Genomic DNA, 211,441 nt, shown 5'->3' with positions numbered 1-211,441 from the left:
CGGTGCTTACGACCAGCTGACCACCGAAGGCCGTAAAGTGCGCGTAGTTTCCATGCCGTCCACCGATGCGTTCGACAAACAGGATGCGGCTTACCGTGAATCTGTCCTGCCGAAAGCAGTGGCTGCGCGTGTGGCTATCGAAGCGGGTATCGCCGATTACTGGTTCAAGTACACCGGCCTGAACGGTGCAATCGTCGGTATGACCCGCTTTGGTGAATCAGCCCCGGCAGAGAAACTGTTCGAAGAGTTTGGTTTCACCGTTGCCAATGTGGTCGCAACCGCGAAATCGATTCTGTAATCACCCGGGCGGCCATCAGGCTGCCCGATTATGTTTGCAGCGGTCTGATTGCCAGAAGATTGGCCACGCTGGAACGGATGACCTGTACCCACCTTTAGCTTGCCTTGATAAACGACAATCTATACTATAAAAATATAGACTACAGTATATAGGGATGACACTGTGTGGAAGGTCGAACTCAGTGACCTGTTTTATGACTGGTTACTACAGCAGGATGAAGCATTACGCGAAGACATGATCGCCGCACTAACCATGCTGGAACTGGAAGGGCCACATCTCGGGCGTCCTTATGTGGATACCTTACATGGTAGCAAACTGTCAAACCTCAAGGAGTTGAGGGTACAGAGCGATGGGAGACCGGTTAGAGGTTTTTTTGTATTCGACCCTGAGAGAAAGGCGATTGTTCTGTGTGCAGGAAACAAGAAGGGACGGGATGAAAAACGCTTCTACAAAGAAATGATAAAGACTGCTGAAAGTGAATATGTGCGTCACCTGGAAAAACTAAAGTGAGGAAATGCATGAAAACTCTGAATGATTTGAAAGCGGGTCTTTCAGCAGAAAGCCTCGCAAGAATTGATAAAAAAGTCAGTGAGATGCGCCTGGAAAGTCAGTTGTATAAGCTACGAGAGGCGTTAGACCGTACTCAGCGCGAACAGGCAGCAGCAATGGGGATTGCTCAGCCTTCGGTAGTGGCGATTGAAAGTCGGGGGGAAGATCTTAAGATCGCCACGCTGAAAAGATATGTCGAGGCACTGGGCGGTCAGCTTACCATTGGTGTCAACATGCCCGGCGGTGAGCATGTGGATTTTACCCTTTAAGTACCAGTATTAGTTCAGGAGCCGCCCTCCGTCCCTGTTTAATATTTTGGGCGGTCTCCCGAGCGAAAAGTTTAAAGATACTGCATCAGCAAACCTTCCAGACTATTCTGGTCCACCGCAAACAGGCGAATCCCTTCGGCGAGTTTTTCTACTGCCATCGCATCCTGATTGTGCGCCCAGTAAAATTCAGCTTCGGTGATGGCATCCGGTTTTGGTTGGCCGATTCCGTCCCAGGCCAGCGGGGCCGGGATGTTTGCCTCGCTCTGTTGCAGCTGTGCCAGCAGTTGCGGTGAAACGGTCAGGCGGTCGCAACCGTTCAGCGCCAGTACCTGTTGCGGCGTACGGAAGCTGGCCCCCATCACCACCGTCTGATAGTCGTGCATTTTGTAGAATTGATAGATTTTCCGCACCGACGCCACACCAGGATCATTATCGATGGTAAACAACGTGTCTGGATGGTTCTTTTGGTGCCAGTCATAAATACGGCCCACAAAAGGCGAAATCAGGAACACACCGGCATCAGCGCAGGCTCTGGCCTGGGCGAAGGAGAACAGCAGCGTCAGATTGCACTTGATCCCCTCTTTTTCCAGCACTTCAGCCGCACGGATCCCTTGCCAGGTCGCAGCCAGTTTGATCAGGACGCGGTCTTTAGTGATGCCCCTCTCTTCATAAAGGGCAATCAGTTCCCGTGCCTTGTGAATGCTGGCATCGCAGGCAAACGAAAGCCGGGCATCAACCTCGGTTGAGATCCGTCCCGGAATGCTTTGCAAAATCAATGCGCCGATGCTGACCGCCAGATAATCGGCCACTGCGGAGGGGAGTACGGCTTTGCCAGGCTGACGTGATTTCACTGCACTCACCGCCTCTTTGATCAGCTGTTGATATTGCGGCAACTGGGCGGCTTTATAAATTAATGAGGGATTGGTGGTCGCGTCTTCGGGTTGATACGCAATGATGCTGTCAATGTCGCCACTGTCAGCAACAATAATGGTGTGCTGCTTTAATTTCTCAAGCTGGTTCATAATCTTAACCCTGATAATGATGGATGTGCATAACAGGAAGCGCCAGGCTCCCTGTTATGACGTGATGAAAAGATTATTTTGCTTGAGCGACGCGCGAGGTCAGGCCAGGCATATTGAAGCATTCCGCTTCGTTCTGGATCATGTCTTTAATTTTGTTCACGACATAACGTTCTGGCTCCACGCCAAATGCGCGCAGATTGGCAAACAGGGTTTTCATCTCTTTCACCACCGGGGGCTTTTCATAATTATAATGGCCGCTGAGTTCAAGGATTTCTTTCAGTAACTCCGGCTCGTTGAAGATCTGCTCTTCAGACTTATTCTTATGCTCGTCGGTCATCCATTTTTCCCATTTGTGGCTCAGTACACACTCGCGGGTCAGCACACTTTTCAGGTTAGACGCTGACTGGATAAGTCCTTTCGCGGCTAAATCTTTTTCGACTTCGGCCAGTTTGAGGTAGGCGCGGGTTTCAATGGTGCCATAAGCCGGGGCGACGTTCATGGCGGTGATCCCCAGCCCCGGATGTTTCAGCAAAATATCATCCGGCAGGTAGTCGCCATTATGTTCTTTCAACCCCACACCGTAGCGGGTACTGATTGCCGACAGTTCAGCGGATTGGGTGTCATTGAAGTGTCCGACATTTTTGGTCAGACGCGTCAGGGTGCCGGTTTGTCCAACGATAAACAGCGGTTGCGGTAACCCTTCGGCAGAGAGCCGTTTATTCAGTTCGATAATGAAACCTTCATAGGCGCTGATGTCAGTCAGGCCACCGTTGGTTTCTTCTGTTCCCACTTCATAGAAAAACTCTTTCAGGTTGTTGGCTTTACGGTAATCTTCGCAGAAGCGGATCAGTTCAACGGTACGGCTCAGCACCAGTTCGATATCGATAACTTTACCCACCACATACGGGTCTTTGGTCGGGTCGATATGCAACAGGTCAAACCCGGCATCCATATCGACCTGATAGGAACGACGTGCCAGCTTCATCGCTTCCGCTTCCGGAATATGATCCTTACGTTCTTTGTCACGCTGCCACGGGCCGCCGTGGTCCCGGCACAGGAAGTAGTCGCCATCAAACCCCACCTTCTCTGCCATGGCTTTGAGATCGGCGGCAAAGCGGAACTGGTCCCAGTTATTGACGTAACCGGCACCGAATTCATCGGCATCGACCTGATTACGGCTGGCAATAAACATCAATGGCAGGTCTTTTTCTTTGCCCAGTTCAAAACATGCCTGAATAAGGGCAGGTGACATCGGGCCTATACCCAGCATCGTTGATTTACCACCGTTGACGATATAATCGACGTACTGCTTCATGGTATTTTTCATGACAACTCCTTAGGCTTTATTCATATCAGAAGTGATAGTTTTCTTGACGGTTTCGTTTTTAACCGCGTCGCTAATGTTGGGACGTAAAATATGCAGACAGATAGCAGTGACAATGACGCCAATGGCCATATCGATGACGTACCAGATTGCGCCTTTATTTACGCCAGCAATGGCAATTAATCCGCCATGCGGCACCATGGATTCAACGCCGTGAATCATCGCCAGACCGGCACCGACGGCGCTGCCGATAATAATGGAGGGGAGTACGGTTTTAAGGTTTTTAACTGCAAAGGGAATGGCGCCTTCGGTAATCCCGATTAACCCCATAAAGGCGGCAGAGGTGCCCATACGTTTCTCATCTTCGGCCCATTTATTGCGGGAAATAAAGGTTGAAAGCGCAATACCCAGCGGCGGAATAGCACAGGCGATACGATAGGCACCGTTCGGGCCATAAATCCCCTCTGCCATTAATGCCAGGGTAAATGCCGTGGCGGTTTTATTTACCGGCCCACCCATATCAAAGGCAGCCATTGCCCCGAGGATCAGACCCAATACCAGGCCGCTGCCCCCCTGCATATTTGACAGCATCGACACCAGCCACTTCATTGCCATCCCGATGGGGCCAATCAGCACGTACAAATAAAGCATGCCGACCAGGCAGGAGGTGACGATAGGAATGATCAGGATCGGCATCACCGGCATCAGTACTTTGCCGACTTTCCAGGTCTTGACCCATTTAGCGACGTAACCACTCAGGATACCGAGCAGCATCGCGCCAAGAAAACCGGTCACCACATGGGCTTCTCCCAGCGGTGTGGCAGCCATAAACCCGGTGACTAAACCCGGTGTCAGACCGGGTTTACCGGCAAGGGAGTAGGCAATATAGGCAGCAAGTACCGGGATCATCATGCCGAGCCCCGCACTGCCGATCGCCCCTAAATTCAATAAAAACGGATTGGTGACGACAATCCCTTTACCGGGCGTGGGTTCCCCCCCCACCAGAGAGAGCGCCAGGCAGATCCCGCCCACCACCACCACTGGCATCATGTATGACACACCGGTACTGAAGGCTTTGACTAAATCATCCTTAATGGTTTTCATCTTATCCGACATGTTTATTCCTCCCGAACGCCCTGTTTTCCACAATCGGTGCGCTGACTTAGCGCGTGTTTATCCGCAGGCAGAATGGCCCGGTTGCAGAAATACGGCGTTCACAGAAATCTATGAGATGTTGTATTACACGATTATTCCGTCGTTAAAATAAACGGGGTCTATTTTATTCAGACGTTATTGTGTCAATTGTTCGGCTTTATCAATGATCGCAGCCGGATTACGAATCACCTCTGCCGGATTCAATGAAATAATACGCCCGGCGTCCTCTTTTTCTTCAAAGCGTTCGACACCTTCAATGCCAATCGCCACCGCCAGAATGACCACATCCGCGTCAGCAATTTCATCTTCACTTAATTCGTTTTCAATTCCCATGCCGCCTTGCGTCTCGACTTTGACGTCATAACCTCTTTTTTTGCACTCCTGCTCAAGCGCTTCCTGCGCCATATAAGTATGTGCAATACCGGTAATACATGCTGCGACTCCGACGATTTTCATCATTAACTCCTGGCTATGCTTCTTTGGCTGTTTATTAAAATATTGATCTGACCTTGAATTTATACGTCTAATGTTCTGGTCATCAGGTTGTAGAGTAGGGTGACGTTATCGGCATTCTTTATTGCATCGCGGAACTCCTCTTTCATTAATGTTCTGGCAAGAATGGAGAAATATTTCATATGTTGTTGGGGATCGGCAGATTTGTTGACCGTCAGCATAAAGACGGTAGCCACTTCCTGGTCTCCCCAAAGAATGGGTTTCGCAAGTGTTGCCATGCTGATGGTGGAGTAGCCAATATGATCGGATTTGGTATGGGGGATGGCGAAACCATAGCCAACGGCAGTGGAGAAGGAATCTTCCCGTGCCCAGATATCGTCACATAACTGTTCCCGGTTATCGGTGCGATGGTGCAGCCAGAGGTTATCGGTCATCTTTTTAATGACTTCGTTTTTATCGCTGGCCTCAAGACCGCACAGGATAAATTCGGGTGCCAGCAGCGGTCGGGTGCTGACCGCTTTGACATCCGGCGTTTGCAAGGCGGCTTTGACTGCCGCTGAACGTTTAAGCTGCACCGTCTGCTGGGCTAACTGCTGGCATTTGGTGAAATTCAATTCGCGTAGTGCATGCTTGACGCCAGGAATGGCGGTGTTGCTCATACTGAGTTCGTCAAAGCCCATACCGGTGAATAACGGCAGGAAGTCCGGGCTGGCCCCCAGTTCGCCACAGATGCCGATCCACTTGCCTGCGCGATGTACTTCCTGCGCCGCGAATTGCATAGCCCGTATAAATGAGGGCGCATAGTTGTCATAAACCTCTGCAACCTGGCGATTGCCACGGTCGGCGGCAAAAAAGTATTGCGTCAGGTCATTGCTGCCCACACTAAAAAAGTCAGCATATTCAGCGATTTCCGGGATGGCGAAGATGACGGAAGGCACCTCCAGCATCACACCCAGCTCAATACCCGCGTTATACGCCAGCCCTGCGTGATTCATCTCCTGCATAACACCTGCCAGTACCTCACGACACCAGATGACCTCCTCGACGTTCGAGATCATTGGAATCATGATTTTGGCGTTGCCGTGTGCCGAGGCGGTCAGAATCGCTTGCAACTGCATGGCGAATAAATCCTGATAGCGCCGATAGGTACGGACTGCGCGAAAGCCCAGAAACGGGTTTTCCTCGTCGCCGATACTGAGGTAGTCCACCGGTTTATCGCCGCCGATATCGAAGGTGCGAAAGATTACCGGCTTGTTTTCTGCGCGAATGGCGACCTGGGTATAGAGTTCTGCCAGTTCGGCATAATCAGGCGGTGTTTCCCGGTCCATAAATGACATTTCGGTACGAAACAGGCCGATGCCTTCGGCACCGTTGTCAAACGCCGCGTTAGCTTCTGCCAGACTGGCGATATTGGCGGCAATCTCCACACGGTGCCCGTCGGCGCTAGTGGCGGTTTGGTTGACCGTCGCCAGCATCTGTTGCTGCATCTTCTGCTGAACGGACATTTCATGATGGTAATAGCGCAGCACGCGCGCATCAGGCGCAGTAATTAAGATGCCGGGATTACCGTCAATAATAATTTCCTGCTGTGCGTCAAGACGTAGTGCGTGAAAATCAATATCCGTTAAGGTTGGAATACCCAACGAACGCGCCAGGATTGCGGTGTGTGATGTTTTTCCCGTGGAGGATAACACCAGACCGGCCAGCCAACGTTTGTCGATGCTGAGGAATTTACTCGGTGTCAGGTTGTCGGCTAAAATTATTGACGGTTGTTGTAAGTCGAGGTTGTTTTTCGGCAATACATCATCACCATACAGGGTGGCTAATAATTGGCTGGTAATATCAAAGACGTCGAGGGTTCTTTCTTTGATATATTTACTGGCTGATCGGTTGAGTACGTCACAAAAATCCATAGCAGATAAAATAATGGCCTGCCAACCATTTTTACCCCTGTCGATATAATTTATGATGGCATTTTGAAAGCTGATATCTGTCATTATTGATAAATGAGCCTGGACAATATCGTGCTCAACGCCAGATGTGCTTTCCAGCGCAGAGATTTTTTCATTTTTCAGGATTTCGATACCTTCAATGACGGCATTTTTTTCCTGTTGCAGCGGATATTTCTGCGTTGGGCTGCGCGTCAGCATCTCAGCAAAAGAAAGGCTGCGAACCACCACCGGTTTGGCGATCGCCACGCCGCCACTGATGCGTGAACCCTGAATAAAATTGAGCTGTGTTTCTCGCAGTGAGCGTGGCAAATAGCCCGCTGGTGCGGCGCTTTCCTCGGTCGGTGACACCTCAAATTCAGGCAGTTTTTTCAGTAAGGCAGATAATTGATTTGCCGCAGCCAGGGCATCCTCTCCGCTAATGGTAATGGCGCAGATGTCATTGAATAAGGTATCGGTGCCGACCAATGACAAGGCACTTTTCGCATTTCCTTCAAGACCAGTACGGCTATTTTCCCAGCACACGTTGGATTGAAAAGAATTACAAAGACGCTCGATGTGCCCCGCCGGTCTGGCATGAATTCCCTCGCTGAGATCACATTGATAGCTTATTAATTCTGACATAACCACTCCCAATAAATCTTTAAGGTAGACGCTGATAATTTTTTCTGGTCAGGCGCGCAATTCCGTACTTGATGATTTATATCCTTCCGTTTTCATCGAGGGCTTTGAATAGAAAAAAAGTGTCATTTACTTAAAAAAAGCACTCTGATTACTCATTTGTGAGCATGATCATAAATTAATTAATTGCGTAGGCGGTGTGACAAAATTGCTACTGAATGATCATTTTTACCCTTTATTTTTACCCTCCAGAGGTCGCTTAATGTTGGTACTGTGCGTAGCGGCGCGATTTATCGCACTTTTTAAATACGCGCGATAAATCGCGCCGCTACGAAATTATGCAGGATTAATCAGAAAGAAATTATTGCGTGACAGTTCTGACAATAAAAGGAAGGATGATGTACAACGTTGATCTTCATATGCATACCGTAGCCAGCACCCACGCTTACAGCACGGTGCATGATTATATTGCTGCCGCCACGCGTAAAAATCTTAAATTAATCGCCATCACGGACCACGGACCGGAAATGGTCGATGCTCCTCATGCTTTTCACTTCAGCAACATGCGTATTCTGCCGCGGGTGGTCGATGGGGTGGGGATTTTGCGCGGTATTGAAGCGAACATCAAAGCGGGCGGTGAGACGGATTGCAGCGAGAAAATGCGCGCAGCGCTGGACCTGGTCATTGCCGGGTTTCACAAACAGGTGTTCGCTCCGGCGGATATTGTGACCCATACCGATGCGCTGATCGCGGTGATGACCAGCGGTAAGGTGCATATCATCAGCCACCCGGGTAATCCCGAATACCCCATTGATATCCCAGCGGTGGTCGAAGCGGCGAAAGCCTGTAATGTGGCCCTCGAGGTTAATAACGCCTCGTTTGTCCATTCCCGACGTGGCAGTGAAGGTAATTGTCGCAAGATTGTTGCTGCTGTGCGCGACAGCGGGGGGCTGATCTCCCTCGGCACTGACTCTCACTCCGCCTTTACGCTGGGCGACTTCAGTGCCTGCCTGCCGCTGCTGCAACAGGCAGATTTTCCAGCCGACAGGATTCTGAATGCTTCGCCGTGGCGCGTCCTTGCGTTTCTTGAGCGGCACGGCGGGGAAAGAATCGAGGAAATTTATGCGGCGTTGAATGCGGCAGGCTAGAGGTCGATGACGTTGCCTCTGGGCAGGCTCAGTGACTTGCGAATCGCGGAAATCACTTCCGTCGGCCGCAGCAGCAGGGAGTTAATGCAGATGTTCAGCACCCGACAGCCTTCGAAGCGCAATGGCTGATCGATAGTGATATCAGAGGCGATGATCACCAGGTCAGCATCGAGGATATTTTTTCCGCTAATCTGATTTTTCAACCCCAATACGCCCTGAGTCTCAATTTTGATTGAGAAATTATAGGTTTTCGCCAGCTTTTCCAGTTGTTCGGCTGCCATATAAGTATGGGCCACACCGGTGGCACAGGCGGTAACCGCCACGATATACAGGTTACGTTCGCTGGAGAAGGGGTGTACTTCGTCTTTTGCTGCTCGGCTCATCATATACTTACTCCCTTATTCTTACGCCGGTACTCAAGCGGCGTACAGTCATTGATGTCCCGGAACACCTTGCAGAAATAGTTGGTATCGGTGAAACCACACTTCTCTGAGACTTCATTAATTTTCAGGTTGGTGCTGGTCAGCAAGGTTTTCGAACGCGATATCCGGGCTAACTTGAGGTATTCATTGAATTTTACGTCTGACTCTCGGGAAAAAAGGCGCGACAGATAACCGGGGGAGATGTTGAATGTCGCTGCGACGCTCTCCCGATTAATATCCGCCTGGTAATGGCTATCAATATGACTTTTGATCTCATCCAGCAGGGAGAGCGGCCCCTGGGCATTGCTCATGCCATCGGTGATTTGGTGCAGCAGGTCATTCAGCAACGCATAGACAATATGGGCGAAGGTTTCACCCCTGTTGTTGTGCACCCACGCCAGCGATTCCGCCAGTTCAAGCAGACGGTCGCGCACCGAGCTGCTGGAGTTCTCAAGATTAAATTTCTCCACTTCTTTGAACTGCGTACCATCCCAGTTGCTGATGCTGAAACCCACATCCTGCTTCCAGAACACAATCGACATGCAGATCACCGGGGTGCCCCATAACGGAGAGTTCCAGCTATTGGCGGGGATATAGGTGACCGTGCCGACCGGCCGTTGATATTTGACGATCTTATCTTCCCCTTTCGGCAGCAGCATGCTGAGGCTGCCTTTCACCGTCAGCTCGATACGCGGCACATGCAGATGGTAGGCCATCGCCGGTGGCCGGGCGTTGCCATTTGCCACCAGCACGCTGTCGCTGGTGGAACATTGCATACTGAACTCGCTCAAAATCGACTGGATAAATGCGCTCATAGCCTGCCTTATGCCTGCGGTTTAACGACGGTTTTCAGCACCTTAACCGCCAGTGCCGTAGTGACGGTCCCGGCGGCGACGGCCACGATATAGCCCAAATGATTACCGACCACCGGCAGGACGATCAGACCGCCCCAGGGGGCAGCATTGGTGGCACCAAACCACAATGAAATCACGGCAGCCACTGCGCTGCCGAGCATAATCGCCGGGATCACCCGCAGCGGATCGGCGGCCGCAAATGGGATCGCCCCTTCGGTGATACCCATGAAACCCATAATCACCGCAGGCTTACCCGCCTCGCGTTCAACGTCGTTAAAAATCCCCTTAAACAGGAAGGTGGCCAGCGCCAGTCCGAGGGGTGGCGTACAGTCGGCGGCAGCGACCGCAGCCATCAATTGTGGGTTGGTGGAGATGAGCGCGACAGCAAAGAAAAACGCGGTTTTATTCATTGGGCCGCCCATATCCACGGCGATCATGCAACCCAACACGCTGCCGAGAATGATAAACGACGCCCCTTGCATATTGCCGAGCCAGACACTGAGCCATTTCATTAGCCCGGCGACCGGATCGCCGATAATGTAATAAACCGCCATCCCGGTGAGAAAAGTACCGACCAGCGGGATGATAAAAATCGGCAGCACCATGCGCAGGAAATGCGGGATTTTCAGGCGGTCGATGATCGTCAGCAGTCCCCAGACAATCAGCCCGGCCAGCACGCCAGCCAACATACCACCTAAAAATCCGGCCCCCATTTGATACGCCATCAGCCCACCAATGGCACCGGGGGCGATACCGGGTTTATCCACCATCGAATAGGCAATAAAACCGGCGAGAATTGGAATAAACAGGGTCAGACCCGCCAGACCGATCTGCGACATCGCTTTAAGAAAGCCGTGATCGGGGATCGCCGCCTGGCCGTTGAACATCACCGCCAGCGCCAGCAGGACACCACCTGCCACCACAAACGGAATCATGTACGACACCCCGGTCATAAAATGTCTTTTGGTATTTTTTAATAGTTTTAACATACCCGCCTCATCATCGCGTTTGGCAACTAGCCCGCTAAGGTACTGATTATCAGGTGGTAGAGCACATCAGGTGTGGCTGCGCTTTTGGCTTTGGCGACAAATTCGTCGTTCATCAGCATCCGCGCCAGCGTGGAAAAATATTTCATGTGCTCGTTTTCCGCTGCGGCCTGGCTGATGGTCAACATAAACACCGTATCCACCGACACCCCGCCCCAGACAACGGGCTGGTGCAGTGTCGCGACGCTGATGGTGGAATCGAGAATGGCATCGCTGCGGGCGTGCGGAATAGCAAAGCCAGAACCGACCACGGTGGGGAAGGGAACCTCCCGTGACCAGATATCCTGGCACAGCTTATCCCGGCAGTCGGTGCGTTGGTGTAGCCACAGGTTATCGACCATTTTTTTGATCACTTCGTTTTTGTCGCACGCATCCAACCCCCACAAGATCATGTCCGGCGTCAACAGAGGCTTATCTGTGCGGGTGGAGGGCCTCTTCAGGCGCATTTGTTGTTGCACGTCTTTTTCATGACGGTAATAACGCAGGATCTTGTCATCCGCGCGGGTGATCAGCAGCCCCAGATCGCCATCGAGCACCATCTCTTGCCGAGGTGAAAATGGCTGAGTGGCAAAATTAATATCAGCAAGGGTAGGGATGCCCTGAGAACGGGCGAGAATAGCCGTATGCGATGTTTTGCCGGTGGAGGACAAGATAAGACCGGCGAGATGTTGTTTGTTGAGCGCCAGGAACTGGCCGGGCGTCAGGCTATCGGCAATCACCAGGGCCGGCTCATCTAATGACAGCGCAGGTGGCAACCCAGACTGAGCACCGTATATCTCGACCAGCAGTTGCGTGGCGATGTCCAGCATATCCAGCGTGCGTTCCTGAATATAATGGCTGGATGAGCGTTCGAGGATGGCGCTGAAGCCCATCGCCGCGGTGATAATGGCAGACCAGGCATTCATCTGCGCATCAAGATAGCTGATGATGCTGTCGCGAAAGGCACTGTCGGTAATAAATAACAAATGGGCTTCGAGCAGGTCCTGCTCAATACCCCGGGCGACTGCCAGCGCCGCTTCTTTATTGATCCGCAGCATTCGCAGCCCCTCCGTCAGACGCGCTATCTCCGTCTCACGGTTAGCGGTAGTGTCAGGGCCACGGGTCAGTAACTCACCAAAGGTTACCCCCTTGAGCACTCGCGGTTTGGCGATGGCGATACCGCCGCTGATGCGAACGCCGGTCAGATATTGCGGTTGCAGTTCGTGCAGACAGCGCGGGAGGGAACCGTTAGTGACGGCCAGCGCCGGCTCAACAAGGGTGGTAAACGCCGGAAGGTTATTCAGCAAAGCTTGCAGGGCGACAGAGGCGGAGAGCGCGTCAGCACCGTGCAACGTAATCAGACAGCTATCGTCCAGCAGCGTATCTGTGGCGATCAGGGAGAGGGCACTTTTGGCGTTTGCTTCCAGCGCGGTTCGGCTGTTTTGCCACACCACCTCGCACTGAAAGGTGTTGCACAGACGCGCGATATGCCCGGCAGGTCTGGCGTGGATCCCCTCGCTTATCTCGCATTGATAAGTTATTTCCACCACCATTCAGACTCCAGGCATAAGGTCAATACGCGGGTTGACCGGTTTGAGTTATCGCTCCGGTGGCGGGTATCTTTAACCGTTTAAGTAAACGCTAATATAGTAAAAACGTTACCTTTTCTGGAAAATAGTGACCTGATGATGAATTTGTGACACTTGTCATATTAAAAGGCGACCGCATCCAGGCGGGCGCATTGTTTTTATTATCAATATTGATTGGGAGCGATCAGCGAGGGATTGCGGCACAGGTCACAATTTTAAAGTTTTTGCCTTTTTTAGCATCAACGAATTTTTCCCCGGTATCTGACGGCGTCAACAAAGGCGGCGAAGGCGGAGGAGGTATTACGCCGATTCGGATAATAAAGGTGAAAACCTTCAAACATCGGGCTCCAGTCAGACAGCACTTCCACCAGACGTCCGGCTTCAATGTGCGGCTGAGCCATCGAATCTGGTACATAGGCCAGCCCGATACCATCCAGCGCGCCATTCATCACATGCAGGATGCTGTTCGATATTAACGGGCCGTTGACCCGAATATTCAATTTCCGCCCTTCCTTTTCAAACTCCCAGGCATAAACACTGCCCGCGGGAGAGTGGCGGATATTGATGCAGCGATGCCGGGCAAGATCCTGTGGGGTCAATGGCGCCGGATTGGCCTGAAAATATTCCGGTGTGCCGACCACCGCCAGCCGCCAGTCAGGTCCCATACGCACCGCAATCATATCTTTGCTAATCGACTCACCCAACCGGATACCGGCGTCAAAACGTTCGGAGACGATATTGGTAAAACCATAGTCAATGCAGATCTCAATACTGATATCCGGATATTGCGCCAGAAAAGCGGGCAACATCGGACGTAATAAATCTTCAGCTGCATTATCAGAACAGGTAATACGAATATTACCTGCGGGTGTGTCGCGTAATTCAGCAATCCGTTCTATTTCACTGTTTATCTGCTCAAACAGCGGGGCGACGGAGAGTAATAATTTCTCACCGGCTTCTGTGGGAGCAACATTGCGCGTGGTACGCGCCAGCAAGCGAACGCCAATTCTTTCCTCAAGATTGCGCATGGTATGGCTCAAAGCCGAAGGGCTGACACCAAGAAGGGCCGCAGCACGGGTGAAGCTTCTCTCTCTGGCTACGGTGATAAACGCCTGGATATCATTCATTAAATCTGCGCCTTATTTGTGATTATTTTTCACAACCAGGTGCAAATTATCCCATTTGTTCGAGGTAATCCACGTCATTTACCCTTGAGGTTGTTGTTCAGCACAGAATATTAAACAGAAGTGTTGAATAAGAATATTTCTCATTGGCAAACCGATAAACCTTGATTGGTGAATTTTTTTCATAACGGCATTTCGATATTCACTATTAAACATTGCGCTACGCTTAATAATAATCACGACTTAGGTATGTCCACGATTCCTTTCCGTGCGGAATTCAATGTCGTTGTAGAAATCATTATATTACGACTTTCCATTCTGGCTATTTTCCCGCTCTGACTTTTCTCACTTTTTAATACCGGAGACCTATGGAACTGCACATTAATAACAAAATCTGGCAGGTCGATGCAGAGGGTGATACGCCGCTGCTGTGGGTAATCCGCGACGATCTGGGGATGACCGGGACCAAGTATGGCTGCGGTCTGGCGCAATGCGGCGCCTGTTCGGTAATGATTGACGGTCAGATTACCCGCGCGTGTGTCACGCCGATTGATAAGTTGGCTGGCAAGCAGATCACCACCATTGAAGCGATTGAAGCCGATGAAATGGGTAAACGCGTGGTCGAGGCCTGGGTTAAGTATCAGGTGCCGCAGTGTGGCTATTGTCAGTCAGGGCAGGTGATGGCGGCGACAGCGTTACTCAAACAACATGCTCATCCCTCAGACGCACAGATTGCCGCCGCAATGGTGAACCTGTGTCGCTGTGGCACCTATAACGCCATCAGTGCGGCCATTCATGATGTGGCTGGTAAGGGAGAAACAGCATGAGCGACCACGACGAAGTGATGGCATCGCTGAGCGAGGATCGGCCCGCGAACCTCTCCCGGCGGCGTTTTCTGGTGGCAACTGGCACTGTGGCGGGTGCGTTGGTGCTGGGTATTGGCTTACCTGTTGCGCAAAGTCGTGCACAAACCACTGGCGCTGTACCCGCTCCGGGCACGCTGGTTCCGGCTTTTCTCGAGATTCGACCGGATGGCTCGGTAAAGTTCCTCTCGCCCTTTATCGAAGGCGGGCAGGGCATTTTTACTGCAATGGCGCAGATTGTCGGTGAAGAACTGGATGCCGATCCCGCCAGCTTCGTGGTGGAAAATGCACCGGCAGGTTCCCAGTATAAAGTGATGGATAGCGGGTTGCGCATTACCGGCGGTAGCCAGTCGGTGCGCACCAGCTACACCACCATGCGCCGTCTCGGCGCGCTGGCGCGGCAGATGTTGCTTCAGGCGGCGGCCACTACGCTGTCTGTCCCCATTGAGCGTCTGCGTACCGAACCCGGCAAAGTGATCCATGACGATTCAGGCCGTTCGCTCTCTTATGGTGAGCTGGCTGCGCGGGCGCGTGATTTGCCGGTTCCGTCACCGGATTCGGTGCGCCTGAAGGACCCCGCGCAGTTTCGCTGGATTGGCAAACCGGTGCCGCGTCTGGATATGCATGAAAAATCGACCGGTCAGGCGATTTATACCATCGATTGTCGCGTAGATGACATGCTGCATGCGGCGGTGCAGCATGCGCCACGCCTGGGGCTGAGCGTTGGCCCGTTGCGCAATGCCGAGCAGGTGAAGGCGATGAAAGGGGTACATTCGGTGCATGTGCTGCCGGGTGCGGTGGCGGTCGTGGCCGAGCGTTGGTGGCAGGCGAAGCGTGCTGTTGAAACCTTGCAGGTCGAGTGGCAGGAACCTCAGACGCCGGACGGTCGTTACATGCCTGCTGACTTCTCCTCAGCTGACTTTGCCGATGCGCTGGCGAAAGAACCGGGTAACGGTGAAGACGCGGAAGTCACAGGTAACATCACCGAGGGAATGTCAGCGGCGAAAACCACGCTGAGCGCGACCTATCACAGCCAGTATCTTAATCACGCCCAACTGGAGCCGCCCTCCGCGCTGGCGCGCTTTAATCCCGACGGCACCCTGGAGTTGTGGCTACCTAATCAGGCTCCGGAAATGTTCCAGGCCGATGCGGCGAAACGGACCGGTCTGCCCGCAGAAAAAATCATTATCCATTCGCCACTGCTGGGGGGCTTTTTTGGCCGCCATTTTGTCTATGACACCGCTATGGTCTATCCCCAGGCCATTCAACTGGCACAGGCGGTCGGTCGCCCGGTTAAGGTGATCTGGAGCCGCGAAGAGGAGTTTTTACGCGATACCCATCGACCGATGGCAGCGGTGCGTTTTCGTGCCGGTCTGGATGATAAAGGCTATCCGCTGGCGCTGGAGGCGATCAGCATTTGTGAAGGCCCGACAGAAGGACTGGCCGGGAAACACGGTGCCAAACTGGACCCAACGGCAGTAGAAGGTCTGGCGGGGAAATCCTACTCAATCCCCCATGTACGCATCGCCCAGATCTACAAAAAAGGCCCGGTAAGGCTGGGCTACTGGCGTTCAGTAGGCAATTCGATGAACGATTTTCTCTACGAGTGTTTCCTTGATGAGATTGCTGATCAAGGCAAGATTGATCCCTTCGCTTTGCGTCTGCATTTGTTACAGGGTAACGAACGGCTGACCAAACTGCTCAATACCGTGGCGGAGATGTCCGGGGGATGGCAGGCCGGGCCTTACACCGCCGCAGATGGCAGCCGCCGCGCCCGCGGTGTCGCGATGGCTTCGCCGTTCGGCACTGAAGCGGCAGCGATTGCCGAAGTGTCGATTGAAAACGGCCAGGTCAAGGTTCATCAGGTGTGGGAAGCCGTCGACCCTGGCAGCATCGTCAATCCGGCGATCGTCGAGGCGCAGGTCAATGGCGCGATAGCGCTTGGACTTTCTCAGGTACTGCTTGAGGAGAGCGTGTATGAGAAGGGGCAACCGGTGGCGCGTAACTACGATATGTACCCGATTCTGCCGCCCTCACGCATGGCAAAGGTAGAAGTACGCATCGTGGAGAGCGGGGCGAAGATGGGGGGTATCGGTGAACCGCCATTGCCTGCGATTCCTCCGGCGGTCGCCAATGCGGTTTCCCGGTTGACCGGGCAACGTATCCGTTCAATGCCGCTTTCACACTATGATTTCACCTGAGCCTGAGGGATGGATGACATGACGATAAAAAGGCTTAGCCTGATCCTGATTGGTGTGTTGTGCGTGGTCGCAGGCGCGCTGCTGTGGTTGCTGCGCACGCCTTCTTCCACCTTTGATGGCGCAAATGCGGATCAACCTCCGGTTTCTGCCGAGCTGATCCGTCGGGGCGAGTACGTTGCCCGGCTTAGCGATTGTGTGGCCTGCCACAGTACACCGGACAGCGCGCCGTTCAGCGGTGGGCTGGCGATGGCGACACCGGTGGGTAAAATCTATACCACCAACATCACTCCGGACCCGGAAACGGGAATCGGTAACTATTCACTGGCTGATTTTGATCGCGCCGTGCGACATGGTGTGGCGCGTGATGGTCACCGCCTCTACCCGGCGATGCCTTTTCCTTCCTATCAGAAGCTCACGGATGAGGATGTTGCGGCGCTTTACGCCTTTATGATGCATGACGTCAAACCGGTATCCCGCCAGAATCGCGCCAGTGAGATCCCCTGGCCGCTGAATATGCGCTGGCCGCTGGCGGTGTGGAGCGCGGCTTTCTCGCGTGGTGGACCGCAACAGCCGGTGGCAAATCAGGATGCGGTGTGGAATCGCGGTGCTTATCTGGTGGAAGGTCCGGGACATTGCGGCAGTTGCCATACGCCGCGTGGACTGGCGTTTAATGAGAAAGCCCTCGATGCCAGCAGCCCGGATTATCTGGCGGGAGCGCTGCTGGATGGCTGGTATGCGCCCAGTCTGCGTAACGATGCCAACACCGGCATCAGCCGTTGGAGCGAAGCGGATGTCGTTGAATTCCTGAAGAATGGCCGCAACCAGCATGCCGTGGTGTTTGGTTCAATGGCTGATGCATTTAACAACTCAACGCAGTTTATGCGTGACGATGACCTGCGCGCCATTGCCCACTATCTGAAGTCTCTGCCGCCGGGCAGTAACAACAGTGGCAAGGGTTGGCAGTATCAGCATGACGATGCGCCAGCCACCCCCGGTAGCCAGACCTATATGGCGCGATGCAGCAGCTGTCATGGCCCGGATGGACGAGGGCAGGCACCGTGGATCCCGCCGCTGGCCGGGGCAACGTCGATGCAGGTCGATACCGCTTCCTCAATCAACGTGCTGCTCAACGGTTCGGCACGCGTGGTGGCGGATGGCGTGCCTGATGCCTATCGTATGCCGCCGTATCGGAAACAACTTACCGATCAGGAAGCGGCGGATGTGCTGAATTTTATTCGTTCTTCATGGGGCAATCAGGGTGAAAAAACCGATGCGCAGGCGGTCGGCGAATTACGCGCCAAAACCGACCCGGCCAGCAGCAACGTCATCATCCTGCAAATGCGTTAGCCACAGCCGTCAGGAGAAATGATGCAGAATCTTGATGTGCAGGTCATCAGTACCGCCCGGCAGTGGGCGGAAGCGCATGAGCTATGGCTGTGTACCGTACTGAGCACCTACGGCTCCTCACCGCGACCACCGGGGGCGATGATGGTGATCCGCAAAGACGGGCAATATTGTGGTTCGCTTTCCGGTGGCTGTGTGGAAGAGAGTTTTATCGCGCGGATTCGTGACGATGCCTTTTCGGCGTCGAGCCAGCTGGTACGTTATGGTGATGACGGGCTGGCACCTGACCGGGCGCTACCGTGCGGTGGGGTGCTGGATATTCTGGTGGAAAGGCTGCTCCCTGGTCGTGAGGCTATCGGTTATCTGGGGCAGATGCACGATGCCCTGGTCAGTGCGACGGCGCTGACCAAAAGGATCACCCTGCCTGCGCCATGTATTTCACTCGAACCGGCTGCGTATCGCAGTCGGACCGCGACCCACATCGAGGGGGATGAGGTGACGTTGACCCTCTCTGCACCGCCCAGGCTGGTGATCGGCGGCTTGTCGAGCGTCGCGGTATATTGCGCCAATTTCGCGCTGGCGCTGGGGTTTGAAACCCTCGTCTGCGAACACCGTGAGGATGTTCTGAGCAATCTGGCTGCGGATCTGGATGCTGGCGTGACGCTGATAAAGCTGTTCCCGGCGGTTTATCTTGAGCGCGAGGGGTGCCATCCGGCCACCGCGATCCTGTCGTTAACCCATGATCCGCGTATCGATGATCTGACCATGATGGAAGCCGTCAACCTGCCGGCTTTCTATATCGGCGCAATGGGTTCGCACCAGAACAGCCAACGCCGCAAAGAAAGGCTGGTGCGGTATGGCGATGTTGCACCGCATCAGTTAAGCCGCCTCCATGCCCCGGTTGGGCTGGCGATTGGCAGCAAAACCCCGGCGGAAATTGCGTTGTCGATTATGGCCGATATCGTGCGCCATAAAAATGGTCTGGCGAGTGATCAGGCATCCTTCTTTCCGGTGCGCAGCGCCTGCGGAGGGATGCCGTAGCCCCGCATAAAAACATCACGCATGTGGCGGCGATCGCGAAATCCTGAATCTCGCGCCACCACGTCCAGCGACAGTCGGGTTTGTTCTATCAACAGCCGCGCGGCTTCAAGGCGTAAACGCTCGATGACGCGCGCCGGTGATTTCCCTGTCTCAGCCAAAAACAGGCGGTTCAGTTGCCTCGAACTCAGATGTACCGCATCCGCGAGTTGCTCGACGGAGAGTGATTTGGTGAGGTTGCTGCGGATATATTCAATCGCGGTTTGCAGACGATCGCTGCGGGGTGACAGGGCCAGCAGTTCCGAATGCTGGCGCTGACCGCCCGAACGTCGTTGGTTCATCACCATACGCTGAGCAATGCTGCGGGCAACCTCGCTACCATGATCTTTTTCCACCATCGCCAGCACCATATCGAGGCCAGCCGTCATCCCGGCAGAGGTCCAGATCTGGTGATCAATGATATAAATCAGGTCGTCTTCGGTTCTGATGGTGGGATGCAATGTTTTCAGGCTCTGCGCATAAGCCCAATGGGTGGTCGCCCGGCGTTCAGAAAGTAATCCAGCCTGCGCCAGTACGAAAGCACCGGTGCAAATGCCTGCGACGCGGCGCGCCCGCAAGGCGTGATTTTTCAGGAAATGAACCACCCGCTCGCTAGCCGGAAGTGTGACCGGCGTGAGCACCCCGCCAATTAGCCAGGTATCAGCAGAAGCCTCATCGCTTAAGGCAATGGTCGTCACACTGATGCCAAAGGAAGAGGAAACCTGACCGCCGTGCTCGGAGTAAACCGCACATTGATAAAAAGGCTCGCCAAGCACTAAGTTGGCAAACTCGAAAATGGTCAGTGTCGATAACGCCAGTGACTGAAACTGGTCGGCAATCAGCAATCCAACCCGATGCATTTTGGGATCCTTGTATTGGCAACCACATCGATGGGCAAACCATCCTGAAAGAATCAGGCCCTGCAATCAATCTCTTTTGGGCAAAAAAATGTCCGAAATCGTACCCTTCTACGTCATTTTCTCCCTCCGACTATGGCGTAACCTCAATGCATCCAACACATCATGCAAGGTGAATGAGATGAGTGATGCAACGAAAGGCACTGCGGTGGTGACAGGCGCGTCGACCGGGATGGGGGCCATTTATGCCGCCAGACTGGCAAAGATGGGATATGACCTGATCATTGTCGCCCGAAACCACAATCGTCTGAACCAGATGGCCAGCCATATCACAGCGGATAGCCAGCGTAACGTGGAAGTGGTGGCCGCAGACTTGAACGACGCCGGGCAACTGGCGGCGCTGGAGATGAAGTTACGCCATGATGCCAGCATTACGTTATTAGTGAATAACGCCGGTATCGGCACGCACACGCCATTGGTGGACAGCGATGTCGACCAAATGACGACGATGATTAATCTCAACGTCACCGCGTTGACCCGGCTGACTTACGCCGTTGTGCCAGGATTTATCAGCCGGGGGCGGGGGGCTATCATCAATATTGCTTCGATTGTCGGCATCGCGCCTGAGATCCTGAACGGGGTGTATGGTGGGAGCAAGGCCTATGTGCTGGCATTCAGCCAGTCTCTTCATCATGAGTTAGCTGATAAAGGGATTCAGGTTCAGGTGGTGCTGCCCAGCGCGACAGCGACCCCCTTCTGGGATAACGGCGGTTTGCCGTTAAGTCAGCTCGACCCGGAGATTGTGATGAAAGCCGAAGACATGGTCGATGCCGCCCTGACCGGATTCCTGCATGGTGAGCTGATCACCATCCCGTCACTGCATGACGAAAGCCGTTTGCAGCAATGGGAACAGGCACGTCAGACCGTGATTCAGGACTTTTCACACAATATCCCGGCCGCGCGTTACCTGGGATCACAGGAGAAATAAGATGAGTCGTTTACATACGGATTCACTTGAGGAAGCGAGTGGCAAAGCCGCAGAATTGTTCAAAGGTATTAAGCAGGCGATGGGTAAAGTCCCGAATGCTTATCTGACCATTGGCAGCAATGCCCCTGATATTCTGGCGCAAACCTTACAGCTTAACGCGGCGCTGTCCAGGAGTAGTCTCAGCGCGCGTGAGCGAGAGGCGATTAACCTCGCGGTCAGTGAGGAAAGTGGCTGTGATTATTGCCTTGCTGCACATACGCCGCAAGCGATCAAAGCCGGTTACAGCGAGGCGCAGACGCTTGAATTGCGTCAGGGATTTCTGGTCGATGATGCCAGAATCGATGCGCTGGTGAAGTTTGTACAACTGTTGGTATCAACGCGCGGCACGTTATCCGCCCATCATGTCAGTGCATTTCGTGACGCCGGTTTTAATGACCAGCAAGTGGTTGAAACCATCGGTGTGGTGACCGCGATTCTGTTCACCAACATGATTAATCGGGTCAATGATACCGAAGTTGATTTTCCGCCGATTTCATCACTGTAGGGTTATGACCAGACAGGCTTTTCAGCACGGAAGCCTGCCTGGTTGATGGTTATTTCTGAAACGCGGTGAAGATAATTTTAACCCCTAACAACACCAGAATCGCCGAAGAAATGGTGTCAATGGCGCGCTTAAGGCGCAGGTAAATATCCCGTGGTCTTTTCGAGGACAATAAAATAGCCACCAGTGAATACCATCCGGCATCAATCACAAATGCCATCAGCGGAATAATGTAATAGAAATAGCCGGGGATCTCTTTGGGCAACAACGCGGTAAAAATGGAGGCAAAGACCAGGGCGGTTTTCGGATTACTCAACTGGGTCAATAATCCGTCACGCCAGGTGCCCAGCAAGGAGTGCGCTTCGGATAAGGATTCAGACGTCACGCTAAAGGGTTTTGATGCATTCTTCGCGATTTTATAGCCCATCCAGATAAGATAGAGGCCACCAGCAATTTTCAATCCGGTAAATAATTCGGGCAATGCAATCAGAATTCTTTCCAGACCAAACATCGCCATGATGGAAAAGATCGCCGCCCCGGTTCCCATGCCGAGTGCAGTTAACAGGCCATGTAATCGCGAGCGTGCGACGGCATTACGGGCAACGTAGATAAAACTTGGACCAGGGCTGATCACGCCCATAATTAAAACCGCAGCAATCGCCATCAAACTCGACAACAACATAGTTTCTCCAATCATCACCCTGAAATTATAGGATGCAGAATACACGCCAGGCAGGACTGGGGCTATCCTGTTGTTGGGATCGCAACCAACGACCATGATGACAAGAGAGAAAATGATGTCAGGTGAAAATAATCTCCAGGTTTTGCTGCGCACGGCGACGCCCCGACGCAATGAGGGGCAATATGTATTTTGTACGTTGCAGCAACCGGCGGCTGAGTTGCTGGCACAGGCGGTGGTTGTGGTGCAGGAGCGTGAAGGGACTACGCTGGTGCTGCCGCAGGCGGTGGCGCAGGCACGGGACATCGATTATGACTACCTCGCCGGATGGATCACTCTCGAAGTCCATTCTTCACTCGCCGCCGTGGGCCTGACTGCGGCATTTTCTACGGTTCTGGCAGAGGAGGGCATCAGCTGTAACGTGGTGGCTGGTTACTACCATGATCATATTTTTGTCGCCTGGGACGATACCGAGCGCGCCATCGCCGTGATTCGTTCCCTTGCCGCACGCTGAGGTCAATATGCTGGTCGCGCAAGTTTCAGATATTCATGCTTCCCCCGACAATGACAATCTGCAACGGTTTGATAAGGCGCTTGCCTGGCTCGATCAGCTTAAGCCGGACGTGCTGGTGCTGAGCGGTGATGTAATTGATAACCAGTGGCTTGACGGGTATTCGCAGATTGCAGAGCGGCTGAGCAGCAAAAAATGGTGTTCGCGGATACTTCCTGGTAATTCCGATGATCGCCGCCAGATGCGTGCTGTCTGGGGGGCTGCTGCCGCAGATGAGTTTCTGCACTTCAATTATGATGCTGGAGTTCTTCGTCTGATCGGCCTGGACTCCACGTTGGTGAACACGACCGCAGGTAGTGTAGTCAACCATATTGCCTGGCTGGAGCAACAACTCCGGGATATCCATACGTCACCAGCGCTGCTATTTCTGCATCATCATGTTTTTGCTTCGGGGATCCCCTCGCTGGACAAGACGATGTGTGCAGGGACTGCGGAACTGGCCGCGCTGCTCAGGCATATGCCCGGCAAGGTTCTGGCAATTGCCACCGGGCATGTCCACCGACCGATCGCCGGGTCATTAGCCGGTGTTCCGGCGTATATCTGCGGCTCGCTGTGCCCGGCAAATCCCGTCTGGTTTGGTACAGATACGATCCCCCCGGTTAACGATCCGCCGGCGCTGATGATTCATCGCTATGTGGATAATGTGTTGACCAGTCACCATGTTTCCCTCTGACGTACAGGAACATTCCGTTGCGGCGCGATTTATCGCGCGGGGGTTAAGTCATGAATTACGAAGATGTTCTCCAGTTCTGGTTCAGTCGTACCAGCAAAGATAAATGGTTCAAAAACGATCAGGCGTTTGACGACGAAATACGCCGGTTATTTGGCCGTTGCTGGGAGTCCGCCTGCCGAGGCGAACTGTTTACCTGGCGTGAAAATCTCTATGGCCGGCTTGCTGAAATCATTGTTCTCGACCAATTTTCCCGCAACCTGAATCGTCAGAGTAGCGCCGCCTGGCAGCAGGATGGCATGGCCTTGATCCTTGCTCAGGAGGCATTAAAGCTTGAAGGATGGGAATATCTCACGCTCGACGAAAAGGGGTTTATGTTAATGCCTTGGATGCACTCGGAGTCGGTGGACATTCATGAAAAAGCGGTAGAACTGTTTGCACAACTTAAAGGTGGCTCGTATGCACAAAGTGAGCGGGAACATCGCGAAATTATCCTGAGGTTTGGCCGCTATCCACATCGTAATGCGCTATTGGGCAGGGCGTCATCGGCTGATGAACGGGACTTCCTGGAGAAACAGCGCTTATCTTTCTTCTGAATCCGGTCATATCCAGGAACCATATATCTGAATAGGCGCGTGGTGCGTTTAAGTCAGGCTGAACAGCCAGGAGAACCGTTTTGATTTTTAAAAAAGGTAACAATCGTGCTCTTCGTTTGCCGTGCGATTTCGATGTTGAAGGCGTTAGTGAGCTGGAGATTATTAGTGCAGGTGACAGCATTTTTTACGTCCGGTTCAGCCGACCTGGAGTTCGTTCAGTCAATTTGAAAAGGCTGACGCAGATTTTATGACAGAGCGCGAGGACATTGTCAGCGACGAAGGACGCTTTGAACTGTGAATAAGACCTACATGCTGGACGCGAACATCTGCTCATTTATCATGCGTGAGCAACCGGAGGTGGTGATCACTCGTCTTGAGCAAAGCGTGTTGTGCGGGTAACTAATCTCATGCTGGAGGACTGGAGTCACCAGTGATTTGGTCTGGAAGAGAAGACATGATCACCTCCTGGACCGCTGTCATGCTGTTTCCCGCCCGCGAAAAGGACCCGCTATGGTAAGCTTCCCAAAAGGTACGTAAGTGTGCAAGGTGGCTCATAATGTTACCTGTCCATCGTGATTGCGCGATAAATCGCGCCGCTACATCATAAGCGCCGTTCAGGCGCTTTTTTCAGTGACCTGCGTCAACGGCTGTTCGTAAGGTGATATCACCGCCGCGCCTGATTTGTGCCACCAACAGCAGCAGCCCCGGTAAGGAAAGAGTTGCTCCGGCCAGACTGACCCAGATGATCCCCTACGCCGCCATAACACCGAAAACCAACATGAACACGCTGACGGTGCTGCCTGAAACCTGAGTCACATTTAACTTATATCTCATGGTTAGCTTCATCCATTGCTTAAAAATTTTTTAATGCCGTGGGAATAAACCTGCCGCTCATTCGTCTTATGGGCTCAATGTGAGCAGGGTGAGCTAAAAAATGATTCCAACTCCACTTTCCACTGGTCAGAAGACGCTACGCTTGTTGCTAATCGGCCTGGTTCCACTGGTTATACTCGTGTTGTTTTTATGGGCGGGAGGCTGGCTGACGCCAGAGCGACTGACTTCCGACAAACTGGTTTCGGTGTTGCAGCAAGCGGGGGGTGAGCATCCGGGGTATCGCCGTAACCATGCCAAAGGGATCTGCGTGATTGGCACCTTTGCCTCCAACGGCAACGCCAGCGCGTTATCACGCGCTGCCCTTTTCGCGCCGGGTGATACCCCGGTAACCGGGCGTTTCGCCATCGCAGGGGGGAATCCATCCGCGCCGGATTACGCGGTGCCGGTGCGCAGCATGGCGCTGGCGTTTCAGCAAAAAGATGGTGAGCAATGGCGCACCGGGATGAATGCCATGCCGCTGTTTCCGGTGGCGACGCCGGAAGGATTCTATGCGCTGCAAACCGCGACGCTGCCCGACCCGGCGACCGGCAAGCCGGATCCACAAAAGTTAGGAGCCTTCGTCGAAAAATATCCTGAATTCAAAGCATTTCTCGCCTGGGCGAAACAATACGTTCCGTCGTCCAGTTGGGCCAGCGATCGTTTCAATAGTCTGAATGCGTTCCGGTTCATTGATAAAACGGGCGCTGCGCATCTGGTGCGCTGGAGTATGGTGCCTCATGCCGCTTATCAGGCGATTAGCGCGGCGGATAAAAATAACAAAGATTTTCTTCAGCAGGACCTGCAACAACGCCTGAACCAGGGGCCACTGGAATGGGACCTGGTGATCACCGTGGCGCAACCGGGTGATGATGGCAGCAATGCAACAAAAGTCTGGCCTGCCGATCGCCAAACCATCAATGCCGGAACCCTGGTGTTAACCCGCGCGGTGCCGCAGCAGCAGGGGCCGTGCAACGACATCAATTACGATCCGCTGATCCTGCCTGATGGGATTGCTGCCTCCGATGATCCGTTGCTCAATGCGCGCTCAGCAGCCTATGCCAAATCCTATAACCTGCGTACACATGAACAGGCGCAACAAACGGGGACGCACTTATGAAACATGTCGGTTATTTTCACCCTGCGCTGCGCGTGATCCATTGGTTAATGGCGGCGGCGATTGTGGCGATGCTGTTTATTGGCGTGGCGATGGTTGCCACCGTGTCGTCACTGCATAGCCTGCTGGTGACAATCCATAAACCATTAGGCCTGATGATTCTGGTGTTGGTGGTGGTGCGACTGTGGTTACGCTTCACTACCGTCACTCCGGCACTGCCCTCAACCATACCCGCCTGGCAACGTGGCATGGCGCACCTTTCGCACTGGGCGCTGTATGCCATGATGCTGATTCAGCCGTTGATCGGCTGGGGGATGCTGTCTGCGGCGGGAGTGCCGATCGCTTTAGGGGGGAAATGGCTACTGCCGCCGATTTTGCCGGTGAATAATGATTGGTATGCCATACTGCGTCCTTTGCACACTCTGGTGGCGCTGATGTTGTTTATCACCGTGCTGCTGCACCTGGCCGCCGCGTTGTTTCATGCCCTGGTGTTGCGCGATGGGGTTTTTGCCAGCATGTCTGGCTCCCGCAGACGCTAAAGGAGAGTCATGCCACAGCTGACTGATGATGAAATTCGCCAGGTGATGCCGCATCTTGAACGTTTTGCACTGTGGTTGACCCGCAATCCGCACAGCGCGGAAGACCTGGTACAAAGCTGCCTGACAAAAGCGTTAACTCGCCAACGTCAAAGCGAGGGGGATCAAAGTCTGCGTGCCTGGCTGTTTGCCATCCTGTACCGTCAGTTTGTTGATGGGGAACGGCGGCGCAAACGCTATATGAAGCTGCTGACTTTTTTCACTGGCGAGGAGATGTTCGCGCAATCCAGCGAGTCGATGGCGATTGCCGACGATACGTTGGCGGTATTTGCTGCATTACCGGAGGATTATCGCGTCATTTTGTTGCTGGTCAGCGTTGAGGGGCTGAGCTATAAAGAGGCGGCCGAAACGCTGGATATTCCCCTGGGCACCGTGATGTCACGGCTCTCAAGGGGACGTAAGTTGCTGCATGAGCAACTGGAAGGTAAGGCGACGCCGCTGCCGCTAAGGAGACTGAAATGACTTTGCCCCCTGATGAACACGAACTCCATGCCTGGATGGATGGGGAAGCGGATGAAGCAACGGCAGAGCGCGTTGAACGTTATCTGAAGGACAATCCGCAGGCTGCCGCGCAAGTTGCGGGCTGGCAGGCTGACGCACAGCAATTACGTCAGGCCATCAGTCGACACTCGCTAACGCTTGACCGTCCCCATCCGCAATATCTGCGGCGTCGGGTGCGGCAGCAGCGGTTACGGCAACTGGCGACGGCTTGCATGCTGGTGCTGGCGACAAGCGCAGGCGGTTTTGCGGGTTGGCAACTGAAGGAATCGCAGGTCATCGCCAGCCCGCAGCCGATGGAAGATGCGGTGCAGGCCTATAAAATTTTTGATAACCAGACGCAAACCCCGATGGACATGGTGGCAAGCCAGCACGCTGAACTCAGTAGCTGGGTGGCACGTTATTTTATTAATGGTAATCCGCCACCCAACCTCGAGCAGTTTGGTTTCAGGCTGGTCGGCGCGCGGCTGATGGCGACAGCGCAAGGGCCAGCCGCGCTGATTATGTATCAGGATCCACAGGGAACTCGGGTGGGGTGGTATATCCGCCCACTGGACCCGGTCAAATTACCTCATGGTGAACGCCGGGCTGATGATGTGATGGCGCAGTACTGGAGTGACCAGCATTACAACTACGCGCTGGTGACGCCGGTCAATTCATCCGGGGTGAGCGGGTTACGCAAGGCGGTGGCGTTGGCAACGAGTTAATCATCGCAATGCGCGACTCTGACCACCGTGTTAATTTCGGCAGCTCTGGCGGGTGATGGCTGCTTTTCAGCGCTGGCGTAAATATGTGACAGGGAGGGATGTCAGATACTCTCATCAAAGATAAGCGCATTAAGCACATGGTCCTGCCAGCTACCGTTGATTTTGAGGTAGGACTTTGCAAAACCCTCCTGGCTAAATCCAAGTTTAGTCAGGGTGTTGCTGCTACGCAGATTGCCGGGAAGATGGTTCGCCATCACCCGATGCAAACCATACTCTCTCTGCACATAAGCAAGGGCTATCTCCAGCGCTTCGTGCATTAATCCTTTGCCCTGATAAGCGTGGTCAAGCGAAAACCCCAGATAGCAGGCCTGGAAAACGCCATACACGAAGTTGGTAAAATTGATGCTGCCGATGATTTTGTCTTCATCCTTGGGTGTGAAAACCAGCAGCAAATTCTTTCTGGCGGCAAAATCAGTGGCTGAATCGGCAATCCGCTGACGGGTGTGTTCAAGTGTGAAATATTCTTCAGTGCGTAGGGGTTCAAAACGGGAAAAATGATCCCGGTTGTTTAGCAAAAAGGCGAGATAAGCCTCGGCGAAATTTTCTGTCAGCAGATAAATATCGGTACGTGCGGTGGAAAGTAAACGCATTTTCTTCCTTGAAGCGAGATAGCAATGAGGGGAATTATAGGTTATTTCGGTCCAGCGCTCCAAAGGTTAAATACCGTGAGGGGCCGAATTTCCCATTACAATCTTTGCTTTTTAATCCATGTCAGGGCATCTGCCGCAGGTAAAGGGCGAGAAAAGTGGAACCCCTGAAACAGGTGGCAACCCATATTTTTCAGATATTCGAAGTATTCTTCATTCTCAATTCCCTCGGCCAGAACATTTAACCCCATCTCACGGGAGAGTTCGATGGTTTTTTGTACCACCAACGAGGCTGATTCATTTTTGAACACCTGCATAATAAGCGACTTATCGATCTTGATATCATCGACGGCGAAATCACTGATTGATTTTAACGATGAGTATCCGACACCAAAGTCATCAATCGCCCATTTAATACCCAACCCACTAAAATGTTGCATGACTTCAGCAATTCTGTCCTGGTCGTAAATGAAGGTGGTTTCGGTAATTTCAAACTTGATTCTTTCCGGCCGGATTTTTGCCTGAGATAACGTCAGCAACGTATCCTGAGTAAAGTCTCGGTGCATTAATTGTAACGGGCTGATATTAATAGAGAAGGCGATGTCACCAAGGTGATGAAGACGCTCCCATTCCGCAATCTGGCGCAAGGTCTGCTCCATTACCCATCGCCCGATCTCGATAATTAAACCACTCTTCTCTGCAATTGGAATGAAGACTTCAGGGGAGATAAATCCTTTCGCCGGATGTTTCCAGCGCAGCAAAGCTTCGAATCCAATCAGTGCTTTATGACTATCAAGTTGTGGTTGGTAATACAGTTGTAATTGATTCCTTTCAATAGCAAGGGAAAGCTCACGTTTAATCAAGTCGGTTTCAGAATAATTGCCGCGTGCGGTAAATACGGTTAATAAAAGCGCCACAACTGGCACAGAACAGTTCGCGATATAAAAGCCGGAGACATGTGCCATATCAGTCTGGAAACGGCCATCCTGCCAGATGGTGCCGGTCGAAACAAAAAAGAGATAGGCCAGCAGACAGATGAGAGGGAAAACCTGTTTCAAATACCAGGATTGCTGTCGTAATACCAATGCACCACCAATGGTCAAAGCCGCAAGATAATTGTATTCAGAATGTTTGGCGAAATCATGATTATTATCAAAGAAACAAAGTAGAATGATGCTAATCAACAAACTATGCGTAATGATATAAATGTGACGATTGATATTGTTCCAGAAGGCAGCCGCTGAAATATATATGCCCAATATTGTGGTCATACAATAAAAAAGTGAAATGAGGTGTTCTCCGATGGAGAAGTTCAAACTGGCCATGTATAAACCGGCCAAAATGCTGGAGGTGCCAGAGATGAGAATGGTCAGGCGTAGCTTTCTCTCAGCGCTATTGCCTTTGAGAATGAATGGTAAATTCTTTACTTTTGCGTATCTGGTGGCGAAATAAGCATTCATTCTGTTGTCTCTTTTTTAATGTTATAGCTGGTGGACAATCATACTATAGCGAGATTGCAGTTGTTGGGTGTCATAATTTTTTTTAATTATTTTATCGTTGGCGTCGGGATTAAAGATATATCTTGTGTGCTGCGAGTTTAATTTGGCGGGGTACAGAACGGTTTTTGTGCAAGAAAGGCGAGGAAAGAATAATTTATCCGGGCCTTTTATCAGAAGATAAAAGGCCCGCGAGACGGTAATCAGTTCAGGTTAATCAGCGCCAAATCACGCGGGCCGCTGTAGAGATCATGGCCCAATGTGGCTTTATCGTCATCCACCAGGAAGCGGGTCACCGACTGTTGCAGGTTAACCACCTGCTCTTGCAGGGAACTGGCGGCGGTCGCCACTTCCGACACCAGCGAAGCGTTCTGCTGGGTTACGCCGTCCATCTGCTGAATGGCGATATTGATCTGCGAGATGCCACGGGTCTGCTCTCCGGAAGCCAGCATCACTTCATCCATAATTTCGACCACTTTCTTCACATCAACCATCACTTCATTCATGGTGACGCCTGCCTGTTTCACCAGCCCGGAACCCTGTTCGATGCTGCTGAGCGAATCATTAATCATGGTGCCAATCTCTTTGGCTGCGGTGGCGCTACGCTGTGCCAGCACGCGAACTTCTGAAGCCACGACCGCGAACCCGCGTCCGGCTTCACCGGCTCGTGCTGCTTCAACTGCGGCGTTCAGCGCCAGCAGGTTGGTCTGGAAAGCGATGCCATCAATAACACCGACGATGTCACCAATTTTTGCCGAGCTTTTCTCAATTGAGCTCATGGTGGAAACCACTTCAGACACCACATTGGCCCCGCGTGAAGCGGAATTTGAGGCTTTCTGTGACAGCGCGTTCGCTTTACGGGTGTTGTCTTCGTTATTTTGCACCGTCGCCATAATCTGTTCCATGCTGGAGGCGGTCTCATCCAGTGAAGCGGCTTGCTGCTCGGTACGGCTGGAAAGGTCGATATTGCCGGAAGCAATCTCTTCCACACCGGTGCCAATTGCATCTGTACCACTGCGCACCATCAGCACCATATTTTCCAACCCGTCGCGCATGCGCTGCACGGCGGCAAACAACTGGGCTATCTCGTTTTTCCCGCTGATATCAATGCGATCACGCAGATCACCTTCCGCAATACGGTCAAATACATTAATCACATGATTCAACGGCTTAACGATCAGATTGGTCATTACCGACCAGGCAAGACCAGCCAACACCACAGCACAGGCGATGGCGAAGTACAGCACCCACTCCATACGTTTTACCCGGTCGCTGGAGTCGTCATAGGCGACATCAATGCTTTTCAGTTTAAAGGCAACCAGCGCTTTGGAGGCGGTATCAAATGCGCCATACAGCGCCGTCGATTTTCCGGCTCGCTGACGATATTCGTCCAGCTTACCGGCTTCCAGCGCGGCAAAGGCGGGATCAATGAATTCTTTCATTAACGCGTCACGGGTGGACGCCATTTTGGCCGCAATGGGCTGCTCTTCTGCGGATTGCGGGTATTTCAGATAGTCCTGCCATTTTGCGCTGGCGCTGTCAATTTTACCGCGGGCGCGTTCCAGCGCGACTTTGGCTTTTTCTGTGTCGCCGCTACCCATCAGTGATTCATATAAACGCAAATCCAGCCGGCCGCGTAATAAAAGTTCTGAACTTTCATTCAGCGCCACTAATCCCGGCAAAACTTCGGTATCTACCGTGGCAAAGGATTTATTTCCCGACTGCACGGCAAATAATCCCAGAACGCCTACGAAGAGTAATAATGCAGTCAATGAAAAAATCATTATGCTGAGTGCAGTACGGATCTTTATTCTACGAAACATAGAGTATTCCCTGCTAACGATTAAATGATAAAAAGGAGTGTGCTGTCGAAAATAATTCCTTTATTAAAAAAACAGGAAGTAACCTGAGTGACTTCCTGACCAGAGTGGCGATTAATGACTTTCCGTTGCGACAGGCGTGTGCGTTAAAAACGTTTTCAGTTTTTCATGATAAAACTTTGCCTGCATCATGGTGCCGTGGCCGCTGGTTTCTGCGCTCGCCGGAATGAGCAGCAGTTCAGCCTGTTTTATTTGATTTAATTCACCTTGCAGAATGCCGGTTTCAACCGGATTGCGTTCATCATCCGCAGAATTAATAATCAGCATCGGCGCCTTGATGCGATGCAAAGCGGGCAACGCATTGTAATTTGCTGACGAACCCCAGATATAAATAAGGTCGTTAGCATCGGCAGTGACCGGTGCCGCGAGACGTTCATCAACCAGCTTATCCGCCAGCGCGCGCGTTGGCGCTTTGTGTTGGTAAGCCAGCGTGCCGCCGGTTGTGGCGATACTGAACATAATATTGGCGGTTTTAAGTACCGGTGGCTGCTGGCGGTAGTTGCCTTCGGCCCAGGCCGGATCGCCTTTGATGGATTCAATCAACATTCGGCGCAGCATCCAGTTGCGTCCCGATAATTCATTGGGCTGTGAGGCCATCGGCACTAACGCATCCATCATTGACGGGTATTTTTCACCCCATAGCCAGGTCTGCATCCCCCCCATCGAATATCCCATCACCAGTCGCAGATGAGAAATCCCCAGCCCCTCTTTAATTAAACGATATTGGGCAGTAACCATATCGTCATAATCATAGTGGGGAAATGCCATACGCAAACCATCCGAAGGCTTGGATGATTTTCCGGAGCCAATACTTTCCGGGATGATAATAAAATATTTGCTGCTATCCAGTGCCTGTCCCGGACCGAATAACTCACCGGCAAAACCCTGGGCCAGTAAGGCTTTGATGGGTTGATTAGTTCCGTGCAGTAATAATACCGCAGGTTTACTGCGGTCGCCGAGCGTGTAGTAATGAATGCGGAGATCTTTTAGTTTTTCGCCGTTATTAAAGTTAAATTCTTTGGCGACCCAGTCAGCTTCTTTTGGTGTGGGTAATGCATTCGCTGCCTGGGCTAAAGGTGATAAAGCTAACAGAATGGCGCCCGCCATTCCTGATATCGTGCGACTAATCATAAAAGCAACTCTTAAGTTATATGTAGTCCCCTGGAGGCCTGATATTAGTTTCAATTAAGAAAAATCCCAATGGACATCAACAACATCAGAGAAAAAACATACAATGCTCTTAATTTTTGAGTTTTAACAAGACGATTTTTAGTCGGTTTTTCTTAGGATAATACATCCGTGTATTATTTTTGCGGTCCGGTTCAGAGGATTAGTTCAGCCTGATACAAGTAAAGACCCTGTTTTCTCCTCTACACCTGTTGCATTGCTTAAGCGTGGTGCTTGCGGCTATTTCTTCTTACCAAAAGAGGGCGTCTCGCTGGAGAAACGTGCTTCGCGGGCATCGCGCTCATAACCTTGCGGTTCGCACAACATACCGTAGAGATCAGGACGGCGGCCGTGGATCCAGCGCCGTCCGGTCGACATTGTCAGCAAACGGGTGTCCAGTTCTGCGACCACCAGCGTATCCTCAGCAGACCAGGTTTCATTGATGATTCTGCCGTAGGGATCCAGCACCATCGCGTTGCCGGTGCGGATCTCGCCGTTATCCAGACCCACGCCATTACTGAACAGAATAAACAGCCCATTATCGTGCGCTCTGGACGGTAGCCAACGCATTAACCAACCCCGGCCGCTGTCACCCCGCAAGGCAGCTTCCAGCGCTTCGGGTTGCTCGCGGCGATTTTCCCACAGACTAACGGGAATCGGTTTCATGCCAAACGGGCTGCGGGAGTGTGTTCCGCCAGTTTGATGGGGGGCGATCAGAATATCTGCGCCCATCAGCGCGGTTATACGGGCGTTTTCAACCAGATTGTTATCCCAGCAAATCAGCACCCCGGCTTTAACGCCCCAGGGGGTGTCGAATACGGTGAAGCGATCGCCACGCGCAATGGCGGGATGTTCAAATGCGTACATTTTTCGATGCACATGGACGCTACCATCCGGCATACAAACCGCGTAGGCATTGTAATTGAGTCCATCTTTCCCCCGTTCGATGAAACCCGCGCCAATCGCCATCTCATGCTGTTTTGCCAATGCCCGGAGGGGGGCCAGTGAGGGGCTATCCTCGATGGATTCAGCCAGATCGTTTACCTGGTCAGCAGTGAGATCGGGAACATGCCAGTAGCCGGTAATACACATTTCGGGAAAGGCCAGAATCTGGATGCCCTGACTGGCGGCTTGCTGAATAAAGCCTTTCATCACACCAAGGTTGTACGCTTTGTCGCTGGCACGATGACAAAACTGCACGGTGGCAACCCGGATTAACTCGTCCATCGTTTTTCTCCTCATTCAAAAGTGTTGAGATTTCATCAGAGGGAAAGCACCGGGTATAATCACCAATTATCCACTTATGATAACGAACTGGAATGGATATCAAACTGCTGCGCGCATTCGTCACCTTAGCCGAGCAGGGGCGCTACCATCAGGCGGCAGAAGCCCTGTGCATCACGCAACCGGCCCTGACGAAACAGATTCAGACCCTGGAGCATTTGATCGGGATGACGCTATTTCAACGCGGGCGTCACGGGGCAAAACTCACGGTCAGCGGGCAGCAACTGTTGCCTGGCGCCCGCGACCTGTTACAACGTCACGAAATTTTCCGTTCTGACGTCGCAGGTTTGCAAAACGGTCACGCGGGAGAGTTGAAACTGGGGTTTGGTATCTCTTCTTTTCAACTCGCCCCGTTGAGCGTGGCGGCTTTTCGCGCCCGTTATCCATCCGTCAAAATTTTGCTGAATGACCTGCCTTCTGTCATGCAGTTTCAATTGCTTACGGATGGCCAGTTGCAGTGTGGATTTGTCCGGTTGCCCGCACCGGAGCATCTGCAAGCGGCGGTGCTGGAGGAAGAGGCATTGGTGCTTGCCGCACCAGAGCGTTTCGCCGCGATGGGTGACTTTCGCCAGGTGATCGAAAGCAATCAGTTATTGCAACTCAGTCCAAACCGGGGAGAAGGGCTGGTGGCGCAGGGAGCCGCTTTTTTGCGTGCGCAGCAACTGGCTGCACAAACCCTTGCTGCGGCAGATGATATTCAGACGCTGCTGGCGCTGGTCGCTGCCGGAGAGGGCGTGGCATTGCTGCCTGCCAGCGTCAGGCATATCCAGCCATCTGGGGTGGTATTGTTGACGTTGAGTGGTGAACAGACCCGCTGGAAAACCGGGATTGCCTGGAATCCTCGAATCCGGGATCCACTGCGTGATAACTTTCTGAGTGTGGTGTTGACGCCAGACAAGTGATGTATGGCTAGCAAAGGAAATATATTGGCGGATGGGCGAATTGCATTTAATGCTGCAAAACTCTTATTTTTGTTTTGGAAGTGTTAAAAGCCCAGGGCCACCGAATCAGGTATGCTACGATAGCCGCTTTTATTTTCACCAGACTATCCAGCTAACATTTGGTTAATTAAAAAATGCAGGAAGAAATTAAACAATACATCTCTGTCATTCTTAAAGAATGGCAGCCTTTACGTGCAGAACTTCCACAAAATGTAATAGTCATTCTGCGAAATATTGCAGAAGAACAATCAGACAATTTAGCGCATCGATTTTATGAAAGTTTGTTTAAAGATCCAGCAATTGCCAGGCATTTGTCCTATGAGTTGGTAGAAGAACAACTTAGTCGCTCTCTGTCTAAATGGGTAAAAGCGATCCTGACTCAGGACGAAAGCCAGTTTGAAACGCTGGCGCAACAACAATATCACGTTGGGGGCGTGCATGCGCGCATTGGTATTCCGGTGGAATTTGTCCAGCGCGGTGCCCGGCAACTTAAATATGGTATTTACGACTACATCACCCAGCACAATATTGAAACCGAGCTGGGTTTACAGGTGATGCACTATGCCGCGATGGCCATTGATATCGCTATCGAGATGATGAGTCACGCCTATGCGATGTCGCATTATCGGGCAACGCGAAATGAAGAGGCGTATCGCATGCATGTATTGATGAATAACGCCTGGCAGGAACAAGGTAAACAGCAGTCAGCACTTTCCAGTTGGGAAAACTCAGTGATCTATGGACTGGTCAGTGGCGTACACCAGTCAGAAGCGTTGATAAAAATCTCCGACTCTAACTTTGGCTTATGGTTCCGCCATAAATGCGTTCGTCAATTTGGTGAAACAGAACAAATTCAGCAGATACGCCTGCTGATGACAACCATTGATCAAAAGATGGCTAGCCTGGATATCACCACGGATATACCCGTAGAAAAATTGCAAGATCTGTTACGTATCATTCATGCCTGTTGTCAGAAAATTAGCACCTATATGGAGATGCTGTTTAACGACGTGTCGCATATGCAGGACGGTAAAGACGCTCTGACGAATTTGCTTAACAAACGTTATTTGCCGATTGTTCTGAAACATGAAGTCAGCCTGGCGATGGAAAACCATTTGCCATTAAGCGTGGCAATCATCGATGTGGATTTTTTCAAAAAGGTCAACGATGAATGGGGACATACGGTTGGCGATCGCGCATTAACGCATGTTGCCAATTTACTCAGCGATAATATTCGCGCCAGCGATTATGTTTTCCGCTATGGCGGAGAAGAGTTCCTGATTGTGCTGGTGGAAGCGGGGCAGTCCGAGGCGTATATGCTACTGGAACGTATTCGCCGCATCGTCAGTAGCACACCTTTTGAAGCGGTTTCCGGTAAAAACCTCCCCATCACAGTCAGTATTGGTTATACCGTTCATGATGGACACCCTGACTATAATCAGTTACTCAATCGGGCAGATGTTGCGTTGTATGAAGCTAAACGCAACGGCAGGAATCGTATCGAGCAACATAAGTAAGGGAGACTCAGGCTGCTTAAGATACCTTTGCAGACTCTGGTCAACAGTCTGACAAAAAAAGGGTTGGTTTTCGTGTTGCACTGGTGAAGCGGGTGTTTACCGTTCAGGTCATTGTCGCCCTGCTGTTGTCGGTTATGGTTTCCGACGCGCTGCATCTTACTTATCCTGGCTGGGCGTGTTGTTTTTCGACATCGGGGTTACGCTGTCCCAGCCTGGCACAAGAACGAAAGCGTGATGGCTGCATGTTCTGCCATTTCATAAAGGCCCGGCTGAACGTCTGCTGCGACCCAAAACCGTGGCGTAGGGCAATAGTTGTAATGCTATCCTGGCTTTCAGCCAGTTCTTGTGCCGCCCGTTCCAGACGTTTCTGCCGAACATAGCCTAAGATCGTCATTTGGTTGACTTGTTTAAACATATGCTGGATATGCCATCTGGAATAACCCGAACGCGTGGCAACATCATTAATGCTGTGCACTCTGTGCAGGTTCATATCAATCCAGCGTGTCAGGTCTTCAATGATTTGCTTTTTATAAGGCACAATCTTACTTTCCCGGTTTTGTTGCAGTGAGTGGTGTTCACTACGAAATCATAACGTTTCTTTGGTTAAAAGTAATCGATTACTTTTTTTCCTTGTTTCTTTGATTATGTCGGGATGGCTAATCGGTTATATTCGTACGTTGATAATCTAAACAGCAGGTTGTGCAACAGAATAAGAAGGGCATTCAGGGTGACCGGGAAAATTGAGTATCAGATTGAAAAGTACAGTTTTACCGAAATTGCTGAGCCAACCCGACTGACCGCGCAGTGGGGGGAAGTGCTGGAGGAGTGCCGTCAGTTACCAGCTGGTGCAGAAGAACGTCTGCGCATCGCATTGCTGAATGTCGACTATGTCACCAGCTTTGAACTTCCCTTCAGACTGCTGCTGACGCGCGCACCTCAACTGATTGCCGGGTTGCGGGATGAATTTCAGCTTCAACAGAAAAACGTGCTCTTTAACGGCAAGCGTTTTGGTTGCGTTTACAGCCTGAACACCGATTTGAATAGCATACCAGACGAGTTCCAGTATCGCCTCTCAACCCGCATCCGCCGCGTCGATGCAACTGGCGGGAGTGCCGCCCCTTATCAGCAAATCGCCAAAGAGGTCAAAGCTCCGCGTGAGCGGCTTAAACTGGCGCTTGAATCGGCATTGCAGGTTACGGCGCTGGATGGGCTGTTTTGGTTTGGAATTCAGCGCATTGCCGCAGATGTGCAACGCTTAAGAAAAACGGGGATGAGAATCGCCACTGCCGAAATCGAGGTATTCGATAATCTCACCGGCACCACCCGACGCGTTCCGTTCTACCGGCTTGAAAGTTAATCGCGTGTCCCGAACCGCAGCGGTTCGGGACGTGCACAACCTTAAGACGTTTCCAGCAGCGAACGCTTCATGGTCCCGGTGAGGTTATCCAGCAGGTTCTTCAGCAGTTGTACCGCCAGCATCACGCTCTGCAAATTGTAATAAAGCGCCACATCATTCTGGATAAGATACTCTGTAAATTCGCGATTTTTCAGCAATGACAGCGCCCGGTTAACCTGCTCACGCAGGTGGTTACAGTTATTCAGATAAACGTCCAACGACGAATACATGCCATCCATCAGTTGATGAAGAAGGGCATTAACTTGCTCAAATTCTGTCACCAGTTCGTGGTGGCGCTGGCCGTGCTTTACAAAACCATTGATACCCATTGGGATCTTCCCTCTGTCACGCCATCACCCGTCAGAAACTCTGCCAGTTTGTATCATTCCCTTTATTCAGGGAGGCGGGCAGTGGGGCTAACGCCTTTAACACCGGTTGTGGCCTGACGGTATCTGCAAGCTTCGCTATCGGCAGCGCTGCGCCGGACAGGACGAACTGGCTGACCAGCCCGGACAGCGTCTGCGCCTGCTCCTGAAGTGAGGCGGAGGCGGCGGAGGCTTCCTCTACCAACGCAGCATTCTGCTGGGTGACGTCATCCATCTGACTGATAGCCTGATGCACCTGCGTAATACCGGTATTCTGCTCTTCGGCCGCCGCGGCGATTTCACTGACCAGATCGTTAACCTGCCTGAACGCGGTCTTCAAACCGGCCATGTTTTCTTCCACGGTTTCTGCCTGAACGGCACCGGATTCCACCAGATTATAGGAGCTGTCGATAAGCTGCTTGATTTCCCTGGCCGCCTGGGTGGAACGCTGTGAAAGACTGCGCACTTCACCTGCGACAACCGCAAAGCCTTTGCCGTGTTCTCCAGCCCGTGCGGCTTCTACCGCGGCGTTAAGCGCCAGAATGTTGGTCTGAAAGGCAATGCCCTCAATCAGCGTCACGATTTCCGTAATTTTTTTCGAACTGCTTCTGATCTCCGCCATAGTATCCAGCATGCTGGCCAGCGATGCTTCACTGGCGTCCGAAAGCGCTGTCGCATTGCTGGCAAGACGGCTGGCCTGGCGGGTATTATCCGCCGTCTGTCGCACGGTTTCACTCAGTTCGGCCATGCTGGCTGCCGTCTGTTCCAATGAGGCAGCCTGCTGTTCTGTTCTCGATGACAGATCTTCATTCCCCGCGGCAATTTGGGCCGAAGCGGAGCTGACAGAATGGGACGCCGTACTGACCGAGGAGAGTGCAGTTCCCACACGCGTCAGAAGTTGGTTGAATGAACGGGCCATAATACCGACTTCATCTTTTTTGCTGTCGTCTGCGGTGACGCTCAGGTCCAGGTTTTCACCCGCATGGTTCATAATATCGCCAATGCGTCGCAGGCTGTGACGAATACGCAGAATTGTCATGGCAGCCAGGGTGCCGAGAATAATCAGAGCCGCGGCTACCCCCAGAGTCATGCCCCACAGCGTACGCTGATAAGTGTCATGATTGATGGTTCGTAAGTTATTTCCCAGCGAGATATTCAGTGCCAGCTGCTTGCGATAATTTTCCTTAAGCGAATAGATAGCTCCGGCTATGCCATTTTGGTTGTCGTTATTAAGCAGGTTCAACGTAACATCATCCTGATGCGCTCGTGATGCGGTAAGAAATTCAGGCAGGCGCGATTCAATCACCTTCAACATGGTTAATGCGTTTTCCGCCATTTGTCTGTCTTGATCGCTGGAGGTATCGTTTTTTAAGTAATAATCAGCGAGGGTTTTGATACCCGACAGGCGCTGCGAAATTTCTTGTTCAACGGCTGGCATTTTGCTGTTATCGGTCTGACTCTGGTGTCGGTATAGCGCAACTGAAAGCCGGTTGCTGCGATCTATTAACTCGCCCAGATCTTTAATCGAAGGAATCGCATTGACCTGCACATATTCAAAACGATCCTGAAAACCGGCCAATAGTCGGAGAGAAGTTATGCCGATAATAACAAGTGAAGCAGAGAGTAGAACGAAAGCCAGCGTGAGCCTTTGTGTGATATTCATCATTTTCTACCTGGTAAAATGTTAATAAAAATAATCTGTCACTTCCGAACCATCGGCAGGGACGATAGAACTTTTATTTCAAATAAAATGACTTAATTTATTTACACCTTTCACTTTTTTTGACTGACAAGAATTTCCCTGACAGTGTTTTTTTCTATATCAACTGCGGTGGTCTGATGCGCGAGCGGCCATCCATTGACGGTATTGCGCCGGTGACATCTCCATAATTTGATTAAAGGCTTTACGGAAAGCGGTTTCTTCCGAGTAACCACAATCTCTGGCAATCTGACGAATGCTGACACGGGTGCTAATGAGCATGGTACAGGCCGTTTCAATGCGGACCCGGGTAATAAATTCTTTCGGTGTTTCCTGCGACAGTGCTTTAAATTTGCGCTGGAGGGTTCGCTCCGTGGTGTTCAGCGCAGAGGCGAGCTGTGCCGCATTGATGGAGGGATTTTGCATGCGAATAATCTCCTCGGCGCGCACTAAAAATGGTGTCCCGGAGTGAATGGAACCTGGCGATGCGCTGAGATGCTGACGCAAAAAATGGTTATCGGTAAGTGACATCTCTGAAGTGAGATTTGCCACCTCTGTACCTGCCGCTTTTTCGATAATATTTAGGGCCAGTGAAATCCATGAAAAACACCCGCCGGTGGTAAGCACTCCGCGATCCTCCTCCAGCATTTTACCTCGTGCCGGGATGGCGTCAGGATAACGTTCCTGCAACATATGACTGACCCACCATGTGGTGGCGTATGACCTCCCTTTGAGCAAACCTGCCTCCCCGAGAACAACCCCACCGGTACCTGAAGCGGCCACCAGCGCGCCATTGTCATACATTTTTCTGAACCAGGTGGCGGCCAGGTTAATGTCCGCTAAGTTCAATGGTTGCAGATCCGGCCCCAGCAGCATGCCGGGCGCAATTACGACATCGGGTTGGCCCGCCCCCTGAAAGGAGCTGTCAATATGAATAAGCCGGCCTTCGGTATCCCAGACCGGTGCACCATCGGCGCTGACAATCAGCGTCTCAAAGGTTTTTTCGGGAAACTTGATGGCATGAGCTGGGGAGGCGGCTATCGCTTTATTGGTTATCCAGAACAAGTCTGCCAGGCCTGCGATGGCCGAAAGCACGCTGCCTTCCAGGGCCAGTATGGCAATACGCATTTATCTCTTCCTGTTGTTAAATTGTCGTAAATTGCGTGAAAAATGTGACTTTTTTACCTGCTGATTTTCGTAATGCTTATCGGCCTCGCTGTGGTTCTGTGTATTTGCCTGAGTAAAGCTTTGACTGGACCTGATTATTTCATGAAATCAACAGATACGGCTGCGTTTAACAACCTTTTCTGCTGGCAGGAAGTGAGGGAAAGCTACGCAGCTCTGACGTCTGGATAAGGTATGAACAGGAAAAACACCATGCCTTAAGCAAGGTTATTTGCACGAGTGAGGGGGATTAACGGTTGCTGAAGGACAACAGCATTCAGGCATCAGGTGCCTGAATAGAAAGCGCTGCGCCCGGCAGCGATATAAAAAGGATCAGATTGATGCGGCTGGTTTTAAAAATAAATTTAATTCGTCAATAATGTATCCAGGTTCTTCCTCAAGCGGCATATTATGTAAATCTAAAATCCCTTCGTTTTTTCGTGGGTCATCAGCCAGCAAGGTGGCAAATAAAGGCGTAAGGTTATTTTGTTCTTCCCCGTGTTCTGCCACCAGTTCAAACGTTTTATTTATTGCGGCGTCGCTGGTCAGGGCGCTAACCAAAACACGGGCGATTTGTGCGCGGGATATTACGCCATCTTCTGGCGTACCGGCATGGCGGCGGTCGCCCTGGAGCATGACGATGTGATGTTGATCATTATGGTTATAATCAAACCAGCCCGGTCTGACGATGGTATAAGGATGGCCACTTGCCCGGACCAACCGCTCGGCACGCCTTTTCCAGTCATGGACCTCTGTCTGCTGATTCCAGCTACCCAGCCGTTCGGTGACACCAATGGTAGTCATTAACACGATACGTGCCTGCGTGCCGCGAAACCTTTGCAGGACATTACGCACTCCGCCATAATCAATTGCCCTGGCGCCGATACGTCCCTGCCCATCAGAACCCAGCGTAAAGATAACGGCATCAATATTCTCCGCCACGTCAGTTAATGTTTCGGGCTGAGACACATCGCCGTAGAATATGTCAGTGCCATGTGGGAGAAGTTTTACTTTGCGCTGATTCCTGATCAGTGCTCTGGGTTGGTGACCCATTTCTATTGCCGTCTTCATAACATGAAGACCAATACTTCCGGTCGCCCCGGCAACAAGTATTTTCATGATAAACCTTCTGTGGCTTCAGATATATTTTCACTACAGATAGAATATCAACCATCATTGTTATCAGTAACGGGGTTAAAATGATTGTGTCTATGAACACCCCTCATAAATATGGTTTGTCGGGGCGGAGATGAATAAGGAAATAACCGATGCTTAAAGAAAACTTCAATGAATTGCAGATTTTCCTCGTGGTGGCAAGAGAGCGAAGTTTTACCAAGGCAGCCGCAAAATTGGGTGTTTCGCAGTCAGCTCTGAGCCATGCGATGAAAGCGCTGGAGGAGCGCCTGAACATCCGTCTGTTGACCCGTACCACGCGCAGCGTTGCGCCAACCGAGGTTGGCGAAAGAATAATTGCCTGCCTTGAGCCTCGTCTCGCCGATCTTGAGCAGGAACTGGCGTCGCTTATTCAACTGGGGGGCACTGCCTCAGGTAATATCCGCTTATCAGCCGGGGAGCACGCCGCACGCAGCCTGGTGTGGCCCAGGTTGAAATCCTTCCTCCGGGAATACCCGGAAATCAATGTCGAGCTGGTGGTGGATAACGGTTTTGTCGATATCGTGGAAGGGCGTTTTGATGCCGGCATCCGCCTTGGCGAAAGCGTTGATAAGGACATGATCGCCGTCAGGATTGGGCCGGATATGCGGATGGCGGTGGTTGGATCACCGACCTATTTTGCCGCTAACCCAGCCCCCCACACGCCACATGAACTGCAAAATCATCGCTGTATCAATATGCGTTTGCCGACTGCGGGTGGGCTGTATCATTGGGAATTCGAGCGGGAAGGCAAACCGTTGCGTGTCAGAGTGGAAGGGCAACTGACGTTTAATCTGTTAGCGGAAAGAATCGATGCGGTATTGTCGGGATTCGGTATCGCCTGTGTGCCAGAGAATATGGTGCAGGACTTTATCAAATCAGGCGAACTGGTTCAGGTGTTGCAGGAGTGGTGTCCCTCTTTCGCCGGATACTATCTTTACTATCCCAGCCGCAAACAGCACCCGCCAGCCTTCGCGCTACTGATTGATGCACTTCGTTACTCGGAATAACTGGCCTGCGCTGAAAAGCAGGCCAGCTTCAGCCTTAGCGACCTACCCGGGACTGTAATGAGGCCGGATAACGTTCACCGACGATTTTCACTGTTTCGAGCGCCTGCGTGATTTTACTCAACTCATCCGACGCAAGGATAAGGTCTGCGGCCGCCAGATTCTCCTCCAGTCGGTGCAGTTTGGTCGTGCCGGGAATCGGTACAATCCACGGTTTTTGTGCCAGCAACCAGGCCAGGGCGATCTGAGCAGAACTGACGCCTTTTGCGGCGGCAAGCTCCGCCAACAATGCAACCAGCTTTTCATTGGCTGCGAGAGCTTCGGCTGCAAAACGTGGCACTTTGCTGCGGAAGTCATCCGCACCGAAAGTTGCCCCAGCCTTGATGGCACCGGTCAGGAAACCTTTACCTAACGGGCTGAATGGCACAAAACCAATGCCCAGCTCCTCCAGTAAAGGCAAGATTTCCTGTTCAGGCTCGCGCCACCACATCGAGTATTCGCTCTGCAAAGCGGCAACCGGTTGTACCGCATGCGCGCGACGAATGGTCTGCACACCGGCTTCGGACAAGCCGAAGTGTTTGACCTTACCTTCGGCAATCAGATCTTTCACCGTGCCCGCGACATCTTCAATCGGTACATCTGGATCGACGCGATGTTGATATAGCAGATCAATCACGTCGGTGTTGAGGCGGCGTAATGATCCCTCAACGGCGGTACGAATGTGTTCAGGGCGGCTGTTTAAAATCTGCTGCTTGTTGTCATCACCGAAGGTAAAGCCAAATTTGGTGGCGATGACCACACGGTCGCGCAGCGGTTTTAAGGCTTCGCCCACCACCTCTTCGTTCAGATACGGGCCATACACTTCGGCGGTATCGAAAAACGTGACGCCACGTTCTACCGCAGCACGAATAAGTTCGACCGCCTGACGGGTATCCGTAGCCGGGCCGTAGCCGTGGCTCAGTCCCATGCAACCCAGTCCAAGCGCCGATACTTCGAGTCCGGATTTACCGAGATAACGTTTTTGCATCAATCTGTTCCTCTTCAAGGCAATCATCTTTGCAAAAAATCGTAGCGGTGCGATTGTCCATCATCGGAAATGCGCGATAAATCGCGCCGCTACGGATGAATTTAAACGTCGAGTTTGCGGCCAGTCAGCCATTCCACCATCGCGGGGTCGCGATGTGAGAAAAATGCGCTGGTTGCGGTATCGAGCGCGGTAATTTGCTGCATGTCTTCCGCGCTGAGTTCGAAATCGAGGATATTAATATTTTCTGCCATGCGGTCTTTTCGCACTGATTTTGCCAGCGAAACGATGCCGCGCTGGAAGATCCAACGCAGGACCACCTGACCCACGCTTTTGCCATACTGGTTACCGATCGCCGTTAATACGGGATGCTGGAACAAACCGTTTCTCCCTTCGGCAAAAGGTGCCCAGGCTTCAGGCTGAATCCCACGGCTTTGCATCCACGGCGCTGCCTGTAGCTGCTGGGTAAAGGGGTTGACTTCAACCTGGTTGACAGCCGGCACCACCTTATTAAAGGCGATAAGATCAGCCAGTCGATCCGGGTGGAAGTTGCTCACACCAATCGCCCGGATTTTCCCTGCCTGTTGCAGTTCTTCCATAGCGCGCCAGGCACCGTGGACGTCACCGTAAGGCTGGTGAATCAGATACAGGTCAACATAATCCAGTTGCAGTCGATTCAGTGAGCGCTCGAACTGTGCCTTAGCACCGGCGTAATGGGTGTCCTGCAACCACAGTTTGGTGGTGACAAAGAGTTCATTGCGGGCGATGCCGCTTTGCTTCAGCGCATTCCCGACCTGGGTTTCATTCTGGTAGGAAGCCGCCGTATCAATCAGGCGATAACCGGTTTCGATAGCGTCAATCACCGCTCTTTCGCACTCGGCGGCATCCGTCATCTGGAATACACCAAAGCCCAACAGGGGCATGTCGATACCGTTGTTCAGTTTTACTGTTTGCATCAGGTTGTCCTTCAGATGTGCTTGTGTGCCAAGCATAACGCAGCGAGATTTATTCGATTAGAGGGTGCAATCAGCTAGGGTTAATTAGCAGAGCTCATTAATACATGAGCCCTGCCTTTGGTGGTTCACGCTTTCGCCAGCGCTTGTTGCAGTGCGTTCCCCGCTCGGATCGCTGCGTCGGTTTCGCCGTGCTCACGCAGAAGCTGAACCAACTGGCGTAGTTGTCCTGCCGTCAGACCGATGCGCTGGCTGGCGCGCATATGGGATAACAATTGCGCCTCAACGCCGGGCGTGGCAGCTAATGCGCCCACCGTTGCCAGTTCGCGGCTTTGCCAGTCGAGGTTGTCACGGGCAAAAATGTCCCCGAACAGATGAGTTTGCAGGTACTGATTAATCACCGGCGCGAAATCAAATAACGGTCCCTGGACAGGTGCACCGGAAATTTTGGTCTGATTGGCGGTACCAACGCGGCGCAGTTCATCCCCGACAGGAATGGCGCTGGCTGGCTCATTACCTGCCATATCGTGGACCCCGCGTTGTTGTCGCGTCTCAACCACCTTCATCAGGGCATTTAACGCATTTAAACTGCGCGGAAAACCGGTGTAGGCATACAGCTGAACCAGGACTTCTTTGATTTCGTTGACCGTCAGCCCGGCGTCCAGCCCCTGATTTAGCGCGGTATCGAGTTTTTCCATCTGGCTGGTTGCCATATACGCAGCAATCAATGGGATGGCCTGCTGGCGTGCCGACAACGTGGGTGATTTTTCATCCGTGCCGGTTGTCGCTGGTGCAGCATGGACCGTGAGACTGCAACCCAGCATCAGCAGGAGCGCCGCAATCAAGACCTTAATGGGCGTGGTATTGTTCATCCGTCACTTTCTCCATCCAGTTAACGTTGGTTCCATTTACCCTCCCGGTTATCGCCAGATGTGTCATGGCACTGCCCGGGGCTGCGCCATGCCAGTGTTTGACGCCAGGCGGGCAGAAGACGACATCGCCAGGGCGAATGATCTGTATCGGCTGGCCCTCCTGCTGCGTCAGACCCACACCGGCAGTGACAATCAACCGTTGACCTGCCGGATGCGTATGCCAGGCGGAACGTGCGCCTGGTTCAAAGGTGACATACGCCCCCGAAACCTCGATGCCGTGATCAGGTTGAAATAACGGATCAACCCGGACGCGTCCGGTAAAGTTCTCCGCTGGCCCATACAGGGCGTTTTGACTTCCGGCAGGGGCGATGATTTGCGCCTCAGCCGCGAATGCAAGAGTGAAGAAGGGCAGTAACAGCCCGAGGTAACGTTTTTTTCCGGTCATGCTGTGCGTCCTTTTCATTGATGAAGGGGAGAGTCAGCCATGATATTAACGAGGGTAAAATGTCGTCAGACTGACGCTTCCCTGACAATTTTGTCAGTTGGGCATCTGGCAAGTGGCTGGGGATCCGTTTGCATGGCAAAGGTCAACCCAAAGGTATTCATGCCTTCTTCACTGCGTGCAAAGACCTCCCCCCGATGCATAATCGCCACGGCGCGAACGATCGACAGCCCCAGTCCGTGATGGGTATCGCTGCGGGTGCGGGAGGCGTCGGCCCGATAAAAACGTTCAAAAAGGCGAGGGTAGATATCGGTTGATAAAGAGGTGACAGCCATTAATGCGCTGAGAATAAGAACGAATGCCAGGCTGGCTTTATTAACCGTCGCTGCCTGCGTTCGTGCCTGTAAATTAAGCATGGTGACCCGTCTGGATATAAGAAGATGCGAGCATGTTAACGGGTTTGTGCGGTGAGATAATGTCAGGTAACGGGATAGGGATTATGAGTTTTTTTCATTAATCTCAGTGAGACGAGCTGGCGGGTTGTAGTAGTGGTGGGATTCCTGCGCATATGTTTAAAATAATGGTTTATTTAAACATATCATCGAAAAGCCCTCCCACTCTCCACCAATCCTGCACAGAACTCATAGTGGAGAGTTTATTCATCATCTTCCATCAACCCGATCATCGCCCCTTTGTGGGCTTCAACCATGCGTATATAACGCATGACGGTTTCCGTTCGGGTCCAGGTGCCTTCCTGCATAATCTGCGCTACCGAAAATCCTTTTCTTGCCATGTCCTGAGCAGCACCCACGCGGGCGCTGTGGCCGCTCCATCCGGCATACCGACCTTTATTGGTTCTGCTGCGAGCCACTACACCGACTGCATTCCGTGCGCGAAGAAAGATTTCCTCGAGGCAGGGGGTACTCATCGGTGCCAATCTCGGTTTCGTCACGCAATTGGCGCGGTGAACCGGACAAAAAATCATAGCATCCGGTTCACCGCTCAGTCCGGCAGCGATAAGCCATTCCGTCAGGCGCTGGCTTGACTGCCTACTCAACGCCTTCACGATGCCACCGGACTGAACGATGGTTTTAGTCCAGGCCACGTCGAGAATAATGCGGCCATCAGCCGCGCGTGAAATATCGCGTACCCGCAGGCGGGATAATTCGCTGAGACGAAGCAGCGTGCTGTAGGCAATATGCATAAAGGCAAGGTCACGCAACTGTTGTAGCCGAGGGGAGCCCTGCCAGGCTGCATCGAGTTTTTTCAGGTCCTGTCGGCAGAAGGGCACGGCCTGCCCGGTGCGCTCACCCGCGATCACGGCCGCGCGATTGATTTTCTTAACCACACGAAACACATCGGGAGAAACGTTCGGCGGCACCAGCCCCGCGTTACGGTGTAACATTGAGATCAGCGCTGCATGGGTGGCAATGGTGGAAGACGCGCGACCAGCGGATTGCAGATGCAGCAAATAATCCCGCAAGTCTTCCGGTGTCATGGGCAAAAAAGAGCGGCGGTTTTCTTCAGCCCAGCGCCAACAGATCCGCATGACGCTGAGCAGTTGCCGCCAGGTGTTAGAGGAAAAAGCCTCACGATCGCGAACGAAAGCAGCCAGCCTGGCTGAAATATCGTCGTTGGTGCTGAAGGGTTGTAGCAACGGATTTGCGACGGTGATTTCGGTCATTTTTGTTCAGTTTCCATCCGTTACCGGTAAGATCGTGCTACGTGAAATCTGGCAAAAGCGCAGGGGAGTTATACGTCAGATTTCACGTACGAGCGCCTGATTTTTATACGGGTTTTCTGCTGCCGAGTCCCCACAACCGTATGCCAGCTGCCGGACGGAAGAGGAAACTGATAATACAGGCTTTCCTGACCTAATATAAGTGTAATTATATTAGGTTAGAGGATCGAGAGAGATTATCGGTGTCTCAGTGAGAATCTGGCAAATCAATCAGTGCAAAAACCATTCGGTCAGTAGAGGGGTCTACTGACCGACGCTTCGGAGACTTAACCGCGAAAACGGATCTTACGTGTCACGATGAAACCTTTCCCCGAGGATCATCAATGTGCTGTTTCGCCACGTCATAACGGATGCCTTCGCGATGCAGAATACGCACGTTTTTAACCACCGTTGCCAGCGCCTGTAAAAACGTTGCTGAATGTTCATGTCGCTCATAGGCTTCAATATCGGCCCAGCCCTCGGACAGATGGAAGGCATCCGGGTTTACCAGGTCTTGCGAAAATGCATAGAAAACGCAACCGGGCAGTTGTTGTGCCGCCTGCATTTCAGGCTTCACCGCATCGATAAACGTTTGGCGATCATCCGGGTGCACGCGATAGTAAGCGCTGACAATGATTTCGGTAGCTTGCGTTTTGTCATGATCGCCCGCAGACGAGATACATGCATCGGGGGTATTTACACTCATTTTACTCTCCAGAAATTCGCTGATGATTGATGTCATTACCTTAACAACGCATTCAGGCAGGCTGATCGCCGTTAAACGCGCGCCAGGCGGCGAGCGTATCCAGTGATTCACGCAGTAACTTTATTTTTCCCTGTTCTGCCACCAGGCGTCCGGCATAGGTTTGTTTATACAAACGATCAGTGCCGGTTATTGCCGCTTCGACGCTGTATTCACCGAATGCCTGCGTCGGGGTATCGATAAAAAACTGGATATTGCGGAAGCGAAAATCAGGCACCTTTTTCAACAATCCGGCGATAAACGCCGCAATTTCCTGTGGCCCCTGAACCCGATGTGGTAGCCCCAGCGTCTGGAGGTAAGGTAATTCCAGCACGCCATCTGCGGCAAAAAGCGCGGCGGCAGCATGGGGATCCTGAATATTGTCGAGGTAGTTCTGAAGTAATTGCACGGCGGTTTTCATGATGAAAGCTCCTGTCATTGTCGGTGCCAGACCGTATCGTTGGCGTGCAGCAACAATAAACAAACTCAGGAACTCGCAAAATAGCAAAGAATGAAATCCATCATTTCAAAATTGCAATGATGGATAACCGATCAGGACGGCTTAACGATGCTCAGACGGGCCAGCGCCATGCGGGTTCGCTGAGGTGCCGGGCAAAAAAGTCAGACAGTACCCTGACCTTTAACGGGCGACTGCGCGCGGTGGGTGTCACAAAGTACAGTCCTCCCTGTGTCATCGACCACTGATCAAGCAGATGAACCAGACGACCCTCTCTCAGATATTCGGCCGCGATAAACTCCGGCAATTCAGCAATACCCAAACCGGCCAACAGGGGAGGAAGCAGAGCATCTGAATTTGTCACCCGCAACGGGCCATTCGGCACAATATCTTCCTGGGTGCCAGATGTATGGGTAAAGCGCCAGACCTGGCTGCGCGCCCGCCAGGCATAGCTGAAACAGGCTCGGCCAGACAGTTCGCGGGGATGTTGTGGCGCACCGTGCTCAGCAAGATAGGCCGGAGAGGCCACCAGATACTGCGTTACCGCACAAAATTTGCGTGCCACCAGGGAGGAATCCGGCAGCGCCGCAATGCGCAATGCGGCGTCAAAGCCTTCGGCAATCAGATCGACTGACGCATCGGACAGATGAAGGTCCACGCTGAGTTCGGGAAATTGACGAATCAGTTCAGGCAGCAGCGGTGCAACCCAACGTAATCCGAATGACATCGGCACTGCCAGTCGCACCTGACCGCGAGGTTGCACTGACAGTTCATGGGCCTCACTTTCGACTTCTTCAGCCTGGCGATACATTTCCGACGCCCTGGCGGCCATGCTTTGTCCAAATTCGGTCAGGGCCAACTGCCGCGAGGTGCGGTTGAATAGTCTGCCCCCCAGACGTTCTTCAAGTCGCGCCACGGCGCGCGACACCGTGGGCACAGACACCCCCATCACACGGGCGGCGGCGGCGAAGGAACCTTCCTCGGCCACCTTTGCAAACATCGCGAGTCCTTCAAAATCAGGAAATCTGGTCATTTCAATTCTGCAATGATGAGTTTCAAATCATTCTATTTTGAAAATCATCTCAGGTCGATAAGCTTCTTCCATCGCGGCAACCCATGCTGCCGCTCACGACAACTATCTGATAACAGGGAAATTCAAATGAAAACTCATCGCATCGCTTCCACGTTGTTCGCTTCCACATTATTACTGGGGGCTGTCAGTCTGTCTGCCTCAGCCGCGCCGACAGTGAGCATTTCCGGCGTTGACCATGCGGGCATCAACGTGCCGGATCTGGCTACGGCGATTACGTTTTTCCAGACCACCTTTGGTGCGAAGCTGGAATCCGACATCACTCCCGGTGCGATTCCGGATGCGTGGAAAATGGCGTTTAACTGGCGTAAATCCAGCGAGCTGAAGCGCTTTGTCATGATGCGCCTGCCAGATGGCACAGGGGTGGAGCTCTTCCAGTACAGCGGTAAGCAAATCGATCACCACCGCCCACATCAGGATGATGACGCAGCAACCCATATCGCGTTACGCACCCAAGATGTCCAGTCCAGTTATGACGCGATCAAAAAAGCGGGCCTGACAACCCTGAACGAACCGGTTACCAATGCCGACGGCACCCAATGGTTCTATTTTTTGACGCCGTGGGGATCGCAAATTGAGCTGGTGGGCAAAGTGAAAAAGGCCGTCTGACCGGGGAAAACATGAAAACGTCAATCACCAAAGGTCTGTTGCTGGCTGCACTGCTGGCAACCACAACGGCCTCATTCGCGGAGAACAGCACCATGAACATGAACACCACTCAGGCTGCACCTGCGGGCCTGCAACAGCTTATCGATCGCCATTTCGCGATATGGAACAATCCCGATGCCGTTGAGCGATCCAAAGGATTCGCCGACGTCTACACAGCGGATTTTTTTGTCGCCGATTACGATGGTTTGTCTGCGGGCGTGGAACGCGTCAATGCCGCCATTAATAAGGTGCAGTCGCAACATCCCGGCTTTATCTTTACTCCAGCACCGGTGGAGTGGAACCACGGCATAGCCCGGGTTACCTGGGGCTATGGCCCCAAAGACAACCCGTATCGGGTACGCGGCGAAGATGTCTTTACCGTCAGTCACGGCAGGCTGGCGAGTGCGCGGGTGTTTCTCAGTAAATAATCCGCATTGTTAAAACGGTAATTGGCGTAGCGGCGCGATTTATCGCGCATCATCCAGCGATGGTGACGTAAAACCCGCGCGATAAATCGCGCCGCTACGGGTGGGGTGTAGGTTTGTGGTCAATCGGATATCTTATTTAACATAAGATACATTTCGCGATCCGAGATATAGAGGCAAAGCTGACCTGACCATATATCCCGCTGATATCAACGCGTTACTTGCTGCTTGCAGGTCAGTCAACTGCGATGATTCTGCACAAGTTGTATGGGTTCTTCGTATTTGCCAGCCATTTTTTCGCGATGAGGTATCGCTTCCACCACATTTCCCTTCTCGGTGATCTGCGAGGCGAGAGCATCAAAAGAGACTGAACTCACAATGGGATCTTTCATGTGATTGATGTAGATGTAGGTTTTGTCGCCATCGCCTTTAACATACATTACTGATTCTTTTTTTATCAGGTACTTACACCCGCCAACCGCATTTATATAAAGCATAAATTCAACTTCGAAGGGAAACGAGCAGTGAGATTATTCCTAATGCCGTCAAATGGATATGATCCTGCATAATCTTTTCGTTTTCTTTAAAGGTACCCACAAGCAATTTATCACCCAGCATGGCTTCAGCCATCCGGCGTTAGCGGAATTTTTCCATCTCACCCACTATCAGGATCACGAATTTACGCCACAGTTACAGCAATCGATTTTGCGGGAACTCCGTCTGCGTCATGCCGAACGGGAACAACAATTCGACTCATCCCCCTTTTCGGTCTTTCAACAGGCGGTAGCCACCTTAGCCAGCCGCATTGAACTGAATGCGGCTGAAAGCGCCATTCTGGCATTCACATTACAACTCCATCAGGAACGCTTGCTGGATGAAACTGCGGACTGGCTTGGGCTGGTGACCTCGGTCAATGTGTACCGAATCCTGGCGACTTTGCTCGATTTCCCGGAAAGCGAGATGCGTGCTGCGCTTGGTGCCGACAGTTTATTAATGCAAACCGGCCTGATCAGCCTGGAAACCAGCGGCTCGCACTCGCTGCGTAATAAGCTCGAACCCTTTTCACCCACGCTGTGTGAACGCCCATCTGCCGGCGGTTAACGTGTTACTCCGGCAACGCTAATAGTTGACGCGGCAACATTGTCAGCCGTTCAGCACCCTCCGGAGTGACGCGCACCGTTTCACTGAACGCCAGGCTCTGGGCCGAGATATACATATGGAACACCATGTCTGCTTCCAGTACCCATGTCGCACTGGCATGGAAACAGGTGGAAAAGTCACTGGGCCGCGGCGTACGCGTATACAGTCCCAGTGCATATCCGGTGACGTTGGGATAATCCGTGCGCAATCCGCGGCTGAGTATCGTATCCCGCACGATGGCATCGATTTCGCCTGCACTGACACCAGGTTTCATCGCACGGAGTTGTTGATCCTGGATCGCGATCAATTGCTCGGCGAGCTCAGCGCGGTGTGACGAGATATCACCGACGATAAACGGACGCATCAGGCGGGCGCTGTAGTGCCTGACCTTGGGGATGAGTTCAACGTGCAGGACATCCTGGCGCTGCAAGCGTTGTTCATGGCCACTGGCATGCAGAAATCCGTTGTCACCACTGGCAATGACGATAGGACCGGTTTCACCGGTATCGGCTCCGAGACGCAGAAACTGCCCGGCCGCCAGCGCTGCAACATCACGTACCCGCCAGCCACCCTGTACTTCATTACCAATGCGGTTGAGCGTGGCATCGGCAATCGCCGCCGCCTGGCGCAAGGCCGTCAACTCAGCGGGGAATTTGACACTGCGCAGCCGATCGCTGATGGCGGAGAGATCGCACCACTGCACATCAGGCAGGTGACGAGCTAGCTGCTGCCAACTGTGTACCGTCATGCCATAGGAGTAAAAGTCAGCGCCAATGCGTGCTCGTTGATAACCGCGCTGCACGAGGCTGTGCGCCACAGCAAACCAGGGGTCTTCATCGTCACGATATGTCTCCACCACCAGTTGCGGCGACTGCGTACGGCAAGGTACTTCATCTAACTGACGTAACACCATCCAGGGTTCCCCATTAAGGGGAACCAGGCAAGCGCGATATAAGGTTTCAGAGACGGTATAACCGGTCAGCCATGCCAGCAACTCGCCGTGGTCGACCACCATAATATCAACCTCTGCCTGCTGCATGGCGGCACGCAGACGACTCAGCGCTTCAGCAATCATTATGCACCCTCAACCGGCTGGCAGATCGCCAGAATGGCGAGGAGATAAATGCGTACCATATCGAGGAATTCGCTGATTTCTACTCGCTCATCCGGCATGGTGTTGTATTTTCCGCCAGGACCGCAGACGATACCTTCCATACCCGCATGCTGATAAAAATGCGCAGCATCAGTACCATAGAAGGCAGGTGGCGTGATCACACCGGTGGGTTGTTCGGTACAGCGCACGGTTTTCCATGCTTGATTCACCGCTTTGACTATCGGCGATTCCGGGGAGACTTCAAAGGGCAACATCGTGGGTTTATCGCGGATACCGTCATCGAACAACACGGCCTGAAGGCCGGGATAGCGTTGACACAGCGTATCCAATAATGCCTGTAAATCGGCCAGAACGCCTTCCACGGTTTGCCCTGGGGCGAAGCGTGCAGAACCTTTTAAGCGCACAAAATCAGACACCTGCGGCGGGCGCCACTCTTCCAGTTCACGCCCCAGCGCACCGTGTACCACGCCGATGTGCCCCCGGTTAATTTTACGATGCTCAGCGGTTTTCGCGCCGCTAAAGGTCATGTTGTTGATCTGCGGGATCAACTCGACCGCCGCGCTGATGGCGTCTACCGCTTCTTCGCGTTTTGACAGATGACGCGTATCACCGGTCAGTTCAATGGTGAACATCAGCGAACCGGCGTGCATGGTCAGCGCCTGCAAATCGGTTGGTTCCGCATTAATGAAATAGTCAGCGCGAACCCCCTGCTCAATCGCTGCCAGCGTGCCGATACCGCCCTGCAATTCGCCAACCACATAAGTGAGGATCACATCGCCTTTCAACTTTACACCGGCATCAATCAGCGTTTTTAGTGCGCAGAAATAGGCTGCGTCCCCTGCTTTCATGTTGGACACGCCGATACCGTAAATAAACTGGTCGTCAATTTTTCCTTCCCAGGGATCGACGGTCCAGCCTTCGGTGACCGGGTTAGTATCAAGATGCCCGTTAAACAGCAGACTGTTACCTCCGCCGCTGCCCGCCAGGCGACCGATGGCATTCAGCCTGTCGCCTGGGACGTTTTGCAATTCGGTGGTCAGGCCCAACTCTTTCATCTGCCCGGCCATATATTTTGCTAACTCGCGCTCGCCGTCGGTGGCGCTGTAACTTTTGTGTTGCACCATTTTTGCCAGAAAAGAGAGACAAAACTCGCGATCAATGTGGTGAATTAACTGTTCAGGATTCATGCGCTTCTCGTTAAGCAACGGACTGGGATAGGTCGGGAACGTGCACTGCATCAAGCAATGCACGGGTATAATTGTGTTGTGCCAGCGCGGCCATATTCTCGCCGGGTAGCACCTCCACCACGTCACCGCGATACATCACCGCCACGCGATGGGCGATTTGACGGATCAGGTTGAGGTCGTGGGTGATAAACAGATAAGCGGTGCCGTAGCGGCGACGTAACTCCAGCAACAGCTCGATAATGGTGGCCTGCACAGAGACATCCAGCGCGGCGGTTATCTCATCACAAATCACCATGTCAGGGGGATTCGCAAACGCACGCGCGATGGCAACGCGCTGTTTCTGGCCGCCCGACAATGCGTGAGGATAGCGGCTGGCAAATTCAGCCGGCAGGCGCACCTCCTCAAGCAAACGCGCCACCGCCTGCGCCTCGGTTTCTCCGGGTGGCAAACCGTACAGGCGTAACGGGCGGGCAATAATCTCGCCGATGGTCATCCGTGGATTGAGGGAGGCGTCAGGATGCTGGAAGATCATCTGCACACGGCGGCGATACTCTTTATCCATCTGCGCCCGACCCTGTACGCTGTAGCCGCAAAAGTCGATCGCACCCTCAAACGGCACCAGCCCGGTTATGGCTTTACCCAACGATGATTTCCCGGAGCCTGACTCCCCCACCACACCGAGGATTTCGCCCTGGTGCACGGTCAGTGAGACGGCATTGGCCGCGCGGGTGGTATTGGCTTCACGTTTCAGCAGGCGATCAATCAAGCCCTGCTGACCATAATCAATGGTTATCTTCTCAAGACTGAGGAGGGGTTGCGTTCCTGCGCCATCCTGCACCAGCCGCTGCTGCGGATTAGGCACCGCAGCGATCAGTTTGCGGGTGTAGCTATTGCACGGCGCGTTAAACAAGCTACGCGTCTCAGCCTGTTCCACGATGCGCCCCTTTTCCAGCACGCAGACCCGGTCGGCGACTTTCGACACCAGGGCCAGATCGTGGGAGATGTAGAGCGATGCCACGCCAGTCTCTTCGCGCAGACGTTCATACAGGTCAAGAATTTGCGCGGAGCTGATCACATCCAGTGCCGTCGTTGGCTCATCAAAAATCATGCAATCCGGCTGACAGGCAAACGCGGTTGCGATCAGGATCCGTTGCTTTTCACCACCGGAGACCTGGTGCGGATAGCGGCGCATCATGCGTGCCGGATGTTTCAGCTCCACATCATGCAGCAGCGCTTCACCCAACTCCTGCGCCTCACGCGCTGATAAGCCACGATGACGACGCAGCACTTCAGTCACCTGTTCGCCCAGCGTCAGCGTCGGGTTAAGCGAGGCGCTGGGATCCTGAAAAATCATACCGAGCTTTTTGCCGCGCAATGCCATCAGTTCAGGTGCGGGCATAGCGAGCAGGCTGCTGCCATGCAGACGGATATCACCTTGTTTTTCCCGTGCATTGCTGGCCAGCCAGCGCATAATTGCCCAGCCAAGCGTGGTTTTACCGGAACCAGACTCGCCCACCAGTCCCAATACTTCGCCCGGCATCACTTGCAGGTTGATATCGCGCAATACCGGCAGTGTCTGACCATTCTGTAACGCGTAATCGAGGCTGTAATTTTCTACCGACAGCACCGGTGCAAGGTTGTCACGCATCAGTGGCTCCTTGGGTTAAGTACGTCACGCAAACCATCGCCGAGTAAATTAAACCCGATAGCGACCAGCGCGATGGCCAGTCCGGGGATCATCATCATCCACGGTGCATTGAAGAAATAAGCCCGTGCTTCTGAAACCATCAGTCCCCACTCCGGTTCAGGGGGTTGTGCACCCAGACCGAGGAAACTCAGCGTGGCAAACAGCATGATGGCGAAGGCTACGCGGATGGTGGCCTCCACAATGATCGGCGCGAGAATATTCGGCAGCATCTCCCGCAGGATGATGTAGTGCCCTGCTTCCCCGCGCGCGATTGCGGCGTTGATGTAATCCTGTTGACGTGCTGCCAGCGCCACGCTGCGCGCGATCCGTACCATGCCAGGCACGAACGCGATGGTGATCGCCAGCACCGCATTCATGCTGCTTTGTCCCAGTGTGCTGACAATTAACAGCGCGAACAGCAGGCTGGGGATCGCCATCACCGCATCCATGGTGCGCATCATAAATTCATCGATCTTGCCGCCCAGATAGGCACTGGCAGTACCGAGCACCGAACCGATGATCATCGCTAAAGCGGTTGCCAGCAGCGATAACAAGATGGTGGAGCGTGCACCGACCATGACCCGGCTGAAGATGTCGCGCCCCATCTGATCGGTGCCAAACCAGTGTTCGGCACTGGGGGGCTTATAACGTGTCAGAATGGAGATCGCCTCAGGATCAAAAGGCGCTACATGGGCTCCCCCTACCACCATCAACAACGCCAGCAATAAAATCAGTAATCCGGCGGCACCCTGTGGCGAACGCACTAAACGTTTCAAAATCTCAGGCATAGGAAATCCGTTTATCCAGAATCACGTAGGCTAAATCGGCCAGAAAGTTCACCACCGAATAGGTTGCGGCGAGGATCATTACACCCGCCTGAATGGTCGGCAGATCGCGCGCCTGCACCGCAACAATCAGCTCGCGGCCAATACCTGGAATGGCAAAGATCTCCTCCACCACCACAATGCCGCCCAGCAGATAACCAACGTCTAATGCCACGATGGTGATAGTCGGGAGCAGACCATTGCGCAGCGCATGCCGCCACAGAATGCGGCGACGCGTTAACCCCTTCAGCCAGGCGGCGCGGATGTAATCCGTGTGCAATACATCCACCATTTCCGAGCGCACCATGCGTGAAACATGCGCCACCAGAATCAGCGCAACGGTGATCGACGGCAGAATCAGGTGCTGAACACCGCTGACGAAGTTCTCACTCAGCGGTACATAACCAGTGGCGGGCAAAATCTGCCAGACATCGGCAAACAGCAGCAGCACCAGGGTGGCGGTGACAAATTCAGGAAAAGAGATGCCAATGTAGGAGATCACGCTGACCAGTACATCGGCGGTTTTGCCACGCCGCACCGCTGCCCAGATCCCGAGGGGAATGGCGATCACCAACATCAACAACAGTGCACACATCGCCAGCAACAGCGAACGTGATAACGCTGTCAGCAACGTCGGGCCAACCGCCAGGCCATTACGCATCGACACACCAAAATTGCCCTGGAACGCCTGCGTCAACCAGTGCCAGTATTGCAGCCATGCGGGGGCATCCAGCCCCAGACGTTCACGCACAGCGGCTAACGCTTCCGGCGTCGCGTTTTGTCCCAATAAGGTGACAGCCGCATCCGCTGGCAGCAGTTGGGTGATACCAAATACCAACAGTGACACCACAAGTAAGGTGTAAATCATCAGCAGAAGGCGTTTAAGCAAATAACTCGCTGTCACGGTCGCTCCTTACACTGCGCGCTTGGGGGCTTTGTCGGTCAACCACGTATGGTCGAGACGGAACACCGCTCCGCGCGGATGCAGATGATAACCACCAACATAATCGCGGCTGGCTGCCAGCAGGTCGAAGAAGGTCGGGATCAGCGATGGCACCCCGTCATGCATCAGTTGTTGCGCTTTGCCATACAGCGAGGTGCGTTGGGCTTCGTCGTTGGTTTCTCGGGCGGCACTGACCGCAGCATCAAACTCCGCGTTGTTCCAGCGAGTTTCATTCCACGATGCAGTTGAGGTGTAGAGCAGCGAGAACACTGCATCCGGGGTGGGCTGCATGTTGTAAAAGCCGACGTAAAAGTTGCCTTTCTTCCACACCTGGTCGAGATAGGTGCTGTGCGCCATGGTCTGAACCTCGATGCGGAACCCTCCCTGTTTTGCCATTTCGCGCAGCGCGATACCCAACTGGGTACGGGTGGCCGGTTTGTCCGAGGCGATCAGGGTTAAATCGAGGCCGTTCGGATAACCTGCTTCCGCCAGCAGGGCCTTGGCTTTGCTGTAATCCACGGCCTTTTTCGCCAGGTTGGCGAAGTAAGGATAGGCGGCGTTGATCGGTGTATCGTTACCTGGCGAACCCAGACCATCCGCCACGAAATCCACGGATGCCTGGCGATCGACGCACAGCGCCAGCGCCTGACGTACGCGTTCATCATTGAACGGTTTCTGATCGCAACCCATGTTGACATTGAGGAACTGACCGGAGGCCACCCGTAGCGGCAGCACACCGGATGATTTAGCAAGACGAGCAAATTCACTCGACTGCGCACTCAGCATCAGATCGGTGTCACCGGAGATTAACGCTGAGCTTTCGGCAATACCGTCGGGATAGACCACCACCTCCACGCCATCCAGATACGGACGTGCCGGGTCGTAATAATGTGGGTTACGCGCCACCACAATTTTGCGTTCAGGATCGTAGGACACCAACTGGAAGGGACCGGCACCCAGCGACGCTTTGCTGAGTTTGTCAAACTGCCCTTGGGCTATGCTGGCTGGAATAATTTTCGCATCGGGATAGGCGAGCATCACCGGCAAGTCGGCATAGGGTGCATCCGTTTCAATCAGCACCGTGTTGCTGTCTTTAGCGCTGACCGCTTTAATCGGCCCGATGTTATGCAGGGCTGGCGAGGCATTTTTCGGGTCGAGCAACGCTTGCAGACTGGCGACCACGTCGGCGGAGGTCAAGGCTGAACCATCGCTGAATTTCAGATTCGGACGCAAGGTAAAGGTCCATTGTTTCAGGTCGACGCTGGCTTGCCAGGATTGCGCCAAATCCGCTTCGGCTTTCATCTCCTGGGTCAAACGCGTCAGACCGCTATACAGCAGCTCCGCCACAAGATATTCCGGGTTAACGCGTACCTGGTGGGGATTCAGCACGCTGACTGCCTGATCAACGCTGATGCGCAATACACCACCCTTACGCGGGGTACCGCCCGGTGTGGCGCTGGCGACCTGCGCGGCATGGGCTGAGAACGACCAGGGTATCATCGCCGCGCCGGTCAGAGCGGTTGAGCTGGCGATAAACTGTCTGCGGTTTAACCCTTTCATTGCACACATCTTCTCTTCCTCGTTAGTTTGTTAACTACCCTGGGGTTGCTGAAAATCATCGGCGAGATACGCCAGAATCGACTGCGAAAGCGCCATGACATCTGCCATCGTTGTGTACTCATCGGCGGCATGAATGCGGTTGTCGGGACGGGCCAGGCCGCCCAGTAAAATCTCCTGAATACCGGCTTGCTGTACCCACCCCATATCGGAGCTGGTCGAGGATCCCCAGGGTTTAAATTCTTCAGCGTTAAAGCCAAACCCCTGACTCAGTGCTGCCTGCCAGCGTGGCCAATGGGGTCCAACGGGATCGCTCACCGGAGCCAGGTGCCCAATCATTTGCAGGGTGACATCAAGGGCGGCGCTGCCCTGCATGGCGTTATGCACGCAGAGGGTCAACTCCTGCCAGACTGCGTCAAAGGTTTCTTCGGGGGCGTAGCGGCGGTTAATCAGCAGCTCAAAACGTTCGGGAAGGGTGGAACCTTTGCTACCGCCGTGGGCGGCCGCCAGTGTCAGGCGTGAGGTGAGAGGTTTGCCGTGATAATGCGGTGGTGCAGGCATCGCAGAGGTGCGTTGTTCAACTTCGGCTTTCAGCTGATACAAGGCATTCATCAGTGGCAGCGCGCTCTCAATGGCATTAATACCGTTAACCGGATCGCCCGAGTGTGCCGAGCGTCCGGTAATAATCACTTTGAGATCGATACTACCGAAACAACCTGACCAGATACGTGGCACCGCCCCGCCGTTAAAGCTAAGTAAATGGCCTGCGAAGTGCTGCTGCTCAGCAAGATAGCGAATGCCGGGATAGAGCCCACCCTCTTCATCGGTACAGAGTAAAAACACCGGGTTGAAACGCAAAGGCAGATCGCAGGCCTGAGCGGCACGAATCGCCGCCATCGCCGCCACAATCGTCCCTTTCATATCCGCCGCGCCGCGGCCAAACAGCTTGCCTTCCGCCTCCGTAAGCGCCAGCGGTGAGAAGCGCCAGCCATCACCAGCAGGCACGGTATCGGTATGAAAGTAGAGATTACAGTTTTCAGCTGCACCCGCGTCGAGCGATGCCAACAGATTGACCCTTTCGCCATGCGCACTGCCATCAGGCGCTTGCCACAAATGTTGCGGCACAGACACGCGCTGGAAGCTGAATTTCATGGGCGCTAACAACTGCGTCATCAGATCGGCAAACTGCGCGTAACCGTTGCCGGGTGGAAAGCAGGTATCCACCGCCAACATCTGTCGCATGTCATCGGTGATCTGATCCCCATCTTGAGTTATCTTCTCTAACGCGTTGTTAAAGCGGGAATTATCTGTCATAGGTATATCGTCTTTTGCATTTCTATATAGTTTATAGATAATGCAATTCAACGATTCAGGTCAATCGGTAATCATAAACATGCAAAAAAACTATGACGCAGGCGATGCGCAACCTTTCGCCCGGTTAAACGAGGGAGAAGGCGCGCCGCTTTATGAAGTGGTGAAGCGCCATATCAGTGAATCCATCCTGCAAGGTGAGCTACCGGCGGGGACCATCTTGCCCAGTGAAAACAGCCTGGCAGCAAATTTTGGCGTGTCGGTTGGTACGGTGCGTAAAGCGCTGGCAGCGTTGACCACGGAAGGGATGCTGATGCGTCGCCGCAAAACCGGCACGGTGGTGACCGGCTGGGCGCCCCTGCATAACCTCAGCCACTTTTTCCAGTACTTTCGTCTGCATGACAAAGCGGGTGGCCTGCTGCGCTCCGAGACGCAGTTGCTTGATTATCAGCGCAGTGGCGCCAGTGAAACCGAAGCGGAAAAGCTCCAGATTGGGGTGGGTGATGAAGTCATCCGGTTAAAACGCTTGCGCCGGGTAAAAGGCATCGCCGCCATGCACGAAACCCTGGTGTTACCTGCCGCGCGCCTGCCTGATTTTCCTTCCGCCGAACAATTACCTCCCCTGCTTTATCGCTTTTTGTTTGAGCGCTACGACCTGCGCGTTGCTGCCGTAAGGGAACAGATTACCGCCACGCTGGCAGACCAACAGGACGCCGCGTGGTTAGAAGTGGCGTTGCCGCATGCAGTGATGGTGATTGATGAAGTCTCTTTCGACCAAAGCGCGATCCCGGTGATCCTGGCGCATCATCGTTTCAGTACCGAGCATTTTATGTATGTGAATGAGGTGCGGTAAGCAGCGGTTAAAAATCGCCTGCGACACAAGTTGTCATATCGGGGAGGACAATTGGCGTTTTAAAGGAGAGAACCATGCTAAACGCCAAAATGATTGAACAGCAACCGACCCCGGAAAACCAACACACTCTCGAGCTGTGGATCTATCGTCTGTTATTCCGCCTGGGTACCCATAAGCAATTTATCACCCAGCATGGCTTCAGCCATCCGGCGTTAGCGGAATTTTTCCATCTCACCCACTATCAGGATCACGAATTTACGCCGCAGTTACAGCAATCGATTTTGCGGGAACTCCGTCTGCGTCATGCTGAACGGGAACAACAATTCGACTCATCCCCCTTTTCGGTCTTTCAACAGGCGGTAGCCACCTTAGCCAGCCGCATTGAACTGAATGCGGCTGAAAGCGCCATTCTGGCATTCACATTACAACTCCATCAGGAACGCTTGTTAGATGAAACTGCGGACTGGCTTGGGCTGGTGACCTCGGTCAATGTGTACCGAATCCTGGCGACTTTGCTCGATTTCCCGGAAAGCGAGATGCGTGCTGCGCTTGGTGCCGACAGTTTATTGATGCAAACCGGCTTGATCAGCCTGGAAACCAGCGGCTCGCACTCGCTGCGTAATAAGCTCGAACCCTTTTCACCCACGCTGTGTGAACGCTTGTATGCCGGTGAGACCGAGCCTGCCAGATTATTGCAGGGCATCATTACACGCTGTGAGCCTGCACAGCTCAGCTTCAATGATTACGCCCATCTGCCTGCGGTTAACGTGGTGCGCCAGTGGCTGGATGTTGCGCTGCAATCAGGTCGGGTGGGGGTCAATATTCTGATCCACGGTCAACCCGGCACCGGGAAAAGCCAGCTTTGTCGCCTGCTGGCAGATGAACTGGACAGTACGATTTATGAAGTGGCCAGCGAAAATGCGGCCCTGCGCCCGATTCAGGGTAGCCGCCGCTTGCACGCCTGTCGGGGAGCGCAACGTTTCTTTCGTGGCGAGAAAGCCCTTGTCTTGCTCGATGAGGCGGAAGATGTGTTTATGGAAAGCGCGGGAACCTTCAGTGGGCTGTCACAACCGGTACCAAAGGCGTGGATTAATCGTTTGCTGGAAGAGAACGCCGTCCCGACGTTATGGGTGTCCAACGATATCAGCGTCATGGACCCGGCGTTTATTCGCCGCTTTGATATCGTGGTTGAGTTGACCTCTCCCCCCCTGCAACAACGGGAAACCCTGCTTCAGGAAACCTGCGGCACCCTACTCACCCCTGGCGAAATTTCTCAGTTGGCCAGCACGCCGTGGCTGACACCTGCGGTAGTGGAGCGCGCCGGAACAGTCATGACCACCCTTAGCGCCACATTGCCGGACGAAAAGGCCAATGAATCTTTAATCTATTTAATCAATAACACCCTAAAGGCTCAGGGGCATGCGCCGATAAGACCAACAAGTAAAGCCAGCAAACCTGCCGTTTATGATATCGCGTTTATTAACAGTGATATCTCACTTGGCGCGGTAACGACCAACCTTTCGCCGCATGATTCGGCGCGCTTTTGTCTGTATGGCCCGCCGGGAACCGGTAAAACAGCCTGGGCGCAGTGGTTAGCCACTCAGTTGGCATTACCGTTGATGGCGAAAACACCGTCGGATTTTTTTGGTCGCTATGTTGGTGAGAGCGAACAGAATATTGCGGCGATTTTTGAACAGGCCAGACGCGATAAGGCTGTGCTGCTGATTGATGAGATCGACAGTTTTCTCGCGACCATGGATGGCTGTCAGCATAGTTGGGAGGTGAGTTGCGTGAACGAAATGCTCAGTCAGATCGCGCACTTTGACGGGATTTTAATCACTACCACCAACCGTTTTGAGGTGCTGGACGCCGCAGCCTTGCGCCGTTTTGATCTCAAGGTCCGGTTTAATTATCTCTGCGATTACCAGTCCGTGGCCCTGTTGAATCTTTACTGTGACAAGTTACAGCTGGGGGAAGCGTCTTCTGCGGCGGTCACTGCTTTAACCAAATTATACGAATTGACCCCGGGAGACTTTTGCGCGGTGGCGCGTCAACACAGCATCACCCCCTTTAGCTCCGCGAGTGATTTTGTTACCGCGCTGAAAACGGAATGCTGGCTCAAAAAACGCGATAAGCCGGCTATTGGTTTTTTGCATTAAACCGCGCCGGATAAATAACACAGGGAATCAAACGTGGCTAAAAGACCCGAGACAATAGAAACCACATTGCTGGCCATCGAGTTATTGCGACGCATTCCGCGCGGCCGAAAAATTACCGCCCGCGAACTGCATGAACAGTTAAGTCATGCAGGCATTGAGCGCGATCTGCGCACCATCCAGCGCCATCTGGAGATGCTGTGTAACCATTTTGATATTGAATGCGACTTACGCAATCGCCCCTATGGTTATCGCTGGTTAGAGAATTCTCGCGGCGTGTCGCTGCCGGTGTTAAACCCGCAGGAATCGCTGCTGTTGGCGATGGCGGAAGCGCACCTCAAACCCATTCTGCCGACCCGGTTGATCAAATCCATGACCGGTTTTTTTACCCAGGCGCAACGCAATCTGCATGCCAGTGGACAAAGTCGTCTCGAAGCGGAGTGGCCAGATAAGGTCCGCGTCGTGGCAACCAGTCAGCCACTGTTGCCACCCCCCATCGCGGAGGGGGTGTTTGAAGCCGTGAGCGAGGCGCTGTATCTCAATCGCTGGCTAAAACTGACCTACCGTAACGCAGCAGGTCGCGAGAGTGAAAACAAGGTCATGCCGCTGGGTCTGGCGCAGCAAGGGCCGCGTTTGTATCTGGTGTGCCGTTTTGACGGTTACGACAATGAACGCAGCCTGGCACTAAACCGCATTCTGGCGGCCAGCGTCAGCACCTTCAGCTTTGAGCGGCCGGCCGGGTTCAACCTGAAAAAATATGATGATGATGGCCGTTTTGGTTTTGGTGAGGGCCATCAGATCTACCTGACTTTTGAAATTGACCGGGCGGCCGGGCTGCATCTGCTTGAGTCCCCGCTGTCGATCGACCAGACCCATCGCGAAATCCCGCCCGACCGGCTGGAGATTTCCGCCACCGTGGTTGATAGCGCCATGTTGCAATGGTTTCTGGCGGCATTTGGTGATGCGGTAAGTCATGTACAACGCCAACCCGTGACAGAAGGCGATGCCATACGATGAACAGCATGACCTGGGGCTTGTGTGCGCCTGCCACTGTCCCCTCCATCCGCAGAACCCGCACGCTGCAACTGAACGAGATAGCCGCACGTTTCAATCAGCTTGCCGTACCGGGCCTCGGCGGGGTGTGGTTTGCCCGGCAAATCGTTATGGCCTTACAGGGTGTGTGGATTGCGCGCCAGTTAAATAACGGCACCAGCAATATTGAAGCGGCGAACGCGATTGAGGCGCTAAGCTGCTGGAAGGGATATGTTGAGGGAAAGCAGAGAGATGCGCGTCTGCGCGGTTTTAACAAGATTCGCAAACTGCATGCCAAAGACCTGACGTTTAACGCTGCCCGGAAACGGACATTTTATGTCACCATTCCAATGCGGATGGGGACGGTTGAGGCGTTACCCGCGCTGGGTTTTGTCACTCCACAACGCAGCTTTAACGCGTTCGACTGCACCGCCACAGGCGAACAACTGCTCAGGCTGGATAAAGGGCAACAGGCGTTGTTCACCCGCTGGATCGCCGCGCCAGACTCGATAGCCACCAGGGCGGTGCAGCCCTCGTACGAAGCGCTGTCATCGGATGCCTGTCAGCTGATTCGAAGCCAACTGCAACACGCGGGGAGCGAAACGGATAGCCAGCGGCGCAGTGCTGCTCTGGCCTGGATGGATCGGCTGCGCCAGTCACGCCCCGCGCGCATCCGTTGGGAAAAGCGTCCGGCAGAGATTACCGTTGAACACTGGCATGATTTGCAAGCCGGCGCGTATTTTTTTGCCACCCGCGCTGCCGCGCTGGAACTGCTGGAGCGTCTCGAAGTCGAGATGGCGCAACACCACTCCGGTGTGTGTCACGATTTACGCTCCCCTCTTTCGCCGCCTCTGCTGGATGCGATACAGCATTTGCGCCAGCGCGCGCAGGCATTTTTGCTGTTGCAGCATCCTGACGCGGCAGCCAGGCAGTTCTGCCATGAATGTGACCAGCCACCCGCAGCTGTGTTGCGCGCACTGGTGGAGCGCGATGGCCATATCCTGAAACTCAACGCTGAACAGATTGAACCCGGTAACGCCTTTCGGGGAAATAGCGCTGCTGACACGAACCAGGACGAGGACGCGGTGGAACCGCCATCTGCGCAGGACTTCTGGCCCGAACATCTCTCCAGGCGGATGCACAATCTTTTTTTACTCAATCTGGACCTGCATGGTGAGCTGTCGGCCTGGCTCGATAAGGGGAAAGTCGCATGACCGGTTATGCAAAACTGCCCCCGTCACTGGTCGACTACTTTGATGCGCCTCGCGGCTACACTGGGCATTTCGGCTGGTTGTGCGGCTATTCAGCCAGCGAGGATTTTCTGGAGTCGGCGCTGGATCGCTTCACCGGTCTGAATAAGGCAGCGCGTGCGCATCATGGACATAGCAAGCTGGCGCTGTTTCTGGATGCGGGCAATCGGTTTATTTCGCCGCTGACGGTGCCCGGCGTGATGCATTGTCAGATGTCTGCCGCACCGCCACTTAATCTTCTCCATGCCAAAGTCGCGCTCCTCGGGTTCAAACCCCATGATGAACAACATGGCTGGCGCTTGCGGCTGTTGGTCAGCACCGGCAACTGGACCCGGCAATCCCTGGAGGAGAGTCTCGATCTGGTCTGGTGCCTCGACCTTTCCGCGGAAGCCTTGCATCAGCCGGGAGAGGCATGGCGGCAAAGCTGTGCCGATTTCCGGGCTGCACAGATGCTCTTTGATGAGATTGCCGGTTGGTGTGATACCTCACTGCTTTCTCTTACCATCAATGATCAACCTACCCTCAGCAGCCTTGCACGGCGGGAAGTGGAGTCCTGGCTCAGCCAATGCCGCAAATACGCCAGGGGCACCCCACGGTTGGTGGATAACCGCAGGACATCGCTGTTTAGCCAACTCAAGCGCTGGCTTTCCGATGCGGAACGACAGGGAAAGCGTAATTATCTGGCGATGGGGTCTGGCTTCTATGAAGGCGGTAACGGCTCGGCGCCGCTGGTGCCAGAAAAAATTGTGCAACTGTTACAGGAAACGGCGGCATTAACCCATAGCGCGCAGATTGATCTGTACGTTAATCCGCACGCCTGCCAGGCCGTCGCCCAGCGTGTCGAAGCCTTGCAAGCACAGGGCATGACCATCAGGCCGCCCGCCCAACTCCGCCAGGTTGAGCGCACGCTGCATGCCAAATTCATTTTCAGTGCCAATCATCGCAGCGTGAGCGATATGCTGACACGCGGTTGGTTATATCTGGGATCCGGCAACCTCACCGGACCGGGGTTTATGCAACGCATGAAACCCGCCGTGGGTAATCTGGAGGCGGGGGTGTTCTTTTGCCCTGACCGCCTGGCGAAGACCTCCGCCGGGAAACAGCCAGCAGAGAACACCCTGAGCTGGTTGCTGCCCATTCAATCCGACAGCGACTGTGACGATCTGTCAATTCCCTTGCAGGCTGGTGAGGAGATGACTGAACGCCCTCCTCACTATGCACCGCCCATCAGTGGGTTGCTATGGCAACCTGGCGCGGGGAATCAGGGGCTGCTTTCCCCACCCTCTGCTTCGCCGATAACGATCACCGTGCTGGATATGGCGGGCGTGCCCTGCCCTGAAGTGACGCAGGGGTTTGTCTGGCAGGGTGAAATGCCACGCAGCGTGAGCATCCGTTGGCAGTCAGAGGGGGTTAGCTTCGGGGCGGATATCCCGGTTATGGATGAACTGGGTCGTATTGCCGCCACGCCGCTGCGCCAACTGAACCTCGATGAGGTGCTTTGGCAGTTATCCCATTTCCCCCAACCACCTGACCTTGATGTTGTTGACCCGGAAGGTGAGCAAGCTGGCCTGCTCCCCGACATGCTGCAAAGTCACCCCGAGGACATGTCACTGACTTCACAACCGATCCGCCAGGTGATGTCCCTGATCGAAGGGATTGCCGAGTGTCAGACCCGTCTGAGTGAAGATCAATGGCTTTACTGGTGCCGTAGCCTTGAGCAAACGTTGCTCCAGGCCAGCGGCAACGCCGATTTGGCCCGTTTCACCGATTTGGGCATTAACCCGTTGAGTGCGTTAAAAGCCGCGCCTTTCCGCCCGGCGTTTGCCGAAGATGACGACAGCCTGCCGGGTCAGGATTATTTGCAGATGTTGCGACGTATCGAAACGGCCTGGGGTGTCAGTGATCTGCACGCCTTTGCGGAGACAGCCAATGAATAACAGTTTCGCCGGTTGGCCGGTGGTGGCGCAATCACTGCGCGCGGTGGTGAAGAACGACGTCGCGTTAAATGCCGGGCAGAAAGCGACGTTGTTGGCGATAGCCGCAAGAATTGAGCAGCACGGCGTGATTCTGGCCGATGAAGTGGGTATGGGCAAAACTCGCATTGCCACCACGCTGGCCCAATGCGTTATGGCTGCGGGAGGCCGGGTGGCGATACTGATCCCCGGTGGGTTGGCGGCCAACTGGCGTGCTGAGTTGCAGGTCTCGGGCATTACGCCGGGTGCGCCTTTGTTAAGCCTGCGGCAATACAAAGCGGCCTGGCACGCGGAGGCGGCCTCACGCCCCTGGTTTGAAGAACCCTGCCTGATGATCTCTCATGCGATGGCCAACTGGCGTCTGGGCAGGAACAGCCTTGAATGGCGCTGGGGATGGCTTCCGGCGGTGGTTCACCGCTGGCGGGACAAAACCGATTGTCCCCAGTTATCCACCCCTGAACTCAGCCAGGCGGCGCGACTGATTTGCCAGGCGATCCGCCGCCTGCCCGCAGCACATCCCGCCCGCAAGCGAATCAATCAGCTGGTCAAAGAGGTGGGTAATCAGCGCCGATATTCCGAGCAAAACTATGCGGTCGGTTCGCCACAACGTCGCCAGCTTGCGACCAGTGTCGGATTGGGGCTGGGGACCTTTGAGTTAATCATTGTCGATGAAGCTCACAAAAGTCGGGGATCAGACAGCAGCCTCAACCGTTTGTTGGAAGAGGTGATTCAACCGGCTCACGACGCCCGCCGTCTGGCGATCAGTGCCACGCCGATTGAGCTGGACAGCCATCAATGGCAGCAGATGCTGAGCCGCATTGAGGTTAACGCGACACCCCTGCTGCCAGTGATTGGTGAGTATCAATCCGCGGTGGCAGAGATTCGCCATGACTATGCCGACAGTCGGGTACAGCAACGCTATCGTCAGGCCGCTGCCGCTTTCGAGCAGGTGCTTGCCCCTTATCTGCTGCGGCGTGACAAGCGTGAAGACGAGCTGGTGCAAAAATTCCATCAACATGCCGGACAGGCTTACCGGCGTGAACAGGAAATCGTGGTGGATACCTTCACCCTGCCGATGAACTGGAAACAGGCCGTCTGTGCCGCAGAAGCGCTCTCCTTTGTCAGTCGATTACATGAAAACAGCAGCGCCAAACGGGTACGGCTGACCTTCGGCAACGGTCATGGCATCTCCTCTCTGCTTAATCATCCTCAGGAAGACGAAGATGAGAAGGAACCCGCCGTTGTGCTGGACGACAAACGCCAGCAACGCGCGGCGTGGTGGCAGCAGCGGCTGAGTGCCGCCATGCAGGCGGATGCAGGCGGTTCATTGTTTAACCACCCTGCGATTCTGGCGACCGTAAAAGCCGTCGAAGCGGTCTGGGACAGTGGGGAAAAGGTGCTGGTGTTTGGTCGTTTTACCCAGCCGATGTCTGCCTTAACGAAGTTACTGAATGCGCGTGCCATGTTACGCACGCTGGCGGCGGGTAAAGAATACTGGCCACAGGAAAAAGTGCATGCCGATGAATGGCTTGCCATCCAACATGCCTGGCGTCAGTTGTATCACGGCGAAGCAAACAAGCGTGAAATCGACGACCAACTGGGTAAACAGTACAAAAAACTCGAACAGCAGCGACGTTCGTTGCGCAGTCATCTCCTTTCCCTGTTGAAACAAGGCATTGCTGCTGGCAACGACCTGAGCCTGCAAGCGGTATTCACGGTATTTGAGCAATCGGTGGCGCTTGAGCGGCAAACCAACGATTTGACCAACGTTGCCAATGCGCTCTACGCACTAACCGGTTCCGCAGAGGAGCGGCGTTCACCTTCACATCTTGCTGAAGCCTTTGGCGAGTTGGTGAACGCGGCACGCAACCGTGACCATATCGAGCCGGTTGACGAGGATGAAGATGAGAGCCAACTGGCGGAACAACGCTGGCAACGGGTGCTGGAGATTCTTCAGGAGGAGTTCAGCCGACGCGAAAGTGGCTTTGCCCGACTGATGGACGGCAAAACCTCAACGGCGACCCGTAATCTCCTCAACCTGGCCTTTAACCGCCAGCACAGTCGACCTGGTGTGCTGGTGGCTCAGTCGCGGGTCGCCAGGGAGGGACTGAACCTCCATTTGGCCTGCCGCACGGTGATTATGCTGCATCTGGAGTGGAATCCCGGTGTGGCAGAACAACAAATTGGCCGGGTCGATCGTTTAAATAGCCTGTGGCACAAACTGTTGGACGAGGCACTGGCCGCAGGTAAACGCGGGGCTGCGTTGCCGACGATTAATTTCTCCCCGGTTATTTTCAAAGGCACCTACGACGAACACCACTGGCAGGTTTTACGCCAGCGTTGGGACAATTTACGCGCCCAACTGCATGGCAATCCTTTTCCCGTCAGTGCACTACAGGGGGATGCCACTGGCCGGGAGGTTATGCAGTCAATGCTCGATGCCGCACCAAATTTTTCCCCGCTGCGCAAAGTTAACGTTTACAAGGGATAGATATGCACGAAACCACCATCGCTCTGCTTTGTGATGAAGCCAGTCGCTTGTTGCAACTGAATATTGATCTGTTGCACAAGATGACCGATGAACCTCAAATGCTGCCAGAGACAAAACAGGGTGACCTGGAACAGTTATTTGATCGCCAGCAAGCGGCGAAGAAGAGAGAAGAACTGGCCGGGGAACAACAAAAAATCGCCCAAAGAGAGATGGTGTTGGCGATTGTCGGCACCATGAAAGCCGGTAAATCCACCACCATTAACGCGATTGTTGGCAAAGAAATTCTGCCTAACCGTAATACGCCAATGACGTCCGTACCGACCCTGATCCGTCATGTGCCAGGTAAGATTACCCCGGATTTAACCGTGCGTAACACTGAGGTGCTGCGGTCGCTGCTGGCTGAGTTAAAGGAAAAAACCGCTGGTGATAAAGCGAGAAAAGGCCTATTCGGCCTGATGAAAGATGACGAGAAGAGCAGGCTGCTCAATGTTATCCGCGATCAGCACTGGCTACAGGACAATTATCAAGGGGAAGAGGCCATCTTTTCCTTCCTGAACCATCTGAATGATCTGGTGCGTTTGTCCGGTGAGCTGAACGTGACTTTTCCTTTTGACGCGTTTAATGAATTCCACGAATTACCGCTGATTGAGGTGGAATTTAGCCATTTAACAGGTATGGATGACAGCCAGGGCACCCTCACCCTGCTGGATACCCCAGGCCCTAATGAGGCGGGTCAACCGCATATCCAGGCGATGATGCGCGAGCAGTTGCAAAAGGCTTCAGCGGTGCTGGCGGTGCTGGATTACACACAATTAAATTCGCTGGCCGACCAGGAAGTACGCAACGAGTTGAATGCGTTCACCGCCACCGCGGCGGGACGTCTTTTTGTGTTGGTGAATAAGTTTGATCAGCAAGACCGCCACAGCGATGATGAAGCAACGGTGAAACGCCGGGTGCCGTTGATGTTTGATGATCATGTGGTGAGCGCTGAACGGGTTTATCCGGGGTCGGCGCGTCATGCTTACCTGGCAAACCGTGCCAGAAGTACACTCAACCGTGGCGGCTCACTCTCGGCCAGTGAAGAGTGGGTGGCCGATTTTGCCCAACTGGCTTACGGACGTCGCTGGAAGGAAAAACTCGCTGACCGGGCGCAAACGTTGAGCCTTGCTGAAGACATCTGGCAGGAATCTTTGTTGGAACAATTGATTACCGAAGTGGTTCAGGCAGCACATAACAAAGCTGCCGCGCTGGCCGTCGATTCTGCGGTGGCCAGGCTGGTGCAAAATGCGCAAGAGGTCAGCGCTTATCTCGCGGTTCGTCATCAGGGACTCAACGCTGACGTGGAAGCGTTGCAGCAGCAAATTGATGCGTTGCTCACCGACAGCGCGGCAATCACTTCGCACCAGCAAGTTATCGCTGAGGAGGTGACGGCCTCCCAACATCGTATTGAACAACAAACGGTTGAGTTGCTCGATGACGTGCAGCAGCAACTGGCGGATGAGATTGCCTGTTACTTTCGTGAAGGTAAGTTACGGGACGAACGCGATCCCCGACAGCAACGTACTGCCTCGCCAACCGAATCGTTTATGCACTTTTTTGCGCAGGGTCATGCCGATGGCAGAGACTTTGATCCCCGCCAGCCGATGGTTAAATTCAGTAGCCGCAAACAAGCTGAAGATTTTATTACCAACGTCGAAAACGCGATGAAGACGTTACTCACCCCGATTGAAGAAGAGGTAAAAACCCGGCTGAACGCCATTGTTTCCGGCATTGAGCAGAGTTTCCAGGGTAACGCCATGTCTGCCGTGGCAGGCATCGCGCAGCAAATCAATACGCGCCTTGGCGAGGAGGGTTTCTCGATGACGATCGCGTTCCCCGAGGTTGCCCATTTACAAGCCAATCTGGCGGTGCAAACGCGCATCGCTCATCTGCTGGAAGCCAAAAAATTCCGTGAATCCCGTCGTCGTCGTGCTGATGGGGTATGGGGTACCGTGTGTGGCTGGTTTGATTCCAGTGACTGGGGCTGGGAGGAATTCAGCGTTGATGTGGTGCAAGCCGAGGTGGATGTCAGAAAAATAAGGGAAGAGATCACCACGCATACCGATCAGTATTTTGCGGAGTTGGAAAGCCACATCGAGGCGCAAATCATCAATCCGATCATCAACGAAATCAACCAGTTCTTTGAGCAATTCAGAAGCAAGGTGGAGCAACTACGCAATACGCTGATCCAAAGCACTGAGGATCAACGTGCTGATCAGCAACAACGGCTGCAACTGACCCGCTGCTTGCAGGAGCTGCAACAACTGACGCCGGAGTTAATGCGTGACGCGAAAGCGTTAAAAGACGAACTGGGGATGGTTTTCTGATGTCGCTATTTAAACAATGTTTTCCCGAGATGCAGGCATGCCAGGTACTGGAGAGTATTCCGGAAAAGTTTATCGTGGATTTCGCCAACGGTCTTGATGTGGTTGATGATCATCTGCGCCATCAGCAAAACCGTCCCTTTTTCCAGCGGCTTAAAGAGGGGATAAGTGGTCAGTCTGCGGCACGCCAGCAGGCGATCAATGCCGCTGTGCATGACGGATTGCAGGCTTCGCTCACCTGGTTGACCGAATTGACGCTTTCTCAGGCTAAAACCAATTTCGCCGTGTCGCAGGTGAACGATCGGGTTAATGCCCTGATGCAGGACACGGCCAACATCGCCCATTATTCTGCGGATACGCGCGAGTTACTGCTCGAACTGTCCGACAAAGTCCATCTGTGGATGGCAAACAACGATGAACAGCTGAAGCGTATCGACAGCGTTCAGCGCGGTCAGTTGCATCTTGATCGCGTCCTTTCTCAGTGGAGCGCAGGCCGTTATGCCGCCATTCCCATCGCCAGTCGTTGCTACGTGGCGCTGGAGGAGTTGCGTTGGGGAGCATTCGGCGAGGTGATTCGCGACGGTGAGGTGCAACAAAGTCAGCAATTGATCGAAACGCTAAAAAATCGTGTGCTGACGCAGATGGCGCAGGATTATGGCCGTAATGGCCACGCACGCCATGACATCCGTAACTGGTTGAGCTGGCAGCAGGATACGCTGCAAACCCCTGACTGGCCGGAAACCCTCAGTTGGCTGGCTGACTGGAGTACCGATGTGCGTCAGCCGATGTGCCGGGCAGTGACGCAACCCGGAGCCGCATTGCCGCTGCGCATCCCACGCATTTGTTCAGCAGAACGTATTGCCGCTACCCTGGTCGATGAAGTCTTTAGCAAGGAGCACGCATGAATCAGACACTTAAGGTAGGACTTGCCCTCTCTGGCGGTGGTGCCATTGGTGCGTATCAGGTCGGCGTAGTCAACGCCCTTGCTGAATCCGGTACCCAGGTGGATGTGATTGCCGGTGCCAGTATTGGTGCGCTGAATGGCGCGATTCTCGCCTCGTCGCCTTCGCTGGATGCCGGTGCCGCGCGCCTGCGGGAGATATGGCAACACTTAGGCGGCAACAACGTTCTGCAACTGAATAAATCGATCTATCTGCGCTTTATCACCCAGTTTGGTCTGTCGATGGGGCTGACTCCGGTGTTAGGCAAAATGGGTTGGTTGGTCAGCAATTTGATGGCACAACTGGGCGTCTCCAGGCTGAGCACTCTCCAGCAGGATGAATCCTTATTGTCGGATCAGCCGCTGATGGACTTGATGAACCGGTTTCTGGCACCCGACGAGTTAGCGAGCGGCATTCCGTTGCATGTTTCTCTGTATCCAACGGACGGGGGTATTGCCGATATCCTGCGCTGTTTACTGGCTGAGGTTGGGGTAAGTGAAACTAATGCCTCAGAATTTCAACTCGTGCAGGCGCTGCCAACAGCGCTGCAAAAGGAGGCGCTGTTGGCTTCGGCTGCTCTGCCGTTGTTGTTCAAACCACGCGAGATTAACGGCAAGCGTTACAGTGATGGCGGGATGGGCGGGTGGAGCACCGTACAGGGCAACACCCCGGTCACGCCGCTGGTTGCAGCCGGTTGTAACTGCATAATCGTTACCCATCTGAGTGACAGTTCATTATGGGATCGCCACTCATTTCCTGACACCACGATCCTCGAAATCAGGCCGCGAACCACGTTACGCCGTAATCAAGGGGCGCTGGGTGGCGCGAAAGACCTGCTGGGCTTTAGCGCAGAGAATATCCAGTCGTGGAGAGAGCAGGGTTATCTGAACACGATCGCTGCACTGGAGCGCATTAAGGCTCCCATGCAGGCGCGCCAGCAGTTAAAGGCATCACATACGCGTTGGGATGAAAGCACCTCACACGATAGCGAAAGCCAGGTTCGGTTACAGGATGCACTGGCGCGGATAAAACCATCGGGACGGTGATGACGGCTGGTTTGTCATTTTTTTGTCATCTTCTTGTCAGCACGTTGTTGGTCCCAGGCGGATAGATTGGCGCATGAACACCTTTGTTGAATTTGAGGATAAATCATGAAATTACGTCATCTCTCCGCCATCGCATCGCTGGTCATGGCGGCTTGTAGCGCCACTGCTCACGCGGATAGCACCACGGCACCACAGGAAGTGAAGAACATCGTTCTGGTCCACGGCCTGTTTGCCGATGGTTCCAGTTGGGGCAAAGTGATCCCCCTATTGCAGGCGAAAGGTTTGCACGTTACGGCGGTGCAAAATCCGACAACCTCGCTGGATAATGATGTTGCCGCCGTCAAACGCGCGCTGGCACAGCAGAACGGCCCGGTTATTCTGGTGGCGCATTCTTACGGCGGCATGGTGATCAGCCAGGCGGGTGATGAGCCGGAAGTCAAAGGCCTGGTTTATATTGCCGCCCGCGCCCCTGAAGCCGGTGAAGATTACCCGGCGCTGACCAAAAAATACCCGGCGGCACCGGCCTCGGCGGGCCTGAAGTGGAATAATGGCGGTTATGGTATGTTAACCGAATCAGCTTTCATTCATGATTTTGCCGGGGACCTGCCGACAAAAGAAGCCCTGTCATACTACGCAGTACAGCAGCCGATCGGTAAAGCCATCACCCAGGCAAAAACCACGATGGCGGCCTGGCATGACAAACCAACCTGGTATGCGGTATCAACCGAAGACCGCACCATCAACCCGGATTTAGAACGCTTTATGGCGAAGCGTATGCACGCACAAACTATCGAACTCAAGTCCAGCCATGTATCGTTGATTTCACAGCCTGTCGCGGTGGCCAACCTGATTATGAAAGCCGCTCACGTCCCAGGCTACTAAGTTATAATGACGCGAATGGGGTGCGCCTCGTACCCTCTTCTCTCCTTGTTACGGGATTGCCATCGTTTGAAAATCCTCATTATCGAAGACGAAGCAAAAACGGCAGCTTACCTGGTGAATGGCCTCAATGAAGCGGGTTACACCGCTGACTGGGCGGCGAACGGTATTGATGGTCTTCACCTGGCGCGGGAAGAAGTTTATGACCTGATTCTGCTGGATGTCATGCTGCCGGAGATGTCCGGCTGGACGGTAATGGAGCGTCTGCGCGCCCACAATCAAACGCCGGTGCTGTTTCTCAGCGCACGCGGTACGCTGGAAGATCGTCTGCGTGGGTTAGGACTGGGGGCCGACGAATATCTGGTTAAGCCATTCTCTTTTGCTGAACTGCTGGCGAGGATTCGCATCATTTTACGGCGAGGTCAACCGATAGCGGAAGCGGAAGAAGTCCTGTCGCTGGGGGATTTGATGTTGGATGTGGCGAAATTTCGCTGTGAGCGTGCAGGTAAGCGTATCACGCTGACCAATAAAGAGTTCAAGCTGCTGCTGTGTTTATTGCAACACCCCGGTCAGGTGCTCTCGCGCACATTCCTCGCTTCCCGCGTCTGGGATATGAACTTTGACAGCGATACCAATGTGGTGGATGTCGCCATCCGCAGATTACGACAAAAAGTTGACGATCCTTTCCCGGTACGGTTGATCCATACCGTGCATGGTGTTGGCTACCGTTGCGAGGTCGAGGCATGAAGCGCGCCTCGCTCACGTTTCGCCTGTCGCTGTTGTTGGCCGCTTTTTCTTTCGTGGCATCGGCGGTGATGGGCAGTGCGCTTTACTATGCACTCCGACATCAGCTCTCCCTGCGCGATGACGCGGCGCTGGTGTCCCGCATTGACCAAATCAGCACCTTGTTGAAAAATCTCGACGCGCGCCAGTTGATCCGCGAAAAACCGCATCTGTTTGCCAATATGCTGGGCAACACCGAGTCGCTACTGGTAATCCGCTATGTTGACGGTGCAACGTTGTTGGAAGTGAATCCAATGCAGCGCGCAATTCCTGTCGCTACCCCTGTTGCCGCCGGTCAAAAACTCTCACTGGAGGCGGTGCATCATGCAGACAGTGCAGATGGGACACCGATGATTTACATGGCCGCCATCAGCCCCTCGACGAATAATTTGCCACCACTGGAGATTCTGACAGCACGGGTGTTAAGCGACAGAACCCATATTCTTGCCGAGTATCGTAATAATATTTTATTTTTCGCATCGTTGATGGCGGTGATATCCGTGGTGCTCGCGGTTATTTTTGCCCGTCGTGGGGTTTCGCCGCTGCGCAGGTTAGCAGATCGTACGGCGCAGATTGGCACCAGGACCCTCTCCTTCCGGCTGAATAAGAACGATGTCCCGACTGAACTGGATACGTTAATTGACCAGACGAATGCCATGCTGGAACGTATGGAACGGGGATTTCAGCAATTGAAGCAGGTGAGTGCCGATATGGCACATGACTTGCGAACGCCCATTACTACTCTGCTGGGGCAGACGGAAGTCGGGCTGAGTGCTACTCGGGATAACGCTTATTATCAGCGACTGCTGGGGTCGAACTTTGAGGAGTTACAGCGCATGTCACGGATGATCGACAACATGCTGTTTCTGGCGCAGGCGGAACAACCTGACCAGGTCATCCAGTGTAGCGATATCGATATCAGTGCAGAGATGGCGCGGATTTGCGCCTATTTCGAAGATCTGGCCGCCGACCGGGATGTGACCCTCCGGACGCACGGCAGCGGTAAGGTATTTGCCGATGCCATGCTGTTGCGTAGAGCGCTGGCAAACCTGCTGTCAAACGCCGTGCGTTTCGCTCGCGCAGGAAGCAAAATTGATCTGATTGCTGAAGCTCTGTCTGATGGGATGAGTATCCAGGTGATTAACCACGGTGAGACGATCGCCCCCTTACACCAGGAGCGGATCTTTGATCGTTTTTATCGGGCTGACCCTTCCCGTAACAACTCGGCGCATTCCAGCGGGCTGGGACTGTCAATCGTCAACTCAATCATGCAGTTGCACCAGGGACGCTGCTGGGTTGAAAGCCGGGATGGTATCACCTGTTTTGGTCTGATGTTCCCCGACGCAAAACGCCTGAACAACGTATAAAACATTCACGGATTCATTACCCCAAACTGCCGCTGTAACGCAATTTTGCCCCTGGCGGTGAAGGTCACCTCCCGATATCCGGGCGTGATGGCTATCCATGCTTTTTGCCGGAACAGCGTCAGCAGTGCCGCACCGGCATCCCCTCCCAGATGAAAGCGTCTTTCGCTCCAGTCGAGGCAGGCACAGCAAGCTTTACGCCGGGATAAAGGATTCAGCACCGCGCCCAGATGCAAAAAATGGGTTTTGCCCGCAGGTGTCAGTGCTGCACCTCCGGGTTCCAACCAGCCTTCCTGCTGCATAAAGTCGTAAATCTTCACAGCGATTTCACCTGCGAGGTGGTCATAGCAGGTTCTGGCATGGCGGAGATGCCGCGGTGTTCGTGATACCGCTGACGTGCCGGGGTTTATCGTCACACCCATCAGCGTTTCCAATAGCCCGGCAATTTCGCGTCCGGCAAGGCGATAATAGCGATGTCGCCCTTGTGTCAGGCAGAGGATTAGCCCGTTACTGAGCAGCCGCGAGAGATGACCACTGGTGGTGGATGGCGCAATGCCCGCCACCGCACTGAGTTCGGTCGCGGTCCAGGCGCGCCCATCCATTAATGCGCAGAGCATACTGACCCTCGACGGGTCAGCTATGGCGGCGGCAACGGCTGACATGGATTGTTCCAGCGAACTCTCCGGCAAGTCATCGGATGCGATATTCAACAGGTTCATGCAGGAGGTGTTTCCCATTCTCGCGTCGCTTCGGCGGCCCGTTCATGATTGTCAGTGACAAGAATAAGCCGGTTACTGTGATCGCTGTACTGTACCAATATATTCACACCGCTACGGGCAATTGCATCGGCAATTGCCCCCAATTCTCCGGGACGTTCCTGGCGTAATTTTCTGATCAATGGACGACAAATGTTCCTGACGTCAAAGCCTGCGTCAGCCAGTACCTGAAGCGCTTTTTCACCGTCTTCAACCAAAAAATGAGCATGCCTTTCTTCGGCGGTTGCAAACATCCCCCCCCCCCTTCCAGGCCAACACCATTTTTACCCAACAGTTTACCAAAAGCAGCCAGTGAGCCGGGGGTATGCTTAAGAACAACGTGAATATCATACATGGTGTAGCGACTCCTGATCTGACGAGTAATCCCGTAATACGTGGACAACGCGAATTCTGTAAAACGCAAAAATCGAACTTTTACCCTCTTCCTGGGCAGACTGATGCATCAGATTGTCTTTCCAGCGGGCCACCGACGTCTCATCCTCCCACCATGACAGGGAAAGTATCTTTTCGGGATTATTCAGACTCTGAAACCTTTCCAGGGCGATAAACCCTGGCGCATCTGCCAGCAAGGGTTTCAACCCGGAGGCGAGTTGCAAATAGCGCGCCTGGGCAGCGGGTAAGGCTTCTGCTTCAAAAAGAACCGCAATCATTTCAACACTCCATCATTAAGATGGCGTCAGTTTATGCCCGACAGAAAGCGATGCTTCGGTCGGCACCGAAATATGGAAAGTGGTCATAGCAAACAGCTACACAGGAAATACCAATGTTTTGCGGTTTCTCGATGATATTAGTTACAACAGACAAAAGAGAATACAAAAAAATACTGGTTTGTGACACTGGCGAAAGGTGCCCTCAGTCTCGCAATCTGGAAAAGTTTCCTGCTGACCGAAGGCGTTTTTTAACGGAAATAACTAGGTTGTTGTAACTAAGAGCGCAGCGTTAATATCCTGCTACCGAAAGACCAATATGGGCAAATGAACATTGTCAGTGGCGGGTGTTGCGGATAACCTTAATAACCATAAAATTTAAATGGGTATCAGGAAGGTTGTCATGAACCGTTTTATGATGGCAAACAGCCAGCAATGCATCGGATGCCGAGCCTGCGAAGTCGCCTGTGTCATGGCTCATAATGATGAGCAACATGCGTTAACCCCCGAGCAGTTCACTCCTCGTATTACGGTGATTAAACATCAACAACAGCGTAACGCTGTCACCTGTCATCATTGTGAAGATGCACCCTGTGCCCGTAGCTGTCCAAATGGCGCAATCAGCCGCGTCAATGATTCCGTGCAGGTTAATCAGCAGCTGTGTATCGGCTGTAAATCCTGTGTCATCGCCTGCCCTTTTGGCACCCTTCAGGTGTTAATCACTTCCACTGGCAAAGCCACCGCGCACAAATGCGATCTCTGCCTTGAACGCCGGGATGGGCCGGCCTGTGCGCAAAATTGTCCTACGCATGCTTTGCAACAGGTGAATAACGTTACCCTGACCAAACTGGTGCAATCACGCCGCCTGCGTGCCGCCAGTCAGGAGGCGCAACCCTGGCACCAGGTCGCCGTGCTGCCACCTGTATCTGACCATGCCAAAGTACGGCAAATGAAAGCATCGTCGCCACGGGGAGAAGCAGACAAACTCCCGTTGGTAATGCGCCAACAAAGCTTTGATGAAATCTACCTGCCATTTCATGCAGAGCAGGCACAACGTGAGGCACAGCGCTGCCTCGCTTGTGGCGAGCATAGCATTTGCGAGTGGAAATGCCCCCTGCATAACCACATTCCGCAATGGATAGCACAAGTGAAAGCAGGCAATATCGCCGCCGCCGTGGCACTTTCACATCAAACCAACTGTTTGCCCGAAATCACCGGTCGCGTGTGCCCGCAGGACCGCCTGTGTGAAGGTGCCTGTACGCTTCGCGACGAATATGGCTCAGTTACCATTGGCAATATTGAGCGATTTATCTCTGATCAGGCACTGGCGCAGGGGTGGCGGCCCGATTTAAGCACGGTGCAACAGGTGAATAAACGCGTCGCCATTATTGGCGCGGGTCCAGCCGGGCTGGCCTGCGCGGATGTGTTGGTGCGCAACGGCGTAAGCGCGACAGTTTATGACCGCCACCCGGAGATCGGCGGTTTACTGACCTTTGGTATTCCTTCTTTTAAACTGGATAAAGCGTTACTGGCGCGTCGGCGTGAGATCTTCAGCGCTATGGGCATCCGCTTTGAGTTGAACTGTGAGATTGGCAAAGATATAGCGCTGGAGACATTGCTCAGTGACTATGACGCCGTATTTATTGGCGTCGGAACCTATAACTCGATGAAGGCAAACCTGCCTAACGAAGACGCCCCCGGTGTCTGCGATGCACTCCCCTTCCTGATCGCCAATACCAGACAATTGATGGGGCTGCCACCCGCTGCCGGACAACCATTTATCAACACCGCCGGTCTGAACGTCGTGGTGTTGGGAGGGGGAGATACCGCGATGGACTGCGTGCGCACGGCGCTACGCCACGGGGCGAATAAAGTGACCTGTGCGTATCGTCGCGATGAGGCCAATATGCCTGGCTCCAGGAAGGAGGTGAAAAACGCACATGATGAGGGGGCAGCGTTTGAATTCAACGTACAGCCGGTGCAACTGGAACTGGACGACAGTGGCAAGGTTTGCGGTATCCGTCTGCTGCGCACACAACCGGGTGAGCAAGATGCGACGGGCCGCCGTCGGCCAGTGCCGATTGAGGGAAGCGAGTTTGTCATGCCTGCCGATATCGTGATTATGGCGTTTGGTTTTAATCCTCACGCCCTGCCCTGGCTGGTGAGTCAGAATGTTCAACTGGATGCCCGTGGCCGCATTGCCGCCAACGTTAACAGCACCTACCGTTACCAGACCAGCAATCCGCAAATTTTCGCTGGCGGTGATGCGGTGCGCGGTGCAGACCTGGTGGTGACGGCGATGGCCGAAGGTCGTCATGCGGCACAAGGTATGATGGACTGGCTGGAAATATAAGATGGGGTGTGCAACCGACCAAAATATGAATTAATTGTTTCTGAATATCGATAATAACGGTTAAATTCGCCACATCTGGTGGCGAATTGAAATCCCGACAGACAGTTAATATTTATAAAATATGTGATCGACTTCAAACAAATTTTAAAATGCCGTAAATACCTGAAAAAAATAATAACTTTATTATGCAAATGCACATTGCCTTGCGTCAGGGTAAACCTTATCGTTTTCTGGTGGAGAAATAAATAACAACGTTAAATCAGGATTGATATGTGCAAAGCGACCTGCATTCTTCCAGTGTAAATAATTAATTTATTCCAGGCATCCCTGACTTGAACAATTCATTATTTACATTTTTAAAATTCTATCAAGTTTAAGGTGGTGCCAGATGGCTCAAGTCAATGAAGTCGGCGATGTTGTTCATGCCAGGAAAACCAATGTCAGGTGGCATGTTGTTATTATTCTTTTTATCATAACCGCCGTGAGTGTTGGCGATCGCTCCACGCTGGCAATTGCCGGTAAAGATATGACCACCTCTCTGGGAATTAACCCTGGCCAGATGGGATGGGTATTCTCAGCATTCGCCTGGGCATACTGTATGGCACAGATTCCCGGCGGCTGGTTACTGGACCGTTTCGGTTCAAAAAAAATCTATCTCTGCGGCCTGTGTTTGTGGTCAGTGTTTACTTTATTGCAGGGTTTTGTGGAAGTTTTCCACGGTTCCACTGCCATCATCTGTTTCACCGTTCTCCTGTTTCTGGTTGGCCTGTGTGAGGCGCCGGTCATGCCGGGAAACAGTCGTTTTGTCGCCGCCTGGTTTCCCTCTAAAGAAAGGGCTACCGCCGCCGCAGTTTTTAATTCGGCGCAATATTTCGCGACGGCGATTTTTGCACCCATAATGGGTTGGCTGACACTGAATTATGGCTGGCAATCTATTTTTATCTTTATGGGCCTGTTGGGTATCATCATTACTTTCTCTGCGGCCAGAGTCATCCATAATCCGTTGAACCATCCCCGCGTGAATGACGAAGAGATTGAGTATATCCGTGAAGGCGGCGCCCTGGTGGATATGGATCAGGGCAAGTCAAAGACAGCTTCCGCATTCAATATCAGCGCCTTCAAGCAATTGGTCACTAATCGCATGTTATTAGGGATTTATCTTGGTCAATATTGCATCAACGTTTTGACGTTCTTTTTCATTACCTGGTTTCCACTTTATCTGGCAATGGATAAGGGTCTGGATATCAAAACGGTTGGATTTATTGCGGCCATCCCGGCAATTTGCGGATTTCTGGGTGGATTGATGGGCGGTGTGATCTCGGACCGTATTTTACGCATCACAAAATCACTGTCTATCGCACGTAAAACGCCCATTGTCCTCGGCATGCTGCTCTCCATGGTGATGGTGTTCTGTAACTATGTCGACTCGATTTACCTGGTTGTCTTATTCATGTCACTGGCTTTTCTTGGCAAAGGCATTGGCGCACTGGGATGGGCAGTGATGTCAGATACCGCCCCGAAAGAGATGGCAGGTGTCGCCGGTGGGTTGTTTAATTTGTGTGGTAATTTCGCAGGCATCATTTCTCCGGTTGTCATTGGCTATATCGTAAAAGCCACAGGACATTTTGAATGGGCACTGGTATTCGTTGCGATCCATGCGCTCATCGCCATTTTCAGCTTTGTGGTCATCGTTGGTCCGGTTAAACGTATTGAACTGAAAAAAGCGCTTTAAGCCCTACCGTGCCACGGATGGCGCCGGGTCTGATTCCAGTCAACCTTCTCCTGACAACCCGCATATTTATTTCCTCAGAAAAAAGCCCATTTCCAAAACAGAGATGGGCGAATTCACTTCCTTTTTTTTGTTTTTTTACTAGTATTTCCCTGATGCTGCTTTTTCAGCTTAAAAGTATGCCGTTTCGGTACAGATGTGAAAGGTTGACTTCAGGTAGGGTTGGATTTATGTAGGGTTGGATTTATGTAGGGTTATTTTTATGTAGTTCTATGTCAACGGAGAGACAAAATCGATGAAATCATTATCAATACCCCATAATTTAATTCAGATGTTTGAAAATGACACCGTGGTAGGTTGGGCGATCAAAGACCGTACCTCAAAATTTGTCTATGTAAATAAAGCATTCAAGATCTGGCAAACTATCGCCACCTCTTATGATTACGAAGGCCGTAAGATCCACGACGTTCCGGTACCAGTCGCTGAATTTGCCGATATATTTGAGCAGCAGGAAAGGTTTGTAGAAAGCACAGGAACTATTTTAAGAGCCATCACGACGCATATTCAGGGTCGTGAAAAGATAATGCAGCCGGTTTATAATATTCAGGAACCACTTTATGACGAAAGCGGCACATGCATAGGGACAATAATAAGCGTAAGACACGTTAATATCCTTACACCCACATCATTATTAAATGGCAAGCTGAATCAACACGCCACTTTTCAAACTCCATCTGATATTTTTACAGAAAAGGAATGGGAAGTAATGTATTTATTACTTTGTAATCTCAGCCTTAAGGAGATAAGTAATGTTCTTGGCATTTCTGTAGATGCCGTGAACGGGAGGCTGAGAAGCTCCTTCAGAAAAACCGGTGTAAACTCATCGGCGGCATTAGTTGATTTTTGCAGAACCAGTAGATTTGATAACTATATTCCTCAGTTTTTCCTCAAAAAAGGCCACATCGTCATAACTGGTTGAGAAAAAATGGAATTTTACTTCAAAAATTCATTGCTGGGATGGGCGGTAAAAGATCACTCATCCCGATACGTTTATGCCAATGACCGAGCCTGCAATTACTTCAACATCCCTTCTGATAAAATAAACGGGTGTACAGACCGGGATCTGATTAAAGATATTGATAGCGTTTACCACAGCATCATACTCGATGATCAAAAAATCGCCCGCACCGGCAGGATGAGTGTTGTGGTGAAAATCGTGAGTTATGGCGGAAAGGATGAACGCAAAGCATTCAGGGTTGAAAAACGCCCCTGGCAGTTCAAAGATGGCTCAGTAGGCATCATCTGTACTTACATTGAGTTGGCTAACGTTTATTTTTCAACGTTCATCACGCATTCCAGTCGAAGATCACTGGTATTCACTAAACCTTCTGATTTTTTCACCGACCGGGAATGGGAAGTGATTTTACTATTATTTTGCAGTGTCAAACAGAACATCATGTCAGACATGCTCGGTATTAGCGCATTCACGTTAAGGAACAGGATAATACGTTGTTGTCAGAAGGCGGGAGCACTGAATACCTCGAGTCTGCTGCAATATTGCTATTGTAAGGGGTGGGATAATTATGTCCCACCTTACTTTTTAAACAAGAGATACCTGGTCATTGAACAATAATGGGACAAGCACTGGCGGACCTTAAGCCCGCCAGCATGTCACCGTTAAAACGGCGCCACCTGCGCCAGACTCACGGGGTGCCGCTGCCGCCACCAGCCAAAGCTCAGTAAAGAAATTCCACCAATGATGACCAGAGCACCCAGCAAGGTGAAGCCTGACATATAACTTCCCGTACGCGCATACAGAATCGCGACCATGAAACCCGCCAGCGTCCCGCCACCACCGGCACCAATGCCATTGACGATGCCCGATGCAGCCCCCACCGCATGAGGACGCACACTTGACTGGATGATCGACCAGATATTCGGCGTAAAACTACTGGCGTAATAGCCCATTGCCAGGGTGATCAACGTCATTTTCACCACGGCGCTCTCCACCCACGGCAACAGCAGCAACATCGCGCCAGGGATCAGCAGACCCAATGCGGCGATTAAAATCCGCTTACCGGTTTTGTCACTCAGCCATGACATAGGGATAGCCAGCAATACGGCCAGCAGGTAGGGCAGCGCGCTGGCAAATGCCTGGCTCCATCCGGTGAAGCCGAGGGATGTCACCACCATTGGAATCCAGAGCGTAATCCCCCAGAACAACATTCCCTGCGTAAGATAAGTGATGATCAGCAACACAAACGACATGCCGCCAAAATCCTCACGGGTCAGACGCACTTTGCGCGGGGCCACCTGCGCCTGCTGCAACGGCGCATCACGCGTATTCAACAGCACGCGGGCATAGAGCGGCACCATCACAAGTAATCCAATGCCGCCACAGAGGAAAAAGAGATTACGCCAGCCCATCATATTGTGTAGCGGTGTCAGGATGATAAATCCCAGTCCGAGCGCTAAAAACTGGCCGTAATAATGGATAAGGCTGTTGGCGCGGGTCAGTTCTGCCGGGGAGAACCACAGCCGCACAAAGCGGGATTGCTGCGGCCAGTAAATCCCTTCCGCCACCCCCAGCACGAAGCGACAGGCGACCAGAAAGGCCACGCTGCTGACCAGGCCGGTGGTGAGGGTAGCCAAAGACCAAAGTGCCATCATACCGATCGCAATGGTTTTAGGGTCAAATCGGGTGGTGAAGATACCGCCGGAGATATTCGCAACGATATAACCGATGAGAAAAGCCGTCAGTACCAGGCTTGAGGTGGTGGCAAACCCAGCTCCGCTAAAACCGAGATCCTGAGCCACGTCCTTCAGCGTAACGGAGAGATTAGTGCGGTCGATGTAAGAGATAAACATACCCAACATCAGCGTACCGCCAATACGTAACCATGGAGATTGCATAGAGATGACCTCAGTAAAAGTCAGCAGCGCGCCACAAGGGAACGCCTGCTTTCAGGGTGAGTTGAGGCATCAGCAACTGGCTACCTGTCAGGGTATGCTGATGGACATCGGTAAAGGTAATCGAACGATTTTCAAGCCGAAAAAGCGCCACATCGGCATAACTGCCCGGCGCCAGGGTGCCTATCTGATGTTGCATTCCCAGTAAGGCCGCAGGCCGGGCGGTACAGCAGGCAACCACCTGGTGCAGCGACAAACCCAGCGCAAGAAACTTCGACATCACCCAAGGCAAGCCATACACCGGTGCACGGTGTAACGTCATTGATGACAGATCGCTACTGATGATATCCGGCAGAAAATCATCCTCCACGGCACGCTGAGCCACCCGCTGGGAAAAGTTATTGCGGCCATGAGCACAATCAAAGATCACCCCGCGCTGGCGTGCCTGGCGCGCCGCAGGCTTAACGCGCCCCTGTTCATCAAGCAGTGTGTCCCCTTTGCCGTGGTAGCAATGGGCGAACACATCCCCAGCACGGAATATCTCCAGCAGTTGTTCGGTGGTTTGCACCGGGTCAGTCATGTGCACGGCGACACGACAATTTAGCGTCTCAGCCATCTCAACGGCACGTATCATCGGACGGGAACCCAGTTCACCGACAATGCCGCGTTCTTCTTTCAATTTCAGACCGAGCAGAACATCAGGATACTGGCGGAAAAGTTGCTGTAATCGGGGGAGGTCGAAATACGCCGGATCGTGATTCTCTTCTTGCCAGAGCTGGCCTGCCGGGTACGCTGCGACATAAGCTTTAATACGCACCAGGCTACGGGGGATCTGGTCGCGCAGAAAGCTTTCGACATTGGCGCTCCCGGCAGAACCGGCATCAACCACGGTAGTGACACCAAACGGCAGGGTGGCAAGATCGGGAGGTACGCTACTGTGGGTGCCGCCATAAAATACATGGGCGTGATAATCAATTAACCCGGGAAACGCATAGCAACCGGCAGCGTCGATAATCTCAGTCGTGCCGCTGACAGGCGTATCCTCCGGGGCAATGACATCATTCAGGATATGGATATCCTGACGGCATTCCGTTCCTCTGGCGGGATCAATAACAATGGCATTCTTAATTAACAGATGTTTTTCAGGCATAGGGGCAGACCTTATTTGTGGTTATTCACCTTTTATTCCCTCTAAGCCTGGTGTTAAACACTGAATTAAGCATCGTTCATCTGCCCGGATTTAACGCCATCAGGAGCTGATTCTCTGTGAAAATAACCAATTTGATTTTAACTGCTTCACACTATTTTTTATTTTGTGAGCAACCCCGTGTTGACACAAAAAATAACATATTTACATAAATTGACGCACGGAAATAGCAAAATCGCTGCGTTAACATAGCAGCAGACCTCTCAGTCTGCTGCCACTCATCAAGGATTTACGGGTAACTCACTGGTGTGATTGCGCTCGGGTCGAGATGTTTACTCAATGTCTTGATTGCCGACTTCATCGGGCACAACGTACCGACGTCAGTGATACGGCAGTCGGCCTGACGCCACTCTTCACGCAGCAACGGATGAGCCTGGTCGACTGACTGTAAATGACGCAGGTCGTCCAGACTTTGTCCCTGAAAGAAGACATGGATAAACCGCTCACCACTTTGCGTGTCACGCCAGCGCTCAAAGACCAGACTGCTTCCCGGCGGAATATTGCCACGCGTATAGCCCGGCAGCGTCCAGCTGAAGCCCATCAGCGTGCGCACCATCGCGATATTGGTATCATGCGCAACCAGCAGTAACCAACGCGTATCCGGCATCGACGCCGGGGTATGATCCACCCCCTGCAACATGGCGTTCAGCAATATGGAACCCCGTTTCTGCGCGGTATAAAGCACGTCATTACTGAGATCATAATTGGCGGTCAGCAAGGGCAAGATCTCGGTTATCTGTGCAGCCGTTGTGATTTTTCCCCAGGCGAGCTGACTGAGCGGCAAATTTTCATTCCAGCCAAGCCGCAAGGTTTCCACCATATTAGCCAGCACGCTCAGACCCTCAACATAGGTTTTGCCACTTTTGCTTTGTTTAATTTGCCAGGGTTTATCAAAAAAAGAGCAGTCCGTTCCGGGAGCGCATACCGCGGTCTTCAGTGCGCTCACCGCAGGCTGCAATGCCTGTTGTCGTGCCGCCAGATCCCCCGCTTTGGCCTGTACCGCTGCCAACTGTGTTGCCGGTTCGGTGTTCGTCGCCGGAAACGCTTCGGTCTGGAACAACGGATCGTTCTCCTCCTTCACGCGGTGAATGGCAACACCACAACCGGGAAATGCCCCATCAACCAACGCCAGGGCTGTCGCCTGGGTACGTTGTAACGGACTGGCTCTGACATAGATATCCTGTGGCTGCGGGCAACCGGCGGTCAGTAAACCGAGCTGGCGATAGTGTTCACCTTCCCAGCGTCCTTTGTTTACCACCGCCGCATAACCATGTCCGGTCAGTTCACCGTCACGGGTGACCCAGGTTGTCCAGTGACGATGCGTGGCGGCCTCGATGTCCTTGCGGTTATCCGGCGTGGGTGGCCGGATGCCGTGGCGGCTGAGTTCCACCACTTTCTCCAGTTGATAATGTGCTGCTGCGTGGGTTTGCGTTGCGCATAACCACAGTGCTCCGGCGATGAACAGGCGTGCAGCGGCCTGATGTCTGCGTGGCATCATAATCTCTTCCTTTATTGAGGTAATTAAGATGAAAACAGGGTGCGGTGTTCGCTGGCGTTGCGTCTCGCCACCATCACAGCAGTGACAAAACACAACAACGCGGAAACAAGACCGGCTGCCACCCAAAACAGGGACAACGTGTGAAAATCGTAAAGTTTTTTGCCGTTTTCCATCACCGAGGTTTTATCGATGATAAAGCCGGTCAGGAACTCACCAAAACCCGCGCCAGCGTAGCTGACAATACCAATGGTGCCCAGCGCAGCGCCTGCTGCTTTGCGCGAGGAGATATCCACAGCGAGCAAACCGCCCAGAAAACAGGTCAGCGCGCCAATGGTGGCACCGAAGATCACCATCGACAGAATATCGGTGTAGTAGCTGTGTGGGGACCACAGCATCAAGGCAAATCCGGCGGTGTTAATCAGACTAATAAAACCCGCCATAATGCTGCGATTGCGGGCAAAGAAACGGTCTGATAACACGCCAGCGAGAATGGTGCCAACGATGCCGGCAATGGCATTTACACCAATAATGGCGGAGGCTTCGACGGTGGTGTACCCCTTGCCTTGTTGCAGGAAAAAGATGCCCCAGGAATTCACACCGTAGCGATCGATATACATAAATGCCGAAGCCAGCGCCAGCGTCCAGAGCGCCGGGTTGCGCAGCGCCATCAGTTGATTACGCAGCACCGAACTTCTGGCTTCTTCTTCTTCAAGCGGTTCATCGCTGATGGTATTGATTGAGGGAAAGCCACTGCTCTGCGGCGAGTCACGCATAAACAACAGCATGATCACCACGCCGGCGGCACCCAGCGCCGCGGTGGAGAGATACCCCATATGCCAGCCGTAACCGGCAATAACCGCAGCAATCACCATGTAGGTCATGGCTTCGCCGATATTGTGCGCCGTTGACCAGATGGAATAGAAGGTGCCGCGCTCCTTCGTCCCGTACCAACGTGCCAGCGACACGGCACATGGCCCGACCCCCATTGACTGTGCCCAGCCATTGATGCCCCAGAAAATCGCCAGCATCATGGCATTGGTGGTCATGCCCATCATCAAGTTCATGCCCGCACTGAGCAATAATCCCAGGCTCATAAAGCGCACCACGTTGGCATGATCCGCGAGAAACCCGTTCACAAACTTACCGATGGCATAACTAAAGAAGAGTGCAGAACCAATCATGCCCAATTCTGACGGTGAAATCCCTAAATCCACCAGCGCACTTTTGGCAACGGTAAAGGAAAGACGGCACACATAAAAGGTGACGTAAGCCAGTGTCATCGCCAGAAAGGTCTGCCAGCGCACCACACGAAAACGGTTTTCATTAAAAGTTATGCCGTCTTTCGCCGGGCTGGCCCGGAAAAAGCTGAGTAATCCAGACATCATCGTATCTCCGTTGGGCGGAGGCGGTGCTGATTGATGTGTTTCATCCCTGAGAGCGTGTTCCCTGTTGTGTAGAGTACATAATCAGATGCCCTACCCGTGCAGGTTAAAGTAAGGGTTGTTTAACCCATTGTTTTAATTGTGGGTAAATCTTTTCACTTGCCAAAAGAACAACATTTCCGCGCGCGATCCCCTCCGCCGCAAGATAATCGTTGGTGATACCTCCCGCCTCCCGCATCAACACGATCCCTGGTAATCCATCCCAGGGGTTCATATGCGGCTCGTAATAACCAATCAGACGACCCGCCGCAGCCCAGGCGCTCATTAACGCGCCAGAGCCATTGCGCACGAACATGCCGCCATGTTGCAGAAGTTGGTCAAGAAACGGCAGGAAATCTTCGGTAGAAACGCGATGCGACGTGCCAACACCCATCACCCCACCCGCGACGGTGGTCGCCGGATGCGGCGAGATTTGCTGATCGTTCAGCCACGCGCCCTGCCCTTTGCAGGCATGGAACAGCTCGTGGTGATTGGGGTCATACACCACGCCGATCACCGGTTCGCCGTCAATAACGATGGCCAGCGAGAAACACCAGGTATGCAGGCCGTTGAGAAAACAGCTGGTGCCATCGATAGGGTCCACTACCCACAGCACCGATTTCCCCTCATCGGCCGTGCCGCTCTCTTCGCCGAGGAAACCATCGTTCGGAAATGCCTCCGCTATCCGCGATTTTACGAAGGACTCCACCTCACAATCGGCGCGGCTGACCACATCCTGCAAGTCGCTCCCTTTGTGCAGGGTTTGCAGACTGTCACGCTGTTGATAGAACTCATACGCCAGTTTTCCACCTGACTCAGCAAGACTACAGGCGAAGCGATAGCGCGCCAAAAGCGAATCATTTTCACTGGTTAACATAACCTCTCCCTAAAATGCACACGCGTGCATTATGCGATAAAAAATTAGCCCCGAAGGGCAGAGAGAGTGTGGCGGCAGTCGGCAGATTATACTGTGACCGATGCCGCATAAAATTAATTTTCCATTAAGCGCTGTTACGGATAATTAATTTCACTGGTACGGCACGCTGCCGTGAAGGGAGATCAAACTGTGCAATCCGCGTGATAAGAAGATCGACCGCATGGTGTGCCAGTGCGTCGGTATCCTGTTGAATTGTCGTAAGATGATAGGGATCCCATTCAGCCTGGGGTATATCATCGAACCCGATGACAGCGGGGAGTACCGTCCCATCATTAAGGGAACGAAGACCGTCAATTGCGCCCAGCGCCAGCATATCTGTGGCACAAATCAGCACATGGCAGCGACTCAGGGTGATGGCAGCGGCACGCCCTGCCGCATAACCACCACCCGCGATAAATTGTGGGGTGATGTTAAAATGAGGGGCAGCTAACACCAGCGCCTGATAACGCTCGCGCGTACTGAAATTCGACACATCTTCTCCAATAAACCCCACCTCCTGCCAGCCTCGTTGCCGACAGTAATCCACCATCAGCTGCATTCCCTGCGCATTATCGCTGGCAACACGATCGCAACCTTGCAGATTGGCATCACGGTTAATCAGGGTGACCGGGATTTTGCGCGCCAGATACTCCTCCGCCAGGGAGAGTGGCGGCGCACCTGAAGTAATAATCACCCCCGCCACATGGTAACTCAGCAGTTGTTTCAGCGAAGGCGCAAGCTGTTCGGGATCGTCGGCGTTCATCAGCAACGGCATAAACCCCTGCAACGCCAACTGATGCACCAGCGGCGAAAGCAGCTTACTGCGGAAAGGGTTGTCAAAACCGGAGGTAATAATACCGATGAAATTGCTGCTCCCGGTATTCATCGTGCGAGCGATAATGTTGACCTGATAGCCCAATTGTTCAGCGGCCTGTAATACTTTGGCGCGCGTTTTTTCCGCAACGGATGCCCCGGGAGTAAAGGTACGTGACACCGCAGAACGTGAAACACCCGCCAGACGGGCCACATCTTCGGCCTTCACCCAGTTTTTGTTTTTCTCACTCATGCTGAGTCTTCACTGTGATCATCCATTTTTGTGGAGAAACATTCACATTATCAAATCTGTGAGGCGTTGCAATCTCATGCATCTATCGCCATGCGGGAATTTCATATTGAAATATGCGAATTAATTTAATAACTATCAATAAATTATATTTTCCAGTGCATGGGAAAGATCTCGTGTTTTTCCCTGTTGCCAGCCGTTAAGGTTGTGAATCGGCAGTGGACGTTGTTTACTGAGGCAATCAAGGGAGGGACCAGCCTATGTTAACCTGCTTTTCCATCGCCAATTATCGATCCATCCGCGATCTGACCTTGCCGCTGGAACGCTTGAATGTGATTACCGGCGAGAATGGCAGCGGTAAATCAAACCTCTACAAGGCGCTGCGCCTGCTTGCCGAGACAGCCAAAGAGGGGGTGATCAATGCGCTGGCAGAAGAAGGCGGGCTGACCTCAACCTACTGGGCAGGTCCGGAAACGCTGTCGCGCAGTATGAAACGTGGTGATGTGCCAATCGAAGGTGGGCCACGCCATCATGTGGTGCGCCTTAAGCTGGGCTTTGCCAGTGACCATTATGGTTATGCGATTAGCCTGGGCTTGCCGACCCCGAGTTCATCAGCCTTTGCTCATGACCCGGAGATCAAGCGAGAGGTTATTTTTAATGGTCTGTACTACCGCCCGGCTTCCTCATTAGTCGAGCGAAAAGGTAATCTGCTTAAAGTCCGCGCAGACAGACAATGGCAGGTCGCCACACAGAAAGTACCGGTCTACGGCAGCATGTTCGACCAACTGGCCGATCCCACCACTGCGCCTGAGGTTTTCCAGGTGCGTGAAATGATACGCAACTGGCGTTTCTACGATCATTTCCGTACCGATAAAGACGCCCCTGCACGCCAGGTGCAACTGTTAACGCGCACCCCGGTTCTGCACCATGACGGCAGAGACCTGGCATCAGCAATTCAAACCATTATTGAAACCGGCGATCGCCAGGCGCTAGCCCGTGCAATTAACGATGCTTTTCCTGGCAGTCGGCTGGAGGTCATACAGCCAGGCGAGGGACGAGGTGCGATCGCTTTCTACCAACATGGTCTGCTACGTCCTCTTTCGGCCGCCGAACTCTCCGACGGTACGCTGCGGTTTATTCTTTGGGTTGCCGCCTTGCTGACGCCACGCCCACCCGAATTGATGGTGCTGAACGAACCTGAAACCAGCCTGCATCCGGATCTGCTGCCTGCACTGGCGCGCTTAATTTTTCAGGCCTCGCAACATACGCAAATTTGGGTAATCTCTCACGCCAGCCGTCTGGTTAATGCGCTGATGCAAGACTCAGAATGTCACCTGATTGAGCTGGAAAAGGAGCTGGGGCAAACGCAGATTAAAGGACAGGATATTCTCGACGTACCCGCCTGGCATTGGCCTGATGAGTGATGTCACACCGTCACGTCAGGTAAACGTCATTGCCCAGGTGATCACCCCAGCCACTACCGTGGTGAAGGTCAGCGCGACGAGGAAAAGAATATCGACCATTTTTTCCAGCCGGTGATTGCGCCGCTGGTTGCGGGTGCGTAGCGCCCAGTAAGACATGATGGTGGTCGCCAGATAAAGAATGGCATTGATGGCGAGCAGATCATCGCCAAGCGTATCTTCACGTCTCAGGGTGGTCACAACCTGAAAAATACCGATAACCGTAATACAAACGCCGACCATCGCCGCCGACGCCATAAAGATATGCACACAAATATCTTCATCCAGCCTGTTACTGATTTTGGGTTTGATCATCAGCATCACCTTAAAAAGAGCAACGTTCGATTTCTCAAATAGTGGTGATTCACTCTAACCTTATAAGGTTAACTCAGACTGAGGAGAGAGAATATGGCTAGCGGCTGGTCTGGTGATGGCGCCGTTCAGGATCAGATTGACGCCACTGTTGATGATGCCGTTGCCCGGGCACGGAGTCATCTGGGCCAGGGTGAAAGCGCCCACTATTGCGACGAATGTGGTGAGCCGATTCCCGAGGCTCGACGGCTGGCATTACCTGGGGTTCGCTACTGTATCAAATGCCAGAGCGAGCGAGACAAACATGAGGCCAGCCACAGCGGGTACAACCGTCGCGGCAGTAAAGACAGCCAACTGAGATAGCCTCTCAGGGCAGCGTTATTCCGGTTCTATCCAGGTTGAAGTAAAGTCGAACCAGCCCAGATTATTAAAATGCATCCCCTGTGCCTGCTCTGGCCCCTGCAAACGCATCCAGTGGTGAAACAATGGCTGCAACCACCCTTCCCTGATAATGATCTCCGTCAGTTGCCTGGCAGGGAGTACACCCGCACGCCACTGCTGCTGCCAGTGGGAAAATAAATGCTCATCGCCACCAGAAATGGAGGTTTTTAATAATGGCATACCGGTCAGCCAGGCACCGACATTCCAGGCCTCCGGCAAGGTAAAATTCACCGTACCTAACCATAAATCCGCATCACCGGCGCCTGCCGCCCAGGCTTCATAGGGCATTTCAATCGCCTCAACGTCAACACCACTGGCTGCCAGAATCTGCTGACATGCCCGAATTAACACGGGAAATTCCCAGTGTTGATGGTGGTACGCCAGACGCAGGCGTTGAAGGTCGGGAGTGCGCATTCCTCCTTTTGCAATCTGATGCGACCAGTCGGAAAGCAAGCTCTCTGCGGGTAGCCACAGCGCCCGGACCGTTTCCGGCATCTGTTGCCTGATGGCTTGCGGTGCCAATTGCGCCCGAATCCAGCGTCGGTGTGCAGGGTTATGCCACAGGGGCGAACGGCTGTCGCACAGCAAAAAGTAGCCGCCGCGCTCCAGTACCGGCTCTTCCGCTGACGCGGTAAAGTGCGCACCCAGCGCGGCGACGTACTCGATATCGCTCATCCCGGAACTCAGCAACGCCGAAGGTCGGTCGGAAGGGACGGGTTCCAGGCAGGTAATGATATCAATTTCGTCCAACAGGCTGCGAAAGCCAAAGTAGCGATCAAACGCGGTCAGGCGCAGGTGCCATTCGTTATTTTCCGCGACCTGATAAGGCCCGGAACCGACAGGGTGCGAGGCAAAATCAGGCCGCTGGTGATGGTCGGCGGGCAGAATCAATGCGGCGGCATCCGCCAACAATTGTGGCAACAACTCATCCGGGTGGCTCAGTTCAATCATGACGCTCAGCTCACCCTGCGCCAGCACGCTTTTAAGATGAGAAAAAAGTGGGGATTGCGTGCTGCGGGTCAGAGAAGCCACCACATCGTGGCTGGTTAATGACGTGCCATCGTGAAACAGCACTCCGGGACGCAGGTAGAATCGCCAGTGCAGCGCATCAAGCCTGCGCCAACGGTGCGCGATATCCTGCTCAACCTGCCCGGAGTGCTCATCAATACGTGTCAGCCCGCTAAATATCTGCCGGATCAGGTGAATTTCCGTACGCCGCAACGCCGTTCCGGGATAGAGATTTTGCAAAGGTCGATAATAAGGCACACGCAGCGACTGGCGTTCATCCTGCACGCTGTGGCCCAGGCGACCGCGCAGCAGGGAGGCCAGATGGTGTTTCTCATCACCCAATAATGTCAGGACACCACGCATATCGTTCAGATCCAGCAGGCGTTCAGCCTTTGCCAGCATCAGTTGCTGTTGTGAATAGCGTAGCTCCAGTTTTGCCAGATGCCCGCGACCGGGGCGGGCATGCCAGGCCAGCCACCCGGCAGATTGCATCTGGATAATCAGGGTGCGCATATGTCGTTTGCTGCAAAACAGCGCATCAGCGAGGGTTTGCAGCGTGGTAAGTGCCTCGCGCTGCGGAAACAGGGTTAACAACTTTTGATAATGCTGCTCAAGACGTTGGCTACTCATAAAAGATGAACTCTATAGCGCAAAAGACATCAATTTTTCATTTCCTCTTTTTAACGCACTATTTTCCCGCAGGCAATCAAACCGACGGGAACCCCCATGAGCAGAATGATCAACAAAGACACCCGCATATGTATGTCACTGGCGGCGCGACCAACCAACTTCGGTACCCGCTTCCACAATTACCTCTACGAGGCGCTGGAACTGGATTATTTATATAAAGCGTTCACCACTCAGGACCTGGCGGCGGCCATCTCGGGTATCAGAGCGTTGGGGATTCGGGGATGTGGGGTATCGATGCCGTTTAAGCAGGCGTGCATTCCGCTGATTGACGAGCTGGCCCCCTCCGCCGCCGTGATTCACTCCGTGAATACCATCGTCAATAACGACGGCTATCTGACCGGCTACAACACCGACTATATCGCCATCGAAAAATTGCTACAGAAATACGACGTTGCGCCGCAACTGACCTTTGCCCTGCAAGGCAGCGGCGGCATGGCCAGCGCCGTCGCCTGTGCGTTAAAAAATCACGGATTTCACCACGGCTACATCATCGCCAGAGATGACGAGAGCGGCAAAGCCCTGGCGGCAGCGCACGGCTATCAGCACCGCCATACGATGGAAGGAGTGACGGCTGACGTGTTGATCAATGCCACGCCACTGGGAATGGCGGGTGGTCCGGAGGCGGAGACGCTGGCGTTCTCATCCACGGCGATTACGGCCGCTCAGGTGGTGTTTGATGTTGTGGCGCTGCCGGAACACACACCGCTGATCCGTTCTGCCCGTGAGCAGAACAAAAAGGTGATCAGCGGTGCGGAGGTTTTTGCCATTCAGGCGGTTGAGCAATTCAGCCTGTATACCGGTGTCCGTCCTTCCGATGAACACTTCCGTCAGGCCGCCGCCTGGGCAAGGCAGGTTTAACGCTGATACAGATGGACGATCTCCGCCGATAACTCCCGCGCCAGCAACGATGTCATTAAATGGTCCTGCGCATGGACCATAATCAAGGTCATGGGCTGGCGACCTTCTCCCGCATCCTGCTCAATCAGGCGGGTTTGCATTTTATGTGCCTGGCGGGTGAAGGTATCGGACTGCTGCAACAGCTGTTGTGCCAGGGCAATATCTCCCGCCCTGGCAGCCTGCAACGCCTCAAAGCACAGGCTGCGTGCCTGACCGGCGTTAACGATAATCTCCATCACCGCCTCTTCTAAATCGATCATCATTGCTCTCCGTCAAAGCCGTTATTTGCCGCCGTGGCAGCAAACCATTCACCGCTTTTTTTCACGCTGCGCGTCTGGCTGGCGAGATCGAGCTGTACAAAACCGTAGCGGTTTTTGTAGCCGTTACACCAGGACCAGTTATCAATAAAGGTCCACATGTGGTAACCAAGGCAGTGGCTGCCCTCGGCAATGCCTTTGTGCAGCCACTTCAGGTGATCGGAGATAAAATCGATACGGTATTGGTCGTTAATCTGCCCGTCTTGCGCAAAACGCTGCTCGTTTTCCACCCCCATGCCATTCTCGGAAATAAAACAGCGTGGGTTGCCGTAATTCACTCGCAGATTGGTGAGAATGTCATAGATGCCCGGCGGGTAGATTTCCCAGCCACGATACGGATTCATGGTGCGTCCCGGCATTTCATAATGGTCAAAGAACCACTCCGGCATAAAGGGGGCCGCCGGGTTGACCGCATTTTCGCGGCATTTAACCCGCCGAGGTTGATAGTAATTGATACCCAACAGGTCGATTTTTCCTGCCGCGATCAGGGCGCTGTCCCCCGGCAGGCACGCCGGTAATTGATCGTACTGCTTCAGCAACGCCACCAGATCTGGCGGATACTCCCCCAGCAGCACCGGATCGAGAAAGCTGCGATTAAACAGCAGATCCGCATGATGCGCGGCGGTAAGGTCGGCAGGGTGTTGAGAACGGGGGTACGACGGTGTCAGGTTAAGAATCACGCCGATCTCGCCGCGATAGTCCCCGGCGCGATACGCACTCACCGCCGCAGCGTGGGCCAGTACGGTGTGATACGCCACCGTAGCGGCCCGGCGAAAATCGACCACATTGGGATAGTGGAAATCATAAAGATAGCCACCTTCCACCGGCACGATCGGCTCGTTAAAGGTGAACCAGTGCAGCACCCGATCGCCGAACAGGTCAAAACAGACCTGCGCATAGCGACCAAACGCTGTCACCACGTCACGGCTCTCCCAACCGCCTTTCTCCTGCATCGCCAGCGGCATATCGAAATGAAACAACGTCAGGAACGGCGTGATGCCCTGCGCCAGTAACTCATCAATCACGCAGTTGTAAAACGCCACCGCTTCCGCATTTACCTCACCCGTGCCATCCGGTATCAGCCGCGACCAACTGATGGAGGTACGAAAACTGTTGTGATTAAGTTGCTTAAGTAAGGCAATATCCTGCTGCCAGTGCTGGTAAAAGGTCGAAGTGTGCTGTGGCCCGACCTGCTGATGAAAACGCCACGGTTGTTGTGCAAACCAGTGGTCCCAGGTAGTGGCGCTTTTTCCGCCGCTATCGCTGGCACCTTCTGTTTGCAGGGCCGAACTGGCACTGCCCCACCAAAAATTCTCAGGAAACTGATACTTCATTACGTTTCTCTCCGGATTGAGTTGTCGCCGCCTGTTCCTGGGCTTTTTGTTCTTCAGATTTCATCAGGGAACGCTCATACGCACGCAGAAAAGGCAGGTACATCAGGGCTGACATCACCATGCAAATCAGGCACATCACCACCGGACTGATCGCCCAGTTGGCAGCCCAGGATGCACCAATTGGTGCCGGTGTGGTCCAGGGCGTGAGCGACACCACCTGGGCCAGCCAGCCCATCCTGGTGGCGGTCCAGGCGAGGATGGCATTAACCATCGGTACGCAGACAAAGGGGATAAACATCATCGGATTCATAATGATCGGCGCGCCGAACATTATCGGTTCATTGATGTTGAAGAAGCTCGGCACGATACCCATTTTGCCAATGGTGCGCAGATGGGTGGTGCGGCTGCGCAACAGCAGGAAAGCCAGCGGTAAGGTGGAACCCACACCCCCGATCAACAGGTAATGATCCCAGAATCCCTGAAGGTAGATGTGCGGCAACGCGGTGCCCGCCGCCAGCGCCGCCTGGTTAGCGGAGAGGTTAGCCATCCAGAATGGGTTCATAATCCCGGTGACGATCAAGGCTCCGTGAATACCGGCAAACCAGAACAACTGACAAAGCAGCACCGACAACAAGATCGCTGGCAGCGAGTCAGACGCCGACACCAGCGGCTCAAGCAGATGCATAATCGCTTCGGGAATAATCATCCCGGTCTGCGCCTGGATAAACAGATTGAGCGGGTGCAGCGTGCCAATGATCACCACCACCGGGATCAGGATTTCAAAAGAACGAGCCACACCGGTTGGGACTTCTTTGGGTAAGCGGATGGTGATGTTGTTGTGCTTCAGCCAGGCGTAAACCCGCGTCGAATAAATCGCGGTGATCAACGCGGTAAATATCCCCTGCCCGGATAAATAGGCTGTGGAGATAGTACCGTTGGAGTAAGGTGCGGCCACCAGCAGAAACGCCATAAAGGCCAGCAACCCCGACATGACCGGATCGAGCGAGAACTGCCGCCCGAGGCTTGCGCCAATCCCCACCGAGATAAAAAAGGTCATGACCCCCATGCTGAGGTAAAACGGCAACATCAGTTGCTCACGGTAAGTCGCGGAAAAATCCAGCCAGGCACGGGCAAAGCCGTTGGTGGTGGTGGCCGAGAATGGCGGGAAGATAAATACCAGCATGAAAGAACCGATAATCATAAACGGCAGCGCGGCAGTAAAGCCGTCGCGGATCGCTATGATGTATTTCTGTTGCCCGAGACGTCCGGCCAGCGGCGTGATCGCTTTTTCGATAACGCCAATCATCGACTGATATAACGAACTCATACCATCACCTTTATTCGTGAGCCGCCTCAATAAGCGAAAGCGCGAAATCCAGCACTTTGTCGCCGCGCTGCATACCGTAGTCCATCATCTCGATTGGCTGGACAGGGATCCCGGCGCTTGCCGCTTTGTCGGCCAGCGTTTTCAGCATGTATTTCACCTGAGGTCCCAGCAGCACCACCTGATAACGCGCAAACTGTTCGTCAAATTCGGTCACGCCATACGCATCAATTTCAACGGCCAGACCGCGTTCCTGCGCCACTTCTTTCATTTTGCGTACCAGCATGCTGGTGGACATCCCCGCCGAACAACACAACATAATCCTGATCATCGTCATCCATCCTTAAAGCTATGCCTCAATGTGGTTACGATTGGATATCATACGGAAACCGGTTTCCATGAAAGGTTGAACGAAGTGTGACCCGCATCAATTTCTGATGAATCGGCGCTTTTTTTATTAGATTCGCATCACAAAACATCATTATTTCAACCCATAACGGCGCGATTTATCGCGCGTCATTTTGGCATAGTTAAAAAACCGCGCGATAAATCGTGCCGCTACGGGATGGTGATTTTGCGCAAAAATGGAAAACCGGTTTCCAAGAATAAGGGAAGTCGTTATACTTCTGCTGGCTAAAGTTTGCTCAGGGTTTCCGGGGAGAAAGATGTCTACGATCAACGATGTATCGCGCTTAGCTGGGGTGTCAAAAGCCACAGTTTCTCGGGTGTTGAGTGGTTCGCGCGGAGTGAAGGAAGCCAGCCGTCAGGCAGTGCTCAAAGCGGTTGACGAACTCAAGTATCGACCTAACGTTATTGCTCAGTCACTCTTCAGTCAGTCTACCGGTTGTATTGGCGTCATCTGCGCCCAGGAAAACATCAACCAAACTACCGGCTACCTGTATGCGCTGGAAAAACAACTCAGCCAGCACCAGAAACATCTCCTGTTACGCTTCGCCAACAACAAAGCCGATGTGTTACATGCGCTCGATGAACTGAGCTGTGGCCTGTGCGATGACGTGCTGATCATTGGCGCGCGCTTCCCGCTCGATATCCAGGATGACAATGTGATTCTGGTCGATTGTGCCGAAACTGACTGGCCCAACAGCATCCAGTTTGACCACGGTTTTGCCGCTGAGACCGCCTGTAACTATCTGATCAGCCAGGGTAAGCGCCAGATTGCTTTGATCTATCCCGAGGCCGGTAACGCAGGCGAGCAGGTACTGAGTGGTTATAAGCTCGCACTGGAAAATAACCTCCTGCCCTATAATCGTAATCTGGTGTTTATGGATACGCCCTCTTCATCGGTCGCGCTTCAGGTGCTGCTCAACAATGCCAGTACCCTGAATTTTACTGCGTTGTTGACGGCCAACGACCAGGAAGCACAACAGGTTATTACCCAGCTACAGGCCTTTAATAAATCGGTGCCGGGCGACATTATGGTGTTCAGCCTGGCCGGTTCAGTCCATTTACCGGGCATTCCCACCATTCCGGCCATTGAGTATTCACTGGATGCGATGGCAGCCAGAATTGTTGGTTGGCTGACGAGAAAGACGCAAGATATGTTGGGTTCCTGTACGTTACGCGGAAACTTAATCATTCCGCGCTGACACCACCGGAGTGAGGAGACGGATAATGACGCAGCAGTATGAATACAGGCTCACCCGCATACCGGCACCGCCGACGTTTACGGATGCGCGCTCCGTAATCATCCCGGATGCCGTGATGCAGCAACGTCTCGCTGCACTCCTTCAGCGCATGAACGCACAACAACTGGATTACCTGGTCATTTACGCGGATAAAGAACATGGCGGAAACTTTGAGTATCTCGCCGGTTTTATCCCACGTTTTGAGGAAGCCCTGCTGGTGGTCAGTGCGGGCGGCTCTCTCAGCTACATCATGGGCAATGAGAACCTCAAGCTGGTGCCGTTTGCCCGCAACCCCGGCACCTGCCTGCACGCCCCGATTTTCTCCCTGCCAAATCAACCGATGGATGGCGACCAACCGCTACACAAGCTGCTGGCAAGCTGTGGTATCGGCACCATGAGCCGCACCGGGATCGTCGGCTGGAAATTGTTCGCCGATCTCGCGCTGTTTGATGTCCCGGCATTTGTCGCCGATGCAGTATTTCAGGCTTCCGGTGGCAAACAACGTATCAGCAACGCGACCGGGTTGTTTATCTCCCCGCACGACGGGGTGCGTATCCGTAACCGCGCGGCTGAAGTCGCCTTCTATGAATACGGTGCCAATCTGGCATCGGGCAGCCTGCTCAACGCGCTGGATGCGGTGGAAATCGGCCTGAGTGAAAAAGCCATTGGACAACGGCTGGCCGCCGCAGGACAACCGAACAATGTCATCAGTATCGCCGCCACCGGTGACCGTTTCAGCCATGCCACTCTTTATCCCCGCGACAAATTGATCGCGCTGGGCGACCGCTTTTCCCTGACGGTCGGTTACAAAGGCGGGCTGAGCAGCAGAGCCGCGTATGTGGTGACCTGCGCTGACGATCTCCCTGCGCAAGTGGCGGATTACCTCACACGCGTGGCGGTGCCCTACTACCACACGGTGGTCAGTTGGCTGGAGCGTCTCAAATGCGGCATCACCGGCGGTGAACTGTATCAGACGGTAGAGAATGTGTTGCCGAAGGAGCGCTGGCACTGGCATCTGAATCCTGGGCATCTGGTGGCCGATGAAGAGTGGCTGTGCTCACCCGTCAGTGCAGGGTCCAGCGCGGTGTTAAGCAGTGGCATGTTATTGCAGATCGATATCATCCCTTCAGTGCCGGGTTACGCAGGATGCAGCATCGAAGATACGGTGGCGCTGGCAGATGCACAGCTGCAACAAGAGATTGCGGCGAGCTACCCGCAAGTCTGGCAGCGGATGCAGGCACGGCGGCGCTATGTCGAACAGGTGCTGCATATCCGGCTGCATCAGGATGTGTTGTTGCTGTCGAATACGGTAGGTTATTTGCGCCCCTGGCTGCTGGATAAGACTCAGGCGCTGGTGAAGGCGGCAACCTGAATCCGAACGATTTTCCTATTACCCACACCGTCTGTGGTAGGCGTTTTTAGCCGCAGACGTGCGCTGCCCCCGTCTGAATTATCATATTTTCATATAGATGAAGATGATTTCTCGGTGATCTCCTGTCCGATGCGCTGAGAAATAATTGCGCAGCTTCACAATTTTTATTATTAGTAATTGCCAATGTTGCAGAGCGTGCTGAATACTCCCGCCGCAACATCCACATACGTTTTATTGCGGCGTGCTACTGCTTCGGCAGGCAAGACCAAAATAAAAATGCCAGCTCCAGTCTTTTCTGGAGTGCATTTTTGTTTTGGTCTTTTTTTTTGCCTTAACGAAAAGGGAAAATGATGAGTCATAACGAGTTAGCTGATGAAATCCTGCGTCTGGTCAACGGAGGCGATAACATCCGTACCCTGACACACTGTGCCACCCGACTGCGGATGGAGTTCAACGATCGTGCTGCGGTCAACAGCGAGCAGATTGAAAAATTACCCGGCGTGATCAGCGTGGTGGAACGCGGTGGACAGTTCCAGATTGTGGTGGGTAACGATGTACAACGGGTATTCCGCGTACTGGAAAAAGCCACCAGCGGCAACAAACCCACGACCACGCCCCAGGCCAAACAAGAGCGTGGCGGTATCGTTTCTCAAATCATCAGCGTGATCTCCACCACCTTCACCCCGGTGATCCCGGCGATTACCGGGGCCGGGATGATTAAAGCGCTGCTGGCGATCTGCAAACTCACCGGCGTGATGAACGAGAGCAGCCCAACGTGGCAGTTGCTGAATATCATCTCCGACGCAGCGTTTTTCTTCCTGCCGGTGCTGCTTGCCTATGGCGCGGCATTGAAATTCGAATGTAACGCGATTCTGGCGATGACCATTGCCGGCGCGCTGCTGCATCCGGATCTGGGTAAAATGCTCGCCAGCGGCAAGCCGGTGGATTTCCTCGGTTTGCCGTTCCAGCTGGCGGATTATGCCGGTTCGGTACTGCCCATCATCCTTACCGTCTGGTTGATGTCGTACATCGAACGTTTTGCTGAACGTGTCTCACCGTCAATCATCAAGTTTTTCGTCAAACCGATGATTATCCTGCTGGTCACCGCACCGCTGGCGCTGGTGGTGGTCGGCCCGCTGGGCATCTGGCTGAATGATGTCGTTGCCTCCGGCGCGGTGATTATTGACCGTCATGCCAGTTGGCTGATCCCGATGCTGATGGGTGGCTTGCAACCGTTCCTGGTGATTACCGGCACCGCCTGGGCGATGACGCCAATCGCCACCGGTCAACTGAGCAAGAACGGTTTTGAAATGATTAACGGCCCCGGCATGCTGGCTTCTAACATCGCGCAAGGCGCAGCGACCCTTTGCGTAGCGCTGAAAACCCGCAACAAAAACCTGCGTCAGCTCGCGTCTTCCGCTGGCTTCACCGCGTTGCTGGGCATTACCGAACCTTCGCTGTATGGCGTGACCCTTAAGTTAAAACGACCGCTGATCGCGGCGATGATTGGTGGCGGCTGTGCCGGTATCTATGCCGGGTTAAGTGGCCTGGTCCGTTATGCGTTCGTCTCCCCCGGACTGGCCGCGCTGCCTGCCTTTATTGGGGCTAACCCGATGAACATCGTTCATGCCTTGATCACCTGTGTGATTGCGATCGTGGTCACCTTCGCCCTCACCTGGATACTGGGTTTTGACGATATCCCTGATGGCGACACTCAGCCCCTCAAAGCCGCACCGGCACCGGTAAACCTGAAGCCCGGCACCATCATCAGCCCGTTGCGCGGCGAGATGGTGCCATTAGCTGAAGTCAAAGATGATGTGTTCTCCCACGGCCTGCTGGGCCAGGGCGTGGCGATCCGTCCCGAGGAAGGTGTGTTGCGCGCTCCGGTGAGCGGCAAAGTGATGACCTTCCTGCCCTCCTGCCATGCCGTAGGCCTGATGAGCCACGATGGTATGGAAGTGTTGGTGCATATCGGTCTGGATACCGTGGCGCTGGGCGGTCAGCATTTCAGTTCGTCCCTACAGGTGGGCGATGAAGTTCAGGCGGGGGATGAGCTGGTGCGTTTCGATCTGGCAGCGATTGCAGCCGCCGGTTATGACCTGATCACGCCGGTGGTGATCATTAACAGCGATGAATATGCCGTCACCACAGCCCCTGCCGCACCGGTCGATTTCGGCCAGCCGATTATGGAACTCAGTCTCAGGGAGCAGGCCGCATGATTTATCAGACACAAGCCGCGTTTCCTGACGGTTTTCTGTGGGGTGCCTCTACCTCGGCTTATCAGGTGGAAGGCAGTTGGGACAGTGACGGCAAAGGCCCGTCGGTGGTGGATATGCTGACCCATCCGGCGGGCAAAGCGGATTTCACCGTCGCCAGCGACCATTATCAACGTATGGAAAGCGATGTGGCGTTGTTCGCCCAGCTTGGCCTGAAAGCCTACCGCTTCTCCATTGCCTGGTCGCGGGTGATCCCCGACGGCGATGGTAACGTTAATCAGGAGGGCCTGAATTTTTATCGTCGCCTGGTGGATACACTGTGCGCGCACGGCATTGAACCGATCGTCACGCTGTACCATTTCGACCTGCCCTGGGCGCTCGAGCAGAAAGGCGGCTGGCTGAATCGTCACACCATCGACGCCTTTGTGCGCTATGCCGATGTGCTGTTCCTTGCGTTAGGCAACAAGGTGCGTTTCTGGCTGACGATTAATGAGCAGAACACCATGATTCTGCATCCCGGCGCCATTGGCACACCGCCGGGGCGCGAGTTACCGGATAAAAAATCACTCTATCAGCAAAGCCATCATATGTTGGTGGCGCAGGCACAGGTGATGCAGCGCTGTCATCAACGACTGCCCGAGGCGAAAATCGGCCCGGCGATCAACACCACCTCAATGTACGCCGCCACCTGTCGCCCGGAGGACGCCATCGCCGCGCACAACTGGGAAACGCTGCGTTGCTGGAGCTTTCTCGATGTCGCGGTACATGGCCGCTATAACGCCCTCGCTCTGCGTTATTTGCAGGATCGTGGCCTTGCGCCACAGATGCTGCCGCAGGATACCGCGCAACTGGCGGCGGCACGCCCGGATTTTGTCGCCATCAATTACTACTCCACCGCCACCATCGCCGCCAGCCGCGGTGATGCCTCCGATGTTGCGCCGCGCGCCGGCGATCAGCAGATTATGTTAGGTGAACCCGGCGTGTACCGGCCAGAGGAGAATCCTTATACCGCCAAAACCCCGTATGGCTGGGTGATTGATCCGGTTGGATTACGTTTAACGCTGCGCAAGGTCTGCGAACGCTATGGCCTGCCGGTGATGATCACCGAAAACGGCATCGGTGCGCCTGACACCCTGGCTGCCGACGGCACAGTCGATGATGGCTACCGCATCGATTTTCTGCGTCAGCATATTGAGCAAATTCAACTGGCGCTGGCCGACGGCGTTGAGGTCATCGGTTATTTCCCGTGGTCAGCGATTGATGTGGTTAGTACCCATCAGGGCTATGCGAAACGCTATGGTTTCATTTATGTTAATCGCCACGAGCAGACGCTGAACGATCTACGGCGCATACCCAAACGCAGTTTTTACTGGTACCAGCAGGTGATCGCCAGTAACGGACACCAATTACAGGACACCCGTTAGCAGATGAAGGTCATTAAAGTCCTGAACAACAGCCTGGTGCTGATCGAGGATGGCGAAGGTAAAGAAGCCATCGTGATGGGTAAAGGCATTGGTTTTAACAGCCATGTTGGTGACCTGATCCCGCGCGAGAAGGTCGAAAAGTTGTTTATGGTGCAGGAAAATCTGCCCGGCGCGGAGTATCTGAACGCCTTCGCCGCCATGCCGGAAGAGATTTTCCAGATGACCGCGCTGGTGATGCAGATGGCGCAGCAGGAACTGAGCCATCCGCTGCGTCCGCAAATCTTTTTTACCCTGACCGACCACCTGATGTTCGCAGTGGAGCGCAGCCGCAAAGGGATCATGCTGCAAAACCGCGTATTGTTTGAGGTACAACGTTTCTGGCCAGCCGAATTTAACCTCGCACAGCAGGTGGTCGCGCGACTCAACAGTCAGTTCCAGCTTGAATTGCCCCCCGAAGAGGCGGGCAACATCGCTTTTCATCTGGTAAATGGTCAGTCGGAGCACAGCGACACCAGCCAGACATTGCTGGCGATGCGCATGCTGAAAGATATCTTCAATATCATTCAGTACCACGCCTGGATCACTATCGACACCTCTTCGCTGAATTACTCACGCTTTTTGATCCATATGCAGTTCTTTATCCAGCGGATGTTCGCCGGGCAGCTCAACCACAGCCAGGGCAATGCATTGCTGCCACAAATCATCCGCCAGCACCCGCGTATGCACCGCTGTGCGCTGGTGATTAATGATTATGTGAAGAAAATGCTGGAGGTTGAGATGACCGATGATGAGCTGCTGTGGCTGATCGTCCATCTGGTGAGGATTGCAGAGGCACCGGCGGATTAATTGAGGAAGGTTGGAGCATTACACAGAAAAGTATTTTGATTCCCCTATGATTCATTAACCGATTTAATGGCTTATATAAAACCCATAAATTCGTTAAGAATTGTTGAGCACCTCCTGGCCAGGCAGGTGCTCAGTCTTAAGCTATATCAACTCACCTGCATCGACTTCAGCATATGGTCCGCCAGGCGTAAGCTCAGCGCTGCGCCAGTCAGTGTCGGGTTCATGCAGGATGCCGAAGGCATCACGCTGGTGCCCGCAATCCACATATTGGGGTGATCGTGGGTACGGCAGTTGCTGTCCACCACCGAATTCTTCGGATCATCGCCCATAATGGTGGTGCCCATGATGTGCTGCCTGTCCTGATACTTGGTATCAATCGACAAAATTTCCGCGTTGAGCAGCTCGGCAAACTTGTGGAAATCCTTAATACCCTCATCCTTACCGGCATGCCAATAATCGGTCACGCTGTAATAAATTTCCGGCAGCGGAATCCCAATCGCATCCTTTTTGGTTTTGCTCGGCGTCACGCGGTTTTCCGGCAGCGGCAGGGTCTCAAAATCGATGGCGAAGTTAAGTGAACGTGCCGACTGACGTCGAATCTCCGCGTCAAGTTTTGAACCCAACACCCCTTTTGCGATCAGCGACGCGGCATAATCGGCGGTCGGCACCGTATTACGCACCTTGATCTTGTAGCTGGGGAAATCCTTGCGGAACGCGCCATCACGATTGTTCAGATAGACCAGCAGTTCGGTTGGGCCCTGACCCGGCCACACATCTTCCGACATCATCACATTCATGCTGATGCCGGTGTGTCCCATCAAATTGCGCCCGACCTGGTCAGAAGAGTTAGCAATGCCGTTGGGGTACTTCTCTGACGTCGACATCAACAGCAGTTTTGGCGATTCAATACCGTAAGCCGCCAACACAAAGTAGTTCGCCGTCAGATGATGTTCGGAGCCATCCGGCTTCTTATACCAGACGCCGGTGATCTTACCGTCATCCGCCGCTTCAATGCGGTACACCACCGCGTTATCCAGCAGCTTTGCGCCGAGACGCTCGGCTTCATCGATATGCATCGAGCCATCGTACTTGGCAGCAATCGGGCACACCGGATTGCAGTTGTTGTTACCGGCGCACATCGGGCGTTTGCCCCACGGTTTGGTCGCACGACCGTTCGGCTCCAGCACCGGGTTGTAGCCCCCTTTACCGAGCAGGTCGCTGAGGCGGTCAAACAGGTAACTGGTCGGCAGACCTGGCATTGGGAACGGGGTGGAGCGTGGCGGCCAGGCTTTTCCGCCCTGTCCACTCTCATCCTGACCATCCACGCCGGAAACGCCCAGCTCATGCTCCGCTTTGCCATACCACGGCTCCAGCTCATCGTAACCAAACGGCCAGTCACGGCCCCGGCCATACAGGCTGTTGAGCTTGAAATCATTCGGGATCATGCGCCAAAGCGCAGAACCGAAGTGCCAGGTAGTGCCGCCGACCACGCGCAGGTATTTCGTCGGATACTTCACCGGCCCCACCTGTTGCAAATAATCACCGTAGGTCGAGGGGATATGCGGCGGGTTCGGATAGGGTGAACCCACGCCCTGTAATTTAATGTTAGTCAGTGACATTTTGAACGGTGAGTTACGGAAGCGCTCGACGATCTCCTGACGTGACACCCGCGGTCCTGCCTCAAGGATGATCACCGATTTACCGGCCTTCGCCATTTGGGTCGCGATCAGGCCACCCATCACTCCTGACCCGATGATGATCACATCAGCATCGACTTTTTGTGCACTCATGCGTGTTCTCCTGTTGTTGCCACCTGACCTTTTTGTGTCACTGCCCAATAGAACGGCCCGCCGCCGTAGGTCGGCACCACGAGGATATCTTTGGTGGGCAGGTACATCATGGCATCGGCATAGGCGATCAACTCCAGATCGCTGCCGCTACCCACTACGCCGGTGTACCAGGCAGAAATGAGGGTTTTGGCGGTTTGCCAGTCGCTGTTGTCCGCGGTGAAGGCCGCCAGGAATTCATCAACATGAGAAAAATTACGCTGTTGCAACAATGTCTTCAGGCTACTGAGCTTCTGACTGAACTGCGCATCATGACGCGTCAGTGCGTCGTAATAGCGTTGCCCCAGCAACGGACCGCACGGACGGCTGACGAGAAATTGCGACACCTGAAGAAACCCCGAATCAGCCAACTGATCTGCCGCCAGCGCTCGCGCCGGAAACAGTGAATTGCACATCGCGCCGAGAGACAGGATGCCCATCCCTTGCAGCAGTCGGCGACGGGAGATGGCGGTAGAGTTGTTATGCGCCATGTTTTTTCCCCCTGCGCGAAAGTGAAACTAACAGCACCAGCAGAAGAATCACCACGATGACTGCACCGCCCCAGACTGCGGGCTGGGCCAGACGCGCAATCAATGGTCGTTCACCACCTTCACGCACGGTTTTCACCTGATCGGCCGTCACGTTCAGCTCGGCGTTGCCAAAGTTTTTCAACACGTAGTTGCTGACATCCGCGATTTGCTGATCGGTCAGACGATCGGTAAACAGCGCATCCGGGCCGAAACCTGGCATATCAATATCTTTGCCGTCGACCTGACGATGAACCCCATAAACGATAGTGGCGATTAAATTGTCAGCCTGAGCGGCACCGGTGGTGGTGTTATGGAACAGCGAGGGATAGATAGTGTTGCCGGAACCATCCGCCTGATGGCAATTGGCGCAGGTGCTGCTGTAGACTTTCCAGCCCGCATCCGGATCTTTCACGGCGCGTTGCAGTGCTTCACTGGTTGCCGGTTGGCCGATATTATCGCGCGCCTGACTGACCGGCTGACTCACCGCCGGAACCTGACGCAGATAAGCCACCATCGCCTGGATATCCTCATCAGACAGATATTGCAGGCTGTGTTCAACCGCTTCGGCCATCGGGCCTGCGGCCTGAGCTTTGCCCGCCACATGACCGGTTTTCAGGTACTGCGCGATCTCTGCATCGCTCCAGTTACCAATACCGGCTTGTTTATCCGGCGTGATATTCGGCGCATACCAGCTACCGAGACTGCCGCCACTTAAGGCCTGATCGTTATTTTGTCCCATCAACGCATTACGTGGCGTATGGCAGGTATCGCAGTGCGCCAGCGCATTCACCAGGTAATCACCGCGATTAATTTCAGCGGATTTATCGGCAGCAGGCGTAAAAGGTTTGGCATCCTCGAATAACATATTCCAGAAGAACATACTTGAACGGATATTAAACGGGAATGGCAAATTTGTTGGTGCCGGTACATTATCGTCAGCTTTCACGCCGTGCATAAAATACGCGTACAAGGCGTGAATATCGCTATCGGTAATTTTCGCATACGAGGTGTAGGGCATCGCCGGATAAAGATGCTGCCCCTGTTTATTAATCCCCTCTCTGACGGCTCTGGCAAAATCCTGTTCGGTATAATCGCCAATTCCCGCTGTTTTCGATGGGGTGATATTGCTGGAAACGATATTTCCGAGTGGCGAAGAGATAATATACCCCCCCGACATTGCTGCACCGTGATCAGGTGCGGTATGGCAGGCCCCACAGTCTGCTGCAATAGCCAGATACTTGCCTTTCGCAATAAGCGATGCAGAGTCTGTCGCATTTTCAGCATGGGCTGAAAATGTCGCAGACATCAGAATGCTCAACGCGAAAGGCAGACAACTCTGTCTCACCTTTCTTGCCTTCATGGTAATTGCTTCCGGTAAATAATTATTAGTGTTATTAAAATAAGAAATGCACATCTGTAGCAATGCCACAGATGCGCAAGGTTAACAGATTGTAAATCTATACAAAATACAAACGGTGCTATAACAGTTCGTAATCATTGAAAACAATATTTTCACCACTGGCCGCCGTGATATCAACTTTGCCAGGTTCGGTCAAAAACGCATCGCCGGGATGAACCCACACTTCTTTTACCCGGTTTACATGGGTAGGGTCGGCTAACAACACCCGCCCTTCTGTGAAGAACACCCGCACTCCCGGCCCATGCTGGGTATATTCGCCGGTGCTTTCACCCGGTTTAAGGGTCACTTTCCAGCCTTTTACGGTTTTCTTATCCAGCACCTGCTGGAAGGCCTCGTTTGACGGGCGGGTGGCGCCGCCAAAATGTTGCGGTCCCGGAATATTGATTTCAAACGCCACCTGATGATTAACGTTATTGCCGGTGTTGGTGACTTTATCGGTATCAGATTTCCCCTGATGTTCCCCGAACTTCACATTGCCGGTTTTCATTTCGGTGTTGTTGGCTGGTTTGTCCGGATATTCGATTTTCACCGGGCTGCCTTCAATATGAGTATTAACGTAATCCAGATGTTGTTCGTGATACAGCGTGGAATGTCCGGGCTGGATTAGCACCCGCATCACTGTGACATACTTATTTTCCAGAATAACGTGATGCAGCGGTTCCAGATCCGTTGCCACCACTTTTTCCGCCGCACTGGCTTGCACACTACCAGCCACAATCGCAGAGGATAATAAGGCGTTCAGCAACGCATGACGAATTTTAGGCATGACAACTCCTTTATTTAACGCATAAATATCATTCAAATTCAGGCTGAATGAATAATGTAACATGATGATGGTGATTGATATTTACTCAACAATGGTGACCCAATTTGCACCTTTCCCGGTTGGCACGCGTTCAATTAATGAAAGCTTGCCGGTATTTTGGTCAATTGAATACAACGCCACCTGGGTTGATTTTTGCCCTGACTCGATCAAATAACGACCCGAATTATCAATAGCAAAACCGCGTGGTTGGGTTTCGGTTTTGGTGCTGTTAATTAACGTCAGTCGCCCATCAACCGGAGAAACACGAAAAGCCGTGATATTGCTGCTGGTGCGTTCGGTGGAATAGAGAAAACGACCGTTCGGGGTGATATGAATGTCCGCCTGCCACAAACGCGGCTTGGCTGACTTCGGTAAATCATCATCACCGGTCAGTGGACGCGCCTCACCACGTTGCATATTGCGGGCAATGGCCGGATCGAGTGATGGCGTCGCTTCATGTTCGGTCATGGTACCGTCCTGATTTAGCGTCAGACGCGAGATATTGCCGGCCATCTCAGTCAGCAAATACATGTTTTGCGCGCCCTGCTCATCGCGTTGCGGCGCGAAGACAAAATGGCGAGGACCGGTAGCCGCTTCACGCTGAATATTCACAAACGACGGGGTATTGGGCGTCACCTTGCCGCTGTGGCTGTCGAAGCGGTATTGCAACAATTGATCAGCACCGAGTAACGGAACAAACAGGAACTGGTTGCTGGGATCGGTTTGAATCGAATGCGCACGCTTACCGGTATGCACCACCTGTACCGGTGCGCTTTCCACTTTGCCGTCGCTGGCGATGCGATTGACGCTGAACAGATCACCACCATAGGAAGAGGAGAGCAGAAAACGGCCGCTCTTATCCAGCGCCAGATACGCCATCGCTTCCGGCAATGGTGTATCCGCAAAGTGACTCAGGGTGCCATCCGCCTGAATATGCCAGGCCGAGACGTGATAAGGCTGGCTGCGTACCGACACGTAAAGCGTTTTTTTATCGCTGGAAACGGCCATTGGCATGCTTTTCAAACCGGTGGGATATTCCCCAAGCGGCTTAAGTTGACGCTGTGCTTTATCCAGCGTATAGGCGGTCACTGTCCCGCTGTCGCCATTCGAAACATACACATACGCCTTTTCCTGTGCCATCACAGTGGAAGCAAATAACATCATTCCTGCGGCCATGATTCTCTTTTTCATTTTTTATCGTCACTTATTGTAGGGTTCAGAGATTGAGTTACCAACGGGTGTTGAAATGCTCGCACAGTTCCAGCACCGCCTGTTCCGGTAAGGCCGTTGGCTTCGTTGTGCAGTTCAGCCATAAACGCGCGGTTTCCTCCAACTCCTCCAATGCGAAGCTGGCCGTTGAGACCGATGTGCCCCATATCACCGGCCCCAGACGTTCCAGCATCACGCCGCGCACCTCGTTAGCCAAACCGGCAACCTGCTCAGCCACCTCGGCGTGGCCTGGACGGCGATAGTCGATCAGCGGGATACGGCCAACTTTCATCACCTGGTACGGCGTCAACGGCGGCAGAATGCTGTCGCGCTGCCAGACCCCCGCCAGCGTCAGTTGCACCAAATGGGTTGAATGGGTATGTACTACGCCGTGCGCATCGGGATTGCGGTCATAAATCTGGCGATGCAGCAGCAACGTTTTCGAGGGCTTATCACCGGAAACCCACTCGCCGTCGCGGTTAACTTTGGCGATACGCGCCGGCTCCAGATGGCCTAAACAGGCATCCGTCGGCGTGATCAACCAGCCATCTTCCAGGCGAGCGCTGATATTGCCTGCGGTGCCGGTGGTGTAGCCGCGGGTAAACAGATCTTCCCCTACCCGGCATATCTCTTCGCGTAACGACTGTTCATTTTGCATAGTTTTTTCTCCTCACTCGCTCGCCGTGGCAACGACAGGCGATTCACTTTGGGTGTTGATGGGAAGGGGTTCCAGTTTGCCAAGCACAAACATAAAGGTCAGCGCGCCCAGTACGCAGATACCGCCGGCCACCAGTAACGGCACAACAAACGAGCCGTGGCTCAGGGTAAGCATCACGCCGGTAAACGAGGCGGTGACAATCCCGGCGAGATTACCGGCGAAGTTCTGAATACCGCCGAGGGTAGCGACATAGTTGCTGGCGGGTGCCACGTCTGCTGGCAACGTCCAGATGTTGGCGGCGGTAAAGGCCAGGCCCGCATAGGTAATGGAGAACAGCGTCAGGATCACGGTGATGCTGTCGGTAAATGCAGCGAATGCGATCACACTGGAAAGCAACATCCCGGTGATCAGGCAGGTTTTGCGCGCCGCCGTCAGACTAAACCCCTTACGGTACAGCGCATCAGATACCACCCCGCCCAGTAAGCTGCCGGGGATCCCCATCAGCGCCGGAATGGCCCCCAAGGTACCCAGCTCTTTCAGCGAGAAGCCATGCGCCATAGTCAGATAGGTCGGGAACCAGGTGACAAAGAAATAGGTGGCGAAGTTCATGCAGAAGAAGCCAATCATCATGCCCCACACATTGCGATGGCGGAACAGCGACCACATCTCGATCTTGCCGTTGTTCTGCGTCGCAGGCACGGCGCGATCTTCCAGCAAATTCTGCCGTTCAGTTTCATCCAGCCCTTTCATCTCTTCCGGCTCGCGATAAAACAGCAACCAGATAGCCACCCAAACCAAACCTAACGCCCCGGTCACCACGAAAGAGGTTTCCCAGTCCCAGGTACTGATTAACCACGCCACCAGTGGCAGCGCGATCGCGCTGCCGGCGCGCGGGCCAGCATCAAAGATGCCACTGGCGGTGGCGCGTTGCTTTTTGGCAAACCAGCTGTACACCACTTTGACACAACCCGGGTTTCCCCCCGCTTCACCGATGCCTAATGCCAGGCGAGCGGCAAAAATCGAGGCAAAGCCTTTGCCAAACGCGGTGAATACGGTAAACAGCGACCACCAACCCACGGCCAGCGCCAGTCCGGCACGCGCCCCCAGGCGGTCAATCAGGCGACCGGCCGGGATCTGCATCAGGGCGTAAGTCCAGAAGAAAGCGCCGAGGATCAGCCCCATGCTGGTGTCGTCGATGCCCAGGTCGGCTTTGATATGCGGAGCAGCGATCGCCAGGTTAATACGATCGATGTAATTGATAGCGATGGCGAAAAAGCAGAACACGATCATCAGCCAGCGAATTCGTGGATATCTGCGCATGGTGAATTCCTTTATGATTTATTTATGGGTTACAGGAGGTTTAGCCGCATCACGCGTGCAGCCGCCGCCGGTGTCGTTAAAAATCGGGGACAGACATCATGAAACTGTTAAAAAAACGTGAGCAGGCATCCCCGACCTGATAACATGATGTAAAAAGTAAGCGATTACAAAATACAGTCAAGCCAAAAGTAAGCGCTTTCAAAATTGATGGTGAGTTGTCTGCGAATTTTGTGGACAAGCTCACTCTTTCAGCAGGAGTGACTTGATGAGTGAAAAACAAAATGGATCCGGCCGCGTATCACTGGAAGATGTTGCCCGCCTTTCTGGCGTGTCAACGGCCACTGTTTCTCGCGTGTTGAACGGCAGCACTACCGTTAAAGCGGCGCGCCGCGCCGCGGTGGAAAAAGCCTGTGAAGAGCTCGGCTATGTGATTAACCGCGCAGCGCGCACCCTCGCCTCGCGACGCAGCATGACCATTGGTGCCGTGGTGCCAACATTAGCGACGGAAACCTTCTCCCGCGCGCTGGCGGCGTTTCAGCAGTTAATCCATGATGCGGGTTATACGTTGTTGCTGGCGAACTCCAATTTCGACCCGGACACCGAGTTGAAAGAGGTGAACAAGCTGATTGAATACGGCATCGACGGTCTGATGCTGGTGGGCAACACCCACCATCCACGCCTGTGGGAGCGCATCAGTCAGCAAGAAATTGCCTGTATCCAGACCTTCTCCCATGACAGCGAGAAGCCCTGCGTCGGCTATGACAGCGAAGGTGCAGCAGAAACCATTGCCAGACATTTGCTGGAACTGGGGCATCAGCGATTTGCGGTGATTGTCGGTACGCCGCCGTCAAACGATCGTGTTTCGGATCGCCTGAAGGGGACACGACGGGCGCTACAACAGCAGGGGCTGACATTGGCGGATAGCCATCTTGTCGATAACGCTTTCACCATGAACGACGCACGCAAAGCGGTGTTCCGCCTGCTGGACGGGCCGGAGCCGCCCACTGCCATCATTTGTGGTAACGATTTGCTGGCATTCGGTGCCATGCGCGCCGCCAGCGAGCGTTATCTGCGCATTCCCGGCGACATCTCCATCGTCGGTTTCAATGACTATGAGTATGCCGAGCACCTGGAACATCCACTGACCACCATGCGCGTAGATCTGGCTTCAATTGGTGAACATGCCGCGCATTATCTGTTGAATACGCTCAATAACCTGCCTGCCCCGCAACACACGCTGATTAAGACTGAATTGATTGTTCGGGGCAGCAGCGGTTCTGTGCCCCGTCAGGAACGCTAATCGCGGCGTTGCATACCAAACTGGTTGAAGATGTCTGTCACCGCAGACGTTTTCAGCCAGGCCAGAAAGGCACTGGCCCGTTCTGGCTGTTGCGCACACGTCAGCACCGCCGCCGACAGCGAGATCGGTTGCTGTGCTTCCGGCGGCAGCGGACCCACCACGTCAATCCCTTCCACCATCAGCAGTTCGCTGATTTGTTGCACCGCGAGATCTGCGTTGCCGTTAACCAGTTGCTCAGCGGTAAACCCGGCCGGGATCACCGTACCGCGCGCACGTAGCGGCTCATCGATATTGAGTTGCTTTAACAACCGCGAGAACCAGACGCCGCTGGCCCCCGCTTCCGACCAGGCCACAGAACGCGCCGCCAGCAGGCTGGCAATCAGTCGGTCAAGGTTGCTGATATCCGGCGCTACGGCACCGGCCAGCACCGCCACACCAATCGGAGAGTCAACCACTTCAATGCGGCTGCTGCCATCGGCAATCCCTTTGTCAATCAGGCGATCGACGGTGTCCACCGTGGCGATCACCACATCCGCTTCCGCCCCCTGGTTCAGCTGTTGCTCGATAACGGTACTGGGATGCCAGCATATTGCCAGCGGCGTATCCGGGTGTGCCGACTGCCAAACATCAATCAGCGTGTTGAACGGTGCGCTCAGGGCGAGCGCGCTATAAATAGGTAACGTCATTATTATCCCTCGCGGGCAAACAGCGGAGCACGGCGCAACAACGCGGCATCCAGTTGGTCGGGTTTGGTGACACCAATCAGCGCCATATCGCGATCAATCTCATCACGCAGGATATGCATGGCATGCTCGATGCCTGCCTGGGCGCCAATCACCGAACCGTACAGAAACGGACGGCCAAGAAACACAAAGTCGGCACCCAATGCCATCGCTTTCATCACATCGGTACCACGACGAATGCCGCTATCGATTATCACCTTCATATTCCCTTTCGCCGCGGCGATTTCAGGCAAGGTATGCAACGGCGGCACGGTGTGATCAAGCTGGCGTCCACCGTGGTTGGAGAGGATGACCGCATCCGCGCCTAAATCACGGGCGATAAAGGCGTCCTCCGGTGACATCAGCCCTTTGATCACCAGGTTGCCTTTCCACTTCTTACGGATGGCCTCAACGTGTTTCCAGCTCAACTTGTCACGCGCGTTGGTGTTACGCACTTTGTTCGACATCATCGGCGGTCCGCGTTCCGCATCGGTGTTTTCAAAATGCGGGGCACCGTGGCGCAGGAAGGTTTGTGCTACGGTGCCGAGCAGCCAGCGCGGACTCAGGGCGCTTTGCCACATCACTTTCGGCGTGATTTTGATTGGCATGCTGAAGCCGCTGCGGGTGTTGTGTTCGCGATTGCCAAGCATCGGCGTATCACCGGTGACCACCAGCGTTTTATACCCGGCGCGTTCAACACGCTCGACCAGACGGTCAATACGCGGTTGATCGCCCGCCAGGTAGGCCTGAAACCAGGCATCGGGATTAGCAGCAATCACCTCCTCCAGTGGAATCAGTGACGATGCGCTGAGTATCATCGGCACGTTCATCGCTCTGGCCGCTTTTGCCAGCATCAGGTCGGCACGGTAGCTGACAAAAGACGCGCCACCCAGCGGGGCGACACCGAAAGGATGGGACCAGTTATGCCCCAGCAGGCTGACGTGCTGATCACGCCCGGACACGTCGCGAAACATGCGCGGCACAAACACATACTGCTGATAAGCCTCATAGGCTGCGGCGATGCCTCTGCCGGTCTCCACTCCGCCTTTTACGTACTGAAAAATCATATTTGGTAAGCGCTTGCGTGCATGACGTTCGAAGTCGTCCAGCGCCAGCAGATCGCGAAAATGGCGCGGTACGGTATTAGCGGGACGAACCTGCACTTCTGGCGTCACGGCGATGTTAATAGCGGTGGTGTCTCCACGAGTTGTCATAGTGCGTTCTCAATTTTATGGAAAGTAAGCGATTTCAAATCAGGGGTTATTACGAGGCTATCCTGTTTATATCCTGACAGACGCGCAGTTTTTTTGTGTGATCGCCGTCACCATATGAACAGAAATGTAAGCCCTTACATTTTCAACCCGGATTAAGTATGGTGTGCTGTAGTCCACTTTGATCGTCGCTGCTGACGGAGATAACCATGAACCAACGCATTGTTTTATTGCACGCTACCCCGGTGGCGATGACCCCGATTCAGGAAGCTTTTAACGACTTATGGCCCGAGGCTGAGGTAGTCAATCTGCTGGATGACGGGCTGACCATTGACCGCGCCAAAGAGGAGCAACTGTCGCGTCGATTGACGGATCGCTTTGTGGCTTTTGGTCGTTACGGCTACAGCATGGATGCCCGGGGTATTCTGGTCACCTGCTCCGCATTCGGTCCGGCGATTGATGAACTGGCAGCCGCCGTGCCGGTGCCGGTGTTAAAACCCAACGAAGCGATGTTCGAAGCCGCATTGCAGCAGGGCCAAACCATCGGCATGTTAGCGACCTTCGGCCCGTCACTGGTGACCATGTGCGCCGAATTCGATCAGTATGCGGCGCAAATCGGATCTGGTGCCCGGCTGGAAACCGTCCTGGTGCCGGACGCCATCGATCGGTTACGTAAAGGGGATGTCGACACCCACAACCGGCTGGTCGCCGAATATGCGCCACAACTCAGTCATTGTGATGTGATCATGCTGGCGCACTTTTCCACCTCTCGCGCCGCAGATGCGGTGCGTGCGCGTGTCGATATCCCGGTGCTGACGGCCCCGCATGCGGCGGTGCAGAAAATGAAGGCAGCCACAGGAGCATCATCATGTTGATTGGCGTTATCGCAGATGATTTTACCGGAGCCAGTGATATCGCGGTGACACTGTCACAAGGCTTACCCGGCGAAGGTGGCTTGCGTACCACGCAATATCTCGGCGTGCCACAACAACCTGCGCATGCGGAAGTCGAAGCCGGTGTGATTGCCCTGAAATCCCGCTCGCTGCCTGCGTCAGAAGCGGTCGCGCAGTCGTTGGCGGCCTGCGAATGGCTGCTGGCGCAGGGGTGTAGCCAGATTGTGTTTAAATATTGCTCGACCTTTGATTCCACCGATGAGGGGAATATCGGGCCAGTGCTCGATGCGCTAACAGCACGTTTGCAGGCAAAGCGCGTGATTGTCTGCCCGGCGTTCCCGGCGATGGGTCGCACCCTGTATCAGGGTAATCTGTTTGTTCACGATCGACCGCTAAATGAATCCGGTATGGAGCACCATCCCTTAACGCCAATGAAGGATGCCGATATTCGCCGCCTGTTGGCACGCCAGTCCCATACCCCTGTCAGCCATATTCGCTGGCAACAGGTGGTGGAAGGCAGCGAGGGGCTGCGTGAGCGACTGGAAACCCAGGATAATGACTCCGCACAGTTGGTGGTGGTGGATGCCCTGAGCGATCATGACCTGACAATTATTGGTATCGCTGCGGCGGGGCTTAAATTGATCAGCGGCGGCTCCGGCATTGCCCGGGCATTGCCACATAACTTTATCAAGGCCGGGCAGGCACTGGGCCATCGGAGTAACAACCCGGCCGTCAGCGGCGCGACCGCCATTCTGGTCGGCAGTTGTTCCGGTGCCACACGCGGGCAGATCGAGGAGCATCAAAAACACCACGCGGTGCTGGCGCTGGATATCACCGATGTGATGAATGAACGCGTCAGTGCCGATGATGTGGTGAAATTTATCCTGGCACACCAGCAGGAATGTCCGCTGGTGTACTCTTCCGGCGATCCCGACAGCGTGCAGCAGGCACAGCAACAGTTTGGTCAGCATAATATCTCCCGCCAGCTCGATAAACTGTTTGGCGATGCGGCGCGCAAACTGGTGTACGAAGCGGGTATTAAACGTCTGGTGGTCGGCGGCGGAGAAACCTCCGGCGCGGTGGTGAGCGCGCTAAATCTGGGATCGTTGCAGGTTGGCGAGGAGATTGACCCCGGCGTTCCGGCGCTGTTCGCACAACCGGAAGCACCGCTGGCGCTGGCCCTGAAATCAGGAAATTTTGGCCGGAGAGATTTCTTCGCTCATGCGTTAAAGGTACTGGCAGGGTAATTCCATCTCCCTGGCCGCTAACAGCGCGACTTATCGCGCTGTTCTTATGATTTGTCCCCGAATCCCCCACATCTATTGCTCCCAAGAAACAGCCCCCTCACTTACCATTCAATGTCTATTGAAATAATAATCTTTAGCTTATATAGTTTTAACTATAAGCCACAGCTTATAGGGAATTGGTATGTGGACTATACTTTTTAGCCAACGTTTTGATGACTGGCTTCATGATCAGGAAAATGGATTACAGGAAAAGATCCTCGCAGACTTGGTCAATCTGCAAACATATGGACCTTCACTCTCACGTCCATATGCAGACACAGTAAATGGCTCCATGCATAAGAATATGAAGGAACTGAGGGTTCAATATTCAGGACGTCCCGTACGTGCATTCTTTGCGTTTGACCCGGTAAGAAGAGCCATTTTGCTGTGTGCAGGTGATAAAAGTAATGACAAAAAATTTTATGAACGAATGGTCCGTATCGCGGATGATGAATTTTCGGTCCATCTGGCAAGAATGGAGGATAACCAATGAGAACGTTAGATGAAGTGTTGGCCGCCCGCTCTCCGGATAGCCAGGCGCGAATCAAAGAAATGGCTGATGAGTTGATCCTGGAGACGGGACTCCAGATGATACGTGACGAGTTACAGCTCTCTCAAAAAAGTGTTGCTGAAGCGATGGGAATAAGCCAGCCAGCGGTAACGCAGTTGGAACAACGTGGCAATGATCTCAAAATCGCCACCTTAAAACGCTATATCGAAGCCATGGGCGGAAAACTCAGCCTGGATGTGGAATTACCCACCGGCAAACGGGTTGCCTTCCATATTTAACAACCCTATCAAGCAGGGCAAGCGCCCTGCTGGCGGGATTATCCGTTTCGCTCTGCGGTTTCCGCCTCAAACGGTTCCTCATTCACCATCGTCGCCTGAATCGCGTCTTCCTCCAGCGTCGGGTTCAGCGCGGCACCAATCGGAGAAGTCGCCAGACTATCCGGCATCACCACATGCGGCAAAGGGACTTCGGTGGTGGGCAATGGCAGGGCTTTGACCGGGCGATTCATCAGGGCGATCAGCAATGCGCACAAGGTAAACGCCAGGTACAGCACATGGCTGCCGAAGGGTTGCATCAGCGCCCCCACCACCAGCGGACCAATGCTGGCCCCGATGCCGAACGCCATCAAAAGACAGGCGCTCAGGGAGACGCGCCTTTCCGGCATCACCTGATCATTCGCCAGTGCCACCTGAAGCGGATAAAGTCCAAACTGCATCATGCTGACGAAAAACGCGATCACCAACAACATCTGGAACGAGAGAGTCCAGGGCAAACCCAATGTCAGCGCGCCCAGGCCATACAACAACGCGACAAAAAACAGCAGCCGCTGGCGGTCAAAGCGATCCGATAACCAACTGAGCGGGAACTGAGTCACCAGCCCGGCGAAAATGCTGACACTCATAAACAAACCGGTTTGTTCGGTGCTGAAACCCTGACGGCTGGCATAGACCGGCGCTAAGCCATAAAACGCACCGAGCGCCATCCCGCTCACCAGCGTGGTGGCCAGTAAACGCGGGATGGTGCGGAGAAAATAACCCAACTCCATCGGGGCTGGAGACATCGCACGCGCATTGGTTCGCGTGGTCAGGGCAATCGGCACCAGACAGAGCGCAAAGCACAGCGCGACAATCAACAAGGTGCTGATGCCAAAGCCATCCTGCATCGCGAGGATCACCTGGCCGCCACTCAGACCCAGATAGGTCGCTACCATGTACAAACCAAAAATCGTGCCGCGCTGGGAGGATTCCGCCTGATCGTTCAGCCAACTCTCCAGCACCATATATTGGCACATCATGCACAAACCGATGATCAGGCGTAAAAATACCCATATCGGGATCATGTCCGTCAACCCGTGACCCAGCACGGAGGCGGTCACGATTCCGGCGCAGGCGACATAGCTGCGGATGTGCCCGACGCGGGCAATCAGGTTGTGTCCGACTTTGCCGCCAATCACCAGCCCGACATAGTTAGCCGCGGTGATAGCGCCAATCAGCGTGCCGTTCACTTGCTCATGCGCCAGGCGCAATGACACATAGGTCGTGAGCAAACCAGAACCGAGCAACATCAGCAATGTCGTGACATATAACGGAAGAAAAGCGTTGAGCACTTTTCTCATAAGATGCTCAGTGAGGATGGTAAAGCAGAACCCGGCATAGAGACCTCATCAGTAAACAGCTTAAGTAACAACGGGTAAAGATAGACGATACCCGCCAGCTATGCTTACGAATTTTGCTGAACGCCAGAACGCACCGCATCTGTAGCGGCGCGATTTATCGCGCTGAAAAAGATGCGCAATAAAGTGCGCCGCTATGATCAGTTAGCGTAGCTATTCCACGCGGCTTCCATCCCTGCCCCTTGCACCGTTTTAAAACCATAACGATTAAGCGTGGCTTCCAGCGCCGCCAGGGTTTGCAACACGCAGTCTTTGCGCGCGTTGTAGCCCATAGTGCCGATACGCCACATCTTGCCTTTTAACGGGCCAAAAGAGGTGCCGATTTCGATACCAAAATCGTTAAGCATGCATTCACGGATTTGCTGATCATGCAGCCCGTCAGGAATGTTAATGCCCAGCACGTTATTCATCTTATGCCGTGGGTCGCCGAACACCTCCAGCCCCATCGCTTCAACCCCGGCACGCAATGCAGCGCCATGCAGTTGGTGTCTGGCGATACCGGCTTCCACACCTTCCTGCACAATCAATCGTGCGCACTCACGGGCACCATACAGCGCCGAGGTCGCCTCAGTGTGGTGGTTCAGGCGTTCGCTGCCCCAGTAATCCATGATCATCGCCAAATCAAAATAGTTGGACGAGATAATGGGTTCGTCACCGTCCTGATGACGGTTATCGCGGATCCCCTCTTCCACATGACGTCGACGGGTGATCGAGTCTGCCATCTGTTCACTCAGGGTAATGGGCGAGGTACCGGCTGAACCGCCCAGACACTTTTGCATTCCGGCTGAAACCGCATCCAAACCCCATGCATCGGTTTCGAGCGGATTGCCACCGAGAGTCGCGGTGGCATCGGTATAAAACAGCACACCATATCGCCGACAAATTGCGCCTAACTCTTCCAGCGGCTGACGCATGGTGGTGGAGGTATCACCGTGTACGGTTAACAGCATGGTCGGCCGCACCCGTTTGATCGCCTCTTCGATTTGATCGGGGGTAAACACCGTGCCCCACGGGGTTTCGATGGTGTGAACTTCCGCCTGGCAACGACGGGCGATTTCACACAATAAATGACCAAAACGACCAAACACCGGCACCAGCACTTTATCCCCAGGCCGGATGGCTGAAACCAGAATCGCTTCAATCCCGGCACGCGATGTGCCATCCACCAGCAACGTCCAGTCGTTGCTGGTGCGGAATACCGAGCGGTACAGCATCATCACTTCGTTCATATACGCCGTCATTGCTGGATCGTATTGTCCGATAAGGGGTGCTGACATGGCGCGCAACACGCGTGGGTCGGCATTGATCGGGCCAGGCCCCATTAACAGGCGTTGCGGGGGATTGAGCTGGCTAAAAACAGGCTTGTTCAAAACATCTTCCTTAGTGACGTAAAATTTTGCTGACAAACTGCCGCGTGCGTTCGTGAGTGGGCGCGTCGAACACCTGCTGTGGCGAGCCGGTTTCCACCACCTGACCATCGGCCATAAACACCACCTTTGATGACACCTCACGAACAAAACTCATCTCATGGGAAACGATAAACATCGTGATCCCTTCTGAGGCCAGTTCGCGAATGGTATCCAGCACTTCGTTCACCATCTCGGGGTCGAGCGCCGCCGTCACCTCATCCAGCAACAGGATGGTGGGCTTCAGCGCCAGCGCGCGGGCAATGGCAACGCGCTGTTGTTGACCGCCGGAGAGTTGGTCCGGATACGCATTGATACGATGTGACAACCCGACCCGTTCCAGTAAACGGCGCGCGTCCTGCTCCACCTGCTGCTTTGGCCAGCCTTTAATTTTGGTGGGCGTAATCATCACGTTTTCCAGTACCGTCATATTCTGGAACAGGTTGTACTGCTGAAATACGATGGCGATAGATTCACGCAGCTGGCGCAACTCGCCTTTATTGGCGTAATCCACCGCGTTATTTTCCAGCAGAACCTGTCCCTCTTTCGGCAGCAGTAAACCCATCAGCACTCGCAACAGGGTACTTTTGCCGGAGCCGGACGGCCCGATCAGGCTGACGATATCGCCTTTCTCCACCGATAAAGTGACGTTCTCCAGTACCGGTTGGTCGTTATAGGCGGCTTTTAAATTAATGATGTCGAGCTGTGGCAATTTTTCTCTCCAGACGCTTACCGAGACGCGATAACGGATAAGACACAATGAAATACAGCATAAGGACGACGGCATAGACCAGCGTGGCCGAGTAGCCTTTATCCGACAGGATTTTGCTGGCGGAGGTCAGTTCCATCACGCCAATCTGCGAAGCCAGCGTCGTGTCTTTGATATACATAACGAAGAAGCTAAAGGTTGGCGGAATCACCACCGTCAGGGACTGCGGAATGATCACGTAGCGCAGCGTCTGCAAATAGGAAAAGTTCAGCGTCACCGCCGCTTCCCACTGGTTATGGTGTACCGATTCCAGCCCACTGCGGATGATCTCGCCAAGATAGGCGGCAGCGATAATACACACGCTGATCAGCGCCACGGTAAAGGTGGAGAAGCGCAGGCCGGAATACTGGCTGATAAAAAACACCAGAAATAACGTCACCAGGAACGGGATGCGCCGGAAAATAAAGAAATACACATGGACCACGCCACGCAGCGGTGACAGGATCGCCGCTTTGGTATTGATGGTCACCGCCAGTACAAAGCCCGCCAGAAAACCAATCAGGCAGCCAAACGCCGACAGTGCCAGCGTGATGCCTAACCCCTGCAATAACAACAACAGATTGTAGTACGAGAACAACCCGGTAATTTCCGACCAGTCGAAGTAGCTCATCAAAATACCCCTGTTCTGGCACGGAAAAGAAACCGCCCCATAATCGCCAGGGCAAAGGTGGCGACAATGGTGATCACGATATAAATCACGGCAGCGACGGAGAAAGATTCCACTGACAAATAGGTTTGTGAGCTGAGGTTATAGGTACGGCCAGTAAGTTCTTCGACACCAAACATCGAGGCCATTGACGTCCCCAGCGTCATCACAATGAACTGGTTGGAGAGCGGTCGGAACATCACCTTGATGACATGCGGCAGGATGACGTAACGGATAATCTGCACACGGGAGAAGCCGAGCACTTCTGCCGCTTCAATTTCCATGCGACGGACCGAATCAAAGCCCGCTCGCTGGATTTCACATAAATAAGCCCCGGCATTGAAGGTGGCACCGATCAGCACTGCGGTGAACGGCGACAGCAAAATACCCACTTCCGGCAGAGCAAAAAACAGAAAGTAGATCTGCACCAGTTGCGGCGTGTTGGTGGCAAAAACCACATAGGCGTTAATAAACTTACCGGCCAGTTTAGGGCCATAGCGCAGGATGCTGGTACAGATCATCGCAATCACCATACCGAAGGCGAACGCCAGCACCGCCAGTTGCAGGCTGATCCAGGCGCCGCCTAACAGGTAAGGCAGTTGATCAAGAATGGGGAAAAAATTCAGGTTCATCAGAACAACGCTCAATCGCTAAAGAGCGCCCCAAACTGCGGGCGCCCGATTAAATCAGAACGAAACTCAGTATTTCGTCGGCGAGGCAGTTGGGTCATGCAACATGGCGTGACCAAACCATTTCTTCCAGCTGCTGCCGATAAAGCCTGATTTATGCAGCGCGGCGATCTCGGTATTTAACTTCTCACGCAGCGCGGTGTTGCCTTTGCTGACGGCGATACAGTCGTAATCCACTTCGATCGGGTCATCCACCACATGCCACTTGGTAGGATATTTTTTGGTGTAATCCAGCATGAAATCGAGCACGTCGATCAGCGCATCAGCGCGGCCCTGCGCAATGGCGCGCACCGCATCCGGGTAGTTATCGAGGATCAACAGCTGAGCTTTGGGAATGTTGTCCTGAATATATTTGATTGGCGTGGTGCCGCGCACCTGCACCAGTTTTACTGACGGGTCATTCAGGTCCTGCCATTTTTTGTACGGTTTTTTATCAGTGGTGAGGATGCCCAGCACTTCGGTGTTAACCGGATCGGTGAAATCCACCACCTTCATGCGATCGTCGTTACGGGTCATTCCGCCCATCACCGCATCAATTTTGTCCGACATGATAAACGGCACGCGGTCATTCGAACCCACCGCCACCAGCTCCAGTTTCACGCCCATAGAATCGGCAATTTTCTTCGCCACTGTCGCATCAAAACCAGAGATCTGATTTTTATCGTCATACACCCCGAGCGGTGGAAGATTCGGGTTCACACCGACGATCAGCGTTTTCGATTTCATGATCTCATCCAGCGATCTGGCGTTGGCCGTTGCGGCACCCAACAGCGAACTGGCGATACAGCCTGCGATAACCAGCTTTCCTAACATACTAATTTTACTCATTATTTAACTCCCGGTGTCGTCTGATTGCTTACCCTGGTGTTGGCAAATGACCAACGATATAAACTTCGTATGCTTTACATATACGATTGGTATACGATACCATGCCTTCCATCTTGTCAAGTCTCAATGAGCAGTTGTCGACCAAAAAGGGAGACGTTATGCAGCACACTTCAGGGAAAAACGTCCGTTTCGTTTTTGACAATCAGGGATATATGGCATTACCGGGCCAAAGCATTGCCGCCGCACTTTTTTCCAGCGGCGTCAAAACGTTACGCTTCAGTCCCCATCAACATCAGCCCCGCGGCATGTTTTGCCTGATGGGTTCGTGTCAGGAGTGCCTGGTCATGGTGGAGGGTAAGCGGGTATTAGCTTGCAAAACTGAGGCCAGCGCCGATCTGGTTGTTCACTCTGTTTCGGATAGCGATCCTTATGAATCATTATGATCTGATCGTCCTGGGTGCCGGTCCGGCAGGGGTTTCAGCGGCACTGATGGCTTCAGCGAAAGGACTGCGGGTTGCGTTGTTCGACGAAAACGCGGCGGCCGGTGGACAGGTGTATCGCGCGCCGATCATGCCCGATGCAAAAATGGATGGCGCTGAATTCAGGGCCGGAGAAACCTTGCGCGATGCCTTATCGCGGAGCAAGGTGCGCCTCTTTTTGGGGCATGTCGTGTGGGCGGTGACCGGCGACTATCGTGTCGATGCCCTTGGGCCGGACGGTTCAATCGCCTGCACCACCACAGTGCTGCTGGTGGCAACCGGCACCACCGAGCGCGTGGTCCCGTTTGAAGGCTGGACTTTACCGGGTGTGATCGGGCTGGCTGCCGCCACTATTTTGCTGAAATCGCAGCGTACCCTGCCGGGGAAAACCACCCTGGTGGCGGGATGTGGCCCCCTGTTGGTGGCGGTGGCGGGAAATACCCTGAAAGCAGGCGGTGACGTGAAGGCGATTGTTGACATTGCTTCACGCGGCGAATGGCTTGGCACCGCTTCGGCGCTGCTCAGTCGTCCGGCGATTTTCAAGCAAAGCCTGACGTATGGTCTGCCGATTCTGCGCGCCAGAACCCCGCTGTATTCACGTCATACGCTGGTGAAGGTCAGTGCGCAGGGCGACCAATTGCTGGCTGAAATCGCACCCTGTGACGCAGCGGCACGACCTGTCGCCGGTAAAACGAAAAAAATTCTGGTGGATTGTGTTGCCGTCGGCCACGGTCTGACCCCCTCCTCCGACATCACGCGTCTGCTCCATGCCAGACATCAATACTCCCGCGAGGCCGGCGGCTGGATTGCCGAAACCGATGAAAACGGCCAGACCAGCCGTGAACGGTTGTTTGTTGCCGGTGACGGTGCCGGTATTCGTGGTGCCGCTGCGGCAATGGAACAAGGCAAACGCGTCGGACTGGCTTGTGTCGCCATCATTCAGGGCAAAACCGTGCCAGAACCGGAAGCTGAAAACCTCAGCAAAGCCTGGCAGCACGCCGCCCGCTTCGGGCAGAAGATGGCCGCGATGATGGCGCTGCGTGAAGGCCATGTTGACAGTATCCCGCCGCACACCGTTGTGTGTCGTTGCGAAGACGTCACGCGCGCCGAGATCGAACAAGCCTGCGAAGCCGGCGCGCATGATGTTAACCAACTGAAGGCCTGGACGCGCTGCGGTATGGGTCCCTGCCAGGGACGCACCTGCGGCGATATCGCCGCCGAACTGCTGGCAACCAAACTGGGGGTGTCGCGCGAAACGGTGGGGATTTTCTCACCCCGCACTCCGCTGCGCCCGCTCACCATCAGCGATATGACCGGCGACTACGACTATGCGGATATCCCGATTCCTAAGGCGGCCCCACTGTGACTTCAACACGCTTTGATGTGTGCATCGTTGGCGGCGGCGTGATGGGCTGCTCCACCGCGCTGTTTCTGGCGAAAGCCGGGATGCGTGTGGTGGTGGTGGAACGCAATGCCCTCTGTCGCAGTGCCTCCGGCGTCAATGCCGGGACACTCACGCTGCATATGACCCGCGCCGCGCTGGTGCCCTACGCCATGAAAGCGTGGGAGATGTGGATGCGGCCGGAAACCTGGCTCGGCCAGGGGGTGCTGGCAACCCATGCACCCGGTTTGTCTCTCGCTTTTACCGATGCCGAAGTAATGATGCTGGAAGAGCGCGCGGCAGCCCGGCGTGAGTATGGTGCCGATATTTCGGTGATTTCACCGCAGGCGGCGATGAAGGTTGATCCGGGCATCAACGGCTCCATCAAAGCGGCGGCATTCTGTGAGATCGATGGCTTTGCCAGCGCCTACCTGACAGGCCGTGCCTTCTATGCCGCGCTGCGTGAAGCCGGTGTAACCATCATCGAACAATTTTCCGTCGGCCATATCGAGCGGCAAAACGCCGGTTATCGCGTCTCAACCGAGGACCGTAGCCAATCCATCGTGGCCAGCCGTCTGGTGCTGGCGGGCGGTGTCTGGCTGGAGCCGATGCTGGCGATGATCGGCATCCATATCCCAGTTAAGACATTGATTAACCAGTTGATCGTCACCGAAAGAATGCCAACCGTGATGCGTTCCGTACTCAGCATCGCCAATGGTTTGTTATCCATGAAGCAGTTTGCCAACGGCACCGTGGTGATCGGCGGCGGCTGGCAGGGCATCGGGTCGCGTGAGCTGGGCGGTCGGGAAACCATCCCCGAAAACCTGATCGGCAACCTGCGGCTGGGTCAGCATGCCGTTCCGGCACTGGCGTCTGCCCGTGTTGCACGCATCTGGCTGGGTCTGGAGTCGGAAACCGCCGACGCGATGCCGATGATTGGGCCACTGGCACAACACCCGGATCTCTTCGTGATTGGCTGCGTCCACTCCGGTTATACCAGCGGGCCGTATATGGGCAAGCTGCTGGCGCAGCAGATCCTGGGCCAGCAACCCGAAATGCCGCTTTTTGATCCATCACGACTGCTGCCCACTGATGACCAGGCAGTCGCATCCTTATCCAGAGGCCAATAATAAAATGAAAGAGTTACACCATTACCAGGGTGTGTATGCGGCGACTGTTTGTCCGATGGACGAAAGTGGCAGATACATCGACGAAGCGAGCCTGATTGCGCATTTGCGCCAGGTTTCGCAGGTGCCAGGGATTCGCGGGTTGCTCATCAACGGCCATGCCGGTGAGAACTTCGCGCTCTCGCGTGAGGAAAAACGTCGCGTGGTAACCCTGGCGCGCCAGGTGTGCCCGCCGGAAACGCTGCTGGTAGCCGGTCTTAACGCCGAGGACAGTTTTGATGCACAGGCGCAGGCTGACGATGCGAAAGCCGCCGGTGCTGATGCCATTCTGCTGTTCCCACCCTACTCCTGGACGCTCTCCACCGACGAGAAAACGGTGCTGAATCACCACCGTATCGCCAATGCCAACGCCGCGTTACCGATGATGTTGTATCAGTCCGGCGTGAACAGCGGTGGTATGGCGTATCCCCCGGCGTTGCTTCAGCAACTGGTCTGCCTGCCCAACGTGGTCGCGGTGAAGGAAGGGAGCTGGGAAACCGCCACCTATGAGGCGAACCTGCGATTGGTCCGTGAAGTTGCACCGCATGTGGCGGTGATGGCCTCCGGTGACGAGCATCTGCTGACCTGCTTTGCCCTTGGCACCGATGGCAGCCTGGTGAGTCTGGCGGCGGTGGTGCCCGAATTGGTGGTGGCGCTGTACGACGCGATGCAGCAGCAAAACCTCGCTGAAGCGCAGCGCCTGCATCAATTTATTTATCCACTGGCGAAGGAGATCTACGGCACCTGGCCGGGCACCCATGCCAATGCGCGCTTAAAAGCCTGTCTGCATCTTGCCGGGCATCTTCCTCACGCCATGCCGCGCCCGCCAGTGCCTGCCGTCGATGACGCGCAGCGCCAGCGGTTAGCGACAGCGCTGACCTTTGCACAATCCTTTACGGCTACCCCCTAAGTACAAGCGGAGACTAACATGACCAGTACCCTGATTCGCGGTGGGCGGATTATCACGGCGGTGGACGATTATCACGCCGACATTCTGATCGAGAATGAAAAAATCGTCAGTATCGGACTGAATCTGCAACCTGGCGCTAACTGCCAGGTGATTGAAGCCAGTGGCATGCTGCTGTTCCCCGGTGGGGTTGATTGCCATACCCATATGGAAAACACCTTTGGCCCGTCGGTGACCGCCGATAACTTTAAATCGGGCACCCGTTCGGCAGCCTATGGTGGCACCACCACCATTATCGATTTTGCCTTGCAGAATCACGGCACCAGCCCGTTGCAGGCCATCGAGCGCGCGCAATCCAAAGCGGATAACGTCGCCAGCATCGATTATGGCTTTCACGTCATCATTACCGAGGTGGATAAGCAGGTACTGGAGGATATGCGCTACGCCATCCGTCATGAAGGCGTTTCCAGCTTCAAGATGTTTATGGCGTATCCCGGCACGGTGATGTCCGATGATGCGGCCATTTTCCAGGCGATGCGCATGGTCGGCCAGCATGGCGGCATGGTGGCACTGCACGCAGAAAACGGCACCATCGTCGAATTGCTGATTCAGGAAGCGCTGGCACAGGGCCACACCTCGCCACGCCATCATGCCCTGACACGCCCCGCACTGCTGGAAGGGGAAGCGACCCATCGCGGTATTAAGCTGGCGGAACTGGCGGAGGCGCCGGTCTACTTTGTCCATCTTTCGGCAAAAGAAGCGTTGAAACATGTGGTGGAAGCGCGCGACCTCGGCATCCCGGTATTCGCCGAAACCTGCCCGCATTATCTGTTCTTTGATGAGTCGTCTTACGCTGACAGCGACGAATCCGACAGCTTTGATGGCGCACGCTTCGTGATGAGCCCGCCGCTGCGTTCGAAAGAAGCGCAAAACGCGCTGTGGACGGCGCTGAAAACCGATGACCTGCAACTGATTTCTACCGACCATTGCCCGTACTGCATGAAGGAAGGCCATTTAGGAAAAATTAATCAGAAACCGCTGGGTGCCAACGATTTCTCCAAAATTCCTAACGGCGTGCCCGGCGTCGAAACCCGTATGACGGTGGTGTATGACGGCGGCGTGCGCAGTGGCCGTATTTCGCTTAACCGCTTTGTCGAGCTGATGTCCACCGCCCCGGCCAAGCTGTTCGGTCTGTTCCCGCAAAAGGGCACCATCGCGGTGGGTAGCGATGCCGATATCGTCATCTTTGATCCCAACGAAAAACACACCATCAGCGCTGCAACACAACACAGCGATGTGGATTTCACGCTGTTTGAAGGGCATCAGGTGCAGGGCAAAGTGAAGAAAGTGCTGCTGCGCGGCGAGCTGCTGGTGAGTGATGACCAATGGGTAGGCAAAACCGGCCAGGGACGCTTTATCCCGCGTGGTGAAGTGGGTAAATGGTAGGAGAGCGCAATGCCTTACTATGATTATCTCTGTTCAGACTGCGGCGCATTTGAGTTGCGCCGTTCTGTGGCGGCGCGCGATGAACCCGCGCCCTGCCCGATCTGCCAGAAAAACGCCGAACGGAAGGTCAGTTTTCAACCGGTGTTGCTGCGCAGCAAACCGGGCGCGGAGGTGCGCAACCCGTTGCATGTTGAGGGATGCCCCTGCTGTCCCGGCGTCATTAAGTGAGTGGCTGAAGGGTATGCGGTTGACGCATACCCTTGCGGCGATTAATTGCCTTCGGTGATCCGTTTCAACACAAAGGCTGACAGGTTTCTGATATGCGTTCTCACCGCCTGGCTGGCCGCCGCGGCATCGCCACTTTTCCACGCATTGAGAATCGCCAGATGTTCTTCACGATCTTCTTCGATGCGGTTGAACGGCGTGATCAACTCGAACATTCGACTCTGGGTGCGCGCCTGTTCAATCATCCGCGCCAGCACCGCATTACCCGAGTGCTGCGCGAACAGCGTGTGCACGGTATCGTCAACATCCCAGTAGGCTTGTTCAGGCTGACCTGCTGCGAGAGACTGCACCTGGTCGGCAAGCTGATTAATCACATCAGGTTCTATCTTGTTGATGGACAACGCAATGGCTTCGGTTTCCAGCAGCTCACGCACTTTCATGATCTGAAAATATTCCTGGGCGCTGATAAAGCGCACGGAATACGAACGGGCGCTCGACCTGACCAGCAATCCCTCACCTTCGAGCCGCAACAACGCTTCACGCAATGGCGTACGGGAAATATTGAGTTCTTCAACCAGTCGTCCTTCAACCACCGCCCCACCACTACGCAGGGTTTTCTCCAGGATCATACGACGCAGTGTCTGATAGGCCAGTTCACCTAACTTCTCTGCGGAGGCTTGTTTTACTGAGGTCACTTGCTACTCACCATTAAGACATTTACTGGAAAGTATACAATACGTGTACGATTGAAAAAAGGAGTAAAGTCTGAGAATTAGCACGGCCTGCCCGGCGATTTATCTTGCCTGGTGTTACAAACGGGGTGCCGGTTTTTGCGTTTGCCAGATATGCTGACAATATTCGCCGATGGCGCGGTCTGAAGAAAAGATACCGGAACGGGCACAGTTGAGTATTGACATTTGCGTCCATTGGCGCTGATCCTGCCATGCCTCACTGACACGCTCCTGACAGGCTGCATAGTCGGCATAATCAGCCAGTACCAAAAATGGGTCATAATTAAGCAAATTATCGAGCAGAGGGGCGAACAACGCTTTGTCCCCGCGTGAGAATCGCCCTGCGGCGATCTGATCGATCGCATCACGCAGCTCATCATTGACCTGGACATAATCCCCAGGACGATACCCGGTGCGTTTCAGCGCCTCCACCTGTTGTGCGGTCATACCAAAAACGAAAAAATTATCCCCACCCACCTGCTGCCGAATTTCCACATTAGCACCATCCAGCGTGCCGATAGTCAACGCGCCATTCATCATGAACTTCATGTTGCCGGTTCCTGAGGCTTCTTTGCCTGCGGTTGAAATCTGCTCGGACAGATCTGCTGCCGGATAGATTAAATGGCCGTTCTTAACATTAAAGTCCGGATAAAACACCACCTTCATCCGTCCTCCTATCACCGGGTCACGATTGACGACTTCGGCAATACCGGTAATCAGGCGAATCATCAATTTTGCCATCCAATAACCTGGTGCCGCTTTCCCGCCGAAGATAAAACAGCGCGGAGCTGCTTGCTGGTCAGGATGGCGAACTAAACGACGATACAGACAGATCATATACAGCGCATTAAGGTGTTGGCGCTTGTATTCATGAATACGTTTCACCTGAATATCGAACATCATCTCAGGCGCAATCCTGACGCCGACTAATTGGCTGATACGTCCAGCCAGCGCCGCCTTGTTGTTGAGGCGAATGGCGCGCCAGTCCTGCTGAAAGGCGACGTCATCAGCATAGTCACTCAGCGCTTCAAGCCGAGTCAGGTCACTGCGCCAGCCAGCACCCAGGGTTTCATCAAGCAAACTCGCCAGACCGGGATTACTCAGCATCAGAAAACGCCGTGGCGTCACCCCATTGGTGACATTAAGAAATCGCTTCGGATACATGTCGGCAAAATCACGTAGCACCGTTTGCCGGAGCAGTTCAGAATGCAGCGCAGCCACGCCGTTAACAGCATGGCTGCCCACCGAGGCCAGATGGGCCATCCGCACTTTTTTCTCGCCCTGTTCATCGATCAATGACATCCGTGCGACACGCGCCTCATCACCAGGAAAAGCGTTACGCACCTCTTCCAGAAAGCGTCGGTTGATTTCATAGATGATTTCCAGCAGCCGGGGCAGCAGATTTTGCATTAACGGCAAGCCCCAGGTCTCCAGCGCCTCGGGCAGTAAGGTGTGATTGGTATAGGCGAAGGTATTCAGGGTGATTGACCAGGCGTCATCCCATGCCATCTGGCGTTCATCCACCAGCAGGCGCATCAGTTCAGCCACGGCGATTGAGGGATGCGTATCGTTCAACTGCACAGCTAAACGCTCAGCAAAATGAGCAACGGGTGTATGGCTGATATCTATCAGCCGCAGCATGTCCTGCAACGAGCAGGAAACAAAAAAGTATTGCTGGGCAAGGCGTAGCCGTTTACCCACATCCGGTTCGTCATTGGGATAAAGTACTTTTGACAGGGTTTCCGAAACGACTTTCTCCTCCACCGCCTGATAATAATCACCGGCGTTGAAGTCCTCAAAATCAAAAGATTCGACCGCTTCACTCTTCCATAGCCGCAACAGATTGCAGGTATTGACGCGATATCCCTGGATCGGCACATCGTATGCCACGCCTTTTACCTGACGGGCCGGTATCCATTGCACACGCAACCGATCCTGGGCATCGGTTTGCATTTGCGTGTACCCGCCAAAGCAAACGTAAAAGCTAACGTCCGGCCGAACAATTTCCCACGGCGTGCCCATTTTCAGCCATTTGTCAGTACGCTCAACCTGCCAGCCATCGACGATATCCTGATCGAAAATGCCAAACTCGTAGCGAATACCGTAGCCGATGGCCGGAATCTCCAGCGTCGCCAGCGAATCAAGATAACACGCCGCCAGCCGACCCAAACCGCCGTTACCCAACCCCGGCTCTTCCTCCAGCGCCAGCAACGCATCAAGATCTTGTCCGAGCGCACGCATCGCTGCTCGTGCCTCATCTTCAAGGCCGAGACTCAACAGGTTACAGCCAAGCTGTGGCCCGATGAGAAACTCTGCCGACAAATAACAGGCAACCTTCACATGATGTTCCGCATAGGTTTTGGTCGACGCTGCCCAGCTTTCCAGCATGCGATCTTTGACGGTGAAAGCCAGCGCCATATACCAGTCCTGCGGCGTGGCGATATCCGGATAGCGCGCCTGGCGGCAAATCAGGTTTCGGACAACATCGTTTTGAAAATCAGGGTCTGTGGCGGGAGTTGGGGTGGCGTCTTGCATGTTTTTGCCTCGCGTTGGCATACACATCAGCCCCCCTGATGCCTTGTTGGTGAACGGCATCCAGCTGGGTAGCGATGCTAGTAATCACCTTAGTCAACAAGCTGAAGGTAGGCAACCGAAGCGTAACAGGCCGCCCCCCGACGTGTCTGCGGCAAATGTATCAGGTAACGAATCCAGCGAAAAAGTAATGTTTTAGCGCTGAATTGCGATATCGTTAACGTTTTCGCAGCGTTGTTAACGGATGCGGCGACCTCGCTGGATTTGTAGAGGAACTTATGAACTTCAGGCATGAACTGCTGAACATGTTGCACAGCGCTCCCGAATCGCGTATTTCGCTGGCAGAGCAGCTTGAAGTCACACGTCCCTACATCACCAAACTCACCAATGCCTTGCTGGCAGAAGGGGTCATTGAGCAGACGGAACAATTGAGTTCGGGCGGTGGACGGCCCAGAACACTGCTGGCAGTGCGCAAACGTCAATACTTCAGCCTCAATATTATGGTGCGGGAGCTGACGGTGGAAGCGACAATCAATGATTACCACACCGGGGAACTGAGTCTGGCCGCAGCAGGTATCACGTTTGACGCGCCGGTCACGCTGGCGCGGTTTATCAGCCACGTTCAGGATCTGGCGACACGCTTATGCCAAACCGCTGGGATTGATGCTGCGCGTCTGAAGCATATCGGGATTGCCCTCCAGGGCGGCATTGAGCAGGATACCGGTGTGGTCAAATGGTGCCCGGCGTTTGTTGAACGTGATATCCCACTTAAAGCGCAACTGATGCTGGCGACGGCGTTGAGTGTCGCGGTGGTAAATATTGCCTGGTGCTCCAGCTATATGCTGGCAAAAACCGAGAGGCTTACCGGATCGTGGATTGCGTTGATGCCCGGATTTAGTAGCCTCGGCTTTGGCTACTATATCGACGGTAAACCGGTGTTTGGCGCTAACGGTTTCTATCCTGAGATTGTGCATCTTCCTTATCCGGGTGGGCTGGAAAAAGCCTTTGCCCTCGACGGCGATCCGGATGACCAGCAGATTGCTGCCAGCATCGACGCGCTGCTTTTTGCCATTCACTGCACGGCCCCGGTACACAACATTAAGCAGGTTATTCTGACCGGTGAGTTCTTTGATGACGTGCCTGCCGACTTTATCCCGCATATTGTCGCGCGCCTGACCAGCCACCCCAGCCCGCATATCAACACCCTGCAACTTCGCTACATCAAAACGCAGCGCTTTTACAGCATGAAAGGCCTGGTCCGGTTGAGTTCAGATGCCATAACCCCGCTGATTGATTGATTTTTTTGTGATCTGAACGACATTTTGGCAGCGATTTTTTTACTTTGTTTCCTTGGTTAACTAAGTTGGTTCAATCTTTACTGGCCAACCAACAGGAAAACGATGAAACCTCATAATAAGTACCCCACCCTGTCTTTACTCCCCCTGACAGCGGCGTTAATCGCCCCGCTCAGCGCCCTTGCGGCAGAAACGGTTCAGGATATTGCCGCAAAAACGGTGCCATTCCAGGCGAAGCCACGGGTATTTGTATTATCCGATATCGGTAACGAACCCGATGATCAGATGTCACTCACGCGTTTTCTGCTGTACAGCAATGAAATGAATATTGAAGGTTTGGTCGCCACTACTTCGACCTGGCAACGCAGTAAAGTCAGCCCGGAGATGATGGAACTGGTGGTGGGACATTATGCCGAGGTGCAACCTAACCTCCTGAAACATAAACCGGATTACCCGAGTGCGGCTACGCTGAAAGCCTTGATCGCCGCCGGACAAGCCGCTTACGGCATGGCCGATGTCGGTGCCGGGAAGTCGACTGCGGGTTCGGCATTGCTGGTCAAAGCCATTGAACGCTCGACGGACAGTAAACGCCCGCTGTATATCAATCTGTGGGGCGGCGCTAACACGCTGGCACAGGCATTGACCGACCTGTCAGCCAGCCATCCGGCAGATAAGGTAACGGCGCTGACGAAAAACCTGATCGTCTATTCCATCTCGGATCAGGATGATGCCGGGCACTGGATTCGCGTCCATTACCCGCAGATCACTTACATCGTTGATCCTTCCAGTCAAAAAGGTGAGGATTATGCGCGCGCGACCTGGACCGGAATTAGCGGCGACCGTTATTACCGCAATGCCCCAGGCGCAGATTTCACCACCGTGTCGCAATCCTGGCTGGACAAGAACATCCGCAGCAAAGGACCGATGGGCAAAGGTTATCTGCAATACGCCTTTATCATGGAAGGGGATACCCCCGCATTTCTCGGATTGATTCGCAACGGGCTTGCCAGCGACATGAACCCTGGCTGGGGCGGCTGGGGTGGGCGTTACATCGTGCGTACGCCGCAAAACGAACCGCATCCGATCTGGACCAGTGGCGGTGACTTTTTCCCCGGCAACCCGAATGGCGCGGATACGGTGACCGGGGCCGATGGTCAACAATACACCTCCAATCAGGCCACCATCTGGCGCTGGCGTGCAGCCTTCCAGCACGATTTTGCGGCACGCATGGACTGGACCATCAAGGACTTCCAGCACAGTAACCATAATCCGCAGGTGGTGGTAAATGGTTCATCAGGCCAGCAACCGCTGTTTATCAAGGCCAAAGTGGGCGAAACCCTGCGCCTGGATGCCAAAGGAACGCAAGATCCTGACGGCGATAAACTCAGCTACCAATGGTTCGCCTATCCTGAAGCGACCTCGGCCATTTCCCAGCAGGTCGACATCAAACAAGTACAGGGGGTGCGTGGTGAAGACTATCTGAGTGCTCCACCAGTTTTGCAGGTAACGAAAGAGAGCGGGAATCAGGCGGAGATAACAATCCGTAATCCGGGTACGGAGCACGTAATTCTGGCCGTGACCGATAGCGGAACACCTTCGCTCACCTCGTACCGTAGAATCGTGGTAGAAACAGAGTAAGCTGGGATTAAAAACGTTACGGGAGTATTTATGAAAGGACTGGATGAATTAATTAATCGCCAGGAACCAGGCTGGGACAGCGTACAACAATGGCTAACTAATGCCACCAACCATGTCGATGTTCTGGTTAAGGATAACAACCTCGCCGCGCAGGCTTTAATTGATCTCCAGGTAACAACACGTTCACCGCTGGGCGCTGTCGTTTACGAAACCGGTGGCATGTTAATTGATGGGGGTTGGTTGCGTATCCTGGGTTCTGGTCATCCAGAATTACCCCGTAACCCTGCTGTCTGGACACGGATACTCTCCCAACGCCATGCTTTACAGGCCCTGTTAATCGCTGATGATGTATCGGGTGGTTTTTTCGCCCTCAATGGCGGCGGGTTGGGCGACGATCAGGGGGGGATATACTACTTTGCACCTGATTCCCTCATATGGGAAAGCCTGGGCGTTGGTTATTCTGGCTTTCTGGCGTGGGCATTTAACGGCGATCTGGATACGTTTTATCAGACGGTACGGTGGCATGGGTGGCGGGAGGAGATCTCCTCACTCAGTGGAAACGAGGTGTATAGTTTTTTCCCTTTCTTGTGGACCGAACCGACATTGCCAGTGACGCAGCGTAAACGTTCACGCGTGTCCATTGAAGAACACTGGACGCTTTCTCACGAGCTGGCACAGGACCTTAATCAGCAGCAAATCTGAGGGGTTTCGCCTTCAGTCAGAGGGGGGCTTTTGGCCCCTCTGACTGATAAATCAATGTTTTTCTGCCGCGTTTGCCTGCTTCTTACTCGCCAAATGATGGCCCACCACACAGCCAACCGCAGCGCCGATAATGGCGTGATGCTTAAGGTGCCCTACCGCTGCCCCGGCAGCAGCGCCTTTCAGGCAGCCTTCTGCCCGCGCCTGGGAAGTGACGGACAACAATAGGCCCAACGTGACAACCAGCATCGAAAGCTTACGCATGTAAATTTAGTCCACTGAAAATTTGATAAAAAATGGGATCACAGGATAGCGCGCTCAATCCTAATGAATAATCAACGGGTTGAAAGATTCAGCCGGACACATCTCCTGCCAGAATCCAGGTCAGGGTAGAATACTGACCATCGTCGTACCGCCGCATAAGGGATGCATCGCATGAACAATGTCGTAGAAAACCTGGTTATGGAAGTTTCTGACAATATGACGGATGAGCAGCTACTGCCTATCGAAACCGGGCTAAATGCATTTAACGACCTGATGACCGGTATTAGCGATCGCAAACCGCTGGCTGTGGTGATCAAAAACCCCACCAACGGGGAAGTGCTGGGCGGCATGCAGGGACGTACCTCTCTGGGGTTGTTGTTTATCGACCTGTTCTATCTGCCATCATCGTTACGTAAAAAAGGACTCGGCACTGAGCTTCTACAGCGATTTGAAAACGAGGGACGGAAAAGGGGCTGCGTTGCTGGTTTTCTCTACACCATCAATTTCCAGGCACCGGATTTTTATAAAAAGCATGGCTGGGAAGAGTTCGGCCGAATCGACTGTTTACCCGAGGGGACGAGTCGTATATTTATGCGGAAATCGCTCTGTTAGCCGCATCCGAAAAACTGCCCTGTCCCTTGAAGGTAAGATGCTCAAAAAGTGTAGAGCACCCCGAGAAGTGCCGACGCTTCATTATGCCGGAACACAATCGGGCTATCTTCTGTGTGCTTATCCAACCAGATGTAGTCGGCACTCACCAGCGCGCCCCAACTTGAGGTGAACTGGTGACTCCATGTCAGGCTGATGTCAGTACCATAAAAACCACCGGGCGCATGATATTGCGTGTAGCCTGTGCGGCGGCTTTGCCTGGCGCTGACACCATAGAAGGTATTCATATAGCGACTGTCGCCGAACAATGCCGCCGTACTCAGTGCCACCGTATCCGTGTTGGTCTGAAGCGGGATCAGCGTGGCGGAGGTCTGGTAATTCGCTCCCTGACTGTCGCTCAGCGGCAGGGTCGCTTTGCTCTCCAACGTCAGCCAGGGGGTTATTGTCCAGCCAACCGCGATGGCCGTGTTGACCGACGCGTTAATATTTCCCATACCTTTCAGTTTGTCGCTGCCATCGCGCCAGTTCGAATTCTGCTCTGACCGTCCAAGGTTATAGCCCAGCGTATGTTCCAGGTAAAACCCGCTGTCACTTTGCAAGTCATAGCCCAGACCTTTCTGTGAATCGAAGAACAATGCGCCATCCCGCACCTGCACCAACGGCACCACCTGCCAGCGGCGTTGGTCAGATCCGCTATAGCGGGGAAGGCTCTGGCCCACCACCCCCACCGTCAGGCTCGACGGTGACGCACTGGCCTCCGAAGCGGCAGCTGTGAGGGTAAAACAGACCATATACAACTTTAGTTTTCTGGATATCATTGAGACTGCTCCGCACCTGTATCATTAACGTGCCGTTGTCGCGGTGGCCGTGTATGCCAGGTGAATATACGGAGGCAGTATCAGTAAACTGTCAGGGATTTATGAAGAAACGGTCAAGGTGTCTGAATGTCCGGAAAACGAATACTGATTATCGAAGATGATGCGGACGCTGCCGATGTGCTGGACGCGTATTTACGGCGGGAAAACTATGACGTCTTTGTGGCAGACAGCGGTCCGGCTGGCCTGGAGATGAGTCAACGTCTGCGCCCGGACCTTATTCTGCTGGATGTGATGCTGCCGGGAATGAATGGTACTGAGGTGCTGGCAGCGATACGACGCAAAGATAACACGCCGATTATCATGGTGACGGCGATGGGTGATATGCCGGATAAGATCGGTGCCCTGCGTTACGGTGCCGATGATTATGTGGTCAAACCCTATAATCCCGGTGAAGTGGTGGCACGCGTACAGGCCGTGCTGCGCCGTGTCACGCGAGAACCTGAAGTGCAGTCACTGCGCTGGCAGGGTCTGGAGGTGGACACCGCCATGATGACGGCCAGTGTCCGTCATGACGAGGGCGGTCTCGCCACCCTCGAACTGACGCCCACCGAGTTCAGTCTGCTGACCACATTAATGGGAGCACCCGTGCGCCCCTTCTCACGCCAGACCCTGCTTGAACGCTGTCTGCCAGAAAGTGATGCCCTGGAGCGGGCCGTCGATACCCACGTCTATAACCTGCGCAAAAAGCTGGAAGCTGCCGGTATTTCTGACGTGCTGGTTAACGTGCGCGGTATCGGCTATCGGTTCCGTCAGCCATGAAGACGCTACAGCAGCAGACGCTGTGGCGCTGGATTTGCGTACGGATTCTGGCGCTGGCGGTCGGTTCCGTGGTGGTCATCGCGCTGTGCATGTGGCTGCGTTTTGCCGTTGAAAGCCTGTGGATACAGCACCAGATGCCGCAGGCCCTGCGCGACGAATTTGCGCTGCTGCGCGCGCATCCGGCCTCCGATCCCGTTCGCTTTCATCAGATTGTCGATGCATGGTGGGGTATCAGCTACTCCGACCCCTCTATCGCCTCAGCCGACTGGCTGACGGTGGCTATCCTGGTGGTGGTCATCATCCCATTTATTGTGGTGCTGGGGTTACGCTCCGCGCGGCCACTTGCGGCGCAGTTCAGTCACCTGGCGGCTGCCGCCAGCGCGGTGTCAGAGGGGAATTTCAGTGCGCAGGCTGCGCAGGTAGATAATGCCCCGCTGGAGATGGGCCGCTTTACCCAGGACTTTAATACCATGATGCAGCAACTGGCGCGCTACGATCGTGAACTACGGGCATCCCATGTGGCGATGGCGCATGAATTGCGTTCGCCACTGACGGCGGCCATCGGTCGTCTGCAGGGCATGATGGATGGCGTGTTCACCCCTGAACCCCGGCAGTTGGCGATGGTAATGAAACAGCTGCAACTCCTCAATCGACTGACAGATGAACTGCACCTGCTGTCGCTGGCTGATGCCGGTCAGCTCAGCCTGAATAAATCGGTAACGGATCTCACCGTATTGCTGCGCGAGCGAGCAGCATGGCTGGCACCCCAGGCCCAGGAGGCGGGCATGCAGTTCAGTATCACCTCTGACGCTTCCTGCTGCTGCGAAGCTGACCCGGTCCGTCTCGGACAGGTGGTGACCATTGTGATGGAAAATGCCCTGCGCTATGCAGCAGAGGGGGGCGAGTTAACCGCCCTGGCCCGGCAAACCCCAGCCGGATGTGAACTGGTTTTCTGCGATCGCGGTCCCGGCGTGCCCCCTGATTTTCTGCCGGTGATGTTTGAGCGCTTCACCCGTGCAGAATCATCACGGGCGCGCCATTCCGGTGGCAGCGGACTGGGATTATCCATTGCCCGCGGTATCTGCTCAGCGCACGGTGGCAGCATTCACGCCTCTCCGGGCAAAGACCAGGGGCTGATGATCACCATCACGCTACCGGTTGGAAATATCCGCGCCTAAATTTTCCGTCTTGACAGGTTCCTGACAGAACGCGGGGGTAAATCCTGACACTGTTGCGGTTGAATGGCCGTAACCTTGTTCAGGAACACTGCCATGACGGAAAACTTTTCTGACCTGCCCGACTGCGCGCGGCAGGTATTACGCCATCTCTTTACTCCCTACCGGCTGACCCTGCTGGGATATTGCATACTGGCGCTGCCAGTCGCTCTGCTGCTTACCGCCTGTGGCGGCAAGCCTGACACGCAAGCGGCAGCACCGCCACGACCGGTTCGAACCATCACAGCACCACCGCCATCACGCACCAGCATCTTCTGTCAGACCGGTGAAATCCGCCCGCACGATGAAGTGATGCTGGGATTCCGTCTTGATGGCCGTCTGTTGACACGAGTGGTGGATGTGGGGACAAGTGTGACCAGCGGGCAACTACTGGGTACGCTGGAGGGTGATACCACGCAGAACCAGCTCGACAGTGCTCGCGCCGACTTTAACAGCGCTGTTGCCGCTGAGCGTCTGGCAACGCTTAACCTGAAACGCATGACCGCGTTGATGCCCTCCGGTGCCATTGCCCGTGTCCAGCTTGATACCGCCCGCTCAGACTGGCAAACCGCCGTCTCCCGCCGTGAGAGCAGTGAGGCCGCGCTGAAGACAGCGCGTGAAGATCTGAGCTGGACACGCCTGACCGCCCCTGCTGCGGGCGTGGTTACACAGGTCAACGCGCAGCCAGGACAGGTGCTCAGTGCCGGACAACCGGTGTTGACCCTCGCGGTCAGCAGTGGTCGTGACGCCGTCATTGATGTGGCGGATCCACAGAGTTTTTCTCACCACACCGGCGTATTCAGCATCTCACTGGTGAACGACCCGTCCGTCATCGTCAGTGGCACCCTGCGGGATATCAGTCCGCAGGCGGACCCGCAGACGCGCACCTGGCGCGTGCGCATCAGTCTCAACAACCCACCGCCCAACATGGCGCTGGGGGCAAGTATACAGGTTATGCAGCCTGGCTCCGGGCCAGCCATGATTGTGCTGCCCGCTGAGGCACTGACCTGGACGGCGGGGAAACCGGCAGTCTTCGTGGTTGACACAGCCTCCCACCAACTGGAACTGAGGCACATCACGCCTGGTGGCTATACCGCCAGTGATATCCTGGTGTCGGCGGGTGTCGTGCCGGGAGAGGCTGTGGTGATCGCTGGCGTCAGCAAACTACGACCGGGAGAGACTGTCGCCTTCGGGGATAACGTTCAATGAGCCAGCCATCCTCACCCTTCACCTTTAACCTGTCTGCCTGGGCGCTGAATCATCAGCAGCTCATCGCCTTCTTGATGCTGCTGGTTATGGCAGCAGGCATCATCAGCTACCAACAGCTGCCGCGTAACGAAGACCCGGCTTTTACCATCAAAACCGCCGTGGTATCAGCCTCATGGCCTGGAGCCAACGTGCAGGATACGGTGAATCTGGTCACCGACACGCTGGAGAAAAAACTACAGGAGATTCCGTATCTGGATTATGTGGAAAGTGACACTCACGCCGGTCAGGCGGTGATATTTGTCAACCTGCGGGATGATACCCCGCCCGGACAGGTGGCAGGCATCTGGTATCAGGTGCGCAATAAGATGCAGGATATTGTCGCGTCGCTGCCGTCAGGCGTGCAGGGGCCGTCGGTTGATGACGAGTTCGATGACACCTTTGGCACCCTGTACGGATTTACCGCCGAGGGATTTACCCCGCGAGAACTGCGTGACCGGGTGGAAGCGATCCGTCGCGACCTGATGTCGCTGCCGGACGTGGGCAAAATCCGTCTTATCGGGGAGCAGGAAGAACAGCTGGTGATCACCTTCTCTCCCCGGCAGATGGCTGGCATGGGGCTTGACCTGCAACAGATCAGTGACGCGCTAAAGGCGCAGAACATCGTCGAGCCTGCCGGTACGTTGCGCACAGACCACGAGAAAGTGGCCCTGCGCGTCAGCGGCGCGTTGACCTCGGCAGAGAGCTTGCGTGACGTCACGCTGCACATTAATGATCGGTATATCCCCTTGAGCGCCATTGCCACCATCCGAAGAGAAACGGCTGAACCACCCGCACCGGTTTTTCGGGTGAACGGCCAGCCCGCCATCGGTCTGGCCATTTCTATGGCCGCCACCGGCAACATGACGAATTTTGGCCAGGCTCTGAACGCACGCATGCTTACGCTCAGCCAGCAACTGCCGCACGGTATTGAGATGGCGAAGGTTGCCGACCAGTCAGCCGTGGTTGCCAGCGCCATTAGTGGGTTTATCAGGGTGCTGGCTGAGGCGGTGGTTATCGTGCTTGCCGTGTCGTTTGTATCACTTGGCCTGCGTGCTGGCCTGGTGGTGGCGGCGGCGATCCCTCTGGTGCTGGCGCTAACCTTCACCGGCATGATGTTTGCCGGTATTGGTCTGCAACGTATCTCGCTTGGCGCGCTGATTATCGCACTCGGGTTGCTGGTGGACGATGCCATGATAACGGTGGAAACCATGATTTCTCGGCTGGAGGCTGGAGACTCCGCTCGGGACGCTGCCACGCATGCCTTTAAGACGACGGCATTCCCGATGTTAACCGGTACGCTGGTAATGATTGCCGGATTTATTCCGGTGGGTTTCGCCGCCTCAAGCGCCGGGGAATACTGCTTTACGTTGTTTGCCGTAATGTTGATTGCTCTGCTCTGTTCCTGGGTGGTCGCCATCCTGTTTTCGCCGCTGATCGGTGTGTGGATGTTACCGGTTAAGTTGAACGCGCTGGATCACAGCAGCCCTCCGGGCAGACTCAGGCGTGGCTATCAACGTCTGCTGCTTACCGTTCTGCACCACCGGGCGCTGACGATCGGAGTTGCCGTGGGCCTGCTCGGCCTGGCGGCATACGGTGCAACCTTGATGCAGGGCGAGTTTTTCCCCGCTTCCGATCGGCCTGAGTTACTGGTTAGCCTGACGCTACCGGCTAACGCCTCTCAGAGAGAAACCGGGCGGCAGACGTCGCGGCTGGAAAAGGCGCTGATTCACAATCCGGACATAGACCACTTTTCCAGCTACGTGGGTTCTGGGGCTATACGCTTCTACCTGCCAATGGATGTTCTGCTGGAAAATGAAAACATCGCCCAGCTGGTTATCGTGGCGAAAGACCTCCCCGCACGTAACCGGCTGAAAAAACAGCTGAAAAACCTACTGGCCCAACAGTTCAGCGACATCACCACCCGCGTCTCCCCGTTGGAACTCGGCCCACCGGTCGGCTGGCCGGTGAAATACCGCATCACCGGCCCGGATTATGGTCGGGTGCAGGCGATCGCACAGACGCTGGCGTCAACGCTCGGCCAGAGCCCATACACGCGCGAGGTCAACCTCACAGCCGGGGAACCGGAGCGAACCATCACCCTGAAAATTAACCAAACGGCCGCCAGGGCGGCGGGAGTTTCTTCGCAAAGTATCGCGCAGATGCTCAATACCATCTGGTCCGGTACGACCGTCACCACCCTGCGCGACCACAATCGTCTTATCGACGTGGTGCTACGTGCCGATGACACGGAGCGCCAGGATTTGACCACGTTGTCCGCTTTGCTGTTGACGAATGACCAGGGGGAAAAAATTCCCCTCAGCCTGGTGGCTACACCTGCATGGGGAGTGGATGATCCGGTTATCTGGCGACGCCAGCGCCTGCCTTATATCTCAGTTCAAACCGACCTGGCACCGGGGATGCGTGCTGAGACCGTCTCACAACAGTTGCGACCGGCAGTAAATCGCCTGCGTGCCAAGCTGCCACCCGGCTATCAGATAGAAGAAGGAGGTGCGGTTGCCGAGTCGGATAAAGGCAACGGCTCAGTGTATGCCATGCTGCCACTCACGCTTGTCGTGATGCTGGTATTGTTGATGATCCAGCTACAGCGTTTCTCACGGATGTTACTGGCCCTGTTGATGGCACCCTTTGGGCTGATTGGCGTGGTGCTGGCCATGCTGCCAACCGCGACGCCAATGGGATTTGTCGCGCTGCTGGGCGTTATCGCCCTGGCGGGAATGATCATCCGCAACGCGGTCATTCTTATTAGTGAAGCGGACCGCAATCTCCGTCACGGGATGTCCTGTGAGGCGGCGATCATCACAGCAGCGCAACACCGGGCCAGGCCGATCCTGCTGACCGCCTGTGCGGCGATACTCGGCATGCTGCCGATTGCAGAACAGGTATTCTGGGGACCGATGGCCTATGCCATTATCGGCGGGCTAGGTGTTGCCACCGTGGTGACCCTGACGGTTCTGCCTGCGGCGATGAGCCTGGTGATGCACAAGGTGACATGCCACTGATTCTCGCAATTCCCAAACACAGGATACGGCAAAGAACCGCTTTTTTTACCGTTTTGCGAACAAGTTCATGTTCTTGCCATTGACGATATACATTCAGGCCAATACAAATTGTAATCGATTACTTAAAAATAAGGCTATGAAAAATTATGAGAAAACTAATGGTACTGGCTGGTTTAGTCACGTCACTGGCTCTCCCCATTACCCAGGCCAGCGCGGCCGATGTGGAAAATGAAATCGCACTGCAAATGTACACCCTGCGCAATGTAGGCACCCCGGCTGAGCAGTTTGCGATGGCGCATAAAGCGGGCTTCAGGCATGTGGAACTGGTGGGGACGCACGGGCTGGGTGCAGCGCAAATGAAATCGCTGTTGCAAGACAATCAACTCACCGTCACCTCAGCGCATGTACAATTGTCGGCGCTGGAGCAGGATTATCAACCCACCGTGGCGTTTAATAAGGCGATCGGTAACCACACCCTTATTGTGCCGTGGATTGAGCCACAGGATCGCCCGGACAGCCAACAAGGTTGGATCGATTACGCACAAAAGCTGGATAAGCTGGGAGCAAAATTACGCAAGGATGGCATCCAGTTGGGCTACCACAACCATAATTTTGAGATGAAGAAATACGGTGGTATCACCGCGCTTGAAATCATCCTCAACCACACAAAACGCGATAACCTCAAGCTGGAAATGGATGCGGCCTGGGTATCACGCGGGGGTCAGGACCCTGCCCGCCTGCTGAAAGCCTATCCGGGGCGGATTTATGCCCTTCACGCCAAAGACAACGCCGGTATCGGGGTGCGTGATGATGAAATGAATTTTGCACCGCTGGGTGACGGTCTGCTCGACTGGAAAACCATTTTACCCGCCGCCAAAGCCAGCGGCGTGAAGTGGTTTATCGTTGAACACGACCTGCCAAAAGATCCGTGGCAGATCATCACCACTTCACATCAGAATCTGCGTGCGGCGTTGGAAAAACTGCCGCAGTGAGTTGTCAGGCGCTGGCACGTACTTCCAGGTGCCAGTCCATGATGACTCTCTCCGGCGGGGAGTCTGGGTTTTCGATCTTCGCCAGCAGCAGGGTAAAGGCTTTACGGCCAATATCGCGTGAGGGTTGTACGATGGTGGTTAGCGGCGGCGAAACCATTTCCGCCAGTTCCGTGCCATCAAAACCAGCCACCGCGATATCCTGCGGCACCCGCAGGCCTGCCTGCTCAATCGCTGACATCGCCCCCGCAGCCAGCGTATCGGAAACGGCGAACACCGCATCCGGTCGCGTTTCGCGCTTCAACAACATTTCCATTGCCTGCTTACCGGCATGAAAACTCAGTTCACTGGCGTAAGTGATCGCCTGCCAATCCTGTTGAAGCGAGGCCAGTTCCTGCTGATAACCCTGCTGACGCAATTGGGCATACTTGTAGCTGAGATCGTGATTAATCAGTGCAATGCGCTGGCGGCCCTTCCCGGCCAGATAGCGTACCAGTTGACGTGAAGCATCAATGTCACTGATGCCGACACAGGAAACATTCCCGGCGTCGGCATATTCGGCGCACTGCACCCAGGGAGTGGTGCCAATCAATTCGGTTAATTCAGGCAGGGTGGTGATGGCATCCATGGTGATGACCCCATCCACAATTTTGCCGGAGAGCAGTTGCAGGCTGGAGCGTGAGCGATTGATATCTGAACCTGAGTTGCACAGTAAAATTCGGTAGCCGTTCTGCTCGGCCTGCTCCTCGATCCCTTTGACCAACTCAGCGCAAAAGGGATTGGAAATATCAGAAACCAGAACCAGCACCATGGAACTGCGTGATGTACGCAACTGACGCGCCAACAGGTTCGGTTGATAGTTGCTCGCTTTGATTGCCTCCAGGACTTTTACCCGATTTTTTTCCTTTACGGTGTCACTGTTGTTCAGCACACGCGAAACCGTGGCAACGGAAACGCCCGCCAGCCTGGCGATTTTTTGGATGGACATGTTGGCAATATTTCCTGCTGAGAAACTGATGGCATGCAGGCTACCATAAATACGTAAGCCCGGCATCGACCGGGCTTACGCGTCATCACGCAACCGTCATCCAGCGCTGTTGCTGATGGCTTTGCACAATGGCATCAACAATCGCCATCACCTGCGCGCCTTCAGCAAAAGTGGCAAACGTTGCCGTACCGCCCGCAGGCATCCCTCCCTGCTGCACCGCCGCATAGAACTGTTGCATCATGGCGCGGAATGCGTCCGGCCAGCCCTCAATATGGCCGCCCGGAAAGCGCGCCCGTCCGGCAACGTCGGCATTCATCAGGGATGGATCGTCTGAAAGCACCCGGTTAGCCTGGTGCCGGTAACCCAGCCACAACTGTTGCGGCGTTTCCTGATCCCATGCCAGCGAGGCGGCACTGCCGCTCACCTCAAGGTTGAGACGATTTTTGCGTCCGGCAGAAACCTGCGACACGCTGAAACACCCCTTGCTGCCATCGTCAAAGCGAAACAGCACGAATCCCATATCTTCGGTAGTCACCGGGCGGTCTTCATAGCAGACTTGCTGCTGCCGGGCGCTGAAAGTGGATACCGCGTTAAGATTGGCTTTGCGTGTCGGCCAGACGATTGCCAGGTCGGCCAGCACCGCGACAATTTTACGTCCGGTAATGAACTGAATGGTGTCGCACCAGTGTGAACCAATGTCAGCTACCGCGCGCGACACTCCTCCCTTCCCGGCCTCAACACGCCAGTTATAATCGGTTTCTTCCAGCATCCAATCCTGCAAATAACTTCCCTGCGCCGCGAATAATCGGCCCAACTCTCCCTGGCGCAACATGCTGGCCGCCTGTTGCACCAGGGCAAACTGACGGTAAACAAAACTGACGCCGTGTACCACGCCCGCTTCATCCGCCAGTCGCACCAGTTCAGCCGCCTCTTCCAGCGTCATGCACAACGGCTTCTCTGAAAACACATGTTTACCCGCCTGAATAATCTGGCGATTGATCGCCGCATGCAGATGATTCGGCGTGCAGTTATGGACCGCCTGCAAACCGGGATGGCGTAAAAACGCCGCGACATCGCTATACGCACTCGGAACATTGAGCTGCGACGCCCGCGCTTCAGCGCTCGCCTGGTCGCTATCGCAAATCGCCACCACCTGAACATTGCCGAGTCGGCGCAGCGCTTCAATGTGCGCCGGACCGATAAAGCCGGTACCAATAATGCCAACATTAATCATCTCCGACACCTCCCGTCAGGCCAAGCTGAGCGCGAACGCTGGCGCGTGAGTCACTGCCTGCGGCAAAGTCATCAAACGCGCGATCCGCCACCGGAATAATGTGCTGACGAATAAATTCTGCCCCCTCGCGCGCGCCGGTATCGGCATCTTTCAGGCAGCATTCCCACTCCAGCACGGCCCAACCGTCGTAGTCGTACTGCGCCAGCTTGCTGAAAATGCTTTTGAAATTGATTTGTCCATCGCCGGGTGAGCGGAAACGTCCGGCACGATCGATCCAGCGTTGATAGCCGCCATATACGCCGCTGCGTCCGTTGGGTAAGTACTCAGCATCCTTCACATGAAAGGCTTTGATGCGCGCATGGTAGATATCGATAAATTGCAAATAATCAATATGTTGCAGATGAAGATGGCTGGGATCGAACAGAATATTGCAACGGGGGTGGTTATTCACCGCCGCCAGAAAACGCTCGAACGTGATGCCATCATGCAGATCTTCCCCAGGATGCAGTTCATAGCACACATCCACGCCGTGCTGATCAAAGACATCCAACACGGGTCGCCAGCGACGTGCCAGTTCAGCAAACGCCTCCTCCAGCAACAACGGGTTATGTGGCGGCCAGGGATAAAGATAGGGCCACGCCAGCGCCCCCGAAAACGTGGCATGTGCCGTTAATCCCAGCCTGGCCGATGCAGCGGCGGCCCGTTTCACCTGCTCCGTCGCCCATGCGGTGCGTTGGGTCGCATTCCCACGTACTGACGGCGGGGCGAAACCATCAAATGCCGCATCATGTGCCGGATGTACGGCAATCAACTGCCCCTCCAGGTGGGTGGATAATTCACTGATCGCCAGACCATATTGCGCCAGCGAACCCATCACCTCGTCACAATAGGTCTGGCTGGTCGCGGCCTTTGCGAGATCAAAAATGTGTGGATGATTACAGGGGATCTGCAACGCCTTGTACCCCAACGCGGCAGCCCACTGCGCCAATCCCTCCAGCGAGTTGTAAGGTGCCCCGGCACCAATAAACTGTGACAGAAAAATACCCGGACCTTTTAACGTCTGCACAACCACCTCCAAAACCATCAATCGCGATATTTAAATGAAAACAGGAAAATGACAGCGATAACGGCAGCGGCAACCGCCGGTATCCACCAGAACAGGGCCCAGCTCTGCGCCGATACCTGACCCGCGACCAGGTGGTTATACAGCGCACCCGATATTTGCGAGCCGAGCAGCATGCCGATACCGTAGGTAAACATCACCACCATGCTTTGCGCCTGGCCTTTCACTTTTTCGCCAGCAACGCGGTCGGTGTAGATAAAACCCACAACAAAGAAGAAGTCGTAACAGACGCCGTGCAGCAGAATGCCAAGCCAGATCAAGGCACGTCCCTCTTCCCCCATCCCCAAGGCAAACAACGCATAACGTACGAACCAGGCACACATCCCCACCAGCAGCATGTATTTCACACCCAGCCGGCGGAACAGCAACGGGATCACCAGCATGAAAAAGATTTCTGACATTTGGCCGAAGGACATGATGGTGCTGACATTCTCAACCCCGGCGTCAGATAACCAGGAAGCGGTATAGGCGTAGTAGGTACCGAGCGGAATCGAGATCAACGTGGCGCACAACGCAAAGATAAAGAAGTGCCGAATTTTCAGCAGCGCAAAGGCGTCAGCGCAGAACAAATCCCGCACTTTGAACGGCAGACCTTTAGCGGGCGCAGGGGTGTGCGGCAGCGTCAGGCTATAAACCGCCAGCATCACCGAACAAATCGCCGCCACGGAGAAAATTGTGGTGCTGGCGGCAATGCCTGTGACACCGATAAAAATACCCGCGACGATCCAACCAATAGTGCCAAACACGCGCACCACCGGAAAACTCTTCTCACTGCTCGCCAGGCTGTGGAAAGCAATGTTGTTAGTTAATGCCAGGGTTGGCATGTAGCACAGCGTGTAACCAAACAACAACGCGATCAGCTGCGCGCCGTTTTCGGCGATCATCGCCTGGGGGACAAACCACAGAATCACCGCCCCTGCCAGATGCATCACCGCCAGCACGCGCTGCGACGGAAAAAAGCGGTCCACCAGCATCCCTAATACGAAAGGGGAGAGAATCGACGCAATCGGTCCGGCGGAAAACGCATCGCCAATCAGTAACGCCATATTGTGTTGTGTCATCACCAATCCGAGGGTGACCGACCAACTTCCCCAGATAAAAAATTGCAGAAACATCATCAATGACAGGCGTGGCACCAGCATGCGCTGGGCGACTGCTGTGTTTTCAGAATCTTGTGTTGTAGACAGCATATAAGCCTCACAGAGAAAAGTAATCGATTACAATTCACGACGAAATGAAAAGTAATCGATTACAAAATAAATATATCGCAGGTTGATCACATTTTTAAACATTGGAAAGTGACGGCTTCAGCACCTGACCCGGTCGGCATCAATGCCGCCGGTGGAACGTTGAAGATCCAACGGTGAAATAACGAGAACCGAAGTTTGTTTCCCGTGATATAGTTTTTCGCAATATCTTTTCTCACCCGCCAGGTGAATAACATGAAAACCGATATCAGAAATCTGGATCTCAACCTGCTGAAAGCACTCGACGCGCTGTTGGATGAACGCAGCGTCACGCGCGCTGCGGAGCGGCTATCACTGACGCAGCCCGCCGTCAGCGGTATGCTTACCCGGTTACGTGAATGCTTTGACGATCCGTTATTCACCCGCGCGCAGCGTGGCATTGTGCCCACCTTGCGTGCGCTTGAACTGGCAACGCCGGTAAAAAACATCCTTGCCGAAGTTGGGGAGCTGCTGAAGCCGCGTGAATTTGATCCGGCAACCGCTGAGATGACCCTCAACGTCGCCGCGACAGATTATGCGTTGCGCGCTGTCGTGGTGCCGTTTATGGCCGCCTTACGTCAGCAGGCACCGGGCATCCGTGTGGCGGTACTCCCGGTCAATAACGACCTATTGCCGATGCAGTTTGAACGTGGCGCGGTGGATGTCGCGCTGATTACCCCAGAAACCACCCCACCCGAGTTACACGCAAAAACGCTATATGCGGAAGATTATGTGTGCCTGCTGCGCGCCGATCATCCACTGGCACAATCCGGCGTCCTGTCATTAGATGAGTTCTGCTCCCAGGATCATGCGTTGGTGTCGTATGTTGGAGGCAGTTTTTATGGTGTCACCGATGAAGCACTGGCGACACTGGGGCGTTCTCGCCGGGTAACGCTCTCGGTGTGCAGTTTTCTGGTTCTGCCGGAAATCCTGCGCGTGAGTGATTTAATCAGCGTGGTACCGCGCAGGCTGGCATTGAACACCGCCGGGTTGAAAATCGTGGCACCGCCATTGGATATCCCAGGTTTTACCAAATCCGTCGCCTGGCATGAGCGCACCCATCGCGATCCGGGACATCGCTGGTTGCGAGAATTGTTGTTTTCCACCGCGTTATGAACCGTTAAATCAGGCCAGAGGATCAGATGATTTCTAAAGATAATGCCGAGCACTACATCTGGGGTGAAAGATGCGATGGATGGTATCTGGTCAAACGCCAGGACATGCTGGTTATTCACGAAAAAATGCCACCGCATACCGAGGAAAAGCGGCATTACCACGCCGTATCCCGACAATTTTTCTTTGTCGTGAAGGGCGTGCTGACCATGGAGCTGGAAGGTGAAAAGCAGGAAATCGCTGCGTTGCAGGGCATCGAAATTCCTCCCGAGGCAAAACACCAGGCCAGAAACGACAGCGATGACGCGGTAGAGTTTATTGTTATTTCCCACCCTACCACGCGAGGCGACCGCACTGACCTGCCCGATTTAGCATAAACGGGCAGGCAGGTATCCGCTGATTACCTACGAGCGTCGGGACGCAATTGGCGTACAAGGTACATTTTCGTTGCCACCGACACCAGCAACGCCAGCGCTAATCCCCAGACAAACACCTGCATCATTGCCTCGTAACTGCCGGTACTTTGTCGCAGCAGAGAGGATACGGACGATCCGACCAGCCCTGCGAGCGCCCAGGCGGTCAGCACATATCCGTGGATAGCACTGACCTGGCGGGAGCCAAAAATATCGCCAATATAGGCAGGCAACGTGGAAAAACCACCGCCATAGCAAGTCATGATCAACAGCAAAACCGCTTCAAACAGTAAGACGTGCTGCAATGAGGGCAGTAGCCAGAACGCGACAATTTGCAGAGCGAAAAAGAGGATGTAGGTATTGGGACGACCAATAATATCGGAGAAAGATGCCCACGCAATTCGCCCCAGCCCATTAAATAACCCGATCATCCCAACCAGCGACCCCGCTGCCAGTGCTGATATACCCGTTGCTTCCTGAGCCAGTGGAGAAGCGACGGAAATTAACGCAATACCGCAGGTGATATTTATAAACATCATCAGCCACAACCCTAAAAAACAGCGAGTACGGACCGCTTGATTGGCTGTCATTGGCATCACGCCCTGAGCCGGTATTTTGCCGGGCTTCACCTTTTCCCGCGCGGGTTGCCAGTCTGGTGGCGGTAATTTCAGACAGGCTGATGATAACAACATAATTGCCGTGTAACTGATTGCCTGTAGGAAAAAGGTCTGAGCAATACCTACCGAGCCAATAAGTAAACTCAGAATCGGCCCGCCTAAAAAAGCCCCAAAGCCGAAGCCCATAATGGCGAGGCCCGTTGCCAGACCGCGCCGGTCAGGAAACCATTTCATCAACATCGATACCGGGGTGACATACCCCGTCCCCAGCCCAAAGCCACCGACCAGGCAAAAAAACAGTAACAAACCTAAGCGCAACGTATCGTTCGATATCATGCCAGAGGTGGCTACACCGGCCCCCATCAGACCGACACCCCATAAACCCGTGGCGAGAAACCCCGAAAATCGCGGCCCACGTCGTTCAACAACATGCCCCATGACCGCAGCAGACATCCCCAGTACAAAAATAGCCAGACCAAATGGCAACCCTGCTTCAAACTCATTCCAGCCAAAGGCATCCATAAAAGGCTTTTTAAATACACTCCAGGCATAAACTGAACCTAAAGAAATATGGATACCCACCGCTCCGGCTGCGATAACCCAACGACAATTCATAAAAATCCCTTTATCAAATAGTAATCCATCCAAATTCTATATATGTTCCACTTCCTTATGAAAAGGATAAATTTCTTATTTAAATACATTTCATATATAAACAAAAACAACCTGAAAAACTCATGACCAAACGAGAGGCGATACGCATAACACTCTAATATATAATAAAAAAATCATGTTTTTTTGATGTTTGATATTTACCAAGGATATTCAGCAGGATGGCGGGTGCCCGGCATAACCGGACACCGTCAGATACGGACAGTTATTCTATGCCGAGATAACCGTCCATATAGGTTTGTGCAATCGCCTCCGACATATTGTTGCGCCAGCGCGGTGATAACGTGGCGTCATCTTTATATTCTTTACCGGCAAAGTGCGACGTTCCACTGATTGATTTTATGAACTCATCGCTGTGGAAATAGCTGACTCTTTTCTGCGCATCGGCGCTGGAGACACCTTGTGCACGATCTTTTTTGCCCAGTTGCCAGAACTGGGCAAAAAAAGGCGTCGCCATGCGGATGGAGTCAGCCTTGTTCATCACAAAATTGGGATCCGAATCTTCGACTTTATAGACGAATTTAGTCGCATGCCGTTTGGCGCTGATATCCGTTTGCGCACAACCATTCAGTAACAGGAGAGATAAAGCGACAACACTCACAATGCGGAGGTTTCCATTCATTAAAAAGCTTCCTTTTGCATAAAACGATTGATTTATCATCAGCCCTGTCGGGCTGAAACCAGCACCTCGGGGTGCTGGCCGGGATCAGTCAGGTGAATTCATCGATTGTCATTCACCACCCTTTCACCCTCTTCCGTTAGTCTTACCTCGTAATAGCGTGACATATCCGTGGGCGAGGCAATGAATTCAATCAGCCCCGACCGCATCAATGACGCCAAACTTCGGCAGGTAATATCCCTTCGTTTGCACATTTCAATTTCAAAATCACATTTCATTTCCAGCCCTATGGCTTTATCACCACGTAGCCGGTGCTTAGTGCCACTTTGCATACGACGCAAAGTAATCAGTTTTGCCTGTGAAATTCCCATGCCTTCCCTTCCCCTGGATAAGATCAATAGTTATGAATAACTGCTGAACGAACGGCCTCGCGCTTTCGGACCATTGCAGTCCAACGCTTTTTATGAAATCACTGGGGTACGACACATAATAAGAATATCGAAAAGAAATTGTAAATATTACGTAAGGCAAATTAAGACTGGATTATGTGTCCGACAACCGTTACTACTAGCAGAAAATGGCCGCGAGGCCCGGTATGCACTGTAAAACTACCCGTGATTATCGTCACTACTAAATTTGGTAGTTGCTTTATTTACCTGGATTGGCACTGAGGCAGATCAAATGAATAAGCCGGAAACGTATATGTTGTTAGCACTGGAGTGTTCCAGAAATGCGCTGCCGGACTGTCGGCCAAACCCGCCCGTGGGTTGTGTGATCGTGAGAAATGGCGAGGTGGTCTCTTCCGGTTTTACCCAATCACCGGGCTTGCACCATGCAGAGATTGCTGCCCTGTCGAAGCTTGAAATGTCGGTGAATGATTGCGATATCTACGTCACGCTGGAGCCATGTTCGTTTCAGGGAAGAACCCCCTCGTGTGCAAAGACGCTGGCCTCACTGAAACCAAATCATATCTACATTGCATTACTCGATCCTCATCCAAAGAATCAGGGTGCGGGCATTGAAATATTGCAGCATGCAGGCATCAGTTTCACTTTGGGGATTTGCCAGAATGAGGTTTCCGAATTCCTTTCTGAATACCTGATATCATCAGACCTCTGATTGAATCTCTGGCCGATAAAATAAAATAGATGCCAGGTCGATATATAAGGTTAATGGGTCTTTCACACAACCTGGTGCGACGCATTCCCTTCTTGCCACCGCTGCCAAAAAGTCAACCGACGAAATAATAACGAAACGGCATCTATTCCCGCCATTTATTGATCAATAAAAAACCATTATTGTAATTAATAATAATTCTCATTATAGTTCGCGTTTTCATTTTTGTTGGCAAAGGACAGATGACAAATCTCATGATGAAAACAATATCCCGCTATTCTCTACTGGCTTGTCTTATTGCGTACAGCCTTGGAAACTCCCCTGCATTTGCAAACGAAATAATAAGTGAAACGCCAGTGCAACAACTGGCGATTAGCGATAAAAAAAGCAGTAGCGACAATACTCTGGTCGTCACCGCCCGCGAGCAAACCCTGCAAGCGCCTGGCGTCTCCATCATCGACAGTGAAGCCATCAAAAAATACCCTATCCAGCGTGATGTTTCTGAACTGATCCGCACCATGCCCGGCGTGAATCTAACCGGTAATTCCAATAGCGGCCAGCGTGGTAATAACCGCCAGATTGATATTCGCGGTATGGGTCCCGAAAACACCCTGATTCTGGTTGACGGGATGCCGGTCAGCAGCCGCAACTCGGTGCGCTATGGCTGGCGTGGTGAGCGTGATACCCGTGGCGACAGCAACTGGGTGCCGCCCGAAATGATCGATCGTATTGAGGTTATTCGCGGCCCGGCGGCCGCGCTGTATGGCAATGGCGCGATGGGAGGCGTGGTCAACATCATCACCAAACCGGCAGAAAAAGAGTGGCATGGTAATTTCAACACTTATTACAACGTGCCAGAACACAAATCTGAAGGGGCCACCAAACGTTATAACGCCAGCCTGAGCGGCGCTTTAACGGATAATCTGACCCTGCGCCTGTATAGCAACTGGAGTAAAACACAGGCAGACGCGCAGAATATTAACAGCGGGCATGAAGCTGAGCGTAGCGGTAAATACGCAGGTATGGTGCCGGCAGGCCGTGAAGGGGTGATCAATAAAAACATTAATAGCGTATTGCGCTGGGAGTTTATGCCCATGCAGGCGCTGGAATTGAATGCGGGTTATAGCCGCCAGGGCAACCTTTACGCCGGTGACACGCAGAACACCAACAGCAGCACCCTGGTTAAGGAAAATTACGGTAAAGAAACCAACGTGATTTACCGGCAAACACTCTCCCTGAAATATACCGGTGCCTGGGATAACGGCGTGACCACCAACAATTACATTCAGTTCGAAAAAACCCGTAATAAAAGACTTAACGAAGGTCTGTCCGGTGGACTGGAGGGATTATTCAGCACGACCGATGAAGGTTTTTCTACCATTGTTCTGAATGATACCAACCTGCATTCCGAGGTAAACATTCCCTTTGACGGATGGGTTAGCCAGACAATGACCTTTGGTGCGGAGATGAATCATCAAACGATGAAAGATCCCACCTCCAATACTCTGACCAATACTTCGGAGGTCGACGGCGTCTCCAGTTCCGGTCGGAGCATCTATAGCTCAGCCAATATCTATGGCGTCTACACTGAAGATAATATTGATCTGACCGACTCAACCCGACTGACTCCGGGATTACGTTTCAATCATCAAACCTACACCGGCAGCAATATCAGCCCCTCGCTGAACCTGTCGCAGGATTTGGGGGAAGATTTTACCCTGAAATTGGGCATTGCCCGTGCCTGGAAGGCACCTAACCTGTACCAGACCAACCCCAATTATCTGCTCTACAGCAGCGGCAACGGATGCTACGCCAGTTCCACCAGCTGTTATTTACAGGGTAATAAGGATCTCAAAGCCGAAACCAGCGTCAATAAAGAGATCGGTATCGAGTACCATCATGAAGGGGTGCAGGCCGGTTTGACCTGGTATCGTAACGACTATCACAACAAAATCGAGGCAGGCTATTCCCCGGCGTACAGCAACGGTACATCAAACATCTATAAATGGCAGAACGTGCCAAAATCTGTCGTTCAGGGGCTGGAAGGCACGTTGAATTTTCCGATCAGCGAAAATTTGACCATGAACAACAATTTCACTTACATCATCGACAATAAAAACGAAACCTCTGGCGATTACCTGTCGATTATCCCGAAATATACCATTAACTCGACGCTGGACTGGCAGGCAACCAACGCCCTTTCTGTCCAGGGAACCATGACATGGTATGGCCGCCAAAAGCCGCCTAAATATAACTCCCAGGGTGAGGACACGTCCGGCAGTGAAAAATGGCAGGTTTCCCCCTATGCCATTTTTGGTGCGAGCGCAGTTTATAACATCAATAAAAATATCGATATCACAGCGGGTATCGATAATTTGTTAGATAAACGCCACTTCCGCGCAGGCAACGCGCTGACCTCGGGCGCCAACGGCACTTACGCTTATGGTGCAGGAGCGCGCACCTATAACGAGTCGGGACGGACTTATTATATGGAGCTCGGGATGCATTTCTGACAGAAAGCCGCCTGCTGCCATCTTTAGCCCGGCAGCTATGATGTGCACTGACTTGCATTTAAAACGGAAAAGGCCGCCTTGCGGCGACCTCTTCCGGCACTTCCCTGTACGACCATCCGTTATTTGTACAGTTCTGCGGTCATGTGAACACGGTTATTAGTGTTCGCTTCGGTGATTTTGTACTGTGCACCCTGCTGTGCGGCCTGTGCAGCAATTTTCGCTTCTGCACCGTCCAGGGTTGAAGAGGTGACAGAGATGCTTTGCGCGAAGCTGGCTGCTGACATCAGGGAAAGAGCGGCTACAGCGGCGATTGACAGTGCTTTGATAGTTTTCATGGTCTTAATCCTTAATTAGTTTGTTTGGAAGGCTGTGTGCCTTCGATGAAAGTAATAATAACCATAGTTATCGTTTCATGATTGATAATTAGTGCGATAACTGTGATCGTGCTAATTATTACCTTATTTAGTCAGTTCAGCTGACAGGTAAGCACCGTTGTCCACGCGTGCGCCGGTGATTTTGTACTGCGCACCCTGCTGAGCGGCCTGAGCAGCGATTTTGGCTTCTGCGCCATCCAGGGTGGAAGCGGAAGCGGTGATGCTCTGCGCAAAGCTACCGAAAGAAACCAGTGACAGGGCGGCAACTGCAACGAAAGTTTTGATAGATTTCATGGTCATTTCCTCAGAAGTTTGTTTAATCGGTGAGGCGTTGTGCCTCGATGTGAGAGAGAATAGACCTGACGGCGGGGGAGTAAAAGCTGAGGGATTTGCTGAAATAATTCAAAAAAATTGAATATAAAAAAAGGCGCGATAAATCGCGCCCTGCCATCAATCACAGTTTGTTAGCGTCAGCCCAGCAGCTCTTTTCGAACGATTTCTGCACCCGCGCTTAACGCCTCCAGCTTGCCTCTGGCGACCCGGCGCGATAGCGGCGTCATGCCACAGTTGGTAGACGGATAGAGTTTGTCAGCATCGACAAACTTAAGCACGTTGCGCAGCGTAGCGGCGACTTCTTCCGGGGTCTCGATGGTATTGGTTGCCACATCGATCGCCCCCACCATCACCTTTTTACCGCGAATCAGTTCAATCAGATCCATTGGAACATGCGAGTTGTGACATTCCAGGGAAATGATATCAATGTTGGATGTTTGCAGTTTAGGGAACACCTCTTCATATTGGCGCCACTCGTTCCCCAGAGTCTTTTTCCAATCGGTATTGGCTTTGATGCCATAGCCATAGCAAATATGCACAGCCGTCTCACATTTAAGCCCTTCGATGGCTCTTTCTAAAGCAGCAATCCCCCAGTCATTCACCTCATCAAAAAAGACATTAAATGCAGGTTCATCAAACTGGATAATATCAACACCTGCCGCCTCTAACTCTTTGGCTTCCTGGTTAAGAATTTTGGCGAATTCCCAGGCGAGTTTTTCACGGCTTTTATAGTGTCCATCATAAAGTGTATCAATCATCGTCATCGGACCTGGTAAGGCCCATTTGATCGGTTGACTGGTTAGTTGACGTAAAAATTTAGCATCTTCGACAAATACGGGCTTTTGACGAGCAACTTCACCCACAACGGACGGTACACTCGCTTCATAGCGATTACGAATTTTAACGATCTCGCGTTTCTCAAAATCAACGCCGCTGAGATGCTCAATAAAGGTCGTGACAAAATGTTGGCGTGTTTGCTCACCATCACTGACGATATCAATACCGGCTTTTAATTGATCTTCCAGGCACAAACGCAGCGCATCATGTTTGCCCTCAATTAATTCCGCATCCTGCAATTTCCAGGGTGACCAAAGTGTCTCAGGTTGTGCCAGCCAGGAAGGCTTAGGTAAACTGCCAGCAGTTGAAGTAGGTAATAATTTTTTCATCACAGGTGACCTTGTACTTTCGGTTAATCAAAGAACGGACGCAGCAGACCATTGCTCAAGAACAGTTTGATAAGGTTTGATGAAGTGCTGCTCAGTAAACTTTCCTTGTTCAATAGCCAACTGGCTACGTTCTTCGCGATCATAAACAATTTGAGTTAAGGAATAATCCTGATGCTTCAGACTTGGCTGGTAGCATTTTCCTGCCGCAGAGTTAGCATTGTAAATCTCAGGGCGATAAATCTTCTGGAACGTCTCCATTGTGCTGATGGTGCTGATCAGCTCAAGGTTGGTGTAATCACTGAGTAAGTCGCCAGTAAAATAGAAGGCCAAAGGCGCAACACTGTTCGCCGGCATAAAATAACGTGCCTGTAACCCCATTTTATTGAAATAAAGGTCAGTCAGGGATAGCTCATCTTGCTGGTATTCGATGCCAAGTACCGGATGCTGATTTCCCGTCTGATGATAGACGTTCTTACTGGAAACACTCAGGCAGATAACCGGTGATTTTTTAAAATTCTCTTTATACGCATCGGAATTCACGAAGGACTTGAATAGGTTTCCATGAAGATCACCAAAGTTATCGGGCGTGCTAAAGCCAGATTGTTTTTTATTATGTTCAGGAAGAACCACACTAAAATCATAGTCCCGTACATAAGAAGAGAAATTATTGCCTAAAATACCGTCAATACGCTCATGGGTTTTCTTATCAACGATATTTGTTTTTAATATTTCAATCGCCGGAAAGGTAACTTCAGCACCAATGTTCAACTCAGCAGAAATTATTTCCAGTTCAACTGAATAACGATCGCTATTAGGGTTATCCCAGTGCGCCAGCGAATTGAAACGATTGTCAATCATCACTAAGGCGTTACGCAAGTTCTCCTGACGTTTCTCGCCTCGTGCTAAGTTCGCAAAGTTAGTCGTGATGCGCGTATTTTTGGAAGGGTTATAATTTTCGTCGAAAGAAATACGCTTAATAGAAAATGTAAGATCTTTATTCATCGCAATCCGGCACCCTGATATCTGAGATAAATACTGAAAAGACGTTTGGTTGGTTGAAAGTCACCCAATTTTTTTGGGGTTTTCTCATTCAGTATTTTTTATCTGATTTAACATTGATAATGCATATTTTATGCCAGAGCTTTTGGATGGAGAAAAGTGATTTAATTTCAATACAGCATGAGTCATGTTCATGATCAGAATCACGGTCAGGGCTGGCAGGGTTGAAAAATGTCCCACCCTACATAACTTTACTTTTAAATCATACAGTTATGCGGAAACGGGGTTACTGCGCTCGTATTCTGTGAAGGTGAGTTCAGGGCTGCAACAGCAGCCCTGTGTCAGAAAATGACAAGACGAATAGACTGTATCTCGATTCAAGATGCCGCAGCAACGTTACAAGCATACAGTATCACCTGTAGCTGAGTTTCGTTATTGCTGGTTGATTTGAGTCTATAGCTGGAAAATTTAGCATTGGCAGGGCGCGTATAGTAGGAGGTACTGCCGTCACTTTCTTTCTTAATATTTAAGTATTCCTGGCCCAGAGCACTTATCTCTCCGCTGTCCATATCGCCAAGCCCGTAATTTTGGTCGAAATGAATAACAAAGCTGTCTCCAGAATCCGTCACTTTAATGGTGTAAGGATCATTTTTCTTGCCACTGAGATATTTGTCCTTAAATCCACGACCATACTGCATGGATACCTTACATACCTTTGTCACCGGATCCGTGTGAGAAGGAAAACTCGGCGGGACACCACCATCATCTTGTACCGCTTGCTGAAGATTAGTTGGTGCTGGTGGTGATGCCGGGTTTACCTGACGGACGGAAGGTGCAGCAGATTCAGCGGTTTTTTGTTCCGAAAGCACGCCCAGCACAGCCACTAAGTCATTGATTCGCCCCTTATAAGCCGAATCAAGTTGCGAAACTGTTGTCGCTTTGTTTCTGATACTCTTCAGCCACAACAGCTGTGATTTTTTTATCATCGTCGCTTGATCCGCTTTTTCTGTTAATGCTTTGCGGTACAGCGCATTCAGTTTATCGTCGAGGGAAGATAAAGACGGTGTGGAACAGATAGTCAATTCGGCGTAACTGCTGGCTTTTTTGCAATCAAACGAAGCTGCGTATCCCGGCATGTGCCATAAAATGCCTACTGCAATAAATATTACGTTTCTCTTTTTCATCATTACCGGCTTCCTGCTGAAACGAATAGATCTATTTCGACCATTCTGACTAAATCTGAGTATCGGCAGAACCTCAGAATTCCTTATAGCATCCGACTTCAGATAAAATTTCTGTTGCCTTGCTAAACCGGTTTAGTTAGTTTTCACAGACTCATTCTATGGAGGAAATTTCATGTCAGCACGAGTCTGGTGTCTGGGAGACGCCGTGGTTGATCTGTTGCCGGAGGCGGATGGACGACTGATGAAGTGTCCGGGTGGCGCACCGGCAAATGTTGCCGTTGGTATTGCGCGATTGCAGGGTAACAGTGGATTTATTGGTCGGGTCGGTGACGATCCCTTTGGTCATTTTCTGCGTCAAACGCTGGCTGATGAGCAGGTGGATATCCATTTTATGACCGCCGACCCGACCTATCGCACCTCAACCGTGGTGGTCTCGCTGGATGAAGAGGGTGAGCGCTCGTTTACCTTTATGGTACGACCGGGGGCAGACCTTTTTATTGAGCCTGCTGATTTGCCCCCCTTTCAGCCGGGTGAATGGCTGCACTGCTGTTCGATAGCGCTGGCCGCAGAACCTTCACGCTCCACCACCGTCACCGCCATGGCGCGTGTAAAAGCCGCAGGGGGCCGGGTCAGTTTCGACCCGAATATTCGCCACGACCTGTGGTCAGACGCGCATCTGTTACAAACCTGTCTGAGTCAGGCCTTACAGCAAGCCGATGTGGTGAAGTTGTCAGAAGAGGAACTGACATTTATTGCCGGATCGGATCAGACCGATGTCGCCATGCAAAAACTGGCCGACACTTTTGATATTCAGTTGCTGCTGGTAACGCAGGGAAAAGCAGGCGTGCTGGCCTGGCATCATAACCGGATCTACCACTACCCCACCCTGCCGGTGATAAGCGTGGATACCACCGGTGCGGGTGACGCTTTTGTTGCTGGCTTGCTGTGGGGATTGGCGCAGCATGGCCTGCCGCATGATGAACCCCAACTGGCAGCACGTCTCACCTGTGCCCAAATTTGCGGCGCGTTGGCGACCACCGCTAAAGGTGCGATGACAGCGCTACCCCGACTTCAGCAACTGGAACAACAGCTCAGCTGATTCAGGACCATTTGCCGCTGCGTTTTGCGAGCTATCTCACAATCACTAAATCGGTTTAGCAAATTTCATTGCGCGGAGAAATTACCCGTGGCTATGATTCAACGCCTAAACCGGTTTAGCAAAAAATAACTTTGTGATGATAGCCTTTCCTCAGGGACGCAAAACAATGAAAAAAAGTACTCTCGCTATAACCCTTGGAGTGTTACTGGGTTCCGGTTACACCTGGGCGGCAGACCCCAGCATGAGCAGTATCGAGGCACGTCTGGCGGCATTAGAACAACGTTTGCAGGCGGCTGAGCAACGCGCCAATGCCGCCGAAAACCGTGCTCAGGTCGCGGAAAAGCAGGCGCAACAACTTGCCGCCGCACAACAACAAAATCAAACCACTACCGCGCAGGTTGAGCAACGCACAGCCAAACTGGAGCAGCAAGCCCCCCATGATGACAGTGGTTTTGAGTTCCACGGCTATGCCCGTTCCGGGCTGCTGATGAACAACTCCGCGTCAAAAACTCAGGGAGGCCCGACAGTGACACCCGCCGGTGAAACCGGTGGCAATATCGGTCGTCTGGGCAACGAACCCGACACTTACGTCGAACTGAATCTGGAGCATAAACAAACGCTGTCGAATGGCGCGACTACGCGTTTTAAAGTGATGCTCGCCGACGGCCAGCGTACCTACAACGACTGGACCGCTTCCAGCAGCGATCTCAACCTGCGTCAGGCCTTTACGGAAATCGGCCATCTCCCCACCTTTACCGGCGCGTTCCAGGACAGCACCGTCTGGGCCGGGAAGCGCTTTGACCGCGATAACTTCGATATCCACTGGATCGACTCTGATGTGGTGTTTCTTGCGGGTACTGGTGCCGGTATCTACGACATGAAGTGGAGCGATGACGCACGCAGTAACTTCTCGTTGTATGGGCGCACCTTTGGCGATATCGAAAACAACGACAACACTTCGCAGAACTACATCCTGTCGCTGAATAACTTCTATGGCCCGTTACAGCTGATGGTAAGCGGAATGCGCGCCAAAGATAACGATGATCGTGTTGATACCGAAGGCAACAAAGTCAAAGGCGATGCGGCGAATACCGGCCTGCATGCCCTGGTTGGACTGCATAACGACAGCTTCTACGGCCTGCGTGAAGGTTCGGCCAAAACCGCCCTGCTCTACGGCCACGGCCTGGGGGCTGAGGTCAAATCAATCGGCTCCGACGGCGCACTGCTGCCAGAAGCCAACACCTGGCGTCTCGCCAGTTATGGCATCACACCGCTTGGTGGAGGCTGGCATATCGCCCCGGCGGTACTGGCACAAAGCAGCAAGGATCGTTACGTCAAAGGCGACAGCTACCAATGGGCAACCGCCAACCTGCGCCTGATTCAGGAGCTTACGCAGAATTTCGAGATGCAGTACGAAGGATCTTACCAATACATGGATCTGCGTCCGAAAGGTTACAACAACCGCAATGCCGTCAGCGGCAGCTTCTACAAACTCACCGTCGCCCCCACGCTGAAAGCCAGTGATGTGGGTGAGTTCCTGAAACGCCCGGAAATACGCCTCTTCGCCAGTTGGATGGACTGGGATCATCGGCTGGATAACTACGCCAGCGATGATGCCTTCGGCAGCAATGGCTTCAAAGCCGGTGGGGAATGGAACTTCGGGGTACAAATGGAAACCTGGTTCTGACCGCCTGGCCCCTGTGGGGGCCATTTCAGACGGGTTGATAGCATAAAAACGAAAAACAGAGGTAAGTATGGATTTTGCAAACATTTCCCGGTCGCTACTGCCACTGCTGGGAGGCAGGGACAATATTGCCAGCGCCGCCCACTGCGCCACTCGCCTGCGTCTGGTGCTGGTGGATGACGCCCAGGCGGATACCGATGCCATTGGTAAACTCGAGGGAGTGAAAGGCTGTTTCCGTAATGCCGGGCAACTTCAGGTGATTTTTGGCACTGGAGTCGTTAACAAAGTTTACGCCGCCTTTATCGCCGAAGCCGGGATTAGCGAAGCGAGCAAGTCGGAAGCTGCCGACATTGCCGCCCGTAAGCTGAACCCGTTCCAGCGCATTGCGCGTCTGCTGTCGAATATTTTTGTGCCGATTATCCCGGCCATTGTCGCTTCCGGCCTGTTAATGGGCCTGCTCGGGATGGTGAAAACGTATGGCTGGGTCAACCCGGATAACGCGCTCTACATTATGCTCGATATGTGTAGCTCCGCCGCCTTTATCATTCTGCCCATCCTGATTGGTTTTACCGCCGCGCGGGAATTTGGCGGTAACCCATTCCTTGGGGCAACGCTTGGCGGCATCCTCACCCACCCGGCACTCACCAACGCCTGGGGCGTGGCGGCAGGTTTCCACACCATGAACTTCTTTGGCATTGAAGTCGCGATGATTGGCTACCAGGGCACCGTGTTTCCGGTGCTGCTGGCGGTGTGGTTTATGAGCATACTGGAGAAGCAGTTGCGCCGGGTGATCCCGGATGCGCTGGACCTGATCCTGACCCCCTTCCTGACGGTGATCATCTCCGGCTTTATCGCGTTGCTGGTGATCGGCCCGGCCGGGCGTATGCTGGGCGACGGCATCTCCTTTGTACTCAGCACGCTGATCGCCCATGCAGGATGGTTGGCCGGATTGCTGTTTGGCGGGTTGTATTCGGTGATTGTGATTACCGGTGTTCATCACAGCTTCCATGCCATTGAAGCCGGGCTGCTGGGTAATCCTTCGATTGGCGTCAACTTCCTGCTACCCATCTGGGCGATGGCAAACGTCGCGCAGGGCGGTGCTTGCCTGGCGGTCTGGTTTAAAACTAAAGATGCGAAAATAAAAGCCATCACCCTGCCCTCTGCATTCTCGGCCCTGCTGGGGATTACCGAAGCGGCGATCTTTGGTATCAACCTGCGCTTTATGAAGCCGTTTATCGCGGCGCTGATCGGCGGGGCTGTCGGTGGCGCATGGGTAGTGTCGGTGCATGTTTATATGACGGCTGTCGGGTTGACCGGTTTGCCGGGTATGGCCATCGTACAAGCCAGTTCGCTGCTCAATTATGCGATGGGTATGGTTATCGCCTTCAGTACGGCGTTTATTCTCTCCTACCTGCTTAAATACAAAACGGACTCTGAATAATGGCATCATCAACACGCCTGGCCGCCATTTTAAAAGCGGTGATGCACGGTCAGCCCAACGCCCTTAATGACAGCCACTACCCTAGCTGGCACCTGGCGCCGGTCACCGGACTGCTTAACGATCCCAACGGATTTATCCACTTCGCCGGTCGTTACCATCTGTTTTACCAGTGGAATGCGCTGGGCTGCCAGCATCAGCACAAGTGCTGGGGGCACTGGAGTTCAGAAGATCTGCTGCACTGGCAACACGAACCCATCGCGCTGATGCCCGATGACGACTATGACCGCAGCGGCTGCTACTCGGGTAGCGCCGTGGATAACGCGGGAGTTCTGACCCTGATCTACACCGGTAACGTCAAATTCGAGGATGGCAGCCGCACAGCCTGGCAGTGCCTGGCGGTACAAAACAGCACAGGTGGCTTCGATAAACTCGGACCGGCGCTGGCACTGCCGGCAGGCTATACCGGCCATGTTCGTGACCCCAAAGTGTGGCGACACGGAGAGCATTGGTACATGGTGCTGGGGGCACAGGACCAACAATTTCAGGGTAAAGTGCTGTTGTTGCGTTCAGAGAATCTGCACGACTGGCAAAACCTCGGCGAAATCGCCGGAAGTGGCCTTGGCGGCCTTGGTCAGGCGGGTTATATGTGGGAATGCCCGGATATGTTTTCCCTTGGCGATCGCAACTGGCTTATCTGTTGTCCACAGGGCATCGCGCGCGAGGAAAAGCGTTTCCTGAATACCCACGCGAGTGCATGGATCAGCGGCGAACTCGATTATGAGACAGCCAGCTTCCGCCACGGTGCGTTTCATGAACTGGACGCAGGATTCGAGTTTTACGCCCCGCAAACCACCCTGACAGCTGATGGTCGTCGTCTGCTGGTGGGCTGGATGGGGGTGCCGGATGGTGAAGAGATGTGCCAGCCAACGGTCAGCAACGGGTGGATCCATCAGATGACCTGCCTGCGCGAACTCAGCGCCCGCGATGGCAAACTGTATCAACAGCCGGTTGCCGAATTGCAGACATTACGCGCAGAGGAAAAGGTTTATCACGGCAGCGCTGATAACGCACCGGTGCTGGAGGCACAGCGTCTGGAGCTGTTGCTGGAATGTCAGGGTGATATCACGCTGAACTTTGCCGACAATGTGATCCTGCAATGGCATCAGCATGAACTGCGCCTGGCTCGTCGCAGCCTGAAAACCGGGGAGTGGCTTTATCGCTACTGGGTCGGTGCGGCAAACCGTTTACAAATCCTGTGTGATCATTCCAGCGTGGAGATCTTTATCAACGACGGTGAAGGGGTAATGAGCAGCCGCTACTTCCCGCCACATCCGGCACAATTAACCCTGATCGGTCGCGCAGAAGTGCAGGCCCGCTACTGGTCGTTACGACACTGCATGGTAGAATAAGTTATTGTTTCATTAACCGATGCATTGTCGTGAGAAAAACCAAACGCGTTACCATCAGTGATATCGCCGCGCTGGCAGGGGTGTCCAAAGCCACTGCCAGCCTGGTGCTGAACGGCCGTGGTAAAGAGTTGCGGGTCGCGAAGGAGACACGCGAGCGAGTGCTCACCCTCGCCCAACAACACCACTACCAGCCAAGCATCCATGCGCGTCTGTTGCGCGATGATCGCAGCCATACGCTGGGGCTGGTGGTGCCGGAAATCACCAACCACGGTTTCGCGGTGTTTTCTCACGAACTGGAAAATCTCTGCCGCGAAGCGGGTCTGCAATTGCTCATCTCCTGCACTGACGAGAATGCCGGTCAGGAAATGGTGGTGGTGAACAATCTGGTGGCGCGTCAGGTGGATGGCCTGATCGTCGCATCCAGTATGCTAAGCGACAGCGACTATGTGAAGCTGAGCGAACAATTGCCGGTGGTGCTGTTTGACCGTCATATGAATGACACCCGGTTACCGCTGGTGATTACCGACTCCATCACTCCTACCGCCGATTTAGTCGAGCGCCTGGCGCGCGCCAACCCTGACGAAATCTATTTTCTCGGCGGGCAGCCGCGTCTGTCCCCCACCAAAGACCGCCTGGCGGGTTTTATGCAGGGACTGGAACGCGCAGGGGTCACGCCGCGTCAGGAGTGGATCATTCACGGCAACTATCACCCGAGCAGTGGTTACGAGATGTTTGCGGCATTGTGTGCTCGTCTGGGACGACCGCCAAAAGCGTTATTTACCGCCGCCTGTGGTCTGCTGGAAGGGGTGTTGCGTTATATGAGTCAGCATCATTTACTGACCAGTGATATCCGTATCGCCAGCTTTGATGATCACTACCTGTACGATTCGCTGTCGGTGCCGATTGACACTGTCGAACAGAACGTACCACGCCTGGCGCAGGAGTGTTTCACCATGATGACACAGATGATTCAGGGACAAGACCCGGCAGAAAACCAGGTCATACTTCCCGCCACCCTGCGTTTACGTTCGGCATAATGGCGGAACCTAAGCCGTAACGGCGCGAATTGTCTTGCCGCTACGGTTTCGTTTACTTGATTTCAGTGACGAAGTTTTCGCGGCTGCGACGAACTTTTTGCAGGTTGACCAGCCAGTCACCTTCAGCCGCACGATAGCCCAACGGCAGAATGATCACGCTGCGTAATCCTTTCTCCTTCAGACCGAGGATTTCATCCACGGCTTGCGGGTCGAAACCTTCCATCGGTGTAGCATCAACTTCTTCAAACGCCGCCGCAATCAGGGCGCTACCCAGTGCGATATACGCCTGACGTGCTGCCGCCTGATAGTTTGCTTCAGTACCACGCTCACCCACAATACCCAGCAACATCTGACGATAGTTTTCCCAGCCTTCATTACGGAAGCCACGGACTTCATTGGTCAGATCAAACATCATATGGACGCGTTCTGGCGTGATGTCATCCCAGGCAGCAAACACCAACACATGAGAACAATCCGTCACCTGCGCCTGATCCCAGGCAACCGCACGAATTTTTTCGCGGATTTCAGTATTGGTAACAACCAACAGCTCAAACGGCTGCAAGCCACTGGAGGTGGCGGTTAAGCGTACCGCTTCAATAATGCGTTCCAGCTTATCCTCAGGCACCACTTTGCTGGCATCAAATTTTTTGGTCGCATAGCGCCAGGCAAGTTTTTCATTAACGATCGACACAATATTTTCCTTTAGATGTGGAAGAAAGCAGATAACAGCAGCCACGCTCCGGCAGCACTCACCTGCAAAACGCGTTGATGTTAACAGCACGCCTTCATTTCATCTGAAGCAGAACGAGCTATGCACAGCGAAGAAGAGCGAGAATATTGACGCGCAACCTGTCACTTGCCAGGGCACAAATGCCAGCGTTTACCGTCGCTGCGCAGTTGCGTCACGCTCAAGGGATGAATATCGATGGCGTTAAACGCGTGCGGTGGCGCGCCCAGGACAGTGACCACCATCGCGCGGATCACGGCTGAAGACACGATGGCGCAGTGCAGTCCCTGTAGCGCGACGCACTGCGTCAACCATCCCTCACAGCGGGCCATCAACTGCTGGAGAGATTCCCCATCAGGTGGTGCCTCGCCTTTGAGCCAGCGCATAAAAACGTCTGGCTCCTGTGTCATCACATCCCTGATGGCTAAACCCGACCAGCGACCATAACCAGGTTCCACCAGCGCGGTCACCTGCTCTCCGCTTAGCCCCAAAGCCTGGGCCGTCTGGATGCTCGCCACACTCGCCGCAATCCAGATTTGACTGTAAGGCCCGAACCGTTGTGGTAAAGCCTGTTCGCACAAAGGGTCATCAGCGGGAAACCGTGATTGCCGGTTTGCCAGAGTTTCCCCCTGGCAAATCAGTTGCAGGGTAATTGCCATCGGGATCAGTGCACATCCGCCCACTGGCGCAGGGCGGGTTTTTGCACAATCTTCTCGGCGAAAGCCCCAAACAGCACTCCCATCACGCACCACATCGTCAGTTGGGTACCGAAGGCACTCAGGCGAAAGCGCCACAACACATCCGCAGAAAAGCTGGCCGGGATCTCATTGATCGCGGGCATCAGCATACAGGCGGCAATCATCATCACGCAGCCTGACATCGCGCCCCACAGCGCGGCATTCCATGCCCCCAGCCGACGTTTCATCTGATGCGCACTCCACGCCGCCGCCACGATGATGACGGCGGAGATCAGCAGCATGGCAAAGTAGAGACTGGTCCGGTAACCAATGGTGGATGGATCCCCCACCGCCGGAGGGTTCGGTGGATATTTCAGGCCCGGCATCAGGCTCATCACCAGAAACCCGGCCATCGCCAGACTCAGTGCCAGGGCGCGAGGATGCGCCGGGCCAGTGCGTTGCCAGCAAAAAGACCAGATCAGCGCCAGCGCGCCCCCCATTGCAGCGCTGAACAGGATCATCCCGCTCAACAATCCGGCACCGGACTGGGTCTGGCGACTGAAGACTTCCCCATCAGCCTCATCATGGTGATGACCCTTCTCAGCGCTGGCAGGCAGATGCGGATGAGAAAGTTGTTCTTCGATAGAAATTGCCCGATCGACCTGCGGCTCGCCAAAAATATGTGCAAAACCAAAGGTGATGATGCCCGCCAGAATCCCGGCCATCATGCCCTGCAACAGGAGTTTTCCGGTCATAGACTTATCCTCAGTGGCAGGGGAAACCCAGCAAATGGCGGGCATCATGAAAATACTCATGGACCTGGTTACCAGAAAAGACGGCGGTAGCCCCCTGTTCGGCACCAACAAAATAGACAGCCAGCAACACCATCAAGGTGATGAATGCCGCCCAGGGCAGCAAAGATACCAGCGGGATGGGTGTGTTCTGGATCTGGCTCGATGTCGCGACGTGACTCATACAAATTCCTCTTAAATTATGAAAGTTCAGCGGTACGGGCGGCCGGGCTAACCGCCACCGGCACCCGCAATGTTGGGTGTTGATGGCTGTGCGCGGGCGGGCAACTGGCGTTACTCAGTATTACCGGCATGCCGTGCGGCGTATGCAAATACGCCTGACGCCATTCCGTAGCACGTTGTGCAATGTCTGCTTCTTCGGTCATTGCGAGCGACAAAATCAACTTCTCAGCCGCAGACACCCACTGGCGGTAATAAGCATCGTTGATGCTTTCATCCGCCCGTGCCGGTGCGGCTTTGATTTCTCGGCTGAAGACCTCCACCCATGTATTCCAGCTGAATTTTCCCGCCTGATGCAGGTGAACAATCAGCGAGAACACCTGTGCCTGCCACGGATGTTCAAAAGGCGCGCTGTCGGCATCTTGACCAGGGATAACGATCGCGACATCTTTGCTCATAAGGCCTCCAGATAGTCGTCCCACAAATCAATACGTACCGTATCTTTCGGTGGCGCATCAGCTCCCCACAGTTCGGTGGCGGCAAACCTGACGCTGTAAACATGTTGCGGATGTTCACCCAGCCCATGCGCTACCGTGTCTGGTGTGACAAACACGCCGTGATCAATCTCAATGGTGCCGATTTTCCCGCGTGCATAACGTGGCAGTCGGGTATGACCGACAGGGTTAAGGTTCTTCGCTCTGACCTGATCACCAACACGAAATCTGGCGCTCACCTCTTCATTCACCCGAGCTGAAGCGCCGGTGTTGACCACGGCCTGCACCATATCTGAACGCAGCACCGGTGTTTCCGCGCTGGCGGGCACGGCTGCGACTTTGCCTGCAAGCTCCTCGCGGGTAATCACCCCTTTCTCCAGCAACAGAGTCTCAAAGGCATGCATCCAGTGTTCGTAGTAGCTTTCTTCCAGGTAATGCGCCGGGTTCATGCGCTCAATCGCATGTCTGAACATGTCGACGTTGAAGTGACCGCCAACAAACAACGAAGCAAATAGCGAGAAAGCCCGGCGCTCCCATTCGTGGTGGAAAGGCGGTTCGTTAGGTTCGGTAATGACAGCACCCATACCGTGCATGCCGCCCAGATCGTGTATCCCGTTCATCGGTGTCTCCCGTTAATTGCTGCCAGGTTGTAATGCCACGCCGGTGCCAATCATCGCGTCTCGCGTCACCAGATCGGCCAGTTGATCTTCGCTCCAGCCCTCGGTTCCGGCTGGCCTTTCCGGCAGCACCAGATAACGCAGTTCAGCACTGCTGTCCCACACGCGGATTTCGCGATCTGCACCAATTGTCACCCCGAACTCAGCCAGTACACTGCGCGGGTCGATAACAATGCGTGCGCGGTAAGGCGCGGATTTGTACCATGCCGGAGGCAAACCCAGTGTCGGCCACGGATAGCAGGAACAGAGCGTGCAGACCGTCACGTTGTGGACCTCCGGGGTATTCTCAACCACCATCATGTCTTCGCCCTGCACGCCAGAAAATCCCAGCTCAGCAATGGCCTGAGTCCCGTCAGCCAACAAACGTGCTTTGTAATCAGGATCACTCCAGGCTTTTGCCACCACCCTGGCACCATTGCGTGGACCGATGCGGTGTTCATAGGTGTCAATCAGCGCATCCATTGCCGCCGGGTCCACCAACCCTTTCTCAACCAGCAGCGACTCCAGCGCTTTCACCCGTAAAGCGATCTCTGCCGGGGGTTCGGTATGTTCATGATCATGGTCGTGTGCCATCGTGTTTCTCCGTAATGACAGTGGGTTAATTGCTTACAGCTGTTTCCAGTCCCCGCTGGCTTCAAATGCAGCAGCGGCCTGATAAATCGTGCTTTCCGCGTAGTGGCGACCTACCAACATCATGCCAACTGGCAGTCCGTCCACTATTCCACAGGGAACCGACATCGCCGGATGGCCGGTGACATCCAGCGCAGCGGTATTGCCAATCATCTCGAAGGCGCGAGAAATGTATTCAGTGATGGAGCAATCAGGTTCGGGCAGGGGTTGTGCGGTGATCGGTACCGTCGGCATCACCAGCAGATCAAAATCACCCAGGGCACGGTCATAATCAGCACGCGCACGCCGGGCGATGTTCTGTGCTTTGGCATAAAACCGGCCGTGGTAACGCGACAGTCCGTACTGGCCTATCAGCATGCAAATTTTGAGTGAAGGAGAGAGCGAGTCAGCGTGGTCGCGCCAGGCGGCATGTTTGTCGAGCAGAGCAACGTCATACTGCCCTTCCCAGTTAAAACCCATGCCATTGCCGTGCATCATCTGCATAGTCAGCCCTTCGCAGCCAATTGGTGACCATAAGGCGGCGGCAAGCCGATGACCCGGCACCGAGATTTCGCCAACCACGGCACCCAGGTTTTCCAGTTTGGCCACGGCATTACGCACCTTAAGGGCCACATCAGGCTGTAGATTGGGCAACTGGAATCCTTCGGTGAGGATGCCAATTTTCAACCCTTTGACCCCCTTGCCGAGTGCCGCGCTATAGTTGCCACCGCGTGACATATATTGTCGGGGATCGAGGCCATCCGGACCGGCCATCACTTCCAGCATCAGAGCGTTATCCGCCACCGTCGCGGTGATAGGACCAGCATGATCAATGGTGGCTTCAATCGGCATGATGCCGGTATAAGGCACCAGCCCGTGGGTGGGTTTCATGCCATAGGTGCCGCAAAATGCGGAGGGAATGCGGATCGATCCCCCCTGATCGCAACCAATTGCCATATCCACCTCGCCAGCCGCGACCAGCGCTGCACTGCCTGACGAGGAGCCTCCCGCGCTGTAGCCCTGTCGCCAGGGATTCTGCACCGGAGCAGGATCGGAGGTATGGCTGCCACCCGACAGACAAAAATGTTCACAGGTGGCTTTGCCCAGGATGGTGGCGCCGGCATCCAGCAGACGGGTCACCACTGTGGCATCAAACAGGGGGACATGCCCTTCCAGCGACGTCGCACCGTTCATCATCGGTACTCCGGCGAGGGCAATGTTGTCCTTGAGGGCCACGGTTTTGCCGATCAGTCGCCCTTCAGTTGCCCCTTTGACTTCACTTTTGTAATACCAGGCATTCAGTGCATTTTCCTCTCCGGCCGGACGGTAGCCCTGCTGCCGCGGATAATTAACGGGCGGCATCTCATCTGACAGCTCATCGATAAGGTCATAGGCATCCAGATTGGGTTGCATAAGCGCCAGATATTCAGCCGCTTCTTCATCACTGAGTTGCAGATGGAGCTGGCTGGCAAGGTGATGCAGCTGCGCTGCATCCGGACGTTCAATAGCCATCATTTTTTCCCTGATTTAAATCATTAACGGTGTTAACCCTGACCCGAACATAACGTGGTTGTTGTTTGTTCACATGGTTGAGACGGACAAACTCCTGGTCAGGAAGGACAACCTCAGAACACACGGGCGTAGCGCAGATTCAGGCGGAAATCCTCTGCCGCGCCATTTTCGACGCGCAGATCCCTGCCCAACTGGATCTGGAACTGATCGCGTGGCGTGACAAACTTGGTGGCCGTCAGTCTGACGTTGGTGGTCTGGCTCTGGTTGTCCTGCTCTACGCCGTCGATACGGGTTTCACCGCCCCAGGTCTGCCCGAAACCAAGGCCCAGTGAGAGCGTCGGATCAGGGATATAGCGCCCCATAATCTGCGCAGCCCACGAGTTGTCCTGCTTCAGACGGGATGACGCCGCGCCGTAATCGTTGTTGTCGCCATACCAGATGGCGTCCCCGACCATATCCAGCGCCCATTTTTCGCTGAAGAACTTCACCCAGGCGGCCTGTAAATCCACCTTCCAGCGGTTCTCACCCAGATTTAGCGCGTTGTCATGGTCATAGTTCCCGGTTGGGACATAGAGATAGGGGGCAAAACCGAAGATGTCTCCCCCGCTGTTCAGCCGAATTTTGAGCGGAACCGTCAGGATCAGGTCACCGGTGCCATTGGCTGAACCCAGTGAAGCGGCATCCCCGCTGCCAAAAACCCGACCGAACGGCAGCAGAAACTGTGGATCAAGCGTTGCCGTCTCGGTGATTTGCACGGTATGCAATAACCTCAACATGCCGATATCGGACGTGACATTGTAATCAGAACTGATTTTGTCACCGTGAGAGCGGGCCGAGCCGGTGGTGGCGTGTTGATAATACAACAGACCAACCGTGGTACCGTCGGGGAACTGGCTGTAATCGCCTGGCGCGACTTCAACAGCAAACGCCGATGTCGCAGACAACAGCATACCCAGCAGGCAAAAGCGTAAACCTGGCATAATCATTCCTCGGAAAATGGCGTACAAAGGGGGTCAGCGCACGGCATCACGCAGCATCCCGGTACAGGGATGGCAGTTGATGTACTCAAACGTCTGAAAGCGCGCATCTGAAACCGATACTTCGTGATAGAGCCGGAGTTTTTGCAGTCCGGTCACTACGCGAAAGAAGGTGGTGAAGATGCGCAGATGGGTGGGATGAGATTCCGCCCAGCGCTCAAGTCGATCCAGTGAGCGCCAGAAACCAATATCGTAGGCAACATCCAGCAAGTTACCGTCGATGTCTACGTTGCGCACAAAACGATTGCTGTAGCAGCCGAGCGCCTGCCCTTCATCACGCAGAAAATCCATCCCAGCCTGAAGAGGTGGCAACATTTCGGTGAAATACAGCGCTCGCTCCTGTTCATCTGCCTCCATCCAGTCCTGGCCTGATCGAATAAGGGTGATATTGTCATGCCCCTGCACCACTACCCTCCCCCCCACCGCCGGGTTGCCGGAAAGAATGCGGAGTTCGCCATCCGGTTGCAGCCAGTCCGTCTGGGACGCCGGAATGCGGTCGCGTACGGAACCCCAATAACCATGTTCCTGGATTTCGCCACTGAGGTTATCCATCACTGCACCAACACCGGGTAGATCCTCTTTAAACGCGTAAAGCGTTTCGAATTGCTCCGCGCGCGGGGCAATAATCTCGCGAAAATATCCCAGGCCTTCGTGCAGACGATCATCCGATGACCACCAATCGACTACCTCTGGCTGATGCAGCCAGCGGCAATATGCCGCCGGATCGCGCCAGTAACCGACAACAATAAAGTTTCCAAACCCCTGGTTATCGGTGTGAAAGGTCACGTCATGATTAGCGGGCCCGTTGTGCAGGCTGAAACTACGCACCATCTGCTGCATGGCATTGATTGCTGCTGCACGTTGTTCTTCACGAAACTGCACGCCCAGATAGGCCATCACCACCTGAGTCAGGCTGGCGTCGGCTCGTCCGGCGAACATCGGGAAAGGCGGTTGATAATCGTCGTGCACCCGACGGGAAAGCGTGCGGGGACATTTAAGATGCGTGTCGATGGCAGATTCCATAATGACTCCCTGGTGAGGCGTTATTGTTGTTAAGAAAAATCATCATCGATATTAAGGAGAAATCGGCGGCTCACCTGGTTGTGGTGGACAACATCCTGGTTGTTCTGGACAGGGGGTAAAACACTCGCTGGTGGGATGGAAATGGTGCAGGATTGCCCTAATCTGGCGCACCCTCCATTTTTAACTGGCAGTAACCTACTGATTTAAAAGATACCGAGTAGTTATGGCGCAATTATTGCTTTCAGTCAGAAATGATGAGTTATGACAATTAATTGCCACGATGAGGTGTGATTGTGAACAGTACATTTGCTCCCGATAATGTCCGCTATTCCACCGCACAGGTTGCAGGACCACAGCGCTTTGAGTACTGGAATGATGTGATTCTGCGCCACTGCATCCCCTCTGATGGTAAACCCCTCTCGGGAACCTTTGATGGTGAGCTGGGCGTACGTGAGGTTGGACTGGTTGATATTTGCACCCTCAGTGCCAGCCTGCATTACTGGGAACGCAAGGCAAAACATCTGCGCACCGGGCCAGAGGATGACTTATGGCTGGGCTGTTTTCAGGACGGCTACGGTCAACTGGAACAGGGGGGAAGAAAGGCTAACCTCAGCTCAACTAACCTGGTGCTTTACGATGCTGCGCAGACATTTCGTTTCAGCATTGGCGGCCAAAACAACCACCTGATTCGTATCCCGAGACATTTACTGTGCGGCAAACTACCCGGAGCAGACGCGATGACAGCCACTGTGCTGGATGAGGCGCGTCCCGGCATCATTCCGTTACGTGAGATGATCTACCAGGCAGTGCGATCTCCAGAAATTCTCAGCGACCCTCATCTGGCCGGGCGTTTTTCACAAACGCTGCTTGACCTGCTGGTACTCAGCCTGGAACTACAGACGCCGGAAAAAGAGTATGTTGAACGTGATTTATACGCGAAAATCAGAAATTACATCCGCCGACACCTTACCGATCCAGCTCTGAATCTGGAAACCATTGCCCTCGCCCACCATGTCTCGGTGCGCACGGTGACTCGCGCCTTTGCCCGGCATCAGAAAACACCGGCGGCGATAATCTGGCAGGAACGTCTTGAAGCCAGCCGTGAGGCGCTGGTACAGGGGCGAGTAGCCAGTGTGTCTCAGGCGGCGATGGATTACGGTTTCTCTGACTTCTCTCACTTCAGTCATGCTTTTCGCAAAGCCTTCGGCGTTACCCCGCATTCAGTGATGAAACAGCATCGTCAGGATATTCAGGGTTAAAATCCACCGTATAAGTTCCCTTTCAATAACTTGTCATATATAACTCTTCTCGCAACAGGAACGTCATCGTGCGCGTATCCTGCTGATACATAAAAACCATAAGGGAAGGTCATGGACAGAAACACGGTAGTCACGTTATTGAAGTATAAGAAGTGGGCTGATGCGGCCACCCTGAAGTCGATAATCTCTCTCGACGCTTCTGCTGACAGCCAGAAGCGCCATCTGATGCTAAGGTTGATGAACCACATCTACGTGGTCGATATGATTTTTCGCGCCAATATCACCGGCCAGTCACATGGATATACCGCGCTGAATACGCCTGAGACACCATCATGTGACGAACTGGCAGCCAATATGAACGCCTGTACTGACTGGTATATTGAACATATCAGTGCGATGAACGACGCAGATTTTGCCGAGACCATTAACTTCAGATTTGTTGACGGCGGTGACGGCGAAATGAAGGCCATCGATATGATTAACCACGTCCTTTTCCACGGTACCTATCACCGTGGAGCAGTGGGCTGGCTGATATCAGAATGCGGTGGCGTTCCTCCGAAGGATGTCATGACGGTATTTCTACGGGATCATAACCACTGATCACTGAAGGGAGAGTCAAAACAATGCAGAGCCTTGAAATTGTTCCCCGACTGCTCCCTGAAGTGCGTTCCGGGAAGAAGCGCCACACCATCCGCTGGCAGGAACGTGAAATCACGTCTGGCCCGATGTTATATGTGAATGCCGAGGATGTTTCTGACATGGTCATTGTCTGGGTGACGCATGTGGAGACCATGCCACTCTTCTCCGTAGCACAGCATCTTGGCAAAATCCAGGCGTGGCCAGACGATGTGTTACTGGCTGGTATGCGTGAGCACTATCCGGGGATTGAGATGGACTCCATAGTGTCGGTCATCCATCATCTTCCCCCCGCATCAGACTGAATGAGTAATCAGCTCAACAACCTCGAATTCCTGGAAAACCAGTTCCATCGTGGCTGAGAATGTCCCTTCGCGTTCGAAGAAACGTTGATGTTCTGTTTGCCAGTATGCAAGACTCAGGTCTCCCTCGCCCTCTTTTGCTGCCAGTTCTGCGCTGACATCTTCAAAACGGAGCAGATGGACGGCGGTAACGCGTATGACACAAACGGCATGCCCCTGACTATCCTCCACCAGGGCATAGGCACCGATTACCGGAAAGCATTCATCTTCTGCACATCCAGCCATTGACCCACAGGTGGCGGTTTTTTTTCCACTCGCCACCAATGCCGCCAGCTCATCCATCATCTCCGGAGAATCGCCAAACGACCACGCTGTGACCGCCGGATACTTTGCTTTGACTTGTTCAGACGCCATCATAATTTCGTCCATTCTTCCCTGGTAATACGAAACATCAGACTGGGGGCGAAACCTTCTGGATCCATCACTTTCTCCAGAAATGTCATGCCGACCTTTTCCAACACCCGACGTGACGCCAGATGATTCTCGCGAACCACTCCCACAATATCCGTTAGCCCGACTTCCTCAAACCCATACTGAATGGCGCGCAGGGAAAGCTCCGTTGCATAACCTTTCCCCCAGGCATCAGGCTCAAATCGATACCCCAGATTGTTGGTATTACTTCCATTAAATTGACTGGCAAACACACCACCAAATCCAATGACTCTGTCAGGATTTGATTTTGCGAAAATGGTCCAGTCACCAAAACCATATTGCTGATATTCAAGCAGGGTACGCTCCAGCACAGCGCGCGCATATTCAATATTCGGATACGGACCACGAGGATTAAATCTATGCGTTTCGGGGTCACCATAAATACGGAACAAATCGCCTACATCGTCAGGAGTCGACCTTCTGTATAACAACCTTTCTGATTCCCATTGCATCCTTGTTATCCCTGTACATTTTAAATGTTGTCCACAATCACGGTGCATATCTGACTCAAAACCCTGTGGATAAAACTGACCGGCTCGCTTGTCATGACGCTCAGAGATATGACGGTTACTTACTGACCACCAGGTTTAGTACCATAACGCGTCACCAGACAGGTCGCAGATGTTTCCTTAATATCGGGTCCAAACATTGCGAACAGCCGTAAGTGTCTGAACCATTCTCCTCAGGTAAACGCAATGCATGACAGCAGGGCGGCGTGGTAATTGCTTTGAGCGACAGGATGCGACAGCGAGTTGAGGTAGCATATCTGAATTGCAGTGATGAAAAGAGAAAAATAGATTCTAACATCATCAGTTGATTTGATATGCCCTCAAAATCTGACGGGTGGTAACGCGCAAAATTGGCACGGCGGATTCAGTCTTAAAACATCCACGGACATCCCGTGTCGGGTGTTTCCTTCACGTTTCATTGAACGAATGCAGGGAATTTCAATTTGAAATTTTCCGATATAATCGATATTAAACAATAAGTTATGCTTAATTTTCTGTAGGGTAATTTTACCCTATTCAAGGACACATCAATACGTTTGCCGAGAAGTAATTAGAACATAGGAGATACTGCCAGGATAGGACAGCGTCAACGCAGTGACTCTGGTCATTCCATTTCATCCAGATGAGAAAGGGTAGCGTAAATTGCCAATATTGGCTCTTTTCCCGGATTTGACAACGTTTGATGAATATAGGTACTGAGGACATGGCAGACACCTTTCAATATTGTGTACCCATCCAAATCGACCTGGTTTTCAGATCGATGTTCCACATAACGTAGCTGTATCATCATATTTCCAGCCTTTCATGCAGCCGCTCAAGCTTGCCCTGCGTCTGCGGATGACCGGGCCGTGAATGGTCATCAAGCAGGTCAGCAGATGGCTGTATCCTCCGTTCCAGGCAAAATGCCCCTTGAAGTCCTTCTGCCACAGTTGATCCAGCGCGTCGTGATCGAAGCGGCCCACGACAACTGCCGGGGCAGTAACGGCAGACAACGGATAATGGCGGCTGACTATGTCGTCAGGTGTTATGCCTCAGTTGTATGTATCAACCATGCTCCAGGTACGTACTATGAAGAGGGGAGGGGAGGGGGAAAGAATTATCCGTCTGTATAAAGCAGATTATTCAATCAGTTAATGAGTCATGGCAAATGCATGTAAATTTAATGACGCCGCTACGTCATTTCTGAGAATGTTTCGGGGTCTTTCCTGCCGAATTTTCACGTAACGACGTCATTTTAAAGAACCAAAAACCTTACGATTTTGTTCTTCTCTCATCCTGTCGCTACTGAAATTCGTGTTTCAAGGTTTTCGCAATCAGCTCCAGCATAATTTTCCTGTTTGCTTAAAAGCGACTTAGTATGTACATGACGGCTGCGCTTTCCAGGATAACAAAGAGGTGAAAGGGAGTGAGCAGGGGTGATGACAGAATGTTACTCATTGAGATACGGCAATTTATGTCACTGACCGGATACCAAAGCCAGATCATCATTGGTTACCCCAACTCTCAAGCTCTTTTTTACCGATTAAATGGGAATTTCAAATTGAAATTTTTTAAATTTAATGAATTAAATCATATAGTTAATTATATAGTTATGTTGGGATATGATTATTATGGGTTGTTTATTGATGAGTCGAGTGTGTTACGCGGTATCAGTAAGCCTGCTATAGCCTTTGGCATTACCGGGAATCCACCTCCTCTGTCTTGCTGAAATCCATTCCGACTTATTCACGTTATTCACAGGGTAGATCCAATAATCTGATCTTAATACGATCTTATATCGATCCTATAAAAGCCAAAACGATCCCCGGATCGCTACAGGCCTTGGTATCTCTGGGTTACGTTAAGGTCTGGGTTATCAGTCATATGCAAAAGGTTTCCGCCTGTATGCAAAAGGTTTCTGGTCATATGCAAAGGGTTATCTGTCAGGTGCACTTTGATTTCCGCTTATATGCTGGTAAGGTTATCGGTCATATGCGGTGGCAAATTTAACTGTTGATAAATGGATCCTGTTTATGGCTAAGAAAGTCAATGACTTAGATAGCATGACCGAGGAAGTTAATAAGAAAACGGGCGAAGTTGTCCACTTAAATCCTTCGGCAACTGCAACGGTGCAGCCTGTAGCTCTGATGCGGCTGGGGCTTTTCGTGCCAAATACGGATCACGCGAAGGCTAAGAGCTCCGTCAATACGGTTAAGTCCACCGTGGATGCTACCGAGGATCTTTACCATCTGGAAGTCGTAAAGCGGGAAGGGTATAAAGATATCTCTATCCGCTCTGAACGCCTTGATATGGCGACAGATTTCCGTGTCTGGCTGGGGATCATTCGTTCGATCTACGATAACGGCACCTTTGCCGGTAAGTTAAAACTCCCTTTCACCAAGTTTTTACAGAACTGTGGGTTCGACTCAAAACGTTCAAACAAAGACATGAAGAAGCGTATCGATGACTCATTGATGCGCCTGCGTGGTGTGACAATTCAGTTCCGTAATGACACAGGTTCTCTGACTACCGGCCTGGTCAATAGCGCGCATTACAACATGGTGAAGAACGAAGTCGAAATTGAGGGAGATCATCGGCTGGCTGACCTCTATCAGATGGATTACAAAGTTTATCTGCGTCTCAAGGCTATCGATCATTTGCCCCGTAAAGAGTCTGCACAGGCCCTCTACACGTTTATTGAAAGCCTTCCCAGAAATCCGGCCCCGGTCTCAATGAAACGCCTGAGAGAGCGTCTGAGGCTGAAATCGCGCATTGCTTACCAAAATCACATTGTGCGTAAGGCGCTGGAGGAGCTCAAAGAGATCAATTATCTCGAATACACCGAAACCAAGCGGGGCAGGTCGGTCTATTTCAACATTACCAAGCGAAATCCAAATCTTATCCCGGATAAGTCGTTGAAACTCGACAGGAGCACGGAGGATGAACCTCAGGTCGTTGATGAGGCGATGATCGCCAAAATCAGTAAGCTGAAAGATTCCGGCTTTAGCGAGGAAGAGATAGCCAAGATCCTGATCAGTCTCGATTCCCGGTGAGTGGCATCCCAGTGATAACTTTGCCAGCATACCACGGCTAACCTTTCTAATTTCATCAGCTCATTCAGCCAGTTATGGATGAGCTGATTGCGTTCCTCTGGTGCAAACCATCGCTTTCACACTGCGGTTATCTGCAAACATAACCGCAAAACAGCATACAACCGATAACCTTTCCGTTTAATCAACCCTGATAAGCATACGACCGATAACTTTTAAACCCCCATATGCTTCATCAATACAATATCTGCGTACGACAGCCAACCTTCCAGTTATGAAACCCTGAAAAATAAACCTAATATTCTGATATTTAATGGAAAAACGAGCATCACACGTTGCCACAATGCATCAATAAGTGCGGTATCTTCAGCATACGACAGATAACCTTTTAGCATACGACTGAAAACCTTTTATGCATCATATGGCAAAAAACAGGAAGTTAATGCATTTGCGTCATTCCGAGTGACTGGCATATGACGGGAAACTTTTTGCATACGACAGATAACCTTTTAACCCGGCAAATACCCTGTCTGCGTACATTGTGTTTAAACTTCAAACGGCCAGAGAATCCTCGACGTGTTTAGAGCATATGACGGGAAACCTTTTGCATATAACGGCCAACCCTAATTGAGCTGAAAAGGGCCGTAAACGATCTTCATACGACCGCCAATACTGCTGATTTTTGGCATATGACAGATAACTTTTTGCGTACGACTGGAAACCTTGAAAGATCGAAAGTGGGTGAGTTCACTGATAAATAAGAAGAAGTCATTTTGCATATGACTGATAACCTTTCGCTCCATCCTGATGAGTGATCCACGTCACATTTTTCCAGATCGCTGAATTATCAAAGGGTAGAAGCGTATGAATGCCAATTTTCAGCATACGACTGGAAACCTTTGAGCAAACACTGCGGTGTAGCTTTAAAAGATCGCAGCCTGGATCCGATATGTGATCCTGTCACGTTGAACATTTTGGCATATGACCGATAACCTTTTTGGGGGATACCCAGAAGACCCAGCCGTAGAATATTAATGTATCCATATGAATTTTATATATTTCCAATAGAGATTAGCTCATATTTTCTTCATTTTAATCCGTCTGACCGTGTTTCACTGAACCTCTACGGAGCATATAACTGGAAACCAATGCGCAAATATTCATCAGCAATGTGACAGGATCACAAATTGATTCTTGTGACACGGCATAGTTGAGAACAGAACCCTCTATTTAACGCACACCTCTTGTTCAGGAGATGTACTGGCATTGTCGGCGCGTACAACTTTTTTCTGAAAAACGAAAAATGTTGCACGTAGCAAAATGCCATGTACACTTAGGAAAAATTTTGCCAATGGAGTAATGGTATGAAAAGTAACTATGGTGGCGTGGACGAAACTGCCCGCAGGGCGAACGCTATGCTGCGCAGTATGAGTGACGACATCATCGATAAACGTCATGAATTTGGACTTGACCGTTACTATCAAACCTTTACCCGAAATTCAGTTGCAAACATGCCGAAACTCAGCCGTCGTGCCGTTGAGCAGGCCATTGATGAAATGGAAGCCGCCGGTCATGAGTTTGGTAAGAAAGATGCCGGTAATGCCCGACATTACGCGCTGACCGTGCAGGATGTGGTGGATATTTATGCCCATCGTAAGGTGCCTAAGTATCGCGATATTCACGCCGGCAAAGGCCCGTTCGTTATCTTTGTGGTGAACCTGAAGGGTGGGGTATCTAAAACCGTCAGCACCGTAACGCTTGCGCACGGGCTTCGCGTGCATCCGGATCTGTTGCAGTATGATCTGCGTAACCTTGTCATCGATCTCGACCCGCAGGCTTCCAGCACTATGTTCCTGAACCATACCAACAGTATCGGTTCCATCATGGAAACAGCGGCACAGGCTATGCTGAATGACCTCGATGCCGAACAACTGCACAAGGACATCATCCAGCCAACCATCATTCCTGGTGTGGATATCATCCCAGCCTCCATCGATGATGGCTTTGTCGCCAGCCAGTGGAATGAGTTAGTGCACGAACATTTGCCTGGCCTGTTGCCCTCTGAGGTGCTGCGTCGCAATATTATCGACCGTGTCGGGAACGATTACGATTTCATCTTTGTGGATACCGGGCCGCATCTGGATGCCTTTATGCTCAACGCGATTGCGGCAAGTGATTTGCTGCTCACCCCGACACCACCGGCCCAGGTCGATTTTCACTCGACACTGAAATACCTGACTCGTCTGCCAGAAATGCTGGAGCAACTGGAAGAGGAGGGGATTAACCCGCGCATTAAGGGCAATATCGGATTCATGTCAAAAATGACCACCAAACGTGATCATGAGATGACACATGGTCTGGCCCGCGACGTATTTACATCCTACATACTGGACGCCACTTTGCCGCGTCTTGACGGATTCGAGCGTTGTGGGGAAACCTTCGACACGATAGTAAGTGCTGACCCACAATCTTATCCTGGTAGTGCCGAAGCGCTGAAAAATGCTAAGCGCGAGGCGGAGCGATTTACCCAGGCGGTTTTCAAAAGGATCGAATTTGTGAGGGGTATCAAATGACCAAAGTCATGAAGAAAATGGGCCGCACATTAGGGAACTCTAATTTCTCTAAAATGCTGAGTGAAAGCGAAGGTGCCCGAGTATTCGTTCTCAAGTCTGGAAAAGAAGCCCGTTTTGTCCTCACGAAAGTACTGCACGACGACATTGAAGCGCAGACCTATATCGATTCTTCCGTTAATGGACGTGATCAGTCGTTGCTGACACCTGAATCCGTAGCGGATATTTCCCGTACCATTACGTTGCAACAGTTCTTCCCGGCGATTGGCAGGGAAGTCGATGATCGTATCGAAATTCTCGACGGATCGCGTCGCCGTGCTGCCTGTCTGTACAACGGGACGCCATTCGAGGTTCTGGTGACCAAAGATGAGCTGGATTTGGCTGATGCGCGCCAGCTGGCCGTGGACATTCAGACCGCTAAAGAACATACCCTGCGTGAACTGGGTAAACGTCTTGAACTGATGTATCCCGGTGATATGAGCCAGGCAGAGATTGCGAAATCAGAAGGGATTTCTGCGGCAAAAATCACCCGTGCATTCCAGGCGGCATCCGTCCCGGAAGAGATGATCGCCGTTTTCCCGTCAGGCAGCGATCTCGCGATTGCCGATTACCAGTTTTTGCTCGATGTGGCGGAAAAGGCCAAAAGCAAAAAGCTGGCTATCAGCGACATTGTGGCTGGGGTGCGCGAGCGTATTGAGAAACAGGGCGAAACGGAATTTGATGATCCGGTCACCAAAGCGAAAATCATTGGCTATTTCCGGGCCGAAAGCAGCCGTCTGAAAACCCCCAAAGCGACCAAAAAAGCGGCGGCGGAAAATCTGGTGGTGTTTAAAGACAAGAAACAGTTTGCCCGTAAAAAGGTCGATACGGAAAAACGTCTGGTGACGTATGAATTCTCGCGTATTTCTGCGGAATTTCAGGCCGAGCTTGATGCGGCGATCCGGGCGGTGGCGGAAAAAATGGTCGCGGATAAAAAATCTTAACGAGCACATTTCCCGTAGCGTCGCGATTTATCGCACTGTTTAAACCTGCGCGATGAATCGCGACGCTACGGATTTTTCAATCTGCTGATTTTTTGTTTTCAATTGTAGATTGATCGATCTACAATTGTCGCAACATCCACCCAGAATGATGCAATCATGAAATCAGGCCCAGGTAGACCCAGAGAATTTGATCCGCAGGTTTTCCTCAATTCAGCGCTCGAATGCTTCTGGCAAAAAGGTTACCGATCGACATCAATGGCCGATTTAATGCAGGCATCCGGGTTAGCGAGCGCCAGCATTTACAAACTCTATCCCGATAAGCGTTCAATCTTTCTCGCTGCTCTCCAGCAATACATGGATGCCGGACTGGTTCGCGGTCAACAACGTGACGAGGAACTGGCACCAGAAACCGCATTGCGGGAAACGCTGGAATTTGTCGCGCTGTTTTCTTCCGGGCCACAAGGCGAGAAGGGGTGTTTCACCATCGCTGCGGCCTGCGAGTTGCTGCCGGGTGATGATGAAGTCAGAAGCCGGGTTGAATACAAATTTCGCGGGATAGTGGCGCGCCTGAACAGCATCCTGCGCAAAGGTCAGGAAACGGGGGTATTCCGTTCTGACGAACCGGCAGAAGTGATGGCGGAATGCATTTTTATGCTGCTGGAGGGCATGCGCGTCTACGGCAAAATCAAACCGGAGATAAGCGTGCTGAGAAAAAGTAATGAATTCATTATCCAGTCCGTACTGGCCGGTGCAGGGCAGAGGTGAGCATGCTGATGCCCGGGGCGCTGGTTCGTCGCCAGAGAAGAAGAAAAGTGATGGTGGTCCTGCAAACTGAGGGCGATAGCATCACCTGCGGCTGGACAGACAATGGCCGGTTTTATAAGCGACGTTTTTCGGCCGACCAGTTGCGCTTGTGTATGCCCTGGTCGGATATGTGGCCCATGACCTGAAGATCAGATCTTCACAGGATCACGCTGCCAAAATGCAGCGGATTACGCATGACATGAGCAATAGTTTGCAGGTTCTCTGCGCACATCTCGCGTGACCAGGAACCCCCGAGGCAGATACGCAACGCGTCCGGGGGATTATTATCGGTACAGAAAGCCGCGCTTGAAACTGCGCTGACCCCCAGTTCACGCAACCGTACCGCCATTTCGGCCGGATTCCAGTCAAAATGACGTGGCAACAGTAACCAAAGGTGGAAACCCTGCGGCGTGGCGCGGAAAGTAAACTCCTTCAGGATCTCCGATGCCATTTTCTGGCGAATCACCGATTCCGCGCGTACCGATTGCAGCACCCGGTCAGCGGTGCCGTCGTTGATCCACTGCGAAGCCAGTGCGTTGGTGATCGGACTGGCCATCACATTCAGGGCGCGTAATGCCCCCGCCAGCAGCTGCGTCTGGTGTTTGCCCGGACCTTTAATAAAGGCGGTGCGCAGCCCCGGACCAAAGCATTTTGACATGCCGGTAATGTACCAGGTGAGTTCAGGGATAAGTTCACTGAACGACGCAATATGTTGGGTCGCCAGCGCCGCATAGGCTTCATCTTCAATCACCGGAATGCTGTAGCGTGCTGCCACATCAGCCAGCGCTTCGCGTCGCCTTAACGGCAGGGTCAGGGTGGTGGGATTCTGGATCGTGGGATTGATATACAGGGCGCTGATGTTACCGGTCTGGCACTGGTATTCAAACACCCGCGGCAGCGGGCCATCTTCATCACAGGGCAGGGATTGCAACGTAATATTCAGTTGGCTGGCGATGGCTTTCAGGCCGGGATAAATCAAATCACTCACGCACACGCTGCCTCCCTTGCGGCACAGCAGCGTCAATAATCCCACCAGCGCGCTGTGAATACCCGGTGCTATCAGGATTTCATCCATATTCACCGAGGGTAGTTGCTTCTCCAGCCAGACTTTCGCCATCGCTTTATCATCCGCCTGGCCGCCGAAGTCCTGATAACGCAACAAGCCAAGAATATTTTTTTGGCTAAAGAGATTGATTGCTCCCTGACTGATGGCCTGCGCCAGCTCTTCTCCCGGCTCAATCGGTGAATTCATGGTCATTTCATAGCTGCTGCCGCCACTCAACGGTACCGCAGGCACCTTACCGCGAATATAGCTGCCGAGCCCCCGGCGCGAGTCGATCAAGCCGCGCCGGGTGGCCTCGGCATAGCCACGCGTGACGGTGGTGTAATTCAGGGAGAGCTGGATCGCCAGTTCGCGCAGCGGCGGCAGGCGGTCGCGTGGTTGAAACTCGCCGCTGTTGATGCCATCAGCAATGATGTCAGCAATCAACAGATAAGCCGGACGTGCGGTGTTCTGACTTTGGTGGTGATGCCAGCGGCTGACGAGTTTGGTAAGCATGGATTCGATTCCGACAGATGGAGAAGAGAGCATCACTATTGCCTGGTGGAGGTTATTCTGCAATCACCTTTATCATTGATTGCATCAATGATTGCATGATGATTTTGATTGTGTGCATTTTTGGTGCGAATTGGCATCAATCTGGTGCAAAATTCCGCGTAACGCTGTTGTGCCCCTGCGCTAATCCCGTGCGATTGACAGGGTTTAAAAATTTTTTAGCTCACAAGTTGAGCAGTTGATGGGATCTTGATTGCATCCCTGCATTTGGCGGCTGGCACGACCCTTGCTCCATTCTCCCTACATCACCTGCGGATGTGCCATAACGGGGAGCGTGGCTCCCCCCTGATAAAGACTGGGAGAAAAGTGCTATGCCAAAAGTTACGATGCCTGCCCACCAGACCGGTGATTTCTTTGTTGACTACGAAGAGAAGGTTTTTGAGGACGTAAAAGCGGAACCGGGCCAGAAAGCGTTGGTGACCTTTCATACAGTCGCGTTTGAAGGTTCCATTGGCTTCGTCAATATGTTGCAGGCAACCCGTCTGCAACGCAAAGGCTTCGAAACCTCCATTCTGCTGTATGGACCGGGTGTGCTGCTCGGCGTACAGCGCGGCTTTCCTACCCTCGGCGCGGAAGCCTTTCCCGGGCACCAAAACTACGCCAACCAGCTGAATAAATTTATGTCGGAAGGTGGCAAGGTTTACGCCTGCCGCTTCGCGCTTCAGGCGCTCTACGGTCATGGTGAACCGTCGCTGCTGGAAGGCGTGCGTCCGATCAATCCGCTTGATGTGCTGGATCTGAAGCTGCTGCATGTTCGTGACAACGCGGTGATTATCGACACCTGGACTATGTAAGCGGAGGCGCGCTATGGCTGGATCACGCATTATCCGTGCCGCCGCAGCCCAGATTGCGCCAGATCTCCATGAGGCCAGCAAAACGCTGGCCCGGGTACTGGAGGCAATCGATAAAGCGGCAGAGCAGGGCGCAGAGATCATCGTTTTCCCTGAGACTTTTGTGCCTTATTACCCTTACTTCTCGTTCATCACACCCGCAATGACTGCCGGTGCCGCCCATCTGAAACTTTACGACCAGGCGGTGGTGGTCCCCGGTCCGATTACCCACGCGGTGGGGGAGCGCGCCCGTCTGCGCAAAATGGTGGTGGTGTTGGGCGTCAATGAGCGCGATCACGGCACGCTTTACAACACCCAACTGGTGTTTGATGCCAGCGGCGAGCTGGTACTTAAGCGCCGCAAAATTACTCCGACCTACCATGAACGGATGATCTGGGGGCAGGGTGATGGTGCCGGGCTGAAAGTGGTCGACACCGCCGTTGGGCGCGTGGGGGCGCTGGCCTGCTGGGAGCATTACAATCCGCTAGCTCGCTACAGCCTGATGACGCAGCACGAAGAGATCCATTGCAGCCAGTTCCCCGGTTCACTGGTGGGGCCGATTTTTGCCGAGCAGATGGACGTCACCATCCGTCATCACGCGCTGGAGTCCGGCTGTTTTGTGATCAATGCCACCGGCTGGCTGACTGAGGAACAAATCAATGAACTCACCGCTGATCCGGCGATGCAGAAGGGGCTACGGGGTGGTTGCAATACCGCCATCATTTCCCCGGAAGGGCGTCATCTGGTGCCACCGCTGACGGAAGGTGAAGGCATTCTGATTGCCGACCTGGATATGGCGTTAATCACCAAACGCAAACGCATGATGGATTCCGTCGGGCATTACGCGCGCCCGGAATTATTGAGCCTGCGTCTGGACGCGACCCCTGCCCGCTACGTGGTGGCGCGTGATGATGAATCCGAAACCGGAGGAGAGCGCGATGCAGAACGTTCCGTCTACTCGCCAGCAGCTGATCACTGAGTTACTGACCCAGGGGGTCAACGTCATCAACCCGCAGCAGGAGCATGTCAGTCGTCATGGTGGTGCCGGGCCGTCTGACCACCAGGCGATGAACATTGATGGCGTGACGGTGATGGTGCCGATCTACACCCATTCCGCCCGTCAGTCGCCGTGGCAGGTGAAGCATGAGACGTCCGGGGCCACCCGGCTCTACAACAACACCATTCCGGTGCGGGAAATCAGCATCGCCCATAAGCCCAGGTTTTATGAACGGCAGACAGCGGAGGGTATTCCCTATTCACAGATCGCCACGTTACACGGCACCGATGTGCTGGCGACTACCGTGTTGCAAACCTGCATCCGCTATGAAAATCGCGCGAAGGCTTGCCAGTTCTGCGCCATCGGCCAATCGCTGGCGGCGGGCAGCACCATTGCGCGTAAAACACCGGAACAACTGGCCGAGGTGGCGAAAGCGGCGGTTGAGCTGGATGGCGTCAAGCATATGGTGATGACCACCGGCACGCCATCCGGTAGCGATCGCGGTGCACGCATTCTGGTGGAAAGTGCGCTGGCGATTAAAGCCGCCGTGGATTTGCCTTTGCAGGGGCAGTGTGAACCCCCTGGCGATGCGAAGTGGTTTCAGCGCATGAAAGATGCCGGGATTGATGCGCTCGGCATGCATCTGGAGGCGGTAACCCCGGCAGTGCGCGCCCGCATTATGCCGGGCAAGGCGCAGGTCAGCGTTGATCAATATCTTGAGGCGTTTGCCGAGGCGGTGGCGGTGTTTGGTCGCGGTCAGGTCAGTACCTATATCCTCGCGGGACTGGGCGATACCCCCCAGGCGATTCTGTCGCTGTCGGAAACCCTGATCGCGCTTGGTGTTTATCCATTCGTCGTGCCGTTTGTGCCGATCAGCGGCACGCCCCTGGAACACCATCCGGCACCCGACAGCCAGTTTATGTCATCCATTCTGCAACCGTTGGGGCAGATGCTGAGTCAGGCCCGTTTGCGATCCAGTGATATCAAGGCGGGTTGCGGTCGTTGCGGTGCCTGCTCGTCACTTTCCAGCTTCGAGCAGGCGATGGCGTAAGGAGTGAATGATGAACGAGTACGCGGGTTACACCATCAAGTGGGTGACGCTGCCGTGGGAACGGGAGCAGGCTTATGCGTTGCGCCAGCGGGTATTTTGCCAGGAGCAGGGGCTGTTCGCCGGACATGATCTTGATGATATCGATCGCCATGCCCGTCTGCTGGTGGCGCTGGGCAGTGTTGGCGGGTGGCACGATGCAGTGGTCGGTACGGTGCGTATTCATGAGACAGCTCCCGGCATCTGGCAGGGATCGCGTCTGGCGGTGGATAGCGACTACCGTCGCCAGGGACAGCTTGGCCCGACGTTGATCCGCCTGGCGGTGTGCAGCGCACATGCGCTGGGCTGTCGGGAATTTTATGCGCAGGTACAGCATCAAAACGAACCGCTGTTTCGCCGTATGCACTGGCACACGCTGGACTGGCTGGAATTGCGCGGCGTGCGACATGCACGCATGCAGGCCGACCTCAACTTCTACCCGCCCTGTCACGATCCCCTCAGCGGCATGGTCATTAGCGCGGCGACACGCAGGCGGGTTGTGGAGATGCCAACCTTTTTAACGGGGGCGACGGTATGAACCTGAGTTTACCGGCGCTGATTGAGCGCCTGCATACCTTCAGCGGCATCGCACACAAGCGAGATATCCAGCAGGTGGCAAAACAACTGCGGGAAGCCTGGCCGAATCCCAACCCGAATGGTGACGACTGTGCGCTGATCCCTGACGGCGACGGCTACAAGTTGCTGGCGATGGAGGGCTTCATCAACCGTTTTGTGGCGGATGATCCCTGGTTCGCTGGCTGGTGCGGGGTGATGGTGAATCTGAGCGACATCGCGGCAATGGGAGGACGTCCCCTGGCGGTGGTGAACGCTTTGTGGGATGACGCGTTGCCCCATGCGGAACAGATTTTACAGGGCATGGCTGCGGCCTCACGCGCGTATCAGGTGCCGATCGTGGGTGGGCATACCAATTTGCGTAGCGATCAGCCGCAACTGGCGGTGGCCATTTTGGGCGAAACCCGCATCCCGCTCAGTAGCTTTGCGGTGCAATCGGGTCAGACGTTGATGGTAGCGATCAATCTTCAGGGACGCTGGCATCCTCCCGGTTACAACTGGGATGCCGCCACCGAGGCGTCTCCTGCGGCACTGCGCCAGGCCTGGTCATTGCTGCCCGAGCTGGCGGAAGCCGGGTTAATCCACGCCGCGAAAGACATCAGCCAGGCGGGTCTGACCGGGACTCTGGTGATGATGCTGGAAAGCTGTGGTCTGGGCGCTGAACTGGATTTGGATCAGATCCCGATACCGCCAGATGTCACGCTGGAGCAGTGGCTGTGCGCCTTTCCCAGCTTTGGTTTTTTGCTGGCGGTGGAGGAAGAACATCGCGAGGCGGTACAACAGCGCTTTGCCCGCTGTGACATCGCCTGTGCAGCGGTGGGTCGTTTCACCCCGCACAGAAAGCTCGACCTGCATTTCCGGCAGCAGCACGCCTGCTACTGGGATCTTACACAACAATCCCTCACCGGGATGACCTGTTAACAGAGGAAGACATCATGCCTGCTATGCACTTTGTCGTTTGCTGGCCTGACGGCAGCAAAGATACCTGCTACTCCCCCTCCACCGCGATTGAGAAGCACCTGGAGGTTAACCATCCTTATGCTCTGGAAGAATTCGTGACTATCACCACCCGCGCCCTCGACGAGGCCAGTGAGCGGGTGAAAGCGAAATTCGGCTATTTCTGTTCTAGCGCCCAGGATCAGTCAGCGGTGATCGTGCAAAAAGCCCGGCAGTTCGGGGTCGAGCAGCAGGTCATTGTCGAAAAGATCACTCCCGTCCCGGCCTGATAACCAGCGAGAAAACCATGAACAACAACCATTATCCTGTCGTCATTATTGGCGGCGGGCAGGCCGGTCTCGCCATGAGCTGGAACCTGGCACAAAAAAATATCCGTCATCTGGTGCTGGAACGTCACCGTCTGGCCTGGGCGTGGCGAGAGCAGCGTTGGGACAACTTTTGTCTGGTGACGCCGAACTGGCAATGCAAACTGCCCGGTTTTCCCTATGACGGTGACGATCCGCACGGCTTTATGCTGCGCGATGAGATCGTCGATTATGTCGAACGTTATGCGCGGAGCTTTGACGCGCCGCTGCGTGAAGGGGTCAATGTACTGCGGGTAGTGAGAACCGATGGCGGCTTCCTGCTGCATACTTCGGCAGGTGAATTTAGCGCGGATCAGGTGGTGGTTGCCGTCGGTAACTACCATCGTCCACGCTTCCCGGCGATTGCCGCAGAGCTGCCCGCACATATCATGCAGGTGCATTCCGCCAACTATAAATCGGCGCAGCAACTGCCGGCAGGCGAGGTGCTGGTGGTCGGTTCAGCGCAATCTGGTGCGCAAATCGCTGAAGATCTGCATCTGGCTGGTCGCCGCGTCCATTTGTGTGTGGGAAGTGCACCGCGTGTGGCGCGTTTCTATCGCGGGCGTGACGTGGTGGACTGGCTGGATGATATGGGCCATTACCGGTTGACGGTGGATGATCATCCACTCGGCGAAGATGCGCGACGCAAGACCAACCACTATGTCACCGGACGTGATGGTGGACGTGATATCGACCTGCGCGCCTTTGCGTTACAAGGCATGCAGCTTTATGGCCGTCTGCTGGGTTATGGCGATGGCGTGTTACTGACCGCTGATGACCTGCAACAGAATCTTGACGGCGCGGATGCGACCTCGCAAAAAATCAAAGACAGCATTGATGTCTGGATTGCAGAACAGGGTATCGATGCACCGGAAGAGGCACGCTATCAACCGCTGTGGCAACCGGAGAATCCCGCCACCTGCATTGATCTGACCGCTATCTCAGCCATTATCTGGGCGGTCGGTTTTCACACCGATTTCAGTTGGATCGAGGCGCCTGCATTTAATGATAACGGCTATCCCCTGCATAGCCGGGGTGTTTCGGTACAGCCGGGCCTCTATTTCCTTGGCTTGCCCTGGTTGTGGACATGGGGTTCCGGCCGTTTTGAGGGGGTAGGGGAAGATGCGGCCTGGCTGGCAGAGGCCATTGCCGCACACCCGCTGCAAGCCACGCATGCGGAGGGTGTTTATGTCCACGATCACCGTTAATGACGCGGCTTTCTGGCAACAGGAGGCGCAGCGTCTCGACTGGCAGCAGGATTTCACCTCCGTGGTAGAAGAGATCGACGGTGGGCCACGTTGCCGCTGGTTTCCTGGCGGGCGTACCAATCTGAGTTATAACGCGCTGGACCGTCATCTGGCGGAAAAAGGCGATCGCTGTGCGATTATCCAGCGTGACTACCGGGGAGCGACGCAGCGACTCAGCTACCATGAGTTATGGCAACAGGTGAATGCGTTAAGCCACCTGATGATCAGCTGGGGGATCCGTCAGGGTGACCGGGTAATGATTGTGCTGCCGATGACGCCGTTGGCTGCCGTTGCCATGCTGGCCTGTGCCCGATTAGGGGCAGTGCATGTGGTGGTCTATTCGGGCGTGACCAGCGATGCGCTGGCGCAACGTGTCGTTGCTTGTCAGCCTGCGCTGCTGCTGCATTGCAGCGAACACCGTGGCCGTCAGGAATTACCGTCGATCCCGACAGCCAGCGCCACCTTACGGGCGGTGGATTGCTATTCCCCGGACTTTACCCAGGCACTGGCACAGCATATCGGTTGTGTCGTGCCCTGCGTCTGGCTGGAGTCTTCTCAGCCCTCACATCTGTTGTTTACCTCCGGCACCACCGGGGCACCAAAGGGGATTGTGCGGGATACCGGCGGCTATGCGGTGGCTTTGCTGGCCAGCCTCCGACATCTGTTTCATGTTCAGGATGATGAGATCTTCTTTACCACTGCGGATGTGGGTTGGGTCACGGGCCACAGCTACGGTATTTACGCGCCGTTGTTGGCGGGGATCACCACGGTGATGTACGAGGCCAGTACGGTCAATACCCCTGGAGAAAGTTGGTGGCAGATGGTGGCGGAGCTGGGGATCACCCGTATGCTGACCATCGCCGGGGCGATTCGTCTGGCACGGCAGCAGGGAAAACCCCATGCCAGTCTGGCATCGCTGCGTTCTCTCTATCTTGCGGGGGAACCGCTGGATCCTGCGACCCACAGCTGGGTCACCCGCGGGATGGGCGTTACCTGTGAAAATCACTACTGGCAGACTGAATCTGGCTGGCCGTTGCTGGCAGGCACCGGCAGCGGTTTAGCGCCGGTATTTACGCGCGCGGTGGACATTGTTGATGCCACCAGCGGTGAGTCCTGCACGCCGGGGCAGGCGGGTATGCTGGTGATTAAGGACACCCTTGGGCCAGGGGGAATGTCGACCCTATGGCAGGACGACACACAACATGATCAACGTTACTGGCTGCGGCGTGATGGGCGGTGGTTTTACGCCACGCATGATTGTGCGGTACGGCAAAACGACAGCATCGTCATTCAGGGACGGATGGATGATGTGATCAATATCGGCGGTAAACGTCTGGCGACAGCCGAGGTGGAAAATGCTCTGGCTGGTATCGCGGGTATTATTGAAGTCGTCGCCACCCGTACGCCGCACCATTTACTGGGCGAAATGGTGGCTTTGTTTGTTGTCACCGAGGGGTTAACCGTGCAGCAGGAAGGGATGTTGAAACAGCAGATACGTGAACGGTTGGTCAGTCGTTGTGGCCGGTTTGCCTTGCCAAGAAAAATCCATTTCCGCCGTTCATTGCCGAAAACGTTTTCGGGAAAGTTTCTACGCCGGATGCTTACGGCATAGCCAGCGCGGGTGATGCGATATCGCACGCTGAATATCGCATCATACCTGCCGGTAAACACCGTTTTTATGCCAGATTCATGGGTTTAGGTTGATAACGTTGTGCCCAGCTATCCAACACGTCGGTGTCGCCATCAAGGGTACCGAACACAATCACCGTGGCTTTACGACCGTGTGATTCAATGACATTCAACAGCTCCGCGTTGGGAAACGTCACCAGATAAACAGCGTCCAGTAGGATATGTTCTTTCCTGAGCGTCTGACTTGAGAACAAACCAATCTTAACGCCTGATGAGATCAGTTGTTTTTTATTACGCATCGCGCGGTAAATTTGCCCGTCAAACACCTGACTGAGAAAATCTTCACAGATTGGGGAAGATTTGTTTGGCACGCAAATCCTGACATTACGTCCGGACTGGCTGGCATGGTTGATGGCAAATTCAACAACATTGTTGTACTGCGACACCAATTCATTCTGAGGTTTAACAAGGATAAATCTTTCTTTCAACGGCATGATTTTATGTAAAGTTCCTGAGCAAAAAAACGAAGCCCCGACGTTAATCGGCGAGGTTTTAGTTAGCGCATCATCTCATCAGGAAGATAACGACACAGATAATGGTGCGAACTGCCTTCAGGGCGACCAGCATATTTTCCTTTCTGCTGCTGTTCTGAGTTTGGGACGTCGCCTTGTGCAGTCAGTTGGAGGAATCCATTACTTTTGATAATAGCCTGGGCTATGATTTAGCGCCATTCAGTGCGGTAGGTTCTTATGCCGTTGTCACAGGATTGTCGCTAATGGTTCAACCGTCGGTGTTGTGTCAAAAAGATTGAGCAACAATCATTCTCATCATTCCATTCTTTTTTCCCCACTTAACGCAAATCTCCTCGTCGGGTTTATTTATTTCCGAAGTATGCTTTTGTTCGCAAAACGGTCATCCACACATAAACGGTCATAGTCGGTCATGATAGTTTCATATTAAAACTATTTCTCCGCGTTGTGATTTATTGTGTTTTTTTCTTAAAACCGTCGTTATTTGTGATAAAGGTCGCGTTGCTAAATGAATATAACGCCTCGTTTCATTTTTTCTTCAATAAAAGTCACTTTTTTGGTGGCGGTAAAAGCGCTGCCTGACACTTTTGCCTGGTGCACATTTTGCACCGGTCGAATCCACTAACTTAATGGCATCGGAGGTCACCATGTTACCGATTGAACGTCACCGTCAGATCATGGAGGAATTAAATTTACATGGTCGGGTATTGGTGGTTGAGCTGGTTAAACTTTGTCGGGTTTCTCAGGAAACCATTCGCAGGGATTTATCTCAGTTAGAAAAAAAAGGATTATTACAACGCAGTCACGGCGGTGCGGTGATGGCGCAGAAACACCAGGGGAATCTGGCAGGAAAAAATAATAAACCGAACGAGTATGAATCTACATTTCGCCTGCGCATGAATGAGAATACTCAGGCGAAAACATTAATTGCTAAAAGAGCGCTCGATTTTATCACGCCGGGCGACTGTATATTGCTGGATAGCAGTACCACCTGTTGGTTTTTGGCCCGACAATTGCCAGACATCGAACTGACGGTGCTGACTAACTCGCTACGTATCGTGCAGACACTGGCCGCCAAAGGCCATATCCGCACCATCTGCCTGGGAGGAGAGTATTCCGATCACAATGAAGATTTTAATGGCATCGTTGCCGAGCAGCCGCTGAAAGATTATTTAATCAACAAAATATTTTTCTCCTGTAGCAGCCTGGGCAATGACGGATATTTACGTGCGGCGAACGAAAATAACGCACATCTAAAACAACAAATGCTGATGGCATCAGAAAGAAAATATCTGCTTATTGATGCGGGGAAATTCCTTCGGCCATCTTTTGCCAGAATCTGCCATTACCGTGAAGTGGATTTTTTAATTACCGACAGTATGAAAGATAAAGAATTACAACAGGAACTGGCCTGGAACGGCGTCAATATTATCGATTGTTCACAACGCCAGAATACCATGCAATTAATGAACTCTCAGGATATTTAACCCTATGAAAAAAACATTTATCGCCTGTTCCCTGCTGGCGCTGTTTGCTGCCACCACCGCCCATGCTGCTGACAAGCTGCGCATGGGGATCGTGGTCAAAGTGGGCGGCATTCCGTGGTTTAACGCGATGGAAGCGGGCATCAAGAGCGAAGCGGCCAAGGAGGGGATCGATGCCTGGATGGTTGGACCTACCTCGGCTGACCCGGCGTTACAGGTCAGGGCGATTGAAGATTTGATTGCGCAGAAAGTTGACATCATCGGCGTGGTACCGAATGACCCGAAAGTGCTGGAGCCGGTACTGAAACGCGCCCGTGATGCTGGTATCCGCGTGCTGGTGCATGAATCGCCGGATCAGAAGTACGCCAACTGGGACTTTGAGTTGGTCGATGCCAAAACCCACGGCGAAAACCATATGAAGGCGCTGGCCGAATGCATGCACGGCGAGGGCAAATATGTCGCCTACATGGGCGGCCTGACGGTGCCGCTGCACAACGCCTGGGTGGATTCCGCCGTGGCGTATCAAAAAGCCCATTTCCCGAAAATGCAGATGGTTGGCGACAAGTTTGGCGTTGGCGAATCACTGGATGACTCCATCCGTACCACCAACGAAGTGATGTCTAAATACCCGGATCTGAAAGGTATCATCGCCTTTGGTTCACAAGGGCCAATCGGTGCCGGTCGCGCGGTGATGGCGCGTAACAAAATTGACCAGGTCTGCGTGATCGGGGCCTTTAGCCCAGGGCAGGGTCAGATGCTGGTTAACCGTGGTGCCATTAAAGGTGGCTACATCTGGAACCCGATGACGGCAGGTGAAGTCTTCGTGCGTCTTGCGGGCATGATGCAGAAAAACCAACCGATTACCGACGGCATGACCATCGAAGGTCTGGGCAAGGTGAAGGTCGATGAGCAGACCCACACCATCCTCGGCAACAACACCGAAAGTCTGGACAAAACCAACCTGCCAAAACTGGTCAAACTGGGGCTGTAATATGCAACTGATCGAACCACAGACGCTGATTGCCCTCGAGAGCCTGTCGAAAACCTTTGGCGGCAACCGGGCATTAAGTGATATCTCACTGTCGTTAATGGCTGGGGAAGTGCATTGCCTTGCTGGTACTAACGGCTGTGGTAAGAGCACCCTGATTAAAGTGATCTCCGGGGTGCATGCCCCGGATGCAGGTAGCAAAATCATCCTCGGTGACCGTGGCGAACGCTTTCCGCGCCTGACGCCAAAACAGGCGCGCGATTTTGGTGTGCAGGTGATTTATCAGGATCTGTCGCTGTTTCCCAATCTCAGCGTCGCCGAGAACATCGCGTTTGAGCACAACCTCGGTAACCTGCTTGGCTGGTACAGCAAGAAAAAACTGCGTGCCAGCGCTGAGAAAATCATCACCGAACTGAAGTTTGACCTGAATCTCGATGCCAAAGTGGCTGAACTGTCGATTGCACAACGTCAGCAGGTGGCGATTTGTCGTGCGCTGGTGGCGGACGCCCGTCTGGTGATCATGGATGAGCCAACCGCGTCGCTGACCCGCACCGAGGTGAATCAGCTGCTGCGTACCGTGCGTTACCTGAAAGAGAAAAATATCTGCGTGGTGTTTGTCAGCCACCGTCTGGATGAAGTGCTGGAGATCTCCGATCGTGTCACCGTGATCCGTGATGGCCGCAAAATGGGTACCTGGCCTGCCAGCGAAATGGACGGCCATCGCCTGACTGAATTGATGACCGGGCTGACACTCGATTATCACCTGAAAACCCCAACCCTGAATCCACATCGCAAGCTGCTGGAGGTGGAAAACCTCAGTCGCAAAGACCAATACCATGATGTCAGTTTTTCGCTGCATGAAGGCGAAGTGCTGGGGCTGTGTGGCCTGCTGGGTTCCGGGCGAACCGAACTGGCGTTGTCGCTGTTTGGCATGACCAAACCGGACAGCGGTAAAATCTGGCTCGACAGCAAGCCGGTGCGTTTTCGCAACCATGAAGATGCTATCAAATCTGGCATTGGCTACGTCTCAGAAGACCGTCTGACGCTCGGCCTGGTTCAGCAACAGTCGGTCGCCGATAACATGGTGCTGTCGATTCTCGACCAACTGCGCAACCGCTTCCACATCATCGATGAATACCGCAAAAACAAACTGATCCACGACTGGATTCAGCAGTTGGGCGTTCGCGTGGCCGACCCGGAACACGCCATCTCCACGCTCTCGGGGGGGAACCAGCAAAAAATCGTGCTGGCGAAATGGGTGCTGACCCAACCCAAAATCCTGATCCTCGATTCGCCGACCGTCGGCGTCGATGTCGGCGCCAAGGCGAGCATTTACACCCTGATCCATCAACTGGCGAAAGAGGGGCTGGCGATCATCCTGATTTCCGATGAAGTACCGGAGGTTTATTACAACTGCGACCGCATTCTGCATTTCCGTGACGGCACCGTGCATGCCGAGTACCAGCCGCAACAGGTGGCGCAGCAGCAACTGGCGGAGGTGATCAATGCCTGATTTATCGTTCTTCAAACCCCAGTCGACTCAGGGCTGGCTGGCCTGGGTGCTGGTGTTCTTCTTCGTAGCGTTCTCCCTTGCCAGCGATCAGTTCCTGACGTTGCAGAACCTGCTCGACCTGACGGAAACCTATGCTGTCACCGGCATCTTCGCCCTCGGCCTGTTTGTGGTGCTGGTCACTGGCGGGATCGACATCTCCTTTGCGGCGGTGGCTTCGGTGGTGCAGTACGTCATCGCCTCGTTATTTGTGCAGTTCGGTTTCGACAATGCCCCGCTCAGCATCCTGCTGGCGATTGCCTGCGGCACGTTGTTTGGGGTGATCAATGCGGTGCTGATCTACTGGCTGCGCATTGTCTCGATCATCATCACCATCAGCATGCAGTCGCTGCTGTTTGGCATGTTGATGTGGATTACCGAGGGACGCAGCCTCTACAACCTGCCGGAGTGGTGGGTGACGCTGCACAACATTCTACCGTTTAGCGTCCACGGCCAGACCTACCAGATTGGTTTGCCGCTGACCATCATGCTGGTGATTGCCGCCATCACCTGGCTGCTGCTGAACAAAACCCATCTGGGCCGTCAGTTATACGCCACTGGTGGCGATCAGGAGTCGGCTCGCCGTATCGGCATTCGCGTCGGACTGATCCATATCCTTGCCTACGGTTGGCTGGGCGCGCTGGCGGCGGTGGGTGGCCTGGTACAGGTCTACCGTGTCGGTGAAGTGGTGCCCAATGCGTTGGTTGGCGGCGAGCTGGATGTACTGGCGGCCACGGTGCTGGGTGGTGCCAGCCTGATGGGTGGCAAAGGCACCGTCACCGGGACACTGATGGGGGTCTTCCTGATCGCCATCCTGAAAAACGGCCTCAACCTGGTCGGTGTCTCCAGCTACTTCATGAACATTGTGATCGGCGTGGTGATTATGGTTGCCATCACCGTCACCCATTACAAAAAGCGCAAAGAAACCGACGTCAGCTTCGTCTGATCGGGGAGAGTGTGATGAAACATCTGAATTTTCTGACCAGTGAAAAAGCGCATCCCGGATTGCTGTTGCTGATTGCGCTCGGTGTCGCGGTGTTCAGCATTATGCTGCCAGGCCGCTTCCTGACCGACTCGACTTTTATGAGCATGGCCTTCCAGTTGCCGGAGCTGGGCTTGCTGACGCTGGCGATGTTTATCGCCATTCTCAGCGGCGGTCTTAACCTGTGCATCATCGCCACCGCTAACCTGACGGCGCTGTTTATTGCCTGGGTGTTGCTGAACTTTATGCCTGCCGGCGCGGGCACCGGGCTGCAACTGTTGTGGCTGGTGATGGCGCTGGTGGGTGCGGCGTTGATCGCCACGCTGATTGGGGTGATCACCGGGCTGATGGTCAGCCGGGTTGGGGCACACCCGATTCTGGTGACGCTGGCTACCATGATGACGGTCAACGGCATTGGTATCTGGCTGACACGCGGTGCCGCCGTCAGTGGAATGCCGGATGTGGTGCGTGCGCTCGGTGCAGACACCTTCCTGACCATTCCGTTGCCGCTGTGGCTGTTCTTCGCCACCGCAGGACTGATGGCGCTGTTCCTTGGCAAAACCCGTGCCGGTAAATGTATCTACATGGGCGGCAGCAACATCAATGCCACCTGGTTCAGTGGCGTGAATACCCATCGTCTGCTGATTCTGGTCTACGTCATCTCCAGCCTGCTGTGTGTGCTGGCGGGTCTGGTGATGATGGCACGGTTTAACTCGGCGCGTATGGGCTATGGCGACTCTTATCTGCTGATCACCGTGTTGGCGATCATTCTCGGTGGTACGGATCCCAACGGCGGTTTTGGTCGCGTCACTGGCGTGGTGCTGTCGCTGATTGCGTTACAAATCCTCTCCACCGGATTCAACCTGTTAAACATCAGCCAGCACTTCAGCCTGGCGATGTGGGGTGCGGTACTGATTGTGGTACTGGGCCTGAAGTTCTTTAAAACCAAATTCACTCATTCCCGTGCGGTGCGTCGCAGTACTTTACTTGCACGCCAGGCCGGCCTGACTAAAAAAAAGGAAGTCTGATGCGTACCCAAATTTCTCCCTCTTTGATGTGCATGAACCTGATGGAAATTAAACAGCAGTTGGCCGTGCTCGACACCCGAGCTGATTTCCTGCACATCGACATCATGGACGGTCACTACGTCAAAAACATCACCCTGTCGCCGTTCTTTATCGAGCAGATCCGCCCGCACACCAAAGTGGCGCTCGATGTACATCTGATGGTGGAGGAACCGACTGACTTTATCGAGGTGATTGCTAAAGCAGGCGCGGATTACATCTGCCCGCATGCGGAAACCATCAACCGCGATGCGTTCCGTGTGATTAACCAGATCCGCTCACTCGGCAAGAAAGTGGGTGTGGTGCTGAACCCGGCAACGCCGGTGTCGTACATCCATCACTACATCCATCTGCTGGATAAGATCACCGTGATGACCGTTGATCCTGGTTATGCGGGCCAGCCGTTTATCACCGAGATGGTGAAGAAGATTGAGGAGCTGCGCGACCTGAAAGCACGCCACGGCTACAACTATCTGATTGAGATTGATGGCTCCTGCAATCAGCGCACCTACCGTACATTGCTGGAAGCGGGCGCAGAAGTGCTGATTGTCGGCACCTCCGGGTTGTTTAACCTCGATGACAACCTTGAAACCGCCTGGGACCAGATGATGGACAACATCGAGCAGGCAAAAGGTGCGTTACGGGAGTCAGCATGAGTCGAACCTGGCTGGGTATAGATATTGGTGGTACCAGCACCCGGTTGCTCACCCTGCGCGGAGGGGATCAGTGGGCGGGATTTCGCAAATTGCCGACCGCCAGCTGGGCACAGTCAGCCGATGCGCTGGGTGCACTGGCGGGGTTGATTAATGAGGTGCTGGCGCAGCAACCGATTGATGGCGTGATGCTCGGCCTGCCGGGCATCCTGAGCCGCGATCGTCAGCATGTGGTGTCGTTACCCTTTATCCAGGCGCTGGACGACACCCCGGTGGCGGCGCATCTCAGTGAGATGACCGGTATCTCGGTGGCGATGGATAAAGACGTTAACCATCTGATGTTATGGGATTTAATGCAACTGGAAACGCTGCCGGATAACGCCGTGGGTTTATATCTGGGCACCGGCATGGGCAACAGTTTGTGGCTGAACGGTCAGTTCTACCACGGCGAGCACGGCGGCGCGGGCGAGATTGGCCATATCCCGCTGGCAAATAACGATCTGCCCTGTCCGTGCGGGAATCACGGCTGTGCTGAAACCCTGACGTCAGGACACTGGCTGAGCCAGTGGGCGCGTCAGCACTGCGCACAAACCGATATGTCGCAACTGTTCACGCTGTACGGCGATCATCCTGATTTGCAGCAGTTTGTCAGCCGCCTGGCAAAAATCATCGCCAGCGAGATGAACATTATTGACCCGCAATATCTGATCCTCGGTGGCGGCGTGCTGGCCATGAATGATTTTCCGCTGGCGTCGCTGCGCAGCCAGATCGTACGGCATTTGCGCCCACCGGTAACCCGCAGTGGATTGCGCATGGTCATCAGCCATGCCACCGATCAGACCGGTTGCCGTGGTGCTTGTCTGGCGGCAGCACGGCAGTTTGGGAGGTAAACATGAAAGGCAAAGTGTGTGTGTTTGGCTCGTTCAACCTCGATATCGTCACCAAAATGTCGCGCTTTCCGCAGCCTGGCGAGTCGCTGGTCGCGCACAGCAGCATGATGGGGCCGGGCGGTAAAGGCTCTAATCAGGCCACGGCGGCACTGCGAGCCGGTGCCAGGGTGCACTACATCGGCAAGGTCGGTAATGACGACTTCGGTCTGTTCGCCCGTCGCCATCTCGAGAAGACCGGCTTTGACGCCATCACGTTGTTCACCTGCAAAGAAAAACCGACCGGTAACGCGATGATCTACGTAGCCGGTGATGATGCCGAAAACATGATCTCGGTTTATCCCGGTGCCAACCTGATGGTCACTGCGGCGGAGGTGAACCGTTGCCAGCCTACGGTGGCGGCCGCTGACATTTTGCTGGTGCAACTCGAAAACAACCTGAGCGCCATTCAACGCATGGTGGATAACGCCCGTCAGGCGGGAACCTATGTGATTGTGAACCCGGCCCCGTGGCAAAAGGTGAGCGATGCCTTTCTGCGTCATGTTGACCTGCTCACGCCGAACAGCACGGAAGCCGGCCAACTGACCAACACCAAAGTGACCGACCTGGCTTCAGCACAGGTGGCGGCGCAGATCCTGCACGGCAAAGGGGTGCGTCAGTTGATCATCACCCTCGGTATCCAGGGCGCGCTGCTCTCAACCGGTGAACGGATGTTGCTGGTGCCGGTCTTTCCGGCGCAACCGGTGGACAGCACTGGCGCGGGGGATTCCTTTAATGGCGCACTGGCGGCGCGGCTGGCGGCCGGAGAACCGCTGGAGCAGGCGGCGCTGTTCGCTTCGGCGTACGCCTCGGTGTGTGTCGAACGTGCCGGGGCAGCGAACTCAATGCCGCGTTATGACGACGCCGTTAAACGGATGCAGCAATACCCGGAACTGGCGATCAGCGAGATCGGTGTTTCAGTTGCTGCCACGTCTTAGAACCGTATGTGGGTTATTGTGGGGAGGAGAGATAAGAAGAGCCACTGGCATGCAGTGGCTTTTGCCAAGACTAAGGCAATTTAAAGACATCTTCCGGTAGAGCCTTTGTGGCTAGCTGAGCCTGTTTACATAGCGCGTCCCAGTCATCAGGCGGCTCACCCGCGTTTAGCATACCTTCAAAAACTTTATAAGCATCAGTTTTCGATTCGTAGGCACGAAGGGTATTAAAATCATTCACCCAGCCAATGATGATCATCTTATGTTGCTCGCTGAAGCGAAAGAACAGTCGAAATTGCTGCATAAATTTTGCGCGAAACCAGTGTTTATGAGCCGGCCCAAGGGTGTCCCCTTGGCGAAATTGCGCGTCGCGAGGATCAGCAGCAATGACCTGAGTAATCACACGTTCAATTGCTGCAAGTAACTTAGTTTCTTTCTTTTTCTTGTACTCGTCCGGTTTCGACGTTTTTAATTTTTGAACTTCTTTCGCCAGGTCTGTCAACTGCGAGAGAAAACACGCATGAAAGTAGATCTTCCATCCATTAATTTCTAAACATTCCATGTAGCCTCCAGCTTAGTCATCCGTAAGCGGAGCGTCTAAATCGACTTCTACTCCAGCGGTCAATTCTTGAATCCCTGTCCAAAATGCCGCTGGCACTGGCTGGATATGATGCGGGTTCTTCTTCATGTCGTTTTCGAGAAACGCGAGAAACTGAGATACCACTGGGTCAGCTTCTTCTTCTTCCTGGCGGGACATAATGACTTTGCCGCCCGGTAGCAGGGAATACGCAATAAATTCCCCCGGCTTCAGGTGCAATGCATCGCGAATTGCTGCGGGGATGGTGGTCTGACTGCGTTCCGTGAGACGGGACTCTGCGCGCAGAGAGACGTCTGCAATATTTAAATTGATCATCATTTTCCTGGCTCCTTCTCACTCAATATCAGGCCACGAGCTATTCGCAGAAACGTTGACTGTTTCCATGCATAGTAATGCACTTGCATTGTGCAATGCAAGTGCATTGTAATAGGTGGTGTGATTAATCCATTTTATCGTGGTCAACTTATCAAAAAAATTGAGACATTACGGCTTACCCGGCTGCCATGTCCCCACATCCTGCGCATCAATTCGTTTTGGCAGCAGTTTCGCAGCATAAAACGCATCGGCAATCTTCTGCTGTTCGCTCAGGTCGCTGCTTTTCACCGGTTCAATCTGGTAGCTGCGCTGAGCATTGGCCTGCTCCACGGTCGCGACGGGAAGATTCCCCCATAACGGTGACAGGATTTTTGCCGCTGCCGCAGGGTGGGCTTTCAGCCATGCCGCTTCCTGATGCAGGGCGTTAAATACCGTGTTCAGTACCTGAGAATGCGCTTTAGCGTAAGGCGTCGAAACCAGATAGTAGCGTTGATAGCTCGCCAGACCTTTGCCGCTTACCAACACGCGCGCGTGCTGCTCTACCTTCGCGCTGGTGACGTAAGGTTCCCAGCTTACCCAGGCATCAACGCTGCCATTTTCCAGTGCCGCGCGCCCGTCAGCCGGTGTCAGCCAGGCGGTGTTAACATCGCTGAATGACAGCCCGGCCTTTTGTAAGGCGGCGATCAACAGGTAATGGCTGCCTGCCGCTTTAGTCACTGCGATCTTTTTGCCTTTCAGATCCTGCAACGTTTTAATCGGCGAGTTGGCGGGAACCAGAATGGCCTGCGCCGTGGGTGACGGCGTTTCTCGCGCGTAATAGGTAAGATCGGCTCCTGCGGCCTGAGCGAACACCGGCACAGTATCGGCTACGTCGGCAGAGAGATCGACGTTATTCAGATTCAGTGCTTCAAGCAGCGGCAGACCGCTGGAAAACTCGTGCCAGCTGACTTTTATCCCCTGATCGGCCAGCGTCTTGTCCAAATCACCCCGCTGTTTGATCAGCGTCAGCAGGGTTGACGATTTTTGATAGCCGATACGTAAGGTTTCTTCTGCCTGGGTGGTCAAAGAGAAAAGGGCAGTGAGCAGCAATGCTCCTGCCAGCAATAGACGTCGCGTGTGCATGGCCGTTCCTTTTGATGTTTAACATTAAAAGGAGGGTAAGATGGGGACGGCAGTGTTCCAACTGCCGTGTTTGCATAAGATTTGCCGGATTTTGACTTAGTAGCTACCGTCTTGAACGTCAAGCGGTAGCTGCGTAATTTTCATCCCACTTCATCCGCGTTTTCAGCACCCCGAAGCACTGATGAACCAGCTTGCGCATCACCGCTCCAAGCGCGGCCTTGCTGGCTTTGCCCTTCGCGATTAGCCTCTGGTACAGCGCCTTCGCCGGGGCATTCCACCTGATCGCTACGATCGCCGCCATATACAGTTTCGCCCTTACGTCTGCCGGGCCTGTTTTTGACATCCGCGCACGCCCCCTGACTGAGCTCCCGGACGTTTTTTCCACCGGTACCACACCC

General features: G+C 53.6%; 201 protein-coding genes and 5 pseudogenes. 102 read left to right on the top strand and 104 right to left on the bottom strand.

Going from position 1 to position 211,441, the window contains the following annotated elements; translation table 11 throughout:
• The 3 genes from CTZ24_RS26400 to CTZ24_RS26390 form a co-directional block, all read left to right on the top strand.
• Nucleotides 1-298, top strand: a 298-nt coding sequence (locus CTZ24_RS26400) for a transketolase-like TK C-terminal-containing protein (RefSeq protein ID WP_302474891.1), incomplete at its 5' end; no start/stop codon positions are given.
• 162 nt (nucleotides 299-460) lie between these two features.
• Entirely contained in the window at nucleotides 461-808 is a 348-nt protein-coding gene (locus CTZ24_RS26395) for a type II toxin-antitoxin system RelE/ParE family toxin (protein ID WP_208727196.1), read from the top strand.
• Between the two features lie 8 nt (nucleotides 809-816).
• The gene (locus CTZ24_RS26390) at nucleotides 817-1,116 is read left to right on the top strand and encodes a helix-turn-helix domain-containing protein (RefSeq protein WP_208727194.1); all 300 of its coding nucleotides are present in this window, start codon (nucleotides 817-819) and stop codon (nucleotides 1,114-1,116) included.
• Nucleotides 1,117-1,187: 71 nt separating this feature from the next.
• Here CTZ24_RS26390 and tal read toward each other — a convergent pair whose 3' ends face one another.
• From tal to ptsP, 5 genes are all read right to left on the bottom strand, one after another.
• Nucleotides 1,188-2,138, bottom strand: coding sequence for a transaldolase (gene tal / locus CTZ24_RS26385; protein WP_244634112.1), 951 nt, complete (start codon nucleotides 2,136-2,138; stop codon nucleotides 1,188-1,190).
• Between the two features lie 73 nt (nucleotides 2,139-2,211).
• On the bottom strand, nucleotides 2,212-3,465 hold the full coding sequence (locus CTZ24_RS26380) for a class II D-tagatose-bisphosphate aldolase non-catalytic subunit (RefSeq protein WP_021185451.1): 1,254 nt from the start codon (nucleotides 3,463-3,465) through the stop codon (nucleotides 2,212-2,214).
• A gap of 9 nt (nucleotides 3,466-3,474) precedes the next feature.
• Nucleotides 3,475-4,578, bottom strand: coding sequence for a PTS fructose transporter subunit IIC (locus CTZ24_RS26375; protein WP_021185452.1), 1,104 nt, complete (start codon nucleotides 4,576-4,578; stop codon nucleotides 3,475-3,477).
• Between the two features lie 174 nt (nucleotides 4,579-4,752).
• Nucleotides 4,753-5,073, bottom strand: coding sequence for a PTS fructose transporter subunit IIB (locus tag CTZ24_RS26370; RefSeq protein WP_208727362.1), 321 nt, complete (start codon nucleotides 5,071-5,073; stop codon nucleotides 4,753-4,755).
• 59 nt (nucleotides 5,074-5,132) lie between these two features.
• Entirely contained in the window at nucleotides 5,133-7,643 is a 2,511-nt protein-coding gene (ptsP, locus tag CTZ24_RS26365; protein WP_208727192.1) for a phosphoenolpyruvate--protein phosphotransferase, read from the bottom strand.
• 395 nt (nucleotides 7,644-8,038) lie between these two features.
• Between ptsP and CTZ24_RS26360 the strand changes: the two genes are divergently transcribed.
• Entirely contained in the window at nucleotides 8,039-8,788 is a 750-nt protein-coding gene (locus tag CTZ24_RS26360; protein WP_208727361.1) for a phosphatase, read from the top strand.
• Here the strand turns inward: CTZ24_RS26360 and CTZ24_RS26355 are convergent.
• The 5 genes from CTZ24_RS26355 to CTZ24_RS26335 form a co-directional block, all read right to left on the bottom strand.
• Nucleotides 8,785-9,174: a PTS fructose transporter subunit IIB gene (locus CTZ24_RS26355; protein WP_021185456.1), complete on the bottom strand. Its 390-nt coding sequence runs from the start codon at nucleotides 9,172-9,174 to the stop codon at nucleotides 8,785-8,787. The genes CTZ24_RS26360 and CTZ24_RS26355 overlap by 4 nt on opposite strands.
• Nucleotides 9,171-10,025, bottom strand: coding sequence for a helix-turn-helix transcriptional regulator (locus CTZ24_RS26350; RefSeq protein ID WP_208727190.1), 855 nt, complete (start codon nucleotides 10,023-10,025; stop codon nucleotides 9,171-9,173). Before CTZ24_RS26350 ends, CTZ24_RS26355 begins: the two co-directional genes overlap by 4 nt.
• An 8-nt stretch (nucleotides 10,026-10,033) precedes the next feature.
• Nucleotides 10,034-11,053, bottom strand: coding sequence for a PTS fructose transporter subunit IIC (locus CTZ24_RS26345; protein ID WP_208727188.1), 1,020 nt, complete (start codon nucleotides 11,051-11,053; stop codon nucleotides 10,034-10,036).
• 26 nt (nucleotides 11,054-11,079) lie between these two features.
• Entirely contained in the window at nucleotides 11,080-12,642 is a 1,563-nt protein-coding gene (locus CTZ24_RS26340; RefSeq protein ID WP_208727186.1) for a PTS sugar transporter subunit IIA, read from the bottom strand.
• A gap of 275 nt (nucleotides 12,643-12,917) precedes the next feature.
• Nucleotides 12,918-13,805, bottom strand: a complete 888-nt coding sequence (locus tag CTZ24_RS26335) for a LysR family transcriptional regulator (RefSeq protein ID WP_021185460.1) — start codon at nucleotides 13,803-13,805, stop codon at nucleotides 12,918-12,920.
• Nucleotides 13,806-14,170: 365 nt separating this feature from the next.
• On the opposite strand from CTZ24_RS26335, the gene CTZ24_RS26330 reads away from it, so the two are divergent.
• The 4 genes from CTZ24_RS26330 to CTZ24_RS26315 are packed head-to-tail and all read left to right on the top strand — an operon-like array spanning nucleotide 14,171 to nucleotide 19,251.
• Nucleotides 14,171-14,629 carry a (2Fe-2S)-binding protein gene (locus tag CTZ24_RS26330; protein WP_021185461.1) on the top strand — a complete coding sequence of 153 codons (459 nt, stop codon included), beginning with the start codon at nucleotides 14,171-14,173 and terminating at the stop codon, nucleotides 14,627-14,629.
• Nucleotides 14,626-16,866 carry a xanthine dehydrogenase family protein molybdopterin-binding subunit gene (locus tag CTZ24_RS26325; RefSeq protein WP_208727184.1) on the top strand — a complete coding sequence of 747 codons (2,241 nt, stop codon included), beginning with the start codon at nucleotides 14,626-14,628 and terminating at the stop codon, nucleotides 16,864-16,866. Before CTZ24_RS26330 ends, CTZ24_RS26325 begins: the two co-directional genes overlap by 4 nt.
• Nucleotides 16,867-16,884: 18 nt before the next feature.
• Nucleotides 16,885-18,213 (top strand): c-type cytochrome, encoded by a 1,329-nt coding sequence (locus tag CTZ24_RS26320; protein ID WP_208727182.1) that lies wholly within the window; start codon nucleotides 16,885-16,887, stop codon nucleotides 18,211-18,213.
• Between the two features lie 18 nt (nucleotides 18,214-18,231).
• The gene (locus tag CTZ24_RS26315) at nucleotides 18,232-19,251 is read left to right on the top strand and encodes an XdhC family protein (RefSeq protein ID WP_244634111.1); all 1,020 of its coding nucleotides are present in this window, start codon (nucleotides 18,232-18,234) and stop codon (nucleotides 19,249-19,251) included.
• Here the strand turns inward: CTZ24_RS26315 and CTZ24_RS26310 are convergent.
• A complete protein-coding gene (locus CTZ24_RS26310) occupies nucleotides 19,203-20,147 on the bottom strand; it encodes a GlxA family transcriptional regulator (RefSeq protein WP_021185465.1) in 945 nt (314 codons plus the stop codon). The two genes, CTZ24_RS26315 and CTZ24_RS26310, sit on opposite strands and share 49 nt — an antisense overlap.
• A gap of 178 nt (nucleotides 20,148-20,325) precedes the next feature.
• Between CTZ24_RS26310 and CTZ24_RS26305 the strand changes: the two genes are divergently transcribed.
• Nucleotides 20,326-21,132, top strand: coding sequence for an SDR family NAD(P)-dependent oxidoreductase (locus CTZ24_RS26305; RefSeq protein WP_208727180.1), 807 nt, complete (start codon nucleotides 20,326-20,328; stop codon nucleotides 21,130-21,132).
• 1 nt (nucleotide 21,133) lies between these two features.
• Nucleotides 21,134-21,676, top strand: coding sequence for a carboxymuconolactone decarboxylase family protein (locus CTZ24_RS26300; protein WP_208727178.1), 543 nt, complete (start codon nucleotides 21,134-21,136; stop codon nucleotides 21,674-21,676).
• A 49-nt stretch (nucleotides 21,677-21,725) separates the two neighbouring features.
• Here CTZ24_RS26300 and CTZ24_RS26295 read toward each other — a convergent pair whose 3' ends face one another.
• A complete protein-coding gene (locus CTZ24_RS26295; RefSeq protein WP_208727359.1) occupies nucleotides 21,726-22,355 on the bottom strand; it encodes a LysE family translocator in 630 nt (209 codons plus the stop codon).
• A 115-nt stretch (nucleotides 22,356-22,470) separates the two neighbouring features.
• Here CTZ24_RS26295 and CTZ24_RS26290 point away from each other — a divergent pair, with 115 nt between their 5' ends.
• From CTZ24_RS26290 to CTZ24_RS26250, 9 genes and pseudogenes are all read left to right on the top strand, one after another.
• On the top strand, nucleotides 22,471-22,866 hold the full coding sequence (locus tag CTZ24_RS26290) for an ACT domain-containing protein (protein ID WP_208727358.1): 396 nt from the start codon (nucleotides 22,471-22,473) through the stop codon (nucleotides 22,864-22,866).
• 7 nt (nucleotides 22,867-22,873) lie between these two features.
• Entirely contained in the window at nucleotides 22,874-23,596 is a 723-nt protein-coding gene (locus CTZ24_RS26285; RefSeq protein WP_208727177.1) for a metallophosphoesterase, read from the top strand.
• Between the two features lie 50 nt (nucleotides 23,597-23,646).
• The gene (locus CTZ24_RS26280) at nucleotides 23,647-24,189 is read left to right on the top strand and encodes a DUF924 family protein (protein ID WP_208727175.1); all 543 of its coding nucleotides are present in this window, start codon (nucleotides 23,647-23,649) and stop codon (nucleotides 24,187-24,189) included.
• 80 nt (nucleotides 24,190-24,269) lie between these two features.
• A pseudogene (gene vapB, locus CTZ24_RS26275) lies at nucleotides 24,270-24,487 on the top strand (type II toxin-antitoxin system VapB family antitoxin).
• Nucleotides 24,484-24,585 (top strand): annotated as a pseudogene (locus CTZ24_RS26270) (VapC toxin family PIN domain ribonuclease); the annotation flags it as partial. The pseudogenes vapB and CTZ24_RS26270, both read left to right, overlap by 4 nt.
• Before the next feature lie 538 nt (nucleotides 24,586-25,123).
• Nucleotides 25,124-26,179, top strand: a complete 1,056-nt coding sequence (locus CTZ24_RS26265; RefSeq protein ID WP_208727173.1) for a catalase family peroxidase — start codon at nucleotides 25,124-25,126, stop codon at nucleotides 26,177-26,179.
• A complete protein-coding gene (locus CTZ24_RS26260) occupies nucleotides 26,176-26,715 on the top strand; it encodes a cytochrome b (protein ID WP_208727171.1) in 540 nt (179 codons plus the stop codon). The genes CTZ24_RS26265 and CTZ24_RS26260 overlap by 4 nt, the downstream gene beginning before the upstream one ends.
• A gap of 9 nt (nucleotides 26,716-26,724) precedes the next feature.
• Nucleotides 26,725-27,234: an RNA polymerase sigma factor gene (locus CTZ24_RS26255; protein ID WP_021185476.1), complete on the top strand. Its 510-nt coding sequence runs from the start codon at nucleotides 26,725-26,727 to the stop codon at nucleotides 27,232-27,234.
• On the top strand, nucleotides 27,231-27,977 hold the full coding sequence (locus tag CTZ24_RS26250) for an anti-sigma factor family protein (protein WP_208727169.1): 747 nt from the start codon (nucleotides 27,231-27,233) through the stop codon (nucleotides 27,975-27,977). Before CTZ24_RS26255 ends, CTZ24_RS26250 begins: the two co-directional genes overlap by 4 nt.
• Nucleotides 27,978-28,078: 101 nt before the next feature.
• On the opposite strand, the gene CTZ24_RS26245 is transcribed toward CTZ24_RS26250, so the two are convergent.
• From CTZ24_RS26245 to CTZ24_RS26225, 5 genes are all read right to left on the bottom strand, one after another.
• Entirely contained in the window at nucleotides 28,079-28,627 is a 549-nt protein-coding gene (locus tag CTZ24_RS26245; RefSeq protein ID WP_208727357.1) for a GNAT family N-acetyltransferase, read from the bottom strand.
• A 95-nt stretch (nucleotides 28,628-28,722) separates the two neighbouring features.
• Entirely contained in the window at nucleotides 28,723-30,084 is a 1,362-nt protein-coding gene (locus tag CTZ24_RS26240; RefSeq protein ID WP_208727167.1) for a putative bifunctional diguanylate cyclase/phosphodiesterase, read from the bottom strand.
• A 239-nt stretch (nucleotides 30,085-30,323) separates the two neighbouring features.
• Entirely contained in the window at nucleotides 30,324-31,943 is a 1,620-nt protein-coding gene (locus CTZ24_RS26235; protein ID WP_208727165.1) for a methyl-accepting chemotaxis protein, read from the bottom strand.
• 111 nt (nucleotides 31,944-32,054) lie between these two features.
• On the bottom strand, nucleotides 32,055-33,131 hold the full coding sequence (locus tag CTZ24_RS26230; RefSeq protein WP_208727163.1) for an alpha/beta fold hydrolase: 1,077 nt from the start codon (nucleotides 33,129-33,131) through the stop codon (nucleotides 32,055-32,057).
• A gap of 276 nt (nucleotides 33,132-33,407) precedes the next feature.
• Nucleotides 33,408-34,394, bottom strand: a complete 987-nt coding sequence (locus CTZ24_RS26225; protein WP_208727161.1) for a nitrilase family protein — start codon at nucleotides 34,392-34,394, stop codon at nucleotides 33,408-33,410.
• A gap of 92 nt (nucleotides 34,395-34,486) precedes the next feature.
• Here CTZ24_RS26225 and CTZ24_RS26220 point away from each other — a divergent pair, with 92 nt between their 5' ends.
• Nucleotides 34,487-35,353: a LysR family transcriptional regulator gene (locus tag CTZ24_RS26220; protein ID WP_208727159.1), complete on the top strand. Its 867-nt coding sequence runs from the start codon at nucleotides 34,487-34,489 to the stop codon at nucleotides 35,351-35,353.
• A 173-nt stretch (nucleotides 35,354-35,526) separates the two neighbouring features.
• Nucleotides 35,527-36,909, top strand: coding sequence for a diguanylate cyclase (locus tag CTZ24_RS26215; protein ID WP_208727158.1), 1,383 nt, complete (start codon nucleotides 35,527-35,529; stop codon nucleotides 36,907-36,909).
• Between the two features lie 160 nt (nucleotides 36,910-37,069).
• Here the strand turns inward: CTZ24_RS26215 and CTZ24_RS26210 are convergent, their stop codons facing one another.
• The gene (locus CTZ24_RS26210) at nucleotides 37,070-37,447 is read right to left on the bottom strand and encodes a helix-turn-helix domain-containing protein (RefSeq protein ID WP_208727156.1); all 378 of its coding nucleotides are present in this window, start codon (nucleotides 37,445-37,447) and stop codon (nucleotides 37,070-37,072) included.
• A 189-nt stretch (nucleotides 37,448-37,636) separates the two neighbouring features.
• On the opposite strand from CTZ24_RS26210, the gene CTZ24_RS26205 reads away from it, so the two are divergent.
• Nucleotides 37,637-38,266, top strand: coding sequence for an ECs1377 family protein (locus CTZ24_RS26205; RefSeq protein ID WP_021185487.1), 630 nt, complete (start codon nucleotides 37,637-37,639; stop codon nucleotides 38,264-38,266).
• Nucleotides 38,267-38,307: 41 nt separating this feature from the next.
• Here CTZ24_RS26205 and CTZ24_RS26200 read toward each other — a convergent pair whose 3' ends face one another.
• The 4 genes from CTZ24_RS26200 to CTZ24_RS26185 form a co-directional block, all read right to left on the bottom strand.
• Entirely contained in the window at nucleotides 38,308-38,634 is a 327-nt protein-coding gene (locus CTZ24_RS26200; protein ID WP_021185488.1) for a hypothetical protein, read from the bottom strand.
• Between the two features lie 31 nt (nucleotides 38,635-38,665).
• Nucleotides 38,666-40,333 (bottom strand): methyl-accepting chemotaxis protein, encoded by a 1,668-nt coding sequence (locus tag CTZ24_RS26195; protein WP_208727356.1) that lies wholly within the window; start codon nucleotides 40,331-40,333, stop codon nucleotides 38,666-38,668.
• A 159-nt stretch (nucleotides 40,334-40,492) separates the two neighbouring features.
• Entirely contained in the window at nucleotides 40,493-41,497 is a 1,005-nt protein-coding gene (locus CTZ24_RS26190) for a GlxA family transcriptional regulator (protein ID WP_208727155.1), read from the bottom strand.
• 369 nt (nucleotides 41,498-41,866) lie between these two features.
• Nucleotides 41,867-42,652 carry an SDR family oxidoreductase gene (locus CTZ24_RS26185; RefSeq protein ID WP_208727153.1) on the bottom strand — a complete coding sequence of 262 codons (786 nt, stop codon included), beginning with the start codon at nucleotides 42,650-42,652 and terminating at the stop codon, nucleotides 41,867-41,869.
• A gap of 149 nt (nucleotides 42,653-42,801) precedes the next feature.
• Between CTZ24_RS26185 and CTZ24_RS26180 the strand changes: the two genes are divergently transcribed.
• On the top strand, nucleotides 42,802-43,695 hold the full coding sequence (locus CTZ24_RS26180; RefSeq protein ID WP_208727151.1) for a LysR family transcriptional regulator: 894 nt from the start codon (nucleotides 42,802-42,804) through the stop codon (nucleotides 43,693-43,695).
• Nucleotides 43,696-43,729: 34 nt separating this feature from the next.
• Here CTZ24_RS26180 and CTZ24_RS26175 read toward each other — a convergent pair whose 3' ends face one another.
• The 9 genes and pseudogenes from CTZ24_RS26175 to CTZ24_RS26135 all read right to left on the bottom strand — a co-directional run bounded on the left by CTZ24_RS26175 (nucleotide 43,730) and on the right by CTZ24_RS26135 (nucleotide 50,935).
• Nucleotides 43,730-44,719 (bottom strand): aldo/keto reductase, encoded by a 990-nt coding sequence (locus tag CTZ24_RS26175; protein ID WP_208727149.1) that lies wholly within the window; start codon nucleotides 44,717-44,719, stop codon nucleotides 43,730-43,732.
• Between the two features lie 101 nt (nucleotides 44,720-44,820).
• The gene (locus tag CTZ24_RS26170) at nucleotides 44,821-45,672 is read right to left on the bottom strand and encodes an aldo/keto reductase (RefSeq protein ID WP_208727147.1); all 852 of its coding nucleotides are present in this window, start codon (nucleotides 45,670-45,672) and stop codon (nucleotides 44,821-44,823) included.
• 125 nt (nucleotides 45,673-45,797) lie between these two features.
• A complete protein-coding gene (locus CTZ24_RS26165) occupies nucleotides 45,798-46,541 on the bottom strand; it encodes a carboxymuconolactone decarboxylase family protein (RefSeq protein WP_208727145.1) in 744 nt (247 codons plus the stop codon).
• The gene (locus tag CTZ24_RS26160; RefSeq protein ID WP_208727144.1) at nucleotides 46,519-46,986 is read right to left on the bottom strand and encodes a (R)-mandelonitrile lyase; all 468 of its coding nucleotides are present in this window, start codon (nucleotides 46,984-46,986) and stop codon (nucleotides 46,519-46,521) included. Before CTZ24_RS26160 ends, CTZ24_RS26165 begins: the two co-directional genes overlap by 23 nt.
• Before the next feature lie 65 nt (nucleotides 46,987-47,051).
• Nucleotides 47,052-47,360, bottom strand: a pseudogene (locus tag CTZ24_RS26155) (ATP-binding protein); the annotation flags it as partial.
• 278 nt (nucleotides 47,361-47,638) lie between these two features.
• The gene (locus tag CTZ24_RS26150) at nucleotides 47,639-48,667 is read right to left on the bottom strand and encodes a tyrosine-type recombinase/integrase (protein ID WP_208727143.1); all 1,029 of its coding nucleotides are present in this window, start codon (nucleotides 48,665-48,667) and stop codon (nucleotides 47,639-47,641) included.
• A gap of 349 nt (nucleotides 48,668-49,016) precedes the next feature.
• A complete protein-coding gene (locus CTZ24_RS26145; protein ID WP_208727142.1) occupies nucleotides 49,017-49,409 on the bottom strand; it encodes a putative quinol monooxygenase in 393 nt (130 codons plus the stop codon).
• Between the two features lie 52 nt (nucleotides 49,410-49,461).
• The gene (locus tag CTZ24_RS26140; protein ID WP_208727141.1) at nucleotides 49,462-49,866 is read right to left on the bottom strand and encodes a nuclear transport factor 2 family protein; all 405 of its coding nucleotides are present in this window, start codon (nucleotides 49,864-49,866) and stop codon (nucleotides 49,462-49,464) included.
• Between the two features lie 151 nt (nucleotides 49,867-50,017).
• A complete protein-coding gene (locus CTZ24_RS26135) occupies nucleotides 50,018-50,935 on the bottom strand; it encodes a LysR family transcriptional regulator (RefSeq protein ID WP_208727140.1) in 918 nt (305 codons plus the stop codon).
• 126 nt (nucleotides 50,936-51,061) lie between these two features.
• Here CTZ24_RS26135 and CTZ24_RS26130 point away from each other — a divergent pair, with 126 nt between their 5' ends.
• Together CTZ24_RS26130 and CTZ24_RS26125 are read left to right on the top strand one after the other, a co-directional pair.
• Complete coding sequence (locus tag CTZ24_RS26130; protein ID WP_208727138.1) at nucleotides 51,062-51,601, top strand: VOC family protein; 540 nt, start codon at nucleotides 51,062-51,064, stop codon at nucleotides 51,599-51,601.
• 11 nt (nucleotides 51,602-51,612) lie between these two features.
• Nucleotides 51,613-52,068, top strand: a complete 456-nt coding sequence (locus tag CTZ24_RS26125; RefSeq protein WP_208727136.1) for a nuclear transport factor 2-like protein — start codon at nucleotides 51,613-51,615, stop codon at nucleotides 52,066-52,068.
• Nucleotides 52,069-52,304: 236 nt separating this feature from the next.
• Here the strand turns inward: CTZ24_RS26125 and CTZ24_RS26120 are convergent, their stop codons facing one another.
• Nucleotides 52,305-52,505, bottom strand: a complete 201-nt coding sequence (locus CTZ24_RS26120; protein ID WP_208727134.1) for a hypothetical protein — start codon at nucleotides 52,503-52,505, stop codon at nucleotides 52,305-52,307.
• A gap of 109 nt (nucleotides 52,506-52,614) precedes the next feature.
• Here CTZ24_RS26120 and CTZ24_RS26115 point away from each other — a divergent pair, with 109 nt between their 5' ends.
• Complete coding sequence (locus CTZ24_RS26115) at nucleotides 52,615-53,166, top strand: hypothetical protein (RefSeq protein ID WP_208727133.1); 552 nt, start codon at nucleotides 52,615-52,617, stop codon at nucleotides 53,164-53,166.
• Between the two features lie 4 nt (nucleotides 53,167-53,170).
• On the opposite strand, the gene CTZ24_RS26110 is transcribed toward CTZ24_RS26115, so the two are convergent.
• From CTZ24_RS26110 to CTZ24_RS26080, 7 genes are read right to left on the bottom strand one after another with little or no spacing between them, the layout of a single operon-like run.
• Nucleotides 53,171-54,280 carry a M24 family metallopeptidase gene (locus tag CTZ24_RS26110; protein WP_208727132.1) on the bottom strand — a complete coding sequence of 370 codons (1,110 nt, stop codon included), beginning with the start codon at nucleotides 54,278-54,280 and terminating at the stop codon, nucleotides 53,171-53,173.
• Nucleotides 54,280-55,506 carry a M20 family metallopeptidase gene (locus tag CTZ24_RS26105; protein ID WP_208727130.1) on the bottom strand — a complete coding sequence of 409 codons (1,227 nt, stop codon included), beginning with the start codon at nucleotides 55,504-55,506 and terminating at the stop codon, nucleotides 54,280-54,282. The genes CTZ24_RS26110 and CTZ24_RS26105 overlap by 1 nt, the downstream gene beginning before the upstream one ends.
• Nucleotides 55,507-55,516: 10 nt before the next feature.
• Nucleotides 55,517-57,154: a nickel ABC transporter ATP-binding protein NikE gene (gene nikE / locus CTZ24_RS26100; RefSeq protein ID WP_021185512.1), complete on the bottom strand. Its 1,638-nt coding sequence runs from the start codon at nucleotides 57,152-57,154 to the stop codon at nucleotides 55,517-55,519.
• Nucleotides 57,154-57,981: an ABC transporter permease gene (locus tag CTZ24_RS26095; RefSeq protein ID WP_021185513.1), complete on the bottom strand. Its 828-nt coding sequence runs from the start codon at nucleotides 57,979-57,981 to the stop codon at nucleotides 57,154-57,156. The genes nikE and CTZ24_RS26095 overlap by 1 nt, the downstream gene beginning before the upstream one ends.
• Nucleotides 57,974-58,921, bottom strand: a complete 948-nt coding sequence (locus CTZ24_RS26090; RefSeq protein ID WP_208727128.1) for an ABC transporter permease — start codon at nucleotides 58,919-58,921, stop codon at nucleotides 57,974-57,976. The genes CTZ24_RS26095 and CTZ24_RS26090 overlap by 8 nt, the downstream gene beginning before the upstream one ends.
• A 9-nt stretch (nucleotides 58,922-58,930) precedes the next feature.
• Nucleotides 58,931-60,529: an ABC transporter substrate-binding protein gene (locus tag CTZ24_RS26085; RefSeq protein WP_021185515.1), complete on the bottom strand. Its 1,599-nt coding sequence runs from the start codon at nucleotides 60,527-60,529 to the stop codon at nucleotides 58,931-58,933.
• A 21-nt stretch (nucleotides 60,530-60,550) separates the two neighbouring features.
• Nucleotides 60,551-61,831 carry a M20 family metallopeptidase gene (locus CTZ24_RS26080; RefSeq protein ID WP_208727126.1) on the bottom strand — a complete coding sequence of 427 codons (1,281 nt, stop codon included), beginning with the start codon at nucleotides 61,829-61,831 and terminating at the stop codon, nucleotides 60,551-60,553.
• A gap of 79 nt (nucleotides 61,832-61,910) precedes the next feature.
• Between CTZ24_RS26080 and CTZ24_RS26075 the strand changes: the two genes are divergently transcribed.
• The 12 genes from CTZ24_RS26075 to CTZ24_RS26020 all read left to right on the top strand — a co-directional run bounded on the left by CTZ24_RS26075 (nucleotide 61,911) and on the right by CTZ24_RS26020 (nucleotide 78,962).
• A complete protein-coding gene (locus CTZ24_RS26075; RefSeq protein WP_021185517.1) occupies nucleotides 61,911-62,681 on the top strand; it encodes a GntR family transcriptional regulator in 771 nt (256 codons plus the stop codon).
• A gap of 74 nt (nucleotides 62,682-62,755) precedes the next feature.
• Nucleotides 62,756-64,840, top strand: coding sequence for an AAA family ATPase (locus CTZ24_RS26070; RefSeq protein WP_208727125.1), 2,085 nt, complete (start codon nucleotides 62,756-62,758; stop codon nucleotides 64,838-64,840).
• 33 nt (nucleotides 64,841-64,873) lie between these two features.
• A complete protein-coding gene (locus CTZ24_RS26065) occupies nucleotides 64,874-65,854 on the top strand; it encodes a helix-turn-helix transcriptional regulator (RefSeq protein ID WP_208727123.1) in 981 nt (326 codons plus the stop codon).
• A complete protein-coding gene (locus CTZ24_RS26060) occupies nucleotides 65,851-67,083 on the top strand; it encodes a hypothetical protein (protein ID WP_208727121.1) in 1,233 nt (410 codons plus the stop codon). The genes CTZ24_RS26065 and CTZ24_RS26060 overlap by 4 nt, the downstream gene beginning before the upstream one ends.
• Nucleotides 67,080-69,056: a phospholipase D-like domain-containing protein gene (locus tag CTZ24_RS26055; protein ID WP_244634108.1), complete on the top strand. Its 1,977-nt coding sequence runs from the start codon at nucleotides 67,080-67,082 to the stop codon at nucleotides 69,054-69,056. Before CTZ24_RS26060 ends, CTZ24_RS26055 begins: the two co-directional genes overlap by 4 nt.
• On the top strand, nucleotides 69,049-71,583 hold the full coding sequence (locus CTZ24_RS26050) for a helicase-related protein (RefSeq protein WP_208727119.1): 2,535 nt from the start codon (nucleotides 69,049-69,051) through the stop codon (nucleotides 71,581-71,583). Before CTZ24_RS26055 ends, CTZ24_RS26050 begins: the two co-directional genes overlap by 8 nt.
• A 2-nt stretch (nucleotides 71,584-71,585) precedes the next feature.
• Entirely contained in the window at nucleotides 71,586-73,949 is a 2,364-nt protein-coding gene (locus CTZ24_RS26045; protein ID WP_208727117.1) for a dynamin family protein, read from the top strand.
• On the top strand, nucleotides 73,946-74,851 hold the full coding sequence (locus CTZ24_RS26040) for a diguanylate cyclase regulator RdcB family protein (RefSeq protein WP_036627241.1): 906 nt from the start codon (nucleotides 73,946-73,948) through the stop codon (nucleotides 74,849-74,851). The genes CTZ24_RS26045 and CTZ24_RS26040 overlap by 4 nt, the downstream gene beginning before the upstream one ends.
• A complete protein-coding gene (locus tag CTZ24_RS26035; RefSeq protein ID WP_208727115.1) occupies nucleotides 74,848-75,933 on the top strand; it encodes a patatin-like phospholipase family protein in 1,086 nt (361 codons plus the stop codon). The genes CTZ24_RS26040 and CTZ24_RS26035 overlap by 4 nt, the downstream gene beginning before the upstream one ends.
• Before the next feature lie 105 nt (nucleotides 75,934-76,038).
• Nucleotides 76,039-76,815, top strand: a complete 777-nt coding sequence (locus tag CTZ24_RS26030) for an alpha/beta fold hydrolase (protein ID WP_208727114.1) — start codon at nucleotides 76,039-76,041, stop codon at nucleotides 76,813-76,815.
• Nucleotides 76,816-76,881: 66 nt separating this feature from the next.
• Nucleotides 76,882-77,559: a heavy metal response regulator transcription factor gene (locus CTZ24_RS26025; RefSeq protein WP_208727112.1), complete on the top strand. Its 678-nt coding sequence runs from the start codon at nucleotides 76,882-76,884 to the stop codon at nucleotides 77,557-77,559.
• A complete protein-coding gene (locus CTZ24_RS26020) occupies nucleotides 77,556-78,962 on the top strand; it encodes a heavy metal sensor histidine kinase (protein WP_208727349.1) in 1,407 nt (468 codons plus the stop codon). The genes CTZ24_RS26025 and CTZ24_RS26020 overlap by 4 nt, the downstream gene beginning before the upstream one ends.
• Nucleotides 78,963-78,967: 5 nt before the next feature.
• Here CTZ24_RS26020 and CTZ24_RS26015 read toward each other — a convergent pair whose 3' ends face one another.
• The 3 genes and pseudogenes from CTZ24_RS26015 to CTZ24_RS26005 form a co-directional block, all read right to left on the bottom strand.
• On the bottom strand, nucleotides 78,968-79,678 hold the full coding sequence (locus CTZ24_RS26015) for an ArsR/SmtB family transcription factor (RefSeq protein WP_208727348.1): 711 nt from the start codon (nucleotides 79,676-79,678) through the stop codon (nucleotides 78,968-78,970).
• Nucleotides 79,675-80,069 (bottom strand): annotated as a pseudogene (locus CTZ24_RS26010) (amino acid-binding protein). The gene CTZ24_RS26015 and the pseudogene CTZ24_RS26010 overlap by 4 nt, the downstream one beginning before the upstream one ends.
• A complete protein-coding gene (locus CTZ24_RS26005; RefSeq protein WP_208727347.1) occupies nucleotides 80,062-80,385 on the bottom strand; it encodes an antibiotic biosynthesis monooxygenase family protein in 324 nt (107 codons plus the stop codon). Before CTZ24_RS26005 ends, CTZ24_RS26010 begins: the two are co-directional and overlap by 8 nt.
• A gap of 400 nt (nucleotides 80,386-80,785) precedes the next feature.
• On the opposite strand from CTZ24_RS26005, the gene aegA reads away from it, so the two are divergent.
• The 4 genes from aegA to CTZ24_RS25985 all read left to right on the top strand — a co-directional run bounded on the left by aegA (nucleotide 80,786) and on the right by CTZ24_RS25985 (nucleotide 86,097).
• Complete coding sequence (gene aegA, locus CTZ24_RS26000; RefSeq protein ID WP_208727346.1) at nucleotides 80,786-82,735, top strand: formate-dependent uric acid utilization protein AegA; 1,950 nt, start codon at nucleotides 80,786-80,788, stop codon at nucleotides 82,733-82,735.
• Between the two features lie 388 nt (nucleotides 82,736-83,123).
• Nucleotides 83,124-84,467, top strand: coding sequence for an MFS transporter (locus CTZ24_RS25995; protein WP_021185531.1), 1,344 nt, complete (start codon nucleotides 83,124-83,126; stop codon nucleotides 84,465-84,467).
• A gap of 292 nt (nucleotides 84,468-84,759) precedes the next feature.
• Nucleotides 84,760-85,443, top strand: coding sequence for a helix-turn-helix transcriptional regulator (locus CTZ24_RS25990; protein ID WP_208727345.1), 684 nt, complete (start codon nucleotides 84,760-84,762; stop codon nucleotides 85,441-85,443).
• A gap of 6 nt (nucleotides 85,444-85,449) precedes the next feature.
• Nucleotides 85,450-86,097, top strand: coding sequence for a PAS domain-containing protein (locus CTZ24_RS25985; RefSeq protein ID WP_036627251.1), 648 nt, complete (start codon nucleotides 85,450-85,452; stop codon nucleotides 86,095-86,097).
• A gap of 44 nt (nucleotides 86,098-86,141) precedes the next feature.
• Here the strand turns inward: CTZ24_RS25985 and CTZ24_RS25980 are convergent, their stop codons facing one another.
• The 6 genes from CTZ24_RS25980 to CTZ24_RS25955 all read right to left on the bottom strand — a co-directional run bounded on the left by CTZ24_RS25980 (nucleotide 86,142) and on the right by CTZ24_RS25955 (nucleotide 93,482).
• Nucleotides 86,142-87,377, bottom strand: coding sequence for an MFS transporter (locus CTZ24_RS25980; protein ID WP_208727344.1), 1,236 nt, complete (start codon nucleotides 87,375-87,377; stop codon nucleotides 86,142-86,144).
• Nucleotides 87,378-87,387: 10 nt separating this feature from the next.
• Nucleotides 87,388-88,524, bottom strand: a complete 1,137-nt coding sequence (locus tag CTZ24_RS25975) for a metallo-dependent hydrolase (RefSeq protein ID WP_208727343.1) — start codon at nucleotides 88,522-88,524, stop codon at nucleotides 87,388-87,390.
• A 286-nt stretch (nucleotides 88,525-88,810) separates the two neighbouring features.
• Nucleotides 88,811-90,079 (bottom strand): histidine-type phosphatase, encoded by a 1,269-nt coding sequence (locus CTZ24_RS25970; RefSeq protein WP_208727342.1) that lies wholly within the window; start codon nucleotides 90,077-90,079, stop codon nucleotides 88,811-88,813.
• 23 nt (nucleotides 90,080-90,102) lie between these two features.
• Nucleotides 90,103-91,461: an MFS transporter gene (locus CTZ24_RS25965; RefSeq protein WP_208727354.1), complete on the bottom strand. Its 1,359-nt coding sequence runs from the start codon at nucleotides 91,459-91,461 to the stop codon at nucleotides 90,103-90,105.
• A gap of 106 nt (nucleotides 91,462-91,567) precedes the next feature.
• Nucleotides 91,568-92,377 carry an inositol monophosphatase family protein gene (locus tag CTZ24_RS25960; RefSeq protein WP_208727341.1) on the bottom strand — a complete coding sequence of 270 codons (810 nt, stop codon included), beginning with the start codon at nucleotides 92,375-92,377 and terminating at the stop codon, nucleotides 91,568-91,570.
• A 124-nt stretch (nucleotides 92,378-92,501) separates the two neighbouring features.
• On the bottom strand, nucleotides 92,502-93,482 hold the full coding sequence (locus CTZ24_RS25955) for a LacI family DNA-binding transcriptional regulator (RefSeq protein ID WP_208727340.1): 981 nt from the start codon (nucleotides 93,480-93,482) through the stop codon (nucleotides 92,502-92,504).
• A gap of 257 nt (nucleotides 93,483-93,739) precedes the next feature.
• Between CTZ24_RS25955 and CTZ24_RS25950 the strand changes: the two genes are divergently transcribed.
• On the top strand, nucleotides 93,740-94,903 hold the full coding sequence (locus CTZ24_RS25950; protein WP_208727339.1) for an AAA family ATPase: 1,164 nt from the start codon (nucleotides 93,740-93,742) through the stop codon (nucleotides 94,901-94,903).
• A 15-nt stretch (nucleotides 94,904-94,918) separates the two neighbouring features.
• On the opposite strand, the gene CTZ24_RS25945 is transcribed toward CTZ24_RS25950, so the two are convergent.
• A complete protein-coding gene (locus CTZ24_RS25945) occupies nucleotides 94,919-95,254 on the bottom strand; it encodes a hypothetical protein (protein ID WP_021185540.1) in 336 nt (111 codons plus the stop codon).
• Nucleotides 95,255-95,347: 93 nt separating this feature from the next.
• Here CTZ24_RS25945 and CTZ24_RS25940 point away from each other — a divergent pair, with 93 nt between their 5' ends.
• Nucleotides 95,348-95,614, top strand: a complete 267-nt coding sequence (locus CTZ24_RS25940; RefSeq protein WP_036627261.1) for a DksA/TraR family C4-type zinc finger protein — start codon at nucleotides 95,348-95,350, stop codon at nucleotides 95,612-95,614.
• Between the two features lie 15 nt (nucleotides 95,615-95,629).
• Here the strand turns inward: CTZ24_RS25940 and sgrR are convergent, their stop codons facing one another.
• A complete protein-coding gene (gene sgrR / locus CTZ24_RS25935) occupies nucleotides 95,630-97,330 on the bottom strand; it encodes an HTH-type transcriptional regulator SgrR (RefSeq protein ID WP_208727338.1) in 1,701 nt (566 codons plus the stop codon).
• A 96-nt stretch (nucleotides 97,331-97,426) separates the two neighbouring features.
• On the opposite strand from sgrR, the gene CTZ24_RS25930 reads away from it, so the two are divergent.
• Nucleotides 97,427-98,248: a shikimate 5-dehydrogenase gene (locus tag CTZ24_RS25930; RefSeq protein ID WP_208727337.1), complete on the top strand. Its 822-nt coding sequence runs from the start codon at nucleotides 97,427-97,429 to the stop codon at nucleotides 98,246-98,248.
• Here the strand turns inward: CTZ24_RS25930 and CTZ24_RS25925 are convergent.
• Genes CTZ24_RS25925 through CTZ24_RS25910 form a run of 4 tightly spaced genes read right to left on the bottom strand, consistent with a single transcriptional unit; the run spans nucleotide 98,245 to nucleotide 101,593 of the window.
• On the bottom strand, nucleotides 98,245-98,547 hold the full coding sequence (locus CTZ24_RS25925; protein WP_036627274.1) for a PTS lactose/cellobiose transporter subunit IIA: 303 nt from the start codon (nucleotides 98,545-98,547) through the stop codon (nucleotides 98,245-98,247). The two genes, CTZ24_RS25930 and CTZ24_RS25925, sit on opposite strands and share 4 nt — an antisense overlap.
• Nucleotides 98,547-99,938 (bottom strand): glycoside hydrolase family 1 protein, encoded by a 1,392-nt coding sequence (locus tag CTZ24_RS25920; protein WP_208727336.1) that lies wholly within the window; start codon nucleotides 99,936-99,938, stop codon nucleotides 98,547-98,549. The genes CTZ24_RS25925 and CTZ24_RS25920 overlap by 1 nt, the downstream gene beginning before the upstream one ends.
• Nucleotides 99,919-101,265, bottom strand: coding sequence for a PTS sugar transporter subunit IIC (locus tag CTZ24_RS25915; protein WP_021185546.1), 1,347 nt, complete (start codon nucleotides 101,263-101,265; stop codon nucleotides 99,919-99,921). Before CTZ24_RS25915 ends, CTZ24_RS25920 begins: the two co-directional genes overlap by 20 nt.
• Nucleotides 101,266-101,275: 10 nt before the next feature.
• A complete protein-coding gene (locus tag CTZ24_RS25910) occupies nucleotides 101,276-101,593 on the bottom strand; it encodes a PTS sugar transporter subunit IIB (RefSeq protein WP_021185547.1) in 318 nt (105 codons plus the stop codon).
• 334 nt (nucleotides 101,594-101,927) lie between these two features.
• Here CTZ24_RS25910 and CTZ24_RS25905 point away from each other — a divergent pair, with 334 nt between their 5' ends.
• From CTZ24_RS25905 to CTZ24_RS25885, 5 genes are all read left to right on the top strand, one after another.
• Nucleotides 101,928-102,869, top strand: a complete 942-nt coding sequence (locus CTZ24_RS25905) for a LacI family DNA-binding transcriptional regulator (RefSeq protein WP_208727335.1) — start codon at nucleotides 101,928-101,930, stop codon at nucleotides 102,867-102,869.
• Nucleotides 102,870-102,894: 25 nt separating this feature from the next.
• Nucleotides 102,895-104,280 carry a M24 family metallopeptidase gene (locus CTZ24_RS25900; protein ID WP_208727334.1) on the top strand — a complete coding sequence of 462 codons (1,386 nt, stop codon included), beginning with the start codon at nucleotides 102,895-102,897 and terminating at the stop codon, nucleotides 104,278-104,280.
• A 350-nt stretch (nucleotides 104,281-104,630) separates the two neighbouring features.
• Complete coding sequence (locus CTZ24_RS25895; RefSeq protein WP_208727353.1) at nucleotides 104,631-106,499, top strand: beta-glucoside-specific PTS transporter subunit IIABC; 1,869 nt, start codon at nucleotides 104,631-104,633, stop codon at nucleotides 106,497-106,499.
• On the top strand, nucleotides 106,496-107,920 hold the full coding sequence (locus CTZ24_RS25890; protein ID WP_208727333.1) for a glycoside hydrolase family 1 protein: 1,425 nt from the start codon (nucleotides 106,496-106,498) through the stop codon (nucleotides 107,918-107,920). Before CTZ24_RS25895 ends, CTZ24_RS25890 begins: the two co-directional genes overlap by 4 nt.
• A gap of 3 nt (nucleotides 107,921-107,923) precedes the next feature.
• Nucleotides 107,924-108,766, top strand: a complete 843-nt coding sequence (locus tag CTZ24_RS25885) for a PRD domain-containing protein (RefSeq protein ID WP_208727332.1) — start codon at nucleotides 107,924-107,926, stop codon at nucleotides 108,764-108,766.
• A gap of 146 nt (nucleotides 108,767-108,912) precedes the next feature.
• Here CTZ24_RS25885 and CTZ24_RS25880 read toward each other — a convergent pair whose 3' ends face one another.
• The 7 genes from CTZ24_RS25880 to CTZ24_RS25850 all read right to left on the bottom strand — a co-directional run bounded on the left by CTZ24_RS25880 (nucleotide 108,913) and on the right by CTZ24_RS25850 (nucleotide 116,534).
• The gene (locus CTZ24_RS25880; RefSeq protein WP_021185553.1) at nucleotides 108,913-110,556 is read right to left on the bottom strand and encodes a GMC family oxidoreductase; all 1,644 of its coding nucleotides are present in this window, start codon (nucleotides 110,554-110,556) and stop codon (nucleotides 108,913-108,915) included.
• Nucleotides 110,553-111,083: a sugar dehydrogenase complex small subunit gene (locus CTZ24_RS25875; protein ID WP_208727331.1), complete on the bottom strand. Its 531-nt coding sequence runs from the start codon at nucleotides 111,081-111,083 to the stop codon at nucleotides 110,553-110,555. The genes CTZ24_RS25880 and CTZ24_RS25875 overlap by 4 nt, the downstream gene beginning before the upstream one ends.
• Nucleotides 111,073-112,482 carry a c-type cytochrome gene (locus CTZ24_RS25870; RefSeq protein ID WP_208727330.1) on the bottom strand — a complete coding sequence of 470 codons (1,410 nt, stop codon included), beginning with the start codon at nucleotides 112,480-112,482 and terminating at the stop codon, nucleotides 111,073-111,075. The genes CTZ24_RS25875 and CTZ24_RS25870 overlap by 11 nt, the downstream gene beginning before the upstream one ends.
• 118 nt (nucleotides 112,483-112,600) lie before the next feature.
• On the bottom strand, nucleotides 112,601-113,308 hold the full coding sequence (locus tag CTZ24_RS25865) for a hypothetical protein (protein ID WP_021185556.1): 708 nt from the start codon (nucleotides 113,306-113,308) through the stop codon (nucleotides 112,601-112,603).
• Nucleotides 113,309-113,389: 81 nt separating this feature from the next.
• Complete coding sequence (locus CTZ24_RS25860; RefSeq protein WP_208727329.1) at nucleotides 113,390-114,538, bottom strand: lactonase family protein; 1,149 nt, start codon at nucleotides 114,536-114,538, stop codon at nucleotides 113,390-113,392.
• A gap of 37 nt (nucleotides 114,539-114,575) precedes the next feature.
• Nucleotides 114,576-115,214 carry a 3-oxo-tetronate 4-phosphate decarboxylase gene (otnC, locus tag CTZ24_RS25855; protein ID WP_021185558.1) on the bottom strand — a complete coding sequence of 213 codons (639 nt, stop codon included), beginning with the start codon at nucleotides 115,212-115,214 and terminating at the stop codon, nucleotides 114,576-114,578.
• Between the two features lie 12 nt (nucleotides 115,215-115,226).
• Nucleotides 115,227-116,534 carry an MFS transporter gene (locus CTZ24_RS25850; RefSeq protein WP_021185559.1) on the bottom strand — a complete coding sequence of 436 codons (1,308 nt, stop codon included), beginning with the start codon at nucleotides 116,532-116,534 and terminating at the stop codon, nucleotides 115,227-115,229.
• Between the two features lie 265 nt (nucleotides 116,535-116,799).
• On the opposite strand from CTZ24_RS25850, the gene CTZ24_RS25845 reads away from it, so the two are divergent.
• Nucleotides 116,800-117,834, top strand: a complete 1,035-nt coding sequence (locus CTZ24_RS25845; protein ID WP_021185561.1) for a LacI family DNA-binding transcriptional regulator — start codon at nucleotides 116,800-116,802, stop codon at nucleotides 117,832-117,834.
• On the opposite strand, the gene CTZ24_RS25840 is transcribed toward CTZ24_RS25845, so the two are convergent.
• Nucleotides 117,831-118,520, bottom strand: a complete 690-nt coding sequence (locus tag CTZ24_RS25840) for a molybdate ABC transporter substrate-binding protein (protein WP_208727328.1) — start codon at nucleotides 118,518-118,520, stop codon at nucleotides 117,831-117,833. The two genes, CTZ24_RS25845 and CTZ24_RS25840, sit on opposite strands and share 4 nt — an antisense overlap.
• Nucleotides 118,521-118,522: 2 nt before the next feature.
• Complete coding sequence (locus CTZ24_RS25835; RefSeq protein ID WP_208727327.1) at nucleotides 118,523-119,770, bottom strand: alpha-hydroxy acid oxidase; 1,248 nt, start codon at nucleotides 119,768-119,770, stop codon at nucleotides 118,523-118,525.
• 206 nt (nucleotides 119,771-119,976) lie between these two features.
• Between CTZ24_RS25835 and CTZ24_RS25830 the strand changes: the two genes are divergently transcribed.
• The 4 genes from CTZ24_RS25830 (at nucleotide 119,977) to CTZ24_RS25815 (ending at nucleotide 122,735) form a co-directional block, all read left to right on the top strand.
• Entirely contained in the window at nucleotides 119,977-120,642 is a 666-nt protein-coding gene (locus CTZ24_RS25830) for an aspartate/glutamate racemase family protein (protein ID WP_021185564.1), read from the top strand.
• Nucleotides 120,636-121,907: a 3-oxo-tetronate kinase gene (otnK, locus tag CTZ24_RS25825; protein ID WP_208727326.1), complete on the top strand. Its 1,272-nt coding sequence runs from the start codon at nucleotides 120,636-120,638 to the stop codon at nucleotides 121,905-121,907. The genes CTZ24_RS25830 and otnK overlap by 7 nt, the downstream gene beginning before the upstream one ends.
• A gap of 181 nt (nucleotides 121,908-122,088) precedes the next feature.
• Complete coding sequence (locus CTZ24_RS25820; RefSeq protein ID WP_208727325.1) at nucleotides 122,089-122,439, top strand: type II toxin-antitoxin system RelE/ParE family toxin; 351 nt, start codon at nucleotides 122,089-122,091, stop codon at nucleotides 122,437-122,439.
• A complete protein-coding gene (locus CTZ24_RS25815) occupies nucleotides 122,436-122,735 on the top strand; it encodes a helix-turn-helix domain-containing protein (RefSeq protein WP_208727324.1) in 300 nt (99 codons plus the stop codon). The genes CTZ24_RS25820 and CTZ24_RS25815 overlap by 4 nt, the downstream gene beginning before the upstream one ends.
• Nucleotides 122,736-122,773: 38 nt before the next feature.
• On the opposite strand, the gene CTZ24_RS25810 is transcribed toward CTZ24_RS25815, so the two are convergent.
• The 6 genes from CTZ24_RS25810 to CTZ24_RS25785 all read right to left on the bottom strand — a co-directional run bounded on the left by CTZ24_RS25810 (nucleotide 122,774) and on the right by CTZ24_RS25785 (nucleotide 128,467).
• Complete coding sequence (locus CTZ24_RS25810) at nucleotides 122,774-124,072, bottom strand: MFS transporter (protein ID WP_208727323.1); 1,299 nt, start codon at nucleotides 124,070-124,072, stop codon at nucleotides 122,774-122,776.
• A 197-nt stretch (nucleotides 124,073-124,269) separates the two neighbouring features.
• Nucleotides 124,270-125,451 carry a pyridoxal-phosphate-dependent aminotransferase family protein gene (locus tag CTZ24_RS25805; protein ID WP_437180300.1) on the bottom strand — a complete coding sequence of 394 codons (1,182 nt, stop codon included), beginning with the start codon at nucleotides 125,449-125,451 and terminating at the stop codon, nucleotides 124,270-124,272.
• Between the two features lie 58 nt (nucleotides 125,452-125,509).
• Entirely contained in the window at nucleotides 125,510-126,247 is a 738-nt protein-coding gene (locus CTZ24_RS25800; protein WP_013512794.1) for an amino acid ABC transporter ATP-binding protein, read from the bottom strand.
• Nucleotides 126,225-126,914, bottom strand: a complete 690-nt coding sequence (locus CTZ24_RS25795) for an amino acid ABC transporter permease (protein WP_021185568.1) — start codon at nucleotides 126,912-126,914, stop codon at nucleotides 126,225-126,227. The genes CTZ24_RS25800 and CTZ24_RS25795 overlap by 23 nt, the downstream gene beginning before the upstream one ends.
• Nucleotides 126,914-127,582 (bottom strand): amino acid ABC transporter permease, encoded by a 669-nt coding sequence (locus tag CTZ24_RS25790; protein WP_021185569.1) that lies wholly within the window; start codon nucleotides 127,580-127,582, stop codon nucleotides 126,914-126,916. The genes CTZ24_RS25795 and CTZ24_RS25790 overlap by 1 nt, the downstream gene beginning before the upstream one ends.
• Nucleotides 127,583-127,648: 66 nt before the next feature.
• Nucleotides 127,649-128,467, bottom strand: coding sequence for a transporter substrate-binding domain-containing protein (locus CTZ24_RS25785; protein WP_208727321.1), 819 nt, complete (start codon nucleotides 128,465-128,467; stop codon nucleotides 127,649-127,651).
• 158 nt (nucleotides 128,468-128,625) lie between these two features.
• On the opposite strand from CTZ24_RS25785, the gene CTZ24_RS25780 reads away from it, so the two are divergent.
• The 6 genes from CTZ24_RS25780 to CTZ24_RS25755 are packed head-to-tail and all read left to right on the top strand — an operon-like array spanning nucleotide 128,626 to nucleotide 134,074.
• Nucleotides 128,626-128,910 carry a (2Fe-2S)-binding protein gene (locus tag CTZ24_RS25780; RefSeq protein WP_021185571.1) on the top strand — a complete coding sequence of 95 codons (285 nt, stop codon included), beginning with the start codon at nucleotides 128,626-128,628 and terminating at the stop codon, nucleotides 128,908-128,910.
• Nucleotides 128,897-130,312, top strand: a complete 1,416-nt coding sequence (locus tag CTZ24_RS25775; protein WP_208727320.1) for an NAD(P)/FAD-dependent oxidoreductase — start codon at nucleotides 128,897-128,899, stop codon at nucleotides 130,310-130,312. The genes CTZ24_RS25780 and CTZ24_RS25775 overlap by 14 nt, the downstream gene beginning before the upstream one ends.
• Entirely contained in the window at nucleotides 130,309-131,457 is a 1,149-nt protein-coding gene (locus CTZ24_RS25770; RefSeq protein WP_208727319.1) for an NAD(P)/FAD-dependent oxidoreductase, read from the top strand. The genes CTZ24_RS25775 and CTZ24_RS25770 overlap by 4 nt, the downstream gene beginning before the upstream one ends.
• 4 nt (nucleotides 131,458-131,461) lie before the next feature.
• On the top strand, nucleotides 131,462-132,403 hold the full coding sequence (locus CTZ24_RS25765; protein ID WP_036627360.1) for a dihydrodipicolinate synthase family protein: 942 nt from the start codon (nucleotides 131,462-131,464) through the stop codon (nucleotides 132,401-132,403).
• Nucleotides 132,404-132,421: 18 nt separating this feature from the next.
• The gene (gene hydA / locus CTZ24_RS25760; RefSeq protein WP_013512802.1) at nucleotides 132,422-133,846 is read left to right on the top strand and encodes a dihydropyrimidinase; all 1,425 of its coding nucleotides are present in this window, start codon (nucleotides 132,422-132,424) and stop codon (nucleotides 133,844-133,846) included.
• A 9-nt stretch (nucleotides 133,847-133,855) separates the two neighbouring features.
• On the top strand, nucleotides 133,856-134,074 hold the full coding sequence (locus tag CTZ24_RS25755) for an FmdB family zinc ribbon protein (protein WP_021185576.1): 219 nt from the start codon (nucleotides 133,856-133,858) through the stop codon (nucleotides 134,072-134,074).
• A gap of 41 nt (nucleotides 134,075-134,115) precedes the next feature.
• On the opposite strand, the gene CTZ24_RS25750 is transcribed toward CTZ24_RS25755, so the two are convergent.
• Entirely contained in the window at nucleotides 134,116-134,766 is a 651-nt protein-coding gene (locus tag CTZ24_RS25750) for a GntR family transcriptional regulator (protein ID WP_208727318.1), read from the bottom strand.
• Between the two features lie 114 nt (nucleotides 134,767-134,880).
• Nucleotides 134,881-137,337, bottom strand: coding sequence for a glycogen/starch/alpha-glucan phosphorylase (locus tag CTZ24_RS25745; RefSeq protein ID WP_208727317.1), 2,457 nt, complete (start codon nucleotides 137,335-137,337; stop codon nucleotides 134,881-134,883).
• A gap of 275 nt (nucleotides 137,338-137,612) precedes the next feature.
• Here CTZ24_RS25745 and CTZ24_RS25740 point away from each other — a divergent pair, with 275 nt between their 5' ends.
• From CTZ24_RS25740 to CTZ24_RS25730, 3 genes are all read left to right on the top strand, one after another.
• Entirely contained in the window at nucleotides 137,613-138,632 is a 1,020-nt protein-coding gene (locus CTZ24_RS25740) for an ROK family protein (protein ID WP_208727316.1), read from the top strand.
• A gap of 102 nt (nucleotides 138,633-138,734) precedes the next feature.
• On the top strand, nucleotides 138,735-140,267 hold the full coding sequence (locus tag CTZ24_RS25735; RefSeq protein WP_208727315.1) for a DUF1593 domain-containing protein: 1,533 nt from the start codon (nucleotides 138,735-138,737) through the stop codon (nucleotides 140,265-140,267).
• A 30-nt stretch (nucleotides 140,268-140,297) separates the two neighbouring features.
• Nucleotides 140,298-140,969, top strand: coding sequence for a DUF2625 domain-containing protein (locus CTZ24_RS25730; protein WP_208727314.1), 672 nt, complete (start codon nucleotides 140,298-140,300; stop codon nucleotides 140,967-140,969).
• Between the two features lie 51 nt (nucleotides 140,970-141,020).
• Here the strand turns inward: CTZ24_RS25730 and CTZ24_RS25725 are convergent, their stop codons facing one another.
• Nucleotides 141,021-141,230, bottom strand: coding sequence for a YMGG-like glycine zipper-containing protein (locus tag CTZ24_RS25725; protein ID WP_208727313.1), 210 nt, complete (start codon nucleotides 141,228-141,230; stop codon nucleotides 141,021-141,023).
• Between the two features lie 171 nt (nucleotides 141,231-141,401).
• Here CTZ24_RS25725 and CTZ24_RS25720 point away from each other — a divergent pair, with 171 nt between their 5' ends.
• A complete protein-coding gene (locus CTZ24_RS25720) occupies nucleotides 141,402-141,842 on the top strand; it encodes a GNAT family N-acetyltransferase (RefSeq protein ID WP_208727312.1) in 441 nt (146 codons plus the stop codon).
• 41 nt (nucleotides 141,843-141,883) lie between these two features.
• Here CTZ24_RS25720 and CTZ24_RS25715 read toward each other — a convergent pair whose 3' ends face one another.
• The gene (locus CTZ24_RS25715) at nucleotides 141,884-142,657 is read right to left on the bottom strand and encodes a MipA/OmpV family protein (protein ID WP_208727311.1); all 774 of its coding nucleotides are present in this window, start codon (nucleotides 142,655-142,657) and stop codon (nucleotides 141,884-141,886) included.
• 126 nt (nucleotides 142,658-142,783) lie between these two features.
• On the opposite strand from CTZ24_RS25715, the gene CTZ24_RS25710 reads away from it, so the two are divergent.
• From CTZ24_RS25710 to CTZ24_RS25690, 5 genes are all read left to right on the top strand, one after another.
• Nucleotides 142,784-143,476 (top strand): response regulator, encoded by a 693-nt coding sequence (locus CTZ24_RS25710; RefSeq protein ID WP_208727310.1) that lies wholly within the window; start codon nucleotides 142,784-142,786, stop codon nucleotides 143,474-143,476.
• Nucleotides 143,473-144,654 carry a sensor histidine kinase gene (locus tag CTZ24_RS25705; protein WP_208727309.1) on the top strand — a complete coding sequence of 394 codons (1,182 nt, stop codon included), beginning with the start codon at nucleotides 143,473-143,475 and terminating at the stop codon, nucleotides 144,652-144,654. The genes CTZ24_RS25710 and CTZ24_RS25705 overlap by 4 nt, the downstream gene beginning before the upstream one ends.
• A 93-nt stretch (nucleotides 144,655-144,747) precedes the next feature.
• The gene (locus CTZ24_RS25700; RefSeq protein WP_208727308.1) at nucleotides 144,748-145,899 is read left to right on the top strand and encodes an efflux RND transporter periplasmic adaptor subunit; all 1,152 of its coding nucleotides are present in this window, start codon (nucleotides 144,748-144,750) and stop codon (nucleotides 145,897-145,899) included.
• Nucleotides 145,896-148,958, top strand: a complete 3,063-nt coding sequence (locus CTZ24_RS25695; protein ID WP_208727307.1) for an efflux RND transporter permease subunit — start codon at nucleotides 145,896-145,898, stop codon at nucleotides 148,956-148,958. Before CTZ24_RS25700 ends, CTZ24_RS25695 begins: the two co-directional genes overlap by 4 nt.
• 146 nt (nucleotides 148,959-149,104) lie before the next feature.
• On the top strand, nucleotides 149,105-149,950 hold the full coding sequence (locus CTZ24_RS25690; RefSeq protein WP_208727306.1) for a sugar phosphate isomerase/epimerase family protein: 846 nt from the start codon (nucleotides 149,105-149,107) through the stop codon (nucleotides 149,948-149,950).
• A 4-nt stretch (nucleotides 149,951-149,954) separates the two neighbouring features.
• On the opposite strand, the gene CTZ24_RS25685 is transcribed toward CTZ24_RS25690, so the two are convergent.
• From CTZ24_RS25685 to CTZ24_RS25670, 4 genes are all read right to left on the bottom strand, one after another.
• On the bottom strand, nucleotides 149,955-150,935 hold the full coding sequence (locus tag CTZ24_RS25685; protein ID WP_208727305.1) for a LacI family DNA-binding transcriptional regulator: 981 nt from the start codon (nucleotides 150,933-150,935) through the stop codon (nucleotides 149,955-149,957).
• 85 nt (nucleotides 150,936-151,020) lie between these two features.
• Nucleotides 151,021-152,169: a Gfo/Idh/MocA family protein gene (locus CTZ24_RS25680; RefSeq protein ID WP_208727304.1), complete on the bottom strand. Its 1,149-nt coding sequence runs from the start codon at nucleotides 152,167-152,169 to the stop codon at nucleotides 151,021-151,023.
• Nucleotides 152,162-153,235, bottom strand: a complete 1,074-nt coding sequence (locus CTZ24_RS25675; RefSeq protein WP_208727303.1) for a sugar phosphate isomerase/epimerase family protein — start codon at nucleotides 153,233-153,235, stop codon at nucleotides 152,162-152,164. The genes CTZ24_RS25680 and CTZ24_RS25675 overlap by 8 nt, the downstream gene beginning before the upstream one ends.
• Before the next feature lie 17 nt (nucleotides 153,236-153,252).
• Nucleotides 153,253-154,482, bottom strand: a complete 1,230-nt coding sequence (locus CTZ24_RS25670; protein WP_036627292.1) for an MFS transporter — start codon at nucleotides 154,480-154,482, stop codon at nucleotides 153,253-153,255.
• A 252-nt stretch (nucleotides 154,483-154,734) separates the two neighbouring features.
• On the opposite strand from CTZ24_RS25670, the gene CTZ24_RS25665 reads away from it, so the two are divergent.
• Entirely contained in the window at nucleotides 154,735-155,634 is a 900-nt protein-coding gene (locus tag CTZ24_RS25665; RefSeq protein ID WP_208727302.1) for a LysR family transcriptional regulator, read from the top strand.
• 26 nt (nucleotides 155,635-155,660) lie between these two features.
• The gene (locus CTZ24_RS25660) at nucleotides 155,661-156,008 is read left to right on the top strand and encodes a cupin domain-containing protein (protein WP_208727301.1); all 348 of its coding nucleotides are present in this window, start codon (nucleotides 155,661-155,663) and stop codon (nucleotides 156,006-156,008) included.
• Nucleotides 156,009-156,031: 23 nt separating this feature from the next.
• Here the strand turns inward: CTZ24_RS25660 and CTZ24_RS25655 are convergent, their stop codons facing one another.
• From CTZ24_RS25655 to CTZ24_RS25645, 3 genes are all read right to left on the bottom strand, one after another.
• A complete protein-coding gene (locus CTZ24_RS25655; RefSeq protein ID WP_208727300.1) occupies nucleotides 156,032-157,276 on the bottom strand; it encodes an L-lactate MFS transporter in 1,245 nt (414 codons plus the stop codon).
• Between the two features lie 262 nt (nucleotides 157,277-157,538).
• Nucleotides 157,539-157,955, bottom strand: coding sequence for an Exc2 family lipoprotein (locus CTZ24_RS25650; RefSeq protein ID WP_208727299.1), 417 nt, complete (start codon nucleotides 157,953-157,955; stop codon nucleotides 157,539-157,541).
• Nucleotides 157,956-158,053: 98 nt separating this feature from the next.
• Nucleotides 158,054-158,323: a hypothetical protein gene (locus CTZ24_RS25645; protein WP_036627298.1), complete on the bottom strand. Its 270-nt coding sequence runs from the start codon at nucleotides 158,321-158,323 to the stop codon at nucleotides 158,054-158,056.
• Nucleotides 158,324-158,633: 310 nt separating this feature from the next.
• Between CTZ24_RS25645 and CTZ24_RS25640 the strand changes: the two genes are divergently transcribed.
• Together CTZ24_RS25640 and CTZ24_RS25635 are read left to right on the top strand one after the other, a co-directional pair.
• Nucleotides 158,634-159,071: a bifunctional diaminohydroxyphosphoribosylaminopyrimidine deaminase/5-amino-6-(5-phosphoribosylamino)uracil reductase RibD gene (locus tag CTZ24_RS25640; RefSeq protein ID WP_208727298.1), complete on the top strand. Its 438-nt coding sequence runs from the start codon at nucleotides 158,634-158,636 to the stop codon at nucleotides 159,069-159,071.
• Between the two features lie 251 nt (nucleotides 159,072-159,322).
• Nucleotides 159,323-161,581 carry a TonB-dependent siderophore receptor gene (locus tag CTZ24_RS25635; protein ID WP_208727297.1) on the top strand — a complete coding sequence of 753 codons (2,259 nt, stop codon included), beginning with the start codon at nucleotides 159,323-159,325 and terminating at the stop codon, nucleotides 161,579-161,581.
• Between the two features lie 119 nt (nucleotides 161,582-161,700).
• Here CTZ24_RS25635 and CTZ24_RS25630 read toward each other — a convergent pair whose 3' ends face one another.
• The 5 genes from CTZ24_RS25630 to CTZ24_RS25610 all read right to left on the bottom strand — a co-directional run bounded on the left by CTZ24_RS25630 (nucleotide 161,701) and on the right by CTZ24_RS25610 (nucleotide 165,640).
• Nucleotides 161,701-161,916, bottom strand: coding sequence for a YdgH/BhsA/McbA-like domain containing protein (locus CTZ24_RS25630; protein WP_013508022.1), 216 nt, complete (start codon nucleotides 161,914-161,916; stop codon nucleotides 161,701-161,703).
• 123 nt (nucleotides 161,917-162,039) lie between these two features.
• The gene (locus tag CTZ24_RS25625) at nucleotides 162,040-162,249 is read right to left on the bottom strand and encodes a DUF1471 domain-containing protein (RefSeq protein WP_208727296.1); all 210 of its coding nucleotides are present in this window, start codon (nucleotides 162,247-162,249) and stop codon (nucleotides 162,040-162,042) included.
• 176 nt (nucleotides 162,250-162,425) lie between these two features.
• Nucleotides 162,426-163,454, bottom strand: a complete 1,029-nt coding sequence (locus CTZ24_RS25620) for a methionine synthase (protein WP_208727295.1) — start codon at nucleotides 163,452-163,454, stop codon at nucleotides 162,426-162,428.
• 27 nt (nucleotides 163,455-163,481) lie between these two features.
• Nucleotides 163,482-164,456 (bottom strand): DUF1852 domain-containing protein, encoded by a 975-nt coding sequence (locus tag CTZ24_RS25615; RefSeq protein ID WP_208727294.1) that lies wholly within the window; start codon nucleotides 164,454-164,456, stop codon nucleotides 163,482-163,484.
• 374 nt (nucleotides 164,457-164,830) lie between these two features.
• Nucleotides 164,831-165,640: a lysozyme inhibitor LprI family protein gene (locus CTZ24_RS25610; RefSeq protein ID WP_208727293.1), complete on the bottom strand. Its 810-nt coding sequence runs from the start codon at nucleotides 165,638-165,640 to the stop codon at nucleotides 164,831-164,833.
• A gap of 169 nt (nucleotides 165,641-165,809) precedes the next feature.
• Here CTZ24_RS25610 and cscK point away from each other — a divergent pair, with 169 nt between their 5' ends.
• From cscK to CTZ24_RS25585, 5 genes are all read left to right on the top strand, one after another.
• Entirely contained in the window at nucleotides 165,810-166,736 is a 927-nt protein-coding gene (cscK, locus tag CTZ24_RS25605; protein ID WP_208727292.1) for a fructokinase, read from the top strand.
• Between the two features lie 166 nt (nucleotides 166,737-166,902).
• Nucleotides 166,903-168,423, top strand: coding sequence for a carbohydrate porin (locus CTZ24_RS25600; RefSeq protein ID WP_208727291.1), 1,521 nt, complete (start codon nucleotides 166,903-166,905; stop codon nucleotides 168,421-168,423).
• 67 nt (nucleotides 168,424-168,490) lie between these two features.
• Entirely contained in the window at nucleotides 168,491-169,861 is a 1,371-nt protein-coding gene (locus tag CTZ24_RS25595) for a sucrose-specific PTS transporter subunit IIBC (RefSeq protein ID WP_208727290.1), read from the top strand.
• A complete protein-coding gene (locus tag CTZ24_RS25590; protein WP_208727289.1) occupies nucleotides 169,861-171,270 on the top strand; it encodes a sucrose-6-phosphate hydrolase in 1,410 nt (469 codons plus the stop codon). The genes CTZ24_RS25595 and CTZ24_RS25590 overlap by 1 nt, the downstream gene beginning before the upstream one ends.
• Nucleotides 171,271-171,299: 29 nt before the next feature.
• On the top strand, nucleotides 171,300-172,307 hold the full coding sequence (locus tag CTZ24_RS25585; RefSeq protein WP_208727288.1) for a substrate-binding domain-containing protein: 1,008 nt from the start codon (nucleotides 171,300-171,302) through the stop codon (nucleotides 172,305-172,307).
• A 52-nt stretch (nucleotides 172,308-172,359) separates the two neighbouring features.
• Here the strand turns inward: CTZ24_RS25585 and CTZ24_RS25580 are convergent, their stop codons facing one another.
• The 10 genes from CTZ24_RS25580 to oxdA all read right to left on the bottom strand — a co-directional run bounded on the left by CTZ24_RS25580 (nucleotide 172,360) and on the right by oxdA (nucleotide 180,034).
• On the bottom strand, nucleotides 172,360-172,998 hold the full coding sequence (locus tag CTZ24_RS25580; RefSeq protein WP_021186321.1) for an NAD(P)H-dependent oxidoreductase: 639 nt from the start codon (nucleotides 172,996-172,998) through the stop codon (nucleotides 172,360-172,362).
• 161 nt (nucleotides 172,999-173,159) lie between these two features.
• A complete protein-coding gene (locus tag CTZ24_RS25575; protein WP_208727287.1) occupies nucleotides 173,160-173,693 on the bottom strand; it encodes a histidine phosphatase family protein in 534 nt (177 codons plus the stop codon).
• 5 nt (nucleotides 173,694-173,698) lie between these two features.
• The gene (locus CTZ24_RS25570; RefSeq protein WP_021186319.1) at nucleotides 173,699-174,466 is read right to left on the bottom strand and encodes a CbtA family protein; all 768 of its coding nucleotides are present in this window, start codon (nucleotides 174,464-174,466) and stop codon (nucleotides 173,699-173,701) included.
• Between the two features lie 10 nt (nucleotides 174,467-174,476).
• On the bottom strand, nucleotides 174,477-174,686 hold the full coding sequence (locus tag CTZ24_RS25565) for a CbtB domain-containing protein (protein WP_021186318.1): 210 nt from the start codon (nucleotides 174,684-174,686) through the stop codon (nucleotides 174,477-174,479).
• Nucleotides 174,687-174,702: 16 nt separating this feature from the next.
• The gene (locus tag CTZ24_RS25560; protein WP_208727286.1) at nucleotides 174,703-175,140 is read right to left on the bottom strand and encodes a nitrile hydratase accessory protein; all 438 of its coding nucleotides are present in this window, start codon (nucleotides 175,138-175,140) and stop codon (nucleotides 174,703-174,705) included.
• Nucleotides 175,137-175,796 carry a nitrile hydratase subunit beta gene (nthB, locus tag CTZ24_RS25555; RefSeq protein WP_208727285.1) on the bottom strand — a complete coding sequence of 220 codons (660 nt, stop codon included), beginning with the start codon at nucleotides 175,794-175,796 and terminating at the stop codon, nucleotides 175,137-175,139. Before nthB ends, CTZ24_RS25560 begins: the two co-directional genes overlap by 4 nt.
• Before the next feature lie 12 nt (nucleotides 175,797-175,808).
• Complete coding sequence (nthA, locus tag CTZ24_RS25550) at nucleotides 175,809-176,426, bottom strand: nitrile hydratase subunit alpha (RefSeq protein ID WP_021186315.1); 618 nt, start codon at nucleotides 176,424-176,426, stop codon at nucleotides 175,809-175,811.
• Nucleotides 176,427-176,459: 33 nt separating this feature from the next.
• The gene (locus CTZ24_RS25545) at nucleotides 176,460-177,974 is read right to left on the bottom strand and encodes an amidase (RefSeq protein WP_208727352.1); all 1,515 of its coding nucleotides are present in this window, start codon (nucleotides 177,972-177,974) and stop codon (nucleotides 176,460-176,462) included.
• Between the two features lie 113 nt (nucleotides 177,975-178,087).
• Nucleotides 178,088-178,954, bottom strand: a complete 867-nt coding sequence (locus tag CTZ24_RS25540; RefSeq protein ID WP_208727284.1) for a transporter — start codon at nucleotides 178,952-178,954, stop codon at nucleotides 178,088-178,090.
• A 33-nt stretch (nucleotides 178,955-178,987) separates the two neighbouring features.
• Nucleotides 178,988-180,034, bottom strand: a complete 1,047-nt coding sequence (oxdA, locus tag CTZ24_RS25535; protein WP_208727283.1) for an aliphatic aldoxime dehydratase — start codon at nucleotides 180,032-180,034, stop codon at nucleotides 178,988-178,990.
• 293 nt (nucleotides 180,035-180,327) lie between these two features.
• On the opposite strand from oxdA, the gene CTZ24_RS25530 reads away from it, so the two are divergent.
• From CTZ24_RS25530 to CTZ24_RS25520, 3 genes are all read left to right on the top strand, one after another.
• Entirely contained in the window at nucleotides 180,328-181,293 is a 966-nt protein-coding gene (locus CTZ24_RS25530) for a helix-turn-helix domain-containing protein (protein WP_208727282.1), read from the top strand.
• 111 nt (nucleotides 181,294-181,404) lie between these two features.
• Nucleotides 181,405-181,893 (top strand): DinB family protein, encoded by a 489-nt coding sequence (locus CTZ24_RS25525; protein WP_208727281.1) that lies wholly within the window; start codon nucleotides 181,405-181,407, stop codon nucleotides 181,891-181,893.
• A 23-nt stretch (nucleotides 181,894-181,916) separates the two neighbouring features.
• Nucleotides 181,917-182,234: an ASCH domain-containing protein gene (locus CTZ24_RS25520; RefSeq protein WP_208727280.1), complete on the top strand. Its 318-nt coding sequence runs from the start codon at nucleotides 181,917-181,919 to the stop codon at nucleotides 182,232-182,234.
• Here CTZ24_RS25520 and CTZ24_RS25515 read toward each other — a convergent pair.
• The 3 genes and pseudogenes from CTZ24_RS25515 to CTZ24_RS25505 form a co-directional block, all read right to left on the bottom strand.
• On the bottom strand, nucleotides 182,226-182,648 hold the full coding sequence (locus tag CTZ24_RS25515; RefSeq protein ID WP_208727279.1) for an ASCH domain-containing protein: 423 nt from the start codon (nucleotides 182,646-182,648) through the stop codon (nucleotides 182,226-182,228). The genes CTZ24_RS25520 and CTZ24_RS25515 overlap by 9 nt on opposite strands.
• Nucleotides 182,645-183,175: a GNAT family N-acetyltransferase gene (locus CTZ24_RS25510; RefSeq protein ID WP_208727278.1), complete on the bottom strand. Its 531-nt coding sequence runs from the start codon at nucleotides 183,173-183,175 to the stop codon at nucleotides 182,645-182,647. Before CTZ24_RS25510 ends, CTZ24_RS25515 begins: the two co-directional genes overlap by 4 nt.
• A gap of 903 nt (nucleotides 183,176-184,078) precedes the next feature.
• Nucleotides 184,079-184,215, bottom strand: a pseudogene (locus CTZ24_RS25505) (IS481 family transposase); the annotation flags it as partial.
• 1,029 nt (nucleotides 184,216-185,244) lie between these two features.
• On the opposite strand from CTZ24_RS25505, the gene CTZ24_RS25500 reads away from it, so the two are divergent.
• The 4 genes from CTZ24_RS25500 to CTZ24_RS25485 all read left to right on the top strand — a co-directional run bounded on the left by CTZ24_RS25500 (nucleotide 185,245) and on the right by CTZ24_RS25485 (nucleotide 190,579).
• Nucleotides 185,245-186,264, top strand: a complete 1,020-nt coding sequence (locus CTZ24_RS25500) for a RepB family plasmid replication initiator protein (RefSeq protein ID WP_208727276.1) — start codon at nucleotides 185,245-185,247, stop codon at nucleotides 186,262-186,264.
• A gap of 1,361 nt (nucleotides 186,265-187,625) precedes the next feature.
• A complete protein-coding gene (locus CTZ24_RS25495; protein ID WP_036627981.1) occupies nucleotides 187,626-188,834 on the top strand; it encodes an AAA family ATPase in 1,209 nt (402 codons plus the stop codon).
• Nucleotides 188,831-189,814, top strand: a complete 984-nt coding sequence (locus CTZ24_RS25490; RefSeq protein ID WP_208727275.1) for a ParB family protein — start codon at nucleotides 188,831-188,833, stop codon at nucleotides 189,812-189,814. Before CTZ24_RS25495 ends, CTZ24_RS25490 begins: the two co-directional genes overlap by 4 nt.
• A gap of 156 nt (nucleotides 189,815-189,970) precedes the next feature.
• The gene (locus tag CTZ24_RS25485; protein WP_208727274.1) at nucleotides 189,971-190,579 is read left to right on the top strand and encodes a TetR/AcrR family transcriptional regulator; all 609 of its coding nucleotides are present in this window, start codon (nucleotides 189,971-189,973) and stop codon (nucleotides 190,577-190,579) included.
• Nucleotides 190,580-190,775: 196 nt separating this feature from the next.
• Here CTZ24_RS25485 and CTZ24_RS25480 read toward each other — a convergent pair whose 3' ends face one another.
• Nucleotides 190,776-192,176, bottom strand: coding sequence for an aminotransferase-like domain-containing protein (locus tag CTZ24_RS25480; protein ID WP_208727273.1), 1,401 nt, complete (start codon nucleotides 192,174-192,176; stop codon nucleotides 190,776-190,778).
• 368 nt (nucleotides 192,177-192,544) lie between these two features.
• On the opposite strand from CTZ24_RS25480, the gene CTZ24_RS25475 reads away from it, so the two are divergent.
• Genes CTZ24_RS25475 through CTZ24_RS25440 form a run of 8 tightly spaced genes read left to right on the top strand, consistent with a single transcriptional unit; the run spans nucleotide 192,545 to nucleotide 199,880 of the window.
• Nucleotides 192,545-193,027, top strand: coding sequence for an MSMEG_0572/Sll0783 family nitrogen starvation response protein (locus CTZ24_RS25475; RefSeq protein ID WP_021186297.1), 483 nt, complete (start codon nucleotides 192,545-192,547; stop codon nucleotides 193,025-193,027).
• Between the two features lie 13 nt (nucleotides 193,028-193,040).
• The gene (locus tag CTZ24_RS25470) at nucleotides 193,041-194,042 is read left to right on the top strand and encodes a Nit6803 family nitrilase (protein ID WP_208727272.1); all 1,002 of its coding nucleotides are present in this window, start codon (nucleotides 193,041-193,043) and stop codon (nucleotides 194,040-194,042) included.
• Complete coding sequence (locus CTZ24_RS25465) at nucleotides 194,002-195,111, top strand: MSMEG_0568 family radical SAM protein (RefSeq protein ID WP_021186295.1); 1,110 nt, start codon at nucleotides 194,002-194,004, stop codon at nucleotides 195,109-195,111. The genes CTZ24_RS25470 and CTZ24_RS25465 overlap by 41 nt, the downstream gene beginning before the upstream one ends.
• 10 nt (nucleotides 195,112-195,121) lie before the next feature.
• Nucleotides 195,122-195,685, top strand: coding sequence for an MSMEG_0567/Sll0786 family nitrogen starvation N-acetyltransferase (locus CTZ24_RS25460; RefSeq protein ID WP_208727351.1), 564 nt, complete (start codon nucleotides 195,122-195,124; stop codon nucleotides 195,683-195,685).
• Nucleotides 195,682-196,641, top strand: a complete 960-nt coding sequence (locus CTZ24_RS25455; protein WP_208727271.1) for a sll0787 family AIR synthase-like protein — start codon at nucleotides 195,682-195,684, stop codon at nucleotides 196,639-196,641. Before CTZ24_RS25460 ends, CTZ24_RS25455 begins: the two co-directional genes overlap by 4 nt.
• Before the next feature lie 14 nt (nucleotides 196,642-196,655).
• Entirely contained in the window at nucleotides 196,656-196,946 is a 291-nt protein-coding gene (locus CTZ24_RS25450; protein WP_208727270.1) for an MSMEG_0570 family nitrogen starvation response protein, read from the top strand.
• A gap of 17 nt (nucleotides 196,947-196,963) precedes the next feature.
• Nucleotides 196,964-198,229, top strand: a complete 1,266-nt coding sequence (locus CTZ24_RS25445; protein WP_208727269.1) for an MSMEG_0569 family flavin-dependent oxidoreductase — start codon at nucleotides 196,964-196,966, stop codon at nucleotides 198,227-198,229.
• Nucleotides 198,210-199,880, top strand: a complete 1,671-nt coding sequence (locus CTZ24_RS25440; protein ID WP_208727268.1) for an AMP-binding protein — start codon at nucleotides 198,210-198,212, stop codon at nucleotides 199,878-199,880. Before CTZ24_RS25445 ends, CTZ24_RS25440 begins: the two co-directional genes overlap by 20 nt.
• Nucleotides 199,881-199,944: 64 nt before the next feature.
• Here CTZ24_RS25440 and CTZ24_RS25435 read toward each other — a convergent pair whose 3' ends face one another.
• On the bottom strand, nucleotides 199,945-200,343 hold the full coding sequence (locus CTZ24_RS25435; RefSeq protein ID WP_244634116.1) for a hypothetical protein: 399 nt from the start codon (nucleotides 200,341-200,343) through the stop codon (nucleotides 199,945-199,947).
• Nucleotides 200,344-201,074: 731 nt separating this feature from the next.
• Between CTZ24_RS25435 and CTZ24_RS25430 the strand changes: the two genes are divergently transcribed.
• Genes CTZ24_RS25430 through CTZ24_RS25395 form a run of 8 tightly spaced genes read left to right on the top strand, consistent with a single transcriptional unit; the run spans nucleotide 201,075 to nucleotide 209,011 of the window.
• Nucleotides 201,075-201,914, top strand: a complete 840-nt coding sequence (locus CTZ24_RS25430) for a DeoR/GlpR family DNA-binding transcription regulator (protein WP_021186286.1) — start codon at nucleotides 201,075-201,077, stop codon at nucleotides 201,912-201,914.
• A gap of 4 nt (nucleotides 201,915-201,918) precedes the next feature.
• Entirely contained in the window at nucleotides 201,919-202,902 is a 984-nt protein-coding gene (locus CTZ24_RS25425; protein WP_208727266.1) for a substrate-binding domain-containing protein, read from the top strand.
• 1 nt (nucleotide 202,903) lies between these two features.
• On the top strand, nucleotides 202,904-204,412 hold the full coding sequence (locus CTZ24_RS25420; RefSeq protein ID WP_021186284.1) for a sugar ABC transporter ATP-binding protein: 1,509 nt from the start codon (nucleotides 202,904-202,906) through the stop codon (nucleotides 204,410-204,412).
• On the top strand, nucleotides 204,405-205,394 hold the full coding sequence (locus CTZ24_RS25415) for an ABC transporter permease (RefSeq protein WP_208727265.1): 990 nt from the start codon (nucleotides 204,405-204,407) through the stop codon (nucleotides 205,392-205,394). Before CTZ24_RS25420 ends, CTZ24_RS25415 begins: the two co-directional genes overlap by 8 nt.
• 14 nt (nucleotides 205,395-205,408) lie before the next feature.
• The gene (locus CTZ24_RS25410; RefSeq protein WP_208727264.1) at nucleotides 205,409-206,458 is read left to right on the top strand and encodes an ABC transporter permease; all 1,050 of its coding nucleotides are present in this window, start codon (nucleotides 205,409-205,411) and stop codon (nucleotides 206,456-206,458) included.
• On the top strand, nucleotides 206,458-207,150 hold the full coding sequence (alsE, locus tag CTZ24_RS25405) for a D-allulose 6-phosphate 3-epimerase (protein ID WP_021186281.1): 693 nt from the start codon (nucleotides 206,458-206,460) through the stop codon (nucleotides 207,148-207,150). Before CTZ24_RS25410 ends, alsE begins: the two co-directional genes overlap by 1 nt.
• On the top strand, nucleotides 207,147-208,037 hold the full coding sequence (gene alsK, locus CTZ24_RS25400; RefSeq protein ID WP_208727263.1) for an allose kinase: 891 nt from the start codon (nucleotides 207,147-207,149) through the stop codon (nucleotides 208,035-208,037). The genes alsE and alsK overlap by 4 nt, the downstream gene beginning before the upstream one ends.
• 2 nt (nucleotides 208,038-208,039) lie before the next feature.
• Nucleotides 208,040-209,011 carry a ribokinase gene (locus CTZ24_RS25395; RefSeq protein ID WP_208727262.1) on the top strand — a complete coding sequence of 324 codons (972 nt, stop codon included), beginning with the start codon at nucleotides 208,040-208,042 and terminating at the stop codon, nucleotides 209,009-209,011.
• A 70-nt stretch (nucleotides 209,012-209,081) separates the two neighbouring features.
• Here CTZ24_RS25395 and CTZ24_RS25390 read toward each other — a convergent pair whose 3' ends face one another.
• The 4 genes from CTZ24_RS25390 to CTZ24_RS25375 form a co-directional block, all read right to left on the bottom strand.
• Nucleotides 209,082-209,570 (bottom strand): type II toxin-antitoxin system YhaV family toxin, encoded by a 489-nt coding sequence (locus CTZ24_RS25390; RefSeq protein ID WP_208727261.1) that lies wholly within the window; start codon nucleotides 209,568-209,570, stop codon nucleotides 209,082-209,084.
• 12 nt (nucleotides 209,571-209,582) lie between these two features.
• Nucleotides 209,583-209,921, bottom strand: a complete 339-nt coding sequence (locus tag CTZ24_RS25385) for a type II toxin-antitoxin system PrlF family antitoxin (protein ID WP_208727350.1) — start codon at nucleotides 209,919-209,921, stop codon at nucleotides 209,583-209,585.
• A 168-nt stretch (nucleotides 209,922-210,089) separates the two neighbouring features.
• The gene (locus tag CTZ24_RS25380) at nucleotides 210,090-211,043 is read right to left on the bottom strand and encodes an aliphatic sulfonate ABC transporter substrate-binding protein (protein WP_208727260.1); all 954 of its coding nucleotides are present in this window, start codon (nucleotides 211,041-211,043) and stop codon (nucleotides 210,090-210,092) included.
• A 118-nt stretch (nucleotides 211,044-211,161) separates the two neighbouring features.
• The coding region (locus tag CTZ24_RS25375; RefSeq protein ID WP_208727259.1) for a transposase at nucleotides 211,162-211,441 on the bottom strand (280 nt) is incomplete at its 5' end.

The organism is Pantoea phytobeneficialis, assembly GCF_009728735.1.
Lineage (GTDB): Bacteria > Pseudomonadota > Gammaproteobacteria > Enterobacterales > Enterobacteriaceae > Pantoea > Pantoea phytobeneficialis.
The sequence above is the reverse complement of the archived record's forward strand: the minus strand, read 5'-3'. Positions and strand labels throughout refer to the sequence as shown.

Bases quoted from the DNA above. Each gene is read 5' to 3' on its own strand.
- CTZ24_RS26390 (WP_208727194.1), top strand. From the start codon at position 817: ATGAAAACTCTGAATGATTTGAAAGCGGGTCTTTCAGCAGAAAGCCTC.
- tal (WP_244634112.1), bottom strand. From the start codon at position 2,138: ATGAACCAGCTTGAGAAATTAAAGCAGCACACCATTATTGTTGCTGAC.
- CTZ24_RS26380 (WP_021185451.1), bottom strand. From the start codon at position 3,465: ATGAAAAATACCATGAAGCAGTACGTCGATTATATCGTCAACGGTGGT.
- CTZ24_RS26375 (WP_021185452.1), bottom strand. From the start codon at position 4,578: ATGTCGGATAAGATGAAAACCATTAAGGATGATTTAGTCAAAGCCTTC.
- CTZ24_RS26370 (WP_208727362.1), bottom strand. From the start codon at position 5,073: ATGAAAATCGTCGGAGTCGCAGCATGTATTACCGGTATTGCACATACT.
- ptsP (WP_208727192.1), bottom strand. From the start codon at position 7,643: ATGTCAGAATTAATAAGCTATCAATGTGATCTCAGCGAGGGAATTCAT.
- CTZ24_RS26360 (WP_208727361.1), top strand. From the start codon at position 8,039: ATGTACAACGTTGATCTTCATATGCATACCGTAGCCAGCACCCACGCT.
- CTZ24_RS26355 (WP_021185456.1), bottom strand. From the start codon at position 9,174: ATGATGAGCCGAGCAGCAAAAGACGAAGTACACCCCTTCTCCAGCGAA.
- CTZ24_RS26350 (WP_208727190.1), bottom strand. From the start codon at position 10,025: ATGAGCGCATTTATCCAGTCGATTTTGAGCGAGTTCAGTATGCAATGT.
- CTZ24_RS26345 (WP_208727188.1), bottom strand. From the start codon at position 11,053: ATGTTAAAACTATTAAAAAATACCAAAAGACATTTTATGACCGGGGTG.
- CTZ24_RS26340 (WP_208727186.1), bottom strand. From the start codon at position 12,642: ATGGTGGTGGAAATAACTTATCAATGCGAGATAAGCGAGGGGATCCAC.
- CTZ24_RS26335 (WP_021185460.1), bottom strand. From the start codon at position 13,805: ATGAATGATATCCAGGCGTTTATCACCGTAGCCAGAGAGAGAAGCTTC.
- CTZ24_RS26330 (WP_021185461.1), top strand. From the start codon at position 14,171: ATGGAACTGCACATTAATAACAAAATCTGGCAGGTCGATGCAGAGGGT.
- CTZ24_RS26325 (WP_208727184.1), top strand. From the start codon at position 14,626: ATGAGCGACCACGACGAAGTGATGGCATCGCTGAGCGAGGATCGGCCC.
- CTZ24_RS26320 (WP_208727182.1), top strand. From the start codon at position 16,885: ATGACGATAAAAAGGCTTAGCCTGATCCTGATTGGTGTGTTGTGCGTG.
- CTZ24_RS26315 (WP_244634111.1), top strand. From the start codon at position 18,232: ATGATGCAGAATCTTGATGTGCAGGTCATCAGTACCGCCCGGCAGTGG.
- CTZ24_RS26310 (WP_021185465.1), bottom strand. From the start codon at position 20,147: ATGCATCGGGTTGGATTGCTGATTGCCGACCAGTTTCAGTCACTGGCG.
- CTZ24_RS26305 (WP_208727180.1), top strand. From the start codon at position 20,326: ATGAGTGATGCAACGAAAGGCACTGCGGTGGTGACAGGCGCGTCGACC.
- CTZ24_RS26300 (WP_208727178.1), top strand. From the start codon at position 21,134: ATGAGTCGTTTACATACGGATTCACTTGAGGAAGCGAGTGGCAAAGCC.
- CTZ24_RS26295 (WP_208727359.1), bottom strand. From the start codon at position 22,355: ATGTTGTTGTCGAGTTTGATGGCGATTGCTGCGGTTTTAATTATGGGC.
- CTZ24_RS26290 (WP_208727358.1), top strand. From the start codon at position 22,471: ATGTCAGGTGAAAATAATCTCCAGGTTTTGCTGCGCACGGCGACGCCC.
- CTZ24_RS26285 (WP_208727177.1), top strand. From the start codon at position 22,874: ATGCTGGTCGCGCAAGTTTCAGATATTCATGCTTCCCCCGACAATGAC.
- CTZ24_RS26280 (WP_208727175.1), top strand. From the start codon at position 23,647: ATGAATTACGAAGATGTTCTCCAGTTCTGGTTCAGTCGTACCAGCAAA.
- CTZ24_RS26265 (WP_208727173.1), top strand. From the start codon at position 25,124: ATGATTCCAACTCCACTTTCCACTGGTCAGAAGACGCTACGCTTGTTG.
- CTZ24_RS26260 (WP_208727171.1), top strand. From the start codon at position 26,176: ATGAAACATGTCGGTTATTTTCACCCTGCGCTGCGCGTGATCCATTGG.
- CTZ24_RS26255 (WP_021185476.1), top strand. From the start codon at position 26,725: ATGCCACAGCTGACTGATGATGAAATTCGCCAGGTGATGCCGCATCTT.
- CTZ24_RS26250 (WP_208727169.1), top strand. From the start codon at position 27,231: ATGACTTTGCCCCCTGATGAACACGAACTCCATGCCTGGATGGATGGG.
- CTZ24_RS26245 (WP_208727357.1), bottom strand. From the start codon at position 28,627: ATGCGTTTACTTTCCACCGCACGTACCGATATTTATCTGCTGACAGAA.
- CTZ24_RS26240 (WP_208727167.1), bottom strand. From the start codon at position 30,084: ATGAATGCTTATTTCGCCACCAGATACGCAAAAGTAAAGAATTTACCA.
- CTZ24_RS26235 (WP_208727165.1), bottom strand. From the start codon at position 31,943: ATGTTTCGTAGAATAAAGATCCGTACTGCACTCAGCATAATGATTTTT.
- CTZ24_RS26230 (WP_208727163.1), bottom strand. From the start codon at position 33,131: ATGATTAGTCGCACGATATCAGGAATGGCGGGCGCCATTCTGTTAGCT.
- CTZ24_RS26225 (WP_208727161.1), bottom strand. From the start codon at position 34,394: ATGGACGAGTTAATCCGGGTTGCCACCGTGCAGTTTTGTCATCGTGCC.
- CTZ24_RS26220 (WP_208727159.1), top strand. From the start codon at position 34,487: ATGGATATCAAACTGCTGCGCGCATTCGTCACCTTAGCCGAGCAGGGG.
- CTZ24_RS26215 (WP_208727158.1), top strand. From the start codon at position 35,527: ATGCAGGAAGAAATTAAACAATACATCTCTGTCATTCTTAAAGAATGG.
- CTZ24_RS26200 (WP_021185488.1), bottom strand. From the start codon at position 38,634: ATGGGTATCAATGGTTTTGTAAAGCACGGCCAGCGCCACCACGAACTG.
- CTZ24_RS26195 (WP_208727356.1), bottom strand. From the start codon at position 40,333: ATGAATATCACACAAAGGCTCACGCTGGCTTTCGTTCTACTCTCTGCT.
- CTZ24_RS26190 (WP_208727155.1), bottom strand. From the start codon at position 41,497: ATGCGTATTGCCATACTGGCCCTGGAAGGCAGCGTGCTTTCGGCCATC.
- CTZ24_RS26185 (WP_208727153.1), bottom strand. From the start codon at position 42,652: ATGAAAATACTTGTTGCCGGGGCGACCGGAAGTATTGGTCTTCATGTT.
- CTZ24_RS26180 (WP_208727151.1), top strand. From the start codon at position 42,802: ATGCTTAAAGAAAACTTCAATGAATTGCAGATTTTCCTCGTGGTGGCA.
- CTZ24_RS26175 (WP_208727149.1), bottom strand. From the start codon at position 44,719: ATGCAAAAACGTTATCTCGGTAAATCCGGACTCGAAGTATCGGCGCTT.
- CTZ24_RS26170 (WP_208727147.1), bottom strand. From the start codon at position 45,672: ATGCAAACAGTAAAACTGAACAACGGTATCGACATGCCCCTGTTGGGC.
- CTZ24_RS26165 (WP_208727145.1), bottom strand. From the start codon at position 46,541: ATGAACAATACCACGCCCATTAAGGTCTTGATTGCGGCGCTCCTGCTG.
- CTZ24_RS26160 (WP_208727144.1), bottom strand. From the start codon at position 46,986: ATGACCGGAAAAAAACGTTACCTCGGGCTGTTACTGCCCTTCTTCACT.
- CTZ24_RS26150 (WP_208727143.1), bottom strand. From the start codon at position 48,667: ATGACCGAAATCACCGTCGCAAATCCGTTGCTACAACCCTTCAGCACC.
- CTZ24_RS26145 (WP_208727142.1), bottom strand. From the start codon at position 49,409: ATGAGTGTAAATACCCCCGATGCATGTATCTCGTCTGCGGGCGATCAT.
- CTZ24_RS26140 (WP_208727141.1), bottom strand. From the start codon at position 49,866: ATGAAAACCGCCGTGCAATTACTTCAGAACTACCTCGACAATATTCAG.
- CTZ24_RS26135 (WP_208727140.1), bottom strand. From the start codon at position 50,935: ATGACCAGATTTCCTGATTTTGAAGGACTCGCGATGTTTGCAAAGGTG.
- CTZ24_RS26130 (WP_208727138.1), top strand. From the start codon at position 51,062: ATGAAAACTCATCGCATCGCTTCCACGTTGTTCGCTTCCACATTATTA.
- CTZ24_RS26125 (WP_208727136.1), top strand. From the start codon at position 51,613: ATGAAAACGTCAATCACCAAAGGTCTGTTGCTGGCTGCACTGCTGGCA.
- CTZ24_RS26120 (WP_208727134.1), bottom strand. From the start codon at position 52,505: ATGTATGTTAAAGGCGATGGCGACAAAACCTACATCTACATCAATCAC.
- CTZ24_RS26115 (WP_208727133.1), top strand. From the start codon at position 52,615: ATGGATATGATCCTGCATAATCTTTTCGTTTTCTTTAAAGGTACCCAC.
- CTZ24_RS26110 (WP_208727132.1), bottom strand. From the start codon at position 54,280: ATGATTGCTGAAGCGCTGAGTCGTCTGCGTGCCGCCATGCAGCAGGCA.
- CTZ24_RS26105 (WP_208727130.1), bottom strand. From the start codon at position 55,506: ATGAATCCTGAACAGTTAATTCACCACATTGATCGCGAGTTTTGTCTC.
- nikE (WP_021185512.1), bottom strand. From the start codon at position 57,154: ATGCGTGACAACCTTGCACCGGTGCTGTCGGTAGAAAATTACAGCCTC.
- CTZ24_RS26095 (WP_021185513.1), bottom strand. From the start codon at position 57,981: ATGCCTGAGATTTTGAAACGTTTAGTGCGTTCGCCACAGGGTGCCGCC.
- CTZ24_RS26085 (WP_021185515.1), bottom strand. From the start codon at position 60,529: ATGTGTGCAATGAAAGGGTTAAACCGCAGACAGTTTATCGCCAGCTCA.
- CTZ24_RS26080 (WP_208727126.1), bottom strand. From the start codon at position 61,831: ATGACAGATAATTCCCGCTTTAACAACGCGTTAGAGAAGATAACTCAA.
- CTZ24_RS26075 (WP_021185517.1), top strand. From the start codon at position 61,911: ATGCAAAAAAACTATGACGCAGGCGATGCGCAACCTTTCGCCCGGTTA.
- CTZ24_RS26070 (WP_208727125.1), top strand. From the start codon at position 62,756: ATGCTAAACGCCAAAATGATTGAACAGCAACCGACCCCGGAAAACCAA.
- CTZ24_RS26060 (WP_208727121.1), top strand. From the start codon at position 65,851: ATGAACAGCATGACCTGGGGCTTGTGTGCGCCTGCCACTGTCCCCTCC.
- CTZ24_RS26055 (WP_244634108.1), top strand. From the start codon at position 67,080: ATGACCGGTTATGCAAAACTGCCCCCGTCACTGGTCGACTACTTTGAT.
- CTZ24_RS26050 (WP_208727119.1), top strand. From the start codon at position 69,049: ATGAATAACAGTTTCGCCGGTTGGCCGGTGGTGGCGCAATCACTGCGC.
- CTZ24_RS26045 (WP_208727117.1), top strand. From the start codon at position 71,586: ATGCACGAAACCACCATCGCTCTGCTTTGTGATGAAGCCAGTCGCTTG.
- CTZ24_RS26035 (WP_208727115.1), top strand. From the start codon at position 74,848: ATGAATCAGACACTTAAGGTAGGACTTGCCCTCTCTGGCGGTGGTGCC.
- CTZ24_RS26030 (WP_208727114.1), top strand. From the start codon at position 76,039: ATGAAATTACGTCATCTCTCCGCCATCGCATCGCTGGTCATGGCGGCT.
- CTZ24_RS26020 (WP_208727349.1), top strand. From the start codon at position 77,556: ATGAAGCGCGCCTCGCTCACGTTTCGCCTGTCGCTGTTGTTGGCCGCT.
- CTZ24_RS26015 (WP_208727348.1), bottom strand. From the start codon at position 79,678: ATGAACCTGTTGAATATCGCATCCGATGACTTGCCGGAGAGTTCGCTG.
- CTZ24_RS26005 (WP_208727347.1), bottom strand. From the start codon at position 80,385: ATGATTGCGGTTCTTTTTGAAGCAGAAGCCTTACCCGCTGCCCAGGCG.
- aegA (WP_208727346.1), top strand. From the start codon at position 80,786: ATGAACCGTTTTATGATGGCAAACAGCCAGCAATGCATCGGATGCCGA.
- CTZ24_RS25995 (WP_021185531.1), top strand. From the start codon at position 83,124: ATGGCTCAAGTCAATGAAGTCGGCGATGTTGTTCATGCCAGGAAAACC.
- CTZ24_RS25990 (WP_208727345.1), top strand. From the start codon at position 84,760: ATGAAATCATTATCAATACCCCATAATTTAATTCAGATGTTTGAAAAT.
- CTZ24_RS25985 (WP_036627251.1), top strand. From the start codon at position 85,450: ATGGAATTTTACTTCAAAAATTCATTGCTGGGATGGGCGGTAAAAGAT.
- CTZ24_RS25980 (WP_208727344.1), bottom strand. From the start codon at position 87,377: ATGCAATCTCCATGGTTACGTATTGGCGGTACGCTGATGTTGGGTATG.
- CTZ24_RS25975 (WP_208727343.1), bottom strand. From the start codon at position 88,524: ATGCCTGAAAAACATCTGTTAATTAAGAATGCCATTGTTATTGATCCC.
- CTZ24_RS25970 (WP_208727342.1), bottom strand. From the start codon at position 90,079: ATGATGCCACGCAGACATCAGGCCGCTGCACGCCTGTTCATCGCCGGA.
- CTZ24_RS25965 (WP_208727354.1), bottom strand. From the start codon at position 91,461: ATGTCTGGATTACTCAGCTTTTTCCGGGCCAGCCCGGCGAAAGACGGC.
- CTZ24_RS25960 (WP_208727341.1), bottom strand. From the start codon at position 92,377: ATGTTAACCAGTGAAAATGATTCGCTTTTGGCGCGCTATCGCTTCGCC.
- CTZ24_RS25955 (WP_208727340.1), bottom strand. From the start codon at position 93,482: ATGAGTGAGAAAAACAAAAACTGGGTGAAGGCCGAAGATGTGGCCCGT.
- CTZ24_RS25950 (WP_208727339.1), top strand. From the start codon at position 93,740: ATGTTAACCTGCTTTTCCATCGCCAATTATCGATCCATCCGCGATCTG.
- CTZ24_RS25945 (WP_021185540.1), bottom strand. From the start codon at position 95,254: ATGATCAAACCCAAAATCAGTAACAGGCTGGATGAAGATATTTGTGTG.
- CTZ24_RS25940 (WP_036627261.1), top strand. From the start codon at position 95,348: ATGGCTAGCGGCTGGTCTGGTGATGGCGCCGTTCAGGATCAGATTGAC.
- sgrR (WP_208727338.1), bottom strand. From the start codon at position 97,330: ATGAGTAGCCAACGTCTTGAGCAGCATTATCAAAAGTTGTTAACCCTG.
- CTZ24_RS25930 (WP_208727337.1), top strand. From the start codon at position 97,427: ATGAGCAGAATGATCAACAAAGACACCCGCATATGTATGTCACTGGCG.
- CTZ24_RS25925 (WP_036627274.1), bottom strand. From the start codon at position 98,547: ATGATCGATTTAGAAGAGGCGGTGATGGAGATTATCGTTAACGCCGGT.
- CTZ24_RS25920 (WP_208727336.1), bottom strand. From the start codon at position 99,938: ATGAAGTATCAGTTTCCTGAGAATTTTTGGTGGGGCAGTGCCAGTTCG.
- CTZ24_RS25915 (WP_021185546.1), bottom strand. From the start codon at position 101,265: ATGAGTTCGTTATATCAGTCGATGATTGGCGTTATCGAAAAAGCGATC.
- CTZ24_RS25910 (WP_021185547.1), bottom strand. From the start codon at position 101,593: ATGATCAGGATTATGTTGTGTTGTTCGGCGGGGATGTCCACCAGCATG.
- CTZ24_RS25905 (WP_208727335.1), top strand. From the start codon at position 101,928: ATGTCTACGATCAACGATGTATCGCGCTTAGCTGGGGTGTCAAAAGCC.
- CTZ24_RS25900 (WP_208727334.1), top strand. From the start codon at position 102,895: ATGACGCAGCAGTATGAATACAGGCTCACCCGCATACCGGCACCGCCG.
- CTZ24_RS25895 (WP_208727353.1), top strand. From the start codon at position 104,631: ATGAGTCATAACGAGTTAGCTGATGAAATCCTGCGTCTGGTCAACGGA.
- CTZ24_RS25890 (WP_208727333.1), top strand. From the start codon at position 106,496: ATGATTTATCAGACACAAGCCGCGTTTCCTGACGGTTTTCTGTGGGGT.
- CTZ24_RS25885 (WP_208727332.1), top strand. From the start codon at position 107,924: ATGAAGGTCATTAAAGTCCTGAACAACAGCCTGGTGCTGATCGAGGAT.
- CTZ24_RS25880 (WP_021185553.1), bottom strand. From the start codon at position 110,556: ATGAGTGCACAAAAAGTCGATGCTGATGTGATCATCATCGGGTCAGGA.
- CTZ24_RS25875 (WP_208727331.1), bottom strand. From the start codon at position 111,083: ATGGCGCATAACAACTCTACCGCCATCTCCCGTCGCCGACTGCTGCAA.
- CTZ24_RS25870 (WP_208727330.1), bottom strand. From the start codon at position 112,482: ATGAAGGCAAGAAAGGTGAGACAGAGTTGTCTGCCTTTCGCGTTGAGC.
- CTZ24_RS25865 (WP_021185556.1), bottom strand. From the start codon at position 113,308: ATGCCTAAAATTCGTCATGCGTTGCTGAACGCCTTATTATCCTCTGCG.
- CTZ24_RS25860 (WP_208727329.1), bottom strand. From the start codon at position 114,538: ATGAAAAAGAGAATCATGGCCGCAGGAATGATGTTATTTGCTTCCACT.
- otnC (WP_021185558.1), bottom strand. From the start codon at position 115,214: ATGCAAAATGAACAGTCGTTACGCGAAGAGATATGCCGGGTAGGGGAA.
- CTZ24_RS25850 (WP_021185559.1), bottom strand. From the start codon at position 116,534: ATGCGCAGATATCCACGAATTCGCTGGCTGATGATCGTGTTCTGCTTT.
- CTZ24_RS25845 (WP_021185561.1), top strand. From the start codon at position 116,800: ATGAGTGAAAAACAAAATGGATCCGGCCGCGTATCACTGGAAGATGTT.
- CTZ24_RS25840 (WP_208727328.1), bottom strand. From the start codon at position 118,520: ATGACGTTACCTATTTATAGCGCGCTCGCCCTGAGCGCACCGTTCAAC.
- CTZ24_RS25835 (WP_208727327.1), bottom strand. From the start codon at position 119,770: ATGACAACTCGTGGAGACACCACCGCTATTAACATCGCCGTGACGCCA.
- CTZ24_RS25830 (WP_021185564.1), top strand. From the start codon at position 119,977: ATGAACCAACGCATTGTTTTATTGCACGCTACCCCGGTGGCGATGACC.
- otnK (WP_208727326.1), top strand. From the start codon at position 120,636: ATGTTGATTGGCGTTATCGCAGATGATTTTACCGGAGCCAGTGATATC.
- CTZ24_RS25820 (WP_208727325.1), top strand. From the start codon at position 122,089: ATGTGGACTATACTTTTTAGCCAACGTTTTGATGACTGGCTTCATGAT.
- CTZ24_RS25815 (WP_208727324.1), top strand. From the start codon at position 122,436: ATGAGAACGTTAGATGAAGTGTTGGCCGCCCGCTCTCCGGATAGCCAG.
- CTZ24_RS25810 (WP_208727323.1), bottom strand. From the start codon at position 124,072: ATGAGAAAAGTGCTCAACGCTTTTCTTCCGTTATATGTCACGACATTG.
- CTZ24_RS25805 (WP_437180300.1), bottom strand. From the start codon at position 125,451: ATGGGGCCTGGCCCGATCAATGCCGACCCACGCGTGTTGCGCGCCATG.
- CTZ24_RS25795 (WP_021185568.1), bottom strand. From the start codon at position 126,914: ATGAGCTACTTCGACTGGTCGGAAATTACCGGGTTGTTCTCGTACTAC.
- CTZ24_RS25790 (WP_021185569.1), bottom strand. From the start codon at position 127,582: ATGAACCTGAATTTTTTCCCCATTCTTGATCAACTGCCTTACCTGTTA.
- CTZ24_RS25785 (WP_208727321.1), bottom strand. From the start codon at position 128,467: ATGAGTAAAATTAGTATGTTAGGAAAGCTGGTTATCGCAGGCTGTATC.
- CTZ24_RS25780 (WP_021185571.1), top strand. From the start codon at position 128,626: ATGCAGCACACTTCAGGGAAAAACGTCCGTTTCGTTTTTGACAATCAG.
- CTZ24_RS25775 (WP_208727320.1), top strand. From the start codon at position 128,897: ATGAATCATTATGATCTGATCGTCCTGGGTGCCGGTCCGGCAGGGGTT.
- CTZ24_RS25765 (WP_036627360.1), top strand. From the start codon at position 131,462: ATGAAAGAGTTACACCATTACCAGGGTGTGTATGCGGCGACTGTTTGT.
- hydA (WP_013512802.1), top strand. From the start codon at position 132,422: ATGACCAGTACCCTGATTCGCGGTGGGCGGATTATCACGGCGGTGGAC.
- CTZ24_RS25755 (WP_021185576.1), top strand. From the start codon at position 133,856: ATGCCTTACTATGATTATCTCTGTTCAGACTGCGGCGCATTTGAGTTG.
- CTZ24_RS25745 (WP_208727317.1), bottom strand. From the start codon at position 137,337: ATGCAAGACGCCACCCCAACTCCCGCCACAGACCCTGATTTTCAAAAC.
- CTZ24_RS25740 (WP_208727316.1), top strand. From the start codon at position 137,613: ATGAACTTCAGGCATGAACTGCTGAACATGTTGCACAGCGCTCCCGAA.
- CTZ24_RS25735 (WP_208727315.1), top strand. From the start codon at position 138,735: ATGAAACCTCATAATAAGTACCCCACCCTGTCTTTACTCCCCCTGACA.
- CTZ24_RS25730 (WP_208727314.1), top strand. From the start codon at position 140,298: ATGAAAGGACTGGATGAATTAATTAATCGCCAGGAACCAGGCTGGGAC.
- CTZ24_RS25725 (WP_208727313.1), bottom strand. From the start codon at position 141,230: ATGCGTAAGCTTTCGATGCTGGTTGTCACGTTGGGCCTATTGTTGTCC.
- CTZ24_RS25720 (WP_208727312.1), top strand. From the start codon at position 141,402: ATGAACAATGTCGTAGAAAACCTGGTTATGGAAGTTTCTGACAATATG.
- CTZ24_RS25715 (WP_208727311.1), bottom strand. From the start codon at position 142,657: ATGATATCCAGAAAACTAAAGTTGTATATGGTCTGTTTTACCCTCACA.
- CTZ24_RS25710 (WP_208727310.1), top strand. From the start codon at position 142,784: ATGTCCGGAAAACGAATACTGATTATCGAAGATGATGCGGACGCTGCC.
- CTZ24_RS25705 (WP_208727309.1), top strand. From the start codon at position 143,473: ATGAAGACGCTACAGCAGCAGACGCTGTGGCGCTGGATTTGCGTACGG.
- CTZ24_RS25700 (WP_208727308.1), top strand. From the start codon at position 144,748: ATGACGGAAAACTTTTCTGACCTGCCCGACTGCGCGCGGCAGGTATTA.
- CTZ24_RS25695 (WP_208727307.1), top strand. From the start codon at position 145,896: ATGAGCCAGCCATCCTCACCCTTCACCTTTAACCTGTCTGCCTGGGCG.
- CTZ24_RS25690 (WP_208727306.1), top strand. From the start codon at position 149,105: ATGAGAAAACTAATGGTACTGGCTGGTTTAGTCACGTCACTGGCTCTC.
- CTZ24_RS25685 (WP_208727305.1), bottom strand. From the start codon at position 150,935: ATGTCCATCCAAAAAATCGCCAGGCTGGCGGGCGTTTCCGTTGCCACG.
- CTZ24_RS25680 (WP_208727304.1), bottom strand. From the start codon at position 152,169: ATGATTAATGTTGGCATTATTGGTACCGGCTTTATCGGTCCGGCGCAC.
- CTZ24_RS25670 (WP_036627292.1), bottom strand. From the start codon at position 154,482: ATGCTGTCTACAACACAAGATTCTGAAAACACAGCAGTCGCCCAGCGC.
- CTZ24_RS25665 (WP_208727302.1), top strand. From the start codon at position 154,735: ATGAAAACCGATATCAGAAATCTGGATCTCAACCTGCTGAAAGCACTC.
- CTZ24_RS25660 (WP_208727301.1), top strand. From the start codon at position 155,661: ATGATTTCTAAAGATAATGCCGAGCACTACATCTGGGGTGAAAGATGC.
- CTZ24_RS25655 (WP_208727300.1), bottom strand. From the start codon at position 157,276: ATGAATTGTCGTTGGGTTATCGCAGCCGGAGCGGTGGGTATCCATATT.
- CTZ24_RS25650 (WP_208727299.1), bottom strand. From the start codon at position 157,955: ATGAATGGAAACCTCCGCATTGTGAGTGTTGTCGCTTTATCTCTCCTG.
- CTZ24_RS25645 (WP_036627298.1), bottom strand. From the start codon at position 158,323: ATGGGAATTTCACAGGCAAAACTGATTACTTTGCGTCGTATGCAAAGT.
- CTZ24_RS25640 (WP_208727298.1), top strand. From the start codon at position 158,634: ATGAATAAGCCGGAAACGTATATGTTGTTAGCACTGGAGTGTTCCAGA.
- CTZ24_RS25635 (WP_208727297.1), top strand. From the start codon at position 159,323: ATGATGAAAACAATATCCCGCTATTCTCTACTGGCTTGTCTTATTGCG.
- CTZ24_RS25630 (WP_013508022.1), bottom strand. From the start codon at position 161,916: ATGAAAACTATCAAAGCACTGTCAATCGCCGCTGTAGCCGCTCTTTCC.
- CTZ24_RS25625 (WP_208727296.1), bottom strand. From the start codon at position 162,249: ATGAAATCTATCAAAACTTTCGTTGCAGTTGCCGCCCTGTCACTGGTT.
- CTZ24_RS25620 (WP_208727295.1), bottom strand. From the start codon at position 163,454: ATGAAAAAATTATTACCTACTTCAACTGCTGGCAGTTTACCTAAGCCT.
- CTZ24_RS25615 (WP_208727294.1), bottom strand. From the start codon at position 164,456: ATGAATAAAGATCTTACATTTTCTATTAAGCGTATTTCTTTCGACGAA.
- CTZ24_RS25610 (WP_208727293.1), bottom strand. From the start codon at position 165,640: ATGATGAAAAAGAGAAACGTAATATTTATTGCAGTAGGCATTTTATGG.
- cscK (WP_208727292.1), top strand. From the start codon at position 165,810: ATGTCAGCACGAGTCTGGTGTCTGGGAGACGCCGTGGTTGATCTGTTG.
- CTZ24_RS25600 (WP_208727291.1), top strand. From the start codon at position 166,903: ATGAAAAAAAGTACTCTCGCTATAACCCTTGGAGTGTTACTGGGTTCC.
- CTZ24_RS25595 (WP_208727290.1), top strand. From the start codon at position 168,491: ATGGATTTTGCAAACATTTCCCGGTCGCTACTGCCACTGCTGGGAGGC.
- CTZ24_RS25590 (WP_208727289.1), top strand. From the start codon at position 169,861: ATGGCATCATCAACACGCCTGGCCGCCATTTTAAAAGCGGTGATGCAC.
- CTZ24_RS25575 (WP_208727287.1), bottom strand. From the start codon at position 173,693: ATGGCAATTACCCTGCAACTGATTTGCCAGGGGGAAACTCTGGCAAAC.
- CTZ24_RS25570 (WP_021186319.1), bottom strand. From the start codon at position 174,466: ATGACCGGAAAACTCCTGTTGCAGGGCATGATGGCCGGGATTCTGGCG.
- CTZ24_RS25565 (WP_021186318.1), bottom strand. From the start codon at position 174,686: ATGAGTCACGTCGCGACATCGAGCCAGATCCAGAACACACCCATCCCG.
- CTZ24_RS25560 (WP_208727286.1), bottom strand. From the start codon at position 175,140: ATGAGCAAAGATGTCGCGATCGTTATCCCTGGTCAAGATGCCGACAGC.
- nthB (WP_208727285.1), bottom strand. From the start codon at position 175,796: ATGAACGGGATACACGATCTGGGCGGCATGCACGGTATGGGTGCTGTC.
- nthA (WP_021186315.1), bottom strand. From the start codon at position 176,426: ATGGCACACGACCATGATCATGAACATACCGAACCCCCGGCAGAGATC.
- CTZ24_RS25545 (WP_208727352.1), bottom strand. From the start codon at position 177,974: ATGGCTATTGAACGTCCGGATGCAGCGCAGCTGCATCACCTTGCCAGC.
- CTZ24_RS25540 (WP_208727284.1), bottom strand. From the start codon at position 178,954: ATGCCAGGTTTACGCTTTTGCCTGCTGGGTATGCTGTTGTCTGCGACA.
- oxdA (WP_208727283.1), bottom strand. From the start codon at position 180,034: ATGGAATCTGCCATCGACACGCATCTTAAATGTCCCCGCACGCTTTCC.
- CTZ24_RS25525 (WP_208727281.1), top strand. From the start codon at position 181,405: ATGGACAGAAACACGGTAGTCACGTTATTGAAGTATAAGAAGTGGGCT.
- CTZ24_RS25520 (WP_208727280.1), top strand. From the start codon at position 181,917: ATGCAGAGCCTTGAAATTGTTCCCCGACTGCTCCCTGAAGTGCGTTCC.
- CTZ24_RS25515 (WP_208727279.1), bottom strand. From the start codon at position 182,648: ATGATGGCGTCTGAACAAGTCAAAGCAAAGTATCCGGCGGTCACAGCG.
- CTZ24_RS25510 (WP_208727278.1), bottom strand. From the start codon at position 183,175: ATGCAATGGGAATCAGAAAGGTTGTTATACAGAAGGTCGACTCCTGAC.
- CTZ24_RS25500 (WP_208727276.1), top strand. From the start codon at position 185,245: ATGGCTAAGAAAGTCAATGACTTAGATAGCATGACCGAGGAAGTTAAT.
- CTZ24_RS25495 (WP_036627981.1), top strand. From the start codon at position 187,626: ATGAAAAGTAACTATGGTGGCGTGGACGAAACTGCCCGCAGGGCGAAC.
- CTZ24_RS25490 (WP_208727275.1), top strand. From the start codon at position 188,831: ATGACCAAAGTCATGAAGAAAATGGGCCGCACATTAGGGAACTCTAAT.
- CTZ24_RS25485 (WP_208727274.1), top strand. From the start codon at position 189,971: ATGAAATCAGGCCCAGGTAGACCCAGAGAATTTGATCCGCAGGTTTTC.
- CTZ24_RS25480 (WP_208727273.1), bottom strand. From the start codon at position 192,176: ATGCTTACCAAACTCGTCAGCCGCTGGCATCACCACCAAAGTCAGAAC.
- CTZ24_RS25475 (WP_021186297.1), top strand. From the start codon at position 192,545: ATGCCAAAAGTTACGATGCCTGCCCACCAGACCGGTGATTTCTTTGTT.
- CTZ24_RS25470 (WP_208727272.1), top strand. From the start codon at position 193,041: ATGGCTGGATCACGCATTATCCGTGCCGCCGCAGCCCAGATTGCGCCA.
- CTZ24_RS25465 (WP_021186295.1), top strand. From the start codon at position 194,002: ATGCAGAACGTTCCGTCTACTCGCCAGCAGCTGATCACTGAGTTACTG.
- CTZ24_RS25460 (WP_208727351.1), top strand. From the start codon at position 195,122: ATGAACGAGTACGCGGGTTACACCATCAAGTGGGTGACGCTGCCGTGG.
- CTZ24_RS25455 (WP_208727271.1), top strand. From the start codon at position 195,682: ATGAACCTGAGTTTACCGGCGCTGATTGAGCGCCTGCATACCTTCAGC.
- CTZ24_RS25450 (WP_208727270.1), top strand. From the start codon at position 196,656: ATGCCTGCTATGCACTTTGTCGTTTGCTGGCCTGACGGCAGCAAAGAT.
- CTZ24_RS25445 (WP_208727269.1), top strand. From the start codon at position 196,964: ATGAACAACAACCATTATCCTGTCGTCATTATTGGCGGCGGGCAGGCC.
- CTZ24_RS25440 (WP_208727268.1), top strand. From the start codon at position 198,210: ATGTCCACGATCACCGTTAATGACGCGGCTTTCTGGCAACAGGAGGCG.
- CTZ24_RS25430 (WP_021186286.1), top strand. From the start codon at position 201,075: ATGTTACCGATTGAACGTCACCGTCAGATCATGGAGGAATTAAATTTA.
- CTZ24_RS25425 (WP_208727266.1), top strand. From the start codon at position 201,919: ATGAAAAAAACATTTATCGCCTGTTCCCTGCTGGCGCTGTTTGCTGCC.
- CTZ24_RS25420 (WP_021186284.1), top strand. From the start codon at position 202,904: ATGCAACTGATCGAACCACAGACGCTGATTGCCCTCGAGAGCCTGTCG.
- CTZ24_RS25415 (WP_208727265.1), top strand. From the start codon at position 204,405: ATGCCTGATTTATCGTTCTTCAAACCCCAGTCGACTCAGGGCTGGCTG.
- CTZ24_RS25410 (WP_208727264.1), top strand. From the start codon at position 205,409: ATGAAACATCTGAATTTTCTGACCAGTGAAAAAGCGCATCCCGGATTG.
- alsE (WP_021186281.1), top strand. From the start codon at position 206,458: ATGCGTACCCAAATTTCTCCCTCTTTGATGTGCATGAACCTGATGGAA.
- alsK (WP_208727263.1), top strand. From the start codon at position 207,147: ATGAGTCGAACCTGGCTGGGTATAGATATTGGTGGTACCAGCACCCGG.
- CTZ24_RS25395 (WP_208727262.1), top strand. From the start codon at position 208,040: ATGAAAGGCAAAGTGTGTGTGTTTGGCTCGTTCAACCTCGATATCGTC.
- CTZ24_RS25390 (WP_208727261.1), bottom strand. From the start codon at position 209,570: ATGGAATGTTTAGAAATTAATGGATGGAAGATCTACTTTCATGCGTGT.
- CTZ24_RS25385 (WP_208727350.1), bottom strand. From the start codon at position 209,921: ATGATCAATTTAAATATTGCAGACGTCTCTCTGCGCGCAGAGTCCCGT.
- CTZ24_RS25380 (WP_208727260.1), bottom strand. From the start codon at position 211,043: ATGCACACGCGACGTCTATTGCTGGCAGGAGCATTGCTGCTCACTGCC.